This is a genomic window from Serratia sp. 14-2641, assembly GCF_001692375.1.
Lineage (GTDB): Bacteria > Pseudomonadota > Gammaproteobacteria > Enterobacterales > Enterobacteriaceae > Chania > Chania fonticola_C.
The window spans coordinates 57,672-225,787 of the sequence record NZ_LXKR01000005.1; the positions used below are offsets into that span (position 1 = coordinate 57,672).

The 168,116-nt window shown below is 54.1% G+C and carries 166 protein-coding genes, 3 tRNA genes, 2 pseudogenes and 1 other annotated feature (1 of these 172 only partly in view); of the genes and pseudogenes, 58 read left to right on the forward strand and 113 right to left on the reverse strand.

What is annotated here, in order from left to right:
- A protein-coding gene (gene ribF / locus A6U95_RS04040) for a bifunctional riboflavin kinase/FAD synthetase (protein ID WP_024483575.1) crosses the window boundary here: on the reverse strand, positions 1-705 show its 5' portion. It extends 234 nt beyond the left edge of the window; 705 of the gene's 939 nt are visible here — the first part of the coding sequence; the start codon lies at positions 703-705; its stop codon lies off the left edge, out of view.
- Between the two features lie 435 nt (positions 706-1,140).
- Here ribF and rpsT point away from each other — a divergent pair, with 435 nt between their 5' ends.
- On the forward strand, positions 1,141-1,404 hold the full coding sequence (gene rpsT, locus A6U95_RS04045) for a 30S ribosomal protein S20 (protein ID WP_024483576.1): 264 nt from the start codon (positions 1,141-1,143) through the stop codon (positions 1,402-1,404).
- Between the two features lie 66 nt (positions 1,405-1,470).
- Here rpsT and nhaR read toward each other — a convergent pair whose 3' ends face one another.
- From nhaR to dnaK, 4 genes are all read right to left on the reverse strand, one after another.
- Positions 1,471-2,370: a transcriptional activator NhaR gene (gene nhaR / locus A6U95_RS04050; protein WP_021179255.1), complete on the reverse strand. Its 900-nt coding sequence runs from the start codon at positions 2,368-2,370 to the stop codon at positions 1,471-1,473.
- Between the two features lie 179 nt (positions 2,371-2,549).
- Positions 2,550-3,716 (reverse strand): Na+/H+ antiporter NhaA, encoded by a 1,167-nt coding sequence (gene nhaA, locus A6U95_RS04055; protein WP_024527212.1) that lies wholly within the window; start codon positions 3,714-3,716, stop codon positions 2,550-2,552.
- 277 nt (positions 3,717-3,993) lie between these two features.
- Positions 3,994-5,124 (reverse strand): molecular chaperone DnaJ, encoded by a 1,131-nt coding sequence (gene dnaJ, locus A6U95_RS04060; protein ID WP_024527213.1) that lies wholly within the window; start codon positions 5,122-5,124, stop codon positions 3,994-3,996.
- Positions 5,125-5,229: 105 nt separating this feature from the next.
- On the reverse strand, positions 5,230-7,146 hold the full coding sequence (dnaK, locus tag A6U95_RS04065) for a molecular chaperone DnaK (protein ID WP_065683568.1): 1,917 nt from the start codon (positions 7,144-7,146) through the stop codon (positions 5,230-5,232).
- A 323-nt stretch (positions 7,147-7,469) separates the two neighbouring features.
- Between dnaK and satP the strand changes: the two genes are divergently transcribed.
- On the forward strand, positions 7,470-8,069 hold the full coding sequence (gene satP / locus A6U95_RS04070) for an acetate uptake transporter (RefSeq protein WP_024527215.1): 600 nt from the start codon (positions 7,470-7,472) through the stop codon (positions 8,067-8,069).
- A 72-nt stretch (positions 8,070-8,141) separates the two neighbouring features.
- Here satP and A6U95_RS04075 read toward each other — a convergent pair whose 3' ends face one another.
- The 3 genes from A6U95_RS04075 to tal all read right to left on the reverse strand — a co-directional run bounded on the left by A6U95_RS04075 (position 8,142) and on the right by tal (position 11,237).
- Entirely contained in the window at positions 8,142-9,434 is a 1,293-nt protein-coding gene (locus A6U95_RS04075; RefSeq protein WP_065683569.1) for an MFS transporter, read from the reverse strand.
- A 128-nt stretch (positions 9,435-9,562) separates the two neighbouring features.
- Positions 9,563-10,150: a molybdopterin adenylyltransferase gene (mog, locus tag A6U95_RS04080; RefSeq protein ID WP_024483581.1), complete on the reverse strand. Its 588-nt coding sequence runs from the start codon at positions 10,148-10,150 to the stop codon at positions 9,563-9,565.
- A 133-nt stretch (positions 10,151-10,283) separates the two neighbouring features.
- Positions 10,284-11,237, reverse strand: a complete 954-nt coding sequence (gene tal / locus A6U95_RS04085) for a transaldolase (protein WP_065683570.1) — start codon at positions 11,235-11,237, stop codon at positions 10,284-10,286.
- 379 nt (positions 11,238-11,616) lie between these two features.
- On the opposite strand from tal, the pseudogene A6U95_RS04090 reads away from it, so the two are divergent.
- Positions 11,617-13,050: pseudogene (locus tag A6U95_RS04090) on the forward strand (sodium:alanine symporter family protein).
- A 101-nt stretch (positions 13,051-13,151) separates the two neighbouring features.
- Complete coding sequence (gene yaaA / locus A6U95_RS04095) at positions 13,152-13,925, forward strand: peroxide stress protein YaaA (protein ID WP_065683571.1); 774 nt, start codon at positions 13,152-13,154, stop codon at positions 13,923-13,925.
- Between the two features lie 43 nt (positions 13,926-13,968).
- Here the strand turns inward: yaaA and thrC are convergent, their stop codons facing one another.
- The 5 genes from thrC to A6U95_RS04115 all read right to left on the reverse strand — a co-directional run bounded on the left by thrC (position 13,969) and on the right by A6U95_RS04115 (position 19,703).
- Positions 13,969-15,258, reverse strand: coding sequence for a threonine synthase (gene thrC, locus A6U95_RS04100; RefSeq protein WP_065683572.1), 1,290 nt, complete (start codon positions 15,256-15,258; stop codon positions 13,969-13,971).
- 3 nt (positions 15,259-15,261) lie between these two features.
- Positions 15,262-16,191: a homoserine kinase gene (thrB, locus tag A6U95_RS04105; RefSeq protein ID WP_021179245.1), complete on the reverse strand. Its 930-nt coding sequence runs from the start codon at positions 16,189-16,191 to the stop codon at positions 15,262-15,264.
- Between the two features lies 1 nt (position 16,192).
- Positions 16,193-18,652, reverse strand: a complete 2,460-nt coding sequence (gene thrA / locus A6U95_RS04110) for a bifunctional aspartate kinase/homoserine dehydrogenase I (RefSeq protein ID WP_065683573.1) — start codon at positions 18,650-18,652, stop codon at positions 16,193-16,195.
- Positions 18,653-18,677: 25 nt separating this feature from the next.
- Positions 18,678-18,796, reverse strand: a sequence feature (Thr leader region).
- Positions 18,735-18,821 carry a thr operon leader peptide gene (gene thrL, locus A6U95_RS29575; RefSeq protein ID WP_071592991.1) on the reverse strand — a complete coding sequence of 29 codons (87 nt, stop codon included), beginning with the start codon at positions 18,819-18,821 and terminating at the stop codon, positions 18,735-18,737. (Overlaps the previous feature by 62 nt.)
- 195 nt (positions 18,822-19,016) lie before the next feature.
- Complete coding sequence (locus A6U95_RS04115; protein WP_065683574.1) at positions 19,017-19,703, reverse strand: tRNA/rRNA methyltransferase; 687 nt, start codon at positions 19,701-19,703, stop codon at positions 19,017-19,019.
- 634 nt (positions 19,704-20,337) lie between these two features.
- Here A6U95_RS04115 and arcA point away from each other — a divergent pair.
- Positions 20,338-21,054 (forward strand): two-component system response regulator ArcA, encoded by a 717-nt coding sequence (arcA, locus tag A6U95_RS04120; protein ID WP_024483588.1) that lies wholly within the window; start codon positions 20,338-20,340, stop codon positions 21,052-21,054.
- A gap of 126 nt (positions 21,055-21,180) precedes the next feature.
- Here the strand turns inward: arcA and creA are convergent, their stop codons facing one another.
- On the reverse strand, positions 21,181-21,660 hold the full coding sequence (gene creA / locus A6U95_RS04125) for a protein CreA (RefSeq protein ID WP_021179241.1): 480 nt from the start codon (positions 21,658-21,660) through the stop codon (positions 21,181-21,183).
- Positions 21,661-22,002: 342 nt separating this feature from the next.
- On the opposite strand from creA, the gene robA reads away from it, so the two are divergent.
- Positions 22,003-22,872, forward strand: coding sequence for an MDR efflux pump AcrAB transcriptional activator RobA (gene robA / locus A6U95_RS04130; protein WP_024527222.1), 870 nt, complete (start codon positions 22,003-22,005; stop codon positions 22,870-22,872).
- On the opposite strand, the gene gpmB is transcribed toward robA, so the two are convergent.
- Positions 22,869-23,516, reverse strand: coding sequence for a 2,3-diphosphoglycerate-dependent phosphoglycerate mutase GpmB (gene gpmB / locus A6U95_RS04135; RefSeq protein ID WP_021179239.1), 648 nt, complete (start codon positions 23,514-23,516; stop codon positions 22,869-22,871). The genes robA and gpmB overlap by 4 nt on opposite strands.
- Positions 23,517-23,643: 127 nt before the next feature.
- Here gpmB and yjjX point away from each other — a divergent pair, with 127 nt between their 5' ends.
- Positions 23,644-24,189, forward strand: coding sequence for an inosine/xanthosine triphosphatase (gene yjjX / locus A6U95_RS04140; protein WP_065683575.1), 546 nt, complete (start codon positions 23,644-23,646; stop codon positions 24,187-24,189).
- Positions 24,190-24,207: 18 nt separating this feature from the next.
- On the opposite strand, the gene trpR is transcribed toward yjjX, so the two are convergent.
- The gene (gene trpR / locus A6U95_RS04145) at positions 24,208-24,528 is read right to left on the reverse strand and encodes a trp operon repressor (protein ID WP_065683576.1); all 321 of its coding nucleotides are present in this window, start codon (positions 24,526-24,528) and stop codon (positions 24,208-24,210) included.
- Between the two features lie 269 nt (positions 24,529-24,797).
- Positions 24,798-26,717 (reverse strand): murein transglycosylase, encoded by a 1,920-nt coding sequence (sltY, locus tag A6U95_RS04150; RefSeq protein ID WP_139102324.1) that lies wholly within the window; start codon positions 26,715-26,717, stop codon positions 24,798-24,800.
- Between the two features lie 649 nt (positions 26,718-27,366).
- Between sltY and A6U95_RS04155 the strand changes: the two genes are divergently transcribed.
- The 4 genes from A6U95_RS04155 to A6U95_RS04170 all read left to right on the forward strand — a co-directional run bounded on the left by A6U95_RS04155 (position 27,367) and on the right by A6U95_RS04170 (position 32,756).
- On the forward strand, positions 27,367-30,096 hold the full coding sequence (locus A6U95_RS04155) for a cation-transporting P-type ATPase (protein ID WP_065683578.1): 2,730 nt from the start codon (positions 27,367-27,369) through the stop codon (positions 30,094-30,096).
- A gap of 274 nt (positions 30,097-30,370) precedes the next feature.
- Positions 30,371-30,973: a YfiR family protein gene (locus A6U95_RS04160; protein ID WP_065683579.1), complete on the forward strand. Its 603-nt coding sequence runs from the start codon at positions 30,371-30,373 to the stop codon at positions 30,971-30,973.
- Positions 30,970-32,217, forward strand: a complete 1,248-nt coding sequence (locus tag A6U95_RS04165; RefSeq protein ID WP_065683580.1) for a diguanylate cyclase — start codon at positions 30,970-30,972, stop codon at positions 32,215-32,217. The genes A6U95_RS04160 and A6U95_RS04165 overlap by 4 nt, the downstream gene beginning before the upstream one ends.
- 41 nt (positions 32,218-32,258) lie before the next feature.
- Complete coding sequence (locus A6U95_RS04170) at positions 32,259-32,756, forward strand: OmpA family protein (RefSeq protein WP_065683581.1); 498 nt, start codon at positions 32,259-32,261, stop codon at positions 32,754-32,756.
- A gap of 330 nt (positions 32,757-33,086) precedes the next feature.
- Here the strand turns inward: A6U95_RS04170 and A6U95_RS31380 are convergent, their stop codons facing one another.
- From A6U95_RS31380 to A6U95_RS04290, 25 genes and pseudogenes are all read right to left on the reverse strand, one after another.
- On the reverse strand, positions 33,087-34,868 hold the full coding sequence (locus A6U95_RS31380) for a prophage tail fiber N-terminal domain-containing protein (RefSeq protein WP_083196311.1): 1,782 nt from the start codon (positions 34,866-34,868) through the stop codon (positions 33,087-33,089).
- Positions 34,869-34,930: 62 nt separating this feature from the next.
- On the reverse strand, positions 34,931-38,374 hold the full coding sequence (locus A6U95_RS04180) for a DUF1983 domain-containing protein (RefSeq protein WP_065683582.1): 3,444 nt from the start codon (positions 38,372-38,374) through the stop codon (positions 34,931-34,933).
- 59 nt (positions 38,375-38,433) lie between these two features.
- Positions 38,434-39,030, reverse strand: coding sequence for a tail assembly protein (locus A6U95_RS04185; RefSeq protein ID WP_065683583.1), 597 nt, complete (start codon positions 39,028-39,030; stop codon positions 38,434-38,436).
- Between the two features lie 62 nt (positions 39,031-39,092).
- Complete coding sequence (locus A6U95_RS04190) at positions 39,093-39,515, reverse strand: hypothetical protein (protein WP_065683584.1); 423 nt, start codon at positions 39,513-39,515, stop codon at positions 39,093-39,095.
- Between the two features lie 51 nt (positions 39,516-39,566).
- Entirely contained in the window at positions 39,567-39,791 is a 225-nt protein-coding gene (locus A6U95_RS31670) for a YebO family protein (RefSeq protein ID WP_037375462.1), read from the reverse strand.
- 69 nt (positions 39,792-39,860) lie between these two features.
- Positions 39,861-40,562: a C40 family peptidase gene (locus tag A6U95_RS04200; protein WP_065683585.1), complete on the reverse strand. Its 702-nt coding sequence runs from the start codon at positions 40,560-40,562 to the stop codon at positions 39,861-39,863.
- A 2-nt stretch (positions 40,563-40,564) separates the two neighbouring features.
- Positions 40,565-41,317: a phage minor tail protein L gene (locus tag A6U95_RS04205; RefSeq protein WP_065683586.1), complete on the reverse strand. Its 753-nt coding sequence runs from the start codon at positions 41,315-41,317 to the stop codon at positions 40,565-40,567.
- An 8-nt stretch (positions 41,318-41,325) separates the two neighbouring features.
- Positions 41,326-41,679, reverse strand: a complete 354-nt coding sequence (locus A6U95_RS04210) for a phage tail protein (RefSeq protein WP_065683587.1) — start codon at positions 41,677-41,679, stop codon at positions 41,326-41,328.
- Complete coding sequence (locus tag A6U95_RS04215) at positions 41,679-45,086, reverse strand: tape measure protein (RefSeq protein ID WP_065683588.1); 3,408 nt, start codon at positions 45,084-45,086, stop codon at positions 41,679-41,681. The genes A6U95_RS04210 and A6U95_RS04215 overlap by 1 nt, the downstream gene beginning before the upstream one ends.
- A 34-nt stretch (positions 45,087-45,120) precedes the next feature.
- Positions 45,121-45,402, reverse strand: coding sequence for a DUF4035 domain-containing protein (locus tag A6U95_RS04220; protein ID WP_065683589.1), 282 nt, complete (start codon positions 45,400-45,402; stop codon positions 45,121-45,123).
- Positions 45,402-45,821, reverse strand: a complete 420-nt coding sequence (locus A6U95_RS04225; RefSeq protein ID WP_065683590.1) for a phage tail assembly chaperone — start codon at positions 45,819-45,821, stop codon at positions 45,402-45,404. The genes A6U95_RS04220 and A6U95_RS04225 overlap by 1 nt, the downstream gene beginning before the upstream one ends.
- 15 nt (positions 45,822-45,836) lie before the next feature.
- Positions 45,837-46,115, reverse strand: a complete 279-nt coding sequence (locus A6U95_RS31385) for an Ig-like domain-containing protein (protein ID WP_241810621.1) — start codon at positions 46,113-46,115, stop codon at positions 45,837-45,839.
- Positions 46,107-46,538 (reverse strand): annotated as a pseudogene (locus A6U95_RS31390) (phage tail tube protein); the annotation flags it as partial. The gene A6U95_RS31385 and the pseudogene A6U95_RS31390, both read right to left, overlap by 9 nt.
- Before the next feature lie 56 nt (positions 46,539-46,594).
- Entirely contained in the window at positions 46,595-46,942 is a 348-nt protein-coding gene (locus tag A6U95_RS04235; RefSeq protein WP_065683592.1) for a DUF3168 domain-containing protein, read from the reverse strand.
- On the reverse strand, positions 46,939-47,385 hold the full coding sequence (locus tag A6U95_RS04240) for an HK97-gp10 family putative phage morphogenesis protein (RefSeq protein WP_065683593.1): 447 nt from the start codon (positions 47,383-47,385) through the stop codon (positions 46,939-46,941). The genes A6U95_RS04235 and A6U95_RS04240 overlap by 4 nt, the downstream gene beginning before the upstream one ends.
- Positions 47,382-47,720 (reverse strand): phage head closure protein, encoded by a 339-nt coding sequence (locus A6U95_RS04245; protein WP_065683594.1) that lies wholly within the window; start codon positions 47,718-47,720, stop codon positions 47,382-47,384. Before A6U95_RS04245 ends, A6U95_RS04240 begins: the two co-directional genes overlap by 4 nt.
- Before the next feature lie 9 nt (positions 47,721-47,729).
- Entirely contained in the window at positions 47,730-48,056 is a 327-nt protein-coding gene (locus A6U95_RS04250; protein ID WP_065683595.1) for a head-tail connector protein, read from the reverse strand.
- 8 nt (positions 48,057-48,064) lie between these two features.
- A complete protein-coding gene (locus A6U95_RS31170) occupies positions 48,065-48,373 on the reverse strand; it encodes a hypothetical protein (RefSeq protein WP_065683596.1) in 309 nt (102 codons plus the stop codon).
- Positions 48,374-48,419: 46 nt separating this feature from the next.
- Positions 48,420-49,634: a phage major capsid protein gene (locus A6U95_RS04260; protein WP_065683597.1), complete on the reverse strand. Its 1,215-nt coding sequence runs from the start codon at positions 49,632-49,634 to the stop codon at positions 48,420-48,422.
- 12 nt (positions 49,635-49,646) lie between these two features.
- The gene (locus tag A6U95_RS04265; protein WP_065683598.1) at positions 49,647-50,504 is read right to left on the reverse strand and encodes a head maturation protease, ClpP-related; all 858 of its coding nucleotides are present in this window, start codon (positions 50,502-50,504) and stop codon (positions 49,647-49,649) included.
- Positions 50,505-50,516: 12 nt separating this feature from the next.
- Positions 50,517-51,821, reverse strand: coding sequence for a phage portal protein (locus tag A6U95_RS04270; RefSeq protein ID WP_065683599.1), 1,305 nt, complete (start codon positions 51,819-51,821; stop codon positions 50,517-50,519).
- Positions 51,821-53,566 carry a terminase TerL endonuclease subunit gene (locus tag A6U95_RS04275; protein WP_065683600.1) on the reverse strand — a complete coding sequence of 582 codons (1,746 nt, stop codon included), beginning with the start codon at positions 53,564-53,566 and terminating at the stop codon, positions 51,821-51,823. The genes A6U95_RS04270 and A6U95_RS04275 overlap by 1 nt, the downstream gene beginning before the upstream one ends.
- Positions 53,517-53,987, reverse strand: a complete 471-nt coding sequence (locus tag A6U95_RS04280) for a phage terminase small subunit P27 family (RefSeq protein ID WP_065683601.1) — start codon at positions 53,985-53,987, stop codon at positions 53,517-53,519. Before A6U95_RS04280 ends, A6U95_RS04275 begins: the two co-directional genes overlap by 50 nt.
- 172 nt (positions 53,988-54,159) lie before the next feature.
- The gene (locus A6U95_RS04285; protein ID WP_065683602.1) at positions 54,160-54,489 is read right to left on the reverse strand and encodes an HNH endonuclease signature motif containing protein; all 330 of its coding nucleotides are present in this window, start codon (positions 54,487-54,489) and stop codon (positions 54,160-54,162) included.
- A 4-nt stretch (positions 54,490-54,493) separates the two neighbouring features.
- The gene (locus A6U95_RS04290; RefSeq protein WP_065683603.1) at positions 54,494-55,057 is read right to left on the reverse strand and encodes a hypothetical protein; all 564 of its coding nucleotides are present in this window, start codon (positions 55,055-55,057) and stop codon (positions 54,494-54,496) included.
- Positions 55,058-55,221: 164 nt separating this feature from the next.
- Here A6U95_RS04290 and A6U95_RS04295 point away from each other — a divergent pair, with 164 nt between their 5' ends.
- Positions 55,222-55,434 (forward strand): hypothetical protein, encoded by a 213-nt coding sequence (locus A6U95_RS04295; RefSeq protein ID WP_065683604.1) that lies wholly within the window; start codon positions 55,222-55,224, stop codon positions 55,432-55,434.
- Positions 55,435-55,656: 222 nt separating this feature from the next.
- On the opposite strand, the gene A6U95_RS04300 is transcribed toward A6U95_RS04295, so the two are convergent.
- The 16 genes from A6U95_RS04300 to A6U95_RS29590 form a co-directional block, all read right to left on the reverse strand.
- Positions 55,657-55,995, reverse strand: a complete 339-nt coding sequence (locus tag A6U95_RS04300) for a DUF2570 family protein (protein WP_065683605.1) — start codon at positions 55,993-55,995, stop codon at positions 55,657-55,659.
- Positions 55,992-56,195 (reverse strand): hypothetical protein, encoded by a 204-nt coding sequence (locus A6U95_RS04305; RefSeq protein ID WP_065683606.1) that lies wholly within the window; start codon positions 56,193-56,195, stop codon positions 55,992-55,994. Before A6U95_RS04305 ends, A6U95_RS04300 begins: the two co-directional genes overlap by 4 nt.
- Positions 56,192-56,635 carry a lysozyme gene (locus A6U95_RS04310; RefSeq protein ID WP_065683607.1) on the reverse strand — a complete coding sequence of 148 codons (444 nt, stop codon included), beginning with the start codon at positions 56,633-56,635 and terminating at the stop codon, positions 56,192-56,194. Before A6U95_RS04310 ends, A6U95_RS04305 begins: the two co-directional genes overlap by 4 nt.
- The gene (locus A6U95_RS04315) at positions 56,632-56,919 is read right to left on the reverse strand and encodes a phage holin family protein (RefSeq protein ID WP_065683608.1); all 288 of its coding nucleotides are present in this window, start codon (positions 56,917-56,919) and stop codon (positions 56,632-56,634) included. The genes A6U95_RS04310 and A6U95_RS04315 overlap by 4 nt, the downstream gene beginning before the upstream one ends.
- Positions 56,912-57,280 (reverse strand): putative holin, encoded by a 369-nt coding sequence (locus A6U95_RS04320; RefSeq protein ID WP_021805906.1) that lies wholly within the window; start codon positions 57,278-57,280, stop codon positions 56,912-56,914. Before A6U95_RS04320 ends, A6U95_RS04315 begins: the two co-directional genes overlap by 8 nt.
- A gap of 177 nt (positions 57,281-57,457) precedes the next feature.
- On the reverse strand, positions 57,458-57,817 hold the full coding sequence (locus A6U95_RS04325) for an antiterminator Q family protein (RefSeq protein ID WP_065683609.1): 360 nt from the start codon (positions 57,815-57,817) through the stop codon (positions 57,458-57,460).
- Positions 57,814-58,854, reverse strand: a complete 1,041-nt coding sequence (locus A6U95_RS04330) for a DUF968 domain-containing protein (RefSeq protein WP_065683610.1) — start codon at positions 58,852-58,854, stop codon at positions 57,814-57,816. Before A6U95_RS04330 ends, A6U95_RS04325 begins: the two co-directional genes overlap by 4 nt.
- Positions 58,851-60,728, reverse strand: coding sequence for a DNA cytosine methyltransferase (locus A6U95_RS04335; RefSeq protein WP_065683691.1), 1,878 nt, complete (start codon positions 60,726-60,728; stop codon positions 58,851-58,853). Before A6U95_RS04335 ends, A6U95_RS04330 begins: the two co-directional genes overlap by 4 nt.
- Positions 60,728-62,119 (reverse strand): site-specific DNA-methyltransferase, encoded by a 1,392-nt coding sequence (locus tag A6U95_RS04340; protein ID WP_065683611.1) that lies wholly within the window; start codon positions 62,117-62,119, stop codon positions 60,728-60,730. Before A6U95_RS04340 ends, A6U95_RS04335 begins: the two co-directional genes overlap by 1 nt.
- On the reverse strand, positions 62,116-62,358 hold the full coding sequence (locus tag A6U95_RS04345) for a hypothetical protein (RefSeq protein ID WP_065683612.1): 243 nt from the start codon (positions 62,356-62,358) through the stop codon (positions 62,116-62,118). Before A6U95_RS04345 ends, A6U95_RS04340 begins: the two co-directional genes overlap by 4 nt.
- Positions 62,355-63,374, reverse strand: a complete 1,020-nt coding sequence (locus A6U95_RS04350; protein ID WP_065683613.1) for a helix-turn-helix domain-containing protein — start codon at positions 63,372-63,374, stop codon at positions 62,355-62,357. Before A6U95_RS04350 ends, A6U95_RS04345 begins: the two co-directional genes overlap by 4 nt.
- Positions 63,371-63,550, reverse strand: a complete 180-nt coding sequence (locus tag A6U95_RS04355) for a DUF4222 domain-containing protein (RefSeq protein ID WP_065683614.1) — start codon at positions 63,548-63,550, stop codon at positions 63,371-63,373. Before A6U95_RS04355 ends, A6U95_RS04350 begins: the two co-directional genes overlap by 4 nt.
- Positions 63,550-64,224, reverse strand: a complete 675-nt coding sequence (locus A6U95_RS04360; RefSeq protein ID WP_065683615.1) for a phage antirepressor KilAC domain-containing protein — start codon at positions 64,222-64,224, stop codon at positions 63,550-63,552. Before A6U95_RS04360 ends, A6U95_RS04355 begins: the two co-directional genes overlap by 1 nt.
- Positions 64,221-64,409: a hypothetical protein gene (locus A6U95_RS04365; RefSeq protein ID WP_065683616.1), complete on the reverse strand. Its 189-nt coding sequence runs from the start codon at positions 64,407-64,409 to the stop codon at positions 64,221-64,223. Before A6U95_RS04365 ends, A6U95_RS04360 begins: the two co-directional genes overlap by 4 nt.
- Positions 64,410-64,475: 66 nt before the next feature.
- Positions 64,476-64,949, reverse strand: coding sequence for a YmfL family putative regulatory protein (locus A6U95_RS04370; protein ID WP_065683692.1), 474 nt, complete (start codon positions 64,947-64,949; stop codon positions 64,476-64,478).
- Positions 64,950-64,968: 19 nt separating this feature from the next.
- On the reverse strand, positions 64,969-65,172 hold the full coding sequence (locus A6U95_RS29590; RefSeq protein WP_074423320.1) for a Cro/CI family transcriptional regulator: 204 nt from the start codon (positions 65,170-65,172) through the stop codon (positions 64,969-64,971).
- Between the two features lie 99 nt (positions 65,173-65,271).
- On the opposite strand from A6U95_RS29590, the gene A6U95_RS04375 reads away from it, so the two are divergent.
- Positions 65,272-65,928, forward strand: a complete 657-nt coding sequence (locus tag A6U95_RS04375) for a S24 family peptidase (RefSeq protein WP_065683617.1) — start codon at positions 65,272-65,274, stop codon at positions 65,926-65,928.
- Between the two features lie 284 nt (positions 65,929-66,212).
- Here the strand turns inward: A6U95_RS04375 and A6U95_RS04380 are convergent, their stop codons facing one another.
- A complete protein-coding gene (locus A6U95_RS04380) occupies positions 66,213-66,557 on the reverse strand; it encodes a bssS family protein (RefSeq protein ID WP_241810619.1) in 345 nt (114 codons plus the stop codon).
- A gap of 48 nt (positions 66,558-66,605) precedes the next feature.
- Here A6U95_RS04380 and A6U95_RS30560 point away from each other — a divergent pair, with 48 nt between their 5' ends.
- From A6U95_RS30560 to ettA, 17 genes are all read left to right on the forward strand, one after another.
- The gene (locus A6U95_RS30560; RefSeq protein ID WP_139102321.1) at positions 66,606-66,803 is read left to right on the forward strand and encodes a hypothetical protein; all 198 of its coding nucleotides are present in this window, start codon (positions 66,606-66,608) and stop codon (positions 66,801-66,803) included.
- 360 nt (positions 66,804-67,163) lie between these two features.
- On the forward strand, positions 67,164-67,535 hold the full coding sequence (locus A6U95_RS04385; RefSeq protein ID WP_065683618.1) for a hypothetical protein: 372 nt from the start codon (positions 67,164-67,166) through the stop codon (positions 67,533-67,535).
- A 43-nt stretch (positions 67,536-67,578) separates the two neighbouring features.
- The gene (locus tag A6U95_RS04390) at positions 67,579-68,406 is read left to right on the forward strand and encodes a DUF2303 family protein (protein ID WP_065683619.1); all 828 of its coding nucleotides are present in this window, start codon (positions 67,579-67,581) and stop codon (positions 68,404-68,406) included.
- A gap of 84 nt (positions 68,407-68,490) precedes the next feature.
- Positions 68,491-69,024 carry a hypothetical protein gene (locus A6U95_RS04395; protein WP_065683620.1) on the forward strand — a complete coding sequence of 178 codons (534 nt, stop codon included), beginning with the start codon at positions 68,491-68,493 and terminating at the stop codon, positions 69,022-69,024.
- A complete protein-coding gene (locus tag A6U95_RS04400) occupies positions 69,024-69,215 on the forward strand; it encodes a DUF1482 family protein (RefSeq protein ID WP_065683621.1) in 192 nt (63 codons plus the stop codon). The genes A6U95_RS04395 and A6U95_RS04400 overlap by 1 nt, the downstream gene beginning before the upstream one ends.
- Entirely contained in the window at positions 69,212-69,592 is a 381-nt protein-coding gene (locus A6U95_RS04405) for a hypothetical protein (protein WP_065683622.1), read from the forward strand. Before A6U95_RS04400 ends, A6U95_RS04405 begins: the two co-directional genes overlap by 4 nt.
- Positions 69,582-70,079, forward strand: a complete 498-nt coding sequence (locus tag A6U95_RS04410) for a class I SAM-dependent methyltransferase (protein ID WP_065683623.1) — start codon at positions 69,582-69,584, stop codon at positions 70,077-70,079. The genes A6U95_RS04405 and A6U95_RS04410 overlap by 11 nt, the downstream gene beginning before the upstream one ends.
- A complete protein-coding gene (locus A6U95_RS04415) occupies positions 70,067-70,585 on the forward strand; it encodes a hypothetical protein (RefSeq protein WP_065683624.1) in 519 nt (172 codons plus the stop codon). Before A6U95_RS04410 ends, A6U95_RS04415 begins: the two co-directional genes overlap by 13 nt.
- Positions 70,585-71,238, forward strand: a complete 654-nt coding sequence (locus A6U95_RS04420) for a hypothetical protein (protein WP_065683625.1) — start codon at positions 70,585-70,587, stop codon at positions 71,236-71,238. Before A6U95_RS04415 ends, A6U95_RS04420 begins: the two co-directional genes overlap by 1 nt.
- A gap of 1 nt (position 71,239) precedes the next feature.
- The gene (locus tag A6U95_RS04425; protein ID WP_065683626.1) at positions 71,240-71,515 is read left to right on the forward strand and encodes a hypothetical protein; all 276 of its coding nucleotides are present in this window, start codon (positions 71,240-71,242) and stop codon (positions 71,513-71,515) included.
- The gene (locus tag A6U95_RS04430; RefSeq protein WP_065683627.1) at positions 71,512-72,060 is read left to right on the forward strand and encodes a hypothetical protein; all 549 of its coding nucleotides are present in this window, start codon (positions 71,512-71,514) and stop codon (positions 72,058-72,060) included. The genes A6U95_RS04425 and A6U95_RS04430 overlap by 4 nt, the downstream gene beginning before the upstream one ends.
- Before the next feature lie 2 nt (positions 72,061-72,062).
- Positions 72,063-72,257 (forward strand): hypothetical protein, encoded by a 195-nt coding sequence (locus A6U95_RS04435; RefSeq protein WP_065683628.1) that lies wholly within the window; start codon positions 72,063-72,065, stop codon positions 72,255-72,257.
- Entirely contained in the window at positions 72,229-72,468 is a 240-nt protein-coding gene (locus tag A6U95_RS04440) for a hypothetical protein (RefSeq protein WP_139102322.1), read from the forward strand. The genes A6U95_RS04435 and A6U95_RS04440 overlap by 29 nt, the downstream gene beginning before the upstream one ends.
- Positions 72,461-73,033 carry a 3'-5' exonuclease gene (locus A6U95_RS04445; protein ID WP_065683630.1) on the forward strand — a complete coding sequence of 191 codons (573 nt, stop codon included), beginning with the start codon at positions 72,461-72,463 and terminating at the stop codon, positions 73,031-73,033. The genes A6U95_RS04440 and A6U95_RS04445 overlap by 8 nt, the downstream gene beginning before the upstream one ends.
- Before the next feature lie 51 nt (positions 73,034-73,084).
- Entirely contained in the window at positions 73,085-73,357 is a 273-nt protein-coding gene (gene xisR / locus A6U95_RS04450) for an excisionase family protein (RefSeq protein WP_241810620.1), read from the forward strand.
- Positions 73,358-73,370: 13 nt separating this feature from the next.
- Complete coding sequence (locus A6U95_RS04455) at positions 73,371-74,663, forward strand: site-specific integrase (protein WP_065683631.1); 1,293 nt, start codon at positions 73,371-73,373, stop codon at positions 74,661-74,663.
- Between the two features lie 29 nt (positions 74,664-74,692).
- Positions 74,693-76,360, forward strand: coding sequence for an energy-dependent translational throttle protein EttA (ettA, locus tag A6U95_RS04460; protein ID WP_021179229.1), 1,668 nt, complete (start codon positions 74,693-74,695; stop codon positions 76,358-76,360).
- A gap of 50 nt (positions 76,361-76,410) precedes the next feature.
- Here the strand turns inward: ettA and A6U95_RS04465 are convergent, their stop codons facing one another.
- A complete protein-coding gene (locus tag A6U95_RS04465) occupies positions 76,411-77,319 on the reverse strand; it encodes a LysR family transcriptional regulator (RefSeq protein ID WP_029710777.1) in 909 nt (302 codons plus the stop codon).
- Between the two features lie 100 nt (positions 77,320-77,419).
- On the opposite strand from A6U95_RS04465, the gene A6U95_RS04470 reads away from it, so the two are divergent.
- On the forward strand, positions 77,420-78,421 hold the full coding sequence (locus A6U95_RS04470; RefSeq protein WP_065683632.1) for a zinc-binding alcohol dehydrogenase family protein: 1,002 nt from the start codon (positions 77,420-77,422) through the stop codon (positions 78,419-78,421).
- 264 nt (positions 78,422-78,685) lie between these two features.
- On the opposite strand, the gene nadR is transcribed toward A6U95_RS04470, so the two are convergent.
- From nadR to serB, 3 genes are read right to left on the reverse strand one after another with little or no spacing between them, the layout of a single operon-like run.
- The gene (gene nadR, locus A6U95_RS04475; RefSeq protein WP_065683633.1) at positions 78,686-79,936 is read right to left on the reverse strand and encodes a multifunctional transcriptional regulator/nicotinamide-nucleotide adenylyltransferase/ribosylnicotinamide kinase NadR; all 1,251 of its coding nucleotides are present in this window, start codon (positions 79,934-79,936) and stop codon (positions 78,686-78,688) included.
- Between the two features lie 57 nt (positions 79,937-79,993).
- A complete protein-coding gene (gene radA, locus A6U95_RS04480) occupies positions 79,994-81,382 on the reverse strand; it encodes a DNA repair protein RadA (RefSeq protein WP_021808023.1) in 1,389 nt (462 codons plus the stop codon).
- Positions 81,383-81,385: 3 nt separating this feature from the next.
- Positions 81,386-82,363 (reverse strand): phosphoserine phosphatase, encoded by a 978-nt coding sequence (gene serB / locus A6U95_RS04485; RefSeq protein WP_065683634.1) that lies wholly within the window; start codon positions 82,361-82,363, stop codon positions 81,386-81,388.
- Between the two features lie 200 nt (positions 82,364-82,563).
- Here serB and A6U95_RS04490 point away from each other — a divergent pair, with 200 nt between their 5' ends.
- The gene (locus A6U95_RS04490; RefSeq protein WP_065683635.1) at positions 82,564-83,250 is read left to right on the forward strand and encodes a YtjB family periplasmic protein; all 687 of its coding nucleotides are present in this window, start codon (positions 82,564-82,566) and stop codon (positions 83,248-83,250) included.
- 243 nt (positions 83,251-83,493) lie between these two features.
- Here the strand turns inward: A6U95_RS04490 and deoD are convergent, their stop codons facing one another.
- The 13 genes from deoD to A6U95_RS04555 form a co-directional block, all read right to left on the reverse strand.
- Positions 83,494-84,225: a purine-nucleoside phosphorylase gene (gene deoD / locus A6U95_RS04495; protein WP_021179222.1), complete on the reverse strand. Its 732-nt coding sequence runs from the start codon at positions 84,223-84,225 to the stop codon at positions 83,494-83,496.
- A gap of 66 nt (positions 84,226-84,291) precedes the next feature.
- Entirely contained in the window at positions 84,292-85,515 is a 1,224-nt protein-coding gene (deoB, locus tag A6U95_RS04500) for a phosphopentomutase (RefSeq protein ID WP_024527234.1), read from the reverse strand.
- A gap of 74 nt (positions 85,516-85,589) precedes the next feature.
- Complete coding sequence (gene deoA / locus A6U95_RS04505; protein WP_065683636.1) at positions 85,590-86,912, reverse strand: thymidine phosphorylase; 1,323 nt, start codon at positions 86,910-86,912, stop codon at positions 85,590-85,592.
- Positions 86,913-87,013: 101 nt separating this feature from the next.
- Positions 87,014-87,793, reverse strand: coding sequence for a deoxyribose-phosphate aldolase (gene deoC, locus A6U95_RS04510; RefSeq protein ID WP_037376682.1), 780 nt, complete (start codon positions 87,791-87,793; stop codon positions 87,014-87,016).
- A gap of 353 nt (positions 87,794-88,146) precedes the next feature.
- On the reverse strand, positions 88,147-89,412 hold the full coding sequence (locus A6U95_RS04515) for a NupC/NupG family nucleoside CNT transporter (protein ID WP_024485506.1): 1,266 nt from the start codon (positions 89,410-89,412) through the stop codon (positions 88,147-88,149).
- A gap of 189 nt (positions 89,413-89,601) precedes the next feature.
- Positions 89,602-90,396 (reverse strand): TatD family hydrolase, encoded by a 795-nt coding sequence (locus A6U95_RS04520; protein ID WP_065683637.1) that lies wholly within the window; start codon positions 90,394-90,396, stop codon positions 89,602-89,604.
- Positions 90,393-91,490, reverse strand: a complete 1,098-nt coding sequence (locus A6U95_RS04525) for a patatin family protein (protein ID WP_065683638.1) — start codon at positions 91,488-91,490, stop codon at positions 90,393-90,395. The genes A6U95_RS04520 and A6U95_RS04525 overlap by 4 nt, the downstream gene beginning before the upstream one ends.
- A 10-nt stretch (positions 91,491-91,500) precedes the next feature.
- Positions 91,501-91,686, reverse strand: a complete 186-nt coding sequence (locus A6U95_RS04530) for a CsbD family protein (protein WP_024485503.1) — start codon at positions 91,684-91,686, stop codon at positions 91,501-91,503.
- A gap of 57 nt (positions 91,687-91,743) precedes the next feature.
- Complete coding sequence (locus tag A6U95_RS04535) at positions 91,744-91,905, reverse strand: DUF1328 domain-containing protein (protein WP_004933089.1); 162 nt, start codon at positions 91,903-91,905, stop codon at positions 91,744-91,746.
- A 140-nt stretch (positions 91,906-92,045) separates the two neighbouring features.
- Positions 92,046-92,660 carry a molecular chaperone OsmY gene (gene osmY, locus A6U95_RS04540; protein ID WP_065683639.1) on the reverse strand — a complete coding sequence of 205 codons (615 nt, stop codon included), beginning with the start codon at positions 92,658-92,660 and terminating at the stop codon, positions 92,046-92,048.
- 537 nt (positions 92,661-93,197) lie between these two features.
- Positions 93,198-94,787 (reverse strand): peptide chain release factor 3, encoded by a 1,590-nt coding sequence (gene prfC, locus A6U95_RS04545; protein ID WP_021179214.1) that lies wholly within the window; start codon positions 94,785-94,787, stop codon positions 93,198-93,200.
- Positions 94,788-94,981: 194 nt separating this feature from the next.
- Positions 94,982-95,425 (reverse strand): ribosomal protein S18-alanine N-acetyltransferase, encoded by a 444-nt coding sequence (gene rimI / locus A6U95_RS04550; RefSeq protein WP_065683640.1) that lies wholly within the window; start codon positions 95,423-95,425, stop codon positions 94,982-94,984.
- Positions 95,370-95,807 (reverse strand): DNA polymerase III subunit psi, encoded by a 438-nt coding sequence (locus tag A6U95_RS04555; protein WP_065683641.1) that lies wholly within the window; start codon positions 95,805-95,807, stop codon positions 95,370-95,372. The genes rimI and A6U95_RS04555 overlap by 56 nt, the downstream gene beginning before the upstream one ends.
- Positions 95,808-95,950: 143 nt before the next feature.
- Between A6U95_RS04555 and rsmC the strand changes: the two genes are divergently transcribed.
- A complete protein-coding gene (gene rsmC, locus A6U95_RS04560; protein WP_065683642.1) occupies positions 95,951-96,994 on the forward strand; it encodes a 16S rRNA (guanine(1207)-N(2))-methyltransferase RsmC in 1,044 nt (347 codons plus the stop codon).
- A 243-nt stretch (positions 96,995-97,237) separates the two neighbouring features.
- Here rsmC and A6U95_RS04565 read toward each other — a convergent pair whose 3' ends face one another.
- Positions 97,238-98,230 (reverse strand): aldo/keto reductase, encoded by a 993-nt coding sequence (locus A6U95_RS04565; RefSeq protein WP_065683643.1) that lies wholly within the window; start codon positions 98,228-98,230, stop codon positions 97,238-97,240.
- A 117-nt stretch (positions 98,231-98,347) separates the two neighbouring features.
- On the opposite strand from A6U95_RS04565, the gene A6U95_RS04570 reads away from it, so the two are divergent.
- The 4 genes from A6U95_RS04570 (at position 98,348) to A6U95_RS04585 (ending at position 99,703) form a co-directional block, all read left to right on the forward strand.
- Positions 98,348-99,250: a LysR family transcriptional regulator gene (locus A6U95_RS04570; protein WP_065683644.1), complete on the forward strand. Its 903-nt coding sequence runs from the start codon at positions 98,348-98,350 to the stop codon at positions 99,248-99,250.
- A 114-nt stretch (positions 99,251-99,364) separates the two neighbouring features.
- A tRNA-Leu gene (locus tag A6U95_RS04575) sits at positions 99,365-99,451 on the forward strand.
- A 35-nt stretch (positions 99,452-99,486) separates the two neighbouring features.
- A tRNA-Leu gene (locus A6U95_RS04580) sits at positions 99,487-99,573 on the forward strand.
- 43 nt (positions 99,574-99,616) lie between these two features.
- Positions 99,617-99,703, forward strand: a tRNA-Leu gene (locus A6U95_RS04585).
- Positions 99,704-99,782: 79 nt separating this feature from the next.
- On the opposite strand, the gene A6U95_RS04590 is transcribed toward A6U95_RS04585, so the two are convergent.
- Positions 99,783-100,067 (reverse strand): DUF1435 domain-containing protein, encoded by a 285-nt coding sequence (locus tag A6U95_RS04590; protein WP_021808011.1) that lies wholly within the window; start codon positions 100,065-100,067, stop codon positions 99,783-99,785.
- Positions 100,068-100,305: 238 nt separating this feature from the next.
- On the opposite strand from A6U95_RS04590, the gene A6U95_RS04595 reads away from it, so the two are divergent.
- Together A6U95_RS04595 and ampH are read left to right on the forward strand one after the other, a co-directional pair.
- On the forward strand, positions 100,306-101,376 hold the full coding sequence (locus tag A6U95_RS04595; RefSeq protein WP_065683645.1) for a GGDEF domain-containing protein: 1,071 nt from the start codon (positions 100,306-100,308) through the stop codon (positions 101,374-101,376).
- A gap of 141 nt (positions 101,377-101,517) precedes the next feature.
- Complete coding sequence (gene ampH, locus A6U95_RS04600) at positions 101,518-102,660, forward strand: D-alanyl-D-alanine-carboxypeptidase/endopeptidase AmpH (protein WP_065683646.1); 1,143 nt, start codon at positions 101,518-101,520, stop codon at positions 102,658-102,660.
- An 11-nt stretch (positions 102,661-102,671) separates the two neighbouring features.
- Here the strand turns inward: ampH and hpaA are convergent, their stop codons facing one another.
- The 9 genes from hpaA to A6U95_RS04645 all read right to left on the reverse strand — a co-directional run bounded on the left by hpaA (position 102,672) and on the right by A6U95_RS04645 (position 110,867).
- Positions 102,672-103,568, reverse strand: coding sequence for a 4-hydroxyphenylacetate catabolism regulatory protein HpaA (hpaA, locus tag A6U95_RS04605; RefSeq protein ID WP_065683647.1), 897 nt, complete (start codon positions 103,566-103,568; stop codon positions 102,672-102,674).
- An 82-nt stretch (positions 103,569-103,650) separates the two neighbouring features.
- Positions 103,651-105,021, reverse strand: coding sequence for a 4-hydroxyphenylacetate permease (hpaX, locus tag A6U95_RS04610; protein WP_024527247.1), 1,371 nt, complete (start codon positions 105,019-105,021; stop codon positions 103,651-103,653).
- Positions 105,022-105,032: 11 nt separating this feature from the next.
- Entirely contained in the window at positions 105,033-105,833 is an 801-nt protein-coding gene (gene hpaI, locus A6U95_RS04615; protein WP_065683648.1) for a 4-hydroxy-2-oxoheptanedioate aldolase, read from the reverse strand.
- Between the two features lie 11 nt (positions 105,834-105,844).
- Positions 105,845-106,648, reverse strand: coding sequence for a 2-oxo-hept-4-ene-1,7-dioate hydratase (hpaH, locus tag A6U95_RS04620; RefSeq protein ID WP_021808005.1), 804 nt, complete (start codon positions 106,646-106,648; stop codon positions 105,845-105,847).
- A 14-nt stretch (positions 106,649-106,662) separates the two neighbouring features.
- Entirely contained in the window at positions 106,663-107,049 is a 387-nt protein-coding gene (locus A6U95_RS04625) for a 5-carboxymethyl-2-hydroxymuconate Delta-isomerase (protein WP_024527249.1), read from the reverse strand.
- Between the two features lie 9 nt (positions 107,050-107,058).
- Entirely contained in the window at positions 107,059-107,916 is an 858-nt protein-coding gene (gene hpaD, locus A6U95_RS04630) for a 3,4-dihydroxyphenylacetate 2,3-dioxygenase (RefSeq protein ID WP_065683649.1), read from the reverse strand.
- A gap of 106 nt (positions 107,917-108,022) precedes the next feature.
- On the reverse strand, positions 108,023-109,477 hold the full coding sequence (hpaE, locus tag A6U95_RS04635) for a 5-carboxymethyl-2-hydroxymuconate semialdehyde dehydrogenase (protein WP_021808003.1): 1,455 nt from the start codon (positions 109,475-109,477) through the stop codon (positions 108,023-108,025).
- A complete protein-coding gene (locus tag A6U95_RS04640; protein ID WP_065683650.1) occupies positions 109,474-110,238 on the reverse strand; it encodes a fumarylacetoacetate hydrolase family protein in 765 nt (254 codons plus the stop codon). Before A6U95_RS04640 ends, hpaE begins: the two co-directional genes overlap by 4 nt.
- 2 nt (positions 110,239-110,240) lie before the next feature.
- A complete protein-coding gene (locus A6U95_RS04645; RefSeq protein ID WP_065683651.1) occupies positions 110,241-110,867 on the reverse strand; it encodes a fumarylacetoacetate hydrolase family protein in 627 nt (208 codons plus the stop codon).
- A gap of 260 nt (positions 110,868-111,127) precedes the next feature.
- On the opposite strand from A6U95_RS04645, the gene hpaR reads away from it, so the two are divergent.
- Positions 111,128-111,571: a homoprotocatechuate degradation operon regulator HpaR gene (hpaR, locus tag A6U95_RS04650; RefSeq protein WP_065683652.1), complete on the forward strand. Its 444-nt coding sequence runs from the start codon at positions 111,128-111,130 to the stop codon at positions 111,569-111,571.
- 164 nt (positions 111,572-111,735) lie between these two features.
- On the opposite strand, the gene A6U95_RS04655 is transcribed toward hpaR, so the two are convergent.
- The 7 genes from A6U95_RS04655 to A6U95_RS04685 all read right to left on the reverse strand — a co-directional run bounded on the left by A6U95_RS04655 (position 111,736) and on the right by A6U95_RS04685 (position 119,163).
- Positions 111,736-112,527 carry an SDR family oxidoreductase gene (locus A6U95_RS04655; protein ID WP_065683653.1) on the reverse strand — a complete coding sequence of 264 codons (792 nt, stop codon included), beginning with the start codon at positions 112,525-112,527 and terminating at the stop codon, positions 111,736-111,738.
- 4 nt (positions 112,528-112,531) lie between these two features.
- Positions 112,532-113,323 carry a MoaF C-terminal domain-containing protein gene (locus A6U95_RS04660; protein WP_065683654.1) on the reverse strand — a complete coding sequence of 264 codons (792 nt, stop codon included), beginning with the start codon at positions 113,321-113,323 and terminating at the stop codon, positions 112,532-112,534.
- 10 nt (positions 113,324-113,333) lie between these two features.
- Positions 113,334-114,116 (reverse strand): SDR family oxidoreductase, encoded by a 783-nt coding sequence (locus tag A6U95_RS04665; RefSeq protein WP_065683655.1) that lies wholly within the window; start codon positions 114,114-114,116, stop codon positions 113,334-113,336.
- A complete protein-coding gene (locus A6U95_RS04670; RefSeq protein WP_065683656.1) occupies positions 114,109-114,696 on the reverse strand; it encodes a DUF3156 family protein in 588 nt (195 codons plus the stop codon). The genes A6U95_RS04665 and A6U95_RS04670 overlap by 8 nt, the downstream gene beginning before the upstream one ends.
- Positions 114,671-116,164 (reverse strand): APC family permease, encoded by a 1,494-nt coding sequence (locus A6U95_RS04675; protein WP_065683657.1) that lies wholly within the window; start codon positions 116,162-116,164, stop codon positions 114,671-114,673. Before A6U95_RS04675 ends, A6U95_RS04670 begins: the two co-directional genes overlap by 26 nt.
- Before the next feature lie 111 nt (positions 116,165-116,275).
- On the reverse strand, positions 116,276-117,454 hold the full coding sequence (locus A6U95_RS04680) for an anaerobic sulfatase maturase (protein WP_065683658.1): 1,179 nt from the start codon (positions 117,452-117,454) through the stop codon (positions 116,276-116,278).
- Complete coding sequence (locus A6U95_RS04685) at positions 117,451-119,163, reverse strand: arylsulfatase (protein WP_065683659.1); 1,713 nt, start codon at positions 119,161-119,163, stop codon at positions 117,451-117,453. The genes A6U95_RS04680 and A6U95_RS04685 overlap by 4 nt, the downstream gene beginning before the upstream one ends.
- Positions 119,164-119,580: 417 nt before the next feature.
- Here A6U95_RS04685 and A6U95_RS04690 point away from each other — a divergent pair, with 417 nt between their 5' ends.
- From A6U95_RS04690 to A6U95_RS04700, 3 genes are all read left to right on the forward strand, one after another.
- Positions 119,581-120,240, forward strand: coding sequence for a LuxR family transcriptional regulator (locus A6U95_RS04690; RefSeq protein WP_024485482.1), 660 nt, complete (start codon positions 119,581-119,583; stop codon positions 120,238-120,240).
- 106 nt (positions 120,241-120,346) lie between these two features.
- Positions 120,347-121,537, forward strand: coding sequence for an MFS transporter (locus tag A6U95_RS04695; protein WP_065683660.1), 1,191 nt, complete (start codon positions 120,347-120,349; stop codon positions 121,535-121,537).
- Positions 121,534-122,646 carry a class II histone deacetylase gene (locus A6U95_RS04700; RefSeq protein ID WP_065683661.1) on the forward strand — a complete coding sequence of 371 codons (1,113 nt, stop codon included), beginning with the start codon at positions 121,534-121,536 and terminating at the stop codon, positions 122,644-122,646. The genes A6U95_RS04695 and A6U95_RS04700 overlap by 4 nt, the downstream gene beginning before the upstream one ends.
- Positions 122,647-122,687: 41 nt before the next feature.
- On the opposite strand, the gene mngB is transcribed toward A6U95_RS04700, so the two are convergent.
- Positions 122,688-125,324 carry a mannosylglycerate hydrolase gene (mngB, locus tag A6U95_RS04705; RefSeq protein ID WP_065683662.1) on the reverse strand — a complete coding sequence of 879 codons (2,637 nt, stop codon included), beginning with the start codon at positions 125,322-125,324 and terminating at the stop codon, positions 122,688-122,690.
- 205 nt (positions 125,325-125,529) lie between these two features.
- Positions 125,530-127,455 (reverse strand): PTS 2-O-a-mannosyl-D-glycerate transporter subunit IIABC, encoded by a 1,926-nt coding sequence (mngA, locus tag A6U95_RS04710; protein WP_065683663.1) that lies wholly within the window; start codon positions 127,453-127,455, stop codon positions 125,530-125,532.
- Between the two features lie 234 nt (positions 127,456-127,689).
- Here mngA and A6U95_RS04715 point away from each other — a divergent pair, with 234 nt between their 5' ends.
- Entirely contained in the window at positions 127,690-128,406 is a 717-nt protein-coding gene (locus A6U95_RS04715; RefSeq protein ID WP_024527265.1) for a GntR family transcriptional regulator, read from the forward strand.
- Between the two features lie 56 nt (positions 128,407-128,462).
- Here the strand turns inward: A6U95_RS04715 and A6U95_RS04720 are convergent, their stop codons facing one another.
- A complete protein-coding gene (locus A6U95_RS04720) occupies positions 128,463-129,383 on the reverse strand; it encodes a L,D-transpeptidase family protein (RefSeq protein WP_024485479.1) in 921 nt (306 codons plus the stop codon).
- A gap of 178 nt (positions 129,384-129,561) precedes the next feature.
- Positions 129,562-130,440 (reverse strand): helix-turn-helix domain-containing protein, encoded by an 879-nt coding sequence (locus tag A6U95_RS04725; RefSeq protein ID WP_065683665.1) that lies wholly within the window; start codon positions 130,438-130,440, stop codon positions 129,562-129,564.
- 142 nt (positions 130,441-130,582) lie between these two features.
- Here A6U95_RS04725 and A6U95_RS04730 point away from each other — a divergent pair, with 142 nt between their 5' ends.
- The 5 genes from A6U95_RS04730 to A6U95_RS04750 all read left to right on the forward strand — a co-directional run bounded on the left by A6U95_RS04730 (position 130,583) and on the right by A6U95_RS04750 (position 134,887).
- The gene (locus A6U95_RS04730; protein WP_065683666.1) at positions 130,583-131,404 is read left to right on the forward strand and encodes a helix-turn-helix transcriptional regulator; all 822 of its coding nucleotides are present in this window, start codon (positions 130,583-130,585) and stop codon (positions 131,402-131,404) included.
- A gap of 124 nt (positions 131,405-131,528) precedes the next feature.
- A complete protein-coding gene (locus A6U95_RS04735; protein WP_065683667.1) occupies positions 131,529-132,290 on the forward strand; it encodes a hypothetical protein in 762 nt (253 codons plus the stop codon).
- Entirely contained in the window at positions 132,271-132,999 is a 729-nt protein-coding gene (locus tag A6U95_RS04740) for an RES family NAD+ phosphorylase (RefSeq protein WP_065683668.1), read from the forward strand. Before A6U95_RS04735 ends, A6U95_RS04740 begins: the two co-directional genes overlap by 20 nt.
- 230 nt (positions 133,000-133,229) lie before the next feature.
- Positions 133,230-134,306 carry a YncE family protein gene (locus tag A6U95_RS04745; RefSeq protein ID WP_065683669.1) on the forward strand — a complete coding sequence of 359 codons (1,077 nt, stop codon included), beginning with the start codon at positions 133,230-133,232 and terminating at the stop codon, positions 134,304-134,306.
- Positions 134,307-134,617: 311 nt separating this feature from the next.
- Positions 134,618-134,887, forward strand: a complete 270-nt coding sequence (locus A6U95_RS04750; protein WP_037435676.1) for a hypothetical protein — start codon at positions 134,618-134,620, stop codon at positions 134,885-134,887.
- Positions 134,888-135,047: 160 nt separating this feature from the next.
- Here the strand turns inward: A6U95_RS04750 and A6U95_RS04755 are convergent, their stop codons facing one another.
- Together A6U95_RS04755 and A6U95_RS04760 are read right to left on the reverse strand one after the other, a co-directional pair.
- Positions 135,048-135,839, reverse strand: a complete 792-nt coding sequence (locus A6U95_RS04755) for a nucleotidyltransferase domain-containing protein (RefSeq protein ID WP_065683670.1) — start codon at positions 135,837-135,839, stop codon at positions 135,048-135,050.
- A gap of 4 nt (positions 135,840-135,843) precedes the next feature.
- Positions 135,844-137,067 (reverse strand): RtcB family protein, encoded by a 1,224-nt coding sequence (locus A6U95_RS04760; protein ID WP_065683671.1) that lies wholly within the window; start codon positions 137,065-137,067, stop codon positions 135,844-135,846.
- Between the two features lie 189 nt (positions 137,068-137,256).
- Here A6U95_RS04760 and rtcR point away from each other — a divergent pair, with 189 nt between their 5' ends.
- The 6 genes from rtcR to A6U95_RS04790 all read left to right on the forward strand — a co-directional run bounded on the left by rtcR (position 137,257) and on the right by A6U95_RS04790 (position 144,472).
- Positions 137,257-138,834 carry an RNA repair transcriptional activator RtcR gene (gene rtcR / locus A6U95_RS04765; protein ID WP_065683672.1) on the forward strand — a complete coding sequence of 526 codons (1,578 nt, stop codon included), beginning with the start codon at positions 137,257-137,259 and terminating at the stop codon, positions 138,832-138,834.
- An 83-nt stretch (positions 138,835-138,917) separates the two neighbouring features.
- Entirely contained in the window at positions 138,918-139,472 is a 555-nt protein-coding gene (gene idi, locus A6U95_RS04770) for an isopentenyl-diphosphate Delta-isomerase (RefSeq protein ID WP_065683673.1), read from the forward strand.
- A gap of 200 nt (positions 139,473-139,672) precedes the next feature.
- On the forward strand, positions 139,673-141,826 hold the full coding sequence (locus tag A6U95_RS04775; protein WP_024531182.1) for a carbon starvation CstA family protein: 2,154 nt from the start codon (positions 139,673-139,675) through the stop codon (positions 141,824-141,826).
- Positions 141,827-141,895: 69 nt separating this feature from the next.
- Complete coding sequence (locus A6U95_RS04780) at positions 141,896-142,099, forward strand: YbdD/YjiX family protein (protein WP_021179159.1); 204 nt, start codon at positions 141,896-141,898, stop codon at positions 142,097-142,099.
- A gap of 23 nt (positions 142,100-142,122) precedes the next feature.
- Positions 142,123-143,085, forward strand: coding sequence for a GTPase (yjiA, locus tag A6U95_RS04785; protein ID WP_065683674.1), 963 nt, complete (start codon positions 142,123-142,125; stop codon positions 143,083-143,085).
- A gap of 157 nt (positions 143,086-143,242) precedes the next feature.
- Positions 143,243-144,472, forward strand: coding sequence for a lysozyme inhibitor LprI family protein (locus tag A6U95_RS04790; RefSeq protein WP_083196315.1), 1,230 nt, complete (start codon positions 143,243-143,245; stop codon positions 144,470-144,472).
- Between the two features lie 56 nt (positions 144,473-144,528).
- Here the strand turns inward: A6U95_RS04790 and A6U95_RS04795 are convergent, their stop codons facing one another.
- From A6U95_RS04795 to A6U95_RS04805, 3 genes are read right to left on the reverse strand one after another with little or no spacing between them, the layout of a single operon-like run.
- Positions 144,529-145,713 (reverse strand): M20 family metallopeptidase, encoded by a 1,185-nt coding sequence (locus A6U95_RS04795; protein WP_065683675.1) that lies wholly within the window; start codon positions 145,711-145,713, stop codon positions 144,529-144,531.
- Positions 145,706-146,953: a Zn-dependent hydrolase gene (locus tag A6U95_RS04800; protein WP_065683676.1), complete on the reverse strand. Its 1,248-nt coding sequence runs from the start codon at positions 146,951-146,953 to the stop codon at positions 145,706-145,708. The genes A6U95_RS04795 and A6U95_RS04800 overlap by 8 nt, the downstream gene beginning before the upstream one ends.
- A gap of 3 nt (positions 146,954-146,956) precedes the next feature.
- A complete protein-coding gene (locus A6U95_RS04805) occupies positions 146,957-148,177 on the reverse strand; it encodes a hypothetical protein (protein ID WP_065683677.1) in 1,221 nt (406 codons plus the stop codon).
- 446 nt (positions 148,178-148,623) lie between these two features.
- Here A6U95_RS04805 and A6U95_RS04810 point away from each other — a divergent pair, with 446 nt between their 5' ends.
- Complete coding sequence (locus A6U95_RS04810) at positions 148,624-149,937, forward strand: FAD-binding oxidoreductase (protein ID WP_065683678.1); 1,314 nt, start codon at positions 148,624-148,626, stop codon at positions 149,935-149,937.
- A gap of 27 nt (positions 149,938-149,964) precedes the next feature.
- Here A6U95_RS04810 and A6U95_RS04815 read toward each other — a convergent pair whose 3' ends face one another.
- From A6U95_RS04815 to A6U95_RS04840, 6 genes are all read right to left on the reverse strand, one after another.
- Positions 149,965-150,645, reverse strand: coding sequence for a hypothetical protein (locus A6U95_RS04815; protein ID WP_065683679.1), 681 nt, complete (start codon positions 150,643-150,645; stop codon positions 149,965-149,967).
- An 8-nt stretch (positions 150,646-150,653) separates the two neighbouring features.
- The gene (locus A6U95_RS04820) at positions 150,654-152,243 is read right to left on the reverse strand and encodes a fimbrial protein (protein ID WP_065683680.1); all 1,590 of its coding nucleotides are present in this window, start codon (positions 152,241-152,243) and stop codon (positions 150,654-150,656) included.
- 14 nt (positions 152,244-152,257) lie between these two features.
- Positions 152,258-154,786: a CS1-pili formation C-terminal domain-containing protein gene (locus A6U95_RS04825; protein WP_065683681.1), complete on the reverse strand. Its 2,529-nt coding sequence runs from the start codon at positions 154,784-154,786 to the stop codon at positions 152,258-152,260.
- Positions 154,787-154,856: 70 nt separating this feature from the next.
- A complete protein-coding gene (locus A6U95_RS04830; protein ID WP_065683682.1) occupies positions 154,857-155,540 on the reverse strand; it encodes a hypothetical protein in 684 nt (227 codons plus the stop codon).
- A 65-nt stretch (positions 155,541-155,605) separates the two neighbouring features.
- Positions 155,606-156,202 (reverse strand): common pilus major fimbrillin subunit EcpA, encoded by a 597-nt coding sequence (locus A6U95_RS04835; RefSeq protein ID WP_024530872.1) that lies wholly within the window; start codon positions 156,200-156,202, stop codon positions 155,606-155,608.
- 202 nt (positions 156,203-156,404) lie between these two features.
- Positions 156,405-156,983 (reverse strand): LuxR C-terminal-related transcriptional regulator, encoded by a 579-nt coding sequence (locus A6U95_RS04840; protein ID WP_065683683.1) that lies wholly within the window; start codon positions 156,981-156,983, stop codon positions 156,405-156,407.
- 1,378 nt (positions 156,984-158,361) lie between these two features.
- On the opposite strand from A6U95_RS04840, the gene A6U95_RS04845 reads away from it, so the two are divergent.
- Both A6U95_RS04845 and A6U95_RS04850 read left to right on the forward strand, forming a co-directional pair.
- Positions 158,362-159,099 carry a LuxR family transcriptional regulator gene (locus A6U95_RS04845; RefSeq protein ID WP_065683684.1) on the forward strand — a complete coding sequence of 246 codons (738 nt, stop codon included), beginning with the start codon at positions 158,362-158,364 and terminating at the stop codon, positions 159,097-159,099.
- Positions 159,100-159,236: 137 nt separating this feature from the next.
- Complete coding sequence (locus A6U95_RS04850) at positions 159,237-160,109, forward strand: phosphorothioated DNA-binding restriction endonuclease (protein WP_065683685.1); 873 nt, start codon at positions 159,237-159,239, stop codon at positions 160,107-160,109.
- Here A6U95_RS04850 and A6U95_RS04855 read toward each other — a convergent pair.
- The 4 genes from A6U95_RS04855 to A6U95_RS04870 all read right to left on the reverse strand — a co-directional run bounded on the left by A6U95_RS04855 (position 160,055) and on the right by A6U95_RS04870 (position 167,903).
- Entirely contained in the window at positions 160,055-161,395 is a 1,341-nt protein-coding gene (locus A6U95_RS04855; RefSeq protein ID WP_083196317.1) for an McrC family protein, read from the reverse strand. The genes A6U95_RS04850 and A6U95_RS04855 overlap by 55 nt on opposite strands.
- Positions 161,388-163,463: an AAA family ATPase gene (locus A6U95_RS04860; RefSeq protein ID WP_065683686.1), complete on the reverse strand. Its 2,076-nt coding sequence runs from the start codon at positions 163,461-163,463 to the stop codon at positions 161,388-161,390. The genes A6U95_RS04855 and A6U95_RS04860 overlap by 8 nt, the downstream gene beginning before the upstream one ends.
- On the reverse strand, positions 163,463-167,029 hold the full coding sequence (locus tag A6U95_RS04865; RefSeq protein WP_065683687.1) for an AAA domain-containing protein: 3,567 nt from the start codon (positions 167,027-167,029) through the stop codon (positions 163,463-163,465). Before A6U95_RS04865 ends, A6U95_RS04860 begins: the two co-directional genes overlap by 1 nt.
- A gap of 190 nt (positions 167,030-167,219) precedes the next feature.
- On the reverse strand, positions 167,220-167,903 hold the full coding sequence (locus A6U95_RS04870) for a response regulator transcription factor (RefSeq protein WP_065683688.1): 684 nt from the start codon (positions 167,901-167,903) through the stop codon (positions 167,220-167,222).
- Positions 167,904-168,116: the final 213 nt, after the last annotated feature.

Sequence of the window (168,116 nt, forward strand, 5' to 3'; positions counted from 1 at the left end):
AGGCTCGGGGCCCAGGCCATAAACATCGACGGCATATACCCCTTTCACCGGGGCAACCAGGCGTTTGAGCGGCAGGTTGGCGGTGGGGAAACCAATGGTTCTCCCCAGTTCATCGCCATGCACTACGCGCCCGGAAATACTGTAAGGATGCCCCAGCAGGGTTTCTGCCAGCGGCAAATCATCATCACGCAGCGCATTGCGGATAGCGGTGCTGCTGATGCGCAGGTCGCCTTCACGGAAGCTTGGCGTGCTGACCACCTCAAAGCCGAACTCTTGCCCGGCAAGCTCTAACAGCGGGAAGTCCCCCTGGCGACCAGCACCAAAGCGGAAATCATCCCCCACCATCAGGAATTTTACCCCCAGCTTTTCGACCAGCAGCTCGGCAACGAATGCCTGAGCGGTATGGGCGGCAAAGCGGGGATCAAACTTGACGCATAACAGGTAATCAACCCCGGCCTGCGCCAGGTATTTGGCTTTGTCACGCAAACGCGTGAGGCGGGCCGGAGCCTTGTCCGCGGCAAACAGTTCCAGCGGCTGTGGCTCAAAGATCATGACAATGACGGGTAACCCCAGGCGTCGCCCTTCCTGCTTCAACTGCCCCAACAGCGCCTTGTGACCGCGATGGACGCCGTCAAAGTTGCCGATGGTGAGCACACAGCCACGGTGGCGTGCCCGGATATTATGGATGCCGCGAATTAGCTGCATAGCTGGCCCAACACAGTGGAAATCGGCGGATTATACCTTGTACAGCGGTCAAGGTTAACCCGCGATTGGTTCCTTTGATGTAATAGTCATACCATACCGGAGGATAATCGCCTTAACCACCGTTTATCTGGCCCAATGCGTGCTATATTAGCGCGCTGATAGCGAGCTTGGCTTCTGGCCGACGCTTGAAAGACGGGGGATAACCCACCAGGACCAACAGCTTGCAGACTGTGATGCAAATCACATGGCGATTTTTCTCGTGAAACACTGTATTCCCATGGCTGAAGCTGGTAAAATCCTGCGCCATCACAACGTAGCAAGTGCCGCCCGTACAAACGGCGCTTATTTGCACAAATCCATTGACAAACGAAGGCTAAAAGGGCATATTCCTCGGCCTTTGAATTGTCCTCAATATATATATTTGGGAGTTGGACCTTGGCTAATATCAAATCAGCTAAGAAACGCGCCATACAGTCTGAGAAACGTCGCAAGCATAACGCTAGCCGTCGCTCAATGGTGCGTACCTTCATTAAGAAGGTTGACGCAGCTATCGCAGCTGGCGACAAAGACGCAGCACAAAACGCATTCCTCGTAATGCAACCACTTGTGGATCGCCAGGCAGCTAAAGGCCTGATCCACAAAAACAAAGCAGCGCGTCATAAGTCAAACCTGACGGCGCGTATCAACGCAATGCAATAAGCATTACGTTGTGTGCTTGTTAAAAAAACCGGCCTCGGCCGGTTTTTTTACGCCTGACGTTCAAGCCTACAGCGCAAACAGCGCCGAGAAGTCCTTGTTGCATACCCGCTGTACCGCCGGGTGCTGGATCATTCGCTCGGCAAAAATGATGTAATACTCTTCCTGCACGCTATCGACACGCCCGATCTCCACCACGTCATCATCGCTATAGGTATCCAGCGCATACAGCGTTGGCGCCACGAAGATCGCATTGTGGTACAGGCCGAAAGCCTTCATCAGGGCCGCATCGTCAAACTCCCCCAGTATTTCGACCTTGATACCTTGCGTGTTGAACCAGTTGAGCAGCTTGCGCCCCAGCATTGAACGCCTTCCCGGGATCAGCAAGCGGCGCTGTTCCAGACAGGCAGGGAACGGTAAGTCGGGTATCGGCTGACGACAGAAGAAACTGACCCCACACTCGCCCAGCTTAAGCGAAAACAAACCTTCCTGCTGGCTAGAGTCAACCGGGCAATCCGACAGGATCATATCCAGCTTATGCTGGCTCAGTTGCTCCAACAGCATCTCATGGGTTGATTCAAAACAGCGCAGGTGGATTTGCTCGTTGTCCACCACCACCGCCGTTTCCAAGACCTGGCTGACCAGACGTTTGGATAGCGCATCCGCTACGCCCACGTCAAACAGCAGGTTGGACTCCTTGCGGTAGTTGACGATATCCAGCATTTCCTGGCTGAGCATAAACATCTTGTCGGCATAGCGGAACACCAGTTGGCCTAGCTCGGAGGGGACCAGCCCACGCCCCTGGCGTTTGAACAGCTTACCGTTGAGCCGTTCTTCCAGTGCCTTGATTTGGCCGGTGATGGTCTGCGGCGTGAGGAACAGGGCTTCTGCCGCTCCCACGACCGACCCCTCCTTGCACACCTGCCAGAAGTAATACAGATGGTTAAAGTTGATATGAGACATTCTCAAAACGTTCTCTCCTTAGGTTTCTCATCGGCAAACGGTCTGCCGTGATGAGCGACAAACTCCCTATCGTTAATTTCGGACAACGCAAAGTTATCTTTAATCCCAAGTGCAGCGTGGCTGACAAAGCCACGCTACCTCTACTATTGTAATAGCCCTTCAGTAACGAGGGGTAAATACAAAGGTCATCGGCTGCGAGGCAAGCTCAAACGCAGCAGGCCGTAACCCACTACCGCAGCACTGGTCGATCCCAATAGTATGCCTAATTTGGCATAGGTACTGAGAGCCACATCCGCATCGGCGAAGGCCAATGAGGCAATAAAAATCGACATGGTGAAACCAATACCACAGAGCACGGCCACGGCAAACACCTGTTTAAAGCCGATATCCTGCGGCAAGCGGGCAATCCCCAGCTTCACCGCCAGCCAGCAGAAGACGAAAATCCCCAGCGGCTTGCCGATAAACAGCCCGGCAGCAATCCCCAGCGGCAACAGTGAAGTCAACCCGCTCAAGGACACCCCTTGCAACGATACACCCGCGTTGGCAAAGGCAAACAGCGGCAGGATCAGGAAGGCGACCCAAGGGTGCAGCTCATGTTCCAAGGTTTCAGAGGGTGAAGGCTCACTCTTGGCATTCAGCGGGATCATGAAGCCCACAATCACCCCCGCAAGCGTAGCGTGAACGCCTGACTTGAGGATCGCTACCCACAGCACCAATCCGACCATCATATACAGCGAGGTCTTACCCACTCCCCGCCAGTTCATTAGCGCCAATACCACGATCGCCGCAGCCGCAACGCCCAGCGCCACCATCGAGACCTGATGGGTATAGAACAACGCGATAATGATAATGACCCCAAGGTCATCGATAATCGCCAAGGCCAGCAGGAATACCTTCAGGCTGGTCGGCACCCGGTTGCCCAGCAAGGCCATCACGCCCAAGGCAAAGGCAATATCCGTTGCCGCCGGGATCGCCCAGCCCTGGCGGGTCACTTCATCGGCACCGTTGAACAGCAGATAGATCAGCGCCGGAGCCAGCATGCCGCCTAACGCGGCAATCGCCGGGAAGATGGCCTTCTCACGCCCAGCCAGGGAACCTTGCAGCAGTTCACGTTTGACTTCAAGCCCCACCACCAGGAAGAAGATGGCCATTAAACCGTCGTTAATCCACAGCAGCAGCGGTTTGGCAATTTCCAGCGAGGCGATGCTGACCGCCACGGGTAAATTGAGGAAGGCCTGATACAGCCCCTGTACGGGGGTATTGGCCATGATCAAAGCCACCACGGCAGCAGCGATCAGAATAATGCCGCCAGCGGCTTCTTGACGCAGAAATTGACGAATAATAGTAGTCACAGTACGTCGCTCCAAAATGCCGTCGTGTTTCAAGCTGCAACTCGAAATCCATAGGGCATAGATAAAGAGGCAAAGCGCCCCGGTTTCCAGACAATGAAACGAGTATAGTCGAGTAATCACCTCGAAAAAATCAGTTTATAAATGCAAAATAACTCGATAAAACCGATCTGTTTGAGCTGTATATCACACTTTTTATAGGGGCATTCAGACAGCAAAGATAAAAAAACCCCGGTTTGCTTAAACCGGGGTTTGAGGAGTGATGCGCAGAGAAAGTTGATTAACGAGTCAGGTCGTCAAAAAACTTTTTCACGCCGTCGAAGAAGCTTTTCGAACGCGGGCTGTTTTTATCCCCAGAAGGGCCACCCAGACTCTCTTCCAACTCTTTGAGCAGCTGCTTCTGCTTCTCGTTCAGACTCACCGGCGTTTCTACCACCACGCGGCACAGCAGGTCACCCTGGCTGCCACCCCGTACCGATTTCACCCCTTTGCCACGCATGCGGAACAGTTTACCGGTCTGAGTTTCCGCCGGGACTTTCAGCTTGACGCGGCCATCCAGCGTTGGCACTTCAATCTCGCCACCCAAGGCAGCCATAGCAAAGTTGATCGGCACTTCACAATAGAGGTTATTGCCTTCACGCTCGAAGATCGGGTGAGCACTCACCTGAACCTGAACGTACAGATCCCCTGCTGGTGCACCGTGTTCACCAGCTTCACCTTCACCCGCCAAGCGGATGCGGTCGCCAGTATCTACGCCCGCCGGGATTTTCACCGACAGGGTTTTGGATTTCTCTACGCGACCGTGGCCATGACATTTGTTGCACGGATCCTTGATGATCTGACCACGCCCGTGGCAGTGCGGACAAGCCTGCTGCACGGTGAAGAACCCTTGGCGCATCTGCACCTGGCCCTGACCATGACAGGTCGGACAGGTTGCCGGTGAACTGCCCGGCTTGGCACCGTTGCCATGGCAGACATCGCACTCTTCCAGCGTTGGAATACGGATCTCTTTGGTCACGCCACGCACGGCTTCTTCGAGCGTCAGATCCATGTTGTAACGCAAATCGGATCCACGGCTGGCACGTTGACGGCGTCCGCCGCCAAAGATATCGCCAAACACGTCACCAAAGATGTCACTGAAGTCGGCACCGCCGCCACCAAAGCCACCACCACCGCCCATACCACCTTGCTCAAAGGCCGCATGGCCGTATTGATCGTAGGCAGCACGTTTTTGATCGTCGGTCAGGATCTCGTAGGCTTCCTTGACCTCTTTAAACTGGCTTTCGGCGTCTTTTTCCTGATTACGATCAGGGTGATACTTCATCGCCAGGCGCTTATACGCCTTTTTGATTTCGCGCTCGTCTGCCGTCTTGGCAACGCCGAGCACCTCGTAATAATCTCTCTTCGCCATTATTTCTCTTACCCTTAACATGCGTGCACGGGCGTAGAGTTGCCTCGACGCCCGTGCTGGTTTCCGGTTACGGCCTGTGGCCGCACCGTGCCCGCTTAAGGGCGATTATTTTTTGTCTTTAACTTCTTCAAACTCGGCGTCAACCACGTCGTCGTCTTTCTGCGCCGCGTTGTCTGCACCGGCATCAGCACCCTGTGCCTGCTGCGCTTGAGCCTGGGCCATTTCCATCAGCTTGCCGGAAACCTGCACCAGAGCCTGGGTTTTCGCTTCGATTTCGGCTTTATCTTCGCCTTTCACCGCCGCTTCCAGATCTTTCAGCGCGCTCTCGATAGCGGTTTTGTCTTCAGCTGGCAATTGCTCGCCCGCTTCTTCCAACTGCTTACGGGTACCGTGGATCAGGTGATCCGCCTGGTTACGAGTTTGCACCAGTTCTTCGAACTTACGGTCAGCTTCAGCGTTCACTTCGGCATCGCGCACCATTTTCTGGATTTCTTTTTCGTTCAGACCAGAAGAAGCCTTGATGGTGATCTTCTGCTCACGGCCGGTGTTCTTGTCTTTCGCAGACACGTGCAGAATACCGTCGGCATCGATATCGAAGGTCACTTCGATCTGTGCCATACCGCGTGGTGCCGGCTGGATGCCGTCCAGGTTGAACTGGCCCAGTGACTTGTTGTCATTGGCGCGTTTACGCTCACCCTGCAGCACATGGATGGTCACCGCTGCCTGGTTGTCTTCGGCAGTAGAGAACACCTGGCTGTGCTTGGTCGGGATAGTGGTGTTTTTGGTGATCAGCGGCGTCATTACGCTGCCCATGGTTTCGATACCCAGTGACAGTGGGGTAACGTCCAGCAGCAATACGTCTTTCACATCACCGGCCAACACACCGCCCTGAACCGCAGCACCAACGGCAACCGCTTCGTCCGGGTTAACGTCTTTACGTGGTTCTTTACCGAAGAAGTCAGCAACTTTCTTCTGAACCATAGGCATACGGGTCTGGCCACCGACCAGGATCACGTCCTGAATGTCAGAAACTGACAGGCCTGCATCTTTCAGTGCCACTTTCAGCGGCTCGATAGAGCGAGCAACCAGATCTTCTACCAGCGACTCGAGTTTTGCACGGGTCACTTTGATGTTCATGTGTTTTGGACCGCTGCCATCTGCAGTGATGTACGGCAGGTTGACGTCGGTCTGTTGAGCAGAAGACAGCTCGATCTTGGCTTTTTCAGCGGCTTCTTTCAGACGCTGCATCGCCAACGGATCGTTACGCAGATCCATGCCCTGCTCTTTCTTGAACTCTTCCACCAGATAGTTGATCAGGCGGCTGTCGAAGTCTTCACCACCCAGGTGGGTATCACCGTTGGTCGCCAGAACTTCGAAGGTTTTTTCACCGTCAACGTCGTCGATCTCAATGATTGAGATATCGAAAGTACCGCCACCCAGGTCATAAACCGCGATGGTACGGTTGCCCACTTCTTTGTCCAGGCCATAAGCCAGGGCCGCAGCAGTCGGTTCGTTGATGATACGTTTCACTTCCAGACCTGCGATACGGCCAGCATCTTTGGTCGCCTGACGCTGAGCATCGTTGAAGTAGGCAGGAACGGTGATAACCGCTTCAGTTACCGGCTCACCCAGGTAATCTTCCGCCGTTTTCTTCATTTTCTTCAGGACTTCCGCAGAGATCTGCGGAGGTGCCATTCTCTGGCCCTTCACTTCCAGCCAGGCGTCACCGTTATCGGCAGCGACGATGTTGTAAGGCATGATAGCCTTGTCACGCTGTGCTTCTTCATCCTGGAAGCGACGGCCAATCAGGCGCTTGATCGCAAACAGGGTGTTTTGTGGGTTGGTAACAGCCTGACGCTTAGCAGGCTGGCCAACCAGAATTTCACCATCCTGGGTATATGCGATGATTGAAGGAGTGGTGCGATCGCCTTCGGCATTCTCCAGCACGCGCGCCTTGCCACCATCCATAATTGCTACACAAGAGTTGGTTGTACCCAGGTCGATACCAATAATTTTGCCCATCTAAACATCTCCACTAATAAATTCATAATCGGTCAGGTTGCTAACTATATGCGGGCGTTTTTTTGCTTTTCAACTGCCCGGCATCTCAGTGTTACCCGCGGTCAGCAACTGCGGTTGCCAATAAGATGGGGCCATCCACACCAGCATCAAGGGGCAGGGCAAAAAAAATTTCGTTTTTATCCGCAGCCAGATCATTGTTTCCTGACGTGGGGATCATTATGATGCCGCGCGCTCTGATGGAAGTTATGGGTTTTTCGGCCATTCAGACCAATTATTAAATTACCTATCCATTTTCGTTACAATTCTGTTATCGCAGAGGACATATGCACTCCAACAAGTTGGCAAATCCCGGCCCCCTGGGTCTGATGGGCTTCGGGATGACTACCGTCTTGCTGAACCTGCACAACGCGGGCTTTTTCCCACTGACTTCCGTCATCATCAGTATGGGGATTTTCTTCGGTGGCATGGCTCAGATTTTTGCCGGTATTCTTGAGTTCAAGAAAGGCAACACCTTCGGCTTGACCGCCTTCACCTCTTACGGCTGCTTCTGGCTGAGCCTGGTAGGCATCCTGCTGCTGCCACGCATGGGCCTGGCAGAACCGACCGACGCGAACGTCCTCGGCATCTACCTTGCACTGTGGGGCGTCTTCACCCTGTTCATGTTCTTCGGCACGCTGCGCACCAACCGTGGGTTGCAGTTCGTGTTTGCCAGCCTGACCGTGCTGTTCGCACTGCTGGCCGTCGGCAACATCACCGGTAACCACGCGATCCTGACGTTCGCCGGTTACGAAGGCATTATCTGTGGTGCCAGCGCGATCTATCTGGCAATGGCTGAGGTGATCAACGAACAGTTGGGCCGCACCGTTCTGCCAATCGGCCCGGTGAAAGTTCAGCAGGCCACGCCTGCCGCTGTTACTGCATAAATCCGTACTAACGTGATTATAAAAAAACCCTGCGGTGTTCACTCGCAGGGTTTTTTATTGGGCGAAAATCCCTTAGTTCAAGAGTGGCTTTTCACTGTTCAGGTCGCGACGCAGGTAGATCCCCAGCAGCAGGCCGAGCGTCGATAACGCCAGCATATAGTAAGCGGGCGCTAACGGGGTTAACTTCATGATCAGCGTGACAAATACCGGGGTTAAACCACCAAAAATCGCGTATGCCACATTGTAGGAGAACGAAATCCCGCTAAATCGCACTTCCGCCGGAAAAGCCCGCACCAGGACGTAAGGCACCGCGCCGACGATCCCCACGCTGAAGCCAACCAATGCGTAGGTGGCAAACAGCATTTCTGGATGGGTTGCCACCGACTGATAGAACAGCCAACTGCACCCCGCCAACAGCAAACTGCCGACGATAAAGGTTTTGCTGGCACCAAAGCGATCTGCCGCCGAACCAGAGACGATACAGCCCGCAAACAGCATGACGATCGCGATGCTGTTGGCCTGCAGTGACAACGCCGGGGCTATGCCAAACTGTTTTTGCAGGTAGGTTGGCGTCATCAGGATCACCACCACAATGCCTGCCGACAACAACCAGGTCAGCAACATCGAGACCGCGATCTCTCTACGGTGATTCATCACCACCGATTTCAGCGGCAGCTCTTCTGCCAGCGCCTTACGCGCCTGCATCTCGATAAAGATTGGCGTTTCCTGCAACCAACGGCGCAGATACATGGCGAACAGACCAAAGATGCCCCCCAGGAAGAACGGGATACGCCAGCCACCGTCATGAATAGCCTGTTGGCTGAGCGTGGTATTGATAACGGTGGCCACCAGCGAGCCGAGCAGGATACCGGCCGTCAGGCCAGCAGTGAGCGTGCCACAGGCAAAACCAACGCGTTTGCGCGGCACATGCTCCGCCACAAACACCCAGGCACCAGGGACTTCACCACCGATCGCCGCGCCTTGCATAACCCGCATCAACAGCAGCAGCAACGGTGCGGCGATGCCGATATTGGCATAGGTGGGCAGCATCCCCATCGCCAACGTCGGTAACGCCATGAGCAGGATGCTCAGGCTGAACATCTTTTTACGGCCCACCAGATCGCCGAAGTGCGCCATGATAATGCCGCCCAATGGCCGAGCCAGATAGCCCGCCGCAAAGATACCGAAGGTCTGCACCTGACGCAGCCACTCAGGCATATCCGCCGGGAAGAACAGATCGCCCATTACCGCGGCAAAGAAAACAAAAATGATGAAGTCATAAAACTCCAACGCACCGCCCAGGGCAGCCAACGTCAGAGTTTTATAATCTTGCCGGTTGAGCCGGCGATTATTATCGTGATGCATAAGATACCGTTAGAGGAAACAGGAAAGACACAGAAAGCATAACGGCTGACTGTAAAAAGTTTCTTACTATAACGGCAAAATAATTTCACACCAGATGCGCTGAAGGTTATCCCGCAGATTGCTGAAATTTAGAGATTTATCTCGCGCCGCGCATTCTTGGGACGAAATGCTGCTACCACGGCCTCGTGAGTCTCTACATAAGGGCCTTCGAGCAGTTGGATGCAATAAGGCACGCTGGCAAAAATACCGTGCACTACCACCTTGCCTGCCTCGTCCTTCACCCCTTCCAGCGTTTCTTTAATCGATTTGGGTTGCCCCGGCAGATTGATGATCAACGCCTGTTTACGGATCGCGCCAACCTGGCGTGAAAGAATTGCCGTTGGCACATAGTGTAGGCTGATTTGGCGCATTTGCTCGCCAAAACCCGGCATTACCCGATCGGCAATCGCCAGCGTAGCGTCGGGAGTAACGTCACGCCGGGACGGCCCGGTGCCGCCGGTAGTCAACACCAGATGGCAGCCCATTTCATCAACCAGCTCACACAACGTATGCTCAATCAGCGTCTGCTCGTCAGGGATCAGCCGGGTTTCCAGGGTGAACGGCGTTGCCAAAGCGCTGCCCAGCCACTCTTCCAGCGCCGGGATCCCTTTATCCTGATAAACGCCCCCTGAAGCGCGGTCCGAAATAGAAACCAAACCAATGCGTAATGTATCCATGTTTTACCTCTGTCTTATGCCCCGATTACCGAAGGGAGATGAATGACGGGAGTATAGGGGGTTTGCCCGATGAGGTGGATATTCAGGTATAAAAAAAGGTGGCCGAGGCCACCTTCTGCACGACTTTTCGTAATTACAGCAAGTCGGCGATCATTTTTTCCAGCTTGCCCTGGTCTACGGCAAACTTGCGGATACCGTCGGTCAGTTTCTCAACCGCCATTGGATCCTGGTTGTGCTGCCAGTAGAACTCAGGCTCGGTCAGCGGTGCCGGACGCGCTTTCACTTCGCCGGTATAAGACAGTTTACGCTCCAGTGCGCCTTCGCTCTCCGCCAGCTCTTTCAGCAGTGCAGGGGCAATGGTCAGACGATCGCAGCCCGCCAGTTCGATGATTTCACCCACGTTACGGAAGCTGGCGCCCATCACCACGGTTTCATAGCCGTGCTGCTTGTAATACTGATAAATTTCAGACACTGAAACCACGCCCGGATCTTCGTTCGGGGCAAACTCTTTCTTGTCGCCATTGGCTTTGTACCAGTCAAGGATACGGCCAACGAACGGCGAGATCAGGTACACGCCAGCTTCGGCGCAGGCACGTGCCTGAGCGAAGGAGAACAGCAGCGTCAGGTTACAGTTGATGCCTTCTTTTTCCAGGCGCTCGGCCGCACGGATGCCCTGCCAGGTGGAGGCCAGTTTGATCAGGATGCGATCGTTGCTGATGCCCGCTTCGTTATACAGTTTGATCAGGCGCTTGGCTTTGGCAACGCTGGCTTCGGTATCATAAGACAGACGCGCGTCTACTTCGGTGGAAATGCGGCCCGGGACCAGTTTCAGGATCTCCAGACCAATGTTGACGGCCAGCTTGTCTGCGGCATCGGCAACCTGCTGATCGCTATCGCTGCTCTGCTCGCGAGCCCACGCAATGGCTTCATCGATCAGTTTGCGGTATTCAGGAATTTGCGCTGCATTGAGGATCAGCGAAGGGTTGGTGGTGGCATCTTGCGGTTGATATAGCTTCATTGCAGCGATATCACCCGTATCCGCAACTACCGTAGTCAGCTGGCGTAGGGACGTTAATTTATCGGTCATGTTGGCATTATCTCATCGTTTGTGCATGAACTTTTGGCATCGTTCAACCATGCCTTGTCCTGATAATAACATGCACGTAGCCCGGCGCAAGGCAGGAAAATCACGCGCTGGCGGCGGTTGTTTTATCCTTGTGCGAGCAACCGGTTACGCACCGATAATTCGCAATTACCGAAGCAATGCCACGGCATTAACGCGCAGTCCCCCCTGAAAATTATGTTAAATTCCCGCCAACTTTTTTATTCACCGCAAAAATCCAGAAGAAGGCTGTAATTCCCGTCAATGGGATGATTTTAGCCAAGTTCTTGTAGATAACTGACTCAAGTTTTCCGAACCAAGGTCGAAGAACCAGAGCAGCAGTAATCTTAACAAGGAGAAACATGTGACGGATCTGATTAACTTTATCAATAACATCCTGTGGAGTTCAGTACTGATCTATTTGCTGTTGGGGGCCGGCATCTACTTCACCTTACGTACCCGCTTTATTCAAATTCGTCACTTCAACCATATGTTTTCCGTGCTGAAGAACAGCACCAAAAGCGACGGTGCGGGCATTTCATCCTTCCAGGCACTATGCACTTCATTAGCCGCTCGTGTCGGCACCAACAACCTTACCGGCGTGGCGATAGCGCTTACGGCTGGCGGCCCCGGCGCCATCTTCTGGATGTGGGCGATCGCGTTTATCGGCATGGCGACCTCTTTCATTGAGAGTACCCTGGCGCAGCTCTACAAAACCAAAGACGATAACGGCCACTACCGTGGTGGCCCGGCCTACTATATGGAAAAAGGCTTGGGTATGCGCTGGATGGGCGTGATGTTCTCCATTTTCCTGCTGATCGCATTCGGCCTGGTGTTCAATGCGGTACAGGCCAACTCCATCGCCCTGGCCAGTTCCGTGGCCTTTAACATCGACCCCATGTACGTCGGCATAGTGTTGGTGGTGCTGAGCGCCATGGTGATCTTTGGCGGTATCCGCGCCATCGCCCGGGTCGCAGAAAAAATCGTACCGTTTATGGCCTTGGCTTACCTCCTGCTGGCGCTGTGGATCATCGGCCTGAATATTGAGCATATGCCAGCCATCCTGGCGTTGATCTTCAAAAGCGCTTTTGGCGTGCAGGAAGTCGCTGCCGGTACCCTCGGCTAAGGGATCTCCCAGGCCATGACTCAGGGTATACAACGCGGGCTGTTTTCTAACGAAGGCGGGATGGGCTCGGCTCCCAATGTGGCCGCTTCCGCTACCCCTTATCCGCCACACCCTGCCTCACAGGGCTATGTGCAGATGCTTGGCGCATTTGTCGATACCATCGTCATCTGTAGCGCAACGGCGGCGATAATCTTGGCCTCTGGTGCACTGGATAATCCCCCGTCCGACATCAGCGGCATCGATCTGACCCAGCGGGCCATGGCCAGCGCCGTCGGCTCCTGGGGCGCGCCCTTTGTCGCGATTGCCGTTTTCCTGTTTGCCTTTACCTCTATCATTGCCAATTATGCCTATGCCGAGAACAACCTGATCTTCCTTAAGCACCACCATCCGACCAAGCTGACGATTTTCCGCTGCTTTGCCTTGGGGATGGTGATGTTTGGCTCTATGGCAGAATTATCCACGGTGTGGAAAATGGCCGACATCTCGATGGCGCTGATGGCGATCACCAATCTGACCGCTATCTTGTTACTGTCCGACGTGGCCTTCAAATTGGCCAAGGATTACAACCACCAGCGTTCACTCGGCAAGCTGCCCACCTTTGACATCAACCACTACCCGGAGCTGGGATCCCAACTCGAACCGGGGATCTGGAAGCCGAGCAGGCAGAGTTAATCCTCTAGGGCGCGCGTAAAGTGCGCCCTATCACAGCCATACCTCCTGGTCTTGCGCGCTTTTTGCTACAGTAGCCACATGTTGATAAACAGGATGTGACCATGCTCATTATTATTTCACCTGCCAAAACCCTGGATTATGCAAGCCCGTTAGCCACCGAGCGCTTTACTCAGCCCGAATTGTTGGATCAGTCGCAAAAGCTGATCAAAATCTGCCGTAAGCTGACCCCGGCACAAATTTCCGGCCTGATGGGCATCAGCGATAAGCTCGCGGGCCTGAATGCCGCACGCTTTGGCGAATGGCAGCCTGACTTCACCCCGGACAATGCTCGCCAGGCGCTGTTGGCGTTTAAAGGCGACGTTTATACCGGCTTACAGGCACAAGACTTCAGCGAAGAGGATTTCGACTTCGCACAGCAGCATCTGCGGATGCTCTCTGGCCTGTACGGGGTGCTGCGCCCGCTGGACCTGATGATGCCTTACCGGCTGGAGATGGGGATCAAGCTGGAGAACCCGCAGGGCAAAGACCTATACAGCTTCTGGGGCGATCGGATCACCGAAAAGCTGAATCAGGCCCTGGAGCAGCAAGGCGATGATGTGGTGGTGAACCTGGCATCGGATGAATACTTCAAATCGGTAAAACCGGCCAAGCTGCGCGGTACGCTGATCAAGCCGGTATTCCTGGACGAGAAAAACGGCAAGTACAAAGTCATCAGCTTCTACGCCAAGAAAGCGCGTGGGCTGATGAGCCGCTTTATCATCAAGAATCGCTTGGAGCGCAGAGAACAGCTGGTTGATTTCAATCTGGAAGGGTATGCCTTCGATGAGGCGGCTTCGGCAGGTAATGAGCTGGTGTTCAAACGCCCGGAGCAGTGAGAAATCCGTTCCCTCTCCCCATTAGGAGAGGGAACGGGTTTTATCAGACTGGCAACGTCATCATGAATTGACGCAGCGCGGCAAAATCCGCCGCCATGTTATGCGACAACAGTGGCAACTGTGCGCGCACAGCCAAGGCCTGTGGTAACGGCAACTCCTGGCCGAGGATCTCTTCAACGCTTTCCTTGAACTTGGCCGGATGTGCCGTGCCCAGGAACAGACCAAACTCCCCTGCCTGCAATTGATCGCGCAGAACGCGGTAGGCGATCGCCGCATGAGGCTCTGAAAGGTAGCCCAAGGCAGCCAACTCCTTCATGGTTTCTTTGGTAGTTTCATCACTCACCGCGCCATGTGCCAACTCCTTCAACTGCCAGATTTTACGGCGGAACAGTTCTTCCACACGCGGCCAGTTGTTAGGCTGGCTGACGTCCATCGCATTGGATAACGTCGCCACGGTGGCGTTTGGCTGCCATTCACCAGTGGTCAGGAAGCGTGGCACGGTGTCGTTAGCATTGGTGGCGGCGATAAAGCGTTTCACCGGCAGCCCCAGGGATTTCGCCAGCAGCCCGGCGGTCAAGTCGCCAAAGTTGCCGCTTGGCACGGAAATCACCAACTGATTGCGGGCTTCCTGCGGCAGTTGCGCCACGGCTTCAAAGTAGTAGCAGATTTGCGCCAGCAGGCGGCTGATATTGATCGAGTTGGCCGAGTTCAGGTGAACGGCCTCTTTCAGTTCCTGATCGTCAAACGCCTGCTTCACCAACGCCTGGCAGGCGTCAAAGTCGCCATCGATAGCGATGGTGTGGATGTTGCCACCCAATGTGCAGAACAGCTTTTCCTGAAGCGAACTGATCTTGCCCTGTGGATAGAGGATCACCACGCGCACGTTTTTCAGGCCATAGAAGGCATGAGCAACGGCAGCGCCGGTATCACCGGAGGTTGCAGTCAAGATGGTCACTGGCTGATCGCCCGCAACTTCCGCCAGCATCTGCGCCATAAAGCGGCCGCCGAAGTCTTTAAACGCCAGCGTCGGGCCGTGGAACAGCTCCAGGCAGGCGACATCGCTCTCCACCTGTGCCACCGGGGCCGGGAACTCAAACGCGGCCTTCACCCGCTTGTACAGCGCCTCTTCGGCGATCTCGTCGCCAATAAAAGCGGACAGGATCTTGCTGCTGCGAGTGACAAAGTCCATCTCCAGCAACTTATCAATCTCGGTCAGTTCGAATTCTGGCAGTTCCAGCGGGAAAAACAGCCCTTGCTGCTTACCCAGGCCCTGTTTGATAGCCTGCGCGAAGCTGACCTGTTCGTTATGATCTTTCAGATTGTACAGTTTCATGCGTTATCCCAATAGTCGAGCGCCAGCGGTATCCAGGCGGCAAATATGAACAAAACCTTCGTCGTTTTGCAGGTAATGGTTGGTCAGCCAATCGGCCATGCGTTGCGCCGTTGCGCCGTCATCACAGACCGCAAACAGCGTCGGGCCGGAGCCGGAAATACCGCAGGCCAAGGCACCGATATCCTGTGAGGCTTTACGCGCTTCGGCAAAGCCTGGCAACAGGCGGGTGCGATAAGGCTCGGCAATCACGTCCTGCATCAGCTTGGCCGCCAGACGCGGTTGCTGAGTGTGACAAGCGTGAATAAAGCCCGCCAGATAACGGCCATGGCTGATACAGTCCTGGCGGCGGTATTGCGCGGGCAGAATGGCACGCGCCTCTGCGGTGGATACCTTGATGCCCGGATAGGCCATCACCCACAGCCAGTCTTTAAAGCCAGGCACTTCCTGGCTGATGATCCCTTCTTCTTCCAGCATCAGCTGCAAGCCGCCCAGATAGCAAGGCGCAACGTTATCGTAATGCACGCTGCCGGAAATACGCCCTTCCAGTTCGCCCATCAGGGCCAGCAGTTGCGTCTCGTTGAGCGGGCGATCGCAAAATTCGTTCATCGCCATCAGACCGGCCACCACCGAGCAAGCGCTGGATCCCAGCCCAGAGCCGATCGGCATGTTCTTCTCCAGCCGCATCGCTACCGGCACTTCACGGCCAATCGCCTGGCAGAAACGCTCCCAGCACTGGTAAACAATGTTCTCTTTAGGATCGCTCGGCAGCTTGCTGACAAAACGCCCGCCATTCTCCAGGCTGAAGCGGCTGGCCGCTTCTACACTGACGCAATCCCCCAGCAGCGTGCCGTCGATAGGGGAAACCGCAGCTCCCAGCACATCGAACCCGACGCTGACGTTACCAATTGAGGCCGGTGCATACACCTTAACCATATTAGACTCCCAACTTCCATGACAGTGTGCGCAACAGATCGGCAAATACCCCGGCCGCCGTCACATCATTACCGGCACCATAACCGCGCAGCACCAGCGGTAATGGCTGATAGTAACGGCTGTAGAAGGCCAGGGCGTTCTCACCGTTCTTCACTTTATACAACGGATCGTTGCCGTCTACCGCATCAATACGTACCAGGCAGCGGCCTTCTTCGATGGCACCCACATAACGCAGCACCTTACCTTCCGCGGCAGCAGCGGCCACACGGCGGTTAAATTCGGCATCCAACTCCGGCAGGCGGGCAATAAAGCTCTCCACATCACCGCTGGCATCAAACGACGGCGGTAGCACCGATTCGACTTCAATATCGCTCAGTTCAAGCGCATAGCCCGCTTCACGCGCCAGGATCAACAGCTTGCGAGCGACATCCATCCCCGAGAGGTCATCACGCGGATCTGGCTCGGTGTAACCGAGGGCCTTGGCCTGCAAGGTGGCCTCTGACAGCGACATCCCCTCATCCAGTTTACCGAAGATAAAGGACAGTGACCCCGACAGGATACCGGTGAAACGCACCAACTCATCGCCCGCATTGAGCAGGTTCTGCAGGTTTTCAATCACCGGCAGGCCCGCACCCACGTTGGTGTCATACAGGAATTTGCGGCGAGAACCGGCTGCTGCGGTGCGCAGTTGCTGGTAATAATTCATCGACGAGGTGTTGGCCTTCTTGTTTGGCGTTACCACGTGGAAACCATCGGCCAGGAAATCGGCATACTGATCGGCCACTGCCTGGCTGGAGGTACAGTCGACGATCACCGGATTGAGCAGGTGGCACTCTTTCACCAGGCGGATCAGGCGGCCCAGATTGAAAGGCTCTTTGGCTTCGGCCAGTTCGTCCCGCCAGCTTTCCAGCGAGATGCCGTGCACGTTGGTCAACATCGCCCTTGAGTTGGCAATGCCACAGATACGCAGATCGATGTGTTTTTGCTTCAGCCAAGGCTGCTGGCGATAAACCTGCTCGATCAGCGCCCCGCCGACGCCGCCGACGCCAATCACAAACACTTCGATCACCTGATCGGTGTTGAACAGCATCTGATGGCTGACGCGCACACCGGTGGTGGCGGAATCATTATCGACCACCACGGAGATTGAACGCTCGGAAGAGCCTTGAGCGATCGCCACGATATTGATGTTGGCGCGAGCCAAAGCAGAGAAGAAGCGCGCAGAGATGCCACGCAGGGTGCGCATACCGTCGCCGACGACCGAGATGATTGCCAGGCGCTCCATCACGTCCAGCGGCTCCAGCACGCCGTCTTTCAACTCCAGGTAGAATTCGTCCTCCAGGGCACGACGAGCGCGTTGCAGCTCGCTCTGGGGCACACAGAAGCTGATGCTGTATTCGGAAGAGGACTGGGTGATCAACACCACCGAGATCCCGGCGCGTGACATCACGGCAAACACACGTGCCGCCATGCCGACCATGCCTTTCATTCCTGGGCCGGACACGTTGATCATCGCCATATTGTTCAGATTGGTGATGCCCTTTACCGGCGTATCATCAGCCACGCTTTCGCCACCGATCAAGGTGCCGGGAGCTTGTGGGTTGGCGGTGTTTTTAATCAGGCAAGGGATTTGGAACTGGGCAATCGGGGTGATGGTACGCGGGTGGAGAACTTTGGCGCCGAAGTAGGAGAGCTCCATCGCCTCGCGGTAGGACATCGACTTCAATAGTCGGGCATCCGGCACGGTACGCGGATCGCAGGTATAAACCCCGTCCACATCGGTCCAGATCTCGCAACAGTCGGCACGCAGGCAAGCGGCCAGCACGGCGGCGGAATAATCGGAGCCGTTGCGCCCCAGCACGACCAGTTCGCCTTTGTCGTTACCGGCAGTAAAGCCCGCCATCAGGACGATATGGTCAGAAGGAATGGCCGCTGCAGCGATACGGAGAGTGGACTCGGCAATATCTACGGTCGACTCCAGATAGTGGCCCTGAGCCAGCAGCTTCTCTACCGGGTTAATCACCGTCACCGGGTAGCCCTTGGCTTTGAAGACGCCTTCCATGATGGCAATAGAAAGCTTTTCACCCCGGCAGATGATGGCCGCATTGACGCTATCCGGGCACTGCCCCAACAACGCCACGCCATGCAGTACCTGTTTGAGCTGCGCGAACTCCTGCTCGACCAGTGCCTTGAGGCGATCGTACTCAAAGCCAGGCAGCGCCTTGGCCAAACCGCTGAGCAGGTCGGCAAAGATACGCTCGGCGTCGCTCATGGTTGGCAGAATATCCTGGCCGGCTACCGTTTTTTCAATCATCGCCACCAGGTGATTGGTGATCTTGGCCGGTGCGGACAATACCGTGGCTACCTGTCCCTGGCGTGCATTGTTCTCCACGATATCGGCAACGCGCAGAAAACGTTCCGCATTCGCTACCGAGGTTCCACCAAATTTAAGCACTCGCATTTCTGTTATCTCCTGAATTTATGCCGAAAAAAAAGCCCGCACTGGTTAGGTGCGGGCTTTTTTCTTCTGTTTCCTGTACGCGTCAGCCCGCCCCGTTACCTGTGGTATCGGTGGTGGTAATAATTGTCGTATTCAGGCTGATGTTTCGCATTTTGTCTGTCTGTCTCATTAGAATCTCTGTCCCCTCTATTGGTTAAAGCAATCGTCTGGCCAAGTCAAATTATTTCTTTATTTTGCCTATTTACTGGCCACAGCGGGATCTGCGCGATGAAGCCGATAAAAAAACGGAATTGCAGAACAAAAAATCACAATGAAGCCGATTAAATAGTGAATAACACCAGACAAGCAACAGAAAACGCCTACATCACTTCGTCAGTTTTTTTTCAATATCATGCAGCAACCGGTGCAGCATGACAGTATCGCGCTGCTGCAACACCCCGAGCCGCTGGTGTAACCAATCGCGCAATTTTTGGTCATCTGCCACGTCCAGCGCCTGTAACAGGCGATCTGCCCGTTGCCGCAACGCGTTGAGCTGCCCGGCATCGGCTAGGGGGTCCTGCTGCGCGCTGACTGACATTAACTGCGCCAGTTGATAGCAATACACCATCACCGCCTGGCCGAGGTTCAGCGAAGGATAATCGGCCACCATCGGGACGCCGGTCAGCAGATCGGCCAACTCAAGCTCTTCATTGGTCAGGCCCGAGTCTTCACGGCCAAACACCAGTGCAGCCTGATGCACCCATTGCTGGCGTTCCGCCAACTGCTCCGTCAGTTGCTGAGGGGTACAGTAGTAATGGAAGCGTGCGCGGCTGCGAGCGGTGGTCGCAACGGTAAAGTCCACGTCTGCCAATGCCTCTTGCAGGGTAGAAAACGTCTGCACCGCATCCAGAATATCGCCAGCGCCGTGGGCGACCCAGCGGGCGGCGGGCTGCAGATGGGCCTCGCTGTCTACGATGCGCAATGAGGTGAAGCCCATGGTTTTCATCGCCCGCGCCGCTGCGCCAACATTTTCCGCCCGAGCGGGCGCGACTAACACGATATGAAGCTGCATCAAGACTCCAGAAAAATAAAGAGAATAGTTCTTTGACTGTTGGGATTTGTCTGATTATATTTACAAACGATTAACATCGTAAATGGTCTCTTGCTATAATATTATTAAATAGGCACTTCAACCTATAAAGCAGACGAAGCATTCATAACTACAGGTTAAATTTTAATTTTCATTAAAAACAAAGCACTGTATTTTCACCCTAAACAGTTAGCTTTCAATTGTAACGCATCGGCCCCAACAAAGCTGAATCGTTCACAGAATTTGACGATCTGTGACTTAACTTGGCAGTTCTGTAAGTGTTTTTCACAAAACTGTTAACGTGCTACAATTGAATTTGATATATGTCAACAAAGGGTAGTTTTGTTAGGTGATGAATTCGGCACACACTGTTATATTGCTGTTAATAGGGTTAGGATATGCGCCGTTTTGGCATCATTCGGGGTGGTAAAAAATAGCCCCCCACCCAGCTAGCGATCTTGTTGACATTGATGGAAAGCGCATCAAGAACGAGTTTACGTACTGTAGTCGTTTGGTAATTGAGGGAACGTGAGCGGTATCTCTGCCCTCCATGGAAGAACACCGAGACTGCTGTACTTCCTATTTTCTATTTTGTTGGCAATTTTAGGTAGCAAATATGCAGACCCCGCACATTCTGATTGTCGAAGACGAGTTAGTCACTCGTAACACCCTGAAGAGCATTTTCGAGGCGGAAGGCTACATTGTTCATGAAGCCAATGACGGTGCAGAAATGCACAACATCCTGTCCGAAAATGATATCAACCTGGTTATCATGGATATCAACCTGCCAGGCAAGAACGGCCTGTTGCTGGCGCGTGAACTACGCGAACAAGCCAGCGTCGCGCTGATGTTCCTGACCGGTCGTGATAATGAAGTCGATAAAATCCTTGGCCTGGAAATCGGCGCCGATGACTATATCACCAAACCGTTCAACCCACGCGAACTGACCATCCGTGCGCGCAACCTGCTGTCACGCACCATGAATCTGGGTAGCGTCGGCGAAGAGCGCAAGCTGGTTGAGAGCTACAAGTTCAACGGTTGGGAGCTGGACATCAACAGCCGTTCTCTGATCGGCCCTGCTGGCGAGCAGTACAAACTGCCACGCAGCGAATTCCGCGCCATGCTGCACTTCTGTGAAAACCCGGGCAAGATCCAGTCCCGTGGTGAGTTGCTGAAGAAAATGACTGGCCGTGAGTTGAAGCCGCATGACCGTACCGTAGACGTGACCATCCGTCGTATTCGTAAGCACTTCGAATCCACGCCGGACACGCCGGAAATCATTGCCACCATTCATGGTGAAGGTTACCGCTTCTGCGGCGATCTGGAAGAATAAGCCTGTCTTAACGTCACAGGTTAAAAAGGGTTCAGCTTGCTGAACCCTTTTTTATTGAGACCAGACGCGATGCCATCTGAATGGGCTCACAACGTAGGGGGGCGCTGTATACTGCGCCCGTCTGGATTACTTGGCTTCACCCCAAGGGATGATTGGCACCGCGCTCAGGGCATTTTTCGGTGAACCATCTACCACCCGATCGGAATAGCTCAGGTAGATCAGCGCATTGCGATTGGCATCATAAAAACGCACTACCTGCAGCTTTTTGAACACCAAAGAGGTGCGCTTCTGGAACACCACGGTTCCCTCCGCCTTGCCCTTTTTAATCTTGTCGCTCAGCTCGATCGGCCCAACCTGCTGGCAAGAAATGGCGGCATCCGAGGTATCCTCTGCCAGCCCTAACCCACCCTTTATCCCACCGGTTTTAGCCCGGCTGATATAACAAGTTACATTTTTCACATCGGGATCGTCGAACGCTTCCACCACAATTTTATGATCTGGACCAAACAGTTTGAACACCGTATCGACCGATCCTACCTGTTCCGCCTGCGCGCTATTAACCGTTGCGCAAACCAGACCGAACAAAAATATCCATCCTTTTTTCATTCACTTAACTCCAATAGAACAGCGTGTTAAATCACAGGGCTGCTAATAAGAACGCCGATGCTTCAGGTCATAGAAATGGGTTTTCCTCGGCCCAGGCAGCTCTTTTTAGCACAGAGAGCGAAAAAAATCTTTGGGAGTCGTGGAGGAAAAAAGTTGCTATTATGCGGCATCGTCATCGCTTAATGCCTGTTAACACCAGTTTTCCCCCGCTTCCCGCAACGCATATCGCAAAAGCGCCGTATGTAATGCAACTGATTGATCAATAAGTCAGTGAGCATCAGGTATCAGCATGACAAATCAAACAGTTCGGGTTCCGAACCTGAAGCTCTACGAGGAAGATCTATGGATCAAGCCGGTATCATTCGTGATCTGCTTAGCTGGCTGGAAAGCCATTTGGACCAACCTTTGTCACTGGATAACGTGGCGGCAAAAGCGGGTTACTCTAAATGGCATCTGCAACGGATGTTTAAGGATATCACTGGGAACGCCATCGGCGCCTATATTCGGGCAAGAAGATTGTCCAAAGCCGCCGTCGCATTACGCCTCACCAGTCGGCCTATTCTGGATATTGCTTTGCAGTATCGTTTCGACTCACAGCAGACCTTCACTCGCGCATTCAAAAAACAGTTTGCGCAAACCCCGGCGCTGTATCGCCGTTCAGAAGACTGGAACGCCTTCGGCATGTGCCCGCCAATACGTCTGGGCGCCTTTACGCTGCCACATCCAGAGTTTGTCACGCTACCAGAGCTGGACCTGATCGGCCTGACGCAGAGCTACTCCTGTACGTTAGAGCAAATCTCCAACTTCCGCTCCGAGCTCCGTACCCAATTCTGGCAACAGTACCTGGGGCAGATAGAAACCCTGCCACCGGTGCTTTACGGCCTGCACCACTCGCGGCCAAGCCAGGAAAAAGACGACGAGCAGGAAGTGCTGTATACCACTGCCCTGGAGGCGCAACACGTTCCGACCAAGGTGCAGGAAGGCCAGCCGATCACGCTGCAGGGCGGTGAATATGCCATGTTCAGCTATCAGGGGCCAGCATCCGGCCTGCAGGACTTTATCCTGATACTGTACGGCACTTGCCTGCCAGCATTGGAACTGACCCGCCGCAAAGGGCACGATATTGAGCGCTTCTATCCGCAAGGTGACCGGCGTCCGCCTCAGCCACCCAGCGAGATCCGTTGCGACTATCTGATCCCGATCCGCCGTTAGCGCTGTAGCTCATCCAACGCGGGCATGTCCAGATGCGAGATATCGCCCGCGCTTTCCACAATCCAGCCTGGAGCCAACCAGGGGCTTTGCTGATAGTCGACGCGTGACAACGAGCAGTTGCGCAAACGCAGACGGCGCTCTGCATAGGCCGGTAACCCTAACACTGTCCCGATCAGGCACCCCAGTGCGATACCGTGGCTGACAATCAACGGCTTGCTGCCCTGTGGCAGTTTCAGGCACTCTGTCAGCGCCGCATGCATCCGCGTGGCCAACTCCGTCATAGATTCACCTTGAGGGATACGGCCGTCAGCAGTACCATCGACCATCTGTTTACGCCACAGCTCTTCCTGCGGTGTCAGGCTGTCGATCAAACGTTCTTCCAGAACGCCCATATGCAGTTCACGCAGCCGGGCATCTACCATAACGTCGCAACCGCAAGCGTCCGCAATGATTTGCGCGGTCTGACGGGTGCGGCCCAGATCGCTGGAAATCACGTGCGTCACGCCCTCGCGGCTAACGCGTTTGCCAACCAGATGAGCCTGGTGAACGCCAGTGGCGGTTAATGGGCTGTCGGATTGGCCCTGAATGCGGCGTGCTGCGTTCCATTCCGTTTCGCCGTGGCGAACGAGGTATACCTGTAACATTATGCTTTTCCGTTATACTGCGTGAAACTTGAGTTTATCTGTGGCTCGTGCCTTGCACTACGCATAACTTGCCGCCATCAAAAATCATGGCAAGACACAGCCCCACTTTAAGGAAGCTAAAGCCGTTATGTATCATGTTATCGCTGCAACTACCAACCCGGCAAAGATCAGGGCTATTCAACTGGCTTTTGAAGATACCTTTGGCGCAGACCAATGCCGCATAGAATCGGTTGACGTCGCCAGCGGCGTTTCACTGCAACCCATTGGCAATACCGAAACCCGTACCGGCGCACGCCAGCGCGTGATGGAAGCCCGGCAGGTGCGGCCAGAAGCCGACTTTTGGGTCGGAGTAGAAGCCGGGATCGAAGAAAATATGACGTTCGCCTGGATGACGGTAGAAAACCCGACGACCCGTGGCGAATCGCGTTCTGCCAGCCTGATGCTGCCAGAATCAATTTTACAGGGTATTCGGGCTGGTCGCGAGTTAGGCGATGAAATGACCTTGATCACCGGCAATAGCGAAGTCAAACGTCAGGGGGGAGCGATCGGTATCTTTACCGACGGTCGGCTGAGCCGCACCAGCGTTTACCATCAGGCGCTGCTGCTGGCACTGGTGCCGTTCCACAATCCGATCTACCGCAGCCACAACAGCAATAATACGCCGCAGCAATAAGCCACCGGGGTGATGGCGTCACCCCAGTAGTTGCTGTTCCAGCCACTGTTTCAGCGCTGGCGTCGCCATCTTCAGGCTGTTTGACCCTCTGGTGATGGTTGCGATACCTGCCCCGAGCTCATTCTTCAGCTCGCGCTGGCTCATTTCGCCACGCATCAGTTCCTGAATAATCCGCACCCGTGTCCCCAGCGCAGTTCGCTCATCCGGCGTCAGCAGCAGTTGCATCAACTGTTGGTGCAGATCCTGATCGAACGAGCTCTGCAGCAGTGCGACAAAGCGCAGCCAATCTTCATTGCCTTGTTCTGAAAGAGCGGGGTCGTTTAGCGATAATTGCGTCATGCCAGCCACCATACTATTTAACTAGTACAGCAGCATAGCATAGACCAGGTAGCCGTCAAAATGCCGCTAACGCTAAGCTAAATAGCTGCATGTATTGGTGCAACAGGTGGGGCCATGCAGAACGCCGACACGCCGTAAACTCATCCCTGAGGGCTCGAATCGCGCATCCTTGCGCTCAACGGTCGGCTAACCTGCCTGGCTCCCACCTGCCTCTGACTTTCGTGGTGCGGTATTAAACACAGTTATTTAGGTAACTATCTTATCGAGAATTAGTAGCGTCTTTGCCACTCGGCATCCGTCAATACCTTCGCTGGTCGATGCATGAAGTAACGATAAAATGCGTCATAGGCCAACACGTTCTTCACGTAAGAACGGGTTTCCGAGAACGGAATGCTTTCCACAAACGCCACGGCATCCACCCGGCCATCGGTATTGCCTAACCAGGTATTCACCCGTGATGGGCCAGCGTTATAGGCCGCAGACGCAAGAATACGGTTACGACCAAATTGCTGATACACCGACTCCAGATAGCTGGTACCAATGGTGATATTGGTTTGCGGATCAAACAGCTGGCTCGGGCTGCTGTAGCCTGGGATGCCGAACAGATCCACCGTATGTTTCGCGGTGCGCGGCATGACCTGCATCAAACCTGCGGCCCCGACCGGCGACTGCGCTTTCGGGTTCCAGGCGCTCTCCTGGCGGGCTATCGCCATGGCATAGCTCGGCGTAATGCCTTTATCTTCGGTAGCACGGCGGAATTCCTGCGGCCAGGCCATCGGGAAACGTTCTTCAAGATGATCCCACAGTTTGCCAACAATGGTCGCCTGTACGCTTAGATCGGCCCATTTCTGCTCAAAGGCATAGCGGGCCAGCGCTTCCTGCTCCGGGCGGCTGCGGCTGGCGACGAATGAGCTCCACTCGCTGCGCGCCAGGTTATCCATATTCCAGTACATCAGTTCACGCACCCGGGCAATCTCTGGGCCACTCACCAGATCGGCGCGCGGTTTTGCCGCCACGGCGACCATCACCGGATAAGGCACCTGCAGTTTTTGCGCCGCCACCATCGGGTAGAAGCCGCGTTCATTCATCAGGCTACGCAGTATCGCTTCCCCTTCGCTGCGTTTACCTTCATCGATCATTACACTGGCACGCCAGTAGCGCCATTCGTCCTTGTTACGCGATTCTTCAGGCAGACGTGCCAGCCAGGTTTTCAGCCCCTGACGATCGCCCACGCCCAGCGCCATACGCACGCGGCGCTCCAGCAAGGCTGGCTGTTGGCTGCGCAGGATCACCCGATCACGCCATTGAGTCTGCTCAAAGGTGGCATCATTGCCCATCAACCGCCAGGCTACCTCTTCCTCCATTGCCAACTTCTCGCTTTCGCTCATTTTCTGCAGGCGGGCCAGCGTTGGGATCATGGCTCGAGCATTTTCTACGTCCTGACGGGCAAGACGGGCGAATACGATGGTGGTAGCCGAACGGGTAAAATCTGTGGGGCCGACGCTACGGGCAAAGGCTTCCAGCGTGGCGGGATCGTTTTGCAACCGTACCAGCGCATCCCCCATGGTCTGATAATCGCTTGGCAGTTGGCGGTACAGGTAGTTCACCAGGCCGCTGTTGCCCTCTTTCAGCGCCAGTTTCATCCGCGCCAGCGTGTTCAACGGCGTTTGCTTACCGGCAGCCTGCCAGACGCTGAACAGCTTATCGCAGGAGCCAGGCAAGGTTTTACCGCTCATCCAGATATCATCGGCACCGGCCCAAGCTGCCTGCTGATCGCCGGTGGCCCACTTGGCGTAATAGAAATTACAGCGCGCCGCGACCGGTTTCGGCTCTTGCGGGCTGAAGGCCAGCAGGGTAGTCCAATCCTGACGGCTCGCCAGCTCGTTCACGAAACGGGCAGAGAGCGATTTTGCGGGTGGCAACGTAGGATGCGACCGCAAAAACTGCTGGACCTGAGCCGCACTGGCCGTGCTGAGATCCTGCGTCAACTGGCGATACTCCAGATAAGGATACAGGGGGTAATCCTGCAGCGTTGGCATCAGTTGCGCCACCACGTCCATCTGTTTACTGTCCCAGGCCTGCTTGATTTGCAGATAACGCTGGCGTTCGCCGTCCAGCGAGTCTGCCAATGTTGCACCAGAAAATGCCGTCAGGCACAGGCCTACAGCCCACAACCGCCATTTGTCCACCTTGACCATACTTACTCTTTCCTCGCTGGGTTAGCTTGCCAGAACCGATCCACCCCGCTGCCGCGACGCGTCAGCAGCCAACGGGCCAGTGGATCCTGCTCTGCGAGTGTCTCACGCCCCACCGTGTGAAGCCACGCTGGGAACAAAACTGTGCCGCCACCATTGGCTGGCATCAGGTATTAATCATAGACAGCAAAAACGTGTATCCATTCATTACTTTATAACAAGTTTATCAGCGTAGATGAAAACCACGCTGTCAGACTATCGCATCAGGCAGAACAGCAAGACGACGTTTTGAAAAATCATGGGATTATGGGAAATTTTTTCATCACACAATAACGCCAGTGTTCTATAGTTTTCTATGCAGACACGAGTTTTTCTATACAAAAAATGACGTTACAGAGACATTAATAGAGAAACATTTTCTCACTGATTAAAACAATTCCTATTACTTTGTTTTTATTATCTCAGATCAAAAACTCAAGTTTGCGATTATTTACTATCACGCGGCAGATAATTGACCATCCACTAACTGAAATTATTACCATTCACGTCTGTGTGACAGAAAACAATGGAATATCAACCCGGCAAAAGGGCTGCCGACACAGATGGGGACTTAGATTCGAACGACTTTAAGGAGAGGCACTCCATGCCAAAACATTCCCCCACTGCATACCAAGAGCCGCCCAAGCCGGAAAAAGCCTGGTATCAATATGATATTGAACAAACGCTTCAGCACTTGAACGGCCAGCAACAAGGCCTGAGCGAGCAGGAAGCCGCCGAGCGGCTGAAGAAGTTTGGCCCCAACGCCCTGCCGGAGCAGGCAGGCAAAAGTGCCTTTATGCGCTTTATTGCCCACTTTAACGATGTGCTGATTTATATTTTGCTGGCCGCCGCCTTCCTCAAAGGCATTATGGGGCATTGGATCGATACGGTGGTTATTCTTTGCGTTGCCGTGATCAATGCCCTTATCGGATTTGTGCAGGAAAACAGCGCAGAGAAATCGCTGAAAGGCATTAAGAATATGCTTTCCAGCCAGGCTATTGTGGTGCGTGACGGAATTAACCACACCGTGAATGCGGAAGATTTGGTCCCGGGAGATATCGTATTATTGCGCCCTGGCGATAAAATTCCCGCCGACCTGCGGTTACTGGAATCTCACAACCTTCAGGTTGAAGAGGCCATCTTGACCGGCGAATCTACCGTGGTCTCGAAACAAACCGACGCTATCCCTGATGAAGTGATGATTGGCGATCGCACCAACCTGTTGTTCTCCGGCACCACCATCAGCGCCGGGAATGCCAAGGGCGTGGTTATCGCAACTGGCGGCTATACCGAACTCGGTCACATCAGCGAGATGATCTCGACCGTTAAGACCCAGCGCACCCCGTTACTGCAACAGATGGATCGCCTGGGCAAAAACATCTTCATCCTGATCCTGGTAATGATGGTGTTGCTGTTCGTGTTTGCCTTCACAATGCGTGATATGCCGCTCGGTGAGCTGCTGGTAGCGTTGATCAGCCTGGCGGTGGCCTCGGTACCCGAAGGTCTGCCAGCCATTATTTCCATTATCTTGTCCCTGGGCGTGCAGTCGATGGCACGTAACCGCGCGATTATCCGCAAACTGCCTACGGTAGAAACCTTGGGCTCGATGACGGTGATCTGCTCGGACAAGACCGGCACGCTGACCATGAACGAAATGACGGCAAAAAACGTCATCATGGCCGACCATGCCTACCGTGTGGAAGGGGAAAGCTATGAACCGGTTGGCGGCATTTTCTTTGCCGACAGTAACAAACCGGCGCAAGTTCAAGATATCCCACCGTTAGCGCAGTTCATTACCGCGATCACCCTGTGTAACGACAGCCAGGTAAAGCAGGATGACAGCGGCCGCTGGGCGATCACAGGCAGCCCGACGGAAGGTGCACTGAAAGTGCTGGCGATGAAGGCCGGATTGGAAATAGGTGAAGCCCGCCAACTGGCTAAAATCCCGTTCGACTCCAGTTACAAATATATGGCGGTACGTAGCCAGGTAGCAGGCAAGAATCAGGTGTTCCTTACCGGCGCACCGGACGTGCTGTTCGCACTGTGCGAATTCGAACTGACCGATTCTGGTATCAAGCCCTTCCGCCGCGGCTACTGGGAAGCGGAGATGTCGCGCTTTGCCGAGCAAGGTTTACGTATGGTGGCCGCCGCCAGTAAAACCACACCAGACGGCGAGGTGGCGCTGGATCACGGTGATATCCGCCAGCAGATGGTGTTTATCGGCATCGCTGGTGTGATGGACCCACCGCGTCCTGAAGCGGTCGCTGCTATCGCCGAATGCCAGCAAGCGGGGATCCGCGTGAAGATGATCACCGGCGATCACCAAAAAACGGCCATGGCCATCGGGGCTATGCTGGGTATTGGTAACAGCCAGGATTCCATCACCGGTTCCCAACTGGAACATATGGATGACCAGGCGTTGGCGGAAGCCGCCGTGCGTTACGATATCTTTGCCCGTACCAGCCCGGAACATAAGCTGCGTCTGGTAAAAGCGTTACAGGATAAAGGCGGCGTGGTAGGGATGACCGGCGACGGCGTCAACGATGCGCCAGCGTTGAAACAGGCTGACGTCGGTATCGCCATGGGGATCAAAGGCACCGAGGTCACTAAAGAAGCCGCCGATATGGTGCTGACCGACGATAACTTCGCCACCATCGCCAGCGCGGTAAAAGAAGGCCGCCGCGTTTACGACAACCTGAAGAAAACCATCCTGTTCGTGCTGCCGACCAACCTGGCACAGGGCCTGCTGATCATCATCGCCATTCTGGCCGGTGCCATGCTGCCGCTGACGCCCATCCAGATCCTGTGGATGAACATGGCCACCTCCACCACCCTGTCCTTCGGCCTGGCCTATGAACCCGCCGAAAAAGGGCTGATGCACCGTAAACCGAGGGTGCCGGGCAGCAACGTGTTGGATCTGCACGCTATCTGGCGCATCGGCTTCGTCGGCGTGCTGATCGCTCTCAGCGCCTTCGCCCTGGAAGCCTGGATGGCGCCACGCGGCTACAGCAGCGAGCTGATCCGCACCGTGTTACTGCAAACCCTGGTCACCGCGCAGTGGGTTTACATGTTCAACTGCCGCACCGCAGACCGCTTCCCGCTCAACCGCCAGTTGTTCCTCAATAAGGGCCTGTGGTTGGTGAGTGGCGTACTGTTACTGCTGCAGATGGCCATCATTTATCTGCCGTTTATGAACGCGCTGTTTGGCACCGCGCCGCTGCCGCTGTTCTATTGGGGAGTGACGTTGATGATAGCCATTGGGCTATTTCTTATCGTAGAAGTAGAAAAATGGGTGATTAACCGCATCAAAGCGAGCCGAAAAACGCTATTATAAGCGCGTAAGGAAACACTACTTTCACTAAAACGCCTGGCAAACCCTGCCGGGCGTTTTATAACGTTAAAAATACCTAGGAAAAATCTCATAAAACCGAGCATAAAGCGCACAACAAACGGCTCTTATAATACAATCCGCCCCCAAGACGGTCAGGTTATGCTTTTTGGGTAGTGTGATTGATTGTACGTGGCAAAGTTTTACCCTTTTCGACTAGGCTCAATTATTTAGTATCAGACTGCCGCGCCACCAAGCCGGCCGTAGGCAGGAATGGCAAATGAAGATGTCGATAAAGGCCAGAAGGTTGGCTGCCAGGACACAGGGTTTATATAGCAACCCGGTCCGATCGCGTCGCATGTTACCGATCCTGCTGCTGGCTATGTTGACGTTTCCCAGCTTGGCCGGGGCTGATACACAAGATCCCTACCAAAAACGTATTCATACCGTCACCACCGTGGTGGTGGGGATTATCAGCTATGCTCGCTGGCCCGCCAAACCTGATCCGATCCGCTTGTGCGTGACTGCGCCTGTGCAGTATGCCGAAGGTCTGTTCGACCCGGTATTGCTGACAGCACCGCAGCCAATCAAAACCCTGCGGATCGAGATAGATAATCCGCAGTTGGCAACTAGCTGCGATGTAGTGTACTTGGGCGACGTTAATGCTGCTCAGAAACAAGATTTTTTCCACCGGATTTCGGGTCACTCGATCCTCAGCATCAGCGAAAAGGATATGGAATGTGCTGTTGGCAGTGCCTTTTGTTTGCAAATCAGCAACGATCAGGCGGGTTTTAAAGTGAATCTGGACTCACTGGCGCGCAGTGGCGTGCGTGTTCACCCCAACGTGCTGCAGTTGGCGCGTAAAAAGGTGCCGCCGCAATGAAACTGTTAGGTCAAAAAGGTTCGGCTACATCTCGCCCTACGCTGGGCCAAGTGCTGCAACGGATGAACCTGGGGCTGGCGCTGATCGCCGTCAGCGCTGCAGGGATCTTCCTGACGTTGCTAGCGCTGTTTGCCCTGCGAGCCTATGCCAACCATAACCTGCATCTGATTGCCCGCTCGATCAGTTATACCGCTGAAGCCGCCGTGGTGTTTGAAGACCGCCCCGCCGCTCGCGAAGCGTTGATGCTGATCGCTTCGAACGAGGAAGTGTCGGAGGCAAGGATCCTGGATATGCGGGGGGTCGCCTTGGCCAGTTGGAGCCACCCAGCGGACAGTCCATTGCATGGGTTGGAACAGATGGTGGCCCGCTGGATCTTGCCGGAAGCGGTGGTTTTGCCCATCGCCCGTGAAGGCAAACAGATCGGCCTGGTCTGGCTGACCGGCAACGGCAGCAGTCTGTTGAAATTCTTGCTGCGCGGCATGGTAGGCATGATTGCCTGCCTGATGCTCAGTACGTTGTGCGCCCTGGTACTTTCCCGCAGAATGCTCAGAGGGATCGTGACCTCCTTGGACGATATCACCAACGTTGCCCATACGGTACGCCGCGATCGGACTTTCGAACTGCGGGTGCCTTCAGCACCGATTGCCGAACTGCACGAACTGAGCTGTGATTTTAACGGTCTGCTGGATGAAATCGAAGCCTGGCAACAGCACCTGCAACAAGAGAATGACGCATTAACCCACCAAGCCACCCACGACAGCCTGACCGGGTTGCCAAACCGGGCCTTCTTTGAAGCTCAGTTGGGCCGCGCGCTGTCAGAGCTCGAACCCGATGAAAAGCTGGCGGTACTGTTTATCGACGGCAATCGTTTCAAGGAGGTGAACGATAACCATGGCCATGCTGCCGGTGATACCGTCTTGATCACCATCGCAGAGCGCCTGCGTAGCAGGTTGCGCAAGCACGATCTGGTCGCCCGGATGGGGGGTGATGAATTCGCCATCCTGCTGGCACCGCTCAAAGACACCAACGATGTGTTGCCGATTGCCGACATCATCATCGAGTGTATGCAACAACCCATTGTGTTGCCCAACAAGGAAAGAGTGATCGCCGCACTGAGTATCGGCATCGCGTTTTACCCTGAACATGCCTCTACCACTCAGGAACTGCTCAACGAAGCGGATGACGCAATGTACCGGGCAAAACACCTGTCCCACGGAGGCTGGCGGTTAGCGATGCGCAAATAGCACCAGCACCGGGCCTCAAACAACCAAAAAGAGAAAAATCAATGTTACAGCAAAATTTTAAACGGTCTTATTCCCTACTGGCGTTAATGTTTATCACCTTGCTCACCCTGGCAGGCTGCCAGAGCAAACCACAGGGGCTGACGGCGGAACAGATCGCCTTACTGCAGGCGCAAGGGTTCAAACTGACCGATAACGGTTGGGAGTTTGGCTTTTCCGACAAAGTGCTGTTCGGTAACAACGTCGGTAAATTGAGCCCTCAAAGCACCGAGATCGTCGAGAAGATGGGCAAGGCGCTGAAGAGCGTTAACATCGTGCAATTCCGCCTGGATGGTCATACCGATAACTACGGTGAAGACAGCTACAACGACCAGCTTTCACTGCGCCGCGCCAACGCCGTGGCCGATGTCCTGGCCGGTGTCGGCATCCCGCGTGCCAATATAGAAACTCGCGGAATGGGCAAACGCCAGCCGGTAGCCAGTAACGCCACTTCCAGCGGGCGCGCTGAAAACCGTCGCGTGGCGATCGTCGTCACCCCTTAAGAAACAGCAAAGTTCACCTAATGGTGAGCATTAGCGGTTATACTTGGCGATCGTCATAGGGGATCTGGGAACCGGTGCTGAAACGGGCTACACTCAGGCCGCCAGACATCCTATAAAAACTGATAGAGAGGCTCGGAGCAACGTGGCTCAATACGTCTATACAGTACTGAGCCTCTTTTTACCAAGTCTGCTTAAGCCTGCTTATCCTATGTTTTAACAGTATTTTTCTACCTTTCTGTTTCAACCTCTCCTGCTCAACTCTACCCATATTTGCAAAGTTTCTGCCCCATTTATGCCCCATAGAGGCCGGGATTTCTCCCGGCGCTGCTATCACTCCTTGGGCTCTTCTGTCGGTGCAGGCGTTTCATCTGGTGCCTGCTCTTCGCCGTTCTCCGGCTCCGCTACCTCTGGCTGTTCTGGTTCCAGGATAACTTCGTCTTCCGGTTCTGGCTCAGGGACGTACTCCGGCTCATCGCCGCCAGGCATCTCGACACGCAGATCAATCCAGCGACCGGCAGGGATGTCGATCGGCTGACCTTCCTTGTATCCGACCTTCACGTTCTGGGCGAACTTCGGCGCGGTAGAGTTTACGCGGTGGAAGGTCTTGATCAGCAGGTCGCCGGTTTCATCTACTTCATAATCAACCCACACCAGCGGCAACTTATTGCGGTCTGTCGGGATTTCGATACCACCATCCACCCCGCCCCACTCGGCATCAGCATTAAAGCCAAGGGTACCAGAGATACGATAGACCCCTTCGGAAACCCACTCGGTGGTCACACCCTGGCTCTGATCGTTGAGTTCGCTCGTACCATCGCCGAACAACTTCACAATCGGGCTGGCTTTCTTGATAAAGCCGTTGGCGTCTACCGTAGTATTGCCGGTGTTCCAGAGGAAGAACTCTTGATATTTACCAGACGCATTACCTGTTACGCATTTAATTTCAGATGATGAATAGTACGGCATCAGCATTGCATATGTATCGCTGGTGTTCCATATCAAACTCGGATTGTAAGCGGGGAACCCGCCAACGGCGGCGCTCAGTCGGAAAGACGTCAAACCGTTTTGTGATGACTGCCATGTTTTAAATGATTCTAAATCCGAGAAGGTTTTCCCTACCCCTTGCAATGCAGCATAACGAGTATCGTTATAACTTTGACTTCTGAAACTTTCCCAATCCGTCCACGCAGATATACCTGCATCATAAACCCTCTGGAAAAAATACGCGCTTGCTTTATATGGATAATATTGTTGGGTTACATAGATTCCGCTACCAACAGATGCGCGAGATACAAAAACTGTCAATGTTCCAGCCAAGTAATTTGGGTAGTTTCTGGCTGGGGTTGCGTTGGCACTTGTTGACTGGTAATGATCACCCTCTTCAAAAACCGTGTTTAAATCTTTCGTCCCTAAAGCGATAGCTCTTGTCGCAAATTTTGCATTTCCTGAATAAACATCACTAGGAAATGTTACCGTGCCGTCTTCTTTATACATTGCGCTAAAAGCTGTCCCTCCCCAGCGCTGCGTCATTTGTCCCGTTGCAACAGTATTGAAAATGGCACCTTTCTCAACGCCGTCTACATCTTTAAAGCGCATTATTACATTTGCACCGGGCGTTTTTGCCTGCATAACCACATCACTGAGTGACGTGACCCCGTTATTAAACTTCACCGAACTAGCAACAGTTTGCTCTGTCGCCACTACTTTACTCAGCGCGTTTGTCATTGCCGCCGAGGCGTTGTTTTCACTGGTCTTTGCCGCTATTGCTGATGCGGCCGCTTCTGCTCGCATCTGGTCTACCATGGCCACAATTGCGGGGTTGAGGTCACTCTCACCAGGGATAAGGAGGAAATCGTTTAGTGTCCCCGTCACTGAGTTCACCATTACCTGTATGACGCCTACCCGCTCAGGCTGACGACCTGCGGCGGTAATCATTACATCATACTGACCAGGCTCAACGCTCAGCGTATAGCGGCCAGTTGCGTCAGTTACTGATTGGGAACGCGCCTGAATAACAACTGATGCAGACGTTCGGACAGCACGCAATTCGATGACTACACCTACACGCGCGTCACCCATTGGGCCTTTTAATACACCACTGATTACTGCCATATTTTTACTCTCCAATAAAAAACCCGCCGGAGCGGGTTATAGTGATTGTTGGTTTTCCATAACTACGAAGAGAAAGGATTTTGCCCCTTTCGGAATGCCATGACAGCTATCGCACCTCCAGTGCCGGGAACTCCGGGGCCGGGGTGGAGCGTACTTGTCCAAACATGGCCGCTTGGAGCCCCAGTAATTCCGAACTCAACATCTAGCGTTCCGTTAGCTGGAACATCAATTACGATAGAACCTCTATATGTGGCATACGAGTCATATCCTGCACCACTGGCATTAGAACGCCAATAATCAACACCATTTACTTTAATATAGACTTGCCCGCCACCTGGGCCAGAGCCTGTTGTGACTATATTCACGTAGGGGATAACCACAACCGATGCATAAGGAAGGCCACCGTTAAAATACCTGTGATTGCTCGCATTAACGCCTACTACATAAATTGGATCCCACACTCCAACATGTACCGTGTCACCTAAAATTTTCTCGGCAAAAACAGTGCCTGTAAAATACCCATCCGCGCCACGTATTTCACCGCCAAAATATCCGTTATATGCTCGAAGCTCCCCAGCAAAGTATCCGGCCTGTGCTTCAATAGTCCCTCGAACATAAGCACTATTAAACCAGGCGGCCCCCCTTTTATCGATTGCCCATCCCTCCGTTTTGCTATTGTCTGGATCCCACACCCAGTCATTTGACGTTATAGACTCGCCAATTTTTGCATTAGTGATAGAGCCGTCTTTGATGAATGCCGAGTTCATAAAGACCTGGCCACCATCAATGGCGAACGGGACGGATACCGCCGAACCGGCCCCGCCTGGCTGATTAAGAACAGCAAAGCGATCGGCAGATATAAGCACCTGGCTCTGCATCCCTTCGGGGGTGTTCTCCACCCCTACGCCGATCCCGGCAAGATACTGTTTCCCGTCCACGGTCTGACCGACCTTCACAGACCACATATTTTTTAACTCTCTGGCATCTTCGATTGGTGCCAGTAGCTCTTTGCCAAGCTCGGTATCCGTTATTTGGCCTGCCAGATAATCAAGGATTTCGTCAGCCTGATTGCTCGATGCCCCCTGCGTCCAACCAGTCCATGGCCCAGCGTTACCCAGCCGATCAACAAGGCGGGCTCGGAACCAGAATTTAACGCCCGCAGCTAACCCACTCATCGTGTGGCTACGTTGCGGATAGGCATAATCACCCAAGTGCATTGCGCCCGCTCCGTTCGATTGGCTGCTATACCAGATCTCTGTCCTTTGAGTGTCTTCGGCCCCTGGAGGGAATGCCCAATTAATGATTATCCCCATTACCTGGCTGGCAGTGGTAAAGCTGGCCAGAGCTGGCGGCTCTCCTATCTTGCCCTTTAAGACCATTTCCGGGGCGTTGGCCCAAACACTGGAAATCTCTGCCGGGTTTATTGCCCGGACACGCGCCTGGTACCGGCCAGCGTAAATACCCTGCACCTCAAAACCCAGCGTTGAAACACGCGGGCCGGGTATCCAGTTGCCGTTATCCCTGCGCCATTCCGTTTCGTAAGCAATAGCGCTCTCGGCTCTGTCCCAAGTCACATAGAGCGTGGCCACCGCCAACCCCTGGATCGTCGCAGAGTTCTCTCTGATCCGGACGTTAGCCGGTGGTGCCTGTACGCCCGGAGGAATCACACTGATCGGGCGGTCTTCGATACGTGCGCCGGTGTCGATACGTGCGTACTTGTCCGGGTCGTGCTCGATGGCCGTGATATCGAACGAAACACCGTCTTCGTTTTCCGTAATACCGGTGACACGGAATTGTTGAATAGCCAGATCGGAAGCATCAACAGCCCACGCGCATTCTGCCGCTGGCGCTTCGCTGTAGTTGGTCGAAACGGTCACTACTTTGCCGCTGACAGCGCTGATTGTCCGGGCCTGTGATTTGCCGCTGGGCAGGTTCACGATAAGACGCTCACCGACTTTTGCTGACGACACACGATCGAGCGTAATGTTACGGCCAGAAACAGAGCTGATACGGCCGCCGAGTGGCCGCCCTGCCATCGCCTCATCTGCCACGCCGATGATCCACCCCGGCAATGGTATGTTGCCATCCATGCCCACAGTAAAGGAGATCACCCGGTCTTTGTCGTTGGTCAACAGTAGCCACTTGCCGCGGCGAATGGCCTCGGTCTGACGGGTACACCCGATAGCAGTCAGATCAGCCTGTTTGACCTGGTAACGGCGGATAAGCGCGTTATCAAAGACTGGTTCTACAGAGTCTTGATAGCTGTTTGCCGGGTCGCTCCAGCTCACCATTGCCACACTATAGTGTGTCTTCTCACTGGAGCTGCTGTCCGTAAATAGCCCGTCTTTGACGTTAGCGCGGGTATAGATGTAATCGACATCGCGGGGCATATCAGCCAGCGCATTCATGCTGTTGTTGGCCCAGTACGTCATGCCACGGAAGATGTTCGCGAAATCGCGCAGCACCGTCCAGGCCTCTTCCTGCGATTGAATGTAGGCATCACAGAGAAAACGGGGTTCTGTGCCGCTGCCGCCGCGCCCATCGGGTACCAGTTGATCGCAATACTGCGCTATGGCGTATAAGTCCCACTTCGTCAGCGCCAGGTTCTCAGCTTTAACACGGCTACCGATGCTGTAGCGGTCGTTGATAAGCAGATCGTAAAACACCCAGGCAGGGTTATTCGTCCAGGCCCATTTAAAACTTCCGTTCCAAGTACCGGTATAAGTACGCTTGATCGGGTCGTATGTCGTGGGGATACGGATCACGGAACCTTTAGGCTCGCAGGAAACTTGCGGGATATTCTGGAACTGTTTCGCGTCGAACTGCACGAAAAGCAGCGCGGTTTCTGGGTACCGGAGTTTCACGTCGATCAGCTCGGTAATCGACTCAATAACCATCTTGTCAGCTATTCGATTGCTTGTACTGTTCGGCGTTATCCTGCGCACCCGCACCTGCCAGCCGGTGGTGGCCTTTGGTAGATTAATGCGGTGGCTACGCTCGTATTTTGTCGTGGTCTTACCATCGACCGCAGTTTTCAGCATTTCACGATACGCTCCCCCATCGGTCGCAACGTCTAGCGCGTACTCGATGCGATAGCCCACCACGTCACCGTTATCCCACTGCTCTTGTAACTGCTGCCATGAGAAGCGAAGACGGATAGCTGAGAGTTGGGTGTTGGTCAGCGAACGCACCCACGGATTTAAGCTGGTAAGTTCGGTACCAATGGTGATCTCGTTTTCAACGTCGGGCATGCCGGGGATATAGTCCTGATCCGGAGTACCTGGACGAAACTCCCACTTCACGCCAGGAAAGTTCTCCGAACCATCCGGGCCGATGATCGGGGTACCATCGAGAAAGATATTGGTACCATCCAGACCACCGGCCAATTCCCCCTCGGCAAGCGCAAGCAGGATTTTGGCGTAAGAGGTAGATTGCAGGGAGTCAGGGGACTCAACAGGCGTGTGGGCATCACCGCCGCCACCCTTGCGGCCTTCAATTGTTGCCATTGATTTTCTCCAGGCGTAAAAAAACCAGCTCATGGCTGGCTAGTGATGGGGCAGGTTGTTTACTGCTGGTCTTCGGCGAAGATCCCCGCAGAGATAATGGCACCACCGATCCGGCGCTTGCCGTAGAGAATCGGTACCGGATTGCCCTGGGCGATTGTGTTCACCGGCCCGCCAAAAGCATATGACGGCTTATTATCCGGGCTTTCGCGCCGCGCCAAGCCGCCTTGCTGCGGTGAAAGCATTTGCACTACACCGCCCAGCATCATCGAAGCACCTGACATGTATAAATAAGGTGACATGGCAGCAAATGGAGTGAAGTTAAGCACAGCGCCAACGGCTACTAATACCGCACCAAGAATAGTTTGGAAAACCCCGGCCTTTTTGCTACCGATGATAATAGGTACGATTTTAATTTCATCATTACATCCAAATTCCAACTCATCACGCCCAATATTTCGCTTACCATTGAATATTGCAAAAGTAAGTCCATGCATTTTGCTTGTCGTCATGAACCTTTCGAACCCGGGTACTACCACACATAAAGCCTTAATGGCTTCCATAGGGCTTTTTATTGATAAGTTGATTACACCTTTCTTCAACTCACTAAACTGGCGCAATGGGCCATATACTTTAATGCTGATTAGTTTATCACTCATTGAGCCTCCGGTTATATATAAAAAAACCCGCCAGAAGCGGGCTTATTAAAACTATTTTAAAGTTATAGGCTAGATGGCTTTATGTCTATCTCAGCATCTGCCCCAGTATAAATCCTGAATACTTTTCGTTGCCCTTGCTTGACCACCACCTCTCGTTCCTGCCTGGCTTTCCCACTATTACATAACCCTTTACCTTCAAAGGCGGCTCCTATCATCAATTCACCAGGTGATACGAAGAATACTGCCTTTTCTTTTACATCAAGGTTGGCAACTCGTTGCCCATTAATATAGGCTGTAATTTCACAAGCAGAACCAACAACACCACTATCTCGAACAATAGTAACTTCTGCACCATTTACCACTGGTGATTGAAGTAAAAAAACTCTATTCGGTGGTGCGGGTTTAGCTTCATTTATAGGCACGGGCGAAGATGCGCACCCGGATAAAATAGCTGTAACAGCAAAAGCCAAAAGTAAATTTCGCAACTCATCCCCCTCTAAACTCACCTACAATAATAGCTATCGCAACTGATTTTGTCACAATCCCGCTTTTTTCCTAGCCTCTTCAAGATATCCCTCGGCAGAGTTATCGCGCTTTGTTGCCTCAAAGTTTGGATCGAGTATTTTTGACAATTTACTATCGATTGATTCCAACAACTCAATTTGTCTATTTGCCCTGACACTTGCCCTATTCAAGAAGTACCATATAGCTATACTTACAACTAGGGAAATGATATACCAAAGAAAAAAGCCAACATCCATTTTTGCCACCCTCTCTATAAATAGAACGGTAAGCGTAACAATTTTTCCTCTATGAAGAAAGGTTAAAAATCAGCCATTATAGCGAAGCGTGATGATCGTCCTTTCTTGCCAGTAGCCATCGTAGGGAACATGCTTACTAAGGTGGCCATACATGTGGTGGAGCATCACCCCGCCGCCGAGATATACCCCAGCGTGGTTCGGCTCGTCGGCCCGCACCTGCATAATGATTACGTCGCCGATTTGCAGATTACCGGTTGACGGTATAAATCCAGCCTCTGCATAGTGCTGCATGTAAAGATTTTCGCCGCGTTCCCACCAGCCATCGGATCGGGCGAAGTTCGGTATCTCGATATCGCACTCCAAACGGTACCAGTCCCGCACAATGGCGTAACAATCCCAGATACCATGCACAAACGGACGCCCTAGCAGTGGCTTAACGCCCTCGGTGGGTATGATCGTTCTGATATCCCCTTCTGGCCAGCTGGCAATCACCCAGGGCAATTGTGACAGGTCACATTGCGCCTGGTCGAGCTGGCTCGGCTGCGTTGTGGCGTCGGGATGGCTGTGAGCGATAGCGACGATCTCTCCGGCATCCTCTGCGGCCGCGTAGTCCTCAGGATGCATGCTGAATTGCTCTGTAGGCTCCGGGGCCGTATTCCGGCAACGTAGATACTGCTGACGGCGGCCATTCTGTATCACAAGCCCACAACACTCAGCAGGATAGGCCTCCGCTGCATGCGCAAAGATCGCGTTGATAATGTGCTTTCTCATGGCTACCTCTTCAACAATGCGGAGCCAGGGAAGCCGCCGAACGGCAGCGGATTACCTTTCCCCCAGCGGGGTTCGCAGCCGGTGGATAGCAGGCCAGAACAAGCATCTTTCGACGGGTCACTAACTGGCTTGCCGTCAGCGTCAAAATACTTGGTACCGGTGTAACCGCACGACGCGCCGCGATACTGCCCCCGGATGCACCAGGTACAGAGACTGTGGATTTGCCGAGTGGGGATCATGATGCCTTGCAGGTCAGCGGGCGAAGACAGTGCAAACTGGATGCCGGTATTGCTGCCGCTGATCTTGCGGTCGATGTACCACACGTCAATTTTTTGCTGTGTCGCGTCGGCCTGCGGGTTGCCCTCTGGAAAGTTTCTGGCATCGAGGTAATGCGCGTAAGTATCGCGGATCGTGACCTTAAACATAGCCAGATTTTGGTATGCCAGGCACATCGAACCAACGGTGCCGTCAATGTTACCCACTGACAACGTAGGGCTCGGGGCGGTGCCGTCGCTTGTGACCTCCAGCCCCTCAATCTCCACCGGCCACGGCTTGTACTCACGTCCGCCGAACCAAATCGACTTGGCTGGCAGCTTGGCCGGGTCATCGCCGGCTTTTTCCAGCTCTGCCGAGGTAAAGGGGAGCGGGTGGCTGTGAAAATACAACTCCGGCCCGCTAAATTGGCTGCCGTCCACTTCGAACAGGCGGATTTTACTCCCAGGCTCAAGCACCTGGTGATCAGCATTGATAGACATGGTTTTACCTATGGTTTGAAGGCAGTATCAAACGTGGCTGCAAGCTGGTACATCTGATCGCCGCGGTCATTCTTGCCCAGTGCGGTTACTTGATATTTACTGCAAGTGAACAGCCCAAATTCAAAATTAGGCGTCATCCACTTAAACGCTTTATATCCAGCGTGACGTTTGAAAAAACTCCTGATCTCGAAAGTGCGCTTCCAGTTTCCAACAAATGTTAATGACCAGCTTTGGAGTTCAGCATTCAGCCCATCGCCAACCTGCTGTTTATAGCCATCGCCGAATTGAACTTCACGTAAACGAAAGGAGTGGTCGCCAGTCGGGTTTACCCTGGCGGCATAGGTGAACGTTTCCAGCGCCATTATCTACCCCCTCTGATTGCACTATTGATTGCCCCGCCCTGGCTAAGATCCTTATTGCGCAACTTGACGTATTCCCTCTGAATAATCGCAGAAAACTCACGCGCAAAGCTCTCGCCATCTCCGCCGCCAGCAACTGATGTAGAACCGTTTTCGTTAATCGTAACGTAAACATTTCCACCAGTACCGCCACCCGCGCCGATAGATTGGCTCGCGGTTGTATGGCGAACACCCAACGAGCCACCGGTTGCAGTTGGTGAAGCTGAAACCAACCCGCCATCCGCATAGCCGCGCATCATGGCGTAAAGGTTATCCACACCTATCCGCTCCGTAGCCTCCTTAGTCATTACGAATTCGCCACGGTGCACGATGCCGGCCTCTTCATATTTACCACCGGCACCGGTGTAGCCGCCGAGGTCATACGCTGCAAAGTTGGTGCTCAATCCCATCGCGCCGGTTCCTGCGGATCCTGCTGTGCCACTAACCCCGGATGCCGCCCCACCAATGCCACCAGCAAGCCCACCGACAACGCCGGTAATGGTCTGCATGATGGAACTGGTGATCAGCGCCTGCGCCGCCATATCGATAAGGTTTTGAACGATGGATTGAGTTAGGGACGCGAAGAGGTTAGTCACCCCCTCCTTGAACGTTTGGGTACCTGTCAGCAGACCGGTAAGCATGTTACTTGCCCGTTCTGTGGTTGCCTGGAACATATCGACAGCCATCTTCTGCATATCACCCTGGCTAGCATAGAGTTGCAGGGATGCCTGATAACGTTGCTCCATCGCTTCACGATCCGCTGCGACAATAAGCTGATTGGCCCGCCCTTGTGATATCACGCCAGCTGTAGCATAGCTCTCGATCAGTGCCTGCCGTTTGGCAAGTTGGTTTTCGAGGTTCTGGATAGGATCGACATTACCGGCCAGCTCTGCGGTACCGGAAACAGCGTAACGCTGATCGGCCTCGGCCTTCGCCTGCAAGTAGGCCGTGTTGATATCCTGCTTACGGCGAGAAAGTTCCTCGGCGCTTTTGATTTCACCGTCAGCCAGTTGGCGCTGTAGCTGCTCATTAGCCTTTTTCTGCACGTCCGCAGCCTGGCGGTAGGGATCGGAGGCAATAGCCGCGTTGTGGTCTTCCCACCGCTGCTTTGCCTCTGCTAGCGTCTTGTTCAAACGCTCCAGCTCTGCCCGCTGTTCGTTAGTCCACTTTGTACCGGCTTCCAGAGACGCGGAGAATAAAGCCGCCGCCGCATCGCCCTCTTTCAGTCGGACGCTTTCAACCTGAATTTCCTTATTCAAGTTGGCTATCTTCTGCTGGTAATCCCCTGCCACCCCAGCGGATTTCTTGCTAGCGGAGGCTGCATCTTGCTCCGCTTTTTGCTGGGCTTTTGTCGCTGCGGTGAGGCTCTCAGTTGTTCTCTCAGCAGCAACTTTACCCGCAACATAAGCCTCATAATGACCAGGGGGAAGCTTTAGATCATCGGCCTCATAAATTGCCTGTTGCTCGGCCTTTGCTATCCCTTTTAGCCCTGCAAGTGCCTTTTCTCGCTGGACTTTTATCATTGCTGCTTGCTGCTTTTCGTCAAGCTTCGGAAGTGCCAAGCCTGCGAATTTTGGAGCTGCCACAGAGGTAGATAGGCCCGTTACCCTGTTAAGCTGCGCATACATTTCCGCAAGGCCACCAACAGCCCCCGCCAGTGCTGCGGTCTTATTTATCGATTCATTAATCGCCTGAGTACGAAGGGCTTCTGTATTACGTAATGTTTCCGTTTGCCGCTCAAGTGCAAAGTTTTTCTGGCTTAGCTGCCCCTGCGTCTCGATCATCGCCTGCTGGATGTCTTCAAGCGACATCAGCGTATTGATACGACTCATCCAGGGACTTTCTTTAGCGTCGGCCTCCATTTTCGTCAAAGCAGACAAGCTATCTTTCAGCTTGCGAACTTCTTCTTCCGTCTTGGCGATTTCAGAACGCTGCACAGCGATAGATTTTCCGGCATCTACAGCTGTGGATTCCAAGCCAGCGATCGACATATCGGACATCTGTTTGCGGACTTGTTCAACAGTATTTCCATATGCCAGAGCTGTTTTCCTGGCTTGCTCGTTTTTTTGATGGGTGTAATACCATGCCGCACCAATCCCAAGCACGACCCCCGGAATACCGCCGACAGCACTTAACAAACCACCCCCCAGACGCGCCCCCAACGATGTAACGGCGTTCAGGCCACCCTGGGCGGCAGTTCTTGCCGCTACGCTTGCGGATACTTGGCCTTGTGCAACAGCAAGCTGCCTTTCTGCAATGATTTGCGCCTCAATCCCCACCGCCGCAGCCCTTGCCTGCTGAGCACGGTAAAGCGTGGCTCGAGCTGCGGCAGTAGCTGCTTTTGTGCCTTCAACCTGGGCGGCTGCAACAGCTACCTCCGTGCGGTATGCCCCCAGCATTTTTCCCGTGGCCGTTTGTACACCTAAAGCCAAGTTTCCAAAGTAACGCACCGCGCCGATCCCGACGAGCACACCAAGACCAGTGGCCACATTATCGATATTGCCTGCAAGCCCATCCATAACACCGGCAAGTGATGTTGTGATACCCGCCGCCTGGTTCTGCCCGCCAATCCACTCCATAAATGCGTTATTGATGCGTGTTGATGCTGCGCTGACGCTGTTTGGCATGGTGTCGAATTCTTTCCTAACCTGCCCGAGCTGACTAATTAGAGCAGGGACGATCACCGGGGTTGGCAACTTCCCTGCATCAGCTAACCCCTTAAGATCCTTTTGAGCTACCCCTAAGCCGTCAGACAGCATTTTCATTATCCGCCCGCCAGACTGCGCAACAGAGTTAAAATCCTGCCCACGAAGAACACCACGGGCTAGCGCTTGTGATAATTGGGTGATCACTGTGGATGTCTCCTCAGCAGAAGACCCTGACACTTGCAGACCGGTAGACAGCGCTTCAGTAAGAGATAAAATATCCTTGGTTGTGTACCCGTATTCACGCAGCGAACTGGATGCTTTCGAGAACAGACTGGCGTTAGACTCGAACGTTGATCCTGTGTATTGGCTGATCCGCATTAATCCGGCTTGCGCGGCGCTGAAATCTTCTGCTGAACTGGTGGCCAGCTTTACCCGCGCATTGAGCGAGTTCCACTTATCGGCCATGGCGATCAGGTTACCGGTGGCAAACGCCCCAGCAAACGCGCCAGCCATCGCTAATGCACTACCACGAACGGTCGCCAGTTGACCATTCAGATCGGCAAGCGCCCGCTGACTTTGCCGTGTCGCATTCGCCGCCTGGCGGTTACCCTGTGTCATTGTTCTGTGATAATCGGCTCCCATGCGTGAGGCACGGGCGATCTCAGTCTGGAAGGAGCTGGAGTTTGCCGAAATTTTAATGATTAGCTCACGCAGAGATGCCATATTTCACCTATAAAAAAACCCGCCGCAGCGGGTGTTAACTAGCCAGATTTTCCAGAAATGCCTCAAGCCCAGCGGTATCCTCTTCTTCCGCGTCTTCCTCCGCGTTCCAGCGGATCAACATATCCCCGATGGACAATGGATCTTTTGTTCGCTGGGCATTGAAGACGGCGGCGGTGATTTGTGCGGCGAGATAATCACCACGGTCATCACCAATAGGGCTTATCCGGTCAAAAGCCATCCACATGCGCAATTCACTTACGCTGATGGATTGCTGCAGCTCGCCAAGGGTTTTGCCGAGGCGCAGAGCCAACTGCATCAAGAAGAAGGTTTCTGGCTCTCTGACTTTTTTTCAGCGTCTTCCGTCGAGGTTTGCAAAGCCATTGCCTGCTTTAACAGCCGTGAATGCACCGGCCCGTAAAAGCCAATAACTTCGGTCAGATCTTCCGGTGTGAAAACAGGCTGTTGATCTTCATCGAGCAGAACATCGATAAACATCACAGCATCAGCGCGGATGTTGCGTTGCGTCTGCTCTGAAATTGAGAGCTCAACCTGTTTTGCGCCCTCTTTTGGCTCTTCAGGCTCCATAACCTCCCGCCACCGGCCCCAACCTGCTGGCGAGGGTTCACGCAGGATCACCTTTGCCCCATTCCACTCGGCGACTTCAACCAGCTTGGTGCGAAAGCCCGCCATCGGCGCTGACACCAGCGCCTTGAGGTTTAATTTCTTTGCTGCCATGGGTTAATGCTCCTATTAGGCTGCTGTGACTGTCACAACACACGTTGCGGTTTTAGCGCCGTCCGTGGTTTTAACGGTGATGGTTGAGGTACCAGGTGTGAGGCCGGTGATAACGCCCTTGTTGGTTACCATAACGTTTCCAGGTGCCGAGGATGTCCATGTCACGCCGCGGTTAGTGGCTGAGGCCGGGGCGATCGTTGGGGTCAGGGTGAGGCTGGCACCCGCGGCAACGGTGGCCGTGGCTTTGTCCAGGGTGACACCGGTGACCGGGATGTTTACAGCGTAAATCCGCACCGGCTTACCAATGATGCGCAGCGTATATGAGGCAGATACGATGCCGGATGTGGCCGCACTCCAGCTGTTTTGACGCACTTCGGCAAGGTAGGCAAAGCCGTTACCGGAAGGGAATACGATACGAATAGCGCGGCGGCTGTCGTCTTCATAGGCTTCCATCAGGGAATCCTGGGCAGCATCGTAACCGCTCCAGTTTTTACCGATGGTCATTTCAGACGGTGCTTTCAGGCCGTTTGTCATCTCCTGCTCTTCGGAACACAGCGTGGTAACTTCAATATCAGCCTTTTGGCCGCCTGTATAGCTGAGTTCCTTTGTGCTGCACGATGCGGCAAGCCAGGTAACACCAATAGGATTAGCTTCGCTGACTTCACCAGCGGAGACGCTGATCACCGTGCCTTGCGTTTTTTCATACTTACTTGTCATGAGTTTTCTCCAGACATAAAAAAACCGCTCGTAAGCGGCTGTGTACGGGGGTTGGGTTATCGCCACACACTGAATTCGAATGAGGCGCGGAAAAGACCGGTGTCGGGCTCGTGGCCACTGAAAAGGTGGATTTCTGCCGGGGACAGGACCTTTACCGCCTCCTCGGCCTGGGCGCGTATGGCCTTCGCCTCGTCAATGCTGCTGGCGTACACGTCGATCTGCACCATGGAGGCCGTTTCAGCGGTACCGCAGAACACATCACCCCGATTTTCATCGGGAACGGTGTAGACGATCCACGGTGGCTTTACTGCTGGCTGCCCCTCCGGCGTAAGTTTGACGACATACGGGTAAGCCTGTCCGCCCACCAGCGGTTTTAACAACGGGTTAAGGTCAGCTTCGGTCATTTGGATAACACCTGGTCAATGGCCTCATTGATCTTGGCAAAAGCTGCCGCTGCTGCCTCCGCTTCCTTGGCGTCGTAAGCTGGCCGAATAAATGGGACGGGGGCCAGTTTCGACGTACCAACCTCGATAAAACGCCAGTAGAAAGCATTTTTCGGGTTGCTGGCCTTCATTGAATTGTCGCTGTTGCCCGTTCGTGGGTTGCGGCCCCGAATATGTACCCCGGCAACCGCCCCGCCATCCTTGGCCCTCATATTCACGGCGACGACATTACGCGCCAGCTTGCCGGTTTTCTTCGGCGCACGGGCTTTGACTTCATCACGGAGCACCATTGCCCCTGCCCGCGTAGCCTGGCGTAAAACGTTGCGGTTCTCAGCTTTGCTTAACAGTTCCAAATCCTTCGAAATGTCGAGCAGGCCGGAAAAATCCAGGTTGCCGCTGATCATGGTTTCACCCCACTTTTACAGAGAATTTCCAACCGGGTTCCCTTGGGATCGGGGATCGGTGGGCCGGTAATCTCCAGCACGGCCCCTTTAAACGGGCCATTCAGACACAGAAGCCGGGAGGCGGCGGTAATATCGGTGCGGTGACGCACCCAAACGCGGATAGTGGCTTCTGCCTTCTCGGCGCCGGATGCCACCAGCTCGCGCCCGCTGATCGCCTTCACCTCTGCATAAACAGTCTTGCCGTCGCGCCACTCCTCCAGCTCCTGCCCGGAAGCGAGTTCCACCGGGACAAAGTTCTGAATGGTGACGCGGTGGCGCAGTCGGCCTGCTTGCATAGCGCCCCCTTACAGTCCGTAGATCCGATATGGTTGCAAGAGAGCCGTTACCGCAAAAGGTAAGGTAGTGACAGACTGGCTGATAACAGTAGCTTCCCTGTTTTCATACCAATTGCCGATCAGCAGCAACATGGCCACCTTCACATCGTCACTCAGCAGCAGGTGATCTTCATCATCTGCATAACCCGGTTCTGACTCGGTGGCGTACAATGTGCGGCGGGTGTACATCTCAATCTGCTTTTTTGCCGCGCCGATATAGATATTGAGCGTCGCATCATCCGCGCTGAAATCTGGCTCCAGGCGGCAATGCTCTTTTACCACTCCCAGATCAATCATGGTCCACCTTATTTTTTAGCCTTTTTGCTGGTTTCAGGCTCTGGCTGCTCTGGCTGCTCTGGCTGCTCTGGCTGCTCTGGCTGCTCTGGCTGCTCTGGCTGCTCTGGCTGCTCTGGCTGCTCTGGCTGCTCTGGCTGCTCTGGCTGCTCTGGCTGCTCTGGCTGCTCTGGCTGCTCTTCAGCGTGCTGTCCCTCTGCTAATTCCGCATAGCCTTTTTTGATAAGCTCGCGACCGTGCTGCTCTCGGGTTTCGAACATCTCCCCGTCGTTGATCACCTTGCTACCAAACAAGATTTGCACCAATGCTTTGACTTTCATGGCATAACTCCATTGAAAAGCGGCCCGCAGGCCGCCAGGGGAAAGATTAGCCGCCAGAGGCTGGCGCAGTGAATGGGCCAGTAACGAAGGCTTCAGGACGCTTCACCGCCAGAGCAAGGCGCTCTTCGCAACGGATGGTGACCATGTTCTTTTCGAAGTCGTCGGTGTTCTCGGTACTGATCACCACGTTCGTTTCTTCACGGTCGAAGATCTGAGCGCCAGCGTTGAATGCACCCGTCAGGAACTTGCCCTGGAAGGCGGCAGACTCAGTTGCTACCACCGGCAATCCCCACAACGTCGGGCCGGTCAGTGCTGCCGGGTTAGCCAAGAGATAGCGGCCCAGAGTGTCCTTGATCAGCTCGATCTTCGCCCAATCGATAAAGTGCAGTACATGCCCAGAAGCCGGGTAGCGGGCCAGTTGCGACTGCAACATTGCCAGGCGTAAATCATCGATGCCGTTCTGTTTATCCACGGTAAAGGCCGGGCTGTATCGGGACGCCTGCGGCATGATGCCTTCCAGGTGTACGCCTGTACCATCACCGAACAGGATCTCCAGCTCTTCAACGTACTTAAGGCCATAACGCATCTCTGCATCGACCTGAGATTGCAACTGTGCAAAGTCATCCAGGATCTGTTTGGACGCCTTAAACAGGTGTGCAATGGTCCGGACCGGAGTGATTTTCTCTTCGAACTCAATGCTGCTGTAGGGTTTTTGGGTGTTTTCCGCCACAACCGACGCTTTATTGGTGAAACCGGTCTGTTGCACCCAATAAATTGTGTTTGAACCGGTAGTGCCTGGAGCAATCAGGTCGCGAATGAAAAGACGCTGCTTTGGCGCAACATCAATGCCCGGCAGGCGATCTGGGGCGATAATTTGCCCAGGAACATCCGTGGAGATCATGGCTGCCTTAACAGGCACGCTGTGCCGCTTTCCACTCTCAAGACTGGCGGAGAAATCTTTCAGCCCTTCGGACGAAATAACCTGCTGGCCAACAGACTGCACAACCTGAATGGCGTTATTGAAAGGCATCTGCGCAACATGTTGCTCCAGATCTCCCACGGCTGCCTTCAGTGTTTTCTCTGCCGCCACCAGGGCGTTGAACTCGGTGGCCATCTTGTCTACTGCCGCCTTAGTTTCCTCGGAGAGGACTCCAGACTTCTTGGCCTCTTTCAGGGCATCCTCCGCCTTGGCGTTAAATTTGCTGGTTGCCTCTTCGATAGAAGCGGTTACTTTCTTAAGAATTTCATTAACTTCTGACATAATTTCTCCAGATTATTGGCACGCCGAAACCAGCCCGTTCAATGCGGCATCCAGTTTGGCTAAGGTTTCAGGGGTTGCTTCTTTGGTAGCGCTCGGCGTACCGTCGGGATCGGTAACAGCGCCTGGCGTGTTACCTTTTAACGCCTGGAGCAATTTCCTGCGCTCTGAGCGTGGTGTATTGGCTTTTGCCAGCAGGGCATCCAGTTTGCGCAGCGCTGCAGCGGGTGAGTCATCATCACCGGCCACCGCATCGGCGGAAAGCAGGCGATCAGCCAGCCCCTGCTCAACGGCATCGCTGCCACCAATGTAAGTTTCACCGTCCATCATGCTCTGAACTGCCTCAATATCGAGGCCGGAGCGGGCCGCGTAAATATCCGCCATGGCCTTGTCGAACGGCTCAAGATAATCGGCCAGTGAGGCGAAATCGTGACGGTTGCCCATCGATACCACCCAGCAGTTGTGGATCATCAGGAAAGCCCCGCGCCCGATTTGTATCTCGTCGCCACCCATGGTGATAATTGAGGCAGCACTGGCGGCAATGCCCAGGACTTTAACGGTCACTTTGCCGGGGTGCTCCCGCAGCAGGTTGTAAATCGCCAGCCCCTCAAACATATCTCCACCAGGGGAGTTAATATTTACCGTGACATCAGCGCCATTCATTGACCGCAAGGCGCCGGCGATCCGTTTGGCGGTGACACCTTCGCCCCAGTAGTCCTGCCCGATAACGTCAAATATGGAAATACTGTTATCGTCGGTAGTGGATGCCTTGATGCCACCATTCCAGCGCTCAAGCGCAGAAGGCATGGGCTCACTGGAAACACCCGCGCAGGGGCGACCCACCGGCGCTGCCGGAAGTTGTTTCTTTGTCATGGGGTATTGCTCCTACGCCGCTCGTTTCAGCGGGGATTGCTCGATAGGGACATCGGGGAATAGGTAGTTATGCAACTGAGTAATGTTTGCTGCCTGGGCGCCGAGGTTGTTTAGCTTCAAATCTTCCAGCGGCGTCAGGTTCAACTGAACCGTGTAGATCTCGCCCCCTGGGATCGGTGGCATGTTTTCCAGCTTGCGCACGTCGTTGCGACTCATCCAGCCGTTTTGCAGCGCAGTGGTGTAGTAGGCAGAACGGCCCACACTGTCAGCACGCAACAGCCCTTCAACGGAGAACTCGGCAAAGTAATCTTCATCACCATCAAGCAGGCAGCGGGCGATCTCCTGCTCGATGTTCACCAGCAGCGGGCGCAGCGTGTTGGTCAGGAATATCAGGTTCATCCCCTCAACGCTGGAGGCCCAGCTGCTTTGCTTTGTAACATGTCCCACCATAAACGGAGGGACGCGAAACCAGCGGCAGACCTCTTCAATGCTGAATGCCCTGCTTTCCAGAAGCTGCGCGGCCTCGGGGTTCATGGTCACGTTCTGGTAGGAAAGCTCATTCTCCAACACCATCAGCTTTCCGGCATTTTTGGAGCCTATAAATGATTGCAGGCTTTTGCGCAGCCGCTCACGCTGCTCCGTATTCAATGCCGTTTTTGAAGATAGAAAGCCGGTGCTCTGCAGGCCGTTTTCGAAGATCTTGGCGGCAGCTTCATCCACCGCCATGGCAGCCCCGATCACATCCCGGCCAGTACTCAATGGCATCATGCCGCACACACCATCTAGGCCGAAGCCGCGAATATGCATCATGCGGTCAACAGGGATCACCCGCTTGGCCCCGTCCTCTGTATAGGTGTATTCAAGCCTGCCAGTGGGCAGCCTTTTAACCACCATGTTCTGTGGTAGCAAAGGATCGAGCGCCACCAGCTTGCGCCCTATCATTTTCTTCTCAACAAAGGCGTTGCCCCGCAAGCAGATACTGGCCACCACCAGCAACATGAAGCGCGAAGGTGTCATCTCCATATTGGGGCGGCGGCACAATACCTGGTATGCCGGATGGGCCTGCGCCAGCGTGCGGGAACCGTCAGCCTCTCTGCTGTAAACCTTCAGGGGCAACGTAGAGATAGACTCACTCAGCAGGCGAATGCAGGCCCACACAGCTGAAAGCTGGATCGCCTTATCGGCGGTAACCACCTTGCCGCTGCTGCTGGTACCAAACCACTCTTGCCAGAATGTCCCGGTGGTGAGACTGATCGGGACCCCCAGCCAATTTAAAAGGGCACTTTTTACGCGCCCTGGTTGTTTGTTTTTGTCCATCAGATACCCACTATGATCGGATCATCAAAAAAGCCCTCTAAATCGCCGTCATCCTCGACAACCCCCTCGGAAGCACCAACCGACATGGCAAGCGATACGATGCCATCGATACGGCCATTACTGCGCCGCTTGCTGAATACCCTGTTGCCGCTTTTATCCTCTTCGATCACGGCGTTCGCCGCATTCCAGCGCAGGCAAGGGTTGAACAGGATGGTAATCTTCTTCTCTATGATGAGTTTTTCTAACAACTCGATAGAGTGCGGCATCCAAAGGCCAGATTCTTTCGATTTGCCGAAGCCCTGACCGTGTGGTACCAGCGGAACGGTAACCCCTTCATCCAGCAGCTCCGGCTCCAGATAATCCATGTGGTAACGGTCAAACGCAATGGACTGTATATCGAACAATGCCGCCAACTGAGCTGCCCGTTTAGCCACAAACCCGTAATCAATAACGCTGCCCACTGGCGCATGCATATATTCTTCACGCACCCAGGAATCGTAGGGAACACGGTCATTTCTGGATCTGTCCATCAAGGTGTCTTTCGGTGTCCAGAACTCCACCAGCGCTGTTCGGATTTCAGGGAAATACAGGGCGAGTGAGGTCAAATCCCGCTTGCCTGACAAATCCAGGCCGCCATAACACACCTGCCCTTGTAGCTCGCCAATGTCGAATTCCTTCTCGCAAGCCATCCAGACATCACCACCGATCCATGGGTTTTCAGCATCCACCCACTCGCAGAAGTTGAGGCGGCGCACCAGGCTTTCTTTCGAGGGCATGCCCCGCGCATCCTCAACCTGTTCGCGCAAATACTCCGCATCGAAGGTGTGCCCCATGGAGGGGTTAGCCTTTGGCCAGCAGGATTCATCTTTGAAAGGATCATCACCTTCATCCAGCGAACAGATGAAAGCAAAGAAGGCATCATTGGTTTTTTGCCCAGATGCCAAGTGCTGGCCGTACTGGTGATATTCGTAACACACACTGGTTTTATCGTGGCCACTGTTGGTGATCATGAATATCAACGCCTGACGGCGGCCTTTGGTACCGGCACGCATCATCTCTACGGCTTTGTTATCCTTATGCTCGTGCACCTCATCAATCAGCGCACAATGCGGGCGCGGGCCAGACTGACCATCATCAGAACTGATAGGGCGAAAGAAGGAGCCGGTCTGGAGGAAAGCCAGGTTCCATTCTTTGCCTGCGCCGCCAGAGGTCGAAATGCGCTGCGATAATGCCGGGGACTGATTGACCATCGCCACCGCATCACGGAACAGCACCATGGCCTGGTCTTTTTTCGTCGCCGCCGCATACACCTCGGCGCGGGGTTCTTTGTCCGCCATCAGGCAATACAGGCCGATGCCCGCAGACAGTGGGGATTTACCCGAACCCTTGCCAGATTCAACATAAGCGGTGCGGAATCGTCGGGAACCGTTGGCCCTCTTCCAACCAAATATGGAGCCAACAACAAACGCCTGCCAGGGTAAAAGGATGAAAGGTGCGCCTTCATGCTCGCCGCCGTTCAGTTTGAGGACTTTGGCAAAGAAATCGATAGCACGCGTGACCGCGTCAACATCCCAGCAAAGCCCCCTACTTTCCCCCTGATCCAGATCGTTAAGATGACGCCTGCAGGCGTTGCGAATATCGGGGCCAGCGATAATGCGCCCCTCGGTAACATCGAGCGCGTACTGTGTTGCCGGATCAGGTGCCGAAGAACTCGGCGAGCGGATCCGTTTCTTTTTCTCCACCATTTACATTCACCTTTGACCTGGCCGCAGGTGTCAGGCCAAATTCCACCAGGTAGCTTTTAAAGCGCCGATCGGCATCGGCCAACATAGCTACTGCCGGGTTGGCTTTAATCAGGAAATCACCCATCTGGGTTTTGGTTGTGTAAGTGCGCCCTTCGATATCCACGATCTGGCGCAGCTGTAAAATCTCCGCATACAGATCACAAAGACGTTCCAGGGCAAAAGTATCTGCAACTGTCAGAATGCCCATGCCATCGAGCAAGACGGTCATTCGGCCCCAGGCCGTTTTTCCCCAGTCGGTAAGATGGGCTGGCGGGCTGGGGATCTCCCTTGCGGGTTGTGGCTCTTTATCGTTGAGTTTGCGTTTGCCCGGATTGCCTGTGACCACTTTCAAATGGGTGGGCTTTGGGCGTCTTCCGGCCATGTTTTGCCTCCAGAAAAAAACTTTTCATTTCGCGGTTGTGCACACAAATGACTAGCGGCGGTCTTTGCAGGGGAAAAACGGGAACTTTTCACCCACCCCACCTGATAATAATTATCATTTGAAATGATATAGTTTCAAATTGAAATCATATCCATGCAAATGACTTTCATTATCATTTGAACCAATGAGAGTTGGGATCAAGTGGCAGACCATCAGCTGAACAGCCCGCCACCTTGCCTGTCTTCTCCATGCGTTGCTTGGTAGAGTTATGATGTGGGGTGCATAGCCCCTGCCAATTCTTGCGGCCCCAGAACAGTCGCTGTGCTGCCTTCATCTCTTCTGGTGTCTTGGCCTCCTTCATCCGATGGGGAACGATGTGATCCACTACCGTGGCTGGTTCAATGCGGCCCATCTGCTGGCACATCACACACAGTGGATTAGCCCGCAAGAATTCCAGGCGGGCGGCTTGCCACTTGCTGCCGTATGGCTTGGGGCTAGCCATAGCCTTAGCGCTTCATGGCTTGATGAAGAGTTCCACCATGCTGCAGCTCCTTGGCGATAGATTTCTTGACCAGTTCATGCACCTGTTGTGCGTGAGCCTCAGCCCAGTTTTGAAATGCTATCTGCCCCTCAATCGCCACTTGAGTAGTAATGTTGCCGCCAATCACTGCGTCATTAATAAATACCTGGCCGCATTTTTTGATTTCGAATGGCTGCCTCAGTTCGGCAATGCGCTTCAGTTGCGCCTCAAGCTTATCGAGATTGCCTTTATCAACGTTAACGCTGATGTTCATCTCTGCCTTGTATACCTTGAATTGCTTTGCCTGCACCTTGGTAGCATCAGGAAAGCCACCGGATGCCAACTCACCATCAGTTCTCGCCGCTTCAGGCTTAGTTCCATCCTTCACGGAAATGCTGCTAGGGAAGTATTCAGGGATACCATTCACGGTGGTACGTGCGCCACATGCATCATATTGAGCGGTACCGGCAGGGTTGCTTACCTCATAACCGTTCTCATGGGCGGTGATGGTAAAGCGCTGCATAACGTCTTTAAGCTGTAGTTGTTTCACTGTGACTCTCCAAATAGAATAGCCCCGGACTATGCCGAGGCTCGTGGATTGTTATTGCGCTTTTTTTAGGATGCGATAGCGATGCAGATCCCAACACTCTTATTACACAATTGAGTTATAACCCTTAATTGTTGATATTAGATACTCAATCAAAAGGAGGATATATGTCACCAGCAGTATTTAATCACTTAATCACCCTAACTAAAGGATTAGACAAAGATATTAAGTTAGCTGCAATTCAAGCATTAGGTGAGGGAGCACACCCCGCACCGGTTATAATCCAGGAGTTATTGTTGTTATCTCAAGGATTAGATAAAGATGTTAAGATTGCTGCAACCCTATCCTTGGGGCGAATCTTCAGAACTAGAGCTAATTGATATTTTGTTCTATGCGGGCCTGCGGCCCGCTATTGTTTGCTATCCCTTTCCCATTTGATCAGCCCGTCTATCCGAGACGCGCACACGTCCAGCTCGTTCTGGGCAACCTGCAGAGCTATCACGGCATCACCGAAGGTTTCCCCGGTAAATGGCGTTTGTTCGCACTGCTGAAGCAATACCGCTGGCGGGTACACGTAAATCAGTTGCGGGGCCGGTGCGGGCTTAACCGTTTCGGCGCAGGATGTCGATAGCAGAATCAGGCAAGTGCTGATTGCTACAGTCGCTATGCTCCAGCGCCTTGCGTAACGTTCTGTTTTCAGCATCGGCCTTGGCCCTCTTCTGCTGCTCGATTTTCAGTTGTTCCTCAGTGGCGCGCCGGTCAGCACCAGACGCATCATTGAGCGCTTTGATTGTGTCGTCCCGATCGCCTACTGCCTCCACCAGCTTTTCGTTTGCTTTATCGGCCTTATCAAGCCGGTCGACCAGCACGGAGCTATACCAGCCAAGCAAAATAGCCACCACCAGCGCACCGATCAGGCTGTAGCGTTTGAGTTGCGTCATACCTTCGGCACTCCTTCCAGGCGCTTAATGCGGTCATAGAGCAACGAAGCAAGCTCATACCAGCTAAATCCACCACGTTCGCAAAGTCTTTCTAAGCTCTGACCTTTGCCGAACTGCGCCGCGTATTCTTTGTACGCCTCCTGTGCAATCTCGATCTTTATCTCGACCGCCTTGGTTTTCTGTACGGGAACCTTTATCATAATAGGAATAACTCCCTCTCTGCCGCTCGGCGCCTCACCAGGCCGCGCATCTCTTTACCATTGGCAAACTTCCAACGCGGGAACTGATCAGCCGCGCCTCTTGGATCACCAGCATTCAACTTTTTAACCAGCGTAGAACCTGCAAAGTTAGGGCCGCCAATGTTGAATGCTAGCGATACCAGCGCGTCAAACTGGTTCTGAGTTATCGAAACCTTAACGGCGGAATTAACCGTCAATTCAAACACGGCTAAGTCCTCGGTCAAGAACGCCTCAGCCTGCCGCTCAGTGATACGGTCACCAGGCTTAACGCCTTTCGTGTGGCCCCAGCCAATAGTCCAGGGTTTACCACCTGTACTAGGATCGGGATAGGCTTTCAGTTCCAGGCTTTCAAAGCCTTTGATAAATGCAGTGCCGCGCTGGCTTGTCTTGAGATTATTCACTGTGGCCGCTCCCCATAGAACAGGTGTGACACGTTGCCCCGCGCACGGAATACCGCAATACAGAGCGTAACGTTGAGAAGTGTTTCGGCAGGATCAATGATCCGGTACTCACCGAACGCGATACGGATTGCAACCGTGCCACTAGCAATAATGATGAGGTACGCAAGCAGAGATGCTGACCGGCTGAACTTAGCACCGTTGCGGCGGTAGCCAATCATGCGCGCAGATATCAAGCCACATGACAGGCCGTTAACGATCATCAGTAATATTTGTACGCTAGTCATGCGGCCCCCTTCTCAACACGTCGGGATCAGATGCTCGCTGCGTCAACGCCATCAGCAGGCGTACTGAAACGGCGGAACTGACTATTGCCCCGATCATCCTGCTGGTGCTTACACTGCCCGGCAGAAATGCGGAGATTAGTGAGGCGAAGAAGTCACAAGAAATTAACCCCACGACGAACGACACCAGGCATAGCAGCACACGGATAAGTAGCGGGTAGTCTTTGGCACTGATCACAAAAATCACTGAGCCGATGAATGCGCCGATAAACACATCAGCAGCATCCGGCCCAGACAGCAGGCCAATGATAGTGGCACCGCCAACTACCGCAGTTTCCGTTGCCCTAGATACAGGTAACGTCATTGATGATCTCCTTTGTTCGCTCAGCGAACGCCGGGCGGTAGATGTGAAAAAGGCCACCCATCGGTAGCCCATAAATGACAAAACCCCGCCGAAGCGAGGTTTTTTATTGGATAAGCCACTTACTACGTAGCCACTCTTATCACGTTACAATAGTTTTTGCGTACGCGTTAGAAATATTTAATCCATGTCCATCTTCACATCCAACATGGCCAGGCAGCCGCCTACGAATCCCTCCGCCGCCTGCATCTTCTTCCGCACCGTACCATCCGAACACTTCCAGCCCCGAGCTATTGAGCGTATTGACTGGCCATAATAGTGATGCCTTATAACCAGCTCATATTCCTCTGGCTCAAACTTAAACAACTTGGCTATGCAGCCATCAATCATTAGACCGTCATTGTCGCTGCATGCCTGCTTCCCGTTGGATTGCGGCGGCAAAAGCCCTTTAAACCCAGCAGCTATGCTGGAATAGCCAACACCTTTGTTATCTCGAGCCCACGCGCCCCACCGGGACAAAACTTCATACATGTCTCTCATACCTTTGCCCCGCGCTTATTTGCTGTAACGATTGCCCCGATGCCGTACGCCCGATCGAGGGTACGCGCCAGGTGATAAAGTTGGCTGCCGTGTTCGGCCTCCCATGCCGCCACATCGTCATGCAACTTGTTGTGGCACTCTCTGGTGAGCGGGATTGCGAATATGTCGTGTGGTTTGGTGCCGGTACCGCCGAAACCCTGATCGATTATATGGTGCGGGTCATCCGCTGGACGCCCGCAGCCGCAACAGCACACCTGCGATTTAACCCACTGGGTGTACTTCTCGCACTCCCAGCGCTTCATCTTCGGTCGCAGCATAAAGCCCGCTGGTGGCTCGGGATCGACATCGACCGCCAGCACCGGCTTAATCTGCTCCACGTAGTCATTGATGACTTCGACCGGCGCACGCTCCCACACAATATCAGCCTCTTTCCGGGAACCGGTTGGAACCTCTGCTGGTGGCAGGCGCAGAGAGAACCTGGCCACAGAGTCCGGCAGCAGGTCGGAAACCTGCTCCATCACAGCCCACCAGCATAGTTCTGGCAGGCTTAGCTGGTGGTTTTCGTCAAAGCGGAAGTGCGTTCTGGCGCGGTAAAGGACAAAATCCGCCACGTTCCTGGCCGCCAACGCGTCGAGGGCAGGTAGCGTCTGATCTGCAATGGTGTGCTCATGATGCCAGCACAAGCGAACTGCGCCGACACCGTAGCGCAGCGTGCTCATGTTCCGATCGTGATAATCGTCAGCGTCAGCATGCCACTGGCACTCGTTCGACCGGTCTAGCCAATCCACCAGCGCATTAATGCCACCAGCAGCAGAAAGTACCCGCTCATGCGAGAAGAAAGAGGAAAGGCGCGGATCAGCGGCAAGGTGCTGGCTGGCTACCGGCACCAGACCGGATGGTAATGGATTAAGCTCTGATGGCTCGCTGGCAATCAGCAGCCGCGCACGGCCAGTGAAGTAATGGAGCAGATCCCGACCTGGGCGCAGTAACACCACGCCCAGATCACGCTGCAGGTAAGGAGTGAGCAGCATCTTCATGCAGCCACCTCCCGGCTCGGTACACACATTTCAGGCAGATTGGCACGTACCAGCGCCTCGGCGAACGGCGGCGGTACCGCATTGCCACAGCGGGCTACCTGCTTATCTTTCGCGTATTTCTTGCCCTTGTAGTCCTGATCGATGATGTACCAGGACGGGAAACCCTGGGCGGCGTAAAGCTCATGCGGTTGCAGCATGCGCATGCCGATATCAACGATCTGGTAATCAATGCCCTCCACCGTGACCAAGCCAAAGCGGTCGTTGGTTGTGACGGTGTGCAGAGGATCCGCAAGGCTTACCCCTTCTTTCTCGTTGCCGTAGTATTTCAGCAGGAAGGCACGAACCTCACCGAAGTGATTGCCACCAGCGGTTACCGTCTGCAGAGGTGCGGTAACTTCCTGCCCGATGTTGGTACCGCGCATCTTGATAAGGTTGGATGTGACCAGGGAGTTGTGATCGGTTGTCGTCACCGTGTGTAACGGTTCGGCCAGATCAGAACCTGGACCGGTATAGTTTCCACCGAAGTGTTTGGCCATGAACGCGGCTACCAGTTGGCTCTTGCCACCACCGCCAGCTGTGATCGTGCCGTTTGGCTCATCCACGGCATGCCCAACACTGTTGCCGAACTGGCGTGTGATGACTGGCGCAACGAGAAGATGCTCAGCTTTACTGGTTACAGTGGTCAGTGGTTTACCTGCTTCATACGCCATGCGATCCCCGCCGAAACCGGTTTGGCCAATGCGGGCTATGAGCGGTGTTAACTTGGCTTCTACCATTCCCATAGCATGCCCGTTGCCCCCTGGGCGCTCGGAGCTGCCTGCTGTGATAGTGGAAAGCGGTTCGTCACATTCCTGGCCGGTGGCTCCGGTGCGGAACTTGGTGATGTGTGGCGATACCAGCGCGTAACCGTGGGTTTTAGTGATCGTCTGTAAAGGCTCTGCCAGTGACTGGCCCCGGAAACAGTTGTAGACCGTTTTGGTGCTGGTGTGGTTGCACTTGACGATAAACGGCGCAGGGCTGTCGATCACAAAGCGCTGGATGCCTCTGGCAATGCGGCGCAGGGTGTTCTCCGCCAGTGGGCGCTTACGCTCGAAGATGCTCGGGCATGGGATAGACCAGTCAATGCACTCTGCCGCGGTGCGCCATGGCTTCAGCTTGCCGCTCTGCACTTCCAGCGATTTCGGATCCCCGTGGGTAGGCTCTGGCCAGACAATTGGCCGCCCGTCGCACCGCATCAGCATGAAGAAGCGTTTACGGATGGTTGGAGCGCCATAGTCGCAGGCCCGCAGCTCACGGTAATCGACAACATAGCCCAGACCGGCAATCAGCCGGTGGTGATCGTCACTACCCTCTTCAATGCCCAAAATGTCGCAGCATTCGGCCAGCGCAGGGTGATCTGCTGCTATGCCAGTGGTCAGCATTGCCACAAACCCTGCGAAAGTTTCCCCTACACGGTCAGGACATGGGTAATCATTGCCATTTTCGTCGGTAACCAGCGGCCCCCACGTCTTAAATTCCTCAACGTTTTCCATCGGGATAACTCGAGGGTTTACTCTTAAAATCCAGCGGATAATAATCCAGGCAAGGCCGCGGATCTCTTTTTTAACCGGCGCGCTGCCCTTGGCCTTGCTGAAATGGCGGCAATCTGGGCTAAACCACGCCAAGCCAACTGGCTGACCGGCGGTCGCTGCCACCGGATCGATATCAAAGACGGACTCGCAGTAGTGAAGCGTATCGGGGTGGTTGGTTTCGTGCATCGCAATAGCGTTTTCGTCGTGATTGATCGCAATGTCAACGCTCCGCCCAGTGGCCATCTCAATGCCGGTACTCGCCCCACCGCCGCCAGCAAAATTATCTACTATCAGTTCACGGATCATGCTGTTGCTCCCATTGCGGCGGTCAAATTAGTTGCGGTTTGGATGATTTCTTCGGCTGGTGTCCCTTCCAGTTTCAGGCGGTTGATGTGGCTACGTAGCTTGTTCTGCAGGTGCTCCGGCAAGCTGCTAGCGGTGGTTACCTGGTCAAACAGGAAATTAACTTCCTGCGGCCAAACGGTGTTGGTGGTGTCCGGAATATTTTCTGGAATAATTTGGGGCTCTGGTTGTTGTTCTTCTGGCTGGAAGTCCTCAAAGGTATCTGCCTCGGTCTCACCGAGCATTTTAAGTGAGTGGCCAATACGTGCTGCGGCAGTGGTTAAATGATCGGGATTCAACTCAATGCCGATAAAACCAAACCCCTCGAGCAACGCTGCTTTGCCGGTACTGCCGGAACCCATGAACGGATCCAGCACTACACCACCAGCAGGGGTGACTAGGCGGCACAGGTAGCGCATGAGATCGACAGGTTTAACCGTTGGGTGGTTGTTTCTGGCTCCACCGGTACGCCCGGCGCCAGCTCGGGGGTTGTTGATCCCTGCGCTGTCTTCTTTGCGGCCGCCGGTCATGTCGCTGGCGGAGAACGGCACGAACCTTTCCATGCCCTCATCACGCTCGGCCTTGCTGACCTTGGCGCAGTAGAAGAAACGTGCAGCCGATTTGCTGGTTTCGATGCGCATGGTATGCTCACGCGGCGCGTTCATGTCGCCATAAACAACTCGAGTTGGCCGGGCCTTACCAGTGGTTTTTAAATCACCTTGCTGGCCTTTGGCGTCAGGGAATGCCTCCACAACATCTTCGCTGCCATCGTGCAGGACATTAGCAGGCCACCGGCCAAGCTGATCGGCTTTCCACTCTTCAGCATCAGGGGCTTTATCATCCCGTACATGCGACAGCAGGCCACCGGCGCCACCGGTTAATGCTTCCTCGGTCGGAACGCGGCACAGGTCGATATTCAGGGCGCCAGTACCGTATTGGTCAACGTTACCCTCCACTGTCCCCGCCAGAGGCTTACGCGCCATGACGATCGGCTCATGAGCTGGTTTCAGCGCCGTACCTTTCCCTGCATGCTCATCGGTGAGGTTTTTCGACTTTGGGAACCCGCTGCCGTAGATCCACATAAGCTGGTCACGGATTTCGAAACCAGCGTCCTCGATGTTCACCACCAGGCGGTGATAGGTGCGTGATCCACCGAAGGCCAGCAGATGGCCACCAGGCTTCAGGACGCGCAGGCACTCTTTCCACTGCTCGACGGTCGGAACCTGATAATCCCACTTGTTACCCATGAATTTCAGGCCATACGGTGGATCGGTGACGATAGAGTCAACAGAGTTATCAGCCATACCGCGCAACACTTCTTCACAGCGGCCTACATTGAGTTGATAGATCACAGATGCCCCCTTTCTTTCCCTGCGCGGGCATAAAGCTTGATTAAGCGATATCTACCTTCAATGTTCATCCAGTCCAACACGTTGACCCATTTACGCCGTTTGGCGATTTTCCGCATGCGCATGTCTTCCCACCACAACCGCTTTAACTCGCGGATCTTCCACCACCGGCGGGCCTGTTGCAGCATGGCGATCAGCGGATAAACGTTAACGCCTAAAATCTTCTGTGTTTGCTGTTTCATCCTGCCAACCTCCCTAAGTCGTTCTCACTGGCCTGAGCCACGGCTTGTGCCCAAATGCCTGTCCATGCCCGGCGGGCGTCGTAGTCGGTCATACGGCCCAGGGAACCTGCTAGGCGCTGGGCAATAGTCTCTACCTCGTTGCGCGGCTTCCTGCGCTGGGTCACGATGCGCAGATAAGCATCATCACGGGCGGTGGTGTCCAGTCTCTCTACTTTCGGCAGGTCGTTGGCCCGTTCTTCCTTGACCTTGAGATAGCATTTTTCTTTGATCAGATAATCGAAGTCCTTCTTACGCCACGTCCTGCCAACGCTGGTGTCTGGGCGGTCTTCCAGCATCCAGCGACATTTTTTCGAGATGTAACGCAGATAAGCGCCCCACTTCTCGAGGTTGAGGTCGTAGCCTTTCCAAAGCTTGCGCAGCGCCGTGCGGCGTTCGTCGGTCAGTCTGAGAACCTTTGGCAGTTCTGGCAGCGTTTCGTGGAAGGTTTTCAGTACAGCCTCATAATCGATTTTCAAAGAATCTTCCTGCGGTTCGTCGGCTGGCGCAGCCAGTTGACCAACAGGTTTTAATACTGATGGATCTTGTTTTGAATTTACTGACGGATCGTATCCAGATTCTGGAGGGTCAAAAGTCCCATTCTTGCCGGATTCTGACGGGTCAGATTTTGAGGTATCAAATTTTGATGCATCAGATTTTGAGGTGTCAGATTCTGGAGGGTGAAAGTTAGCAGCAGCACGCAGCTTCTCTACGTTCAGTTGAGTCATGCTTGAAGTATTGCGGTTGCCCTTGCGGCGCTGCTGGCGGCTAATCCAGCCCTCTTCCACAAGCTTTGCCAGTGCTGCGCTTACCGTGCTTTCGCTCGCGCCAATCTGCCGGGCAATGGTCTTGGTGGAAGGCCAGCATAAGCCCTCGTCAGACGAGAAATCCGCCAGGCGCGCCATGATGGCCACCATGGATAATTTCATGCCCGCCGCCGCGCAGCCGTCCCACACGTATGCGGTTAATTTTGTGCTCATAATACAAACCTGAAAAAGCGTGAACGGAAGATGATCATCGCGGTGGTGATCTCCCACGAGTAACCGACCGGGCTGTAAGTAACGGTCTGTTTTTCCTGATTAACATCGTGGACAAAGACCACAACGTGGTTATTGTCTCGGTAATATGATTCGGCCTGAATGGCTAAAGTCGTCATCAGCTGCCCCTCAGTTCTGAGGAATAGCGATCGGCGATCCACTGGATACCGCGTGGTGTTACCCTGGTTTGGGTGTAGGCATGGCCAAAATCAGAGGAACCCGTTTTTACGGTGAACAAGCCGTCACGCTGTTTGAGTGAGTTAGGTAGAAGGTTGCCAGACTGGCGAAAAAGAACCTTGTCACGTACCAGGGCCTCAATCATCGCCTTCTCAGGCATATCAAGGATCTTGGCCGTTACACGCAGGCTCTTTGAGCCGTTGGCGTCCACGTAGTTGTCCACGAAAGCCACTTTTGGCGCGTCGGCCTGCACTTTCTGTTCAAGGGCTGCATTCTGCTCGGCCATGTCGGCAGCCAAGCGGAGCGCCTCGGGCAAAGATTGGGGAACTGCTGGTGCAGCGCTCTCCAGCTCCTGCCAGCGGTCAACAAGGCGAGCCGTGAACTCAGGGGAAAGCTGGGCAACCACCACATAGCTGTCACGCTTGTTTATCAGGTACTCGCTGTACTGCTGGCCGTTTTGGTGATGGGTGTACGGCGTTGGCGCATACCCTGAAATAGCCCCTCGCTTGATCAGCCTGTCGATTGATCCACAAACATCGGAGTGGCGAGACTCAACCAAGGCCGCAATTTCACGGCTGCTCATGGTTGGCGTTACCGAAGTGATCAAGGTATTCATACGCCCTCCTGTTTACGCGCCAGCCACTTGCCGTTATCTACCACCCAGCGCGCAAACTGGTAGTTGCTGGTGACCCACTGGCCAAGTACATTGACCTCATACCGGAACGACGCCGCAGAATTATCGCCAGGCATTGCCCGGCAGCGTATTTGCGGTACTGTTGAATTTCTGGTTACAATGCTCATGCGATTTATTTCTCCACACACTGATTTAATTCGCACCCGACGCCCAGAGGCTGCAACCTTTGGGCGTCAACCTTTCTGGCCCTTGGCTTTCTTGCCAAACAGCGCCAATATCGCTCTAACCTCGGCGTCACGCGCTTGCAGATGCTTGCGGTGATAGCGCATGATTTCATCGGCTTCTTTCTCATCAATAACCCCGTCGCTAAGCGACTCCTGGATGATCTGATCCACATGGCCACGGTGTGCCGCTGTGCGAAGGCTTTTGCTGAACAGCTCCACCTGGTCAAGCTCTTCAAGCGCTGGGATCTCGACCACCAGCAACCCACGGCGACGGGCAAAATATTCCGTAAGCAGGTTAGTGCCCGAAATATCCTCCATGGCTTCCAGCTCACCGACCTCGAAGAAGCGGCAACCGTTCTTCTCATACAGATTGTTGGTGAAGGTGGTGTCCGTCATGCCCAACGCACCGGCCATAGCCGAACGGCCACCAGCTACTGCCTTGCACATGCCCTTCACTACGTCTTTCAAGTTTTGCTCTACCATGTTGTTTTCCTTTTGGTAGTTATGCTGGGTCAGATGGATCGGTAGACTTTGCGTAAATAGAGAGATCGACGCATAGCTGACCATTGGTAATTACCTGTATTTCAAATGCCCTCCCTTTTGGGATGACATCGCCCCACCCTGAAACTGAAGCATGCGAAAGCCCTAGAGCCCGAGCCACCTTGCCCACGCCGCCAAAGTAGGAAATAACATCATCTTTTTTCATGGCACTCTCTTTAGTAAGGATAAATAACATCTCAATAGTAGGATATCTTACATTAAGGAGTCAAGGAATCCTACACAGACAAGTGGTAGGATTGCCTACATGGAAATGAACGATAGAATCCGCGCAAGACGCAAAGAACTTAAGCTGACACAAGGCGTTCTAGCCAAGTTGGTGGGGGTTAATCGCGTAACTGTCACCGGGTGGGAATCTGGCGACTATAAACCTGGGGGCGAAAACCTACAGGCACTTGCTGCTGCTCTGGGTTGCAGCACCACATGGATACTCGACGGTAGCGGGGATATAAACAATGAAACACCGCCGCACTCAGCCACAGCTCATTTTGGAGTAAAACGCATCCCCCTCATATCATGGGTTCAGGCTGGAGAATGGACAGAGCCAGATGCGTCCATTACGCTTTCCGATGTTGATGAGTGGATTCACACTACGGCTGCTGTATCCAATGAGGCATTCGCCCTACGTGTCCGTGGTGACTCAATGACGAATCCGAATGGATCCCCAAGTATTCCAGATGGCTCTCTTGTAGTTGTAGATCCGGATTTCGATAATGCTTTTCAAGCTAATGGCAAAATCGTAGTCGCACAGATCGAGGGAAGCACGGAAGCAACGATCAAAAAGTTCACTATTGACGGTCCATTTAAATATCTTGTACCACTCAACCCAAACTATCGGATGCTTGAGGTGAATGGAAACTGCCGGATTGTCGGCATAGTTCGACAGGTAATCATGGACTTATAAAAAATCATCTCCATAGCCCTGACTCCGGGGCTATTTTTTTACCCTTCAATGTAAGTTTTCCAACTTTTTAACTTGACCTTTAATGGTAAGTTATCCTACATTAAATACATCAACAGCGAACAGGCAGGACGCCCACGAAGTAGCCGCCCGAGGCGTAGAAGGTCGGGATGATTCGCGATAGTGGTGGAACTCAGTGAGGGGTTTAGGGATGGGTAATAAAATGCAAAAAAGCGCCATTGAGATTCGACGCTTTAGCCTGGCGGAGATTTCGAAAGTCTACAGCATTAATGCTTATTACCTGCTGGAGATTGAACGCCGGACTTTTCAAGCGCCTCAACATGCCTTGTTAGATCTGAAATTAGTTCCCTGACCATATCGGGTGGCATGGCAAAGAATTGGCTTTCTTGGGCTTCATCAAGTTTCTGCATTGGAGTTGAAAGAAACTGAAACTTAAGAACAAGCATATCGTAGCCAGGTAAAGGCCCGGCCTGCCAACCTGCAACAGGGAATACTGGAATATCGTCTTTCTTAGACATTATCTTTCCTTCTTGGTTGATTAAGCACCACCAAGATACCACCGCCGCCTGAGGTGGAGAAGTGCCCAGGCCCATAACGGTCTGCTCACTCATATCCGACTCCTCAATACGGGGGCGAATGGTGGGGACCAGCTCAGGTGAGTGAGCAGACCGTTGTGGAATTGGTTGGTGGTCTTCGGGGCGTTGTCTGCCTACCACCACAACCCAATGCGAACCGTAGGGCCCCACCCTACCGGAGCATGTACGCCGGTCACACCGGCCGCCCGCCAACGGCGTAAAACTTCCGGCGCGGATGTCCGGCGTTACTGTGGCAGTGACAGCTCGGAAGTAGACGGCTGACAGCTGGGAAAGACCAGCACACAACGATAAGAGCTCTGCACCGGATATGTGGCAAGCACCTGTGTAACTCCCGCTGGCGGCGTGGTAGTGAGGTCGCAGAGCCGACGTTACGGGCAACGCGGCGCAAGGTGGACAAAGGCAGTGCTCTTTTCGTTGTGCTGTGTAGCTTTGGCGGCCTCGCCTAACTTCTACTTAATAGAGGTGACGACAATGTTCATGGGCCTGGCCGCCCTTTTTACACATCAGGTGGCGTACTGTCCGGACCCTTAAACCTGGATAGTCTAAGAAAAAACCGGAACGGTGCGCCACCTGGTGTGTGGAGAAACATGCGGCCCCGGCCGCTCCGTAGAGGGCTATTCAATGAGTGATGACCGTAAGACTAACGTGCCGGATTTTCTGGGTGAACTGGATGCCGGTGTATTTCAAAACAAAATCTCAGCGGCTTTAAACGCTACTGCGCTGGGCGTTCTCAATAATGGCGGGAAGGGGAAAGTAGTTCTTGAATTTGATCTTGACCGCCTCAGTAATTCAGTTGAGGAAAAACGCGTTAGCATTAAGCATAAACTGAAATTCGTCACCCCTACCCCTCGCGGGAAAGTTTCAGAAGAAGATACTACTGAAACACCTATGTATGTAGGCAAGGGTGGCAAGCTGACTATTCTACAGGAAGACCAAGGCCAATTATTTACGGTCGGTGGTCACCCTGACGGAAAATTAAAAGTCGCGCAGTAATAACGCGCATTTATCAATCCAATATTAATAAGGATTAATTATTATGTCTCAATTAGACGGATCCGCAATCGCCCAGATTCAATCATTAACGTTGGGGGCATCATTTCTTGATGCTGTAAAACGCACCGATTGCCCTGTTTCTGTTCTACCTAAAGATATTGATGTGGCCAGTCTTGAGCGCTTCAATGAAAAACGCTTCCGCTTCCGTGGCAGCATGGAAACAACCAGCATTGACGACTTCGTGCGTTACTCGGTTGGCTACGCCAATGCTGACGTGCCTGCCCGCTGCTTTATCGATGCAGATAACATGAGTGCACGCTCCGTGTTCAACATCGGCACCCTTGAAGCGCCAGGGCACGCCGATAACGCTGCTGAGATCCAACTCAAGAAAACCGCACCATTCCGCGCGCTGCTGGCGATCGATGGCAAGCGCCTTAACCAGAAGCAGATTGCAGAGTGGCTGGAAGACTGGAGCGATTTCCTTATGGCGTTCGATGCTGACGGCCAGGTATTGACGATGGCGCAGGCCGCTAGTGCAGTACGTCGGGTCAGCATTAAACAGATGCAGGAAGCGGATCATGAAGATGGTGATTTCAGCGGTAAAAAATCACTGATGCAAAGTGTTGAAGCTACCAGCAAAGAGGTTATGCCGGTTGCGTTTGAATTTAAATGCGTACCCTATGAAGGTCTGAGTGAGCGGCCATTCAGCCTTCGTAATAGCCTTCTGAAAAGCGATGAGCCGTGCTTCACCCTCCGCATTGTTCAACTTGAAGCGCAGGAAGAAGCCATTGCCAATGAGTTCCGCAATCTACTTATCGGTAAATTCGACGGAGATCCTGTTGATACCTTTATTGGTAACTTTAAAGCCTGATTTTTAATTGAGTAGTGCAGCCTCAAATACCCCAGTAATGGGGTATTTGGTGAAGTATTGCCTAAACCGTGTGGGGAAATATATATGTCATGGATTCAAACATTCACCGGAAAGCATTTTAATTATGCTAATCCAACAGTTGAAAGTATTTGCATTGAAGATATTGCACAGGCGTTATCTCATGAGTGCCGCTTTGCCGGACACCTGCCTGAATTCTACAGCGTGGCCCAGCATTGCGTTTTAGTCAGCCAGATCGTGCCATCTGATTTCGCACTCGAAGCTTTATTGCATGATGCCCATGAGGCCTATTGTAAGGATATTCCATCGCCCCTGAAAAAGCTTATTCCGGATTACCGCGGGATTGAAAACAGTATTGATTTCGTTATCCGCCATAAGTTCGGGCTGCCGCCGATCCAGAGTCCAGCAGTCAAGCATGCCGATCTGGTCCTGCTGGCGACCGAGCGCCGGGATCTTGATATCGATGACGCCGAGCCGTGGCCGATGCTTGCAGGCATCGCACCTTCGGACGTGATCCTGGTATGCCCTGTTAATCCGCTACAGGCCCGCACCATGTTTATGCAGCGGTTCCTGCAGCTTTCCGGCGTAAGGGGATCCTGATGTTCGGTCTATTCCTCCTCGTCTGCTACACCTACCAGCCTTGCGATTATGTCCCCCAGGGCTGGGTGTACCCGGACCGCTCCAACTGCCTGGCGGATATCCACCAGCAGCAGTTGCCACCCCAGTATGAATGCCTGCCGGTTGACGGCGTAATTCCGGCCGCCGGGCAGGATCAGGGAGAAAGCGAATGAAAGAGCGCGAGTATTTCGTTATCAGCGTTGGGCATACGCAACGAGATAGCCCCTACATCACTCTGTGGGCCGCTAATAACTCGGGTTACCGTGGGCGTATAGAAACGGCAGGCCGTTACACAGAGAGCCAGATTAGACAAAAGCTCGGCTATTACAACTGCGGCTGCGATAACGTGGCTGTTCCTTGTGATGTTGCAGAGCCTCTTTCCTTCCCTGTTAAACCAGGCTTTTTTGACGACGACGGCGGGCGCTGGCTACGCAATAACAGAGCGACATGGAAAGTATTACTGGCGCATGTAATCGAAAAACCAAAGCACCCGCCACGCCCTGAGTACAGAGGCGCACCACGTTACAGCGAGGCCCATCATGAAGAGTGAACAGGCAACGATTCTCGACATGTGCTGTGGCTCTCGCATGTTCTGGTTCGACAAGGCCGACGACCGCGCAGTGTTCAGTGATATCCGCGCCGAGCAGCATACGCTTTGCGATGGCCGCAGCCTGGTGATCAGCCCAGATGTGATAGCTGATTTCCGCATGCTGCCATTTGCTGATTCCACCTTCTCTGTAGTCGTGTTCGATCCGCCACATCTTGAGCGAGCAGGCCCGAATAGTTGGCTGGGGAAGAAGTACGGGAAGTTAAACCGGGGAACTTGGCGGGCGGATCTGCGCGCTGGCTTCACCGAGGCTTTCAGGGTATTGCGGCCACACGGCACGCTGATTTTCAAATGGAACGAAACCCAGATACCTGTCAGCCAGATCATCGCGTTGACCGACGAGAAACCAATCATCTGGCAGCGTACCGGCAAGGCAGACAAAACGCACTGGATCATATTCGTTAAAGGGGATAAAGCATGCGCAAATTAATCACAGCAATGGAGCCGCAGCGCGATGAGTGCGGCTTCTGGACCCACCCTGATTACTTCGAACCGGCAGACGGTAGAGAGTACAGCTATCCCGGCGAGTTTGCAGCGTGGCTAGATGCTAATCGCGTTACCGGCCTTCTTCAATGGATGGAAAACGATGTCACTGATGAACAGTTGGAAGCCCTGGAAGCTGGCGACGGCGATATCAGCAAGTGGATCCCTACTCCACCAGCAGGTGAAGGCTGGTTTATCGGCTCTATCCACGATACCGAAGATGGCCCGGTATGTTACTGGCTTCGCCCCGTTGAGGGGGAGCCAACTGCCCTGGCAGACCTTATCAGCAGATGCCACGTTGAGGCGCTGAAAATCGAGTTACTCCGCCTGCACCGGGAATGCACAAAGGTAGCTCACGCTTATTTCTGCGCCTGCGATCTGGGTGAGGAACGTGTAGCAGCTGGTGAAATGTATCAGCAGATCAGGCTGGCAACTCGGCGGGGAGGTTACTGATGGGCATGAAAAGTGAAGGAGACACCATTACTTGTGATTGTGGCTTTTCGTTCCAGCGCGGCCAGAGCGGCAAGCACGAATGTGCCGACGGTCTGCGGGCTAAATTAGCTGCTGCAGTGCGTCGAGAAGAGAGCCTTAAGGCCAGTGTCGATGTTCTGGCGCAGCGAGTGAAAGATCTGGAAGCCGCGGCCATAGTTCCTGGCGTTTTGCGCTGTGCCAAGTGCAATTACGAGCTGATGAAAACCAACCTTTATTTCAACTCTGGAACAGTAGGCCCAGGCGATAGCGAGACTGAACCTTGTCCAAATGGGTGCGGCCCTCTCTGGCCGGTAAATTGGCACGCGTGGGCGATTACAGGATTTGCAGAAGCTGAAAAATATCACGCTCAACTTCAAGCGGCGGAGCAGCGGTTACAGCAGCCCATCAAGCTGCCAGACGTAACAACAAACCGGCATGAATGGTCTACATGGCAGTGGATCGAACACCTTGGCGGCCGCTATCAGCATGGTAATCCCGGTGATTACATTGAATTCGGTAGCGTGATGGCTGTGGGGGCAATGCTCAAGCAGTTTAAGCGCACCGTGATTGCGGTAGCACTGACTGATATTAAAGCCTCTCTGAGGCTGCAAGGCTTCACTGTCGAGGGGGCGTGATATGTCAACGTTCTCTGAGCTTGTCAGCTTCTCGAAAGACCGAAACAAGCGCACGACAGAAAGCGTATACCACACCGAGCAATATTCTAAAAATACTCGGTCGGTAGTAGAGCAAAAGCTGGTCATCAAAGGCGATACGGTGATGCGCCGATATATCGCAGATATGCGCTTTGATGATTTCCCAGAATGCAATTCAGAGCGAGAGGCGGCGCTCAAACTCGCCAACTGGATGCAACGCCTCGGCGCTGCAATTGAAGACTACTGGAGTCAATCATGACCAGATCAACTGAAATGACATTGGAACAGGCAGTTCAGCACGCTAAAAATCAGGCTGAAGTTTTAGCAGATACTCCATGCGGCCTGCAACATGCTCAACTCGCAGGATGGTTGTCTGAGCTGCTGGCTGTAAGGGACGCGCAGGGTGTGCCTATTGGCTGCATCAAGACCATCTGCGGTAACAAAACGCTGAAGTGGTGGCGCGATGCGCCAGAGGGAGCAGAGGTATTCACCGCCCCGCCTGCGCCAGCGGTGCCTGCACCATGTACTCGGGAGCAGATTCCCTACTCTGAGATCCCGCTTGTGGTGGCTTATGCCGCTGGCCATAACGATTGCCGCAATACGGTGATCCAGTTGTCCGGTAATTCCGAACATGTAAACCAGGCTTACACGTTGAACTCTCCGGTAATTCCGGATGGTTGGAAACTGGTGCCAGCAGAGCCAACGCCAAAGCAATGGGCTGCGGGCATCAAGGCCATGGATGGAGGGATCGATAAAGTCACCCTCGTATATAGAGCAATGGTTGCCGAAGCACCTAAGGTGTGATCATGTCCAAGTACCGCGTAGTTATTGAAGCACCAGGGCTGTGTGAAACCCATGAGTTTGACGCCGAATCTGATAGGGATGCAGCAATGATCGCAAGGGATATCTTTAACAACACATGCAACTACGGCGTATCCCGCGTTGATGGTGATGCAGCAGCCTGGGAGGGTGATGATGACAGCCACGCCACAGCTACCTGATACGGCCATTGTGGATGACCTGATCGGCACGCTGGCTAAGTACGGCTGGAACGTCGACCGCCGATCGCTGAGTCCAATACTGGTGGTGATCCTTACTCAGAACAAAGCACATAGTGAAGTGGCCAAGATGTGCACCCATTACTTAGAAGACCCAGAGCGCTTGCTGATCGAGCGGGCCATGGATAACAAGAAGGCAAACGTTAATGAATAACTTGATGGTGGACTTAGAAACTATGGGCAATAAGCCCAACGCGCCAATCGTGGCGATCGGTGCCGTGTTCTTTGAACCAGCCACCGGCGAACTTGGCCAGCAGTTCTATACCGCGGTGAATCTTGCCAGCGACATGGCGGCCGGTGCCGTTCCTAGTGGGGATACCATTAACTGGTGGCTGATGCAGAGCAGTGAGGCCCGGGCGGCGATCACCACCGATGCCGCAGTAACCATTAACGTGGCCATCTGCAAACTCAGTGCTTTCGTTCGCCAGCATGGTGAAGATCCAAAATATCTCAAAGTGTGGGGGAATGGGGCCTCTTTCGATAACGTAATCCTTCGCAGTGCTTATGAGCGCTGTGGCTTGCCGCCCTGCTGGAACTGGTTCAACGACCTGGACGTTCGTACCATGGTGAACCTCGGCCGGCTGGTTGGTTTTGACCCAAAGCGTGATCTACCTTTCGACGGTGATCGACATAGCGCATTGGCTGATGCACTCCACCAGGCACGGTACGTTTCAGCCATCCACCAGCGGTTATTGGCACCCCACCAGCAAGATCTTTAATTTTGGCGGCCCGTTGCAGCGGGCCTAATATAGGACGTGTGGAGAAATACTATGGCGGCTCTCGAGTTATCAGCCTTACAAAGCATGAGCGCAATAATCGTCCAGCCTAACGACTGGGTGACCAAAGAGCATTTGATGCTGGTTACCGGTCTGACGGAAGGGAAAATTCGTGCTTACCGTCGCAAGGGTGCATGGCACCAGGGGAAAGAGTGGATATTGGTTGCCACTGATGGCGAAAATAAATCTAACAGTGACACCATGTACCACCTCCCCACGATCAATGCCTGGTTTACCAGCCAGCGTGGACGCCAGCCGACGGAATGAATAAGGCTATGTCATGGAGAAGAAAAAAACTTATCCCACCGGGGTGGAAAGCCACGGTGGTTTCCTTCGCATCTGGTTTATTTTCAATGGTAAGCGCCGCCGGGAATCCCTGGGGATCCCTGACACACCAAGGAACCGGAAATCGGCGGGAGAAATGCGCCAAGCGGTTTGCTTCGCAATCCGCTCTGGAACCTTTGATTATGCCAAACAATTCCCGCAATCAGCTGCGGTTTCCGAAGGAAAAGGCACAAGCAAGGATCTGACAGTTTCAGAACTGTTCTCCCGTTATCTATCAATAAAAGTGCCTGAGCTGTCCCTCAATACTCACCGCCGGTACCAGGTTAAGCTGGAAACATGCAGCCAGATTATCGGGAAGAATCGACTGGCTAGGACGCTCACACAAGAGGATTTGTTGCTGCTGAGAAACGAGCTGCTAACCGGCTTGCAAAGGCCGCGGCGCAATCGTAAAACGGTAACCAAAGGCCGCAGCGTGGCCACTGTTAATGACTACCTGACCTGCACCAAAGGCGCGATCAAGTTTGGGTATGACAATGGCTATATTGATGCGGATCCCGGGATCTCAGTCAACAAGTTGAAACGTTCGAAGGTTCGCCCTGATCCACTATCGCAGGATGAATTTGCCAGGCTAATCGCCGCTTGCCGCAATGAGCAATCAGTGAACCTGTGGACGTTGGCAGTCTATACGGGGCTGCGCCACGGCGAAATAGCTGCACTGGCGTGGGAGGATATCGATCTGCAGGCAGGAACGCTGACCGTGCGCCGCAACTGGACCTCGGTTAAGCAATACACATTACCGAAAACTCAAGCCGGTACCGACCGTGTGATATTCCTCATGCAGCCGGTACTGGATGCACTCAAAAGGCAGCAGGCGTTAACCAGACTGATGCCGCAGATCACCGTAGACGTGATGCTAAGGGAGGTGGGCAAGAGGCGGGAGGACGCATGCACCTTCGTTTTCAAGCCGGGAATAAACTCCCATGGCATCGTCGGAGATCGCTATACCGTCACATCGATCAGTGATAACTGGGATAAAGCTTTGAAACGGGCTAAACTTCGGCATCGTAAAGCGTACCAGTCTCGCCATACTTATGCGTGCTGGTCATTGTCCGCCGGGGCGAATCCTGCGTTTATTGCAACGCAGATGGGGCATACCTCGGCGCAGATGCTGTTTAACGTGTACGGCGACTGGATACCAGATCACAATACTGACCAGTTGGCACTGTTAAATTCAAAGTTAAGCAAAAATGCCCCATACATGCCCCATAACAAGAGTGGGACATCATAAACACTAGTAACCAAGAGGCTTAGAGCAACGTGGCTCAATACGTCTATACCATGCACCGCGTCGGCAAAGTGGTTCCGCCGAAGCGTCATATTCTGAAAAACATTTCCCTGAGTTTCTTCCCTGGGGCCAAAATTGGCGTACTGGGCCTGAACGGTTCCGGTAAGTCTACCCTGCTGCGCATCATGGCCGGCATCGATACCGATATCGAAGGGGAAGCTCGCCCGCAGCCGGGCATCAAGATCGGCTACCTGCCGCAGGAACCGCAGCTCAATATGGAGCACAGCGTTCGCGAATCGGTTGAAGAAGCGATGGCAGAAGTGGTCGGAGCCCTCAAGCGCCTTGATGAAGTGTACGCACTGTACGCTGAAGAAGGGGCCGACTTCGACAAGCTGGCCGCTGAACAAGGCCGCCTGGAAGAGATCATTCAGGCTCACGATGGTCACAACCTCAACACCCAGCTGGAGCGCGCCGCCGATGCACTGCGCCTGCCGGAGTGGGACGCAAAAATCGCCAACCTTTCCGGTGGTGAGCGCCGCCGCGTAGCGCTGTGCCGCCTGCTGCTGGAAAAGCCAGACATGCTGCTGCTGGACGAACCGACCAACCACCTGGATGCCGAATCCGTGGCCTGGCTGGAACGCTTCCTGCACGACTTCGAAGGCACCGTGGTGGCGATCACCCACGACCGTTACTTCCTCGATAACGTGGCTGGCTGGATCCTGGAGCTGGACCGTGGCGAAGGTATTCCGTGGGAAGGTAACTACTCTTCCTGGCTGGAGCAGAAAGACGCTCGTCTGGCGCAAGAAGCCTCAACCGAAGCCGCTCGCCGCAAGTCGATCGAGAAAGAGCTGGAGTGGGTACGTCAGGGTGCCAAAGGCCGTCAGTCTAAGGGCAAAGCCCGTCTGGCACGCTTTGAAGAGCTTAACAGCACCGAATACCAGAAACGTAACGAAACCAACGAACTGTTTATCCCACCTGGCACACGCCTGGGCGATAAAGTGGTTGAAGTTAACAATCTGCGTAAATCCTACGGCGACCGCCTGCTGATCGAAGATCTCACCTTCGCGGTACCTAAGGGTGCCATCGTCGGCATCATCGGCCCGAACGGCGCGGGTAAATCCACGCTATTCCGCATGATGTCCGGCCAGGAACAGCCTGACTCCGGCAGCATCGTGCTGGGTGATACCGTCAAGCTGGCTTCGGTCGATCAGTTCCGCGACAGCATGGATAACTCCAAAACCGTATGGGAAGAAGTGTCCGGCGGCCAGGACATCATGCGCGTGGGCAACACCGAAATGCCAAGCCGTGCCTACGTTGGCCGCTTTAACTTCAAGGGCGTCGATCAGGGCAAACGCGTGGGCGAACTGTCCGGTGGTGAGCGTGGCCGTCTGCATCTGGCCAAGCTGCTGCAGGTTGGCGGCAACGTACTGCTGCTCGACGAACCAACCAACGACCTGGATATCGAAACCCTGCGCGCGTTAGAAAACGCCCTGCTGGAGTTCCCGGGCTGTGCGATGGTGATCTCGCACGACCGTTGGTTCCTCGACCGTATTGCCACCCACATTCTGGACTATCAGGATGAAGGCAAGGTGGAGTTCTTCGAAGGTAACTTTACCGAATACGAAGAGTACAAAAAGCGTACTCTGGGTGCCGATGCGCTGGAACCTCGCCGTATCAAGTACAAGAAAGTCACCAAGTAACATCCGGTTGGCTATCTATACTCTCAAGCCCGCATTTTGCGGGCTTTTTGTTATCCCCAATCCAGTGCCTGCGCATAATCCACAAAGACCGGATGCTGGATCACCACATCAATAAAACAGGCCAGCGCCGGAGAATTGAGTTTGCGGCTCGGGTAAACCAGATACAGTTCATTGCCTTCGGCCTGCCACTGCGGCAACACTTCCACCAATTGCTTTTGTGCGACCACTTCGCGGCTGAGAAACGCGGGCAACAGCGTAATACCCGCCCCCAAAATGGCACATTCGCGCGCGTATAACAGATTATCGGTGGTATGCCGCAGCGGCAGCTGCCAACGGTAATACTCTTCCCCCCGGCGTAATATCCAGGCAGGCCAGGCACGGTGAGCGATGCAAAGATGCTGCTGCAACTGCTGCGGATGCAGCAATGGCGGGTGTTGGGCCAGATAGTCCGGTGCAGCCAACAAATAACGGGGAGCATGCCCCAGACGGCGGCCAATCAACGAGGAATCCTGCGGCCTGCCGGTACGCAATGCCGCATCAAACCCCTCCTGCACCATATCCACCATGGCATCTGACACTGACACTTCCAACGAGACATCCGGATATTGGCGCTGGAAATCTGCCGCCAGACGCGGAAGCAACGTCGCCCCCAGCCCGGCAGGCGTGGAGATACGTAGGCGGCCACTGGGATTATCGCGTAAGCGCTGCAAGGCCAGATCGGCCCGTTCGGCAGCAGAGAGCATCTCCTGGCAATGTTCAAGATAGCGCTCACCGGCAAAGGTCAAATTTAGCTGCCGGGTGGTGCGGTTGAGCAAGCGCAAGCCGAGCTTTTGTTCCAACTGGCTGACACGCTGGCTGACGCTGGATTTAGGCAGCCCGGCCCGTTTGGCTGCCGCAGTAAAACTGCCGCACTCCGCCACCAGCGCAAACAACGCCATATCCTGCAACTGCTTGAACATGATTGTTCACCTCAGACGAACACTTAGTTAGTTATTGTCCATCTTATCACTCTACTCCTCAGGGTCTACACTGGGACTATTCATGCGAAGGAGCACAATTATGTTAATCAAAGCCATTGCCGTCGATCCGAAAAATCCAGCCGGTTTTATCGAGATCGCTCCAGAAAAACCCGCTCCGGGTCAATACGATCTGCTGGTGGAAGTGAAAGCCGTTTCCGTTAACCCGGTCGATACCAAGGTTCATGCTGGCCTGCAAAAGAATGGTTTGCAGCAGCCACGTATTCTCGGCTGGGACGCCAGCGGCGTGGTGCTCGAAGTGGGCAGCAGCGTTAGCGGGTTCAAACCCGGCGATGAGGTATGGTATGCCGGGGATATTACCCGCCCGGGCAGCAACAGCACCCATCAGCTGATTGACTCACGTATCGTGGCGCATAAACCGGCCAGCCAGGACTGGGCGCAAGCCGCCGCGATGCCGCTGACCGCACTCACCGCGTGGGAAGCCCTGTTTGAACATCTGAATATTCAGCATGCGGCTGCCGGTAAAACGCTGTTGATCATCGGCGGTGCCGGTGGCGTAGGCTCGCTAGCGATCCCCCTGGCGGCACAGCGTAGCAAGGTGAAAGTCATCGCTACGGCCTCTCGCCCGGAATCGGCCGCCTGGTGCCGCGAACGGGGTGCTGAACTGGTGGTGGATTACCGCGACCTGAAAGGCAACCTGGCTAAGGAAGGGATTGAGAGCGTGGATTATATCCTGTGCCTGAACGATACCGACGGCCACTGGCAAGCCATCAGCGATTTGATCGCCCCGCTCGGCCATATCTGCACCATCGTCGAGAACAGCCAACCGCTGGATCAAAATGCGTTGAAGCTGAAAAGCGCGGCGCTGCATTGGGAATTCATGTTCACCCGCAGCATGTTCACCACGCCGGATATTGCCCAGCAAGGGGAGATCCTCAAACAGGTGGCGCAATTGATTGATGAAGGTAAATTGACCACCACGCTGAGCGAAACGCTACAGGGGCTGACGGTGGACACGTTGACCGCCGCGCATGCCAAGCTGTTGGATGGGCATATGCAGGGTAAGTTGGTGATAACTTACTAAGTTAGTGGGGTTATCGATGTGTCAGGTATTAATAAATTGCTATGGCCCCCTCACCCCAACCCTCTCCCACAGGGAGAGGGAGCTGATAGCCTCTGCTCGTTTGGCAGTGAAGAGAACATCTTGGCAAACTCGATCGCCTCCTCATCCAAGGTGAGTCACGACAATTTCAATCACACTCGATCGGTGCCCTCTCCCTGTGGGAGAGGGTTAGGGTGAGGGGCACTACATCACCACTACACCGACATTTACCAGCCTAAAACGTCCCTAAAACTTCACCAAGCGGCTGGCATCCGCCGCCAGCAGTTGCTGCACCAGATCGACACAGCGCAAGAAGCGCTCCTCGTAATCACTCGACTCTACGTGCGCATATTCGATGTTATTGGCGTGCAGCATCTCTTCCAACAAATACTGAAACGCCTTGCGATCGACCGGGCTACCCAAGCTGCGCAATCCGTCGGCCACCCAAGGGGTATTATTCTCCAGCAGGATCACCAGATCGAAACGGTATTCGTCGATCAACGCTTGAACGAACGGATGCTCCCGCCCTTCATACTTTTTACAGAACGCCTGCGTGGTGACAAAGTCGGTGTCGATAAACGCCACTTTATTGGCGTATTTCACCGCAAAATCTACGTACTGGGCCTGCCCAAGCGCGATCTTGTCATAGTCGGAATACTGCAACGCCATCTCGTCACCCCCGAGGTGGGAGAAGACGTAGTCACGGCCATATTCCCAGGCGCTGGTGGTGTTGAAGATGTTCGCCAGCTTGTTGACCAGCGTTGACTTACCGCTGGATTCGCCGCCCAGGATCGCCACCGTACGAACAAAGAACGGCTTCACTTCAGTGGGGATGTAGTCCCAATAGCGGAACGGATCCTGACGGATCTGACTGCCGCTGATATTCATAAAGGAACGTTCAGGATCAACCAGGATGGTTTCAATCCCCAAGTGTTCACGGTAACGGGGAGCATCAAGTTCTTCGCTGGAATAGATATAGCTCGGGACGATGCCCTTTTGCTCCATAAAGCTCTTCACGCCGTTGCTCCACACGTCCCAGCCGTGCGGGTAAGGTTCAATGCCCTTTTCGTCGAAAGAGTGAATATGGATATTTTTCTGGTACTTAAAGGTCTGCAACAGCCAGCGCAGACGATCGCTGACCGTCGGCTGCTGTGACATAGAGCTGTTCTCGAACAGCAACAGATCGCGCGGCTCATCGTGGCACAGGATCACATGCAGCTCGTCAACCTGACTACAGGCACGCTGGATCAGATAGATATGGCCGGTATGCAACGGGTAAAATTTACCAAACACCACGCCGACTTTCTTCTCACGGCGTGGGAATTCCAGCCCCAGGAAACGGTGCAGGGCTTCCAGCTTCTGCGCGCTCGGGCTTTTGATTTTGTCGTTCAACAGCTGGCTGAGGTAGCCCTTGGTCATGCTACTGGCATCAGCTACCTGCTGTAAGGTACATCCCTGTTGCTTAATCGCTGCCTTGAGGTAATCGAACTGCCGCATAAACCCTCCCGTTTATTATGCTAAACAAAATAGCATATTCCGCGCAGCGGGCGGCAATTAATAAAACTGTTCCAGCACGTCCAGCGCATCCGCCAGCTTCTTGACGCCGAACACCTGCATATTGGCCGGTGGTTTCTTCGGCACGTTGGCATGTGGCACGATCGCCCGCTTGAAACCGTGTTTGGCCGCTTCAGAAATACGCTCCTGGCCGCTAGGCACCGGGCGGATCTCCCCTGCAAGGCCCACTTCGCCAAACACCACCAGATCGTTAGGCAATGGGCGGTCGCGCAGGCTGGAGACCAACGCCAGCAGCAACGCCAGATCGGCACTGGTTTCGCTAACCTTGACGCCGCCTACTACGTTGACAAAAACGTCTTGGTCGGACATCTGCAAGCCACCGTGACGATGGAGCACCGCCAGCAGGATCGCCAAACGATTCTGTTCCAGGCCTACGGCAACGCGGCGTGGGTTAGACATCATAGAATGATCGACCAACGCCTGGATCTCAACCAGCAGCGGTCGGGTGCCTTCCCAAACTACCATCACCGAACTGCCGGAAGTCACTTCATCACCCCGGCTGAGGAAGATCGCGGAAGGGTTACTCACCTCACGCAACCCCTGCTCGGTCATGGCGAACACTCCCAACTCGTTAACCGCACCAAAACGGTTTTTATGGCTGCGCAGCGTACGGAACCGGGAATCGGCATCGCCATCCAGCAACACAGAACAGTCGATACAGTGTTCGAGGACTTTCGGCCCGGCCAGTGAGCCATCTTTAGTAACGTGGCCAACCATTACGATCGCCACGCCGCGAGTTTTGGCAAAGCGGGTGAGATAAGCCGCCGTTTCGCGCACCTGCGCCACGCTGCCTGGCGATGACTGGATATCCGCCATATGCATGACCTGGATCGAGTCGATCACCATCAGCCGCGGTTGCTCCTGCTCGGCGATCAGGCAGATCTGCTCGATGCTGGTTTCCGACAGCATGTTCAGGCCGCCAGTGGGCAATCCAAGACGATGGGCACGCATCGCGACCTGTTGCAGCGACTCTTCACCTGTGACGTACAGGGTTTTCATCTGCTCGGCGAGTTTGCACAGCACCTGCAACAGCAGCGTACTTTTCCCCGCGCCGGGGTTACCACCGATCAGGATCGCACTGCCCGGCACCACGCCGCCGCCCAGTACGCGGTCAAATTCCAGAAAGCCGGTAGAGAAACGCGGCAGCTCTTGCAAGCTGATGTCAGAAAGCTTCTGCACCTTGCTGATACCGGCATCGCCCGCATAGCCGCTTAAACGCTCGCTACGGGCAGCGGAAGAGGAGACTGAAGCCAGACGCACTTCTGTAATGGTGTTCCAGGCCTGACAGGCACTGCATTGCCCCTGCCAGCGCGGATAATCAGCGCCGCATTCATTACAGACAAATGCCCGTTTTACTGCTTTTGCCACAGCTTACCTCACATCGTGTTTCAAACTGCCGCAGAGCACACAGAGCACTCCCAGCAGATCGGCATGGCGGATCGAGACCTGCGCTTTCTCATAGACCTTAGGCTTCGCGTGATAGGCGATACCCAGCCCGGCCACCTGCATCATTTTCAAATCGTTGGCACCGTCGCCGATCGCTACGGTTTGCTGCGGTGGGATCCCCAGCTTCTCTGCCAGCGCCACCAGAGTATCGGCCTTGAATTGCGCATCCACGATCGGCCCCAGCACCTCGCCGGTCAGCTTACCGTCGCGGATCTCCAGCTCATTGGCTGCCACGGCCACCAGCTTGAGCTTGTCACGCAGGTATTCGGCATAATAGGTAAAGCCGCCGGAGGCAATAGCGACATGCCAGTCCAGCGCCTGCAGCTTGCGCACCAGACTGGTCAACCCAGGCATCAACGGCAATTCGTCACGCACCTGTTTGAGGATATTGGCATCGGCCCCTTTCAGCGTCCCCACGCGTTGGCGCAGGCTGGCGGTGAAATCGAGTTCGCCACGCATCGCGCGTTCGGTCACTTCACTGACCTGCTCGCCTACCCCGGCCAACTTGGCGATTTCGTCGATGCACTCAATCTGGATCGCCGTTGAGTCCATATCCATCACCAACAGGCCCGGCTTGCGCAGGTTAGGGATTTTGCCCAGTGGCGCAACGTCTAGCCCGCTTTCGTTCGCCAACAGTTTGGCGCGCGCAGTTAGCGTCCCCGCCAGGCGAACCACCTGATAATCTTCCACCGCCCAGGCCGTCACGATCACCATCGCGGCCCCGAGCTTGCGCTGGAAATGAGTAATACGCTCTTTATCCAGTTCTCTGCCATATAGTAGCCAACCGGTGTGGCCCGCCCGATAATCCAGCGGCATGACTTCGTCACCGCTCAACGAAAGAGGCAACCCCGGCCATTGAGAGATCTCGGCGGGGAGATCGCAATAGGTCAGACTATTTGGCATCCTTAACTCCTGAATAACACTGCATGATAAAACGACGCATCAAGCTATCCTATCGCCATTGCTTCTGGCAACATATTACCCTATGAATCTCTAGTTGGCCGCTCTAGCGCATCCATGCGCTCGCGGTATTGGTACATCCCGGTACCGCACAGCCAGGTGGTCAATCGTGACTCCCGGATGACCGCCCTAAAGGAAGCCTAATGGCTAAAGCTAAACTGAAATTCCGCCTGCATCGCACCGCTATTATCCTGATTTGCCTGGCGTTGCTGGTGCTATTGATGCAAGGTGCCTCCTATTTTAGCCTGAGCCACCAAATGGCGCGATCGGAACAGGTCGAAGAATTGGCACAAACCTTGACCAAGCAGGTGGCTTTTAGCCTGACTCCGCTGATGGATGGCGACAGCGACATAGACAATCAGCAGGTTGAGCGCATTCTCACGCAGTTGACCATTCACAGTCGTATTCTGGACGCCAGCGTCTACCAGTTGGACGGCACCCTGATCGCCCATTCCGGCGAGCAGATTAGCGTACGCGATCGCCTGGCGCTGGATGGCAAACGCGCGGGCAGCTACTTTAACCACCAGCTCGTCGAGTCAATCCAGGGCAAAGATGGCCCACTGGGCTTTATCCGGGTGACGCTGGATACCCACGTGCTGGCCACCGAATCCAAACAGGTGGATAACACCACCAACCTGCTACGCCTGATGATCCTGCTGGCGCTGGCCATCGGCATTATTCTGGCCCGTACCCTGCTGCAAGGCCGCCGCAGCCGCTGGCAGCAGTCTCCGTACCTGCTAACCGCCAACACGCCGCTGGCAGAAGGTAATACGGTAGACGATGGTGATGACGAGGAACCGGCAGAGCAGGAAGAAACGAAGAAAAGCTGATGGCATTCTGAGATTGATGCCAAAGTGGCAATGTTGCTGAATCTCATGCTCGAGCGTAGAGGCGTTGCATGCTGCGCCCGTTCAGATGCCCCATGAATTGGCAACGTAGCGAGTCGGCTGGTGAATAGAATACAAAATCAGTAACAATCTGAAAAATAACAAATATTGGTATTATTTTACGGCAAAATGAATAGATTCGTGAATAGATAAAATGGGGCGCAGCGTGCTGCGCCCGCGAGGTCATTACGCTTTGTCGCCCAGCAGGACAGATTCCAGCGCGATAACGATCATCTCGTTAAAGGTGGTCTGACGCTCGGCAGCGGTGGTCTGCTCATGACGCAGGATATGGTCGGAAACGGTGCAGATGGTCAACGCCGTGCTACCGAACTCTTCATACAGCTCTGCGGCCACGCCGTAGATGCCTGCCGCTTCCATCTCTACGCCCAGGATGCCGTACTTCTTCATCACCTGGAACATATCCGGATCTGGCGTGTAGAACAGATCGGCGGAGAAGATGTTACCCACGCGTGCAGGGATGCCCTGAGCAGCCGCAGCGTCTACCGCATTACGCACCATGTCAAAATCCGCAATGGCCGCATAGTCGTGGCCTTTGAAGCGCATACGGTTAACCTGGGAATCGGTACAAGCCCCCATGCCGATCACCACATCACGCAGTTTGACGTCATCACGCACCGCGCCACAAGAGCCGACACGGATGATTTTCTTCACGCCAAACTCGGCAATCAGTTCACGCGCATAGATAGAGCAGGATGGGATGCCCATGCCGTGGCCCATTACCGAGATTTTACGACCTTTATAAGTGCCGGTGAAACCCAACATGCCACGCACGTTGTTCACTTCCACAGCGCCTTCCAGGAAGGTTTCTGCGATGTATTTTGCCCGCAGCGGATCCCCCGGCATCAGCACTACGTCAGCGAAATCACCCATCTCAGCGTTAATATGTGGCGTTGCCATAATCACTTCCCTCAATTCATTGAAATAAAGACGCTGGCGTAAAGGCCAGCGTCATTAAAAGCGGTATTAAAGCATGGATTTGCCGTAATCCATCGGTGACACGCCAAAATAGCTGGCGACGGTCTGGCCGATGTCGGCGAAGGTTTCGCGATGCCCCAGCGAGCCTGGTTTGACTTTCGGGCCATAGACCAGAACCGGGATATGCTCACGGGTGTGGTCGGTGCCTGGCCAGGTCGGGTCGCAGCCGTGGTCAGCGGTGAAGATGATGATGTCATCCCCTTTCACCAGCTTCAGCAGCTCTGGCAGGCGGCGGTCGAACAGCTCCAGCGCGGCTGCATAACCCGCTACGTCACGGCGGTGGCCGTAGGAGGAGTCGAAATCAACAAAGTTGGTGAACACGATGGTGTTGTCACCGGCTTTTTCCATCTCGACCAAAGTGGCGTCGAACAGGGCGTCGATCCCGGTAGCTTTCACCTTCTTGGTGATCCCCACGTTGGCATAGATATCGGCAATCTTGCCGATGGAAACCACTTCGCCGCCCTTCTCATCAACCAGCTTTTTCAGCACGGTCGGAGCTGGGGGTTCCACGGCCAGATCGTGACGGTTACCGGTACGCTGGAACTCACCTGGCTTATTCCCCAGGAACGGACGGGCAATCACACGGCCGATGTTGTAGCCACCTTCGGTCAACTCTTCACGAGCGATCTCACACAGCTCGTACAGGCGATCCAGGCCGAAAGTTTCTTCATGGCAGGCAATCTGGAAAACCGAGTCCGCAGAGGTGTAGAAAATCGGCTTGCCGGTTTTCATATGCTCTTCGCCCAGTTGATCCAGGATCACGGTACCGGATGAATGGCAGTTACCGAGGTAACCCGGCAGGTTGGCACGCGCCACCAGCTTGTCCAGCAGTTCCTGCGGGAAGCTGTTGTGCTCGTCTGAGAAGTAGCCCCAGTCGAACAAAACTGGCACACCGGCAATTTCCCAGTGGCCTGATGGCGTATCTTTACCGGAAGAAAGCTCGCTGGCATGGCCGTAAGCACCGATGATTTCAGCGTCTTTATCCAACCCTTCCGGGAACTTGCCGGTGGATTCTTCCGCTGCTTTGCCCAAGCCCAGACGGCTCAGGTTTGGCAGGGTCAGCGGGCCGCTACGGCCCACGTTGGCTTCGCCACGTGCACAGGCAGCAGCAATATGGCCAAGGGTATCGGAGCCTTCATCGCCAAAGCTTTTGGCATCTTCACTCGCGCCAATGCCGAATGAGTCTAATACCATAATAAATGTACGTTTCATCATACTCTCCTGCGTATTCACGCTGAGGGCGACAGCGAAAAGGCCGCTGCCACTCCTGATTCTTTAGACAGAGGTTATTCGGTGATGCGTTTGTAGACCACCGGCGTGACTTCTGGCGCTTTGTCGCCCAGAACCATCGCGCCGCGTACCGCATCTGCCGCCTGCTGCCAGCTCTCTTCGTCGTTGGCATGGATCACCGCCAATGGACGCTGGGTATCGACAGTGTCGCCCAGGCGAGCCACATCGGTCAGGCCCACGCTGTAGTCGATGCTGTCGGTCGCGCGACGGCGGCCACCGCCCAGTGACACCACCGCCATACCCAGTGCACGGGTATCCATCGCGGTAATGATACCTGGTTTCTCGGCATAAACCGGCTTGGTTAACGTCGCGGCTGGCAGATAGCTGTCGTAACGCTCGATAAAATCGCTTGGGCCTTTCTGTGCCGCCACCATGCGGCCAAAGATTTCCGCCGCTTTGCCGTTATCCAGCACCGCCTGCAGTTTGGCGCGCGCGTCAGCATCGTCGGTAGCCAGGCCACCAGACAGCAGCATTTCCACGCTCAACGCCATGGTCACTTCCAGCAGACGCGGATTGCGATATTCCCCGGTCAGGAAGCGTACCGCTTCACGCACTTCGACCGCATTACCAGCGCTGGAAGCCAGCACCTGGTTCATATCAGTCAGCAGCGCGGTCGTCTTGCAACCGGCTCCGTTGGCAACGCCCACAATCGCCTGCGCCAGATCGTCAGAAAGCTGATAGGTCGGCATGAAAGCACCGCTGCCAACTTTCACGTCCATAACCAGCGCATCCAGCCCTTCGGCCAGTTTTTTCGCCAGAATAGAACCGGTGATCAGCGGAATGGAGTCGACGGTAGCAGTGATATCGCGCGTCGCGTAGAAACGCTTGTCTGCCGGAGCCAGTGAACTGGTCTGGCCGATAATCGCCACGCCAACGTCTTTGATGATCTTACGGAACGCGTTGTCGTCCGGGAAAATATCAAAGCCAGGGATCGCTTCCAGCTTGTCCAGCGTACCGCCGGTATGACCCAGACCACGGCCTGAAATCATTGGCACGTAGCCGCCACAGGCTGCCACCATCGGGCCAAGCATCAGCGAAGTCACATCGCCCACACCGCCGGTGGAATGTTTATCCACAATCGGGCCGTTCAGCGACAGGCTTTTCCAGTCCAACACCGTGCCGGAATCACGCATTGCCATGGTCAGCGCCACGCGCTCTGGCATGGTCATGTCGTGGAAATAGATGGTCATCGCCAGTGCAGCAATCTGCCCTTCTGACACCACGTTATCGCGAATGCCGTTAATGAAGAAGCGGATCTCGGCTTCGCTCAACGGTTGCCCGTCACGTTTTTTACGGATTATTTCTTGTGCCAAGAACAAAGTAGCCCCCTGTTTTAGCTAAATAGAGTCATTCGATACGCCTGCGCGCTGCGTTAACGGGGCCGCTTGGCAGCCCCAACGCAACAAGACGTGAGTGAAAATCAGTAACCGTTACCAGCGGCTTGGGTGCTATGCCCCAGCGTGGTCAGCAGGCTGGCTAACAGGCTCGACGCACCAAAGCGGAAGTGGCGCGCATCGGCCCAGTCTTCTCCCAGCAGACGCCCGGCAAGTTGCAGATACTGTTGAGCATCTTCTGCGGTACGCACGCCACCGGCTGGCTTGAAGCCAACGGTTTTGCCTACGCCCATATCACGGATCACGGTCATCATCAGCTCAGCGCTTTCCAGCGTGGCGTTGACCGGCACTTTACCGGTAGAAGTCTTGATAAAATCAGCCCCGGCCTTGATGGAGATCTCGGAGGCTTTACGGATCAGTTCCGCCTGCTTCAGCTCACCGGTTTCGATGATCACTTTCAGCAGCACGTTGGCAGCAGCACAGGCTTGCTTGCACTGTTTGACCAGTTCAAACCCGACTTCCTCGTTACCGGCCATCAGGGCACGATAAGGGAATACCACGTCAACTTCATCGGCACCGTAGGCGATGGCTGCACGGGTTTCTGCCACAGCGATGTCGATATCATCATTGCCATGCGGGAAGTTGGTGACGGTGGCGATACGGATATCTGGCGTCCCCTGCTCACGCAGCGTTTTGCGGGCAATCGGGATAAAACGCGGATAGATGCAGATGGCGGCAGTATGGCCTGCCGGGCTGTTCGCCTGACGACACAACGCGATCACTTTCTCGTCGGTGTCATCTTCGTTCAGCGTGGTTAAATCCATCAGGTTCAGCGCGCGTTGCGCTGCTGCGGTTAATTCGGTCATAAAACTCTCCAACTGAGCATTCTGATGTTGGCGAGCGGACTTGGTTCCTTGAAGATAGCGCGCGGGATAGTCTTCCCACGCCAGCAACTGAGATCCTTCTCACCGCACATAGCCCTTCGATTTTCGCATAGCCAGCAATCGCTATTTGAACACGACCACTCTGGCATATTTGTGTTCTGATTCACACTACACAGGATAGCACTGTAACAGGACTGAATTATATGTGAAGATCATCACAAAATAACGCGATATTGTTCACAAATTCACTAAAGAGACGGCGGTCATTAGGCGAATGCCCTTTTTGCAGGCAACCAGGCCCCTTCAGGAACCTGGTTGTTGATATCAAGTATAGCTTACAACGCCAGGAAGAATCCGGCGATGGTGGCGCTCATCAGGTTGGATAAGGTACCGGCGGCCACCGCTTTCAACCCGAAACGAGCAATGTCGTGACGACGACCTGGAGCCATGCTGCCTAGACCACCCAGCAGGATCGCTACGGAAGACAGGTTGGCAAACCCACACAGCGCAAAGGAGATGATCGCCTTGGTGTGCTGTGACAGCACCTGTAACCCCTCAGCAGCCACCACGTCATCCGGACGCAGGTAAGCACCAAAGTTCATGTAGGCCACGAATTCGTTAACGATCACCTTCTGGCCGATAAACGAACCCGCCACCATCGCTTCACTCCAAGGCACACCAATCAGGAAGGCGATCGGCGAGAACACCCAGCCCAGGATCAGTTCCAGTGACAGCTGTGGGAAATCGAACCAGCCACCAATACCGCCAAGAATACCGTTAAGCAGCGCGATCAGAGCGATAAATGCCAACAGCATCGCCCCCACGTTCAGTGCCAGTTGCATGCCAGAGGCCGCACCAGAGGCAGCGGCATCGATGACGTTTGCCGGGCGCTCGTCTTCGGCGATCAGCTTCATCGCATCGGCTCGGTCTTGGGTATTTTCGGTTTCCGGCACCATCAGTTTGGCAAACAGCAATCCACCCGGTGCGGCCATAAAGGAAGCGGCGATCAGGTATTCCAACGGTACGCCCATCTGGGCATAGCCCGCCAGCACGGAACCGGCTACCGAAGCCAGACCGCCGCACATTACGGCAAACAGCTCCGACTGGGTCATGGTGGCGATATAAGGGCGCACCACCAGCGGCGCTTCGGTCTGCCCCACAAAAATATTGGCCGTGGCTGACAGCGATTCGGTCCGCGAGGTACCCAACAGCTTATGCAAACCACCGCCTAAGAGCTTGATCACCACCTGCATGATGCCCAGGTAATAGAGCACCGCAATCAGCGAGGAGAAGAATACAATCACCGGTAACACACGCAGAGCGAACACGAAGCCGCCACCGCCGAACACTTCAAACATTTTGTCGGAAACCAGGCCACCAAAGATGAAAGAGATGCCCTCGTTACCGTAAGCGATGACGTTTGCCACCCCTTCCGACATGCCACCAAGAATACGGCGCCCGATCGGGACATAGAGCACCAGCGCGCCAATGCCAATCTGGATGATAAACGCGCCTAGTACGGTACGCAGTTTAATAGCGCGCCGGTTGCTGGAAAGCAGCACCGCAATGGCGATCAAGACCACCATACCGACCAGGCTCATGAAGAGTTGCATACGAGTATGTCCCTGTTGCGAAGAAGAAATACCCCCGGCCCGCTGGATGAAACGGGTTGCCCAAGGGCGATAATGGGACGCAATTATACTGAGCGAGGCGGGATGAGACTCGTTTTATGTCACAAATATATACAAGTAGAAGCAACTGAAAATCACACAACGTGATTCAAGTCACATTTAAAGTGAGAGGTGTGGATCCAATGCAAACAGGGATTGGCTATTTTGTTGTAGCTGTTCGGCAATCTCGTCGGCAGATTCAGGCCGTAGTTGGCAAAGCACCTGAAACACCTCCGCAGCCCGTTCAGGCCGGTTCGGCTGCCCTTGATAACCCGCCAACGGCATGTCCGGTGCATCGGTTTCCAGCAACAGCGAGGTCAACGGCAACTGCGCCATCACCTGACGGGTTTTCTGCGCCCGCTCGTAACTGATCGTGCCGCCAACGCCAATGTAATAACCCAGGCGAATAAAGGCCTGCGCCTGAGCCAGACTGCCAGCAAAGCCATGCACTACGCCACAGCGCGGTACCTCGGTACGACGCAATGCGGCAGCCAACTGATCGTGGCTACGGCGGGAGTGCAGGATCACCGGCAAATCATACTGCTTTGCCAGCTTCAGTTGTGCCTTGAGCAACGCCTGTTGGCGTTCAAACTGCGGCTCGGCCATATACAGATCCAACCCAATCTCCCCCACCGCCACTAGCTTATGCGGCTTGCTTGCCAGGCAACCTGCCAGTTGTTCAAGCTGCTCATCATGGTGCTGAGCGATATACAGCGGGTGTAACCCCAGCGCGGCAAACAAAGGAGTATGTTCGCGCGCCAGCTTGAGAATACGCACAAAGCGATCGGCCGTGACCGCTGGCACAATAATTTGCTGCACCCCGGCTTGCGCGGCCAATGCCAGGCTCGCCTGCTCATCCCCGCTGAAAGGCGGGAAATCAAAGTGGCAATGGGTATCCGTAAAGGCGTAACTCACAGCACATCTCCGTCACCTGGCAGGATGATTTTTGGTGGCGCTTCAGGCTGCACGGCATGGCCCTGCGGGTTAAGCACATCGGTAATAATCGGCGAAGGCATCCGCACGGTTTCCGGCTGGATCAGACGACGGGAAAGTGATGTTGTTACCGTCATGCCATCGTTCTTTTCCTGCTCCAGCAACCAGTGGCCTACCGTCGCCAGGAAATAGCGCCCACAACGGCGGCCCAGATGATAATCGCGATTCAGCGCAGGCAAACGGCTGCCGAGCGCATTGCTCGCCAGCGGCTTAGGCGGGAATATTTCGAAGATGCGCAGTTTACCGGGGGGTTTTTCAATAAATTGCTGGATGCGCAAATAGCTCTGCTCATGATGCTGCAACACCCGCACCATTTGCTGCAGGCTGCTTTCACCCAGCCATTGCTCCATGCGTTTCATCCACTTCGGCGTATAAGCCATCTGTGAAGGCACGGTGCGGATCACCACGATGGTATCCGCCCCACGGCGATAGGCCTCTTCGACCGGGATGGCATCGCTGATGCCGCCATCCTGATAGCTGATGCCATCCAGCTCTACACCCATACGATAAAACCCGGGGATGGCACTGGAAGCCTTGATAGCCGGTAACCAGCTATCCCGTGTCGCAGGGAGATAAACCGGCGTAAAGTCATCGCTGCGACAGGCACACATCAGAAATTCACGGCCATTAATCAGCTGCTTTTCCGCCACGTCAAAAGCCAACGGCAACTGTTGCGAGGTGATATCCAATAACCAGTCGAGATCGATAAGATGCCCGCCACGCACAAAGCGCAGCGGGTTAAAGAAATTGGCAGAGGTGGTGTAGCGGGTGATCACCCGCCGTGCGTAGCCCATCTGGCCACAAATAAATGCCGAGAGGTTCTGCGCACCGGCAGAGGTGCCAATCATCAGATCAAAAGGGTTAAAGCGGGCGCGCTGGAATTCATCCAGTACGCCGGCGGTAAAGATACCGCGCTGTCCGCCGCCCTCACACACCAGCGCCATTTTACCGGGCCGGTATGGTTTATACGCCAGGGGTTCTATATTACCGAGCGTGATGGGTATTCTGTATCCCAACCCCGTATCCTCAATGTGGCCGTTTTCCCGAGGATACCTCTTCTTGCTCTCTTCCGTAATCTTCTTGTAATACGCCAGAGAGGCAGTCATTGCTCCCTGCCAGCCACAGGCCGTCATTGCCGGAAAACTCCGCCCATGCCTGCCAAACCTGGCCTTTCAGCTGTTTCCAACGGCCAACAATGATGTCGCTATTCATGACCTGCCTCCTGGCGCAGAGAAAAAGAATCAAGCTTTGTTACAGTTTAGAGAGACGCTAAGGACGCCGACGGCCGGTAAACAGGCTGACCAGGAACAGAATGATCCCTACCACGAACACTACTTTGGCGGCCCAGGCGGCAGTACCTGCCAACGAACCAAAACCCAGTGCTGCGGCGATCAATGCAATCACTAAAAATATAATGCCCCATCGAAACATAAGCCTCTCCTTACCATGGTGATAAAAATTTCGCGTTTGGCTCGCCCCTGCTGGGTGCGGCTTAAAACTGCGGATTATTCTATTTCTGGTAGTACATCCCAGGCGTTAGCCTGGGAGTTATTGCTTACTGTTACTGACGATTAAGGTTTTACCGCCAGATCGTTCTTGACGCTTTTCACGCCATCAATGGCTTTGGCAATACTTTCTGCACGGTCAGACTGCGCCTGGGTTTTCACCTCACCGGAAAGCTGCACCACACCATCGGTGGTTTCTACTTTCACGTTGCGTGAAGGTACGATGTCATCGGCCAGCAGTTTAGCTTTCAGCTCGCTGGTAGTAGCAGTGTCACCGGCATAGGACTTCACCGACTGGGTCGCTTGATCTTTCACGTGCAGCTTATCGCTGACGGATTTGACCCCTTCTACCCGACCTGCAACGTCTACCGCTTTCTCAGCCTGAGCTTGAGTAGCGACAAAACCGCTCAACGTCACCACACCTTTTTCGGTTTCCACCGAGATGTCGGTGCTTTTTATGGCTTTATCGTCAACCAGCGCACTTTTAACTTTAGCCGTTATGCCGCTGTCATCCATATAGTTGTCGACTTTTTTCATGGAGCTATCGATTTTGGCACCAGTACTATCAACTACGCCTGATGCTTTGTTCATCATGGTCTCTTCAGCCAGGGCCGAACCACTAACCAGTACCGAACCCAAAACGACTGCCATCAGCGAATGTGCAAACTTGGTATTTTTCATCGATCTCTTCCTTCTTGTTGTAGAACCCCAAACTGCTGTGGGCTCTGGTGCCGCCAGAGTGCGGCTAACTCAAATGAATACTTCACGATCTCTATACAATCAAACGTTCACGACCGGACTATTGCTCTACGGTAAACATACCTGCAATGCCCGTGCCAAGTTAAAAACGCCGTTAAAAATCAACAACAACAAAACAAATGAGCAACAATTAAGCGTAAAACTGTCGTCTATTGGAGACATATAGCAGTTGATTTGGGATCCACATCACTATCTTATTGATATTGCTAAGATAGGACTGTCTCCTATCGGCAACACTACCGAATAACTCTCTAAAATATGTGGGTACAATAGTATTTTACGCTCAGATGCCGCTATGCACCCTGATAAATATAGACCATCAGCGAAAATTTGCCGCCAGATCGCGGAAAATCTTGTTCGGTTTAGACGAAATAATTAGTGAGAAGGGTTTAATAATTAGCAGGATGGGGGGCTGAAGAAGGAAAACACAGGGCGCTTGGAAGCGCCCTGTTGACGAGATTAATGCTCGCGAGTTTTGCGGAACACCACTTCTGGGTAGCGTTCCTGCGTCAGGTTGAGGTTAACCATGGTTGGTGCGATATACGACAGGTTGTTGCCGCCGTCCAGCGCCAGGTTCAGCTCGTTCTTACGCTTGAACTCTTCGAATTTCTTCACGTCGTCGCACTCTACCCAACGGGCTGTGGAGACGTTAACCGATTCATACAGCGCTTCCACGTTGTATTCGCTTTTCAGACGGGCAACCACCACATCAAACTGCAGCACGCCCACCGCCCCCACGATCAGATCGTTGTTGGCGATTGGGCGGAACACCTGCACCGCCCCCTCTTCAGATAGTTGGACCAGCCCCTTCAGCAGCTGTTTCTGCTTGAGCGGATCGCGCAGGCGGATACGGCGGAACAGTTCAGGCGCAAAGTTCGGAATGCCGGTGAACTTCATATCCTCACCCTGGGTGAAGGTGTCGCCGATCTGAATGGTGCCGTGGTTATGCAAGCCAATGATGTCGCCTGGGTAGGCTTCTTCAACGTGCGAGCGGTCACCGGCCATAAAGGTCAGCGCATCGGAGATCACCACGTCTTTGCCGGTACGAACCTGGCGCAGTTTCATGCCTTTCTCATAGCGGCCAGACACCACGCGCATAAACGCCACACGGTCGCGGTGCTTAGGATCCATGTTAGCCTGGATCTTGAACACGAAGCCGGTGAATTTCTCTTCGGCGGCGACCACTTCACGAGTATCGGTTTTACGTGGCATTGGCGCAGGCGCCCAGGCCACCAGCCCATCAAGCATATGATCGACACCGAAGTTACCCAAAGCGGTACCGAAGAACACCGGGGTCAGTTCGCCTGCCAGGAAGGCTTCCTGCTCAAACTCATGGGAAGCCCCTTGCACCAGTTCCAGCTCATCACGCAACTGAGCGGCCAGATCTTCGCCTACGGCAGCATCGAGCTCCGGGTTGTTCAACCCTTTCACGATGCGCACTTCCTGAATGGTGTGGCCTTTACCGGTCTGGTACAGATAGGTTTCATCTTTATAGAGATGGTAAACCCCTTTGAATAGCTTGCCGCAGCCGATCGGCCAGGTGATCGGCGAGCAGGCGATTTTCAGTTCGCGCTCAACTTCGTCCATCACTTCCATCGGATCGCGGATGTCACGGTCAAGTTTGTTCATGAAGGTCAGGATCGGCGTATCACGCAGGCGAGTAACTTCCATCAGCTTGCGGGTACGATCTTCAACGCCTTTTGCGGCATCGATCACCATCAGGCAGCAGTCCACCGCCGTCAGGGTACGGTAGGTATCTTCGGAGAAGTCTTCGTGCCCCGGGGTATCGAGCAGGTTAACCAGACAGTCGCGGTACGGGAACTGCATCACCGAGGTGGTGATCGAGATACCACGTTGTTTTTCCATCTCCATCCAGTCGGATTTGGCGTGCTGGCTGGAGCCACGACCCTTTACCGTACCGGCGGTCTGGATAGCGTGTCCGAATAACAGCACCTTCTCGGTGATGGTGGTTTTACCCGCATCGGGGTGCGAGATAATGGCGAAAGTTCTTCTTTTCGCAACTTCGCGGGCGAATTCACTAGGAGACATGTTTTTCACGTTTCTATGGTTAGTCCGCCCTGCTCATCATCACAACGCGCCGATCGCGGCGCCAGGCAAAGCGGTAATAAAAAGATAGTAGCCGAGTATTTTCGCTGATTTACCAACCGGTGACAATCAATGGTTTCTTCGGCATAAGATAATGGCAAGCCAAACCGGCTGCACAAAGGGAGGACTATAAGTCGCTACCCCAGCGGCAGCGCCATAACGATCGCGTCTTCGCGGCCACTGGCTGCGGGGTAATAGTTGCGGCGCACCGTCACTTCATTGAAGCCAAGGTCTTCGTAGAGCGCTATCGCACCGCGGTTAGAGGCTCGAACTTCCAGCCACAGAGTGACCACACCACGCGCTTCCAATTGCTCGATCACGGCAGTCAGCAGCATGCGGCCAAAGCCCCGGCGCTGCCAGCTTGGATGAATAGCAATATTAAACAGCGTGGCTTCGTCCAGCACGATTTGGGTAATGGCAAAACCCGCCATTTGCCCTTCGGTTGTCAATTTCAGATTAAGGTAACGTTCGCCCTGATTGCTGGCTAGCGTCGCCTCCGTCCAGGGAAACGCATGGCTGGCTTGTTCAATCTTGAAGGCTGTGGCCAGATCGGCCGCTGTCAGGGTAGAAATGCTGTTCATGATGACAAATCTGCTGCCAGAGTGCGCGTTTCGCACCCGCATCTTGAGAAAGCTCGGCCAGCACCGGGCTATGTAGCTGCGCGCCGGCCACCGCTAGCGGTTCCGTGACGCCCAACCGCCAACTGTTGCACTCGGTATCTTGCGGCAGCATCGCTACCTGATCCGGTGTCAGACCATAGGTTTGTGACGCTGTCAGCCCCAGGCTGCGCAGCACGTCACAAAACAACGGGTCGTGCTGGTCTGGCAATGCCTGTGCCACCACCAGCAGGCGCACGTTCGGGGGCACGCTTACCGCCACCTCTCCCTGCAACACTCCAGGGCGGCGTAATGTCCACTGCGTAATCCCCAGCTGTTGTAACAACCAGTCGCGTTTTGATGCCATGCCGATCCCCGTGTGTGACGCACCCTACCTGCCCTATGCCGCGCTATGCTAACAAACCCACGCAGCCTGCGCCAACAAACCCGTCGAACATCTGGCCACAAAGCTCTATAATCTCCGGCTAAATCTTGAGGAGCCGAAAACTGATGTCTGCATTAACCCCCGCCAGTGAAGTCATGCTGCGCCACAGTGATGAATTTATGGAACGCCGCGTGCTGTTTGCCGGCGATCTGCAGGATACCCTGCCGGCCCAATTCGAGGCCGCGGATGTGCGTGTCCATACCCAGCAATACCATCACTGGCAGTTACTGAACCGGACGATGGGAGAGCATGCACAGTTCGGTCTGACGGTCGATCCTGCCTTCGTCGCCGAGTGTGATACGCTGGTGTATTACTGGCCAAAGAGCAAGCAGGAAGCGCAGTTCCAACTGTGCAATATCCTGGCCCTGCTGCCGGTTGGCGCAGAAATTTTTGTCGTCGGTGAAAACCGCAGTGGCGTACGCAGCGCGGAACAAACGCTGGAAGGCCATGCCACGCTTGCCAAGATCGACAGCGCTCGCCGCTGCGGGTTGTATCATGGCCGCATCGATGTGCAGACCCAGTTTGATCTGGCCGACTGGTGGGAAAGCTATCAGTTGCACGATCTGGAAGTGAAGACGCTACCTGGCGTGTTCAGCCGTGACGGCCTGGACGTTGGCAGTTCACTGCTGCTCTCCACGCTGGAAAAACACATGAAAGGCAAAGTGCTGGACGTGGGTTGTGGCGCTGGCGTAATGGCTTCGGTGCTGTCTAAACTGTCGCCGAAAATGAAGCTGACCCTCAGCGACGTTAACGCCGCAGCCGTAGAATCCAGCCGGGCGACATTGGCTGCCAACGGTATTGAAGGGGAAGTGATCGTCAGTAACGTCTACTCCGACATTACCGGCCGCTTTGACCTGATCATTTCCAACCCACCGTTCCATGACGGCCTGGCCACCAGCCTGACCGCCGCGGAAACGCTGATCCGCGGAGCGTTAAAACACCTGCCAATCGGTGGCCAACTGCGTATCGTCGCCAACGCCTTCCTGCCTTACCCGGACATTCTGGATGCCACCTTCGGCAGCCATGAAGTGTTGGCACAGAACGGCCGCTTCAAGGTGTACAAAGCCACCGTGGCACGCCAGCCACGCGATGCGAAGAAAAAAAGGTAACAAGCCCCTCACCCTAACCCTCTCCCACAGGGAGAGGGGATCGATCGTGCCACCATTTGACTACAGCACCCTACCTATTAATTCAGCCATGCGACTGAATAACTTCTGTACCTGACCACAGCTCCGTACCCGCCCCCTCTCCCTCACACAAGTGTTCCTGACGCCTCCGATTTGTTCATCGGGAGAGGGTTGGGGTGAGGGGAGATTGCTCGCCTGACGAACATTTATCCCTAAGGTATGCCATCAGCCGTTAATCAACTCCATACCCACCGTTGTATAGCGTGCACCCGCCACGCCTGCCAGAGGGAATACCGCCTCGATAGCCGCCAATTCCTGCTCGCTCAACGTGATCTCCGCTGCCGCCACGTTCTCTTCCAGATAGCGCCGACGTTTGGTACCAGGAATTGGAACAATATGTTCCCCCTGCGCCATCACCCAAGCCAACGCCAGTTGCGACGGGGTCACGCCTTTCTGCCTGGCCAGTTCACTGACCTTGGTGACTAGTTCCAGATTGCGAGCAAAGTTTTCCCCCTGAAAACGTGGATTATCGCGGCGGAAATCATCTGCTGCCAAGTCCTCTAGACTCTGGATCGCCCCGGTCAGAAAGCCACGCCCAAGCGGGCTATAGGCGACAAAACCAATGCCCAAACGTTGGCAAGCGGCCAGTTGCCCCTGCTCAGCGTCTCTGCTCCACAAGGAATATTCAGTCTGCAACGCGGTGATCGGATGCACCTGATGAGCGCGTTCCAACGTTGCAACGGAGGTTTCACTCAGGCCAATATGGCGGATCTTGCCCTCTTTGATCAGATCCGCCAGGGTGCCAACCACCTCTTCGATCGGTACCGTCGGATCGACCCGGTGCTGGTAGTAAAGATCGATGGTTTCTACCCCTAGCCGCTGCAAGCTACCTTCTACCGAGCGACGGATATAGTCCGGTTCGCTGCTCACGCCCCGCGCAGTGGGATCGGCCGGATCGCGCACAATACCGAATTTGGTGGCCAGAAATACCTGGTCGCGTTTGCCTTTGATCGCCTTGCCTATCAGTTGTTCATTGGTGTGCGGGCCGTACATATCTGCGGTGTCCAGTAGAGTCACCCCCAGTTCCAGAGCCCGATGCAGCGTGGCGATGGCTTCCTGCTCATCATAACCCGTGGAGTAGAAATCGCTCATCCCCATGCAACCTAAACCCAGGGCAGAGACGAGGGGGCCATTAGTACCTAATTTGCGCTGTTGCATTGTGTGGTCCTTATTGAACATGGATGTCGAAACAAAGTCTGGTTGTTTATGCCACAAAGATAAATAATGTAGATTGCACATCACTGTTCATAAATCACCAACAATGCGGGCGGCAAAATGGATCAGGTTCAGGCTATGCGCATCTTTACCCGGATCGTGGAACTAGGCAGCTTCAGCCGCGCGGCCGAACGGTTGCAGCTGCCTCGAGCCACGGTAAGCAACGTGCTCAAACGCCTTGAGCAACGGCTTGGCGTCAGATTATTGGTGCGCACCACGCGTCAGGTACAGGTCACCGCCGAGGGAACGCTGTACTACCAACGTTGTCTGCACCTGCTGGACGCCCTGGAAGAAGCAGATACCCTGTTCAGCCACCACAAGCTGCAACCCACCGGTAAGGTGCGGATCGATATGCCCCATTCGCTGGCGCGGGAAATCGTCATCCCAGCGCTGGATGAGTTCTATCAGCGCTATCCAGAGATAGAAATTGCGCTGGGGGCCAACGACACCCATGTCGATCTGCTGCGCGAGGGGGTAGATTGCGTGCTGCGGGCCTGGGAGACCGAAGACGATACGCTGGTAGCCCGACGAATTGCCCAACTACCACAGCTCACCTGCGCCTCTCCCGGCTATTTACAGGCGTTTGGTACCCCGCAGTCGATCGACGAGCTGCAACACCATCGGGCGGTGGGCTATTTCTCCTTGGTGAATAACCGCAACTACCCGCTGGAATTTTGCCGTGATGGCCGCCTTGAGCTGCGCGAATTGCCAAGCAGATTGAGCGTTAGCGGGGCCGATGCCTATACCAGTGCCTGCCGTGCCAATTTGGGGCTGATCCAGGCGGCGCGTTATATCATCTCCCCTTGGTTGCAAAGCGGCGAACTGGTGGAAGTGTTGGCAGATACGCCACCACCGCCGATGCCGATCTACATCATGTATCCGCCTGGTCGTTTCCTCGCGCCGCGTGTCAGGGTATTGATTGATTGGCTGATTACGTTGTTCGAAGGCCATAAAAAGCGCTGATATGCCGTTTTTTACAGCAAACGCCTCCAATCCAGGAAATAACTATTGACGTACCCGCCAAAATCTCTAGAATTCGCCTCCGTGGTAGCGTTACTCCGGTAGCGTATCTGGTACGCGAAGGTGGCGGAATTGGTAGACGCGCTAGCTTCAGGTGTTAGTGTCCTTACGGACGTGAGGGTTCAAGTCCCTCTCTTCGCACCAAATAACCACATGATTTATATTGCACAGCATCGAATGCGAAGGTGGCGGAATTGGTAGACGCGCTAGCTTCAGGTGTTAGTGTTCTTACGGACGTGAGGGTTCAAGTCCCTCTCTTCGCACCAAGCTGGTGATATAAATCGACATCAAAGCAACACATCAAACTGTGCGAAGGTGGCGGAATTGGTAGACGCGCTAGCTTCAGGTGTTAGTGTTCTTACGGACGTGAGGGTTCAAGTCCCTCTCTTCGCACCACTTGATGAGTTCTCTTCCAGCTGTTCCTGCGTTAAAACTCACTGAAAAAACCAACACGCTCAGGCGTGGTTTTGTCGTTTCAGTTAAAGCTGAAATGCAGGCTGATTGCGGCCAGTCCACCTGCTAGAGCCATGCAGGAAGGGAGCAGCAGGTAATGACGCCAGCGGCTGTTAAACAGCATCACCAGCGTAGCCAGCATGGCAACCACGATCAGAGTACGCAGTTGCATCATATCCAGGTCTATCAGCGCCAGAAATGGCATCAGAGCACAGGGCAGCAACACGCCCCAGGCGCTGGCAAGCCGATTCCCCAAGCACCAACTGATGCCCCACAATCCACAAGCGGTAACCATGGCTGCTAACATGATAACCCCACCCTTTAAGTGATAATGATAACCAATATCATATAACACTTTTTTTTGACCCGCACTCTTTTCAAGATCCGGCTGAACGCGGATGACAGCCTGCGCGAAAAATGTTAGTTTCATATAAGAAAATTCTTAACATTTATAGTCTGTTAATAATAACCAATTGGAATTATTCAACAGGCATTGTCTAACATTTTTCCTTCGACCGGCCCCATTGGTAAAGAGTGATCCCCGTATGAACTCGCGTTCTTATCAGCAACTGCAAACCAGCAAACAGCGCTTATCCCTGTTTCTTTTCTTGTTGATGAATGCCGCCTCTGCCATTTTTACTTTATTCGTGCCCTTTAAAGAGACCCCGGCCTTCACGCTGCCGCTAATCTGCATTCCGGCGATTTGCCTGGCGGCCATGCTATTTACGCTGTATTCGCCCCGCCACTACGTCCAAAGGCTCAACCTGCTCGCCATCATCCTTGGGCTGCTATGGGCGGCGCACATCTATTGCAAGAGCCAGCTTACTGCCAGTGACAACCACGGCTTCTTGCTGATCAGCCTGTTCAGTATTTTCTTTATCAGCGCGATTTCGCTGACGGATAACCTGCTGGCCTTCTGCCTGCACGCTGTTCCCTCGGCGTTGATAATCCTGTGGCTGGACGGCATGCATAACACCATGCGTATTCTGTTCACCACCCTGCTGCCGATCGTCGCCTTCTCGGTGCATCATTTGCTGTTGAAGCGCAGTGAAATGTTTACCCAACATCTGGTGGCCAACCTGTATCACGAACGGGATAAGTTCAGCGATCTGAGCATGATCGATCCGCTAACCGGCCTGTATAACCGCCGTGGGCTGGAGAGCAAACTGGATCAGTTGCTCTCGCCGACCTCAGGCAACCACTTTGTGCTGCTACTCGATATCGACCATTTCAAGGTCTACAACGATCGCTACGGCCACACTCTGGGCGACCAAGCACTAGTCCAAGTGGCAGCGACCATCCGGGATGCGGTACGCTCACGGGATATCGTGGTGCGTTACGGCGGAGAAGAGTTTTTAGTTCTGCTGACCAACGTCGGTGAAGACTACGCGGCTTATTTGGCGGAGAAGGTACGCCAATGCGTACAGGAATTAACCATCACCCATCGTTTCCACGCGCAGGAGACAACCAAGGTGACGTTAAGCGCCGGGATTTCTGCGCTGGATAAACTGGATATCGACTCTGCGATCTGTGCGGCCGACGCCGCGCTGTACCGGGCCAAAAACAGTGGCCGCAACAATATTCAGCTAGCCTCGCACCCGCAGCCAGTCACCTGATCCTTTCCCCTTCGCCGGAAGGGGAAAGGTGAAAAACTTTTACCTGTCGCCACTTTTACCACATGCCAATCGCGTCGTAGCGCATTACACTAGCGGACAACTTACGCCTTCCCTGCCACATTTTTAAATGGAACACGACCGTTGAAGACCTCACTCTCCACGTTATTGCTGGCGCTTGGCATGTGTGCCACCCCCTTGACCAGCCAGGCGACCGACGCGCAGCTCACCTCACAGATTGTCGATCAGTATGCTGAACATATCTTCTATAACAGCGGCGCAACCGGTATGGCGCTGGTCGTTATCGATAATAATCAGGTGGTTAACCGCAGTTTTGGCGATACCAAACCGGGCAACGATCTACGTCCACGGCCAGATTCCCTGATCCGCATCGCCTCCATCACCAAACTGATGACCAGCGAAGTGATGGTCAAAATGGCGGCGGAAGGTAAGGTCAAACTCACCGATCCCCTGCGCAAATATGCTCCCAAAGGGGCCGTCGTCCCTGCCTACAATTCACGCCAGCCGATTACCTTGCTGAACCTGGCAACGCACACCAGCGCCCTACCGCGTGAACAACCCGGCAAGAAACCGCCAAAAACGCCGGTGTTTACCTGGCCCACCAAGGCACAGCGCTGGCAGTGGTTGTCTCATGCCACCATTACCGTGCCACCGGGCGTGCGAGCGGCCTACTCCAACCTGGCCTACGACCTATTGGCCGATGCATTGTCACGTGCCGCTGGTAAGCCTTATAACGTCTTGTTGCGTGAGAAAATCACGGGTCCACTGGGGATGGTTGATACCACGCTGACGCCAAGCGCAGAGCAGTGCTCACGCCTGATGGTTGCAGCCTCTGGGCCAAGCGCCTGCCGCGATACCACGGCCGCCAGTGGCAGCGGTGGCGTTTACTCAACACCGCGCGATATGCAGCGCTGGATGCAGCAGTTCCTGTCCTCCAACGTAAGCGGCTCGCGCAAGCCGACCGCGTTAACTGAACAAACCATGTATTTCCAGCGCCAGGACCTGGTGTCATTGAAAGGGATGGATGTACCGGGTGAAGCCTCTGCTTTGGGATTGGGCTGGGTATACATGGCGCCGAAAGATGGCCTGCCAGGGATCATCCAGAAAACCGGCGGCGGCGGCGGCTTCATCACCTATATGGCGATGGTGCCGCAGCAAAATATCGGCGTGTTTGTGGTCGTTACCCGCTCGGAGTTGACCAAGTTCACCAACATGAGCGATCCGGTCAACCGGCTGGTCGCGGATTTGGTGGCGAACAAAGGCTGACCCGCACCTGTTTACGACAGAACGTGTTGCGTAGCGCGATAGGCGGAAGGCGAACAGCCTTCCAGCCGATTGAAGAAGCGAGCGAAATAGGCAGGATCTTTAAACCCCAGGCTGTAGGCCGTTTCATGCACCGTGCAGGCGCTGAACAGCAGCAGCCGTTTGGCTTCACGCAACAGGCGATCGAAGATCAGCCTTTTGGGTGGCCGGTTGGCAAAACGGCGGCACAGGTCGTTGAGGCGTGATTCCGTCACCCCCAGCGACTGGGCATATTCCGGCACCGACAGGTGATCGCGAAAACGCTCGTCCACCATCTTGTTAAAACGCTGGAACAGCTTCAGTTCACCGCGTACGCCGCTGGCGGCCTTATCATCCAATGAGGCATTGCGTAGCATCAGCGTGAAGACCGCCTGGGCCAGCAATGCCAACGTCTGCTCGCGCCCGGCCATCTTTTGGCTAAACTCGCGGGCGATCAGTTCCCAATAATGCCCAAGCGCCGCCAACTCCTGCGGCACTGCGGCCAGCGAAAGGCAAATCCCCGGCATATCCAGCGCCAGATTGCTGCCCGGATACAGGCGCTCCAGCAACGGCCAGATCAGTTCCTGGCGCACCGTTAACACGTGGCCGTCGCTGTCTGGTTCGGTGAAAAAGGCGTGTGGCACCGAAGGCGGGGTGAGGATAAACAGCGGAGCCTGTACCGAATAGTGTTGATCGTCCAGCTGCAGCTCTATCCTGCCGGTGGCCAGATAATGCAGTTGGAAGAAGCGATCGTGCCAGTGCACCTGCATATCCCGGCCAAAAAATGCCGCCAGTCCGGCAAAGGTTTCGTAGTGCACCTCATCAGCGGCGTAACGCGCGTCATACTCTTTGCCAATATCGATATTGGCGATAAAGCCGGTACTTTTCTGCACGCTGTCCTCCGGTGAAAATAAGAGAAGGAAATTCCCCCTCTCCCAAAAGGAGAGGGGCGTCTTCTCAAGCAGTATCCAAAGTTTATGGCGTGGCCCGTGGGCGTGAATCCTTCATCGGGATACGCCATACCAGCACGGCCCCGATAATCAACAACGCCGAGACAAAATAGAGCCCAGAGTTAAAGCTGCCGGTCACATCCTTGAACCAGCCGATCAACAGTGGGCTGACCGCCGAGCCGATGTTACCGGTGGCGTTGATCACCGCGATCCCCACCGCTCGAGCTTCAAAGCTGATTGACTGATCCGGCGTGGTCCAGAAGATCGCCATCGCGGTAAAGGAGCCGACCGACGCCATCACGATCCCCAACAATTGGACCATACTGTGATTGGTCGCCGAAGCCAGCAGCCAACCCGCCGCGGCAAACAGATAAGGCAGTGCGGTGTGGAACTTACGCTCTTGCAGGCGATCCGAACGTTTACTCCACCAGATCATACCGGCGATGGTACAGATTTGTGGGATCGCCGCCAGAAAGCCGATCATGATGTTACTGCTGCTCTGGTTGAAGCTCTGCAAGATCTGCGGCGTCCAGATATTGATGGCGCTAAGGGTATTGGTGAGGCAGAAATAGGCCAGCGTATACATCAGCACCACCGGCGTCAGCACCTCACGCCACAGGCTGCGCTGTTGCAATGCGCGGTGGCTGCTCGGCCCTTCCGGCTGCACCAGTTGCAGTTTGTCGGCTTCCATCATCGCCTTCAGGCTGGCCTTCTCTTCGCTGGTCAGCCACTTGGCCTTGGCCGGCGTGTCGTCCAGATAGAACCACACCACCACGCCGAGGATCACCGAAGGAATGCCTTCCAGCAGGAACAGCCATTGCCAACCTTTCAGGTTCATCATGCCGTCCAGCGCCAGAATATAGCCGGACACCAACGAACCTACTGCCATCGTAACGGGCATGGCAATCATAAACAAAGCGTTGGCCCGGGCGCGGTAGAACGCCGGGAACCAGTAGGTGAGATACACCAGGATCCCTGGCAGGAAGCCCGCCTCGGTAATACCGACGATCATCCGCAGCACGTACAGACTGGTTGGCCCAGTGGCGAACATGGTGCAGGTAGAAGCAATGCCCCATAGCACCATGATGGTGGCGATCCAACGCCGTGCCCCCACCCTGCTCAGCATCATGTTGCTGGGGATGCCGAAGATCACGTAGGTGACGTAAAACAGCGTTGCGGCCAGGCCGAACATGGTGGAGCTAAGACCGAGGTCCTGCTTCATGGTCAAACCGGCAAACCCGATGTTGATGCGGTCAAGGAACGAGAAAACAAACAACACAAATAAGAAAATAATCAGGCGCCGAAATAACTTTTTAATCACCGACTGCTCGGTGGCGGTTAACGCTTTATGTTGCTCTGCCGGGTTCAGTGGCTTGAGCGAATCGACGTTGCTCATGATGACTCCGATTAGTAAACGCTCTGGGATGGAGGTGGCTCCGCCGCTTTATCCTGTTTGAAACTGCTGAGCAGGGAGTCTGCCGCCCGTACCAGCAGAGTGGTATCCACGCCAACGGCAACAAACAACGCGCCGGATGCCAGATAGTGCTGCGCCAGTTCCTGCTGTGCCATCAGGATGCCCGGTGCCTTGCCTGCGGCACTGATGCGGGCAATGGCATCGTCAATAGTGCGCTGCACTTCGGGATGCTGCGGATTACCGGCAAAGCCCATGTCGGCACTCAGATCCGCCGGGCCGATAAAGACGCCGTCGACCCCTTCCACCTCCAGGATGGCATCCAGATTTTTCACCGCCTCTCGGGTTTCGATCTGTACCAACACACACATCTGGCTGTCGGCAAGATGCAGGTAATTCGGCACCCGGTTCCAGCGCGAGGCGCGAGCCAGCGCACTGCCAACCCCGCGAATGCCGTTTGGTGGATAGCGGGTAGCCCGCACCGCCTCCTGCGCCTGTTCGGCGTTTTGGATCATCGGGATCAACAGGGTTTGCGCACCAACGTCCAACAGTTGCTTGATCAGCACCGGATCGTTCCAGGCCGGACGCACCACCGGATGGCTGGGATAAGGCGCCACCGCCTGCAACTGCCCCAATACCGTTTGCACATTGTTAGGCGCATGTTCGCCATCGATCAGCAGCCAGTCGAACCCGGCGCCGGCCAGCAGTTCCGCGCTGTAGCTGCTGCACAGCCCCAGCCACAGGCCGATCTGCGGGCGTTTTTCCTGCAAGGCCTGTTTGAAATGGTTAGTTATCATCGTGTTGCTCCCTAGACAAACCGGCAGCTGATGCAGCCCATCGGACCATAGTCGGCATGGAAGGTATCGCCGCGCCGTGCCGCCACCGGGCGGGTGAAGGAACCGCCAAGGATGATTTGCCCGGCCTCCAGCTCCACGTCGTACGGGGACAGCTTATTAGCCAGCCAGGCCACGCCGTTGGCCGGATGATTGAGCACCGCCGCCGCCACGCCAGATTCTTCAATCACGCCATTGCGATACAGCAAGGCACTGATCCAGCGAAGATCCAGCGCATCAGGCTTGATCGGCCTGCCGCCCATCACCACTCCGGCGTTGGCAGCATTGTCGGAAATGGTGTCGAACACCTTGCGTGGCCGCTGGGTTTGCGGATCGACGTTATGGCTGCGGGCGTCGATGATCTCCAGCGCCGGGATCACATAGTCGGTAGCGTTATAGACATCAAATAGCGTGCAGTTCGGCCCACGCAGCGGCTTCGCCAGCACAAACGCCAGTTCGACTTCGACGCGTGGCACGATAAAGCGATCGATCGGAATGTCGCTGCCATCGTTAAAGAACATGTCGTCCAGCAGCGCGCCGTAGTCCGGCTCGGTGATCTGCGAGCTGACCTGCATGGCGCGCGAGGTCAGCCCGATCTTATGCCCCTTCAGCGTGCGCCCTTCGGCGATCTTCAGCTCAACCCATTGACGCTGGATAGCATAGGCATCTTCTATAGTGATCTCCGGGTGATCCAGCGATAACGCGCGGATCTGTTCCCGGCTCTGCTCGGCCTGATGCAGGCGCTGCACGGCTCGGCTCAGTACGTCTTTATCCAGCATTTACCACCCCTTGTTCAGTCCTTGCTAAACAGCGCATGGACGTTGTTTTGCTTGTAATTCAGCACCGGATCCAGCTCTTCCATGGTGAAAGAGAGGGCCAGATAGCGCTTGGCCATCAGCGCTGCAAAGTGATCCTTGATCAGGATGAACAGCATTTCTCCCACCTGTTGGCGGCTCTCCAGACTGCGGCCGTGGCCAATCTTCAGCGTCATATGCACAAAGGCATAGTTCTGCTTGCCGTCGGCCATCTGCCAGGTATCCAGCCAGATGGCGCGGCTCCGGATGCCAGCCAGCGGGAAGATGCCGGTTTCCGCCAGCGCGTGATTAACCTTGTCAAACAGCGCTGGCAAATCCGCCTCCCGGCGGATGTTGTCGGTACATTCAGCGTAAAAATGGGGCATTGGGTATCCTCAGGCTTGAGCGGGAAGCGGGAATATGCCGTTGACCTGGCCGGTTCCGGAACTGGCAAACAGCGGGGTAACGAACTCCACCTTGCCCTGGTACTTGTCCCAGCCCAGCAGGCCCAGCAACATCACGGTGTCGTGCATATTGCCTTCGCCATAGCAGTAATCGGCGTACTCCGGCAGCATTTCGCAAAACTCGCGGAAGCGCCCTTCTTCCCACAGTTTCACTACCCGTTCGTCCATCTGCTGGTCGAACTGGCGGGTGTAGCTGTTCATGCCCTGCTCGGCACGTTGATCGTCGATAAAGCGGTGTGACAGCGAGCCGCTAGCCAATACCGCCACGGTGCCGTCGTATTTCTCAATCGCAGTTTTGATCGCTTCGCCCAGGCGGCGGCTATCGGCAAAGCCATGCACGGTGCAGAAGGCAGAAATGGAGATCACCTTGAAGTGGCGGTCGCTGTTCATGTAGCGCATCGGCACCAGCGTACCGTACTCCAGCTCCAGGCTTGGGATCTCATGGGCCTTGGCACGTACGCCAAGCTTGCGGGCTTCATCGGCAATCATCTGTCCCAGCTCTGGGTTGCCGTCGTATTCATAGGTCATGTCACGAATGAAGTGCGGCAGCTCGTTGCTGGTGTAAAGCCCTTTGAAATGCGAGTTACAGTTGATGTGGTAGGCGCTGTTCACCAACCAGTGGGTGTCGAATACGATAATGGTGTCGACGCCCATTTCACGACAGCGGGCGCTGATCTCTTTGTGACCATCAATGGCGGCTTGACGGCAGCCATGGTGTTCTCCTGGCAATTCAGACAGGTACATCGAAGGAACGTGTGTAATCTTTGCGGCTAATGCTAATTTACCCATATGTCCTCCTATCCCCTTTATCTTTCAGCCTGCAGCACGGCTGGCCGCAGGCTGATATCTATCGGGTCTAGTCCTTGGTTGTTGTTTTAAAGGGCACGGAGCTATCTCACACTCCCCAACGTGGGATCGGATGATCCCCCATGGAGATACAAACGTTTTTCATCTCGGCAAACACTTCGAAGCTGTACTCACCGCCTTCACGGCCGGTGCCAGAGGATTTCACCCCGCCAAACGGCTGGCGCAGATCGCGTACGTTCTGGGTGTTGACGAAAACCATACCCGCTTCAATATTGCGGGCCAGACGCAGGACTTTGCTCACATCCTGCGTCCAGATGTACGACGCCAGGCCGTACTCCACATCGTTGGCCATGCGCAGGCCGTCTTCTTCTGATTTGAACGGCAGGAGGCAGGCCACCGGCCCGAAGATCTCTTCCTGCGCGACACGCATATTGTTGTTAACATCGGCCAGCACCGTTGGGCGCAGGAAGTTGCCGTGGCTCAAACCGGCCGGTTTATCCGGGCCACCTGCCAACAAAGTGGCCCCTTCTTCGATGCCCAAGCGAATATAGCCGGAGACTTTTTCCCAGTGCTGCGGGCTGATTAACGCACCGACCTGAGTATTGGGATCCATCGGATCGCCTACGCGCAGGCGGTTGGCACGCTCGGCAAAGCGTTTGACGAATTCCGGGTAAATACTTTCCTGAATAAAGATGCGTGAACCCGCGGTGCAGCGTTCACCGTTAATCGAGAAGATGGTGAACAGTGCAGCATCCAGCGCCCGCTCGATATCGGCATCCTCAAAGATCAGCACCGGTGATTTGCCGCCCAGCTCCATCGAGAATTTCTTCAGCCCGGCGCTTTCAATAATGCGGCGGCCGGTTGAGGTGCCCCCGGTGAAGGACACTGCACGCACGTCTTTATGGCGTACCAGAGCATCCCCCGCCGTTGCGCCATAGCCTTGCACCACGTTCAGCACCCCGGCAGGAATACCGGCTTCCAGCGCCAGTTCACCCAGGCGATCCGCCGTCAGTGGCGACAGTTCGGACATTTTCAGCACTGCGGTATTACCTAACGCCAGGCAAGGTGCTGTTTTCCAGGTGGCGGTCATAAACGGCACGTTCCACGGCGACACCAGCGCACACACGCCCACCGGTTGGATCAGCGTGTAGTTGAGCATCTTGTCGTCCACCGGGTAGGTGCGGCCATTCATCTGCTGGCAGATCTCGGCAAAGAACTCAAAGTTGTGCGAGGCGCGTGGGATCAGCACGTTTTTGGTCTGGTGGATCGGCAACCCTGTATCTGCGGTTTCCATCTCGGCAATCTGCGGCACGTTCTGGTCGATCAGTTCACCCAGGCGACGCATCAGGCGTGCCCGCTCTTTCATCGGCGTATTGGCCCATTTCGGGAAGGCTTCTTTTGCCGCAGCGACTGCCTGGTCGATTTCGAGCTGGCCACCGGACGCCACTTCCGCCAGCACTTCGCCGTTAGCCGGGTTGGTGGTGGTGAAATACTCTTTGCTGGCGACGTTCTTGCCGTTGATCCAATGGTTGATGGTTTTCATCCCTTGCTCTCCTCGTAATCTTTTTCACTGATGATGTGGTTAACCAAACGGCCAATGCCTTCGATCTCAACCACAATTTCATCCCCAGGCTGCACGTCGGCCAGCCCTTTCGGCGTGCCGGTGGCGATCATGTCGCCAGGCTGCAACGTCATAAATTCACTCAGGTATTCGATCAGGAACGGGATGTCGAAAATCATGTCAGCGGTGGTGCCGCGCTGGCGCAGTTCACCGTTAACGTAGGTGCTGAGCGTCAGGTTATGCGGATCTGCGACATCGTCACGATCGACAATGTAGGGGCCGATAGGCGTCAGGGTGTCGCGGCTTTTCACCCGCAGGTTGGGGCGGTAGTAGTTTTCCAGGTAGTCGCGGATGGCGTAGTCGTTGCACAGGGTGTAACCGGCCACGTAATCCATCGCCTGTTCGCGGCTGACGTTGCGCGCAGTTTTACCGATCACCGCCACCAGCTCGGCTTCGTAGTGCATGTATTCCACCTGCGCCGGTCGCACGGAAACCTGGCGGTGACCGGTCAGGCTGTTTGGCCCTTTGAGGAACACCAAAGGCTCTTCCGGCGCTTTAAACTCCAGCTCACTGGCGTGATCGGCATAGTTCAGGCCGAGGGCAAATATCGTGCCCTGCGCCGGTGGCAGCCATTCCACATCGTGCTCATCGAGCTTGCTGCCATCGGGCAGGGTAACGCTTAACTGGTCGTCTACGGTGACGTTAACAATCTGGCCATGATGGCGGATACGAGCATGTCTCATGGTTATTCTCCTGCCTGCGTCACTTGGTTGGTAAGGGTTGGCAAACCTGCGGCCCGCACCGTCACTTGATCACCCGGCTTGATCTCAACCCGCTGGTGTGGCGTGCCAATCAGCACCGCATCCCCCGGTTGCAGGGTAATAAAATCGCTGATGGCGGCGATCAGTTCCGGCACCGAACGCACCAGATCGGCCGTTGACCAGCGATCCTGCTCCACGCCGTTGATTTCGGTGATAATTTCCAGGTTGCTGGTGCTAGCCAATGAAGCCACCTCTCCCAGCGGGCAGAAGCCGTCACGGCATTTGGCCTTGATCGCCGGGCGATAGAAGCTGGTTTCCGGCAGGCTGACGTCGTTAGCCAAGGCATAACCGGCCACATAATCGGCCACCTTATCCGCCGCCACCTTGCGCGCGGTGCTACCGATCACGACTGCCAGCGTTGCGCCACTTTGCACGGTTTCACCGGTCGGGAACGGAATGCTGCCGCCGTTGGCAAGATAGGTATTGCGCGGTTTGATAAACCACACCGGCGTCTTGGGCGGCGTTTGGTAAGGGGCGGCGCGAAACGCCTGATCCCAGGCATCAAGCTGGCTGCGGTGGTTAAGTGCTACGGAAAATACGGTGCCTTTCATGCAGACTCCTTCTACGGATCGCCAATCATTAATATGTTAATGAATACTTTTATACGCTGTTCAGCATTTACGCAACGTTGTTAATTTAATTTGTGATCGTGATAACGAAATATTCACAAATTATGCACATTAGCGTTATTAATCAGCAAATTAACCTTTTTTGCAGGATTTTTACGTGACGGATCGCGTTTTGCCGTTCTCCGCCGGTCAAAAATTGGCTACTATTAAGTTGTTAATAAAATTAAGCCAAGGCCATCGACATGCATGAATCGTTAACCATCGCCCTGTTGCAGGCGCGTGAAACCGCCATGGGGTTCTTCCGCCCGATCCTGAAAAGCCACAATCTGACAGAGCAACAATGGCGCATCATTCGCGTATTGGCCGATAACCGTTCCATTGAGTTTCACGAGTTGGCCGCAGAAACCTGCATCCTGCGCCCCAGCCTGACCGGCATCCTGTCGCGCATGGAGCGGGATAAGCTGATCTTTCGCCTCAAGCCGGTTAACGATCAGCGCAAGCTGTACGTGTCCTTGACTCAGCAGGGACAGGAGCTGTATGAACTGGCACGCCACCAGGTGGAACAGGGATATGGGGAGATAGAAGCGGCATTCTCGAAGCAGAAGATGGAACAGTTGATGGAGCTACTCGACGAGCTGATCCGCTTAGGGGATCAACATGCCAACAACGTAGTTGCTCACAAATAGCCCAGCCCCCCAACCCAGGGAGCTGACAGTCCCTGCTCTGTTGGGATAAAGAGGGTAATCTCAGCAAACTCGATCGCCCCTTAATACAAGGTGCGTCACCGAATTTTCAAACCCACTCGCTCGGTCCCCTCGCCCTGTGGGAGAGGGTTAGGGTGAGGGTATCCTCAGAGACTAGCAGGTTGAGCTTCCGGCAAGAGCGCACCACCATCCACCACCAACGTCTGGCCGGTGATATAGCTCGCAGCCGGTGAGGCTAAAAAGACCATTGCGGCAGCGATATCCTCCGGCTCCCCCAGCCTGCCTAACGGCACCGCAGAGGCAATCGCCTGGTTCACCGCGTCCCCGCCCAGATTTGCCATCGCGGGCGTGCGGATCATTCCCGGTTCCACGCCATTCACCGTGATCCCTTCACATGCCAGTTCCAACGCAGCAGCACGAATAAAGCCGTTAACTCCCGCCTTGGAAGCCGCATAGTGCGCCAACCCTGGGTAGGCCACCCTTGGCCCTGTGACCGACGAGGTCACCAGAATGCGTCCGCCACCCTGGCGCTTCATCCACGGCAACGCCGCCTGCGCCAGAAAGAACGGGGCCATCAAATTGACGCTTAACGTACGTTGCAGCAGTTCGGCATCTATCTGGCTAAACGGCCTTAGCGGAAAATAAGCGGCGTTGTGGATCACCACGTCCAGCCGTTGATGCTGCTGCGCTGTCAGTTCTACCAGCTCAGCAATCTGCCCTGCATCAGCCATATCACAACCTGCGGCCTGCACTTGCCAACCCAGCTGGCACAGGCTTTCAGCCACCTCCTGCGCCTTTTGCCGTTGTAGATCGGCCATCACCACCTTGGCCCCCAAACGAGCAAAGGCGCTGACGATCGCCAGCCCAATGCCCTGCGCACCGCCGGTCACCAGCACCACCTGCCCGGTAAACGCATCACTGGCATAAATCGGCGTCATCGGCTCAGGCCTTTGGGTAATGCGTGGTGTTAAGGATCTGCGCGTGAGCGCCCACGGCAAAGTTGCTCAGGCTGCTGAAATCACTGCCCTGATAGCCGAGGATCTTGCCATCGGTGCGCATCTCTTGCAGATCGATCATCACCACGCCCAGCGTTGGGATAATTTTCTCGCGCCAGACGAACAGATAAAGCTTCTCCGCCACTTTGACGTAATGGCAGCGATCAACATCCGCCAGCCCTTTCTCGACCCCGTCCAAACACTGCCAGGCGTAGAAATTATTGTTCAGATAAATATGCTCATAGCGCTCCGTCGGGCTGTAGGTATACATATTACGCATCCCAATCAGTTCGTCGGTAAACTGCGGCAACGGTGCATCGCTGTTGTCCAGGCGGCCAAAGCGGAATTCAGCATTCACCGCAGTCAGCGGCAAGCCCTGCTCCACCCGGCTAAAGGCATCCAGCCGCGCCTGTGACTCATCCGGTAACTGACCATAGACGGCGGTAAAGTTACCCTGCTGACGATCGCACACCAGCGTAACGCTGCCGCTGGGCCGCTGCGGATCGAGGAAATCGATAAACAGGATCCCCGGACGAATGCCGGTGGCTCGGTAGTCAACCCGTTGATCTCCCCACTGCAGGGTTTGATCGTCGTTAAAGCTGCAGTGCACCGTTTCCCCTTCGGCAAAATGGAACGCCAGCGTAGTACCGGCTAAATCCTGCTGTGCCAGCGTATGACTGTGAGGAGCGAAACCTTCCGCCAATGCGCCAACCTGAATAAATACCGCTTCTGAACTCATGACAATCTCCTTACAGGGAAGTGAAAGCTAAGGTCGGCACATCGACAATGGTGGAACCGCCATCGGCCACCAGCGTCGCGCCGGTAATAATTGACGCCTGCGTTGAGCAGAGAAAACGACACACTTGGGCAATCTCTTGCGCACTGGCCGGGCGGCGCAGCGGCACATCGCGACAGACATGTTGATAGGCCTGCTCGAGCGTTAAGTTATGTGCCGCCATCAACGGCTGCATTTCTTCATCGGCCATCGGCGTGGTCACCCAGCCGGGGCAAACGGCGTTGGCACGTACGCCCTGTGGGCCATAATCGCGGGCGATAGAACGCATCAGGCCGATCAGCGCATGTTTGGCGGTGACATAGCCACACACCTCCGGCCCGGCGGCCAACGAGGCGATCGATGCGACAAACAGCAGATTACCGCAGCTTTTCACCAACTCCGGCAAACAGGCCCGGGCACTGGCAAACGCGCTGTTGAGGTTGCTGTCCAGCGCTTGCTGCCACTGGGCATCGGTGACTTCGGTGATACGGCCCAACCCCATCCCGCCAGCGCTGGCGATCAGGCAGTCGATACGTCCGGCCTGCTGTAAAATCGCTGGCAGAATGTCGGTGTGCCAACTGGCTCCACTGGCGGCGTCCCCAACTACGGCATGTGCTCCAATCTCCGCAGCCAAGGCGTTCAAGGGTTCGCGGCGGCGGCCAACGATAAATACCAGGTCCCCCTCCTGCACCAGCAAACGCGCACAAGCAGCGCCAATGCCGGTTCCGCCGCCGGTAATGACCACCACTCTACTCATTACATTTCTCCATCAACTGGCCGATCATCAGGAAACTACTCAGCAGCAAGCGCCGCTGCTCGGCCTCCAAGCGCAGATAGCGACGGCTGGCGGGTAGGCGGCTGACCACTTCGGAAGCGGCAAAATGCTCAATATCCAACTGCCAGCGGCCCTCTGTTATCGTGAGCGTGGCGCGGCGAAAATCGAGCTTGGCTAGCGTGTCGCCGATTTGTGGGTATTGCTGCAACGCGGCGATCAACTGCCGAGCACCATCATGTTTGGCCTTGGTGCGATAAATCACGCCATTACGGCGCAGCCAGCCACCGGTGATGATGTTGAGCACCTGCGGCTCGGTAAAGCGTACGCTGCCCTGCAAGCGGAAACGGTGGGTGACAATGTGCGCCAGAAACAGCGACTGCACCTGTTCAGCCACCTCGATCACCGGTCCCTGTGGTAGCGTGAGCCGCAACTGATTAACGGCAACGCGTTCACAGGCGTAAGGCCGCAGGTTATTGGCCAGGCGATCCATCGTCGTTCCCGGCTGATAGCCCGAAGGATCGCGGTGCCAGTAACGATTAAGTGAGGGAAGTAAGCCGATCAAATTCCACCTCCGCAGCTTCTGCCTTGTTGAAGGCACTTTCCAGCACCTCTTCCACCGGCACCGGTTTAAACGGATTCACCTTCTGTACGCACAGGGTCCAGAACAGCGCATAGGCGGAAGTCAGGCCGATCATGATGCCAAACGGGATATACACATCGCGCGGGTTCATGCCCGGTGGCGTGATGTAGAAAATCGCCAGCACGATACCGACGCTGGAGACAATCTGCGGCAACGGGAACCAGGGGGATTTATAGGCGCGTGGCAGATCCGGGCGGCGGATACGCAGGATCACCACCGAGCAGGTCACCAGCAGGTAAGCCACGCCCCAGGCACATACGGCGGCCAGCACCATCGGCATAATGCGGTCCAGATTGCCCTGAATGGCAAAAGCATGAACGCAGGGGATCAGCACCGCAGCGGCAATCGCGACTACCGGAGTTTTAAAGCGCGGGTGCAGATAGGCGAAGATGCGTGGCATAGCGCCATCCAACACCATGCCGTAGATAATACGTGGTACCGCCGCCATCAGGGTGTTAATAGTGGCCGCCCCGGCCAGCAGCAGCCCGACGCCCAGCCAGTATTTACCGAAGTTACCCATGATCTGGCCAGCAAATGCCGGGATAGCCATTGGCGTATCCAACAGGTGCACGTTATTGGCCGCATCCACCACCACGTTTTCCACCTGGTGGCTCAGTGCCGCACCGTATAACGCCATGCACAGCGCCACACCGCACAGCCCCAGGGACATGGCCCGTGGGATCACACGGTGAGAACGCTTAATTTCCGGTGCCATCGGCGTCACCAACTCGCAGCCGACGAACATAAACATCGCCATGCCGACCAGGCTGAACACCGCAAAGGGATCGCCGACATCCAGTGTGGTGCCAAACCAGCCTTCCAGCGGTACGGCATGCGGTAACAGCAACCCGGCGATCGAAAAGATCATCAAGGTGCTCCACATGCAGAACGTCAGCACGACCTCAGCCTTGCCAAAGGCTTCAATGCCAAACGCATTCAGAATACCGAAAATGATCACCAAGCCTACGCCGATCATCCATGAGCTGTTATTACTCTCCATCAAGGTGTTGAGGTGTTCAAAGTTCACCAGCGCCATGATGCCGGAAAGAATGGTTTCGGCAGTGCCAGCAAAGATATGGACGATCAGATAGGCAGACAGGGTGCCGGTAATGGCAAAAAAGCGCCCCATACCGCAGGAGATATAGTCATACACCGAGCCGGTGGTGGGCAGGATCGCCGCCGCTTCGGAGAAGGTAGTGAGCTGGGCTTGCATCATGATAAAGGCGATCAGCATCGCCAGCGCGAAGGTGTCACCGCCGATACCAAAACCGCTGGTAACGGTGAGGATCACCGGGCTGGCCATGATCACCCCAACCGAACTGGCTAACGTGGTGGGGAACCCGACCTTGCCCCGTTCTAGCTGGGCATTGAGCCGCGACGACAGGTTCATGGTATTTCCTCTTATAGTGGTTTTTACCCGGTGTTGTAGCCGCCAAGGGCGGTAATCTCACTATAGGAAGGAAAGCAAAAGGCTGGCTATCGTCCTTAAGGACGAGGTTGACTAACTTGTGGCAGAAATCACGCTGGAGCGCCACATCATCGCCCCTTGTGACGTTCTGGCAAAACTACGTAACGGTGCCAACACCTCAGAGAAGAAAGCGTAGTAACCGGCACACAGTCGGTTGTAGCGATCCTTACCGATATGCGCCGGGCAACCACCCTGGCACACCATCTTCACGCTACAGCTCTGGCATTCGCGCCGCAGGCTCTTGGTTTTACCAAACTCCATCTCGATGGCAGTATCCACATACTCGGCAAACTGACTGGCAAGATCAAAACGGCCCAACCTATGCTTGGCGTCGATCAGATGATCGCAGGCATACACACTGCCGTCCGGCTCCATCACCAGATTGCCGCCACAGCGGGCAGAGTGGACACAGTTGGGGCTGACGTGGGTGAAATACTGCGCGTAAACGTGCTCAATATTCATGATAAAAACCTGGCCGAGATGGCCCTGGCCACGCCAGCGGCGGTAGATCGCCACCATAAAGCGTCCCCAGTTGGCGGCACTCAAGCCATACCCTGCCGCCGGGGCATCGCCTTCCAGCATCAGTGGCTGAAACTGTAGGTAACGCACACCCAACGCGACAAAATGGTCGTACATCTCCTGTGCCCGCTCAGCTACACCATCATGTACCACCACCAGCAAATTGAATTCAATCTGATGCTGCTGCAATAACGCAATACCACGCAGCGCCGCGTCATAGCTGCTGTTGCCACGTTTATCTGGCCGATGGGTATCCTGGATCTGGCGGTCGCCGTCCAGACTGACGCCGATAATAAACTGATGCTGCTTAAACAGGCGGCACCAGGCTGCGTTCAGCAAGGTAGCATTGGTTTGCAGACTGTTGCTGATCAGCACACCGGGTGGCGCATACTTTTGTTGTAACGCCAGTGCCCGTTTGTAGAAACCAATCCCCGCCAGCAGCGGCTCACCGCCCTGCCAGACAAAGTTGATCTCCCGGCTGTAGCGCGGCTGGCTGGCGATATACTGGCGGATAAAACTCTCCAGCAGCGCCTCATCCATCTTCTGCGCTTGGTCCCGCTGCGGGTAATAACAGTAGTTGCAGGCCAGATTACAGCCTGCACCGATCGGCTTGACCAGCATATGGAAAGGCACGCTGGCGCGCGGTACGGTATTCACCGGGATCTGCTGCGCCCGCAGCAAGGCGATGTTCACTCTGCTGCCTGCGGTAACGGCTGATGCGTGGCCGGATCCAGGCCAATATAACTGTGAGTCTGTGGATCAACGCCCAGATAGTCGATCTCTTTACCTGCCGCCTCAACCACCATGCCCTTATCGGCATACTGCTGATATTCGCCACTCAAGCGTTTAACGCGATCGGGCTGGCTAGCCGCCAGATCGCGGGTTTCCAGCGGATCGTCCTGCAGATTGAACAGCCCCCACGCCGCCATATTCGCCTGCGGCCCACCGGCTACTAACCGCCGCAGCTTCCAGATGCCATCGACATAAGCCGCCTGGTTATGCAGCTCTACGCCATAGGTAGAACGCGGCGCGGCGGCGATATCACCGCTGAAATAGCGTTTAAAGCTCACGCCAATCATCGGGATGGCAGGCTTGGCCTTCAGGGGTTTGCTGGTATCAATATTGGCAAACTCATACAGCGTTGGCGCAATATCATAGACCGCCATCGGCGTTTTATCGATGCCACCTCGCTGCTTCAACTGCGGGGCAGAAATGATGAAATCGGTATTGATCCCGCCCTGCGCACTGGTGGTTTTATGGTAATTGGCATAAGGCGCGTTGCTGACGTTGGCCCAGTGCGGCCCGTAAGAGATAAACGATCCCTTGCGGCCCAGGTTGGCGTAACTGTTGTCGAACTGTTGCCAGAATTCAGGTTTGGAGCCGTAGTAAAAACCGCTGGCCGGGTTGGCACCGTTGTCGGTGGCAAAGATGATAATGGTGTTCTTATCACGCCCGGTCTGTTGCAGTGTTTTCATTACCCCGCCGATCTGATCGTCCATATAGGCGATCATCGCCGCATACACCTGCATGGTTTTGGCCGCATATTTCCGCTGTTCCGGCGTCATGGCCTGCCACTCTTTTTCCAGCGCCAAATGCGGCATTGGCGTGCTGTCGGAAATAATCCCCAGCGCCTTCAAGCGGTTGATACGTTGCTGGTATACCTGCTGATAACCCGCATCATATTTGCCGTCAAATTTGGCGATCCAGTCGTCAGGAGCCTGTAGCGGATCGTGTGGCGCGGTAAACGCCAGATAGGCAAATACCGGCTGGTCTTTTGGCGTGTCGGTGATCCATTGCTCCAACTGTGTGGCGTAAGCTTTGCTGGAGTAAAAATCCTGCGGTAGGGAAACGCGCTTGCCGTTCAGGGTATAGAAAGTATGGAAGGCTTCAACCGTTCCCAGGGGTACAGCGTCGTCAAAATGGCTGGTACCTCCGCCCATAAAAGCAAAGGCACGTTCAAAACCGCGATCGGTTGGCCCGGCTCCGTCGGTATAGCCAAGGTGCCATTTGCCCGCCATCATGGTGGCATAACCAGCATCTTTAAACCGTTCCGGCATGGTGGTAACCCGATCGGTCAGCCGCATCTCATAACCGGGGCGGGCGACGGTGCTTTCGTACCACCACATGCCACCCATGCCAGCCTGCTGGTTGGTGTTGCCGGTCATCAGCATCGAGCGCGCAGGTGCAGACATTGGCGAAGTATAATATTGGCTCATACGCACACCCTGTTCCGCCAGAGCTTGCAGGTTGGGCGTGGGGATCTCACCGCCAAATGGGCTGATATCGGAGTAACCCATATCATCCGCAATAATGATCAACACGTTAGGCCGCTCACCGTCTGCCGCATGAACCATGCCCGATAATGCGCTGCTCAATGCCACCGCCAAGGTCTTTTTCTTCATCACTGTCAGGCCTCATCTTTTTATCTGGTGTAGAACGCCAAGTTTTGCAGTGTAGTAAGTCATCGAAAAGTTTGGCTATCGTCCTTAAGGACTAGCCCGGAGGAGAGCGAAAATGGCAAGGGCGTGGCGCGGAGCAGAAGAGGGAGAAACGAGAAATCACTTTAAATTCAGCAGCAACCGTCAATATCATTCATTAATGTATTAATGAAACCACCACCCCACGCTGAAAAAATGCCCACTCACTCAACATGGGGATGTTGTTATTAATGTATTTTATTGCAATCCGGCTCACGTTGTTAATATGTTTTCGTTGTGTTGCATAATTGCTACACCTATGCTTGTATCGTTCACATATTGTCCAGATACCTTTGCAGGTGTCCTTCAGGGTACTGAGCGATCAACGGAGGAAAATGCATTATGACCACCACATCATCCTTCATGCGTAACGACGCTTTTATCTCGAGCTGTCTGAATACCATTGCGCATCTGATCCCAGTTTCAGCCGGGGTTTTTTATCTGGTGGACCCGGACCTGCGGCCAGATCACTACATTCTTCATGGCATTAGCGATGATACCCATCAGCAATATCTGGACCATTTTCAACAGCTGGACCCGTTAAAACCGGCCAACTTCCACCAGCAAGACATCCAGATGGTGAACATGACGCCAGCGGCGATCGCCAATAACCGCCACTATTATCACGACTTTATGCTGCCCAATCGCATGCGAGACATGACGGAGATTTTTATCCGCCAGCGTAAGCGGATTATTGCCGGGGTTTCTCTGATCCGCGATACGCCGTTCACCGAATTGGAACGCAGCCGCTTACGTGCGGTGCTGCCGTTGATCGAGTTGGCCACCCGCGATCTGCTGCCAGACAGTGAAGCCCAGTTGCTCACCGCCAAAGAGCAGGAGATCGTCAATATGGTGCGTGAAGGGGCCAGTAATAAGCGTATCGCCTTAAAGCTCGGCATTTCTCTATCGACGGTGAAAACCCATATGCGCAACATCTTTGCCAAAACCGCCGTGGTCAACCGCACCGAACTGGTCTCCAGCGGTTTTATTGCCTACGGCTGATCCTGACTAAAGCAGTAACACTCAACCATCCGCCAATGCTGGCGCGGCTTCCCCATGCTTAAAAAGCGTGGAGGGTAACGATTGACGAAACGCAAGGATAACGACGATGTCCAGTGATGCAGTTTCTGTGCCTTCTACCGGGGCCTTGCTCCCCTGCCCACCCAGGCTGTTAACGGCGATTATCGTGTTTGCCGCCATCGCGCCGGGGATCCTGATGACCGCTCCCGCCGTCGCTGCCCAGTTAGCCAGCCAGTGGCACCTCACACCTGGCCAGATCGGCCATCTGTTTTCCACCGAACTGGGAGCCATGAGCATTGCCACGCTGCCTGCCTGGTGGTGGATCAGCCGGATCAACTGGCGCAAAGTCGCTACGCTAGCAGCGATGGTCTTCCTGATCGGTAATCTGGCCTCGGCCATGACCACTGATTTCAGCTTGCTATTGGTCTTGCGGTTTATCGCTTCACTGGCCGGTGGCACGCTGATGATCCTCTGCATTTCTTGTGCGGCAGGTACCGCCAACCCCAGCCGAGTCTATGCCTTTTGGGTGCTGGGCCAACTGCTGCTAGGCGTGTTCGGCTTGCTGGCATTGCCCCCGCTGTTTGCTCATTTCGGCCTGATGGCGGTTTACCTTATCCTGGCGGCGATCATGCTGTGTTGCCTGCCGTTACTAAGCGCATTCCCCAGCGGCTTCCGCCATAGCCACAGCGCGGCCAGTCAGATGGCTCCAAGCCCACCCATCTACAAACTGTTTGCCGTGCTGGCGGTATTGGCCTTTTACATCAGCCTGAGTGCGGTCTGGACCTTTATCGGCACTATCGCCGAAGCCGCGGGCCTTTCACCGGTGCACAGCGGGCAGGTGCTGGCGGCCGCCACCCTGTTTGGCATCATCGGGGCTGGCGGGGCGGCACTGGTTGGCGCAAGACGCAGCCACAAGCCGTTGTTGTGGATCGGCTACGGCCTGCTGATTGCCAGCGTCCTGCTGCTGAGCCGCAACCCGCTACTCATTCGCTTCACCCTCGCTGCCGTGATGTTCAAGTTCACCTGGACCTTTGTGCTGCCCTTTATTCTGGCGCGCGTCTCGGTGCTGGATAACAACGGCAAGCTGATGAACAGCATCAATCTGGTGATTGGCGGCGGCATGGCCATTGGCCCTACGTTGGCGGGTTACCTGATCGAATCTTCCGGCGGGATCAACGCATTGCTGATCGGCGCATTGAGCTGTGCGCTGCTGTCACTGCTGCTGATCTCGCTGGCTTCACCGCGCGCGCCGCGCCGTTTAACAGGAGTCATAAGGTGAAAAGAACAACCGGTTTTTTCTTCGATGAACGCTGTTTCTGGCATAGCACCGGCTTACATGCCACCACGCTGCCGGTGGGCGGCTGGGTGCAACCGCCATCTGGAGCCGGGCATGCCGAGTCGCCGGAAACCAAACGGCGGATGAAAAACCTGATGGACGTTTCCGGCCTGTCGCGTCAGCTCAAGCTGCTGAGCGCCGAGCTGGCCGATGAGGAAGATTTACTGCGCATCCATCCGGCACATTACCTGCAACGCTTCAAACAGCTGAGCGATAACGGCGGCGGCATGTTGGGGGAAGAGGCTCCGCTGGGGCCAGGCAGCTATGAAATTGCCAAACTTTCCGCTGGGCTGGCCTGCGCTGCGGTCGAAGCGGTGCTGAAAGGGGAACTGGACAACGCCTATTCCCTCTCACGCCCGCCGGGCCATCACTGCCTGCCGGATCAATCGATGGGGTTCTGCTTCCTGGCTAATATTCCCATTGCCATCGAACGCGCCAAAGACCGCTTGGGGCTAGGCAAGGTGGCAGTGATCGACTGGGACGTGCACCACGGCAACGGCACCCAGCACATTTACTGGCAGCGCGACGACGTGCTGACCATCTCGTTGCATCAAGACGGCTGTTTCCCGGCGGGCTACGCCGGTGAACAAGATCGCGGTGAGGGAGCCGGAGCGGGTTACAACATCAATATTCCGCTGCTGGCCGGGGCCGGTGACGACGGCTATCAATACGCCATGCAGCAAATCGTCATTCCAGCGCTAGAGCAGTTTAAGCCAGAGATGATCATCATCGCCTGCGGTTACGATGCTAACGCCATCGATCCTCTGGCGCGGATGCAGTTACACAGCGACAGCTTCCGAGCCATGACCGCCCAGGTGCAAAGCGCTGCGGATCGGCTCTGCGGTGGCAAGCTGGTGATGGTGCACGAAGGGGGCTATGCCGAAGCTTATGTGCCGTTCTGCGGCCTGGCGGTAATGGAAGAATTGAGCGGCATACGCACCGAGGTGCAGGACCCAATGCTGGAATTCATTCAGCAACAGCAACCCCGCGAGGCCTTCAACCAGTTCCAGCGCGCCGCTATCGACCAGCTAGCACGCCAATTCAATTTATAGTTACATTCAGAGGCGTGGCAATCCACGCCTCTGGCCAGTACTTATCGGATAAAACGGAAGGTTTTCGACTGGCAAGGCGCCAAGGTAGTGAAATCCCCTTTTGCTATGCCTTGCTGTGGCAACGGTTGCTCGTCCATACCGGTTTCCAGCCATTCCTGCGCTGGAGCCGCCAACGTTAACGCTCCGCCGATCGACACCTGCTCCGAAGGGTTATACACTCGAATAATCAAAGCATCGGCATCCTCAGCCTTCTTCAACACGCTCAATACTGGGCCTGATTCTGGCATCGATAGCAGGCTAAAGTGCAGCGGCGTGCGGAAGGCCGCCAGATTAAGCTTCATCGCATCAAACGGGATTTTGTTGTAACAGCGCACCGGAGTGACGTAGGCCCGCGCCTGCTGCATCACGCCCGCCTGGTGCGGATCTCCTGCAAAACCGAACAGGCTGAACCGACAATGCAATTTGCCACGCATCTGGGAGTCTGGCGTTGGCAGTTTGATGCCGGAAGGGCGACCCGGCCGCAACAGCAATTCCTCTTTACCCAGCACGCCTACCGAGCGGAACAGCGTCAGGGCAAAGGTATCGCGGCGCTCACCAACAATCTCGAACTCACGCAACCCCTCGGTAAACAATGCCATGCCATGCAGATCGTCATGCAAGGCGGCAAAGTTTATCAGTTGCCACACCGGGATCGGCGCCTCTTTCCAGCCCTCTTGCTGCCAAACGGCCATGGCCGGATCGTCCACCGGGCGAGTAATGCAGCCAAACTGGTTATCCGCCAGCACGCTTTCACTGGCGAACGGCGTTGGGATCAATACCCGCACGCGGTGATCGTCGGCCTGGTTATCCAGCCACATCTCAATGTCGATGCGGCGGCTGTTGTGCGCCAACGTCACCTGGCACTGTACATCCAGGTAACCGTCGCTCCGCCGCTCCGCCCGCTGTTGCAAATTGGCTGGCAATGCCATGCGCAGTTCCAGTGTGGCGATACTCTGCCAAGCCTCATGTTTGATGGCGGTAGCCACTGCGCTTTGCGTGGAATAGATCAACCACTCTTCACGGGAAGGCGAATAGTCATACTCATCGCCATCGTCGGAGCCATCTTCCAGTTGCAACACCTGCTGATAGAGATAGCCGCTCTGTTTATCGGTAATATCCAACGTACCGTTGGCATTCAGGGCAATGCGGTAATACTCGTTTTCCAACAGTTCTGCCGGTTGCGCCGCAGCTTGGCGTTGTTGACCTGCGTGATTGGCATGAATATGCAGGGTGCAATATCCCATCGCGGGCAATGGGCGACAGAGCTGAATGTCGTACTCCATAAAGGGATCGTAGTTGCCGTAATGCACAATCTGGCGATCCACCAGCCCAGGATCGATCTCCCGCGCGGCGCGGATAAAATACTCCACCGGCTGGCCCTGTTCATCCATCAGCGAGAACTGCTGGGCACGAATACGAATGGTGGTGTTGATCACCTCTTCACGCGGGTAAGGCAGCAGGTTGAAGAACGTCAGTTTGTCGGCATCTGCGTGCTGTACCGGCATATTGTCGACAATCTTGCGCATGTAAAAGCGCACCAGGTTTTCCGCCATGTCGTCCGCCAGAATAAAGCGCGTCATGATCTCCTGATGTACCTTGTCGCTACAGCAACAGCCGATACTGTCGTGGGCGTGGTTTTTCAGGATCTCTTTCCACATTTTCTCCAGCAGGCCGTGATGGTATTCAAAGCCCAGTGACCAGGCGATCGCCGCCAACGGCTCGAGGATATTAACGATCTTGTTCTCGATCTCGGCGTGGGCGATCTTGATATCCATGCGGGTTGACGAGATGGTGCGGTGCACGCGCATGTATTTACCGTCGTTAAATTCGCCCTTCAGCGTCGCCAAACGTTCACGACTGGCTTCGATCCGCTCGAAGACCTCTTCAAAACGGCTCATGACAAACTCACGCTGTGGATAAATCTCGCGCAGTTTGGCCATCACCTGGAAGATATTCTGTTGCAGCGGCATCTGATCGTGGCCGTTCGGCAACAGGATATCTTTGGTAACCGAGGCGTTTTCCAGCACGGTGAAATAACTGTCCAGCCGTTTGCGCAGCCCTGCTTCATCTTCGGGCAGGTATTTACCAATGGCGTAACCCAGCGGCAGCACCTGTGCCGCAACTTCGCTGCCGTCGTTGCTTTGCCACAGGAACTCGGTCTTGTCGGTACCGTGGCGCTCGGAGCAACCGCGCCAGAACATGGCGCGCGTGATACCGAACCCGTTGAAAATATGCGGTAACTGCGAAGACATGCTGAAAGAGTCCGGCAGATAGCCGATCTTCATCGGTTCGCCAAAGGACAGGCAGTCGCGCATGCCGTACATCAGGTTGCGCACGATCGATTCCCCTGACACCACCATGGTATCGGTTTGGGTATACCACGGCCCAACGATCAGCTTGCCAGCCTGCACCAACGCTTTCACCCGCCCGTGATTTTCTGGCTTGATGGCAAAGTAGTCTTCCAGCACCGCCGTTTGCCCATCCAGCACATAGAAACGGTACTCGGGATCGGTTTCCAACCGGGTCAGGATCTCTTCCATGTTGTTTATCAGCAGGATGCGTGACTCCTCGGTGGTGAAATACCACTCACGATCCCAGTGCATATGCGGCGTAATGTGAACACGTGATACAGCTTTCATAATCAATTCCTAAGATGACGTAACCAAGTCCCCCACCCCAACCCTCTCCCCACAGGGAGCTGATGACTCCTGCTCTTTTGGCAGTAAAGCGGTAATCTCAGCAAACTCGATCGCCCCCTTATCCAGGGTGCGTCACCGAATTTTCAGATCCACTCGATCAGTCCCCCCTCACTAAAGGAGAGGGTTAGCGTGAGGGGAAATCAACTTACTGCGGCTGAACGAGGGTGTATTTGCCCTGCTTCATCGCCTGACGCCGCCAAAGGATCAGCACCAATGTGGAGATCGCCGTGCCAAGCAGCGCCGCCCCCAGCCAAATGGCTGCCGACAGCAGGCCACCGAGGCCATTATCGTGCAGCAGAAACAGCGAGAAGATCCCCGCGCCCGGCGTCGAAAGGCCAATCCCCATCCCACCGACGATCGCGCCGGTCACCAGCGATCCCACCAGGAAGGAGCCGATCACCCGCACGGGATCTTCGATCGCCATCGGGATCGCCCCTTCGGTAATGCCTGCCAGGCCAAGCAGCCAGGTGGATTTACCGGTTTCAATCTCGAACTGTTGGAACAGCCGTGGAGCCAGCAAGGTGGAGGCGGTGACCGTAAAGGCCGAAACCATTTTGACCGCGCCAAAGATCGCATAGGGGCCGAACACGCCGTTGGCCATCGCCCCCAGGCAGAACGCATAGGCCGCCTTGTTCACCGGGCCGCCGAGGTCGAACGAGCACATAAAACCGAGGAGCGCTCCCAGCACCAGCGCGTTGGTACCAGACAGGCTGTTAAGCCAGGCGGTCAGGCTGTTGTTCAACCAGGCCACCGGCTCCCCGATCACAAACAGCATCAGGCTGCCCGCTACCAGCGTGCCAATCACCGGGTAAAGATAAAACGTCAGGAAGCCGTTGAAGTTGGGGCTGAGGCGCACATGGTTCTTCACCCAGCGCATCAGATATCCGGCGATCAGGCCGCCCACAATACCGCCAAGGAAGCCGGAGCCAATCATGTTTGCCGCCAACCCGGCCGCAAAGCCTGGGCCAAGAGCCGGTTTATCCGCCAGCGAATACGCCGTGTAGGCCGCCAGCACCGGTACCATCAAGATACCCAGCATGCCGCCGCCCAGCTTGCGGTACATCCACAACCAGGAGTTCTCTTGATCAAACAGATGCTGCAGGCCAAAGATCTGTGCCAGCAAAACCGAAACAGCCAAGACCGTGCCCCCCGCCACAATCAGCGGCACCGCAAAAGAGATGCCGCTGAGTAACGCCTGTTTGAGTTCGGTCTTCACGCTATTTTTCTGCACCGGCACTTCGCTCTGCTGCACCCGCGCAGCACCGTTAGCGGATTGGCCCACAGCCAATGCCTGCTGCAAAATGCGTTCGGCGTGCTTGATGGGCTCGGCGACCGGCGTTTCGATACGGGGAATACCGTTGAAGCGCTCCACTTCTTTAATCGCGACTTCGGCAGCGAACACGCAGGCCGTCGCATTATTTAGCTGTTCCGCCGTCAAGCGGCCTTCGATCCCGTTAGCCCCTTGTTTCTCGACATACACGTTGATGCCGAGCTTGCGCCCCGCCTTCTCAAGATATTCCGCAGCCATATAGGTATGGGCGATACCGGCCGGGCACGCGGTGACGCACACCACCGTAGGCCGCGTATCATCCTTCGGTTTGGGTGCAGATTCCGGCGTCCCTCCAGCCAGCAGGGCCAACAACTGTTCCGGCGTACGAGCATTTAGAACTGCCGCGCGGATGTCGTCATCCACCAGCGCCGTCGTCAGGCTGGTCAGTAATTGCATATGCGTGGTACCGGCCTGTGCCTGCGGGATCGCCAGCAGGAAGATCAGGTTGACGCTTTCCGGCCCATCGATCCCTTCCCACTCCAACGGCGTTTTCAGCGTGGCAACGGCAAATGCCGCTTCCTTTACCGCATCGCTTTTACCATGGGGCACCGCCAACCCTTCCCCCAACGCGGTAGGGCCTTGCGCTTCCCGGGCAAAGACCTCGCGGAGAAACGCCGCTTTGTCATGCAATTTGCCTTGCACGTCTAGTTGGTCGGCAAGCTGATGAATCGCCTGATCGCGCCCCGCAAAGGCCACTTGCAGGTTTATCAGGCTGGGGTGGGTCAGGCTGCTCAGGTCCATCTTTATCCTCACGCTGAAGCCAGGGCGGCTCCGTCAATAAACAGGCGGCGATCATACCAAGACAAGCCACACCAATTTGTGATCAATTTCAAATCAACGCATTTTTTGTATTAAATTTGTATTAATTCAATTTAAGAACAACTTAACGAGATATGGCGTTATTGGTTTGTTTATCCCTGGCCTAAGGCTAGAATGCGGGCAGCAGATCCAACAACCAGCCGGGGACACCAAAGCGTGAGCAAAAAGCCTATTTATCGCCAGATTGCGGATACCCTGCGCCAACAGGTTGCCGATGGTGAACTCAAGCCCGGCGATGCGTTACCGACCGAGGCTTTACTGCGCGAACAGTACAACGTCAGCCGGGTAACGGTGCGCCAGGCGTTGAAATTACTGACCGAAGAACAGGTGATTGAGAGCATTCAGGGCAGCGGCTGGTACGTCAAAGAAGAGAAGGTGAATTACGATATCTATCAGCTCACCAGCTTTTATGAAAAGCTGGCGGATCGCAACGTGGAAACCCACAGCGACGTGCTGATCTTTGAAGTCGCCAAGGCCAGCCCAACCATCGCCGAAGCATTGCACCTGACCACTGAAGACAAGGTGTATTACGTCAAACGGGTGCGCTATATCAAGCAAAAACCAGTGACGCTGGAAGAGACCTGGATGCCTCTGGCACTGTTCCCCGACCTCAGCTATGAGGTGATGCAGAAATCCAAATATCACTACATCGAACAGGTCAAAAAGCGGGTAATTGACCGTAGCGAGCAGGAGATCATCCCAGTAATGCCAAGCGAAGATGTGGTGAAGGCGTTAGGAATAGATCCGCAGAAACCGATCCTTGAGAAGGTCTCCACCGGTTTTCTCAACGACGGTACGGTATTTGAGTTCAGCCGCAACTTCTTTAAGAGCGAAGATTACAAGTTCACTCTGGTGGCCAAGCGGATACGCTGAGTTTTTCCCATAAAAAAAGACGCCCGAGAGCGTCTTTTTTATCGCAATAGCAAAAATCAGTTCACTTTAACCGGCATACCGGAACGTGCCTTGATGGCCGCGTCCACGACGCTCTGGTCAACGGCTGGATCCATCAGCACTTTGCCTACCGGCGCGGTAATGGTGATTGGCACTGGCTCTTTCGACTTCAGCTCATCTTCGTTGGCAGACAGCGGGTTGTGTACTTCCAGGTAACGTGAACCGTCTGGCTCTACGGAAACCTTCACTGGCTCGTTGATAAACTGCACGCGAGTGCCTACTGGCACGCTGTCGAACAGGTATTTGATGTCGTCAGCACGCAGACGCACACAGCCGTGGCTCACACGCAGGCCGATACCGAAGTTGGCGTTAGTACCATGGACCGCATACAGGCGGCCAACATAGAGGGCGTACAGACCCATCGGGTTATCAGGGCCCGCCGGGAATACCGCTGGCAGGATTTCACCATCGGCAGCGTACTCTTCACGCATTTTAGCGGTTGGCGTCCAGGTTGGGCCTGCTTTCTTGCGTTGTACGGTGGTGACCCAGTCCAGCGGCGTATCTTTACCCAACTGGCCGATACCAATCGGCAGCACTACGACGGTCTTGGTGCCTTTCGGGTAGTAGTACAGACGCATTTCTGCGCTGTTGATGATGATGCCTTCACGCGGAGCGTCAGGCAGGATCAGCTGCTGTGGGATGGTCAGCGTGCTGCCTGGCAGCGGTAAGAACGGGTCAACGCCAGGGTTAGCCTCCAGCATGTTGCTCAAACCCATCTGGTATTGAGCCGCAAAGCTCTCCAGCGGCAGTTTGCTGTCTGCAGGCACGGTGATCTGAATATTTTCCCCAACCAGACGGCTGTCTTTGGCGGGCAAAGGGTATACAACGGCGAAGGCAGCCTGGCTGAATGCAACCAGAGCGGTAAACAGGGTTAATAACGCGCGAATGCTCATTTTCATCTTCGTAGTAAAGTGGTGGCCGCACTGGCTAAAAATGGTATGTGTTCTGCCCGGCCTGGTTTGACCGGATGCGCATTATATGTGCACTTGCCGCCAAGATGGAAACATTACTAACGCAAATACCTCACTTTTTTGTAGCCGGATATAGGGAATAGTGTCCTTTTGGTAAATTCCTGCCCTAGCGTAACCCACTGACCTCTTCGCTACGGCGGATCGGGATAAGATATTCACAGCTGATCGCCGCCTGCTCGTCACCGTAGCAAACGCCTAATGCCGGGTAAAAACGCTCAATATCCTGCCCTGGCCGCCGTACCGCATTCATCTGCGGAATGGCCGTGTCATACAGCCGGGCGATAAAGTTCTGGAGCCCTGCAACCTGCCCCTGATAGGCAAAGCGGGCATACTCTCCGGGTTCGATCGTCACCGTTTCACCTGCCGCCTCTTCCTCTGGCAGTGCCGCCGTATACACCATCTGTTGACGATCCCGCTGCTGGGTGTCTGCCTTCAGGCTCATCAGGCCATACGCGACGGTGGGTAATTCCTGTTCCGGATGCAGCAAATGCCGCCAGGCGTGTTGGCGTAGCAGCTTTTTCGAGGGCCCCAATTGCCCCAACGTGCAGCTACCCTGCTGAGTATGGCCGACTAGTTTCATCGAAGGCAGCACAATAATCTGCGCCTCTGGCATTGGCTCATGGGTCATATTCAACGGCGGTTGCAAACCATAACTAGGCCAGTCCAGGCTGCGACGATAAGCCGCCGGTGGCAAACCAAACTGTTTTTTAAATCCACGGGTGAAGGTCTGCTGCGAATCGAACTGGTATTTATCTGCGATACAGGCCACCGTGGCGCTGGTCAGGCGCAACTCACGTGCCGCCGCCGTCAACCTTCTGCGCCGGGCATAGGTCCCCAACACTTCGCCGGTGTGCTGCTTGAACATCCGTTGCAGATGCCATTTGGAATAGCCGGATTTGGCCGCGATGCTGTCCAGCGTCAAGGGCTGATCCAGGCTTTGCTCAATCCAGGCCAGAAGCTGACTGATAACATTTTCCTGATGCATGGCCTCTCCTCTGCGTTGTCGGTCATGAGCGTGTTACCACAAAACACGCCAGTGGCGCTTACTCTATCGACGTTGGCGCTAGACCACATTGCACAATCAAGACATAATATTGCTCAAATACGCCAATATGATAATTGTTCTCATGAAAGCCACTTGCCAGGATCCCAGACCCGATATCGATAACGTGCCCCGCGCCATCTTCGCGGTTCAGGCATCAAGCGTGCAGAAAGACTGGGAATGCACCCATCATCGCCACCGCAAGGCGCAATTGATTTACACGGTGCGCGGCATGATCCGCTGCGAGGTTGAAAATGGCCTGTGGCTAGTGCCACCACAATGTGCCTTGTGGATGCCAAGTAACGTCAGCCACAACGCGCGCGCCACCAGCCAAAGCGAGTGCTATTGCCTCTTCGTTGAGCAGGATGCCATCCCTGGTTTGCCACAAAACTGCTGCACCTTGACGGTATCTCCATTACTGCGAGAACTGCTGTTGCAGGCCAGCCAGTTCGATATTCTCTATCCGGAAGAGGGTCCGGAAGGCCGCATTGCGAAGGTTTTGTTGGATCAACTGGCCGCCGCGCCGCTGGAGAACCTGCACCTGCCGGTGTCCAATGATGCCCGCATCCGCCAATTGACCGAGCAACTGCTGGCCAACCCGGCCGATAAATCCACGCTGGGTCAGTGGGCGCAACGCATTGGCATGAGCGAACGTTCGCTCAGCCGAACGCTGCAACAGCAGATGGGCATGAGCTTTGGCCACTGGCGGCGGCAATTACATGTGATGCTGGCTCTGCAACGCTTAACGCAGGGGGAAAGCGTCCAGACCGTGGCGTTAGATCTCGGCTACGAGAGCGCCAGCGGTTTTGTCACCATGTTCCGTAAAGCGGTAGGTAAGCCTCCGGCCCGTTATCTGGCGGAAAAAGCCGCCGCAGACCAGGCGCTTGCTGGTGCGATAAGACTGTAAGCCCACACTTCGACCGATCATGTTGCTGCATCTGTTCTGGTTAATTCTTACACAACCTGCTATAACTGAGGATAGTTTGGTTAGAATGGTTAAAACGGTTAGCTTTAGCTAACGGGAGAAAAGAATGCTGGCCCGAGAAATCGACATCAACAAAGATGGCCTCAGGATCAGGGAAGATGGGCTGCAGATGGTCATCAGTAAAAGGAAAATGAAGGCGCAGAAGCCTTTCTTTCAGCTGAAAGTTGATATAGACAACTCAACGTCTCTCGGTGTGGTTGAAGAACACCTGAAAATCATGTTGCAAACTCTCCGCCAGGTTAGAGAAGCTGAAAATGATTCTGGCGACGTTTGCCACATCGACGAGACACGTTTTGAAGCCATGTTTCATAGCCTGGAGCAACAAATCAATCCGGATGACACTGCCCGGATAATTCTTCCGCGGGATACGCAAGAGCCCGTCAATCACAGTGGCCTGGTTGATATTTCCAAGGTGGAGCGCGGGCGTGAGCACATCCTGGCGGCCAGCGAATGGCTCACGGCAGAGCAGATTTCCCATCTGGCAGGCTTTGCTACCGAGAATCCCTCGGCCCAGCCAAGCAAATGGAAAAGCCATAACCGCATATTTTCATTGAAGAAAGGGGCAACACAACTCTTTCCCCGTTATGCGCTGGATGATAACTATCGCCCTCTTCCCGTGATGGCAGTGTTGCTCGCCAGCTTTAAAAACCTGAAACGCGGCTGGGGGCTTGCCCAATGGTTCGCGACGTCAAACAACCTGTTGGCTGGCCGCCGTCCCATGGAAATGTTGCAGTCATATCCGGCCAATGTGATTGCGGCGGCGGAATATGAAGCGAAAAGGATCGTCGATGGAGCAGAACAAAGTTAAACAGAAGGGTGAGCCCAAAAAGGAAGATTTTGGTTCACCCGTTTTTCTTGGCCGCAAGATAGCCACCCCTGGCAAGACCCTGCGGGTAAGAATCGAAGTCATTCCCAAAGGCACGGTGTTACATCGCTGCCATGATGCGCAGTACCCCGGTGACAGTTTTAATCCCGGCAGAATATTGCTTCCCCATGAGTACGGAGCCCGTTTCAGCCCTATCAGGGATGCAGCTTTGGATCTGATCCCCACCATGTACCTGGCCAGCAGTTGCGAGGCCGCTATCGCAGAATCGGTTTTTCACGATGTGATCGCCACAGGCAAAACAGAATTTTTCGATTTACGCCCATTTACCCATATGCATTACATCCAGTTGAAACCAGAGCGGGATCTGAACGTCGTCAGTTGCCGAGCACAGGATTGTCTCTATATGGGCATCGATCGCGATGAATTGATCGGCAGTACCCAGCTCGAATACTCGCAAACCCGAGCCTGGTCACAGGCTATTTATCAACAGCATCATAACGTTGACGGAATGAAGTGGTACTCAAAAAGAAATGACGATCATTTTGCCATGATCCTGTTTGGCGGCCAACGGGTCATGGATAGTGAACTCTCGATAGCCGAACCCTCAAGCCGTCTCCTCAGCCATAAAGCCATTGGCCAAATTATCCAAAAGACCGCCGAGCGTCTGGGCCTGATCCTGACCGAAGAGTAGACACTGGCCGGATATTCTCCTCTCTCTGATTAACCTAAACGTGACTCTTATCGCCCCAAGCAACAAAAGTGCTCCCCTTCCGTAAGAATAATGATTATCATTCACAAATATAGTGAGCCGCATGCAATGACATTACCGGCCAGATTTTGCTTTCGATTCAATGTTGAGCCCGATTTAGCCACCGAGCAGCAGCCCGGTGGCGGCCTGTATTTTGATCAAATGGAGCTTTTATGAACGCTATGATGACCACCAGCCGTAAGTTTGGCGGACGTGCGGTTTACCCTCTGTTGCTTCTCAGCAGCCTGATGTTTTCCACCTCTGTACTGGCACAGACAGAAACGGAACTGCTGCGTAAGCCGGTAGGTAAAGGCGCTTACGAGATGGTGTACAGCCAGGGCGAGAATGCGCTGTATCTGGCAACTTCACAGAGCCGCAAGCTGGATAAGGGCGGCATCGTCTATCGCCTTGACCCACAAACGCTGGATATCACGCAGATCATTCATAATGATATCAAACCGTTCGGTGCCGCCATCAACACCAAGACCGATACTCTCTATTTTGGTAACACCACCAGTAACTCGCTGACCGCGATCGACGGCAAAACCGGCGAAGTGAAAGGCCGCCTGGTGCTGGATGCGCGTAAACGCTCTGATACCGTAAAACCATTGGCCCCACGTGAGCTGGTGGCAGACGCGACCACAGACACCGTCTATATCACCGGCTTGGGCGAGTCCAGCGTGGTTTGGGTTGTGGATGGCAAGGATCTGACTCTGCGCACCACCATCACCGAAACCGGTAAATACGGTACCGGCCTGGCGCTGGATGCAGCGGCAAGCCGCCTGTATGTGACCAATGCCGATGGCGAGTTGGTGACTATCGATACCAAAACCAACAAGGTGCTGTCACGTAAGAAGCTGGATGAGTCGAAGGAGCACTTCTTCCTGAATATCAGCCTGGATCCGGCAACCCACCGTGCGTTCATCACCGATTCCAAGCAGCCGCAGGTACTGGTTGTTGATACCAACAACGGCAACATTCTGCAGAAGATCGACGTGCCGGAATCCCTGGCCGTGTTGTTTAACCCAGCGCGCAATGAAGTGTACGTTACTCATCGCCAAGCGGGCACCGTGAGCGTGATCGACGCCAAGAGCTACAAGCTGTTGGAAACCATCAAGACGCCAACGCATCCGAACAGCCTGGCACTGTCACCAGATGGTAAGACGCTGTACGTGAGCGTGAAGCAGGCTTCAAGCCGTGAAAAAGAAGCCACCGCTCCAGATGACGTGATCCGCATTGCGTTGAAATAATAGCGTTATTCTCCCTCACCCTAACCCTCTCCCCAAGGAGAGGGAATCGAACGTGCTACGGTTTACGCCTGCGTTTGACCGCCACACCGCTGGGGTGAGGGAAGAATATAGTGTCATGTTGTCTCCAGGCAACCTGGCTTTTTTACCCTTTGGCTCCCGCTTCTCTCCCGCTAATGTCAATCCACGTCAAGTTCCTTGACGAAGCTTATCACTTAATTTACCTGAGCTTATCTTGAGCTCGCGATCGCGATGTCCTACGGTATCGGTAGTTTGAATGGATAGCTAACTGACCGTAAAAAGGATCAATGATCATGGTTAAGTCTTTGAGAAATCCGCTGATTGGTTTGCTGTGTTTGTCGACGGTGGGTTGTGCCAATATGACCAACGATGAGGTCGCGATCACCGGTGTGGTGATCGGGCTAGGTGCACTGGTCGCATTGGCACTGCTAAGTGATGGTGACGACGATAAGGGTCATAAAGTGCCACCCCGCAAGGAGCATGGTAATAGAGGTGACCACAAGGGCGGTGATAAACATGGGTATGGGAAGGATCATGGAAAAGGTCATCCCGGACGCCGTTAATCCCTGGCAAAATCCGCAGACTCCCGAGACTACAGACATTTATTCATCGGCTCGCCAGCATATTGTTAAACGGACATATCATGCAGCGCCCCTTCGGTCGAACATGAGCGGTCCCTACTAACATTTGCATTACCGGGGAGCCTTCCTTCTCCCCGGTGGATTACACCATCACCGTGCGATAAAGCAGTTCATCCAGCGATTTGTCGCTGCGGGCCGGGCTGTCGGGCAAGGCTTCCTGCCGGGCATCCGCCGTCAGTTCCTGCGTGATAAACGCGTGGATCCTTTCCCTACGCGGGCCGTACTCCGCCTCGCCTGCGCGCCGTTTCGCCGCCAGTAATTCATGGATTTCCGCCAACAGCAGCGGATCTTCCACCGTGTCAGCCAACAGTTGGTCAAAACGCATCGGCGGCACGCCCTTGCCCGCTTCTATCCAGCGCACCGCCAGCAACGGGCGCAGCACGTAGAAGTATTTCTTCAGCCGTACCTGCTCCCCCTGCAAATAGCCACGGAAGTTTTTCCTGGCCATCGACAGGTAGTGCCAACGCGCCCGCTGCGCGGAGAACCATTCAGGCACTACACCTCGCAACGCCGCAACGCTCTCAGGGGCTTCCTGATATACCACCGGTGAATCCAACCACTCGATCAACGTTGGGTTGGCCCGCTTTAGCAGACCAAGCGCCTTGCGCCATTCCCAGCCACAGACATCCAATTCATGATCGATTGGTAGTTCGATCACATCCCGGTGTGGCTCCACCCGTAAATACCATTCCGGCGGGTGGACATACAAAAAGCGCACGTCGTAATCGCTGTCCGGCGAGGCAAAGCCCCAGCCGCGGCTACCGGATTCGCAGGCATAAAGCACCCGCACGTCGTAACGCTTTTCCACCTCGCCCAGCACCTGCCGGACTCTTTCCCGCATGGCGCTATCCACGCCGTTTACTAGCTGTTCCATCACGTTATCCTTTTACGCATACCACCTGACTCAGGGTATGGACGATTTCCACCAGTGAGGACTGTGCCGCCATCACCGCATCGATATCTTTATAAGCCATTGGGATCTCATCGATCACCTCACTGTCCTTACGGCATTCCACATGTTCGGTTGCCCGGATCTGATCGGCCACGGTGAAGCGTTTTTTTGCCGCCGTACGGCTCATGGTGCGGCCTGCGCCATGGCTGCAAGAACAGAAACTCTCTTCGTTTCCCAATCCGCGCACGATGAAGCTTTTCGCCCCCATAGAACCGGGGATGATCCCCATCTGGCCTTTCTGCGCAGACACGGCCCCTTTACGCGTCACCAACACCGGCTCACCAAAGTGCGTCTCACGCTGCACATAGTTATGGTGGCAGTTCACGGCCTCTTGCTGGGTAGTGAACGGTTTGGTCACGATACGCGACAGCGCCGCCAGCACGTGCTCCATCATCACTTCCCGGTTATGGCGGGCGAAATCCTGTGCCCAACCCACGGCTTCCATGTAATCGTCAAAATGCTGGCTTCCTTCCTCGAAATAGGCCAGGTTACGATCCGGCAAGTTAGCGATATGCTGTTGCATATCCTGCTGTGCCAAGGCAATAAACAGTGAACCGATGGCATTCCCCACGCCACGGGAACCGCTATGCAGCATCACCCACACCTGCTGCGTTTCATCCAGGCAGACTTCGATAAAGTGGTTACCCGTTCCCAACGTTCCCAGATGCTGATAATTGTTGGTTTTCAGCAACTGCGGATATTTGTCGGTCAAGCGCTTAAAGCGCGGCAACAAAGTGGCCCAATGCTGATCGACCGTTTGCGGTGGAGTTTCCCAGGCCCCTTTATCTCTTCTTGAACGGGTCGAGGTACGGCCATGCGGCACCGCCTGTTCGATGGCGCTACGCAGCCCAGCCAGGTTATCCGGCAGATCGGCGGCCACCAGCGAAGTACGCACCGCAATCATGCCGCAACCAATATCCACGCCAACGGCCGCCGGAATAATCGCGCCACGGGTAGGGATCACACTACCAATGGTGGAACCCTTACCCAAATGCACATCCGGCATCACTGCCAAGTGTTTAAAAATAAACGGCATTTTCGCCGTATTCAGCAACTGCTCACGCGCTTCTGGCTCTACGGGCACGCCCTGTGTCCACATTTTGATCGGTGCGCTATTAACCGGTGCCATCAACTCATAATTATTCTTCATTCTTTAGTCATCCTTTTTCTTTTGACGTAGTGGATATAGCGAAAAGCGTGCCAACTCGGTCAAAAACACCCATTAAAAATACAATTAATTGATATTTAACTAATAAATAATTAATCACAGATGACTGGTGATGTTGCCAACAAGCCGGTATTTTATCTTTCAGGATAGTATTTTATCGCAAGGGATAATATGAAGCGCAGAGTCGTGATCGGTGTGCTGGGCACCACGCTGGATAAACGTGGCAAACGGGAAAACCGCTGGAGCAAGTGGCGGCCAACGGTGGGTCTGTGCCAGCAGCCCGATCTGCCGATCGATCGCCTGGAGCTGCTGCATCAGCCGCGTGATAAAGGCATGGCGCAGCAGGTGTCGGAAGATATTGTAGCGGTTTCTCCAGCCACTCAGGTGGTGTTACAGGAAGTGGCACTCAAGGATCCCTGGGATTTGGAAGAGGTGTACAGCGCCTTTCTGGATTTCGCCAGCCGCTATCCGTTTGATACCGAGAACGAAGACTATCTGGTGCATATCACCACAGGCACTCACGTGGTACAAATCTGCTGGTTCCTGCTAACCGAGGCACACTACCTGCCTGCCCAGTTGCTGCAAACCGCCCCCGGTGACAAAGCCGATCGCCCGTCCCCCCAAGGGATTTACTCGGTGATCGATCTGGATCTCAGCCGCTACAGCGCCCTCACCAGCCGATTCCTACATGAACACCAGCGCTCGGTGTCGTTCCTCAAAGCCGGTATTGAAACGCGCAACGCCACCTTTAACTCGCTGATCGACCAGATTGAACGCGTCGCCCTGCGTTCAAATGCGCCCATGCTGCTCACCGGCCCCACCGGAGCCGGGAAATCCTTTTTGGCCGAGCGTATCTATCAACTCCGGCATTCGCGCCATCTGGTAAAAGGCCGTTTTGTCGCGGTGAACTGTGCCACCCTACGCGGCGATAACGCCATGTCGACCCTGTTCGGCCATGTGAAAGGGGCGTTTACCGGTGCGTTGCAGGCACGAGCAGGCCTACTGCGTGAAGCCGACGGCGGCGTACTGTTCCTTGATGAGATCGCCGAACTGGGGTTAGACGAACAGGCGATGCTGCTGAAAGCCATCGAGGAAAAAACCTTCTTCCCCTTTGGTGCCGATAAAGAAGCCAGCAGCGACTTCCAACTGATTGCTGGCACCCATCGTGATATGCGCGACTGGATAGCTCAAGGCCGTTTCCGTGAGGATTTATACGCTCGTATCAATATGTGGACCTTCCCACTGCCCGGCCTGGCTGAGCGCCGCGAAGATATCGAGCCGAACATCGATTACGAATTACAACGCTTTGCTCGCAGTAACCAGACGCAGGTCCGTTTCGACAAAGACGCCAGACAGCGTTACCTGGCTTTTGCCCGTTCCCCGCAGGCGGTCTGGCGCGGCAACTTCCGCGAGCTGGGATCTTCCATCGCACGCATGGCAACGTTGGCAGAGCAAGGGCGCATCAACCAGCCTTTGGTCGATGAAGAAATCGCCCGGCTGAAATCCCATTGGCAGGGGAACACCAGCGTGCAATTACCTGTCGAGCTTGCCGCTATCGATCTGTTCGAGCAAAGCCAGTTGGAAACGGTGCTTGACGTGTGCCGAGCTTCCACATCACTTTCCGAAGCGGGTAGACAGCTGTTTGCCGTCTCGCGCCAGCAGAAAAAACAGCCCAACGATGCAGACCGGCTGCGTAAATACCTGGCGCGCTTTGGACTGAGCTGGGATGAGGTGCGAAATAGAGGCTGAATGGGTGCAGCATGAAGTGCCCCCTACATTGAGACACGGGTGTTATAGTAATAGTCGTACATCGCGATTAAATTGGAATTTTCATGACCCAGCAGCATGTCGTTTTACTTGATGAACAAGGTCAACCCACCGGCGTGATGGAAAAATATGCGGCCCACCAGCGACAAACGCCCCTGCATCTGGCTTTCTCCTCCTGGATCTTCAACCCGCAAGGCGAGTTGCTGATCACCCGCCGAGCGCTGAGCAAAAAAGCCTGGCCAGGCGTTTGGACTAACTCGGTCTGTGGCCATCCGCAGTGGCAGGAGAGCACCGAACACGCCATCGAGCAACGCTGTTTGTATGAAGTGGGCCTGAGCGTGGAACAGATCACCGCCATCGGCCCCGATTTCCGCTACTGCGAGACAGACGCCTCCGGCATTATGGAAAACGAAATCTGCCCGGTTTACGCGGCATTGGCTACGGGTGCCGTTGCAGCCAGAGCAGATGAAGTGATGGACTTCCACTGGGTTGATTTACGCGCGTTGATCGCTGCGGTAACGGCAGCCCCCTGGGCCTTCAGCCCTTGGATGGGGCAGCAGTTGGCGAATGCCAAAACGGAGCAAAACCTGATCGCCTTCGCCACTCACACTTCTGCCTAAACCACTCACCCCGCCATTCCAACCGTTCGCCAGCGTATAAAACCGCTGGCTGAAATTCAGATGTCTTTCCCTATCCAGCCTGGCAATGATGAGCTGTTCCTAAACCTGACCCTAACCAGGGGAAGACGCTACAGCTAAATGTCCGACATCTAAGAATCGGATTTATCACTCAATTTTTGCAGATAGGATAAGGATACCTCATGAAACGCGAGGGGATTTTAAAACACCTCCCATGGATGCTGCTGGGGATACTCGGGGCTTCCTGCCTGGGTGTCATCGCATTGCGCCGTGGCGAAAGTATTAGTGCACTGTGGATCATCGTTGCTTCGGTAGCGGTCTACCTGGTGGCTTATCGCTACTACAGCCTCTACATCGCCACCAAGGTGATGCAGTTGGACGCCACCCGCGCTACACCGGCGGTGGTAAACAACGACGGCCTGAACTACGTCCCCACCAATAAAAACGTGCTGTTCGGCCACCACTTTGCGGCAATCGCCGGTGCGGGTCCGTTGGTTGGCCCAGTGCTGGCAGCACAGGTCGGCTATCTGCCCGGTACGCTGTGGCTGTTAGGCGGCGTGGTGCTGGCGGGGGCGGTACAGGACTTTATGGTGCTGTTTATCTCCTCACGCCGTAACGGTGCTTCGTTGGGCGAGATCATCAAAAAGGAAATGGGCCCAATCCCTGGCACCATCGCGCTGTTTGGCTGCTTCCTGATCATGATCATCATCCTCGCGGTGCTGGCGCTGATCGTAGTGAAAGCCTTGGCCGAAAGCCCATGGGGCGTGTTCACCGTCTGTTCTACCGTGCCAATCGCGCTGTTTATGGGCGTGTACATGCGCTTCCTGCGCCCAGGCAAGGTGGGTGAAGTGTCGGTCATCGGTATCGTGCTGTTGATCGCCTCCATCTGGTTCGGCGGCGTGATTGCCCACGACCCATACTGGGGCCCGGCGCTGACCTTTAAAGACACCACCATCACCTATACGCTGATTGGTTATGCCTTCGTTTCTGCCCTGCTGCCGGTATGGCTGATCCTGGCTCCGCGTGACTATCTGGCCACCTTCCTGAAAATCGGCGTGATCGTCGGGCTGGCGATCGGTATCGTGATCCTCAACCCTGAGCTGAAAATGCCTGCGGTAACGCAGTTCATTGACGGCACCGGCCCGGTCTGGAAAGGCACTCTGTTCCCGTTCCTGTTTATTACCATTGCCTGTGGTGCCGTTTCCGGCTTCCACGCGCTGATCGCTTCAGGTACCACACCGAAACTGCTGGCCAACGAAATGGACTCCCGCTTTATCGGTTATGGCGCCATGCTGATGGAATCCTTCGTTGCCATCATGGCACTGGTCGCGGCTTCTATCATCGAGCCTGGCCTGTACTTCGCCATGAACACCCCACCGGCAGCACTGGGCATTACCATGCCAGACCTGCACCGTCTGGGCACCGAAGATGCACCGATGATCATGGCCTCTCTGCGTGATGTCTCCGCGCATGCTGCCGCAACCGTCAGTTCCTGGGGCTTTGTGATTACCCCAGAGCAGATCCTGCAAACCGCCAAAGACATCGGCGAACCTTCGGTACTGAACCGTGCCGGTGGCGCGCCAACTCTGGCAGTCGGTATCGCTCACGTGTTCCATCAGGTCATCCCTGGCGCGAACATGGGCTTCTGGTATCACTTCGGTATTCTGTTCGAAGCGCTGTTCATCCTGACCGCTCTGGATGCAGGTACCCGTTCCGGTCGCTTTATGCTGCAAGATTTGCTGGGTAACTTCGTGCCATTCCTGAAGAAAACCGATTCACTGGTGGCCGGTATTGCCGGTACTGCCGGCTGCGTTGGGCTTTGGGGTTACCTGCTGTATCAAGGCGTGGTCGATCCATTGGGCGGCGTCAAGAGCCTGTGGCCGCTGTTCGGCATCTCCAACCAGATGTTGGCTGCCGTAGCACTGGTACTGAGCACCGTAGTATTGATTAAGATGAAGCGCACCAAGTACATCTGGGTGACCGTGATCCCAGCAGTTTGGCTGCTGATCTGTACCACCTACGCGATTTGCCTCAAGCTGTTCAGCGACAATCCGCAGTTGGAAGGCTTCTTCTACCAGGCTAGCCTGTACAGAAACAAAATCACCGAGGGCGGTGCTGAACTGACCGTACAGCAGGTTGCCAACATGAACCATATCGTGGTGAACAACTACACCAACGCCGGTTTGAGCATCCTGTTCCTGCTGGTGGTGTACAGCATCATCTTCTTCGGTATTAAAACCGCCATGGCGGCGCACAAAAACCCGAAACGCACCGATCAGGAGACACCATACGTGCCGGTTCCTGAGGGTGGCGTCAAAGTTTCGTCGCACCACTGATGGTGATTTGATGGATACCCTGCATAATGATAATACGTTATGTAGGGTATTTTTCTTTGGAGTGAACCCATGTTCGGAAACCTCGGCCAGGCGGGTAAATATCTCGGGCAGGCTGCACGCATGTTAGTGGGCGTGCCTGACTACGATACCTACGTCCAGCATATGAAAGACAACCATCCGGACAAGCCGGTGATGACCTATAAAGAATTTTTCCGCGAACGCCAGGATGCCCGCTACGGTGGCGATGGCAAAGGCGGTATGCGCTGTTGCTAGTTAAGTAAGTACAAGGACCAGGCATGAAACCCATTGCAGTCACCATCCTGACGGGCTTTTTGGGCGCGGGCAAAACCACCCTGCTGCGCCACATTCTGAATGAAAACCACGGTTACAAGATTGCCGTCATCGAGAACGAATTCGGTGAGGTGCCAATTGATAACGCGCTGATTGGCGACCGCGCCAGCCGCATCACTACCCTCAGCAACGGTTGTATCTGTTGCAGCAAATCCAACGAACTGGCAGACGCGCTGCTGGATCTGCTGGACGGCGTCGATAAGGGGCAACTGGAGTTTGACCGGCTGATTATTGAATGCACCGGCATGGCCGACCCCGGCCCGATCACCCAGACCTTCTTCTCGCACGAAGTCATCGGCCAACGCTTCCTGCTGGACGGGATTATCACGTTGGTGGATGCGGTACATGCCGATCAGCAGTTGAACCAGTTCACTATCTCGCAGGCCCAGGTGGGGTATGCCGACCGTATCCTGCTGACCAAGACAGATGTGGCAACGGATAACGAAGCGCTGATCCAGCGTTTGCAACTGATGAACGCCCGCGCACCGGTATATAAAGTGACGCACGGTGATATCGATCTCAGCGTGCTATTTGATATCGAAGGCTTTGTGCTTAACGACAAGCTCAACGTGGCAGCGCCTACCCCGCTTTTCCGCCGCATTCCACAGGCGCAGAACAACATCCAGTCGATCGTGGTCTATCACGACCAACCGCTGGAGCTGATGCAAATTTCCGAAGTGATGGAAGGCTTATTGCTGAAGTTCGCCGATAACCTGCTGCGCTACAAAGGGATTTTGTCGATTAAGGACGAACCGCGCCGCCTGCTGTTCCAGGGCGTGCAGCGTCTGTATAACGCCGACTGGGACCGTGAATGGTTGCCGGAAGAAGAGTGCAAAAGCACGATGGTGTTTATCGGCATCGATTTGCCGGAAGATGAAATCCGCTCTGGGTTTGCTGCGCTGGGTTGATGAGTTGGGGGGCGGTGTTGGGTGTTAGAACTGCCAACGCTGTCTTTCTTACCATGGAGTTATTGCATAAACATAATAAAAGCACACCTAATATATTGTATAGATGCAATAAAGTAATATGGAGCAAAGTTAAAGACCCAACCAAAAGGAACTCAGCATGATCGCCAGGCTTCAACGTGCTAACTCTCTCCGTGATACAACATTCGCCGGCCATCCTTTATCGCGCTTGTTGCTCTGCCTGAGCCTGACTCTGGGGGCCAGCACCGCAGCGCACGCCGCTTCTTTCGATTGTGAGAAAGCCACCAGCGATATCGAGCATAGCATCTGCAATAGCCCAGACCTGAGCAGCCTCGACAGCCAACTGACCGAAAATTACCGGTTAGCAATGGCAAGCCTGCCAGGGGATCAGGCCGACGCATTACGCACCGAGCAGCGTAGCTGGTTGAAGCAGCGGGATGCCTGCAACGGTCAGGAAAGTTGCCTGAGCGATTTATTTAGCCAACGCGCCGCCCAGTTGCAGAACACCGCCAAGCAGGCCGCCTCGGCACTAGATAACATCATCGCCAACATTCCTGCAGACCCGGCTGCAGCGGCACAGCAGTTGCAGCAGTATCGCGGCCCGCTGGCCTCCGCCTGGTTGATTTACCTGCATAAGTTTGCCCCCACCAGCAAGGTCACGGATGCCGAGGTAGAAACCAGGCATCAAAGCGTGATCAAGGCGATGAACGACGACACATTCTCCCAATCAGTGTTACGTGATATCGAAAACGATCCCAAAACCGGCGATGATGTTGCAGTTTTAACGCTATTGCGCATGACCATTGAGCGAGCCGGGTATGAAAATGCCGATGGCCGCCCCTATGTGCATTGCTTCATCTTCAAACAGCAGGGCGCAGCGGCTTATGAAGCCTTTGGGGCATTATATGGATCGTCTCGTGATTCACAGGCCCCCATTTGTTCACCGCAGGGCGATCTGTTTGAACGGCCAGCCTGGCAGCAACTTACCAAGTCAATAGAACCGATGATTGGCAAGGCCAGTGAGAATTCCGGTACCATCCGCTTTGCCAGCTATGCCGATTGGGCCATGTTCCGCCTGCGCGCCACCGTCTCCCCCGAGGATTTCCTTAAGCCAAGCCAGCGCACGCCAGCCACGGACGATCCTGCACAGCTAATCCGCAGTTGGTCTGACGATAAGGTTTGGCCGAAAGCACAACGCGAGCAGTTGCTTGTCGCCATTGAACCGGCACGTCTGGCGACCATGGGCTGGTTGCAAACCGAGAAGCATTTCTCGGCCAGCGATGCGGCCAAAGCCGCCGACGCGATAGTGAACACCTGGCTCAGTGACAGAATGGACTTTATCGGCGAGATGAGCGGACCGGAGGACTAAATAAGTGCGGTGAGAGGCATCACCGCACTCAATATTGCCCAATAAAGCTATCGGGCTTAAAACGCATCCTGCTGCAAGTAACTCCAGGCATACTGCGCATACAGCTCGGCGCCGGTCACCATCACGTCTTCATCGATATTGAAGCAGCCGTGATGGTGCGCCCAATCGGTGCCTTTCTCCGGGTTGCCACAGCCCAACAGGGCAAAGCAGCCGGGGATATTTTCGATAAAGAAGCTGAAGTCCTCACCGCCGGTCGTCGGTTTTTCGGCAAACAGCACCTCGTCGCCGAAGGCCGAACGCACCACCGATTGTGCCAGCAACGCGCTGCGCTCCTCGTTGATCACCGGCAAAGTGCCGTAGGTGTATTCCACCTGTGCGGTCGCGCCATAAATGGCCGCGGTATGCTCGGCGTAACGCTCAATCGCCGCCTTGATACGCTCACGTGCCTCGACGTTAAAGCAGCGCACCGTGCCGTCCAGCACCGCATTTTCAGCAATCACGTTAAACCGGGTGCCGACTTCCATTTTGCCAATGGTCACTACCGCTGACTCTAGCGGAGAGGTTTCACGGGAAACGATCGCCTGCACGTTCATCACGAAGGCAGAAGCGACAACCGCAGCATCTACACAGGCCTCTGGCATTGAGCCGTGGCCGCCGCGCCCTTTGAACTTCACCTTCAGTAAATCCGCAGAAGCAAAAGTGGAGCCGACATTACATGACACCTTGCCCGATGGGCTGGTGGTCCAGATATGCATGCCAAACGCGTTATCTACGCCCTCGATTGCACCCTGCTTCACCATTTCACGCGCGCCTTGAGCAATCTCTTCGGCAGGTTGGAAAATCAACCGTACGTTGCCACGCAGGCTCTCACGGTTTTCATACAGGGCTTTCGCCGCCGTCAGCAGCATGGCGGTGTGGGCATCGTGGCCACAGGCGTGCATCTTGCCGTCGGTCTGCGATTTATAACTTAATGAGTCGTTGAGTTCCTGCACCGGCAACGCATCCATATCGGCGCGTAAGGCCACAGTCTTGCCTGGCTGCCCACCCGTAATCTCGGCGATCACGCCCGTTGGCGTCGTCAGGCGATAAGGAATACCGATCTCCTCCAGCGCTTGCGCCACCTTCTGAGTGGTGCGCACCTCCTCCCAAGGCAGTTCAGGGTGAGCATGCAGATCGCGACGGAACGCAATCATCGCCTCCACGTGGGCTTTTATAGATTGCGCGATAGCTTGATTAGTCATAACTGCTGGCCTCTGTGATCTCTTTTACTGTCTGAAAAATAACGTCGATGCCTTTCTGAATTTGCTCATAGTCGGTCCACTCATCGGGGTGATGGCTCAGGCCGTCCTTGCTGGGCACGAACACCAGCCCCACGTCGGTGATCCCGGCAAAAATCATTGCATCATGCCCGGCTCCGCTGACCATGGTCCGGTGGCTCAGGCCCAGCGCTTCGCTGTGTTTTTGTAGCTGGCTGTGGATACCGCTGTGCAGACGCGTTGGCTCTACCAGCAACGGTTGTTCAATCTGGCAGGCGATCCCCGCCCCGGCCTGCTGCTGGATACAGGCTTTGGTCTGCTCGACCACCTGTTGCAGCTTATCCAGCCGCTTGGAACGGATGTCGACGGTGAAAATCACCTTGCTCGGTATCACGTTCGCTCCATTAGGAAACACCTGAATTTTCCCCGTAGTGGCGACCGTTTCATCACCGGCCTCACGGGCAAAATCGCCAACGCGGGCGATCACCTGGCTGGCGGCCACCAGCGCATCGTGGCGGCGATCCATCGGCGTGGTGCCCGCATGCCCGGCCTTACCTGTGATGGTGACAACCAACTGAGTGATACCGACGATCACGTCTACCAGGCCAACGTCTACCCCTTCCTGTTCCAGCACCGGCCCTTGCTCAATATGCAGCTCGATAAACGCCTTGAGGGTTTGCGGCTCCCGCACCACGCTGGCCACCCGATCGGCATCAAACCCCACCAGGGCCATGCACTGTGCTGCCGATTGCCCCTGGCTATCCCGCAGGCGGTGCAACTCTGCAGCATCCACCTTACCTGCAATCGCACAGGAAGCCAGCAGACCCCGACCAAAGCTGGCCCCTTCCTCTTCCACCAGCGCCACCACTTCTAGCGGGTAACGCGGCAATAATCGATGTTCTTGGAACAGCTTGGCCACTTCCAACCCCATCACCACTCCGGCAGGGCCATCGAAAGCACCACCGTTAGGCACCGAGTCAAAGTGGGAGCCGATCATCACGCTCGGCAATGCCGGGTCCTGCGCCTGACTCTTGCCGAAGATATTGCCGATGGCGTCCTCACGTACGTTGAGGCCCGCCGCCTCCATCTGCGCCTTGATATAAGCCCGCGCCTGTTGGCCTTGTGGGCTGTAACTCATACGCGTCGTGCCTTCGCCCGGCGTAGCGGTGAACTCGGCCAGTTGTTCCAGGTGCTGCTGAATACGCAGCTGATTTGCATAGCTCATGACTTATCCTGCGATTGGGGTGATGTAACCGACCATAACGCCCGCCAGCACCACGGAAACCATGGTCACGGAAATAAATCCGCCGACCAGCATCGGTGCCAACATATGGTGCGTCAGGATCTCACGCTCTTTTTCGTCTTTGGTCAGCGCCGTTATCGCTTCGTTAGTGATGATGTAATCCGCCGGGAAGCCATACATCGCCGTCAGGGAGATCGCGAAGGCCATCTCCATGCTGACGCCAAGGAATTTCCCCACAATCCACGAGACGATAAACATGCCCACTACCGCCACGCCGATCAGCACCAGCATCGGGAATACCAGCCGCAGCAGCATTTCCGGGGTTGCTCTGTTCAGGGTGTCAAAGATAAACAGCATCAGCCCCATCACCGCAAATCCGAAGCCGTTGGCCTTCTGCAGCGGCTGTTTTTCCAGGAAGCCGATCGTGGCGGCCACTACGCCAAACAGCAAACACAGCACAAACGGGCTGATGGTGACCACCGGGGCCAGCAGGTCCGATACCAGATAAGCCAGATAGCCTACCAGCGCCAGGCGCAGAAACTTGAAGTAGCTGGTGTTGTAATGGGCCGGGATCAGGCCAAACATACGCGGCATTTTTTCTTCCGCGCTGACCGTGGTTGGCATTTTATCGGCAGGCAATTGCGTGGCAGACTCGTGCCATTCGCCATTGCGATATTTTTGCAGCACGCGTTTACCTTCCCGTTGCAGCATGATGGCAGTTAACGGATAACCGGCAAACCCTTGCATTACGTAGATCAGGATAGCGAATACCGAGAGATCGACCAGGCCCGCACTGGCTGCCCCCTTCGACATGATCAACGCCGAAACGATGCCGCCAACCAATGGTGGAATGGTCACGATGGCAGTATTCATATCAAACATCAGCATACAGGCCGCAAACACAGCGGCGATAATGCCAGCGATCCCCGATAGCGAGATCACAATGGTTTTCCATTGCCGCATCAGCTCAGGTACCGAGAGCAGCGTCCCCATGTTGGTGATCAGCAGATACATCAGCATCACCGCTACCGCCGGTGTGATACCGGCCAGGCTGACGATATCCTTCGGGAAAAACGTCCAGTAGCCGAACAGGAACAACACCGCACAGACAAATACAGAAGGGATCCAGGCTTTAGTACGCACGGATACTGCATCTCCCAGGTATAAAATCACCATTACAATCAAAAGCGCTAACATCTGTGACATAGAATATTTCCGTTCTTATATTTTTTAGAAATCCGTTTAGGATAGTTAAATCCACTAAGTTACAATGATAATGTAGTTAACAACTCTGCCATTTTGGGAAGGGATAGCCGATTTTCAGAACAAAACCTCAGAAAATAGGTCATTCTCACCAATTCCGATACTAAACAGCTATGGCAGGGGAATAAAGGAAAAAATCAGAAATAAATCTGCTGAGTGACCTTAATTTCTGTCATAGAGGCTCGCCCAGATTGTACTCCCCGGCCAATTGGCAAACTGCGGCAATCCAATGAGGCGCCTCAATGCTTAACGGTTGCTTATAAATAACTTACCGTCAATAAATGGGGGTAAATGACCAACGGCTGAATCTGCTGGTTCAGGCTAGCGAAATGTTTTATAACCCTATTTAGTGACCTTGAGTGGCAAACATTTTGAAAAGGACCTTGAGTTTGAAATATGCATCGGTACCGTTAAATCAAAACCAAAATGGTTGGTTAAAACCCGATCTGCGCCCCACCGTTTACCCAACGCTGATCGGCGATACCGAGGCCGACTGGGTCGTGGTAGGCTGCGGTTTCGCCGGGATTTCCTTCGCCAGAAGGCTGGCTAACCACGATCCCAAACTGAAAATCATCATCGTTGATGCGGCCTGTGCGGCGGAAAGTTCTTCGGCCAGAAATTCAGGGTTTATTATCGGCTTACCTCATAATATTGGCAGCTCGACGGCGGAGTTGAAAAAAGCCCAGTCGTATCGTTCTTTATTACAAGAAGGGATCAATCAATTAACCCAGCAAATTGAGCAACAGGGGATCGAATGCGAATGGGAGAATGCCGGAAAATATCACTGCCAGGTTGATGCCGCTAATCAGCGGGTGCTCAAAGAGTACACCGATAATCTCGATGCCATGAACGAGCCTTATCAAATAATGGATAAGGAAGCGCTGTATCGAAAATTGGGCACTCGTTTTTATAATAAGGGCATCTATACCCCAAGCTCGATCCTGGTTAATCCTGCCAGCCTGATCGTTGGCCTGGCAAATAATCTGCCGGACAACGTAACGATGTATAACCATACTCCGGTGATGGCTATCCGGCACGGTAGCGTGACGCAGGTGGTCACCCCCTTTGGCACGATTAGAACGGCCAACGTGATGTTAGCCACCAACGCCCTCTCCAGGGAGCTGGCTCCGGTCACCAGTCAGCAGGCGGCCATGGCTACCTTCGCCAGCATCACCGCGCCATTAACCGCAGAGCAACGCCAAAAGCTGCCAACCATGAGCAGTTGGGGGCTAACGCCGGTCAACGCAATCGCCGGGGCAACGGTGCGCTATACCCAGGATCACCGTTTCCTGATCCGCCAACATGTGACGCCAGCCTTGAACGGCAGGATCACCGCTGCGCAGACCTATCAGGCAACCCTGTTACATCAGCAGATTTTCAACAAGATTTACCCGCAACTGAGGGATGTGCCGCTGACAAGTACCTGGTCTGGCACCATCAGCGTCACCCGCAATGGCGCGCCGGTTTGGGGCGAGTTGAAGAAAGGTATTTATACCGCCGGAGGTTGTAACGGCGCAGGCGTGTCCAAGCAAACCATTGCCGGGACGTTATTGGCGGACTATGCACTGGGGATCGACCATCCGCTGATTGGCGCGATGCAGGAACTCGGTAAGGCAAATTACCTGCCGCCTTCCCCGGTGCTGGATATTGCGATTGGCGTTTCTTTGATGAAAGAGCGCTATTTGGGCCGCAAGGAAGTCTAGCTTTGGTGGTGAACTGGGGTGGGGGTACTATCCCTGCCCCTGTTCGAAGCACTGCTCCCCCAGCCGTAGGTACTTGTTAAAGCCAACAATAAACTTGCGATTCTGCCCACGCAGATCGGCACCTCTGTAGCTTTCCCCCGGCAACAAATTGAACACCTTGGCGGTGTCATCCTGCCCGTCGCAGCCCTGATGGATCATCACTCGGAAATAGGTATTGCCGGTGTTTTTCAACACCCCGGCCAGCGGATCATAGTGATAAGTGAAACGCATCTTGCGCGGGCGAACTACCATGATGGTATCTAGCGCCATGGTCGGGGATACCAGCGGCGTCTTGTCTTCCCCCTGCATCTCCATCAAGTTGGCCGGGATCTCTTGGATCACTATGCGATAATAGCGCTCGCGCTCGTCCGCCGGGCCGCGATAGAAAATCTTGAAATATTCCCACGCCCCCGCCTCCAGTATTTTGCGCAGTGGGGTATAGAGCAGTTCGCCCTGTTCTAACGGCTGAGGCTGTTCGTCAACCCCCGGTTTGGCAATCCGATAGGCACCGATCACATACAGATTGGTCTCTTTGGTGTTGTTAACAAACTGGCGCGAGAAGAAGGTGCGATCGCTCTCCAGAGTAAATACGCCGGAAGAGAGATAAACCGCCTGCGCCGGGAACGCCAGCATCAGCCCCGCTAGCCACCACCCTAGTCTTATCGTCATTTTCAATCCTAATGGATATCAGGGCCGGTCCAGACCGCCCTGACCCTTACCTCACCGGTGGCGCTGACAATCCCCATCCAATCCCGCCCATCCAGGGTCCACATCGAATTGCCCTCATTCATCGGGAAGCTGAGAGACAACTCGGTGCGATAAAAGCTGCCGTCGTTTTGTGAGGGAACCGGCCAGGCGGTTCTTACCCAACGCGCCGCATTCAGGCTGATAGGAACATCATCACAGCTGGCACGCGTGCGGACAACTTGCCCGACGTTATCGGTATAAGCCAGATAGGCCGAGAACGGCACCCTAAGCTTACCGTCGGTGGAGGAAAAGACGCAGTACGGGCGCCCATTGACCTGCCCTGCCGGACCGTAAACCTGCGCGGTAATGCTATCGGCCTGCCTTGGGCCAGAGGTAGTCAAAATATAGTCGAACACGATCGGCGGTTCTGTGCTGCCGACTTTGCCTTCACGCTTGGGATTAAGTACCAAGTCCTTGGAGATAATGCTAATCCCATAATCGCGCGGAACCAGCAAGATAGTGTTCGAAGGTGAAAATTCGTAATATCCGGACTGCGGCGCCACCGTACTGGTGAACAGGAAAGTGAAGAAGTCCTTGCTGTGGCTCAGATCCACTCCCCGATCGATCAGGTTCTTCAGGAAGGTCTGCGATAAAAAGACATAAATACCGCCGTTACCGGCTTTGATCAAATTCGCCGCGTTGGTCGTGGCGCTGTAGTTTACCCAACCACTGGCACCATCGGCACTCAGGCGAATGGTATTTGCCGCAGGCGTAAACCCAAGCGCAGCAGTGTTGAGCTTCATGTTCATGCGCATCGGCGAAAGGGTACTCCCCTGCATCTGATAAGACACCAGCTTACAGATCGCGCCGCTCAGTGAGCCAATGTAGCCCACAGAGCAGAACTGAGAACCCGTTCCCATCACCGGATTGCCATTGCTGTCGATAAAAATTTCCTGCAGTGCGTTGGTAGATTCCAACCGCAAATTACCCGCTTTGGTGATGGTGAACTCATGGCTGGTCTGCGAACCACCAACGCTGACGCAGCTTTGCCCTGCGGCAGGGTTGTAGTCCGTGCGGGTAGAGCAGAAACGGTATTTATAAACTTCCGTCGAGCCGACCGACACATTTTTAAAATACTCATAAGCCGAATCAGAGAAAATACCACGTCCATAACGCGCTTCGCCGTTGCTGGTGTTAACCGCCACGTGATAAACGCCATTATCGCCAATATAGCCCGGCAGATAACCGTTCGAGGGGCAAGCACTACCATTATTCATACAGCGGTTACCGATAAATGGCCGAGCGATGGGAGAATCTTCCAACCAGATATCGGCAAACGAATTGGTCTGGATCAGCCCGGTATAGCCCATATAGCCCAAACTGCGTTGATCGCCTGACGCATATTTGGTAAACGCGTTGGCACCGCTGAAACGGGGATCGGTGCTCTGAGGCGTGATGAAATACTCTCCATCCACCTGATTTTCGATAAAGAAATAACTGTTGCTCACGTTGGCCGCCTGGCTAGAGAAGGAAACCAACATCAGCACCCCAGCCAACTGGCAAATATTACGCCGTTTCATGTCAAACCCTTTCCTCATCGTTGTGCCAGAATGGTCTGCACGTTGCACACCACATCGCCGACCCACTTCACGCCCTTGGCCTTGGCCAAATCCAGATCAACCTCGCAAATGCCATGATCTGGCATGGTCAATGACACGCTCGGGTAGCGTTTATCAACGTCCATCTGGAAGGCGCCCGTCGCATCCGTAATGGTTTTACCGATGTGGTTACGCACAGCGGCATTGGCGATCGCCCGGCCATTCTCCATGGTCATCCGGCCGAACACCGTCACTAACTGTTTCACTTCCGGCTCATAAACGGCGACGTTGCCCGGATACAGCGTGACGTTGCGGGTGCGCCCCTTGACGATGTCAAAGCTATCCATCGAGTTTTTGTCGTTCATCAGTTCAACCTTGTAGCTTGAGTACGGCGGCAACGGGATAAAGTTATTCGCACCGCTCAGCGGATAGCTGCGGCCATCGATCTGAGCCGACAGCACCGCATCGTCGATGAAGCCGGTTTTTACCAACACCCCGGACTTCTCCTGAATACCGCTGGCGGCGAAGTTCTTATCGCTGTAGGCCACCGCACCGCGCGCAGTCAGGTTGCCATTGAGGCGATTGTTGTCCGGCCGTGAGAGCGACAACGTGCCCACACTGTATTTGGTATCGAAGGCGGCATAGCCAGAGGCCGAATAAGCACTGTCACCGTTGTGCTTATCCTTGACCAGCTTGGCCAGGTTGAAACCGGCAGAGGTAAACGCCGAGTCATCGAAGCTCTTGTTGGCGGCCAGATTGGCCCGCACGTTGCCATTGTTGGAAGACACACCGGTGCTTAACCAGGCGGCCAGCGGCAACGAGAAGTCCAGCGAGATATAGCGCTGGTTGGTGCTGTTGGACTGGTAATCATAGCGATAACGCTGGATACCGGCGCGTAGGTTGACCGTGCCATAACGCCCGGAGAACAGCGCCGTGGAGTATTCCAGGTTGTTAGAGGTGCTGCGATCGCGCTTATCTACCGTGCGGCTCAGCGTAAGCTGACCACCACGTTCAAAGAACCGGCTCAGGCTAAGGGTGCCGCCATAGGAATAGCTGTCCGACTCATAGACCGGCAACCCCTTACCGATATGGCTCTTTTCCCGGTTGGCCCACACGCTGCCGAAGCCTTTCGGTAGCATCAGGCTGGCGCTTAAAATATTGCGGTAACGCCCGCCCTGTGACAGCAACCCCTGCCAGCCCAAGCTCGCGAACTGGTTCACGTTGAGGTTGACCGAGGTTTCATTCACCACCTTCTTGTCGAAGGTATAGGTCGAGGTTTGCACTGCCAGGCCAAATATCGCCGGAACCGAGGCGATCTTGAGAATTTCCGGGATCGACATCGCCGCCGACGCCCCAGCCAGATAGGTTTCGTTGGTGGTGCTGTCGTTGGTGCGGTTATTGCGGTTGTCGTAATTAACATATCCGCCATATAGCTGCCAGTTCAGTTCTTGCGCCACGCCATTATTGCCAGAAAAGGCTTTGTTGATTGTCTGGCGCATACGCGACTGGGTTTTGCCGTCGATCACCACTTCGACATCAACGTCATAAATCCCATACGGCAGGCGGCTGGTATCGACCTCAAAGCTGCCCATCGGGAAGTTCTGAATGTTCAACAGACGCCCCTGCCGGTAGATATGGACTTCACCCGCGCTAGGTAAGAATACGGTAATTGGCGTCAGCGAATATTGGGTATTCTGGATCTTGGTAGCGGACTTATTGCCATAGGTGACGCCATACACCTTGCTGGAGTTAAGTGCCGACAGGCTCCCCAACGATTGCAGGTTCCAGGTGTCAACCAAGCCAAATGCCAGACGGCGCCCGCTCATATCCCGTTCATACATGGCACGGTAAAGCTGAGAATCCTGTTGAGACTCCCCAATACCGTAAAACGAGCCGTTCACATTGAAATGATGCTCCGCGAAGCCAAAGGTATTATCCAGGGTCAAATAGTTATTCGAGGTGTTCTCACCCTTTTTTAACTGCGAGCGGTAAACACCGAGATCGTAATTCAGCACCGAACTGAAATGCGGCACCGAAGAGATCCCCAGCAAACTCGTTCGTGGGATAATGGAAGTCCCCAAGCTTTTTTCACTCACGTCCAGCGTCAGTACAAATGAACGGATATTCAGGTTCAGATCGGCATCGGACGAAACGGCAATATGGGTATTTTGATCAAAGAAACGATCTTTCAGACCGCGGATCAATGTCTGGGTCGTCTCCGCCAAGGTTGCCCCTTCAGACTCTTCCGCCAGCGTAATATCTCTTATCATCAGGCGACCTTTTTCCAGCACCACCAGCGCATCCGCTACCTTTTGTTTTTCTTGTTGATCGCCGCCTTTGTAACGTAGCAGTACAGGAATGGTCATACCTTCGGTCAGCGCCTGACCAAATACCCCCGGGATAAGATAATTTCCTAAACGAACATCCTGTAGGTTTCTGGCGTTAGCCTGCATAGACATCAGAGCCGCAGCGATACATAGCGCTACGGCCTTGGTTCTTGTCCTTAAGATGAAATTATTACCCATTTGCTTCCCCAAATAGCTTCCCTACTCCACACCTGGAAAACACGTACGATGCAGGCAATGGGTAAAGAGGCTATTTCACGTTGATATAATCTTCGTTGTGCCAAATGCCAACGCTGAGTTTTTGATTATTGATATCAACAAATTTCAAATGCACGCCGAGTCCTGGCATGACGTAATAACGCTCACGGCATCCTTTCGTTTTCTCTTCACTGGTCTGTGCCTGCTTACAGGGGCCAAATGCCACCACGCGGAAAGAGCTGTTACCGGTGTTATACGCAACACCATCTCGGTACTGATAATCGAACTTGTCCCTCCGTGGTGTGACGACCATAATGGTACTTATGGTTGCCGAGGTGGTTGCCGAAGCGGCTTTTTTGGTCTTTGACAGCCCCTCTTCGGTAACCGGATTATCATTCCAGATTAAACGGTAATAACGCTCCTTATCGTCCTTCGGCCCGGAATAGAAAACGCGGAAAACATCTTTACCTTTGCCTGGCAAAATCAGGTTGGATGGCGTGGCCATTATTTCCTGCTTGCTCTCCATTGGGATCACTTTGCCACCTTCCATCGGGGAGGAAATACGCTCGACCCTCAGGCTGACCAGACGGGCATCATCCACAGTATTAATCACCTCCTTGGCGATAACGCTCTGGCCAGGGGAAATGATTGATGTAATCTCGCCAACGTTAATTGCACCGGCGTGAGTACAATAAAATAGTGCTGAGCACATCAGCGTAGGAAACCATCTGTTCATCATGCGTTCCATAAGGACCGGGGCTATTCACCCCGATCCTGACTACGTTAAGACAACAAAATCGCTTACAGGGTGGAGAAAGTACCGTCCCAGGTCGCTGTGAATTCAACGTTTACGTTGCCATCCCAGTAACCGTCGGTCAGGTCTTTGAATGCAGTGTCAGTGCCGGCAACTGTTGCTTTAGCGATCTCAAAGGCGAACACGCCCTGAGTGCTGGTACGGTTAGCACCAGCATAAGCGCCTGGTACGGCCAGTGCAGACAGACCTGCGCTGATACCTGCAGAAGTATCGATCATCACCATCTCGCTGCTTTCAGACAGTGCTTTGCCGTTCCACTTAACGCCAACGGTCAGTGCAGAGTCATCGCTTGCGCGGCTCAGGGTGTTGGAGATGATTTTAGAGGTCAGTTTGAAATCACTCGCGCCAGACTGGCCAGCGATGGTGATATCGAACGCGCCGTCTTGAGAGTTAAAACGCTCCAGACCTTCTGCGTAATTAAAGGTCAGTGACTTTATCGGGGTAACAACCAGCATACTGCTGGTATCTTTAATAGCTTTTGCATCCCAAGACGCTGTCGCGTTCGCAGTACGAGTGTCCGCATTAGCCAGATTAATTGTTCCCAACGCTGAAGCTGCAATCAAAGCCAGAGCTAACTTCTTCATAAAATTTCTTCCTTTATTTATATCAATTAATTTCCCGCCAATATTTACTGGCGTGGCACAATAAATGCGACACAAGGGCGCATTCGAAAACTAACATTTTCGAAAAGGTCCTACGGCAATTAAATAATGAAAATCCTGCGATATAAAATCACCGCATATTTTATTTCCTTTAGATAACCCTATGACAATAGGTATTTATAGTTTATCTAACAGAGTGATAGGCACGAGTGAAGATATCATTCATTTTAGTCAACCCCATCTTGCCCAAAATATTATGGCGCAGGGCATAAACTGTTTTAGGACTAAGACGCAACCTGTTGGCGAGATCGCCCACGGTGACACCATGGATCAGAGTGCGTAATAAACATATCTCACGCGAAGACAGCCTGACTTGCGATGTTGAAGAAACCCGCTCCCCGGCAATAACATGATCGATTTTAGCAAAAATGTCACTGGATGCCCCCGTTCTCTGGATCACAGAATCAACCTGCCGAAACATGCTCTTATAGTAATTTGCCAAGGGTAATAGGTAACTATCGGTGACCAGCACAATGCGATTACAAGCAGAATACATTAGCCAGTCCTGCTCCAGAAAAAGGCGCAGGTTAGCCAATTGAAAGTCAATAAATACGACTTTTAGCTGCTCTGGGGAAGTATTAACTGAGTCACAGTAGCCTACGATACCTTCACGGAAATACTTATTGGTATCTGGCCAGGTTAAAGGTCTTTTTGAGCGAGCACCGCCCTGTGGTGGATACCCACAATCTAATATCTTTAGCATAAGACTCCCTTCCTTTCTTCATCATTTACCAACTCCATTACGCCGTTGGATGAGCAGAATACCATTTACTGAAACTAAGTTATTTCTTAATTTCCAAAACAATATTAATGGCTAAAAACAATTATTCAAAATCGGTTAAAACGATCGCGAATGACCATATTCATCGACAATACCTATCAACTTGTTATTATTCATTCTGAAGATTCCTAGGATTAACAGTATATATTTTAGTTTAAAACGTTAATTAGGAAGCTCGCAACGGACTAAGAATATTCTTCAATAATCCATGCATCACAAATAAGCTTTATCTTAAAAAATGCTGACACAGCAGTAGATAAAGGGTATTAACGGACAAATAATACGCAAGGATGATCAAGAACATTTCCATAAAAGGAGCGCTATAACGTGTTGCTTAGCTCATGAACCAGAATAGTCTCACCCTCTCCCGTTTACCAGACACGACAATGCAACATAATGGCAACAGAATGACCATTTAATGAGCGATTTAAGGGTGTTTATTTGTGATTATCATCACTTTTTCTTTGAAAAAAATCCGTTTTATCTCATGAGAACCCGTCTGAGAGCGGTTTCAAGGCCTCCAGCCCACTGCTGAGACCTCAATTTTTAGCTATCGGTGAAGATCAAGCTTCGGATTACCGTGACAACAATCTATTGAGCAACACAATGATCTCACCCGACAAGAGGTGCCAGACGCCTCCTCCACTCGGGAACAAGGAAAAATCAACGGCTAGCCGCATAGCACAGCTCCCCTTCGGCACGAGCCAGCCCCACCTGCTTTTGTAGATACAGAATGTATCCAGAGAAGTCCTGCATGACGAACCTGTTCCACCCAATGATATCAACAGCTCGATTAGCGTCTTATAGCAGGCTGTAAACGGCAATAATGCGGACTCAATATGGTTATATTGAGGTCTTACAAGCGTTTTTCGTTATAACAGCAGGCCCAAGACTGATCAAATAATGATCAAATAGTGGTAAGTTACCAACGCAACTCTGAGTAACCCCCTCAGATAATGCCAAGAGTTAGCAGCAAGAATATCAATGCAGATACCATGCCGCTGCAATGATCAACGTAAGGCAATACTAATCCTAGACCGGATAATGGTGATAGATAGCCAAAATCCAGCATAGAGCGCTTGCCTCAACCAAGAAAATGGCTTTAAGATAATGGCAGTAAAAATTTCCCTGGTGTTGGCCAATGTGGCAACCTGACCCAACGAGGTCAGGTTTTTTTTTACTATTTTGTCGAAAATCGCCGGCAAGCCAGTATATTATCTGGTGTTCAATAACGGTTAGGCTAGACTATTGTCCCACAAGTTATGTTAGTAGCGTTATTATTTCAGGCTGAGGTAATTTGATGTCTACATTGTTTTCTGCTAGCCACGATGAAAAAAAAGCATTTAAAAACCATCTGGATAAAGAAATAGCGGAATTTGGCGATTTCAAATACGCCTATATGATACTTAACAAGAAAGACCTTATGGAGACAGTGATAACCTCCAGCTACCCAAGCCAATGGGTTGATATCTATAAAGAAAGGAACTACCAATGCATCGATCCCGTGGTGCTCTGCGCCCTGCAAAGAGTCTCGCCATTTCCCTGGGATGAAAGCACGCCAATAAATCCAAGTCTAAAGCCCTCAGATATATTCAGCCATGCAAAGAACTATAATATTACCACTGGCTATACCTTTGTATTGCATGACCACGATCATAATTTGGCGATGCTGACGCTAACGATTAATGATAACAAATCCATCGATATAGAGGACCAAATACACCCTAACAAAGCCCGTTTGCAGATGCTGCTGGCTAACGTCCACGAAAGGATCACCACCCGGCACCGGGAAACCGCACGAAATAATCGCGATAACTCCAGCGTAGAAAAAGATCCCCTGACAACGCGGGAGAACGAAGTGCTCTATTGGGCCAGCATGGGTAAAACCTACCAGGAAATTGCCATTATTTTAAACGTGAAGATCCGTACGATAAAATTCCATATCGGCAATATTGTGAAAAAGATGGGTGTGACCAATGCCAGACATGCCATCAGGCTGAGGGCCGAATGGCAGCTTGTCAAACCGATCACGCGTTGAAATAAAGACTCCCGCTGCCCCTGTCAGAAAGTCAGTAAGGTGGAGGCTCAACGGCTGATGCTTGCCTAGCAGCTGTTGAATCCCATTCGTTTTGCGAGCATGATCGCAACCTTTACCTTTGTCCGCAGGATGCACCGATGAAAACCAGCCAGGAACTGCAAACCGCCATCTCTCATCTGACTATGTGGCGCAAAGGCGATCAACGTGCACCACATAAGCCGTTACTACTGCTGTATGTACTATCCCAATATCAGCAAGGGCATGAGCGGCTGTTCAATTACGGCGAAGAGATCCACGCACCTCTATTGGAATTACTCAATAGCTTTGGCCCGCAGCGGCGCGACCATTACCCCACCATGCCGTTTTGGCGTTTACGCGGCGACGGGTTCTGGGAATTGCAGAATACAGAGCTTTGTAGCCCGCAGAAAGGCAGCAAAGAACCGCCGAAGCGGGAGATTATTGAACATGGCGTCAGCGGTGGCTTCGACGAAGAAAGCTATCAGTTGCTACGAAGCCAACCCGCTCTGATAGACAAGCTTGCACAGCAAATTCTGTGTGAGCATTTCCCCGACAGCGTTCAAGAGTTGATAGCCAACCGCCTGGATTTTCAGCTTGATGGAATACGTAAAGCACGTGACCCAGCATTCCGGCAAACAATCTTACGCGCCTATAACTATCAATGCGCGGTGTGTGGCTACAACCTGCGGCACGACAGTATGTCCGTTGGTTTAGAAGCAGCCCATATCAAATGGAAGATGCACGGCGGCCCCTGCACCGTGACCAACGGATTAGCACTGTGCTCGTTGCACCACTCCGCATTTGATATGGGGGCGATCGGGCTTGATGACAGCATGAAACTGCTGGTTTCAGAAGGCGTAAACGGCAGCCAGATGGTCAAGCGGCTGTTCTGGGATTTTGCCGGCAAGGCGATTTGGCTTCCCAAGAGTGCCGAACATTATCCTTTGGATAGGTTTGTGGAGTGGCACCGGGGGCAGGTATTTAAGGGGTGAGGTGCAACAGAGATATCATGTGCCCACATCATTCTCTGACCGCGCTTTGCCGTTATCCGATAAGGCACAACCCATAATTTCAACGTATCCGAGAAGGCAAAATGCTGAGCTATTGGCAGGTTAAAATCGTCATGTTCCGGATAGATCAGGTACATCTCGCCAACTCCTGCGAGATATTTTTGGCCGTAGGCGAACATTTGATAGAAGTCGGCCTGCGACAATCCATACATTGATTGCGGTTGTGAACGGCTATTAATCAGCTTCCATTTAGTATCCAATACCATCATGGTTTTAATTGGGTAACGGGATTGGATCAATAGATCCGGACGCAGCTTAAAGCAATCCTGTTCCCCATGTTTCACCAAAGAATAGGTTGCTGCCTGCGATTTCACTTTGAGATTTTGCGGCAGCTCATCGGCAAGGGTTTGTGCAACAAAAGACTCAAACACCGCCTCCATCGGGAACAACAGCGACAACGCTTTGGTTTCCCCTTGTAGGGCGCTCGGGTTCATCCCTCTCAGTATCAATTGCGCCCATGCCTGTGGTTCATGGTAATGCGCCATGCCACGATCCAAGCGCAAACTCGTTATATCACTTTCGACATCTCGGCTAAGCGGGATACCATCAAAAGCAAAACGTAGCTCCTGCAACCAACGTTGATTATCAGATGATAACTTCAAACTAGATAGCTTATGTAACGCCGAGTGCAGCAGCCTGTTGGCCGAGCAATCGGCTAAGTAATCATCATAATTGACGCAAAATTTATGTCGGTTCACTACGTTATGGCGTAACTGGGCCGAGAGCATCAGCTTGCCTTTCATAAAGGGCAAATTGCCGTGCTCATTCACATAGTCAGAGCGCAAACCTTGTTTTAGTAATTGGCTGACACTGTACAAAAACTGGTTGATAAATATCTCAAGCAACGGCATTCGCTGTGCCTGGACTGTAGCCTGCTGGGTTTGAATATGCCGAAAGCCAGATAGATGGCTCAGCATGATCAGCAGCGTTTCCCGTGCACGCTCACGCGTGAGGTTTTTGCCAACCTTGGGCAGAATTTCAATCTGTAGACCGTGGGGCGTATACAGCATCCCCGCGTAATTCTGCACCTGAAGCAGCTTGTAACCGGCACGAGAGGTGAGTTTGATAAATTGGTTCCCCTGTTCGCTGGTCAGGCTAAGGGATTCCAGATAATCAAATGCTTCCTGTGAGATAGGGGTTGCACCAGCCGAAACGGCCTTGCCAACCCCCAGCAGATCATATTCAAATACCGAAATCACCTCACCCATGCGGTACAGCCTGCACATTAAGGGTGGCTTGTTGCGGTTGGTAAATCGCACGGTAAGCCTGCGGCTTATTCCAGACTTCTTGCTCAAAAGAGGTTAGCTCATACACCGTCGACTGCTGGTCGTGACGCCGTAAGGCATGATTGTTGCCAAAAAGCGTATCCAGATCGTCAGTTTTCTCAATTACAAACTGTAGGTCATCATCTTGCTTTTGGTTGTCTGCCAACACCAATCTGATCTTGTTCCAGTCATCAAAGAAATACTCCTGTAACAGTGGAACGATCTTTTTTTGGAAGGCAGCCTTAAGCTGTTTAAACGCGGCCTCTTCATCACCAGCATCGAGTGCCTTTTTTACCGGCATAAAGAACGCGTGTCCCAACGTATGTTCACGATCGTATAGCGCTTCAATACGGCTATTGAGTTTTTCCAATAATGGCTCAAGCTCAACACCCTTGACCTTAGTACCGCTCAACAAAGAGAGATCTGGCATCATCTCGACAAAGTCAAAACGGCGGCGCAACGCCGTGTCCATCAACGCAAGCGAGCGATCTGCAGTATTCATTGCACCGATAATATCGACATTGCTGGGAACGCTAAATGCCTCACCGCTATACGACAGTTGCAGGCTCATCGCATTTTCCATGCCCGCACGCTTATCTACTTCGATAAGCGAGATAAGCTCACCAAGGATCTTGGAGATGTTGCCACGGTTGATCTCATCAATAAATATGGCATAACGATGCGCCGGATCGGCATTCGCACGCTGACACAGGCGCATGAAGATACCAGGCTCAATTGGGTAAGAGATATTCCCGCTTTCATCGGCACGTGCCCGCATACCTTCAATAAACTCTTCATAGCCATAAGACTGATGGAAAGTGACCACAGCAAATCTCTGAATAGACTCAGCCGTTTTAGGACCGTGTTTTAACTCGGTATAAAGAGAAAGCAATTCATCCACTTGCTCTAACTGTGAATCCACCAAGACCCACTCACTATCAGCAGTTTTGTCGAATATAGCGGGTTCTCGTCGGCCCTTGTAGGCAACAGTAGTAGACTCCGGCACGGTAAAGGATTGCAGCGTCGCCCAAGCAGTTTGCGATAAATTACTGCTGCGGCCATTCAATAGCGCTTTACGTTGGAACCACTGATGTTCCGTCAGTTGACGAACTTTGGCGCGCTTATTGAGATCCAGCAATACCAGCGCGGTTACCTGCATCCAGTTCAGAGACTCAAGGCGAGAATCTAGCCAGGCATCAAGATCGGCTGGCGCAGCCTGAGCGGTGTACTCCTTCATTTTCTGCTGCAAAGTGAAGGTTTTTCCGGTGCCCGGCGGACCAAAGTAGATCATATTCACAGGGGAGTGCTGAGTGAGCTGAACGCTCACCGATGTATTATCCACGGCGGCGGTACCGCTAACGGCCTTCTCTTGTTTTTGCTCGTTATCGCGTTCGCGAAGCAGCTCATAGAGATGCCAAATCGCCATGTTCACGTAATAAGGGTCCACATCTGGCAGCTTCGCGTCGATGGCCCGTTTCAATTCATGGTTTTTTTGCAGCCAGCTTCCGTAAAGTGATAGGCCAAGGCTGAACTGTTCATTCAGAAACGTGGCAGCCCGTGTAAAGGCATTCTCATCCACGGTGCTGGTGCAGGTAGCTGGCGAAAATGCCGCAAAGACACGGTTTCTCAAACTCCAATACATGCGTTTGAGTTGCCCGCTTTCCTTTGCTTGCTGTAAAGCCGTACCTACATCTTGGTAAGTTTGCTCATCAGGTTGGCGATAAATTCGCTCAGTTAGTTCTCTTAGCAGTGGCAGACTTTGTTGGAATTCCGCCAGAGACGGTACCCCCTGGCGGATACTTGCGATGCCGTTATTACGCTCATACCAAAGGCGTTTAACCAGCTCATCGGTTTCAGGCTCGGTAAATGTTGGGGTTTGTTTGAGCAACAGCGTAAATTCACGATATCGTTGATTCCACGTAGAATCGGTATAATTTTTGTACTCTGCCAGAGCGTTAATCAATTCACTGAGAGGTAACTTACCTGCTTCAACACTAGCAACGATATCCATCACGATGTTTCCTCTGCTGTGGCATTGTTTAATATTTGGTTTTTGTGATGCACTCTGACACGAGTTTGCAAAGCATCGAGCTGCACCTGGGTTTCCTGAGTAAGAGTACCGCTATAGAGCATGGAGGTTTCCAGATTCTTGTATTTACCTTCACGCGCAGCACTACCCCAGTTATAGGAACCTATGCACATAACCTGCTCATCGGCCATCACCAGCTTGCTATGAACCTGATCAACCACGTACACCTGAATCCCACAACCACATAACGCCTCATAGCACTGCTTAAACCGCTGATTCTTTTCAATACTGTATTGATTATTCTGGTAAGTATTAAAACGGTAATCAGTATGAACATAAACCTCAATGCCGCGTTCTACAGCAGCTTTCATATGCTTTAAGTAGCCTGTTGTAGTAAGTTGAGGAAGCAGGATCCAAGGTGAAACCATATCAACCCGGCTTTGCACTGCATCCAGCAACTCAAGGAAAAATTGGTCGTGCTCTTCGGAGCCATTAATGATTTTTGGCTCAGTGCAAAACGCCAATAAATCAGGCCGAGCCCCAATCGCAAAACTGAGTTCGCTGTCTTCGCGAGCAAACAGATATTGCCCAAGCAGATGCCTTGGGGTGCCTTTGGTTGCCGAAGAGATAACATCCATATCGCCAAACACCAAGAAACTATCTTTCGCGCGGGATACGGCAACGTTGAGCATTGATGGGTCGTTATCAATAAAGCCCCCATTGTGATGGCGAGAGTAAACAGCAGAAAATAACACCACTTTTCTTTCGGCCCCCTGCAAAGCATGCACAGTACCGATGGTCATCTCACCTTCACCTCTTCCCACCTTGATCTCATGGCTCCTGCAAGCCTCTGCCAACAATCGCTCCTGAGCTTTGAAAGGGGTGATTACTCCCACAAGATCTTCCAACTTGGCCCCATAAGCGTTTTCTAACCCATTACGCTTTTCTGCTAACCAGCGGGCGATAGTCTCTGCCTCCAACCGGTTAATGCAGCTGCCACCGGCTGGCAATTCCGCCATGCCATCAATATGCAAATAGCCAAGGGCTGGTAACGGGGGCTTCTTGTCTTCTAACTCACTACGTTTTCCGCGTTTTGGTTGGAGTAATCCCTGATAACAAAGGTCATTGCAGAAAGAAATAATCTCATCAAAACAGCGGCGATGCTCCCTTAAAAACATGCCAGGTTCTGCATCCGGTAAATACCGATACTGACTCGCCGATTGCGCAATACGCATGACACTGCCATCCACGACGGAGCGTCCTTGAGAGCAAATCTCGTTATATTCATCCAAATTAGACAACAGCTTATGCTGCAGCATGTTGCCAACATCTACGCGCCGAGTCTGGCTGGTTACCGGCTTGATCTGATGCACATCGCCTATCACCAAGGCACGCTTGGCTAAAGCGAAAGAAGCTGCTGCAACGTCAGGGGCTACCTGGCCGGCTTCATCAACGATCAATAGGTCTATTTCATTAATCAGGTAGTCATCACGGAACTTGCCTTCACCTTCGAACGCTTTAAAAGTCATATGACCTGGTAAAGAGTGAAGCGTAGAGACAATACAAGGGGTGAGCTTCATCCGACGTAGCCAACGGGGACGCACTACTTTCAATCCCATTTTTTCTTTGCCAGATTGCACCTGAGTGCTCAAGTCATTTTCCTGCTCACGGCAATCTAGCAACCAGCGGGCCTCCCAATAATGGACTGCAAGCTGGAATAACTTAAACCGTAGCGAGATATCCAAAACCTTGTCGAGATCATCGAGATTTTTAATATCTCCAGTGGCGGGTACCAATGGCGATACCTCCTTCCGCCACAGTTCTTCCGCCAATGTTTTCTCTGCGAGCAGCACATTCCAACTTTCCAACACTAATTCGACTTGTTTAATTTTTTTTCTTTGTCCATCCATCCATTGAGATAACGCCACTTCGGGATCGATAGCGTCATTCGCATTAATAATGTTCCGTGCCGCCGAGCTAAAATGGCTCTCGATAAACAGCTCACGTAGCAATCTGCGCTTTCTAGCTATTAATGGAACTGAACTCAATAGCGTCAGCCATATCGACTCATCACCGCAATACTGTTTCCACTGCGCAAGACTCTGGTTAACCAGTTCTAGTTCGTGAGACAGATCACCCATCTCAACCAACTTGTTCTCTTTCGCCATTTCAGGAGTAAAACCAATCTCCTCATTACAACGATTTTTGGTACGCTCCAGTTCATGCCAAGCATTTTGCAGAAGCTCAAATTGCCGATGGCAGGTCTTGAGTTCAGCATGCAGCCGCTGTTTTACTTTCAGCACCGAGTCTAACGAAATATCATCAAAGATCTCTTTAGCTTTAAGCAAAAACACCATCTCGGCCTGCTCGAAATATTCAGGATCCTCCAAGGTTCGATAAAAAGAAGCCGTTTGGTAATTTTTCGCTGCCTCACTTTCCAGGCTAGAGGCAGGAAAATAGCCGCCATAGCTCTTTATCTCTGGCAACCAATGTCCACTGAGAGGCTCATCGTTTTCTTCAAAATCCTTACCAAACGCTTCGATGATATTCGTCACCGCCTGATTATTAGTAGAGGCAGCAATAATCAGCGGAGGCTCCTGCTCTTTAAGTGCGGCATTGACCCACATTGAAGCAACAACGGAGAGCACGAACGTTGTTTTCCCGGTTCCAGGAGGGCCATTGATCGCTAGAATTTCACCCTCATCCATCGCTAATACCTGGGCTAAAGCATCGCGTTGTGCTCCCGCAAGAGGGAACTTCGAGTTGGAGTGGCCACAGCGAGCCGCCATAGCAGATAACGAGTCAATGCAAGGCTGGTAGGTACTTTGATTGGCTAATGCATAGCTTTTAGCCAAAGGGAGCGAAACCTCACGGTCATTGAGCCAGTCATAAAGCTTCAAAACATTACGTATACTGTTACTAACAACATCACACTTGAGCAGATACCCTTTCTTTTCGTTCTTATAGCGCTCCTTTAGTAATTGATTGCCATTACAGAGCGTCTTAAACAATTCACGGGTAATATCGCAATAAATGTGCCATTGCTCACTGGTCTGACCCGTTTCGAACAACGAGTGTGCCTCTTGCTCGGAGTAGTAAAAAGGAGTGAACTCATCTAAAAAGCCATCCATCGCTTTGACTGATGTGATCGTGAATTTGTCGTCACTTTGCGGCGACAAGAGATCTCTTGGAATAAGAGGGCAAGAACTAGGGAGAAACAAACCTTTACGGTTCACCCAAAGGGTACAGACAACGGGGGTAAGAACTTCGGGGGAAGAACCAGTGTATTTCTTACCGTGCTCGTGTTTAAGCTCATAGGCCGTGGGCCGGTATACAACTTGAACCAACTGCACATTCTTCGGCTCATTCTTAAAAAGGGCCGCCAATTCCCTGCTATCTTCCTCTAAACGGCCATTTCTTAACGTGTCAGCTGAGACAGACAGATGGCGATGGAATTCTTTCAGCGTTATTGCCCCTTTGCAACTTTCAGCATCAGCTAAAGAATTACGCCAATAACGCAACCACTGCCCTGTACCGGTTGAACTCATAACACTGCCTTCCCTATTTGGCTTCCTTTTGGCAATGGTTGATCATGCTACGCGATCAATCAAGGCAAGCTGCGCGCTAAAGATCCTAGGGTTTGATATTTTTGGCTGAGATCACTTATTCTTAAGCGGTACTTCTATAGTTAGTATAAAAAACCATCAAGTCTGGACAGGTAGCTTGTCCACCACAACCTCACCCCAAATACCGATACCCCATCCCATGCACGGTGCGGATCAGCACCGGACTATTCGCATCAAGCTCAATGGTCTTGCGCAGCTTGGAGATATGCTGGTCCAGCGTGCGGCTATTGGGCAGGAAGTCATAGCCCCAGGCGGCATCGAACAGCATCTCACGCGTGACGACCTTGTTCTTGTGCTGATAGAGGCACTCCAGGATTTTCACCTCGCGCAGTGAAAGCTCCAGCCGCCCCGCTTGTCGCAGAGCGCACAGCTCATTCGGGTAAACGGTTAAATCACCAAAGCAAAAACTGGCATCTGGCTGCGCGGTTTTGCTGCGCAGGCAACGCCGGGCGATGGTCTTTATCCTGGCACGGATCTCGTGAATGCCAAACGGCTTGCTGATGTAGTCATCTGCCCCCAGTTCCAACCCGACCACCCGGTCGATCTCTTCATCCTTGGCGGACAAAAAGATAATCGGGATCTGCTCATCCTGTTTACGGATCTCTCGGCATACCGCGTAACCATCCAGCTCCGGCATCATGATATCAAGGATGATAAAATCCGGTTTTTCCTGCTGATACATCTCCAGCGCCACTTTGCCATTCTCTGCAGCGATCAGGCTGTAACCCTCGCGGGAGAGCGCTTCTACCAATCCCTGGCGAATGTTCGTATCATCTTCAACGACCAGTATTTTCATCATGACTCCCTGTGGTTGATGCTATTAGCGGTGATGTTCGATTATCGCCTGCGGTGTTGTGTTTTCCCCTCACCCCAACCCTCTCCCTGTACAGACCGAGGACATCATGAACACTTGTTCGGGGACATGGTAGACACTTACAACATAGGTATGAGTACTTCTGAGTGGAGCTGCTTATGCCGTGGAATGAGAGATCTGCCATGTCATTACGTA

Coding starts and splice junctions, on each gene's coding strand:
- A6U95_RS04570 (WP_065683644.1), top strand. CDS start 98,348: ATGGATCAGGTTCAGGCTATGCGCATCTTTACCCGGATCGTGGAACTA.
- robA (WP_024527222.1), top strand. CDS start 22,003: ATGGATCAAGCCGGTATCATTCGTGATCTGCTTAGCTGGCTGGAAAGC.
- A6U95_RS04210 (WP_065683587.1), bottom strand. CDS start 41,679: ATGGCGCTGGAAACGTTCACCTATGCCGCCAGGGTAAACCCGACTGGC.
- A6U95_RS04445 (WP_065683630.1), top strand. CDS start 72,461: ATGAATAACTTGATGGTGGACTTAGAAACTATGGGCAATAAGCCCAAC.
- A6U95_RS04395 (WP_065683620.1), top strand. CDS start 68,491: ATGTCATGGATTCAAACATTCACCGGAAAGCATTTTAATTATGCTAAT.
- A6U95_RS04655 (WP_065683653.1), bottom strand. CDS start 112,527: ATGACGCCGATTTATGCCAGTGATGCGTTTACCGGGCAGGTGGTGCTG.
- A6U95_RS04320 (WP_021805906.1), bottom strand. CDS start 57,280: ATGACGTTACCTGTATCTAGGGCAACGGAAACTGCGGTAGTTGGCGGT.
- A6U95_RS04625 (WP_024527249.1), bottom strand. CDS start 107,049: ATGCCCCATTTTTACGCTGAATGTACCGACAACATCCGCCGGGAGGCG.
- A6U95_RS04760 (WP_065683671.1), bottom strand. CDS start 137,067: ATGAAGAATAATTATGAGTTGATGGCACCGGTTAATAGCGCACCGATC.
- hpaE (WP_021808003.1), bottom strand. CDS start 109,477: ATGAAAACCATCAACCATTGGATCAACGGCAAGAACGTCGCCAGCAAA.
- A6U95_RS04730 (WP_065683666.1), top strand. CDS start 130,583: ATGAAAGCCACTTGCCAGGATCCCAGACCCGATATCGATAACGTGCCC.
- A6U95_RS04835 (WP_024530872.1), bottom strand. CDS start 156,202: ATGAAGAAGTTAGCTCTGGCTTTGATTGCAGCTTCAGCGTTGGGAACA.
- A6U95_RS29590 (WP_074423320.1), bottom strand. CDS start 65,172: ATGAAAAAAGATGATGTTATTTCCTACTTTGGCGGCGTGGGCAAGGTG.
- A6U95_RS04555 (WP_065683641.1), bottom strand. CDS start 95,807: ATGGCATCAAAACGCGACTGGTTGTTACAACAGCTGGGGATTACGCAG.
- A6U95_RS04265 (WP_065683598.1), bottom strand. CDS start 50,504: ATGACAAAGAAACAACTTCCGGCAGCGCCGGTGGGTCGCCCCTGCGCG.
- A6U95_RS04205 (WP_065683586.1), bottom strand. CDS start 41,317: ATGTCTATCAATGCTGATCACCAGGTGCTTGAGCCTGGGAGTAAAATC.
- A6U95_RS04465 (WP_029710777.1), bottom strand. CDS start 77,319: ATGTTCAAGCAGTTGCAGGATATGGCGTTGTTTGCGCTGGTGGCGGAG.
- A6U95_RS04850 (WP_065683685.1), top strand. CDS start 159,237: ATGAAAACCAGCCAGGAACTGCAAACCGCCATCTCTCATCTGACTATG.
- A6U95_RS04430 (WP_065683627.1), top strand. CDS start 71,512: ATGACCAGATCAACTGAAATGACATTGGAACAGGCAGTTCAGCACGCT.
- thrA (WP_065683573.1), bottom strand. CDS start 18,652: ATGCGAGTGCTTAAATTTGGTGGAACCTCGGTAGCGAATGCGGAACGT.
- thrC (WP_065683572.1), bottom strand. CDS start 15,258: ATGAAACTGTACAATCTGAAAGATCATAACGAACAGGTCAGCTTCGCG.
- thrB (WP_021179245.1), bottom strand. CDS start 16,191: ATGGTTAAGGTGTATGCACCGGCCTCAATTGGTAACGTCAGCGTCGGG.
- nadR (WP_065683633.1), bottom strand. CDS start 79,936: ATGCGGCAGTTCGATTACCTCAAGGCAGCGATTAAGCAACAGGGATGT.
- A6U95_RS04690 (WP_024485482.1), top strand. CDS start 119,581: ATGACCACCACATCATCCTTCATGCGTAACGACGCTTTTATCTCGAGC.
- A6U95_RS04435 (WP_065683628.1), top strand. CDS start 72,063: ATGTCCAAGTACCGCGTAGTTATTGAAGCACCAGGGCTGTGTGAAACC.
- A6U95_RS04270 (WP_065683599.1), bottom strand. CDS start 51,821: ATGGACAAAAACAAACAACCAGGGCGCGTAAAAAGTGCCCTTTTAAAT.
- A6U95_RS04425 (WP_065683626.1), top strand. CDS start 71,240: ATGTCAACGTTCTCTGAGCTTGTCAGCTTCTCGAAAGACCGAAACAAG.
- A6U95_RS04160 (WP_065683579.1), top strand. CDS start 30,371: ATGAAGATGTCGATAAAGGCCAGAAGGTTGGCTGCCAGGACACAGGGT.
- yaaA (WP_065683571.1), top strand. CDS start 13,152: ATGCTCATTATTATTTCACCTGCCAAAACCCTGGATTATGCAAGCCCG.
- A6U95_RS04855 (WP_083196317.1), bottom strand. CDS start 161,395: ATGGGTGAGGTGATTTCGGTATTTGAATATGATCTGCTGGGGGTTGGC.
- A6U95_RS31170 (WP_065683596.1), bottom strand. CDS start 48,373: ATGAAAGTCAAAGCATTGGTGCAAATCTTGTTTGGTAGCAAGGTGATC.
- A6U95_RS04245 (WP_065683594.1), bottom strand. CDS start 47,720: ATGCAAGCAGGCCGACTGCGCCACCGCGTCACCATTCAGAACTTTGTC.
- A6U95_RS04260 (WP_065683597.1), bottom strand. CDS start 49,634: ATGTCAGAAGTTAATGAAATTCTTAAGAAAGTAACCGCTTCTATCGAA.
- A6U95_RS04075 (WP_065683569.1), bottom strand. CDS start 9,434: ATGCATCACGATAATAATCGCCGGCTCAACCGGCAAGATTATAAAACT.
- A6U95_RS04640 (WP_065683650.1), bottom strand. CDS start 110,238: ATGAGACATGCTCGTATCCGCCATCATGGCCAGATTGTTAACGTCACC.
- xisR (WP_241810620.1), top strand. CDS start 73,085: ATGGCGGCTCTCGAGTTATCAGCCTTACAAAGCATGAGCGCAATAATC.
- A6U95_RS04420 (WP_065683625.1), top strand. CDS start 70,585: ATGGGCATGAAAAGTGAAGGAGACACCATTACTTGTGATTGTGGCTTT.
- A6U95_RS04235 (WP_065683592.1), bottom strand. CDS start 46,942: ATGACCGAAGCTGACCTTAACCCGTTGTTAAAACCGCTGGTGGGCGGA.
- A6U95_RS04795 (WP_065683675.1), bottom strand. CDS start 145,713: ATGACTAATCAAGCTATCGCGCAATCTATAAAAGCCCACGTGGAGGCG.
- hpaI (WP_065683648.1), bottom strand. CDS start 105,833: ATGATAACTAACCATTTCAAACAGGCCTTGCAGGAAAAACGCCCGCAG.
- A6U95_RS04300 (WP_065683605.1), bottom strand. CDS start 55,995: ATGACGCAACTCAAACGCTACAGCCTGATCGGTGCGCTGGTGGTGGCT.
- osmY (WP_065683639.1), bottom strand. CDS start 92,660: ATGAAAAATACCAAGTTTGCACATTCGCTGATGGCAGTCGTTTTGGGT.
- A6U95_RS04685 (WP_065683659.1), bottom strand. CDS start 119,163: ATGAAGAAAAAGACCTTGGCGGTGGCATTGAGCAGCGCATTATCGGGC.
- deoC (WP_037376682.1), bottom strand. CDS start 87,793: ATGACCGAATTAACCGCAGCAGCGCAACGCGCGCTGAACCTGATGGAT.
- A6U95_RS04805 (WP_065683677.1), bottom strand. CDS start 148,177: ATGTCACAGATGTTAGCGCTTTTGATTGTAATGGTGATTTTATACCTG.
- dnaK (WP_065683568.1), bottom strand. CDS start 7,146: ATGGGCAAAATTATTGGTATCGACCTGGGTACAACCAACTCTTGTGTA.
- A6U95_RS04590 (WP_021808011.1), bottom strand. CDS start 100,067: ATGTTAGCAGCCATGGTTACCGCTTGTGGATTGTGGGGCATCAGTTGG.
- A6U95_RS31670 (WP_037375462.1), bottom strand. CDS start 39,791: ATGGATGTTGGCTTTTTTCTTTGGTATATCATTTCCCTAGTTGTAAGT.
- A6U95_RS04370 (WP_065683692.1), bottom strand. CDS start 64,949: ATGGTAGAGCAAAACTTGAAAGACGTAGTGAAGGGCATGTGCAAGGCA.
- A6U95_RS04365 (WP_065683616.1), bottom strand. CDS start 64,409: ATGAGCATTGTAACCAGAAATTCAACAGTACCGCAAATACGCTGCCGG.
- A6U95_RS04455 (WP_065683631.1), top strand. CDS start 73,371: ATGGAGAAGAAAAAAACTTATCCCACCGGGGTGGAAAGCCACGGTGGT.
- A6U95_RS04755 (WP_065683670.1), bottom strand. CDS start 135,839: ATGGAACAGCTAGTAAACGGCGTGGATAGCGCCATGCGGGAAAGAGTC.
- A6U95_RS04240 (WP_065683593.1), bottom strand. CDS start 47,385: ATGATCAGCGGCAACCTGGATTTTTCCGGCCTGCTCGACATTTCGAAG.
- A6U95_RS04355 (WP_065683614.1), bottom strand. CDS start 63,550: ATGACGACTTTAGCCATTCAGGCCGAATCATATTACCGAGACAATAAC.
- deoB (WP_024527234.1), bottom strand. CDS start 85,515: ATGAAACGTACATTTATTATGGTATTAGACTCATTCGGCATTGGCGCG.
- A6U95_RS04200 (WP_065683585.1), bottom strand. CDS start 40,562: ATGAGAAAGCACATTATCAACGCGATCTTTGCGCATGCAGCGGAGGCC.
- A6U95_RS04535 (WP_004933089.1), bottom strand. CDS start 91,905: ATGTTTCGATGGGGCATTATATTTTTAGTGATTGCATTGATCGCCGCA.
- A6U95_RS04470 (WP_065683632.1), top strand. CDS start 77,420: ATGTTAATCAAAGCCATTGCCGTCGATCCGAAAAATCCAGCCGGTTTT.
- prfC (WP_021179214.1), bottom strand. CDS start 94,787: ATGTCTCCTAGTGAATTCGCCCGCGAAGTTGCGAAAAGAAGAACTTTC.
- A6U95_RS04325 (WP_065683609.1), bottom strand. CDS start 57,817: ATGAGAGACATGTATGAAGTTTTGTCCCGGTGGGGCGCGTGGGCTCGA.
- A6U95_RS04565 (WP_065683643.1), bottom strand. CDS start 98,230: ATGCAACAGCGCAAATTAGGTACTAATGGCCCCCTCGTCTCTGCCCTG.
- A6U95_RS04870 (WP_065683688.1), bottom strand. CDS start 167,903: ATGAAAATACTGGTCGTTGAAGATGATACGAACATTCGCCAGGGATTG.
- hpaX (WP_024527247.1), bottom strand. CDS start 105,021: ATGAGCAACGTCGATTCGCTCAAGCCACTGAACCCGGCAGAGCAACAT.
- A6U95_RS04735 (WP_065683667.1), top strand. CDS start 131,529: ATGCTGGCCCGAGAAATCGACATCAACAAAGATGGCCTCAGGATCAGG.
- A6U95_RS04800 (WP_065683676.1), bottom strand. CDS start 146,953: ATGAGCTATGCAAATCAGCTGCGTATTCAGCAGCACCTGGAACAACTG.
- A6U95_RS04830 (WP_065683682.1), bottom strand. CDS start 155,540: ATGAACAGATGGTTTCCTACGCTGATGTGCTCAGCACTATTTTATTGT.
- A6U95_RS04345 (WP_065683612.1), bottom strand. CDS start 62,358: ATGAAACAGCAAACACAGAAGATTTTAGGCGTTAACGTTTATCCGCTG.
- A6U95_RS04390 (WP_065683619.1), top strand. CDS start 67,579: ATGTCTCAATTAGACGGATCCGCAATCGCCCAGATTCAATCATTAACG.
- A6U95_RS04740 (WP_065683668.1), top strand. CDS start 132,271: ATGGAGCAGAACAAAGTTAAACAGAAGGGTGAGCCCAAAAAGGAAGAT.
- A6U95_RS04415 (WP_065683624.1), top strand. CDS start 70,067: ATGCGCAAATTAATCACAGCAATGGAGCCGCAGCGCGATGAGTGCGGC.
- A6U95_RS04720 (WP_024485479.1), bottom strand. CDS start 129,383: ATGAAAATGAGCATTCGCGCGTTATTAACCCTGTTTACCGCTCTGGTT.
- yjjX (WP_065683575.1), top strand. CDS start 23,644: ATGTATCATGTTATCGCTGCAACTACCAACCCGGCAAAGATCAGGGCT.
- arcA (WP_024483588.1), top strand. CDS start 20,338: ATGCAGACCCCGCACATTCTGATTGTCGAAGACGAGTTAGTCACTCGT.
- A6U95_RS04660 (WP_065683654.1), bottom strand. CDS start 113,323: ATGAGTTCAGAAGCGGTATTTATTCAGGTTGGCGCATTGGCGGAAGGT.
- rimI (WP_065683640.1), bottom strand. CDS start 95,425: ATGAACAGCATTTCTACCCTGACAGCGGCCGATCTGGCCACAGCCTTC.
- deoD (WP_021179222.1), bottom strand. CDS start 84,225: ATGGCAACGCCACATATTAACGCTGAGATGGGTGATTTCGCTGACGTA.
- serB (WP_065683634.1), bottom strand. CDS start 82,363: ATGCCAAATAGTCTGACCTATTGCGATCTCCCCGCCGAGATCTCTCAA.
- rtcR (WP_065683672.1), top strand. CDS start 137,257: ATGAAGCGCAGAGTCGTGATCGGTGTGCTGGGCACCACGCTGGATAAA.
- A6U95_RS31380 (WP_083196311.1), bottom strand. CDS start 34,868: ATGGCAGTAATCAGTGGTGTATTAAAAGGCCCAATGGGTGACGCGCGT.
- A6U95_RS04285 (WP_065683602.1), bottom strand. CDS start 54,489: ATGGCTAGCCCCAAGCCATACGGCAGCAAGTGGCAAGCCGCCCGCCTG.
- A6U95_RS04775 (WP_024531182.1), top strand. CDS start 139,673: ATGAAACGCGAGGGGATTTTAAAACACCTCCCATGGATGCTGCTGGGG.
- idi (WP_065683673.1), top strand. CDS start 138,918: ATGACCCAGCAGCATGTCGTTTTACTTGATGAACAAGGTCAACCCACC.
- yjiA (WP_065683674.1), top strand. CDS start 142,123: ATGAAACCCATTGCAGTCACCATCCTGACGGGCTTTTTGGGCGCGGGC.
- A6U95_RS04185 (WP_065683583.1), bottom strand. CDS start 39,030: ATGAGTGATAAACTAATCAGCATTAAAGTATATGGCCCATTGCGCCAG.
- hpaR (WP_065683652.1), top strand. CDS start 111,128: ATGCATGAATCGTTAACCATCGCCCTGTTGCAGGCGCGTGAAACCGCC.
- tal (WP_065683570.1), bottom strand. CDS start 11,237: ATGACCGATAAATTAACGTCCCTACGCCAGCTGACTACGGTAGTTGCG.
- rsmC (WP_065683642.1), top strand. CDS start 95,951: ATGTCTGCATTAACCCCCGCCAGTGAAGTCATGCTGCGCCACAGTGAT.
- A6U95_RS04530 (WP_024485503.1), bottom strand. CDS start 91,686: ATGAATAGCGACATCATTGTTGGCCGTTGGAAACAGCTGAAAGGCCAG.
- A6U95_RS04790 (WP_083196315.1), top strand. CDS start 143,243: ATGATCGCCAGGCTTCAACGTGCTAACTCTCTCCGTGATACAACATTC.
- A6U95_RS04515 (WP_024485506.1), bottom strand. CDS start 89,412: ATGAGCCTGGTCGGTATGGTGGTCTTGATCGCCATTGCGGTGCTGCTT.
- A6U95_RS04220 (WP_065683589.1), bottom strand. CDS start 45,402: ATGCAGTTGGCTCTGCGCCTCGGCAAAACCCTTGGCGAGCTGCAGCAA.
- A6U95_RS04280 (WP_065683601.1), bottom strand. CDS start 53,987: ATGGCCGGAAGACGCCCAAAGCCCACCCATTTGAAAGTGGTCACAGGC.
- A6U95_RS04380 (WP_241810619.1), bottom strand. CDS start 66,557: ATGAGTGAGCAGACCGTTATGGGCCTGGGCACTTCTCCACCTCAGGCG.
- A6U95_RS04385 (WP_065683618.1), top strand. CDS start 67,164: ATGAGTGATGACCGTAAGACTAACGTGCCGGATTTTCTGGGTGAACTG.
- A6U95_RS04305 (WP_065683606.1), bottom strand. CDS start 56,195: ATGATAAAGGTTCCCGTACAGAAAACCAAGGCGGTCGAGATAAAGATC.
- A6U95_RS04295 (WP_065683604.1), top strand. CDS start 55,222: ATGTCACCAGCAGTATTTAATCACTTAATCACCCTAACTAAAGGATTA.
- A6U95_RS04405 (WP_065683622.1), top strand. CDS start 69,212: ATGAAAGAGCGCGAGTATTTCGTTATCAGCGTTGGGCATACGCAACGA.
- A6U95_RS04780 (WP_021179159.1), top strand. CDS start 141,896: ATGTTCGGAAACCTCGGCCAGGCGGGTAAATATCTCGGGCAGGCTGCA.
- A6U95_RS04225 (WP_065683590.1), bottom strand. CDS start 45,821: ATGGCAGCAAAGAAATTAAACCTCAAGGCGCTGGTGTCAGCGCCGATG.
- A6U95_RS04275 (WP_065683600.1), bottom strand. CDS start 53,566: ATGGTGGAGAAAAAGAAACGGATCCGCTCGCCGAGTTCTTCGGCACCT.
- creA (WP_021179241.1), bottom strand. CDS start 21,660: ATGAAAAAAGGATGGATATTTTTGTTCGGTCTGGTTTGCGCAACGGTT.
- A6U95_RS04860 (WP_065683686.1), bottom strand. CDS start 163,463: ATGGATATCGTTGCTAGTGTTGAAGCAGGTAAGTTACCTCTCAGTGAA.
- A6U95_RS04840 (WP_065683683.1), bottom strand. CDS start 156,983: ATGCTAAAGATATTAGATTGTGGGTATCCACCACAGGGCGGTGCTCGC.
- A6U95_RS04165 (WP_065683580.1), top strand. CDS start 30,970: ATGAAACTGTTAGGTCAAAAAGGTTCGGCTACATCTCGCCCTACGCTG.
- A6U95_RS04350 (WP_065683613.1), bottom strand. CDS start 63,374: ATGAGCACAAAATTAACCGCATACGTGTGGGACGGCTGCGCGGCGGCG.
- A6U95_RS04695 (WP_065683660.1), top strand. CDS start 120,347: ATGTCCAGTGATGCAGTTTCTGTGCCTTCTACCGGGGCCTTGCTCCCC.
- A6U95_RS04820 (WP_065683680.1), bottom strand. CDS start 152,243: ATGAAACGGCGTAATATTTGCCAGTTGGCTGGGGTGCTGATGTTGGTT.
- A6U95_RS04750 (WP_037435676.1), top strand. CDS start 134,618: ATGGTTAAGTCTTTGAGAAATCCGCTGATTGGTTTGCTGTGTTTGTCG.
- A6U95_RS04595 (WP_065683645.1), top strand. CDS start 100,306: ATGAACTCGCGTTCTTATCAGCAACTGCAAACCAGCAAACAGCGCTTA.
- A6U95_RS04440 (WP_139102322.1), top strand. CDS start 72,229: ATGATGACAGCCACGCCACAGCTACCTGATACGGCCATTGTGGATGAC.
- hpaH (WP_021808005.1), bottom strand. CDS start 106,648: ATGCTGGATAAAGACGTACTGAGCCGAGCCGTGCAGCGCCTGCATCAG.
- A6U95_RS04865 (WP_065683687.1), bottom strand. CDS start 167,029: ATGAGTTCAACCGGTACAGGGCAGTGGTTGCGTTATTGGCGTAATTCT.
- A6U95_RS04180 (WP_065683582.1), bottom strand. CDS start 38,374: ATGGCAACAATTGAAGGCCGCAAGGGTGGCGGCGGTGATGCCCACACG.
- A6U95_RS04845 (WP_065683684.1), top strand. CDS start 158,362: ATGTCTACATTGTTTTCTGCTAGCCACGATGAAAAAAAAGCATTTAAA.
- hpaD (WP_065683649.1), bottom strand. CDS start 107,916: ATGGGTAAATTAGCATTAGCCGCAAAGATTACACACGTTCCTTCGATG.
- A6U95_RS04490 (WP_065683635.1), top strand. CDS start 82,564: ATGGCTAAAGCTAAACTGAAATTCCGCCTGCATCGCACCGCTATTATC.
- A6U95_RS04725 (WP_065683665.1), bottom strand. CDS start 130,440: ATGCATCAGGAAAATGTTATCAGTCAGCTTCTGGCCTGGATTGAGCAA.
- A6U95_RS04115 (WP_065683574.1), bottom strand. CDS start 19,703: ATGCAGCTTCATATCGTGTTAGTCGCGCCCGCTCGGGCGGAAAATGTT.
- A6U95_RS04645 (WP_065683651.1), bottom strand. CDS start 110,867: ATGAAAGGCACCGTATTTTCCGTAGCACTTAACCACCGCAGCCAGCTT.
- A6U95_RS04400 (WP_065683621.1), top strand. CDS start 69,024: ATGTTCGGTCTATTCCTCCTCGTCTGCTACACCTACCAGCCTTGCGAT.
- trpR (WP_065683576.1), bottom strand. CDS start 24,528: ATGACGCAATTATCGCTAAACGACCCCGCTCTTTCAGAACAAGGCAAT.
- A6U95_RS04665 (WP_065683655.1), bottom strand. CDS start 114,116: ATGAGTAGAGTGGTGGTCATTACCGGCGGCGGAACCGGCATTGGCGCT.
- A6U95_RS04155 (WP_065683578.1), top strand. CDS start 27,367: ATGCCAAAACATTCCCCCACTGCATACCAAGAGCCGCCCAAGCCGGAA.
- A6U95_RS04330 (WP_065683610.1), bottom strand. CDS start 58,854: ATGAAGATGCTGCTCACTCCTTACCTGCAGCGTGATCTGGGCGTGGTG.
- thrL (WP_071592991.1), bottom strand. CDS start 18,821: ATGAGACAGACAGACAAAATGCGAAACATCAGCCTGAATACGACAATT.
- satP (WP_024527215.1), top strand. CDS start 7,470: ATGCACTCCAACAAGTTGGCAAATCCCGGCCCCCTGGGTCTGATGGGC.
- A6U95_RS04825 (WP_065683681.1), bottom strand. CDS start 154,786: ATGGGTAATAATTTCATCTTAAGGACAAGAACCAAGGCCGTAGCGCTA.
- mngA (WP_065683663.1), bottom strand. CDS start 127,455: ATGGACCTGAGCAGCCTGACCCACCCCAGCCTGATAAACCTGCAAGTG.
- A6U95_RS04215 (WP_065683588.1), bottom strand. CDS start 45,086: ATGGCATCTCTGCGTGAGCTAATCATTAAAATTTCGGCAAACTCCAGC.
- A6U95_RS04170 (WP_065683581.1), top strand. CDS start 32,259: ATGTTACAGCAAAATTTTAAACGGTCTTATTCCCTACTGGCGTTAATG.
- A6U95_RS04360 (WP_065683615.1), bottom strand. CDS start 64,224: ATGAATACCTTGATCACTTCGGTAACGCCAACCATGAGCAGCCGTGAA.
- A6U95_RS04815 (WP_065683679.1), bottom strand. CDS start 150,645: ATGACGATAAGACTAGGGTGGTGGCTAGCGGGGCTGATGCTGGCGTTC.
- A6U95_RS04410 (WP_065683623.1), top strand. CDS start 69,582: ATGAAGAGTGAACAGGCAACGATTCTCGACATGTGCTGTGGCTCTCGC.
- A6U95_RS04675 (WP_065683657.1), bottom strand. CDS start 116,164: ATGAACCTGTCGTCGCGGCTCAATGCCCAGCTAGAACGGGGCAAGGTC.
- A6U95_RS04375 (WP_065683617.1), top strand. CDS start 65,272: ATGGAAATGAACGATAGAATCCGCGCAAGACGCAAAGAACTTAAGCTG.
- dnaJ (WP_024527213.1), bottom strand. CDS start 5,124: ATGGCGAAGAGAGATTATTACGAGGTGCTCGGCGTTGCCAAGACGGCA.
- gpmB (WP_021179239.1), bottom strand. CDS start 23,516: ATGTTACAGGTATACCTCGTTCGCCACGGCGAAACGGAATGGAACGCA.
- mog (WP_024483581.1), bottom strand. CDS start 10,150: ATGGATACATTACGCATTGGTTTGGTTTCTATTTCGGACCGCGCTTCA.
- A6U95_RS04745 (WP_065683669.1), top strand. CDS start 133,230: ATGAACGCTATGATGACCACCAGCCGTAAGTTTGGCGGACGTGCGGTT.
- A6U95_RS04250 (WP_065683595.1), bottom strand. CDS start 48,056: ATGATTGATCTGGGAGTGGTAAAAGAGCATTGCCGCCTGGAGCCAGAT.
- A6U95_RS04315 (WP_065683608.1), bottom strand. CDS start 56,919: ATGACTAGCGTACAAATATTACTGATGATCGTTAACGGCCTGTCATGT.
- mngB (WP_065683662.1), bottom strand. CDS start 125,324: ATGAAAGCTGTATCACGTGTTCACATTACGCCGCATATGCACTGGGAT.